The sequence below is a fragment of the Terrimonas alba genome, from assembly GCF_042434975.1.
GTDB classification, from domain to species: domain Bacteria; phylum Bacteroidota; class Bacteroidia; order Chitinophagales; family Chitinophagaceae; genus Terrimonas_B; species Terrimonas_B alba.
Genome location: NZ_JBHMQM010000010.1, coordinates 1 through 227453 on the forward strand (window position 1 = coordinate 1; position 227453 = coordinate 227453).

A 227453-nucleotide genomic window follows, 5' to 3' on the forward strand; every position below is an offset into this window, starting at 1 on the left:
CTAACACTTAAATCAACAGAACCGGTGGTATTGCCAAAGCAAAGCACATCCACTTTTGAAGAGGTGAGAGCCAGGGCCGCAGCAGGCTGCCCAATGGTAACAGAAGTAGTCGCTGTACAATTATTGTTATCAGTAACGGTAACGGAATAAGTTCCTGCAGCAAGGGCGGTGATGTCCTGTGTAGCAGCGCCATTGCTCCACACATAAGAGTAAGGAGTCGTACCACCACTAACAGTTAAGTCAATGGACCCGGTGGCATTGCCAAAGCAAAGCACATCCACTTTTGAAGAGGTGAGAGCCAGCGCTGCAGCAGGCTGCCCAATGGTGACCGAAGCGGTAGCTGTACAATTATTGTTATCAGTAACGGTAACGGAATAAATTCCAGCGGAATTGACAGTGATTGAGCTTGTCGTAGCTCCGGTGCTCCAGGAAAAAGTGCCACTTGTTGCACTTGCAGTTAATGTTGTGGTTTCATTACAATTATTTGTTGCCGTTATAACCGGATCAGGCGGCCCTGTTTTGGGATTTGCGGTTCCGGAACCGGCTGCGCTTGTACATCCATCTATCGTTTGAGTTACTGTATAGACCCCGGCTGTATTAACCGAGATGGAGTTTGTTGTGGCGCCGGTACTCCACAAAAGAGATCCGGATGCATTATTAGCCGTTAATGTCGAAGTCCCATCACAGTTGTCGGACACTATTACGTCCGGTATAGGTGGAGTTGCCTTTACTGTTATAGTTACAGCTCCCACTTGAGGGATTGGCAGACCTGTGCCATTTGCGTCTCTAACTGCGAGCAAGGCTACTATAAAGGTTCCGGCATTAGTTGTCGGGAATAATAATTGAACCGTATTGCCTGAACTAACTAGTGAAGTTTGCGTTAGGCCGCCATTTATCGAGTAGTCAAAACTATATTCGGGAGTGCCGTTAGCACCCGTAAAAGTAATGGACGGCTCAGACCCATTCTGACAAACAGAAGAATTATTTACAGAGATTGTTGCCGTCGCCTGACCGTTTATTGCCGAGTTGCAAAAGAATAAGACGATAAGCAAAAGCAAAAAATGCCTTGCAGCCATTAGAAAAGCAGACGCACTAAGCCTCGGTTTAGCGGTAGGTGGATATGTATTCAGGTCAGAACACATGTAATTCTCAGTAAGCGGATGGTGGTTGTATTTAAATAGGATTTGGCTTCAATCAATGATAAACCTGCAGTTTTGCCGGGTAGGCTGCTTCATTGTTGTAAGCAAGCGTCCGATAAAACTCTGCGAAGTAATCACCCGGAGAATTTTCCAAGTGGTACTAAGCTGCTACCTTTTGATGTTTGGGTAAAACAGGATGCTGATAGTGGCGAAATGCCAAAAGTTTGATGAAGAGGACCAACACAATTCCCTGGTGTAGAATTTTTCATGATTTGGATTTTATGGTTAACTACTTAACTACGTGGTACTACTTAGTATAACGTAGCATATGCGAATAATAATATACACATGGTGATTTAAAAATTATTGTTCGTAAAGTCACTATTGGCAACTGTGTAATTTTACTTTGTACATTTTCTGTATAGTTATAAAAACGGATTAATAAAAAGTGGAAAACAGCCGCGACAGGGTAAGCCGGAAACTTTTACATTAATAGGAAAGGTTCCTGTAACTGGCTGGCACTGAGTTTTCGGGTGGAGGGCTGATCATCTTTTTCCGGGCAAAAATCCAACAGGATAATATTACCCTTTCGCATATCCAGGCTAAAACGGCTAGTTTTTCGGTTGACGGTCACTTTTATATTAAGAAGGTATTCAAACGGGACAGGTTTGCGGGTAATCTCCTTTCCGTTGTAGTTGATTCGTACGCCCTGTACATCTTGCGACAGGTTGAGGTTTCCCTTAGCCAGAGAGTCCTTATTATCAATAATGTAATTGGTAAAAATTGGGCGGTTGTTGATCGAGAGGCTGACCTTGTCTTTATTAAAACATCCTCCCAAAATAATATTATACTCAGATCTTTTCAGAGGTTGTGCAGAAAGGATCAGGGTGAAGGTGATCATCAGGATGGTCAACGCGGTCTTCATAGATATCGCTGCCAAAATAAAAAACATTCTCCGTTCATGCAAGTAGCCGACAGCATTGTTTTTTAGAACCGGCAAACTAAATGGTTCGTAAAACGTAATTCATTTAGTTGAATGTCATACTTAAGTTAAATAGCGGTCCATATTTTTTCGGCCTACCTGATTACTGTTAATATTGTGGCCCGTAAGAAAATTCACAGCTGATTCTTTTTGACCAAATACTATTACAATGCGCAATAAATTTTTGCTTATCCTTCTTTTCTTTTTCACCGGGCTGACAGTTAAGGCACAACAGAAATTTACAATCAGCGGTACCGTCTCTTCAAAAACTAAAGGTGAGACCGTTATCGCCGCCACGATAAAAGTTGGGAACGCCAGTACCATCAGCAATGATTATGGCTTTTATTCCATTACCCTTTCTAAAGGAGAATATATCCTGGAGGCAACAGCAGTCGGTCTGCAACCATTTTCGGAAAAAATAAATGTTGACCGGGATATTGTGCTGAACATTTCATTGGAAGACGTAGTGCGGGATCTCGATGAAGTAGTAGTGTCATCCAATTCCCGTACCCGCAGTTTAACTAACCCGCAAATGGGAATGGAGAAACTTTCGACAAAAGATATCCGGTATGTTCCTGTTTTATTGGGCGAGAGAGATATTTTGAAAGTGGTACAGCTGCTGCCAGGCGTGAAATCGGCCGGAGACGGAAATAGCGGTTTTTATGTCAGAGGTGGTGCTGCTGATCAAAACCTGATATTACTGGATGAGGCTCCGGTTTACAACGCCTCACATTTGCTGGGATTCTTTTCTACATTCAATTCAGATGCCATCAAGGATATGACGATGTACAAAGCAGGTATGCCGGCCCAATATGGTGGCCGGTTATCATCGGTGTTGGACATTAAAATGAACGAAGGAAATAACCAGGCTTATAATGTTAGTGGCGGCATTGGTCTTATTTCTGCCAAATTAAACATAGAGGGACCCATACAAAAAAATCGGTCTTCCTTTTTGGTAACAGGAAGGAGGACTTACGTAGATGCTTTCTTAAAACTGTCCAAAGATTCAACGGTAAATAGTAATAATCTCTCATTTTATGATTTTAATGCAAAGGCCAACTATATATTGGGCAGGAAAGACCGGCTATACCTGTCCGGTTACTTCGGTCGTGATCAGTTGGGTGTCGGCAGCACTTTTGGATTAGCCTGGGGCAATGGTACCGGTACGGTTAGATGGAACCATATTTTTGGGCCTAAACTTTTTTCCAACACTTCACTTATTTACAGCAACTATAATTACAAGATATCTATTCGGAGTGGTGCAACCGATTTTGACATTTTCTCACAGATACGTGATTGGAATTTGAAAAAGGAACTGCAATGGTATATCGATAACCGGAATAGTATGCGATTTGGTGTAAATGCAATTTTTCACACCATCAGGCCCGGTGAAGTAACCGCTACGGCCGCTTCCAGTATCAACAGCAGTAACCTGCAAAGAAGATACTCATTGGAGAATGCAGCCTATGTAACAAACACCTGGAAAGCCTCCGATAAAATCAATCTTACCTATGGAGTAAGGTTAACGGCTTTCAGTATTTTAGGAAAGGGAGATTACTACGCATTAGATAATGATGGTGTTGTGACGGATACATTCAGTTATAAAAAAGGTGAGATCGTCAAAACTTACTTCAATACGGAACCAAGAGTGGCTTTGAGCTATCAACTGAATCCCGTGTCTTCCGTCAAAACATCGTATGTCAGAAATATTCAAAACCTGCATTTAATTTCTAATTCTACTACGGCAAGTCCAACAGATAAGTGGGTGGCCAGTACCAATATTATCAAGCCCGAAATTTCAGACCAGGTTTCGCTGGGTTATTATAGAAATTTTGGTGAAAATCTATATGAGTTGAATGTGGAGGCTTATTACAAAACCATGCAAAACCAGGTGGATTATAAGGATGGAGCTGATATCTATATCAATTCTGATGCAATAGAAACGCAGTTGCTTTTTGGAAAAGGAAGGGCTTATGGAATTGAATGGTTATTTAAAAAAAAGCTGGGAAAATTTAGCGGGTGGTTGAGTTATACCTTATCAAAAACGGAAAGAAAGATTAATGGTATCAATAACAACAACTGGTACAACGCCAGGCAGGATAGAACGCATGACATAGCGGTAGTAGGAATTTATCAATTGACTAAGAAATGGACGCTTTCGGCTAACTGGATCTATTATACGGGTAGTGCGGTCACATTCCCTGCTGGTAAATATCGCATCGATGATCAAACTGTTTATTATTACACAGAACGAAATGGCTATCGAATGCCGGCTTATCATCGCCTTGATATTGGTGCTACATGGATATTAAAACAAAAAAGAAAATTTTCTTCCGAGCTGACCATTAGTTTGTACAATGCATATGGTCGTGAAAACGCTTATACAATAGAGTTTCGTGACAATAAAGATGATCCGGATAAGACCGAAGCAGTGCAAACAGCCTTATTCAAATATATTCCGTCGGTTTCTTACAATTTTAAATTTTAGAGCATGTCTTTTAATAAATCGATCAATTTAAAAAGAATTTTCACATGGTGTTTTGCAGGAGCAACAGTTTCAGGTTTGCTGAGTTCCTGCCAAAAAGTAATTGAAATAGATACTAGAAATGCCGAAGAAAAATATGTAGTGGAAGGTGTGGTTACTGACGAAGCGGACAAAAGTTTTGTCAAGCTATCCACAACGAAAAACATTACTGAAAACAATGACTTTCCACCAGTAACAGGAGCCACAGTACTGATTAACGATAATAGTGGAAACAATATAATTCTTAGCGAGACATCCCCGGGAACCTATACAGCGCCGGCACTTGTCGGTTCACCAGGCAAAACGTATTCACTGGACGTCACAGTGAATGGAGAAAAGTTTACGGCGACTTCAACTATGCCGCAAAAAATCAATCTGGACACTCTTTTTATATCAGATGAAATACTATTTGGTGAAACCAGGAAGCTTGCCAATATCGCTTACCAGGATCCGGCTGGCAAAGGACAATGTTACCGGTATGTGCAGTATGTGAACGGTAAAAAGAACAAACCAATTTTTGTCAACAATGACGACTATTCCGATGGGAAATATGTTCAGTCGAAATTGTGGTATTTGGTAGACGAAGACGAAAATCCTGAAGAAGAAATAAAGTCGGGTGATACGCTTACCATCGATATGCTTTGTATAGATCCCGCAGTGTATAAATATTGGTACAGTGTTTTTCAAAGCGCAACAGGCAGTAGCCAGTCTGCTTCACCAGCTAACCCTGTGACAAATATTAAAGGAGGCGCCCTAGGCTATTTTAGTGCACATACTTTGCAAACAAGAACCGTGGTCGTTCCGTAAGAGAGCGATGAGCTAACAATCGGCCGTTGATTGACAAGCCAGAATCAGAAGATACCAAAATATACTGAACAAGCTCCCTGAAATTCCCATTAATCTTATTGATCCAAAAAATCCCGGTTCAGACAGACAAAAAAATGGGGCCAGGATAAAAATCCAGCCCCGTTTTAAAATCCAATATCCTATGAAAAACCAAGACAATATTAGTTCGAATGTTTCATAAACACAATACCCTAAAACGGGTATTTTTCCACTTTCTTAAAAAATGGTAGCCAAATAAAATTTTGCCATATCAAAAAGCTCTCTATTTTTGCACCGCGAAACACAAAATGATTTTAAACCTGCATATACATCATCATCATCATTTTACCCACCGGGTAAGCTGTGATGTTTTTATGTAGTATGTCAACATAATTAACTTTCAAGGGCTTACCATGGCGGTAGGCCTTTTTTATTTTCTCACCCTTAAAGGGGAAAACAACATGAAACGCCCACATAAAATAGTTGATATACAGAACGATATTTGATTGGGCGTTCCATCTGACCAAATTAAAACAATAAAAAATAAACAGATGAAACTGAAAATAGCGATCCAGAAATCAGGCAGACTTCACGAGGATTCTTTACGATTATTGAAAGAGTGTGGTATCGACATCTCCAATGGGGGTAACAAATTAAAATCATCAGCCGCCAATTTTCCGCTGGAGGTTTATTTTTTACGGGACGATGATATCCCGCAATACGTGGAAGATTCAGTGGCAGACATCGGCATCGTGGGCGAGAATGTGGTATATGAAAAGAAAAAAGAAGTGGACGTGATGGAAAAATTAGGCTTTGGTAAATGTCGCTTGTCAATAGCTATTGAAAAAGGCGATACCTATAACCGGGAAAATTTGAATGGGAAAAAGATCGCTACCAGTTATCCAGTCATTTTGCAGGAATTTTTAAGGACAAACAATATCGATGCGGAGATCCACGAGATCAGCGGCAGCGTGGAAATAGCACCGGGAATAGGGCTGGCAGATGCGATCTGCGATTTGGTCAGCAGCGGTTCAACTTTGTTGACCAACGGCTTGAAGGAAGCAGAAACTATCCTGGAGTCGCAATCGGTTTTGATCCGGAATAAAAAGCTCGATCCCGAAAAACAACGCCTGCTGAATAAATTGTTATTTCGACTGCGATCAGTAAAAAAAGCAAAGAATAATAAATACATCTTGCTGAATGCTCCCAATGAAAAATTAAAAGACATTATCTCCCTGTTGCCAGGCATGAAAAGTCCGACCGTATTACCATTGGCAGAATCCGGATGGAGTAGTGTACACAGTGTTATCGATGAAAATGATTTTTGGGACATCATTGAACAACTAAGAGAAGAAGGCGCACAGGGAATATTAGTGGTGCCTATTGAGAAGATGATAGTTTGAGGAGGTGAGAAGTCAGAGGTCAGAGGTCAGAGGTCAGAAGTCAGAAGTCAGAAGTCAGAAGTCAGAAGTCAGAAGTGAAATAGGGCAATAAAATTAAATTAATTCGTGACCGAAATGATTCATCGGAAAAATAATTGATTGTAAATGCAAATAGTAGAATATCCAACAAGAAATGAATGGCCGGAATTGCTGCAGCGGCCAGTGATGGAACAGCTTTCTTTAGAAAAGAAGGTGAAAAAACTTTTGTCAAAAGTGAAGAAAGGAGGTGATAAGGCTGTTCGAAAAATGACAAAGGACTTTGACGGAGTAAAGATCAAAAGATTGTTGGTGAGTGAAAAGGAAATTCAACAGGCGGTTACAAATGTGCCGGATGAATTAAAGGAGGCTATTACAATTGCCGCCAATAATATCACCACCTTTCACCAATCTCAATTGTTGTCTGAATCCCTGGTTGAAACAATGCCGGGTGTTAAATGCTGGCGGCGTTCAGTGGCTATCGGTAAGGTGGGCTTGTACATACCGGGTGGCACAGCTCCTCTCTTTTCCACCGTATTAATGTTGGGCATTCCCGCTAAACTCGCTGGTTGTAAGGAAATCGTTCTTTGTACCCCGCCGCAGAAAGATGGGACCATTAACCCCGCAGTGTTATTTACTGCGCGGTTAGCGGGCATTACTAAAATATTTAAAGCTGGTGGAACTCAGGCAATCGCTGCGATGGCGTACGGAACAGAATCTGTTCCAAAAGTGGATAAAATATTTGGACCCGGCAATCAATATGTCACCTGTGCCAAGCAAATGATCCAGTCGGAAGGTATTGCGATTGACATGCCCGCAGGACCCAGTGAGGTTTGCGTGCTAGCCGATGAAACTGGTAATCCATCTTTTATCGCAGCAGACCTTCTATCCCAGGCTGAACATGGTCCAGATAGCCAGACATTGCTGGTTACTACATCACCAGTCCTTGCTAAACAAGTGAAAGCTGAAATTGAAAAACAGGTGAAAGAATTGCCCCGTGAGAAGTTTGCTTCGGCATCTTTGACAAATAGCAAGGCAATTGTTCTTGGGTCATTAGAAGATTCAATTGACCTCGTAAATGAATATGCGGCAGAACATCTTATTATTTCCTGCGCTGGAGATGAAGCAATTGCTCAACAAATCATTAATGCCGGGTCTGTTTTCCTGGGAAATTATTCGCCGGAGAGTGCCGGGGATTACGCCAGCGGCACCAATCACACACTTCCAACCAATGGTTTTGCCCGGTCATACAGCGGCGTCAGTGTCGATAGTTTTGTAAAAAAAATTACCTATCAAAAGCTCAGTAAAGAAGGATTGGCTAATATCGGCAAAACAGTTGAGCTGATGGCAAAGGCTGAGGGCTTGGATGCGCATGCGAATGCGGTTAGTATTAGATTAAGAAACTAAAAAATAAAGCGTTCCCGGTTTCCTGTTACCAGTAACAGGAAACCGGGAACCGGGAACTGGTAACTATATAAAATATGAACTTCGATTTAAATAAACTGGTCAGGGAAAATATAAAAAAGGTAAAAGCCTATTCATCGGCAAGAGATGAGTTTAGCGGCGAAGCAAAAGTATTTTTGGACGCCAATGAAAATAGTTTGGGTTCCCCATTGACGAAATGGTACAATCGCTATCCTGATCCGCACCAACAAAAATTAAAAGCCTCCATTAGCCGGGTAAAAAATGTTGATCCAAAAAATATTTTTTTGGGAAATGGCAGCGACGAGTGTATCGATCTTTTATACCGTTGTTTTTGTGAACCGGGAAAGGATAATGTGATCATTTGTCCCCCCACCTATGGAATGTACGAAGTGAGTGCTGCGATTAATGATGTTGAATTGAGAAGAGCAGAATTACTTCCCAATTTTCAACTGAACCTGGCGCTGATTGAAAACTTGATTGATGACAATACCAAAATTATCTGGATATGCTCTCCCAATAATCCAACTGGCAATAGCATTAATTACCCGGATATCGAGATGTTGCTGAATAATTTCAATGGTTTAGTTGTTGTTGATGAAGCCTACATTAATTTTTCCCGGCAGCATTCTTTGCTAAAAGAATTAAATGAGTATCCGAACCTGGTGGTCATGCAAACATTTAGCAAAGCATGGGGTTTGGCGGCATTGCGGTTAGGAATGGCCTTTGCATCAAAAGAAATTATTGAATTGCTCGACCGGATCAAGCCGCCGTATAATATCAACCAGGCTACCCAGGATCTTGCTTTGGAAGCCCTGGAAGAAGTAGGACAGGTAAACGATATGATCAGGGAGATTGTAGCGATGAGGGAAGAGTTGATCAATGTCTTTCAGCGGATGCCGTTGGTAGAGAAAGTCTATCCGTCAGACGCTAACTTTTTGCTCGTAAAAGTAAAAGATGCCGTTGATGTATATGACTATTTGTTAACCGAAGGTATTGTGGTTAGAGACAGGAGTAAGGTGCAACTGTGTGACGATTGTTTGCGTATCACGATTGGAACAGAAAATGAAAACACATTGCTGGTCGATGCATTAATCGATTATATGAAATCAAAAAGATAAATTATGTCGAAACGGGTTTTATTTATTGACAGGGACGGAACACTTATCAATGAGGCGCCGCCTACGTACCAACTGGATTCGTTTGATAAGCTAACGTTTTATCCGGCTATGTTTGAATACATGGGAAGAATTGCCAGGGAATTGGACTATGAATTAGTTATGGTGACCAACCAGGATGGTTTAGGAACCGAAAGTTTCCCCGAAGAAACATTCTGGCCGCTTCAAAATCTTGTGATGAAAAGCCTGGAAGGAGAGGGAATCTTTTTTTCAAAAGTATTTATCGACAAATCATTTCCTGCGGATAATGCTCCAACCCGTAAGCCTGGCATCGGAATGTTGACTGAATATCTTAATAATGATAATTATGATATACCTAACTCATTTGTGATCGGCGATCGTATCACCGACATTCAGCTGGCAAAGAATATGGGTTGTAAAGGGATCTGGCTGAATAATGATCCAACCTTGGGCGGTGGCGAAGTAAAAGATAAGGCAGAGGAATTGCGCCAATCGACAGTTGCGCTGGAAACAACCAATTGGAATGATATTTATGCTTTTTTAAAGAATGGTTTACGAAAAGTATCCCATGAGCGGAATACTAATGAAACGAAAATCAGTGTTCAGTTGAATATGGATGGAAACGGTAAAGCGTCCATACATACTGGTCTTGGATTTTTTGATCATATGCTCGAGCAAATTGCCAGGCACGGGAAACTGGATCTTTCTATCCGCTGCGATGGCGACCTGCATATCGACGAACATCATACTATTGAAGATACCGGAATCGCATTAGGAGAAGCCTTTGCAAAAGCACTGGCTGATAAAACCGGTTTGGAACGTTACGGTTTTGCTTTGCCAATGGACGAGGCGGAGGCAAAAGTTTTAATCGATTTTGGCGGCAGGAACTGGCTGGTTTGGAACGCAGAGTTTAAAAGAGAAAAAATCGGCGAGATGCCAACAGAGATGTTTTTTCATTTCTTCAAATCATTTAGCGATGCGGCCCGCTGCAACCTGAATATCGAATGTAAAGGAGAAAACGAACATCATAAAATTGAAGCGATCTTCAAAGCGTTTGCGAAAGCGATCAGGATGGCAGTGAAGAAAGATCCGTTTAGCAATTACCTGCCCAGTACAAAGGGGGTATTGTAGCCGGAAGTGAAAAGTGAAAAATCAAAAGTGAAAATAACAGATTATAAGTTTTGAATAATTCGTGAGCATTAGTGTAATTCGTAACAAAAAATGAGTATTGTAATTATAAAATATAACGCAGGAAATATCCAATCTGTCTTATATGCATTAGAACGGATAGGAGTTGAAGCTGTTGTTACTGATGACCCGGATAAAATAAAAGCCGCAGATAAGGTTATTTTTCCGGGCGTTGGGGAAGCAAGTACGGCTATGCAATACCTGCGTCAAAGGAAGTTGGATATGCTGATTAAAGAGTTGAAGCAACCCGTACTGGGCATTTGTCTGGGAATGCAGTTGATGTGCAGGTATAGTGAAGAAAATGATACGGACTGCCTGGATATTTTTGATGTATCGATAAAGAGGTTTAAGACAAATGATCCTGCAATAAAGGTTCCCCAGATTGGATGGAATAGTATTTACAATCTTAAAACTTCATTGTTTGAGTCAGTGCCGGAAAACTCTTTCATCTACTCGGTGCATAGTTATTATGCCGAACTATGTGATGAAACAATAGCGACCTGCCATTATATTCAGCCCTACAGTGCCGGGTTGAAAAAAAATAATTTCTGGGGAGTGCAGTTTCACCCGGAGAAATCAGCAAATATCGGCGAACAAATTTTGAAAAACTTTTTATTAGCCTGAGATGTTGATCAAGGAAGTTCCGATCGAAAAAATATTGCAGATCCGACAACAGGTAATGTATCCAAAAGAAACATTGGAGTTTGTAAAGCTGGACGATGATGCTCTCGGAACGCATTTAGGATTATACCAGGATGATCGTTTATTATCGGTGATTAGTTTGTTTGAAGGAGATGGGACGATACAATTCAGAAAATTTGCGACGATTACGAATGAGCAGGGTAAGGGCTATGGAACAAGATTGCTTCAATATGTGATGGATTGGGCAGTAAAAAATGAAAAGAAAATTATTTGGTGTAATGCCAGGCTATCTGCAACCAGTTTGTATGAAAAATTTGGAATGCAGCAAACAGGAGACAGCTGGGAAAAATATGGTATCGAATTTATAAAAATGCAAAAACAGTTGACTTAATATGCAGCTAATACCGGCGATAGATATAATTGATGGAAAATGCGTGAGGCTAACCCAGGGAGACTATGAGCAGAAAAAAATTTACAATGAGCACCCGCTTGAAGTCGCTAAGCAGTTTGAGGGTGCTGGTTTGCAGCGATTGCACCTGGTAGATTTGGATGGAGCTAAACAAAAGGCAGTAAAAAACTGGAAGGTGCTTGAGATGATTGCATCTAAAACAGGCCTGGTCATTGATTTTGGTGGAGGCATTGCTACGGAGAAGGATGTGAAGGTTGTGTTTGAATCAGGAGCTGCGTTTGCGACGGTGGGCAGTATGGCTGTGAAAAACGAAGCTGAGTTTGTAAAGTGGCTGATGATTTTCGGTGGGGAAAAATTTCTGCTGGGTGCCGACGTAAAAGACAAAATGATCGCCATTCATGGATGGCTCGAAACAACCGATAAAAGCATTTTTAATTTTATTGAAAATTATAGTAAGAAAGGAGTGAGCCAGGTTTTTTGTACCGATGTCAGCAAAGATGGAAAACTGGAAGGACCTTCTGTTGAATTATATACTGAGATCATAAAAAAATTCCCTGGGTTGTTTTTTATTGCCAGCGGTGGTGTGGCCAATGTAAACGATCTGCATACATTAAAGGAGATAGGATGTAGCGGAGCCATTATTGGGAAAGCGATCTATGAAAACCGTATCAGTCTTACTGACCTTAAAAATTTTGCCTGAGAATGCTTACAAAAAGAATTATACCCTGCCTGGATATCAAAGATGGCAGAACAGTAAAAGGAACCAACTTTGTAGACCTTCGTGATGCGGGTGACCCGGTTGAGTTGGGAGCCTTATATGCGAAACAGGGAGCTGATGAATTAGTTTTTCTGGATATAACAGCCACTGTTGAAAAAAGAAAAACATTGATTGACCTGGTGAATCGTGTTGCGCACAACGTTAACATTCCCTTTACGGTTGGTGGTGGCATTAGTTCTGTTGAAGACGTTAATAGCTTATTACAAAACGGGGCGGATAAAATTTCGGTGAATACAGCCGCTTTTAAAAGACCTTCGCTGATCAATGAACTATCAAAAGAGTTCGGGAGTCAATGCGTGGTGCTGGCAATCGATACAAAAAAAGAAGAAGATGGAGAATGGTATGTGTACCTAAATGGCGGAAGGCTGAAAACAGATACAAAATGTTTTGACTGGGCCCGGCAGGGCGTAGAAGCAGGAGCAGGTGAGATACTGCTAACGTCTATGAATCATGATGGAACAAAAGCTGGATTTGCATTGGATATTACGAGGCAACTGGCAACTTCTTTACCCGTGCCGGTTATCGCAAGCGGTGGCGGAGGTAGTATGAATCACTTTGTAGATGTATTCAAAGAAGCAAAAGCTGATGCAGCATTGGCGGCAAGCATTTTTCATTTTAAAGAAATTGGTATTCCCGAACTCAAGGATTATCTCGCAAACAGTAATATTTCAGTAAGAAGATAAATAGTCAATAATGAAATAAACCATAAAAATTATCGGGCAATTTATAACCAACGGCGATGATAATTTTTACAGCGAACCTGTCTGCCGACAGGCAAGATTCCATCTGGCCAAAAAACAATAAAAAATAAACAGATGAAAATAGATTTTGCAAAATATGATGATGGATTGGTTCCGGCCATTGTACAGGATGACATCACAGGCAAAGTGTTAATGCTAGGATTTATGAATGAGGAAGCATTTAATAAAACAAAAGAGATTGGTAAGGTCACATTTTTTAGCAGGAGTAAAAAACGTTTGTGGACAAAAGGCGAAGAGAGTGGTAATTTTTTGTTGTTGAAAGAAATTATGATTGATTGCGATAGCGATACATTGCTTGTTAAAGTTAATCCCGTAGGCCCTGTATGCCATACAGGTGCGGACACTTGTTTTAATGAAACGAACAGTGGTGATTTTTTACAAACACTCACTGATATTATCAGGAAAAGATTCGATGATCGTTCAGCCAAATCGTACACATCGGGTTTATTTGATAAAGGAATAAATAAGGTAGCTCAAAAAGTGGGCGAGGAGGCCATCGAGCTGGTAATTGAGGCTAAAGATGATAACAAAGAGCTATTTCTGAATGAGGCGGCTGATCTATTGTTTCACTACATGATACTATTGCAGGCCAAAGGGTTTTCATTGGACGATGTTAAAAAGGTTTTGGCGGAGCGCCATAAATAGCTTCTGCAATTCAGTAAAAATCGGGCTCACCGCCTGTCAACTCTTATGGGGAAGTGATAACTTGACAACCTTAGTAGAAAAATGAACATTGTATTGCTAACCGTATTACATTATTTTAACCAATCGCTAAGAATGTTCAAACTGTTATGTTTATTTGTCCAATAAGGTAATAAGGTTCTGCAGGAAGAATGTGATTTTTTTTTATTAAGGTTGCCTGAATTGAATGAAACCTGTTTGTAATTATGCCCAATAGCGGACAGAACGTTGAAGAGTGCGACGCAACCGGGGTTCAAAGTAGCAATACAGCCGGCTTCATAAATAGAAAATGCCTACTCAATAATGTTTCAATTATTGATAACACATCTTGCTCAGACATTTTTATTTCGACAAATACAAGTAGTTTTGGCCCTTCAAATTAAGATATGATTCGTAACAACTGGACTAAGGAAGAAATCTCGGAAATTTATCACCGTCCGCTGCTTGATTTGATCTATGAAGCAGCAACTATTCACAGGAGTAATAATGACTATAGTGAAGTGCAGATCAGTAGCCTGATTTCTATTAAGACAGGAGGCTGTTCAGAAGACTGTGCTTATTGCCCACAGGCGGCACGATATCATACGGGTGTAGATGTTCATGCCCTGATGAAAGTGGAAGAAGTAGTGGAGACTGCACAGAAAGCCAAACAGGGCGGAGCTTCCCGTTTGTGCATGGGGGCCGCGTGGCGGGAAGTAAGAAACAACCGCGACTTTGACCGTGTATTAGAAATGGTGAAGGCCGTGAATGCAATGGATATGGAAGTGTGCTGTACACTGGGCATGCTAACATATGAACAGGCCGAAAAATTAAAAGAAGCGGGGTTGTATGCTTATAATCATAATGTAGATACTTCCGAAGAGAATTATAAAAACATCATAACCACCCGAACCTATGATGATCGTTTGCAAACACTGCATAATGTTCGCAAAGCGAAACTAACGGTTTGTTCCGGCGGTATCATCGGATTAGGCGAAACGGTTGAAGATAGAGTGGGCATGTTGCATACACTTTCCAATTTGCCTCAACATCCTGAATCGGTTCCTATCAATGCATTGGTAGCGGTAAAAGGAACGCCGTTGGAAAACCAGGAAAGAGTTTCAGTATGGGATATGGTAAGAATGATCGCTACTACAAGGATCATTATGCCAAAAACGGTTGTCCGTTTATCTGCAGGAAGACTCGAAATGAGTTTGCCTGAACAGGCTTTATGTTTTATGGCAGGGGCCAATTCCATTTTTGCAGGAGATAAATTATTAACGACACCCAATCCATCTTTCAATGATGATATGCAGATGTTTGAGCTACTGGGTTTGAAACCCCGGGAAGCTTTTAAGAATGAAAAGAAGGTAGTTGAAGTTGAAAGCTGATTGCTTAAATAAGTTTGTTACCGGTTGCACTGAGCGATAGTCGATGTGTTACAGGTAACCAGTAACCGGTAACTGGAAACATTTTTTCTTCGTGGAAACATCATCCAAAACAATTAATGATTCATTGCAGGAAATTCTTGATAAAAGAAAAGAAGCTTCCATGTATCGCTTTCTGCAGTCGAATGAGGGGCTGATTGATTTTTGCTCGAATGATTATCTGGGCTTTGCACGTTCTGAAAAAATAAAACAACGTGTAAGACAATTGGATGTTGGAATAAAGCATCTATCAGGGGCAACCGGTTCCCGTTCCATATCGGGCAATACGCTTTATGCCGAAGAACTGGAACGATTTTTAGCCCACTTTCACAACGCCGAAGCAGGCCTGCTTTTTAACTCGGGCTATGATGCCAATGTGGGTTTATTTTCCAGCATTGCCAAAAAGGATGACACGCTGGTTTGTGATGAGCTGATCCACGCCAGCATGATTGACGGTTGCAGGTTGAGTTATGCGAACCGTCTGAGGTTTGCTCATAATGATACTGCAGATCTGGAAAAAAAATTGCAGAAAGCAAAAGGAAACATGCCTGCCGGCAAGGCAGGTATTTTTGTTGCCATCGAATCAGTGTATTCAATGGATGGCGATATGGCGCCGCTTCCGGAAATCGTTTCATTGTGCAAACAATACAATGCCCATTTAATTGTTGATGAAGCTCATGCTACCGGTGTATTCGGAAAACAGGGAAGGGGACTGGTGAATCATTTCGGGTTGGAGCAGGATGTATTTGCAAGGGTGCATACATTTGGCAAAGCTATGGGTTGCCATGGCGCTGTGATCATAGGCAGCAATGTACTGAGAAATTATCTTATCAATTTTGCCCGATCATTTATTTTTACCACGGCGCTGCCACTTCATTCCCTCTTTACCGTCAGAGCCGCTTACGAGCAGTTGCTGTCAGCTGATTTTGACAATGCCTACCTGCATCAGTTAACTGATTATTTTAAAAAAGGATTAAACATTCCAGGAGATACATGGCTTATCAATAGCATCAGCCCTATTCAAAGCCTGGTAATACCCGGAAGCAAAAGGGCCAGATATGTTGCCGGACAATTACAGGCTAAAGGTTTTGATGTGCGGGCCATTGTCAGCCCTTCTGTTGCTATTGGGAAAGAGCGGTTACGGATAAGCCTTCACCTGCACAACACCACGGAAGAGGTGGATGAATTGAAGCGTACATTGAATCAAATTCTTTTTTCATGACGGGAATTGTAGTAGCAGGCATCGGCACGGATATCGGAAAAACTTTTATTGCAGCCATTCTTACTGAAGCGCTGGAAGCTGATTACTGGAAGCCTGTACAGTCGGGCAACCTTGACTTCACCGATACGGATTTTGTCAAGCAACATATCAGTAATACCAAATCCTTTTTTCATCCCGAAGCATACCGGTTGGCAACACCCATGTCGCCACATGCGGCAGCAAAAATTGATGGGACGATAATAGAATTTGATAAACTTGCTCTTCCTGCATCTCGTAATACAATTGTTATAGAACCAGCAGGGGGATTAATGGTTCCGCTGAATGATAAGCAACTGAATATTAATCTGCTTAAAAATTGGGGACTTCCGGTTGTATTGGTGTCCCGGAATTATCTCGGGAGTATTAATCATACCTTACTATCCATTGAAGTGTTGAGGCAGTATGGTATCGGGCTGGCAGGAATTATTTTTAACGGCGAAAGAAATGCATCAACCGAAGATTTTATCCTGCAGTACACCGGAGTAAATTGTATAGCGAGGATCGATCACGAAAAAATCATCAGCAAAGAAACCGTAAAGCGGTATGCGGATAAGCTCCGGGAAAAATTGAATGAACTTTTATGAGAAATCTTTCAGCGAGAGACCAGCAGGTCATCTGGCATCCCTACACGCAGATGAAATTAAGCAATCCACCGATTGGCATTACAAAGGGAGAGGGAGTGTATTTAATTGATGAAGCCAATAACAAATATATTGATGCTGTTTCCTCCTGGTGGGTCAATATTCACGGGCATGCGCATCCCTATATAGCGCAAAAAGTGGCTGACCAGCTACTGAGACTGGAACATACGATTTTTGCCGGCTTTACACATGAGCCGGCTGTATTGCTTGCTGAACGGTTGCTCGGCATTCTGCCCAACAACCAGGCAAGGATATTTTATTCCGATAATGGTTCTACAGCAGTGGAAGTAGCCGTTAAAATGGCCTTGCAATACTGGAATAACAAAGAGCAGTCCAAAAATAAGATCATCGCTTTGGAACATGCTTACCATGGCGATACGTTTGGGGCCATGTCGGTAAGTGCCAGGAGCTCTTTTACTGATCCGTTTTCATCCCTGCTGTTTGATGTTATTCATATTCCTTTTCCGGCAAAAGGAATGGAACATTTTGCGCTTGATGAATTAAAAGAACAAATTAATACCAACAAAGATCAGATCGCGGCATTTATCGTTGAGCCATTGGTATTGGGCGCAGGGGGCATGCTAATGTATGATGCTGATACCTTGGATCAAATGATCTATACATGTAAGCAAAATGGTATCATCACCATTGCGGATGAAGTAATGACCGGTTTTGGAAGAACGGGAAAATTATTTGCATGTGACTATATTGAGACAAAGCCGGATATAATTTGCTTGTCAAAAGCAATAACAGGTGGTACAATGCCATTGGGCGTTACCTCCTGTACACTGGAAATTTTCAATTCCTTTTTATCGGATGATCGCTCTAAGACTTTTTTTCACGGTCATTCCTATACTGCCAATCCTGTTGCCTGTGCAGCAGCGCTGGCGAGTCTTGACCTTTTATTAGAAGAGGAATGTATCCAAAACATTCAGCGAATAACAGCGCAACACCTGCATTTTATCAAACGAAATAATAATACAACTGCATTTAAAAATCTTCGTTGCACCGGTACTATCCTTGCCATTGATTTTGAATCACCCGAAGAAACATCCTATTTTAATTCACTTCGTGACAGATTGTATAATTATTTTATGGACAAGGGCATTCTTTTGCGTCCGTTAGGGAATACCATTTATATAATGCCTCCTTATTGCATTACAGAGGATGAACTGATACAGGTTTATAAGGCGATTGAAAGATTTGAGCTGGTCAACAGGTAAATTTTTCGGAAAGTAGATTTAGTAATACTGGTGTTTTTACAATTGTATGACTAAAGCGAACCAAAGCATATTTCAAGTGATCTCTAATAATTTGCTTTTTATTGTCAGAATTATTGACTTTTTTTGCATGATTGTTCTGGTGGTTTGATTCACATCAATTTAAAGTTAGTAGCCGTATATCTAAATGGAAAAAATTACAATTCTTCTTGTCGATGATCACAAGCTGATTCGGGACTCCTGGGCATTTATTCTCAACAGCGATTCAAGATTTACTGTTATTGGCGAGACAAGTTCGGGAGAAGAGGCGATAGAAATAGCCAGAGAAAAAAGGCCGCAGATTGTTCTTATGGACGTCAATATGACCCCAATAAATGGGTTTGATGCGACCAGGCAGATTCACAAGATTTCGCCTGAGTCCAGAATTATTGCCGTATCCATGCATACTATGCCTGCTTATGCAAAGCGTATGTTGCAATTGGGAGCCATGGGCTATGTAACTAAAAATTCCTCAAAGGAAGAAATGGTGACGGCAATCATTGAAGTGAATAATGGCAAAAAGTATATCTGTGAAGAAGTAAAAGCTATTTTAGCTGAGCAGGAAATGGATGAAAACTCTGATGAGTTAAATAATCTATCCCGCAGAGAGATTGATATTATCAAGCTGATAAAAGAAGGACTCTCGTCAAAAGAAATAGCATTACAACTGGATATTTCTCTGAAAACAGTAGAAGTGCACCGTTATAATATTCTCAAGAAATTAAAACTGAAAAACACGGCTGCATTAGTGAATTACATTAATACCAAAGGCCTTTAAAGAATTCATTCAATCAACCTTATCCCCTGAAACGGTAGTTTGCCTGCGGGTTACCCGGGCAACCATTTTTTCTGGAAGAGTAACAGGAGGTAGCTAAAATTGCCGTAAGAGCTATCATTACAAGTGCGATAAGAGAACGAGTTTTCATTTTGATGACTGTATTATTGTGTTTTAAAACGTGACTAAGCTTTATTTATTTTGCAAATTTAAAAAATGTTTCTCCTATTTTACTGTTTTTGATTGACTTAGACCTTGTTAAATATAAATAAATGATTGAATTTAGGGCTTGTTAAAGAATACTAAACAATTAACTTTACCGCTCATACATCATATTATTATATACATTATAAGAGAAATTGCTTAGCTCATGTTGAAATTGATAAAACCACTTGCATCGATCGACCTCGAAACCACCGGTGTTAACCTTGGAACAGACAGAATTGTTGAGATCGCCATCGTAAAAATCCTAACAGATGGTAGCCGGATAGTGAAGCGAAAGCTGATTAATCCAGAAATGCCAATCCCCAAAACATCCAGTGATATTCACGGTATTACTAATGAGATGGTAAAAGATGCACCGACTTTTAAGCAGGTAGCACATGAATTGAAACAGATTTTGGATGGTTGTGATATTGCGGGTTATAACAGCAACCGGTTTGATATTCCGCTTCTTATGGAAGAGTTCCTGCGGGTACAGGTAGAATTTGATATGAAGGGCAGAAGATTGATAGATGTGCAAAAGATATTTCATCAGATGGAGCAAAGAACACTGGGAGCCGCTTATAAATTCTATTGCAATAAAACGCTGGAAGGGGCACATAGCGCTGAGGCAGACGCTTCAGCGACTTATGAAATTTTGGAGGCACAGACCCAGCGATACCCCGCTCTTGGGAATACTGTTGAATCAATTATCAAAGCCATTGGCGAAGATGTGATTGTGGATTTTGCCCGCAGATTCGTTATGGAAAACGGGGTTGAAGTCTTTAATTTTGGTAAATTTAAGGGGCGGGCTGTGTCTGATGTTTTAAAAACAGAGCCCCAGTATTACGACTGGATGATGAAGGGAGATTTTCCACAACATACCAAGCAAAAATTGACCGAGATTTATACCCGTACTATGTTGAAAAAGGCCTGATTAAACAGGACGCCGTGTGAACAATTTAACATAGCAATTTTTTTTGATTATCGTATATTCGTTACTTCCGTTTTTTTAATGGAAAAATTAGTAATCATACCAACATATAATGAAAGGGAGAATATTACTAATATTCTTCATGCCATCTTCAACCTTGGAGAGGGATTTCATGTGTTGGTTATAGACGATGGTTCGCCTGACGGAACTGCTCAAATAGTAAGAGAGCTGCAATCAAAATTTTCCCATCAATTATTTATTGAAGAGAGAAGAGGTAAACAAGGATTAGGTACTGCCTATATTTATGGATTCAAATGGGCGATGGCCAATAACTATCGTTTCATTTTTGAAATGGATGCGGACTTCTCACATAATCCTTCGGACCTGGTTCGTTTGTATGATGCCTGCAAATACGAAGGAGCTGATGTAGCAATTGGTTCCCGTTATGTAAAAGGTGGTGGTGTTGTTAACTGGCCTTCTAATCGCATTGCCTTATCCAAAGGTGGTTCACTTTATACAAGGCTTATCACCTGGATGCCGATTAAAGATCCAACGGCCGGTTTTATGTGTTATCGTAAAGAAGTACTGGAAACAATTAATCTTGATGAGATCCGCTTCACCGGTTATGCATTCCAGATAGAGATGAAATTTGCTGCGTGGAAACTTCATTTCAGGTTGAAAGAAGTTCCGATCATTTTCCAGGACAGAACATACGGTGTTTCTAAAATGAACAAGGGAATTGTAAAAGAAGGAATACTGGGTGTATTAAAACTTCGCTGGCATAGCTGGTTTACCAATTATCGTAAAAGAGTCAAAAACACTGATCCCATTTCCATATCTGCTTCCTCCCCGCTGCACAAGAATGAGATGGTACCTCAAAGCAAATAAGGCATTGCTATTTTTCAAAGTTCAATTTACTCTTACTGATATTGCCCGCATTTCTTAGTTTCGGTGAAATGAAGAAAGCTTTTCTCCAATTACATATAGCTGTTTTTTTAGCCGGGTTTACGGGTATTTTGGGGCGTCTTATATCATTAAATGAAGGAATGATTGTATGGTACAGGCTATTATTTACAGCGGTGACAATGTGGATACTGTTTGGTATGAGTAAAAAGATAACCAGGCTATCAGTTGTAGAAGTTCTGAAGATCAGTGTGGTTGGGTTTATTGCTGCAATGCATTGGGTTACTTTTTATGGGTCTATTAAATACGCCAACGTTTCAGTAGCCTTGGTTTGCTTTTCAGCTATCGGTTTTTTTACGGCCATTTTTGAGCCACTGATTTTGAAAAAGCGGATTAATTGGACAGAGATGTTATTAGGCATCATGACGATTGCCGGTATCTACATTATTTTTCACTTCGATGCAAAGTATAAAACCGGTATTATAATCGGCGTTATCTCGGCGGTGTTAGCTTCTTTGTTCCCTATTTATAACAAACAGTTTCTGCAGCGAATGAATGTGGAGACGATGCTTGCCTGGCAGCAAACGGGTGGCCTGGTTACTTTGTCAATACTTCTTCCTTTTTACCTGGAGCAGTTTCCGGTTGAAAATTTTTTTCCGGGTATGGAAGATTTTTTGTGGTTGCTGGTTCTATCATGGCTTTGCTCGGTGATCGCTTTTCAGTTTTCATCCAATGCCCTGAAACGCTTGTCAGCATTCACTGTCAATCTCTCCTTTAACCTGGAACCTGTGTATGGAATATTACTGGCTTTTATTGTCTATAAGGAAAATCAGCTATTGAGTAAATGGTTCTATGCCGGGTTTGCCATTATTGCTGTTGCACTGATTGTTCATGTCATCATCCTGGTAAGGCATGAGAGAAAATTGGTGGCAGGTGTTGCTGTTTAAAATAGCAGGTATTAATGATTCATTTCATCCGATGCCCGCATCAATAGCGATTGTAGTAACCGCCTTTAAAAATTTTTATACTGTGGAATCTTTTTTAAAGTCCCAAAAATCGTGGTTCTCGGTTATCTTTAAAGCTTTAATTTTTTCCTGCATCATGAGATATATTTTATTTCTTGTTTTGTTTTTCACAACACAACCTGTGATGGCCCAAAAAAAGCCGCTGGATCACTCAGTTTATGATAGTTGGCAGAGTATCGTGCAAAAACTGATCAGCAATGATGGTAAGTGGGTAGTGTATACGATCGATCCCCAGGAAGGCGACAATGAACTGGTGATACAATCCGCCGCGGCTGATGCAGTGTATAAAAAATCAGTGGCAAGGGGTTATAATGCGGTGATAACGGAAGATAGCCGTTATGTTATTTTCCGGATCAAGCCTTTTTTCAAAGAAACAAGGGAAGCGAAAATAAAAAACCTGGCCGTTGGCAGGCAGGGAAAGATGACGGAGGAAATGCCCAAAGATTCACTGGGGATAGTAGAATTGGGAAAAGATAGTGTTTGGAGAAAAGCCGCAATCAAGGGCTTCAAGACGCCGGAAAAAAGTTTTGGTTGGCTCGCCTATCACCTGGAAAAACCTGCCGATGCGAAACCAAAAGCCGACAATAAAAAAGTAACAGATAGTCTCAATAAGATAATCGACTCTTTGAAAGCAGTGATAACTTCTATGCCGAAGGGAAAAGCGAAAGGAAAAGATGATTCTATTGTGTTGATTGATGAACTGGATGGTTATGATGCAGAGGGAGATGAAGCCACAGCTTCTCCCGAAGCCGGTACTGAACTCCGGCTGAGAAACTTAAAAACAGGTAACGAAAAGTCATTTAAAAATGTAGTGGAATACTTATTCAGCAAAAACGGTCAAAAACTTTTGCTGGAACAATCCCGTGATCCTAAAGATTCGCTCAGCAAGATCATGGTTTTATTGTATGATCTGAACATTGGTATTATCGACACATTGAGCCGCGGTGGTAACGATTTTAAAAATTTCGTTTTTTCTGACGATGGATCACAGGTCGCTTACCTCGCAGAAAGAGATGCCGGGCCAAAGGACCTGGAGAAATATTACAAAGTTTGGTACTTCAAAGAGGGGATGGACAGCGCCTCAGTACTCGTAGACAAAAATTCCGTGGGAATGGTATTGGGCATGACCATCAGCGAAAATGCGACACCCGGGTTCAGTAAATCGGGTAAGCGTATATTTTTTGGCGTAGCACCAATACAAGCGCCAAAAGACACCTCATTGATTGAAATGGATTTGGTAAAGCTGGACGTTTGGCACTACAATGATGACTATTTACAAACCGTTCAACTGAGCCGCCTGCAACGGGATTTGCAAAAGAGCTTCCTGTCGGTTTGTGACTTCGAAAAAAATACTATTCTGCAACTGGCCTCCGAAGAAATTCCAACTGTTTTTCAAACTAACGAGGGTGACGGCGAAACTTTTGTAGGTGTAACTGATGTTGGAAAAAGATTGGAAAGCCAATGGACAGGTAATACCAAAAAAGATATTTATGCTATTGATGTAAAAACGGGTAATAAAACACTGATTAAAAAAGATATGCTGGGGGTTATATCACCCAACTATGTTTCACCAACCGGCAAGTATATCATGTGGTATGACAACAAAGCCAAAAATTATTTTGCATGGGATGGAGACCGGACCAGGAATATCACTGCCAAAATAAAAGTACCATTGTATGACGAAGAAAACGATTCGCCGGTAGAACCATCACCCTACGGAATAATGGGTTGGCAAGAAGGCGACTCAGTGGTATATGTTTATGACAAGTATGACATTTGGAGAATTGGATTAGGGGAAACTACTACAACAGCAACAATGTTTACTGCTGAGCGGAAAAATAAAATTGCCAGTCGGTTTATTCAGACAGACCCGGATGCTAAATCAATAACGGCCGGTCAAAAGTTGTTGTTCAGGAAGTTTAATGAAACAACAAAGAATTCGTCACTTGTAGCCCTCGATCTTAATAATACCCGGAGAAGTTTCCCCTATGTGTTCGACGCTAAGTTTAATATTGGAGGTATTGTAAAATCAAAAAATACAGACGTACTGATTTATACGAAGGAAAATTATAAAAGGTCACCAGATATTTATGTTGGACGGGGAGTTGAACAGCGGGAGGCCGGTGAACTTGCGTCCAATCAATTCACGTTTTTGGAAAAGCAACTTTCTTCTATCAATCCTCAACAAAAAGACTACAACTGGGGATCTGCCGAACTCTATAAATGGAAAACATTTAAAGGCAAATCATCCGAAGGCATTTTATATAAACCTGAAGATTTTGATCCTTCCAAAAAATATCCTTTGATTCTTTATTTCTATGAAAAACTATCTGATGGATTGAACAATTATATTCCGCCTGCACCCACACCAAGTCGCTTGAATATTTCATTTTTTGTGAGTCGTGGTTACCTGGTTTTTGCCCCCGATATCAGGTATACAATAGGTCATCCGGCTCAAAGCGCCTATGATTATATTGTCAGTGCGGCAAAGGATTTGGCAAAGCATAAATGGGTAGATGCAAAAAATATTGGCATACAGGGACAAAGCTGGGGCGGCCTACAAGTGGCGCAACTCATCACCATGACTGATATGTTTAAAGCAGCATGGGCCGGTGCACCAGTTGCCAACATGACGAGTGCCTATGGAGGTATTCGTTGGGAGAGCGGCGCTAGCCGGCAGTTTCAGTACGAGAAAACACAGAGCCGAATTGGCGCCACCTTATGGGAAAAGCCACAACTCTATATTGAAAGCTCTCCTTTATTTCATTTGCCCAAAGTAAAAACTCCGCTGGTCATTATGGCAAACGACGCCGATGGTGCAGTGCCATGGTACCAGGGAATCGAACTCTTCACGGGTATGCGACGTCTTTGGAAAAAAGTATGGATGTTGAATTATAACGGTGAAGCTCATAATCTCATTCAGCGAAAGAATCGAAAGGATATCCAGATAAGGCAACAACAATTCTTCGATTGGTTATTGAAAGGAGACAAGCCAGCCAAATGGATCACCGAAGGTGTTCCTGCTGTTAAAAAAGGAAAAGACTGGGGATTGGAGATAATTCCATAAGTTCAAAAAGTTTCATAGGTTTAAAGTGCCTGAGTCACCAACTATCAAACCTTTTAAACTTTTTACGCGGCCTGCTCAGTAATAAACTTCACCAGGCTTCTTTTTGCAATAGGCAATAAAGTTTCATCAACAGGAAAACTCAATTCAGTGTCGATGGAGTAAACGGCCGGATTGGGCAACTGGTTAAAATGTCGTATTAGCTCTGCTTTTGTTTGCTCGTAAGTGCTGCTGATGCTGCGCTGCCATTTATTGACCAACACCGTTTTGATACTCCGGTATTTTTCATCATGTTTTTCAAAAATAGAAAGACGATAGTGATAGGTCCGTGCAATTTTGGTGTTGCCACTTGTTAAAAAGAAATATCCTTCTTTCAGGTCAAGCGGAATAATGCCAACAGGGTTGATATTGATCTTTTCTTCGACGAATTCATAAATACCGGCGCCGGTTTGCAAGGTCATCTTTAACGTATCGGCGGCATAATGGATGATCTCCTCCAGTTCCTGCATCAGTTCGTCATCTTCAATCATTTGCTGATACAAAAGCTGCAGTTTTTCCATTTGAATGCCGGTCATCTTTTTGGGAAAATGTTCCTGCAAAAATTTTTTGTTCTCCCGAAAGGCGACCAGGTTGTGATAGTGAAAAACAACGTCAGCCAGCTGGGGATACAGTTTATTCTGGTCAAAGTATTTGTTTACTTCCTGCAGATAGGCGAGCAGGGTGTATTTTTTCAACTCAAAGTCGATATAGCCTTCGGCAAACCAGGTTTCAGATAATTGTTTCATAGTGGCTGGTGGTTTAGTTATTCCAATTTACAAAAAAGAAGGAATATTTAATAACAATGCTGCATGGTATAATCATGCAGCATTGTTAAAACTCTTTTGCCACGATCTTAGAGTTGCCAACTATATTTCTCTATCAGGATTGAAATTTTCCAACTCTTTAGCCACAGCGGTCAGGAATGTAGCTCCGAGACTACCATCGACAATACGATGGTCATAACTCATCGACAAATACATCATGTGCCGGATTGCTATGCTGTCGCCCTGGGATGTTTCTACAACAACGGGCCGTTTTTTAATTGCCCCTACCGCCAATATTGCCACCTGGGGTTGATTAATAATAGGCGTTCCCATCAGGCTACCAAATGTTCCCACGTTGGTTAAGGTAAATGTTCCTCCTTGTGTGTCATCTGCCTTTAACCTTCCGTTGCGGGCATTATCGGCAAGGCCGTTTACTTGTTTGGATAAACCAACCAGGTTTAACTGATCGGCATTTTTTATTACAGGCACAATTAAATTGCCACTAGGCAAGGCAGTTGCCATTCCTATATTAATATCTTTTTTCAGAATTATTTTATCTCCATCCAGTGAGCTGTTGATAAGCGGAAACCTTTTAATACATTTTACAATGGCTTCAATAAACAGCGGTGTGAAAGTGATCTTCGTGCCCTCTCTTTTTTCAAATTCCTTTTTTACCCGATCACGCCACAGCACAAGATTGGTTACATCGGCTTCTGTAAAACTGGTTACATGCGGACTCGTATGTTTGCTGCGGACCATGTGATCAGCAATCAGTTTCCGCATCCTGTCCATTTCAATAATCTCCACATTGCCGGCATAAGTAGTGATTTCTGAATCCTGGCTCCTGAGTTGAGGAATAGCTTCTTTAACTATTGCAACCTGTTGTTGAGTTTCAAGTTGAGCCGCGGGCCTCACTACTTTCCCTTGCTTTTTATCATTGACATATTGTAAGATATCTTTCTTGGTTACACGGCCTTCATTACCCGTCCCACTTATTTGTTCAAGCTCGGCCATGCTCACCCCTTCGCTGGTGGCAATATTTAATACCAGGGGTGAATAAAAACGATTGGAGAGGCCATTTGCTGTTGGTGATTTTAAGGGTGTTGCTGTTATTGGAGCAGGTGATGCTGTTTCAGCTTGTTTTATTTCCTGGATGGGTTGAATTGCCGGTTGAGGTGCTACTGGAATGTCTGTAGTAGCAGTTGATTCCGTGGTATTGCTTTTAATTTTGGCGATTACTGCACCAATCGGTACCACATCATTTACATTAAACAACAGGCTTTCGATCACACCTTCAGCAGTACTTGGTACTTCGCTGTCGACTTTATCGGTAGCAATATCCAATACCGTTTCGTCCATTTTAACAGGATCGCCTGGTTGTTTGTGCCATTTTAAAATGGTCGCTTCTGTAATACTTTCGCCAAGTTTTGGCATTATTAAGTCAACTATCGCCATAATTATTTTTTATTAGGTAATCAGCGACAAAACAAAACTCATCGTCCCTTGCACAGTTTATCCCGGACTTGCTTCGGGACACACTTCATCTTCAAATTAATGGGCAAGTAAGACAAGCAATTTTTTGACCGGGCAAAGGTAATGATTTGGGCATAATGATGCGATCAACCGTTAGTCAAAATGAATTTTCTGAGAAAATTGAGGGCATTGACAGCCGTCATTTCTATATTGCGTTTCCTGTCGAAGCGCAAATTGAGTTTTATCGTTTGGATTTTTTCCTTGTTGCCGGCAGCTATCCAAACAGTTCCTACCGGTTTCTCATCAGTGCCGCCATCAGGTCCCATAATGCCGGAAGTGGCCAATGCATAATCAACATTCAGTTTTGTTAGCGCACCCTTCACCATTTCCTGTACAGTTTCTTCAGTTACGGCGCCATACATTTTTAAAGTATCGCTCTTTACGCCCAACATATTTTCTTTTACGTCGTTGGCATAGCTAACAATGGTGCCTTTATAATAGGCCGAAGATCCGGCGATACTTGTAATAAGATGGGCTATATATCCACCGGTACAACTTTCAGCCGTACCCAGGGTTTTATTTTGAGCTTTCAAGATTTTGCCGATCACAATTTCGAGGCCTTCATCTTCATTGGTTACTAAATAATCTTTTACCAGCAGCTGGATTTTTTCAAAATAAGGTGTCAGCTCTTTTTCAACGGCCTCTTTGTTGTCGCCGGTAGACGTGAGCCTTAGCCTGACCATACCATAGCTGGGCAGGTAGGCGAGTTTAATATGCAAAGGAAGTGAGCTTTCGAAATCAAGCAACAGTTCAGCGATCATTGATTCCCCCAATCCGGCTGTAAAAGCGGTGCGATGTACTACCGCTGGCATGGTGTACTCTTTTAATAAACGGGGAATGACCTCGCTTGTAACTAAGCCTTTCATTTCATGCGGCACACCGGGCAATGAAATAAAAATTTTTTTATCGGAGTTTTTTAATTCCCCGCCTTTAGCGGGCTGGGGGGCAAACCACATGCCCGGAGCTGATCCTCTTGCGTTATGTAATACGGTACATACATCAGGAACTTCCGCCTGCTTCAGGTTTCTTTCCAATATTGGACCAGGGCGGCGGTAGACTTTTTCAAACAGATACTTTACGTGGTTCAATACATTTTCGTCCACAATCATTTTTCCGCCAAAGTATTTACACAGCAACGGCTTGGTAATATCATCGGCAGTAGGCCCAAGGCCGCCTGTGATAATAATGATCTGCGATTGTTTACCTTCTTCGTCCAATGCCTGCCAGATATCATCCCACACATCACCCACTGCCACTCTGCGGCGTACCCATATGCCGATCTTATTTAATTCCTGGGCTATAAATGCACTGTTAGTATCGATGGTTTGGCCAATTAATAGTTCATCACCGATTGTGATAATAGAAGCGTTGATAGTTGAGGGCATAATAAATATTAAAGGCCGGTATCGTAATAAATTTCAGAAAGGGGAAATTGAAAATTGATAGTTTGTATATGAAGTGACGTATGAGTTTCATCTATGTTTTCAAACTTCCAGGATTCATCAGATTGTCTTCGTGCTACCTGAACATATCTTTTCAATGAGTCAATCATTATATATTCTTTCAGTGAAGGAATTTGCTGGTAAAAGAAAAATTTTCTTCCCTTATCAATACTTCGGGTTGAAGGTGATAGAATTTCGAAAATAACAGATGGGTTTAGCAATGTATCAAACTGGTCATCCTCCAGTTGTGGTTCGCCACAGACAATGCTTGCACCAGGATACATATAGGAATCATAGGAAGGAGTACTGATACGCATATTGGAAGGTAATACACGACAGTTTTTGCCTTTAAGAAAATTTCCAATATTAGCGATCAGGTTGCCATCAATCCTGTTATGATTCAAACTCGCACCGGACATAGCCAATATTTGGCCATGATAGTACTCGTTTTTATATTCAGCAGCCCTTTCTATCGTAAGATATTCCTGTGGCGAAATAAAATTATACTTAGGCGCCGGTTCTTTAACTTCATTTTCCATATTTCAAATTTAAATCTTTTTAGTTTTAGCATAAATAGAAGTTACTAATGATGAGATTGTTTTTTGTTGCCGGTTGCCTGTTACTGGTTATCAGTTCGTTTGCACAGACGATAAATCAAAAATTGAAAAAAGCTTTCCAGCAATTTGAAAATGATGATCAGTTAAAGCATGCGATTAGTTCCCTGTATGTGATCGATGCTAAAACTGGTAGGGTGGTTTTTGATAAAAACTCACAAGTTGGTTTGGCGCCAGCATCTACACAAAAAATTATTACAAGTGTGACGGCATTTGAGTTGTTGGGGAAAGATTATAGATATAAAACAGAATTTGGTGTTGTGGAAAATAACAGCGGCAAAAACCTTTATATAAAAGCATCCGGAGATCCAACATTTGGAAGTTGGAGGTGGGAGTCAAAAAAAGAAGAGAATGTTTTGAGGAGGCTCAGCAAAGCCACTGATGCTATTAAATTCGATAGCCCTACAGTACTGGTGGATGCGAATGGGTGGAGTAAGGCGCAGGTTCCAGATGGCTGGATATGGCAGGATATTGGGAATTATTATGGCGCTGGAGCTTCGTATTTAAACTGGCGGGAAAATCAATATGATATTATCTTAAAATCGGGAAAAAAAATTGGGGATACCGTAGACGTGGTAACAACTAAGCCGGTTTTGTTTTCTCAATCTATAAAATCGGAGCTAAGTTCAGCAGCAAAAGGAACAGGTGACAACGCTTACATTTACCTGCCAGTGACGGAGTCTAAAATAATTGTCAGAGGTACAATACCCGTAGAAGAAAATAATTTTCAAATATCTGGCGCAATGCCCGATCCTGGACATCAATTTATAGAATCATTAAGAGTTGCGTTAAAGGATAAACTTTCTTTGAATTCGAATTTGCCATCAGTTGATCTTTATGACCCTACAAAAAGTAATCCAAGAATATTTCATACAGAATATTCTCCATCCCTCGATTCCATCATCTATTGGTTAAACAAGAAAAGTATCAATCTCTATGGCGAAGCATTGATAAAAACTTTTGCCTATGAAAAAAAAGGATTTGGCTCAACTGATTCTGGTGTTGCAATTGTAAAAGATTTTTGGAAACAAAAAGGTTTAGATGAAGAAGAGCTGAATATTTATGACGGCTCAGGCCTTTCACCGCTTAACCGGGTTACTACTCATGCACAGGTCGAGATTTTAAAATATGCAAAAACCAAAGACTGGTTTCCGCATTTTTATAATTCACTGCCGGAATACAACGGTATGAAAATAAAAAGCGGTACTATCAATGATGTAAAGGCGTTTTGCGGCTATCATACAGCTAAGGATGGATCAGAGTATATTTTTTCATTTTTGGTCAATAATTATAATGGGAAAGCTTCGGCGTTGGTGGGCAAGATGTATAAAGTACTCGATATATTAAAGTAAGGGGTAGAAATGGAAGAGCGGCAATCTAATATTTGACAATTAGCCTATTTTGTTCCCTTAATGCAAGGATATGAAACCAGTTATTATCGGCATCATCGTACTATTTATGCTAGGTTGTAATAATCAAACAAAAGAAGCTTCGCCAACGACCCATCAGGAACTCGCTGACTTTTTTGAAAAGTATTATGAGGAACGCCTGCAATGGTATCCCCTCGAGGCTACAGCAATTGGTGATCCCCGTTATAATGATAAGTTGGCAATTGAATTTTCAGATGACTATCGTGCTAAGCTTCGTGATTTTTATTCACGATATCTCACTGAAGCAAAAAAATATAACCGGGATGAGCTGAACGAAACTGACAAGATCAATTATGATGTATTTGTGTATGAGACAAAGATGAACCTGGATGCATTGGCATTTAAAGACAATTATATTCCTTTTCAGCAGTTTTATGGCCTCACCTTAACCATGGGCCAATTAGGTAGCGGCGGCGGTATCCAACCCTTCAAAACGGTAAAGGACTATGATGACTGGATTAAAAGAGCTTCAGTTTTTCCTGCCTGGGCTGACAGTGCCATCGGTTATTTTAAAAAAGGTACAGGGGCTGGTGTCGTATTGCCCAGGTCGATCGTGGTGAAAATGATTCCCCAAATGAAAGCCATACCCGCGGCAAACATTAGGGAAAGTATTTTCTATGGACCTATTGCCAAACTTCCGGCAGCATTTAGTGACGCTGATAAATCAAGACTCACAACAGAGTTTGAAAAACTGATCCGGGCGCAACTGGAACCTGCCTACAAAAAACTCGGTGACTTTTTACAAAATGAATACCTGTCTAAAGCGAGACAGAGTTCTGGCATAGATGGTATACCCGGCGGTAAGGAGTATTATAGTTTTTTAGTAAAGCAACAAACGACTACGGATAAAACACCGGAAGAGATACATGCGACTGGTCTAAAAGAAGTAGAGAGAATAAGTGCGTTGATGGATAGCGTGAAAAACTCAACGGGCTTCAGGGGATCACTGAATGAGTTTTTTGAATACATGAGAACGGACAAGAAGTTCATGCCGTATAAAACTCCAAAGGAGGTGCTGGATGCATTTGAAAAAATTCACCGGACCATGATACCGTACCTGGCAAAAATGTTTAATCATACACCAAAAGCTGGTTTCGAGATCAGGCAAACAGAGGCCTTCAGGGCAGCCAGTGCCAGCGCAGAATATTTACAGGGTTCGCCGGATGGAACCAGGCCTGGTATTTTTTATATTCCTATCATCGATGCAACCACTTTTAACACCACGAGCGGCATGGAATCATTATTTCTTCATGAAGCAATTCCGGGACACCATTACCAACTTTCACTGCAGCAGGAAGATAGTTTGTTGCCAAAATTTCGTCGATTTGGCGGTAATAATGCTTACGTCGAGGGTTGGGCACTCTATTGCGAATCGCTTGGAAAGGAGTTAGGATTGTATACTGATCCATATCAGTATATGGGTGCGCTGGGTGATGAGATGCACAGGGCCATCAGATTAGTGGTTGACGTTGCAATTCATTCAAAAGGAATGACGAGAGAAGAGGCGATCAAATACATGATGGATCATGAAGCGATTAGTGAACAAGGCGCCATTGCGGAAATAGAACGCTATATGGTTATTCCCGGCCAGGCATTGGGCTATAAAATTGGTGCTTTGAAAATAAGCGAACTTCGCCATAAATATGAAAAGCAACTGGGAGCTAATTTCAACCTTGCGGCATTTCATGATGAAGTGTTGAAAGATGGAGCTTTGCCCCTGAGCCTTTTGGAAGGGAAGATGGACAAATGGGCCAATAACTACAAACCATAAATACCATTTTATGAGTGAACAAAATTTTAAAAATCATAGTCGTTATATACCGCTTTGGCACCTTGTAATTCCAACGGTACTATTGGCCTTATTGATTGGTAGTATTATCAACCTCGTTCGTTCGGATGCTCATACACACTACTCAGCCGCACTTATTGTAGTGGTCGTCATTGTGTTGATAGGCTTTTACTGGTATATCCGCTGGTTTGCATTGCGTGCACAGGACAGGGCTATTCGTGCAGAGGAGAATTTCAGACATTTTATTTTAACGGGCCAGCCATTGGACCGGCATCTTCGGATGGGGCAGATCATCGCACTTCGGTTTGCCAGCGATGAGGAGTTGCCTGCTTTGGCAAAAAGAGCAGTAGACGAAAAACTTTCTTCAAAAGATATTAAGCAGGCGATAAAAAACTGGAAACCTGATTACAATCGTGTCTGATTAAAAACCAAATCGACGGAAAAAGGAAAGATCCATATCGATCAGCCAGGGTGACGCGATGGCGGCCAGCCAAATTAAAAGGATAAAAATTTTTCCAACTATCGATACATCCTGGATCAAATGCCGGTGAAGAAGGCTTTGAATAGTTGACATTATTTTTTCTTCTTTCGCACTATACTCAAACGGAGGGGCAGGAGCTATATCTTTAAAGGCAGAATGTTCCTGTATTAAAATATTCCTGATCTTCCAGTAATCTTCATCCGGCAGCTCGTCATAGTTCAGATCGAGGTCAAAACCCTCTGTTTCAATTTTTTTCTCGACAGCAGTTAATTTATTGTCCCCGATCATTCGAAATAGCATCATAGCGGGGAAAATCAGTAATGGATAAAACGGCCGGCTCATGCCATACAAGGCAAACCAGGTCAGCACGCCGATAGATAGAAAAACAAAAACTTTACTTAACCAGCTTTCTTCATCTAAAAACACACGGTTCAGTAATTGACCGCCATCCAATGGATATACCGGGAAAAGATTGATCAGGTTTAAAAAGATCGTTAACAGAGAAACCGTGTAAAAGGAAAGACTGCCAATATATAAAGAAGGATTGTATTTATACAGAAAGTACATGATAATTCCTGCGATAATTCCCGGAAGTGGTCCGGCTAATAGAATCACGGCAGATTCTTTTTGTGATACTTCCCTTTTGCTTCCGGATACATATGCACCCAGCAGGGGAATAAAGAATATGCCCAGGTCCTTGTAGCGGTAAAACTTCATGGCAAAGAAATGCCCCAGTTCATGAAAAACCACTATTGCCGTAATCAGCAACAACATTTCAAAGCTGTGAAAAATATAATATCCCAATATCAGGTAAAGCGCCAGGCTGGCGATCGAGCGGAGCCAGATATTACCCGGCTGCTCTTCAGGTTTTTGAAATTTGGGCGGATAGGTAAACGATGTTTCCGGAAAAGCAGTTTGCTCTTCATTGCCATCAAACCGGGACGGTTCTGCTAAATTTTCCATCCTTTAAAATTAATTAAAATAAGGCTGAAGTTTTAGTAATAGTTGCTCCGGCATGGTGGTTCGTTTCATTGTTTTTGACTCCATAAAATACAAAATCACTTTTCCGTTAACGAGCAGGTCTCCTTTTTCATTATATACCTCCTGGTGAAATTCTATTTTATGATGAACCGGCAGTTCTTTTAGGATTACTTTGACAGTTAACAGGTCATCATATAAGGCAGGCCGGAGATAACGGCATTGTACTTCGATCACGGGCATAATCACGCCCATTTTTTCCATGTCTGCGTAGGTAAAACCCAGTGAACGGATGGACTCTGCACGGGCCACTTCAAAATACTGAAAGTAATTACTGTGATAGACAACGCCCATCTGGTCAGTTTCCGCATAGCGAACTCTTACCTGTGTTTGGGTGGTAAACATTTTTAAACTTGAAATTGAGCATTAAAAATTCTTTTTTAGCAAATCATTGACAAGAATCAATTTTCAGTGCCCAACATTTATTTCCATTATTTTGCAATGAAACGGTCCAGGCTGATTTTACCGGGGCCTGTAAATAATAAAGCCAGGTAACCCATCAGGTATAAGGTAGCCGTTTCTCCCTGGCCAAAGAAATCACCTTTATGTGCGTAAAACAGGGCTACCGCCATGGTAACAATGAGTGGGATACACGCCAAGCGGGTAAACAATCCCAGTAAAATAAAAACACCACAAAAGAACTCTGCAAAAATGACCAGTGCCATGGAGGTGCTATGACCAATATGAAAGGGATCTGCAAAACTGGATGACTTAGATGCAAATGTTATCAATTTGCTATAGCCGTGTGGTATGATCAGGCCGCCAAGTGCCAGGCGCAACAAAAAAGTAGCGAATGCTATTCCATTATCAGTGTACTTAATACTGAAAAGTCTTTTCATGGTTGGGAATTTTGGCTGCAATAATACATAAGAATTTTTAATTGACTTAAAGGATGTGGAAATGAGTATTTTGTTAAACAACCTATAATATAAGACTTATCCACACCTGTTTGGAATGATCTTTGGCCACACTTGAAATAATTCGAATATTCGCAACGTTATCCCCCAACGGATTAAAGGACATACGGAATGAAGCAATCATTTTTTCTTGCAATTACTATTGCACTATCTCTGCCTGCACTTAGCCAGCAAACCATTTATTATTCCGACCCGGCTGAAAAATTTAAAGAAGCAAAAGAGTATTTTCAAAAAGAACAATACAGCCTGGCTTATCCATTGTTAAAGGAATTAAAACAGGATGTCAGGGAAACAAATATTGCGAATAATTCGGTCACCGTGCAGGAGGTCAATTACTACGCTACCGCATGTGCCCTGAAGCAGGGAGAGAGTCGGGCCGAGCAACAAGCGATTGACTATATTGATCTCGAAAAAAATACGGCAAGGGTTCAAATGATGAACTACCAGCTTGGGGAATTTTATTTCCGCGGGCAAGACTTTAAAAAAGCAGTTAATCATTACGAACAAGCCAATATTGCGAACCTGAGTAACAAGGATATAGCTCAAATGAAATTTCACCAGGGCTATTCATATTTTACATTACAGGATTTTGCAAAAGCCAAGCCGTTATTTAATACCATCCGCTCCATGAAGGACGATCCGAACTATTTGGATGCAAACTATTATTATGGATTCCTGGCTTTTCGTGACAAGCAATACAATGAAGCGCTGCAAAGTTTTAAAATTGTTGAAAATGAAAAAGACTATGCAACGGTAGTTCCCTATTACATCGCACAGATCTATTATATCCAGGGAAAAAAGGAAGAAGCATTGAAATATGCGGAAGCTAAGATCAAGACCGGGAAGTCGCAGTATTATGATCTCGAATTAAAGCAAATGATCGGCCATGCTTATTTCGAAAGAAAGGAATTTGATAAAGGGTTGCCTTACCTGGAAGATTATGTGAAGCGTTCACCCAAAGTTCGTCGTGAAGACTTATATGAGTTGTCCTACGCTTATTACATGAACAATGATCTGCCTAAGGCTATCGAAGGATTCAAACAGCTGAGTGGTAAGGAAGACACGCTCAGCCAGAGTGCAATGTACCTGCTGGGTGATGCTTATTTGAAAACGGGGCAAAAGAGTAATGCCAGAAATGCTTTTCTTTTTTGTGCTTCTAACAGCAGCGACCGCAAGCAGCAGGAAGTGTCGAAATTCCAGTACGCAAAACTATCTTACGAACTAGGTTACCAGGATGAAGCGCTGAATGGTCTTCGAAATTTTTTAAATGATTATCCCAACTCCACCTACACTACAGAAGCAAAAGATTTATTGGTGGCAGTATTGACCAATACCAACAACTACCGGGAGGCAGTTGCTTTGTTGGACGGCATGAGTAACCCGACACCCAATGCAAAAAGATTATATCCAAGAATCCTGTATGGGAGAGCGACTGAATTTATTAATGATGGCCGGTTGGCTGAGGCAGAAGAATTACTGGACAAAGCATTAAAAGATCCCAATAACGCTTCTGTATTACCGCTGGTTAGTTTCTGGAAAGGAGAAATCGCTTTCAGGAATAACAGAATTGATGATGCTATTAAATATTATAATGCATATGTGAGTGGTGGTTCGCCAGCAAGCGGAGAAGCTAATGCTAATACAGCCCGTTATAATCTCGGCTATTGCTATCTCCGAAAAGAAAATTACCCGGTAGCCCTGACATTTTTTGAGCCGCTGGCAAAAAGTCCGGCATTAAATTCAGACGAATTGACACAGGATGCTTACCTGCGGGCTGCCGATTGTTATTACATGGGAAAAAACTACGGCAAAGCCAAATCTATGTATGAGAATGTTATCAAATTTTCATGGCCCGACGAGGATTATGCAACTTATCAAAATGCAATGATTGCTGGTATCAGGAGTTCGAAGGATAAAATTAGCTTGCTGAGCACAATGACCAGGAAGTTTCCAACTTCCGCTTTAGTTACCGATGCTAATATGGAAATCGCCAACACGTATATGGCCGATGAGAAATTCAGCGAAGCGATTCCTTATTTGAACAATGTGATAAAAAATGGCGATAATGCCAGTCTTAAACCAAGAGCTTATTTGAAACTGGGCACTGCTTATTACAATTTAAATAATAGTGCGGAAGCATTAAGGCAATACCAGGCTTTGGTGACACAGTATCCCAATTCGCAGGATGCGGCAGATGCATTGGATAATGTAAAAACGATATATATAGAAATGGGTAAGGCGGATGAGTACGCAGCGTTTATGCGTAATGCAGGAAGGCCTATTAGTGTCAGCACGGAAGACTCCCTTACTTATGCCGCAGCAGAAAGCCAGTTTGCCAATGGAAACACTTCGGCAGCTTTGAACGCCTTCAATAATTACTTGCAAAAATTTCCTGATGGGGCCTATTCCATGGATGCTAATTTTTATCGGGGCGAGATATACAGTGGTAAAAAAGATTGGAGCAATGCTTTATCAGGATACGAAGATGTGGCTTCAGATGCACCTAACAAATATGCAGAACGGGCAATTTTGGCTGCGGCCCGTATTAATTTCTTTGAGTTAAAAAATTATGGGAAAGCTGAAACATATTATACCCAATTGGGACGTGAAGCATCTACCCAGGAACATAAATTGGAGGCCATGCGTGGTTTATTGCGTAGCCAATACCAGTTGCAGAAATGGACAGAAGCAGCCGCAAACGCAAAAGATCTTTTAACTATTAAAGGCAGCAATACCGACGACAAGGCTCTTGCAAATATGGCTATTGCAAAATCTTTTGCCGTAAACCGTCAGTATGACCAGGCCATTGCCAATTTTAAAACGGTAGTGCAGTTAAATAAAGCAGCGCTGGCCGCAGAAGCCAGGTATGAAATAGCGGAAAGCTGGTTTGCATTAAACAAATTGGGCGATGCCGAAAAAGCCGCGTTTGAAGTAATTAATAAATCGGGGTCCTACGATTATTGGATTACGAAAGCTTACATCTTATTGGGTGATGTCTATTTCAAACAGAAGGATTATTTCAATGCCAAAGCTACCTTTCAAAGCGTAGTTGATAACACAATTGAGCCGACACTGAAAAGTGAAGCTCAAAGCAAACTGTCGCAGGTAATCGAAGAAGAAAGCAGGAGCAGCAAAGTCGGAAATTGATGAATGTGGAAATTTGAAAAAGTACTAATGAGCTGATGAAATAAATGATGAAATAAAATAAGAACGCTGATAACAAACAAATTGAAAAATGGATATTCAAAATAACAGGGAGTCTTTGATTGTCCGGGTCTGTGTGATGGTGGCTTCCCCTTTTGGGGGAGGTCGGGAGGGGGCCAGTCTAAGGTTGATGAAAGAACAAACCGTCAAAATAGTCTTCTTATTCGCAGGTGTGTTTTCGATAGGCACTTCCTGGTCGCAAAAAGATACTACAAAGCCTAAATCTGTCGATATCACCTCTACTTTCAAACCTGAGTTGAAAGAAACCGGTAAATTTATTTTTAATGCGACACCGCCGACAGCAGATACCACCAAACCCCGCTTGCAATACGATATTCCTAATCCCAATCTTTTATTTGGATACCAACCCGGGTCGTTGAAACCCCTGGCTATGCAAATTGATTCAGCGGGTAAGTTTGGTAATGCGAATTATATCAAGGCCGGTTTTGGAAGCTTGAGAACACCGTATATACAAGCCGGGTTTTCGTTTGGTGATGGCAACACAGCCGGCGCCAATATTTATGCAAAACATGTTTCTTCACAGGGGAAAAGAGAATACCAGGATTTTACGAATACGCAGGTGAGATTGAGTGCTTTTTATAAGACAGCAAAAAACCTGGAATGGACCGGAAGTCTTGGGATGAAGCAGGAAAGAACTTATAAATATGGTTACCAGCCTGAGTCGCTGTCGTTCGTGAACGATTCTATTCGCCAGCGGTTTCAAACGATTTCTGCAAGGGTTGGCTTGCGTAATATCAACAGCACCGAGTTTGGTTTAAACTACTCACCGGAAATAAAAATTGACATCTTTGGCGATCATTTAAAGAATAATGAAAGCAATACAGTAGTTAATCTTCCGCTGGAGAAAAACATCGGAAAAGACTTTACGGTTAATCTCGGTTTAACATTCGATCTTACCCGTCTTTCACCAAAAGACAAATCAGCAGTGAATAATACAACATGGTATATTTCTCCGGCTGTTTTGTATAAAAGCCCTTCCTTAAGATTGCAGGCAGGTATACGTCCCTCATGGGATAATTCAACTTTCAAAATGTTTCCCAACATCCTGGCCGAAATCGGAACCTATGATCAGCGCTTTACGTTCCAGGCCGGATGGACAGGTTATATCCGGAAGACAACGTTTCAATACCTCGCCTCACAGAATCCCTGGCTTTGGGCGCCCACTTCATTGTTGAACACATGGATCGAAGAACGCTATGCAGGATTTAAAGGTGCAGTAGGCGATCATTTCACTTATAGTGCCAAGGTAGCTTTCAATAAATTAAATAATCAGCCTTTATTCGTCAACGATACATCAGCAGCAGGCGATGGTAAGTCATTCCAGGTTGTGAATGCAAAACGGGTAAATGTGTTGAACCTGGGCGGCGAGTTGGGCTATACGGTGGAGGAAAAATTTTCAGTCATCACCAGTCTTAGTTTCAACCAATATACCGGTTTGCAGGAGCAGCGAAAGGCATGGGGTTTACTACCTCTCGAATTAAATACTGCACTTCGCCTGCAGGTGATAAAAGATCTGTGGTTAAAAGGTGATCTGTTTGCCTGGAATGGTCCCCGTTACCTTCGTAGGGATGGCTCAGACGGTAAATTAAAAGGAGCGGTGGATTTAAACGCAGGACTTGAATTCAAGATTCAAAAAAATATTAGCCTTTGGACACAGTTTAATAATATATTTAATAAGGAATACCAACGATGGAACCAATACCCGGTCTACGGATTTAATTTCGTTGGTGGCATCATCTTTTCGTTCGATCAAAAGAATTAGTAATGGGCGGAGAATTGTATCAATATCTTGTTTTACACAAAAAGCTGAATATTCCCGGTGTGGGTACTTTCTTATTGGAAAGAAAACCGGCTGATATTGATTTTGTCAACAAGATGGTGAATCCCCCGGCCTATACTGTTGCTTTGCATCACGGCAATACTGCTCCATCAGGGAATGTTTTCAGCTGGCTGGCCGCTGTACTTAATGTCTCTGAAACAGATGCAATACGCCGGTTTAATGATTTTGCCTTCGATGTTAAGAATAGGGTGATGAGTGATGGGAAATTTCACTGGGAAGGCGTGGGTACGCTTAGTAAAGGAATGGCCGGTGAAATCCGCTTTGACCCATCGTTAAAAGATATGAAAACGGGAACGCCTGTTCCCGCTGTAAAAGTGATCAGGGATAACGTTGAGCATACAATGCTGGTAGGGGAGCAGGAAAAAACTTCTTCCGAAATGATAGAGCTACTGGCTCCGTCAACAGCCAGAAAAACCTACTGGTGGGGAATAGCATTGATTGTTGGCTTACTGGCTTTCATTTTTATCGCTTTGTATCTTTCTTCCAATGGGGTAGATACTTCTTCAACCGGTAATCAAAAAAAGGTTACTCCCAACGAGGAGTCGGCAACGTATAAAACAGCTCCTTAATTTTTGACTGGTTTGTTTTTCCCCATAGTTTATTGTCTAAGATTGTGTCTAAAAATGTAAAAGTAGAACGCTGATTATTATGATTTATTAAGATGAAATCAGCGAAAACCATCATTATCTTACCATATCTGCGCCTGCCTGCCGACAGGCAAGTTCTAATCGGAAAAATTTAAACAACTTCTAACTCGGGTTGAATCTTCCCTATCGACAGGCAGGTCTTCACCGGAAAAATATTCACTATCAGCCGGTATAAAAATGAATATTTTTTATGACGCATTTCAATTTACTTTGCTGCCTGTTTTAACAGTTATTTTCAATGACCGGAAGAATACATTATCAATTTTGTCCTGTTTGTAATTCTGCAGCTATCCATCCTGTATTGCAGGTAAAAGACCATACTGTAACGGGTGAGATGTTTGCTATTTATGAATGTGCTGATTGTTCGCTTCGTTTTACACAGGATGCGCCGGACAGTAATCACATAGCGCCTTATTACAAAGCAGAAAGCTATATTTCCCATACGAATACTACGAAGGGATTCATCAATAGGATTTATCATTTTGTAAGAAGAAAAACAATTGTTCAGAAAAGAAAATTGATAGAGAGAACTACGGGCTTGAACAGGGACAACCTACTTGATGTGGGTAGTGGCGTTGGCTCCTTCATTCATGAAATGAAGCAACACGGCTGGATGGCTACGGGCATCGAACCGGATGCAGATGCACGGAAAGTGGCTCATGATACCTATTCTCTTGAGCTTGCAGAAGCAAATCAATTTTATCAGCTTCCCGCTGATCATTTTGATGCGATCACTCTTTGGCATGTATTGGAACATGTACACGAACTTTCAAAATATGTTCAGCAATTGAAGGCCGTATTGAAAGACACTGGAAGAATTTTTATTGCTGTACCAAACTACACGTCCGGCGATGCAACATTTTACCAGCAATATTGGGCTGCTTATGACGTGCCGAGGCATTTGTATCATTTTTCTCCCCGTTCGATAGAGAAACTCATGGAACGACATGGGCTGGGTATCCTGGCCTATAAGCCTATGTGGTATGACAGCTTCTACATTTCCCTGTTGAGCAGCCGTTACAAGAATGCCCGCCTGCCGGACAGGCAGGGAAAAACAAATTGGATCGCCGCTTTTTTCAATGGCCTGCAATCCAATTTTTCGGCGTTATTGGATAAGAAAAAATGCAGTTCCGTAATATATGTGATTGGAAAAAAATAAAAAACCGGAAGAAGCATAAGATTGTAATACGCAAATTTATTTTCACTTTTCACATTTGCCTTCTCACTTCTATTAGCTACTTACTTAACTCTATCTCGTATAGCTCCGGCCATTTTTTACCAGTGATATAGATTTTTTTGGTAGCGCTGTCATAGGCTATACCGTTGGGCACATCAGCCACCGGGTCTTTTGCCTTCACCCGGGTCCATACATCGGTCAGATCAATTTTACCAACGATGGCGCCGCTGCCCGGATCTATTTTTAAGATATAAGGCGCCTGCCATTGGTTAGCATAAATATAACCGTCAATATACTCCAGTTCATTCAGGTTGTAGGAAAGACTGCCACCTTCGGTGACAGATTGTGTTCTCAACAATTGAAAAGTAGACGGATTATAATAATAAAGATTGCTGCTGCCGTCACTCACAATCAGCTCTTCTCCGTTTGTGGTAATGCCCCAACCTTCTGTATCCAGCGGAAACTCTTTTATCTTCTTAAAATCCTTCAACATGTAAACAAACACCACTTTTTCCTGCCAGGTAAGTTGATAGATCGTGTCACGCAGGATAGTGATGCCTTCGCCAAAATATTTACTATCCAAAGAAATTTGCTGTTGAATTTTGCCGGTGTTGAGATCTACCTTCATTAAATGAGAATGTCCTTTTTCGCCGGTTCCTTCATACAAATTCCCTGCATACAATTGCAAACCCTGGGTAAAGGAAGATGTATCATGGGGGTATGTTTTTACGATAGCGTAGCCAATTGCTTTTGGTGGAGCTGCTGCAGGAGTATTTACAGTAGAGTCGTTATTGGCGTCAGTATTGCCGCAGGCCGCAAGTAAAAGAATCGTAAGGGCAAAAAGAATAGATTTCATTTATTATTTCATTGAGTTTGATGGCAGCAGGCAAAAATAAGGGATGACTGCTTTTGGATTTGTTAAACGTTGGCGGACTATTTTTCAAGACTCGTAAAATTACTATCTAAAAAATTGATTGCTAATTCATAAAATGTTTTATATTTGATTTCAACAAGCGAATACTTCGTGACCCTCTGAATTCATTATCCCCCGAACACCGCATAATTCTGAATCCTTAGCTTTTATTTTTCCAATGCCACGTGAAGGCTCATGGTCAATTGTTATTGCCATGTATTACCGATTACCCGACTTATTGAGCTATGCGGATCTACCTACTGGCATTTTTGCTACTAATCAGTACCGGCCAATTAATGGCACAAAGGGAATGTTCGTCTTTTGACTATCTCGAAAGCGAAGCCAAAGCAAATCCTTCCGTTAAATATACTGTAGAACGAATCGAAAGTTTTATTCAGCGCCAATTAAATAAAGCATCCGGGTTAGCGGGGAGGCCTCATGTTGGCAGCGTCATTAAAATTCCCGTAGTAGTACATGTTCTCTACAATAAAGCTTCAGAAAATGTTACCGATGAACTAGTGCTGGAGCAAATAAAAATCTTAAACGACAATTTTCGCCGCCGGGCCGCCGATACAACTAATACTCCTGAATGGTTTAAAACAATTGCCGCGGATTGTGGTATAGAATTTCAACTGGCCACTTCTGATCCCCAACGGAGGGTTACTACCGGCATCGTAAGAAAATATACCGCGGTAACAAAGTGGAGTGCCGATGATCAAATGAAGCAATCCGCAAAAGGTGGCGCCGATGCATGGGACACCAAAAGCTACCTGAATATCTGGGTTTGCAACCTGGCCAGTATTGCCGGGTATTCCAGCTTTCCCGGCGGACCAGCAGATAAAGATGGTGTAGTGATTGCAAGAAATGTTTTTGGAAGAAGCTCGAGAGCCGGTTATGAACAGGGCAAAACAGCCGTGCATGAAATTGGTCACTGGCTGGGCTTAAGACATATTTGGGGTGACAGCTATTGTGGTGATGACTGGGTAAACGATACGCCGAAGCAAGGCAATTTTACACCAGGTTGTCCTTCGGGCATACGACCTTCCTGCAGCAGTGGCCCGCACGGTGATATGTATATGAACTTTATGGACCTGACCCAGGATGGATGCATCAATCTATTTACCGAAGGGCAGAAGGAAAGAATGAGAACTTTATTTGAAACCGATGGTGCAAGAAATGGCATTCTTTCATCAATTGGTTTATTACCTGCCCTATACGCCGCACCGGAACCATTTGAAGAAGTGCCAACCACCTTGCAGGCGAAAATATATCCCAATCCTGCTACCAGTGAAATTATTCTTGACCTTTCCTACGACATTAGATGGATGGGGCAGGTTGTAAGAGTAATTAATTTACAGGGCCAACCGGTGACCCAGGCAACTGCTAATACTAAATTAGTTAAGATTGATATTGCTAAACTTACTCCCGGTATTTATTTCCTTTTGGCCAAAAAAGAAGACGGGGAGACGATCAAACAAAAGTTCATAAAATTGTAGAACAACCATCAACTTCATGTTGATCCGGGGTCGTTGCAAAACGACCCTTTTTATTTATACAAACTGTTCCAGCAAAGCAATTCTTTTTTCAATCGGTGGATGGGTGGCGAATAAATTATCCCAGGATGCTGATTTATGAACCGATGGTGTGGGGTTATCAATAAATAACTGCGCTACATCGCGACTTTCTACCGCCTCAATCATGGGATCGGCAGAGATTTTTCGTAAGGCCGATGCCAACGCGTAAGGTTTTTTGGTGATTTCCGCGGCGCCGGCATCTGCCAGGTACTCCCGCTTGCGGCTTATGCCAAAGCGGAGCAAAACAGAGATCAAATAAGCAACAGCAGTAATGGCGATGACAATAAGAATGATAGCCCCGCTTCCTTTTCCATTTTTGTCACTTTTGCGACCAGCAAACCGGAGACTTCTGAAAGCCATTTCGGCCACAAATGAAAAAATGCCGACAAAGATGATGGAAATGATCAGCAGCCTGACATCACGATTGCGGATATGCGATAGCTCGTGTGCCAAAACACCTTCCAGTTCTTCATCCGACAATTTATTAATGATACCTGTTGATAAAGAAATAGCATAAGAGTTACTATTAATGCCGCTGGCAAATGCATTTAACGAATCGTCTGCAATGATATTAAGCTTGGGCATTTTCATGCCCTGCGAGATACAGATATTCTCGAGCAGGTTGTAAACACGTTTATTTTCTTTCCGCTCCAGCGATTTCGATCCCGTCGCCATCCTGATAAAAGCGCTATGCCCGGCCCACGCAATCAGGAACCATATTCCCACTCCAATCAAAACAAAGGGAATAATCCGTATAAAATATTGATTGGCCTGATCCGTGTCATGCTCATTGGTAAAAAATAAGATCGCATAACACATTGCCAGTAGTAAAACCGGGAATGCGATAAGCAGTAAAACAGAGTTGAGGTTGTTTTTTCTGATCTGGCTAAATAATCCAATGTATTGCATTTATATTCTCCGCCAACTGGCGGACCAGGGGCTTTTAGAATTGAATTGTTGGTGGTTCTTCCATTTGTTTGCGGGTATCTGTACCAAGATCAAAGAAAATTTCACGAAGGAAACCAAAATTCCTGGCGATCATGTTGCTGGGAAAAGATTCCACGGCGTTATTGTATTCAGTAGTGGCGCCATTGAAGAAACGCCGCGAGGCGGCCAGTTTGTTTTCAATATCGCTTAGCTCTCCCTGTAGTTGAAGAAAATTTTGATTGGCCTTCAGATCAGGATAGGCTTCTACCTGGACTCTTAATCCCTGCAAAGCCGCACCCAGTTGCTGTTCCGCTTTGATCTTATCATCAATTGTATGAGCGGCCATCGCAGCCGACCGGGCTTCCGTAATCCGCATCAACAATTCTTTTTCGTGGGTCGCATAGCCTTTAACGGTTTCCACCAGTTGTGGTACAAGGTCGTGGCGTTGACGCAGCTGAACATCAATGTCAGCAAACGCATTTTGTCGCCGGTTGCGAAGTTTCACCAATCCATTGTAAAGACTGGTCAACCAAATAGAGATCAATACAAGGATGGCGATGATAATAATTACTGCCATTGGTAGGGAGGTTTAGTGGATCATGAAATTAAATAAAAAACCGGGAACTGTTTGAAGTTCCCGGCGGCAAGCCTAAGCTTCCATTTCGCTAAAATATTCGGATAAAAAACGCTTTCATGTCATTCCATGATGCAGAGTCGGCAGCAGCATCATACTTAATAGGTATTTTAAATTTTTCACCCATGGCGGTAGCATTGGGGTTGGTGAAAGCATGTACTGCACCTTCATATGCTTTAAAGGTGTATTTGGCCCCGACAGAGTCCATTTGTTTTTTAAACATATCCACTTCCTTTTGCGGTACAAAAGGATCAGCGGCGCCATGGCAAACCAATACCTCTGCTTTTAATTTTGATTTATCCAATGGTACACCCAGGAGGTTGCCATGAAAACTTACCACGCCTTTCAGGTCTTCGCCCATCCTGGCCAGGTTCAGTACCTGCGCACCTCCGAAGCAGTAACCAATAGCCGCAATTTTGGTAACATCGGTTTGAGGATAGGTTTTTAGTTTTTCCAATGCTGCGTCAAACCTTGCTTTGGTCATTTGCGGGTCTTTATAAAATGGTGTTGCATATTTTCCTGCAGAATCCGGGTTGTCCGCCGTTTTACCATTGCCATACATATCTACCGCCATAGCAATATAGCCCAATTCGGCCAATTGTTTGGCGCGGCTCTTAGCATAATCATTTAGCCCCCACCATTCATGAATAACAAGAACGGCTGGTCTTGCTCCTTCCTTGTTTTCATCATACACCACGTAGCCATTCATGGTTGTGTTATCGCCTGTATAAGTAACATTATCCTCTTTGAGGCTTGGTGTTTTTGTAGTAACTGAGTCTTTCATTTCTTTTTCTTTTGGTGAACTTTCGTTGTTACAGGATGAAAAAGAGATTGCAAGAATAAGTATCGCCAGGTTGAAAAGATGTTTTGTTCGCATGGTTACAAATTTGGTTGACAATAAACTTGAGATCATTAAAGTTCCGAAAAAACTTGTTGACCACGATAATTTGTGCTTTGATTATTTCATCCAGCCAAGATGGGTATGTTTAAAATCATCTTTATACTTAAGACCATATCCCAATAAACGGTCGAAAGAGGAGTGGGCAAATAAAAGTGCACCGGCAAGCAACATAATATCTTGTTTCAATAAAAATCCGGCAATAGCGATTGTTAAGGCTATTCCTTTGTGGTGAAAAATATTATAGGCAAAAGCTCCCACCCGTGTATTGACGAAGTAAGCTGCAAATGAAATATCGGGTGAAAGAAAAAGTAATAGCCATGCCCACCAGCTAAACTCAACGGGTAATAAATCAAGGACAATGATGCCAAGTGCCATTTGGGCCAGCTCCTCCAGTTGCAATATTTTTTTCACGATTTGTGTTTTACAGCACAAAGATGTTGCAGGTGAAGGGCCCATCGCATTAACAAAAGATAATAAAATTGAAGGGGCTATTTTTTCTGTATCCTGTTTCGGATACGACTAAGGCTAACAGGAGTGATGCCCAGGTAATTGGCGATATAATGTTGAGGAATGCGTTCCAGGATTTTTTGTTTATTACTTTCTATCAGCTGCTGGTACCTTTCTTCCGGGCCGAGCATCAGCAAGCCGACCATTCTTTCTTCCAGTCCGATAGCCAAATACTCCGCCAACAGCCTGCCAAAACGTTCCCATTGCCGGCTTTGTTTGTAAAGCGATAAAAGTGTTTCATAACTAAAAACCAACAGGTCACAATCAATCAGTGCTTCAATCGTCAACTTGGAAGGCTGTCCGGTAAGACAACTCATATAGGAACTCATCAAATGATTTTCAAAATAGAAATAGGTCGTTTTCTCTTCACCATTCCGGGTGTAATACTGTCTTAAGTTTCCCCGGATCACAAAGGCAATATTTTTTTCACGTTTACCTTCTGCAATAAATGCCTGGCCTTTTTTGAGTTTTTTTTCCTGCAAATGAGGTGTAAGCAGATTCCATTCATCATCACTTAACAGGACAAATCGTTGAATGTAACTTCGCAGCATCGACGCTTTTTCCAATGAGATCATATACTGAAGTTAAGACCCAAGTTAGTGATAGAAGATAAAACGCCTGGTGTTTTATTCATGAATGATTTTCCAGTTGTCACTGCGGTTTATGAGCCGTTGCTGTTTTGGGGATGGGCAATAAAGTAAAAATTGTATAACCGGCAAACAGTTTTTTCCTCATTTCATTATCTTGTATGCTTATTAAGAAAATAGAATGATAAAAAAATATTTCTTCTTTATTGGCGCCGCCTTTTTATTTATTCACTCCCGTGCGCAGATGAGTGGCAAAATGGATTTTGAAAAATACAATCCGCCGTCTACGTTGGTAGTGCCTGAGCATAAAGTGACTAAAGCAAAATATCCTTTTATTGATGTACATAATCATCAATTCAGCATGCCTGATATGGATTTAAGCAGCCTGATTACAGAAATGAATAAATTGAATATGAAGATAATGGTGAACCTGAGCGGTCAAAGTGGAGATCAGATCAAAAAATCAATAGCCAATATAAAAGATCACTATCCCAAACGATTTATTGTTTTTGCAAACGTTGATTTTAAAAATGTAGGTGAACAGGGGTGGGGCGAAAAGGCTGCCAGGCAATTGGAGACAGATGTGAAGAACGGTGCTAATGGCCTGAAGATCTACAAGAATCTTGGATTTTCTGTCACGGATATTAGTGGCAAACGGGTAGCAGTAGATGATCAAAGACTTGATCCTGTTTGGGAAAAGGCCGGAGAATTAAAGATTCCCGTATTGATCCACACGGCTGATCCAAAATCATTCTGGGAGCCCATGGATGAGAATAATGAACGCTGGCTGGAATTGGCCACTCATCCAAATCGTAAAAAAGACGATGCACATCCGGCTCCATGGGACACATTGATTGCGGAGCAACACCGTTTATTTAAAAGTCATCCAAAGACCACATTTATCGCCGCCCATTTTGGCTGGTACCCCAATGATTTAAAAAAGTTGGGACAGTTACTGGATGAAATGCCCAACGTGGTAGTGGAGTTTGGTGCCGTAATTGCTGAATTAGGCCGACAGCCAAAAACTGCCAGCCAATTCTTCACTAAATACCAGGACAGGATATTATTCGGTAAAGACAGTTGGGTGCCCGACGAGTATGCTACTTATTTCCGTGTGCTGGAAACGGAAGATGAATACTTCCCTTATCATAAAAAATACCATGCATTCTGGGCCATGTACGGGATGGGCTTGCCGGATACGATTTTGAAAAAAATTTATTATAAAAATGCCTTGCGCATCATTCCGAATATTGACAAAACGTTGTTCCCGGACTAACGGGTTTTAATAAACTAAATGAAAAATAATAATTCAGGGTTATTCTCAAGGGAATAAGGAATAGGATAAAATGACAATATGTACCTTGCGCCCTGAATTTTTGAAGTGATGTATTACATTGTTTTCGGCTTGTTGTATGCTCTCTCTTTGTTTCCGATGAGGGTGTTGTATTTGTTTTCCGATCTTACCGCTTTCATTTTCTATTATGTTGTTGGTTACCGAAAAGAAGTGGTAATGGATAATTTGTCGCAGGCATTCCCGGACAAAACTGAAGCGGAACGAAAAGTAATCGCCAAAAAATTTTATCGCAGTTTTGTTGACCACTGGGCAGAAACGGTAAAACTGCTTTCAATCAGCAGGAGATCGTTAAATAAAAGGATAACCGGCAATTTTGAAATATTTTACCAATTACATCAATCAGGCAGATCAGTACAGGCAAACCTGGGACATTTTTTTAATTGGGAATTAATGACCCTGCATGCAGGCATCAACCAGCCTTATACTTTTCTTACCGTATACCTGCCGCAGAGTAATAAAGTGATGAACAGGCTTATTCTTTACATCAGGGGTCGGTGGGGTAATCCTTTGTTAGCAAGTTCTGACATGGCCCGTGCTATTATCCCATGGCGAAAAAAACAATACCTGATTGCTCTTGGTGCTGACCAGCGTCCCGCATTCCCGGATAATGCGTATTGGCTAAATTTTTTAAACCGGCCAGCGGCTTTTGTAAAAGGGCCTGAAAAATTTGCCCGCGGGCAAAATATACCGGTCGTGATGATGACCACTACCCGGAAAAAAAGAGGGCATTATCATTTTGACTATTTTTTGTTAGCTGATGAGTTAAAGCTATTGCCCGATGGAGAATTGATCAGGCGGTATGTGCGGCACCTGGAAGAAAATATTCGTCTTCAGCCTGAACTTTATCTATGGAGTCACAAACGCTGGAAACATCAGTGGAAACCCGATTATGAGAATATGTGGGTAGATGATGTTCCGCCTATGGCGTCCGGTGCAGATTGATAAATATGGGTTTTCGGGTGGGTTTAGTTAAAGATTCCAGCCGAATAACTGTCCATATATTGGCGATAGTAATTCTTTATTGTTTGACTATAGGTCCTGCTATAATCGAGCAGCTTCGTATGCCAATCGGCGGTATACCCAAATGCGATAAGATCATCAGGGATAGCTGCGCCTTTTCGACCGGCACTTCTCAGTTGCGCAGAAGCAGTAAGAATGGCCATATCATTAATGACCCGGCCCAGGTCTTTTGAGTTATCTCTTATCAACTTAAAATCTATTTTATCAGAACTGGGTTGTAATTCTCTTATAACATAATCCCTATCTCTAAAACGGGCAGAACCTAGCAGTGCCGGCGAATTATTCTGCATATATTCTTCTATCGTGCATATGCGTTCCGATTCACTTGACCATTTGGGTTGAGGTATGGCTATATAGGGTAAGAGGCTTGATGCGCTTACTTCTTTCATATCAAGCAGGAGAAAGTTGTTTGATTTTTCTGAATGCTGCAATAAAAAGCAATAACGATTAATACCTATACTTCCCGTTCCTGCAATACGGAAAGCAATATCAATGCAGTGATATTGCTTTAATTTTTTATTGTTGGCACTCCATTCCCCGATATGGGTGTACAACTCTTGTTTCAACTTTTCATCTAAAGCATAGTGGCGATCGTTATCGATTAAAAGTCTTGGTTTGTATTTTCCACCCGTTATTCTGTCACGTAGCAGTTCTTTTGTTTTTCTTTCGGCAACATGGGTTAGAAATTCCCGGACTACACCTTTCGCTACCTGGGGTTCTATATACAAGGCTTTCCCTTTCCTCAGGGTATGTGAGTAGGTATCCAAAAATAAAGTGGCCAGTTTTTCTGCTTCAGTTGTAGTAATGTGCAACGAATCGAACGCAACAAAAATGCTGGTGATCAAGCGGGCAATTTCCCATAATGCAGGAGCCAGTATTGCTTCGCCAAAATCATTGAGGTCAAAATACACCAACCGGTTATTGCCTTTAAAACTGCCAAAATTTTCCAGGTGCAGATCACCGCAGATCCAGGTTGCAGGCGAAGCGGGAAAATTATTGCTATTGTTAAAAAGATCTTCATAGAACAAATGGCAGGTGCCGCGAAAGAATCTGAATTCATTTTCTGCAAGCCTTGCATATTTAACCTGCACGGATTCTTTCAGCAGTGATTGATTGAATTCTTTTATTCGTTCGGTTACGGTTGCCATAAGAACAAAAATGTTTGCTTCAATAACAAACAGGGTTACAAAAGTAATGATGAAAACCTCAGTGAAAGAGCGGGACTAAACTTCCTTTCTTTCTCTTACCTTTGCGCACTATGACACAAGAAAAATTACAGGATATGCGGTCCCGCATTGCCGGGATAAGGAGGTTTCTTTGACGTCGAGAACCGACGATATAAAATTGAAGAAGACAAGCAGCTTTCGCTAAGCCCCGGGTTTTGGGATGATAATAAGCGGGCAACAGAAATCTTAAAAAATACCAAGGTCAACGAATACTGGGTAAAACTGTATGAGACAACGGAAACGGCTGTCGAGGACTTTGCTGTGCTTTTTGAGTTTTGGAAAGCGGGTGATGCTACGGAAGAGGAGACGAAAGAAGCCTATCAAAAAGCATTGGATATGCTGGATGATGCAGAATTCAAGGCCACATTGAATGAACCCGAGGATGAATTACCGGCGGTTTTACAAATCAACTCTGGTGCCGGCGGTACCGAAAGCCAGGACTGGGCCGAAATGCTGGCCCGCATGTACCGCATGTATGGTGAAAAACAAGGTTGGAAAGTAACGGAATTGGATTGGGTTTGGGGCGACGGCGCTGGTATCAAAACAGCCACCTTACAGTTTGATGGTGAATTCGCCTATGGCTTCTTAAAAGCGGAAAGTGGCGTTCACCGGTTGGTACGCATTTCGCCTTTTGATAGCAATGCAAGAAGGCATACCTCTTTTTGTTCAGTGTTTGTATATCCTCTTGTCGATGATACCATCAATATCGAAATCAAAGATGCCGACGTGAAAATGGAAACGGCACGCAGTGGCGGCGCAGGTGGTCAGAACGTAAACAAGGTGGAAACAAAAGTGATGCTAACGCATATTCCAACGGGTATCGTGGTTGTATGTCAAACGGAGCGGTCCCAGCTAGGCAACCGTGAAAAGGCGATGACGATGTTGAAAAGCCGTTTGTATGAAGAGGAGTTGAGAAAGAGAAATGAATTGAGGGATGCTACGAATGCGAATAAGAAAAAAATAGAGTGGGGCAGCCAGATACGCAGTTATGTTTTTCATCCTTATAAAATGATCAAGGATCATCGCACGGAGTATGAAGTAGGAAATGTACAACCGGTAATGGATGGTGAACTGGATGGTTTTATCAAAGCATATTTGATGAGTGAGAAGGAAAATACAACCCCCTAAATCCCCCTACGAAGACTCTGAATGTTTGAATATTAAAAACAATGAAATTTTCACTGAGCCTGAAACTTATTACTAAAAATACAATCACATTTAATCACGCAATAAGTCCCGACGTGCCGGGATTTGGAGGGTTTTAAACATGAGTATAGGAACATTTTCATATCCAATGCCGGCAAACGAACCGGTACTCACATATGCACCGGGATCTCCGGAACGAAAAAGATTGAAAGAAGTATTGAAGGAGTTGAAGAATGAAGAGACTGATGTGCCCATGTATATTGGAAGCAAAGAAGTAAGAACAAATAAAAAAATAGCTCTTCATCCGCCGCATGAACTAAGACATACCCTCGGTTATTTTCATACCGGTGAAGAAAAACATATCGAACAGGCGATTGAAGCTGCCCTTGCAGCAAAAGAAAATTGGGCAGGCATGAGTTGGGAAAACCGGGCTGGTATTTTTTTAAAAGCAGCCGATCTTATGGCTACCAAATACCGGCCATATATGAACGGTACGACGATGCTTGGTCAAAGTAAAAACGCATTCCAGGCCGAGATTGATTCGGCTTGTGAGCTGATTGACTTTTTGCGCTTCAATGTTCATTTCTTGAGTGAAATATATAAACAGCAACCGATCAGCAGCCCGGGCATGCACAACCGGATGGAGTATCGTCCGTTGGAAGGATTTGTATTGGCTGTAACGCCATTCAACTTTACAGCAATTGGTGGCAACCTTCCTACATCAGCAGCCATGTGTGGAAACGTGGTTATATGGAAACCGGCTAACACACAAGTATACTCGGCGCAAATGACGATGCGGATTCTGAAAGAAGCCGGTTTGCCCGACGGTGTTATTAATTTAATTTATGTCGATGGTCCCACCTTAGGCAAAGTATGTTTTAATCATAAGGATTTTGCCGGTGTGCATTTCACTGGTTCAACCGGTGTGTTCAATAATATGTGGGAAACCATTGGAAAGAATATGGCTATGTACAGATCTTATCCCCGTATTGTTGGCGAAACAGGCGGTAAAGATTTTGTAGTAGCACATAAAAGCGCCGATCCTGATGTAGTAGCTACAGCTTTGTTGCGTGGTGCATTCGAGTTCCAGGGACAAAAATGTTCTGCTGCATCAAGAGCTTATATTCCAAGTAATATTGCTGAAGAAGTAAAAAAGAAACTCATTGCAGGCGTAAAGAGTTTTAAAATGGGATCGGTGGAAAATTTTTCCAATTTTATCAATGCCGTGATTGATGAAAAAAGCTTTGACAAGATCAAAACTTATATCGATAATGCTAAGAAGGATAAAAAAGCGGAAATATGGGTAGGTGGTAAATGTGATAAAAAGGAAGGCTATTTTGTGCAGCCCACTGTTATAGAAGCAAAGGATCCGAAATATGTAACCATGTGTGAAGAGATCTTTGGTCCCGTGTTGACGGTTTATATTTATCCTGCCAATAGTTTTGACAAGACATTAGAGTTGGTAGATACAACGTCTCCCTATGCATTAACAGGGTCCATTATTGCCCGGGACAGGGCGGCTGTAGAGTTGGCAACTGTAAAACTTCGCAATGCTGCTGGTAATTTTTATATCAACGATAAGCCTACCGGCGCTGTAGTAGGGCAACAACCATTTGGGGGAGCCAGGGCCAGCGGCACCAATGATAAGGCTGGAAGCATTTTAAATTTATACCGTTGGTTAAGTGCCAGAACAATAAAGGAAACATTTAATCCTCCTGTCGATTATCATTACCCGTTTATGGGAGAAGAATAGAATCAGCATAATATTCATAAAGAAGCTTGCAAGATTTTGCAGGCTTTTTTTATATAAGCTACATCACTTCATTCTTCACTATTATCACGCGTTAACTTGTGAGATCATTAATGTAAGAAATTGATCATACATTCAGTAAGCTGTACTTCAACGATAATAAAATGAGTGGTTTTACGCAATTTGGATGCTTTTCATGTAAAGTCATTATTAATTTAAGTCAGTTGATTTATGTTTGCGCCCGATTTTATTAACCATTAAATCAATTTTAAAAAAACAAATTATGAAAAAGATTTTCTTAGCGATTTGCATTATGGCTTCATCGGCGGTTTTTGCTCAACAAGGAAATAACCAAATTGGTGTAGGTGCAGATGTTGGTATACCTACAGGCGATTTAGGTGATGGAATTAAAACTGGATTTGGGGGTTATGCCAAAGGTCTTTTTGGTATTGGTGAAGCGGGCCAGATAACTTTTACAACCGGGTACACTACTTACAAATTTAAAGGGGGATTTGATGGTAACTATCATATTGTTCCCTTATTAGCAGGTTACCGTCATAATTTCAGTGGCTTTTATGCCGAGCCTCAAATTGGTTATGGTATTTACGGAAGCAAAATCACCGGCCTGGGAAGCAGTTCTGAAGGCGCTTTTACCTGGGCGGTTGGATTTGGCTATGTTGTAAGCAATGTTGACTTCGGAGCCCGTTATCAGAGCGGTCACAAAGATGGATCGTCAACTGCTCTCGTTGGTATTCATGTTGGATATAACTTCTCGCTTGGTAGCAAATAAGCTAAAATTGATATGATTTTTTTAAAAAGACCGGAACTCCGGTCTTTTTTGTTTTTGCACGAGTAACCGGAAAATTTTCGGTGACCAGATAACTGTAAAACACAATGCTGTATTTTATAGCTATTTGGCATGATTTTTAAAAACTTATAAGGTGGGTACCTTATGTAGAAATTTTTATTTAAATCATGCATTTATGAAACGACTATTTTTTGTTTTCGCAACTTTATTTTTTTCGACGCTATTTGTGTCAGCACAGGAAACACATTTTGGCTTGAAAGCCGGTTTAAATGTTTCCAGTGTTAATAATTCGCCCGGCACTGACTATGAAAGTAAAGCGGGTTTGCATGTAGGCGGTTTGGCGCATATTCATATAAGCCGTCATTTTGCGTTGCAACCGGAAGTAGTATATTCCATGCAAGGAGGAAAATTTGACGATGTTAAATTGAAGCTGAACTACATCAACATTCCTTTACTGGCCCAATACATGGTAGATAATGGTTTTCGGTTGCAGACAGGCCCGCAGTTGGGGCTTTTGGTATCATCGAAACGGGAAGAAGGGGATGTGGAAGTGAATTTAGAGGACAATTTTTCCACAGTAGACTTCTCCTGGGCCTTTGGAATGGGTTATCTTTTCCCCTCAGGGTTTGGTTTGGATGCCCGGTACAATTTGGGGATTAACGACATCTATGAGCCAGGTGCAGCCAAACTAAAAAACAGTGTTTTCCAGGTTGGCCTTTTCTACCAGTTTATGCACAACAATGCAACGAAAAGAAAATAAAAAGCGAAACGATTTTTTAATAAAGCCTCTTAACGGAGGCTTTATTATTTTTACAAAAATTATTTACTTGAAATCGATTCTTTCCGAACAGCAACTGGCGATAACTATTAAACGGCTGGCCCACCAAATCCTGGAAAATAATAGCGAACTCACAAATACGGTGTTAATTGGCCTGCAGCCAAGAGGGATTTTTCTTTCCGACAGGGTAGTGGCGGAAATAAAAAAGGAATTTCCAACGGTGCCTGTTGCTTACGGAAAGCTCGACATCACCTTTTATCGTGATGATGTGCGAAAGGAACTTCATATTGCCAATCAAACAGACATTCCATTTTCAATAGAAGGGAAAAAAGTGGTTCTTATCGACGATGTGTTATATACCGGCAGAACGATAAGAGCTGCATTAGACGCATTACTCGATTTTGGCCGACCCGAAAAAGTTGAGCTATGTATATTGATCGATCGTCGCTTTAGCCGGCAGCTTCCCATACAGCCGGACTATGTTGGTAAGGCAATCGATTCCATTATTTCACAAAAAGTAAGAGTGCTTTGGAAAGAACGGGACGGAAAGGAAGAGGTAATTATATTAGATTAACGTCCAGGGGGCAGAAGACTGAAGTACAATGTCAGGCGTCTGACCTCTGACCTCCGATTTCGGGCTTCCGATTAAATGTTTTTCCCTTAATTTCGCTTTTTAATGCAACTATCTACTCGACATTTACTAGGCATTAAAGACCTGACGGCTACAGACATCTCCCTTATTTTACAAACAGCAGAACAATTCAAAGAAGTTTTACAACGTCCTGTAAAAAAAGTGCCTTCCCTGCGTGACGTTGTGGTGGTAAACCTGTTTTTCGAGAATTCTACCCGCACCCGCATATCTTTTGAGCTGGCTGAAAAGCGTCTCTCCGCGGACACGATTAGTTTTACTGCTTCGTCATCCTCCGTGGCAAAAGGTGAAACACTACTGGATACGGTGAATAATATTTTATCGATGAAAGTGGATATGGTAGTAATGCGCCACAGTGCCAGCGGGGCGCCGCATTTTTTGGCAAAACATATTCCGGCCGCCATTATCAATGCCGGAGATGGTATCAATGAACACCCGACGCAAGGATTGCTTGACGCCTTATCCATCAAAGAAAAACTCGGCAAACTCGAAGGGATAAAAGTGGCTATCATCGGCGATATTATGCACAGCCGGGTAGCACAAAGTAATATTTACCTGCTGAAAAAAATGGGCGCAGAAGTTACAGTTTGCGGGCCGCCCACATTAATACCAAAATATATTGCAGAAGCACTGAATGTAAACGTTAGTTATAATTTGAAAGAAACATTGGAGTGGTGTGATGTGGCCAATGTGTTACGGATTCAGTTGGAAAGACAAAACCAGGTTTTGTTTTCTTCGTTGCGTGAATATAACCTTGCTTATGGGATCAGCCGGAAAATGCTGGATAGCCTGCATAAAGAAATTGTGATTATGCACCCGGGCCCCATCAATCGTGGTGTAGAACTGGACAGCGATGTAGCGGATAGCAAACAATCCATTATTTTGCAGCAGGTAGAAAACGGCGTGGCGGTTAGGATGGCGGCTTTGTATTTATTAAGTCCCCAAACCGCCTGATCCTTCGGCGTGCTCAGGAGGGCTTAGTGAAGTATATTTATAAATTTATTACAATAAACCGATTCTCATTTTGTGGAGGTCTTAAAGTCCTCCCTTTAGGGAGGATTTAGGAGGGTTTCTTTTATGTCCCGTATTTGCTTGTTTCCCGGCACCTTTGATCCGCTTACCCTTGGCCATGTTGATATCATTAACCGGGCTTTGCCCTTATTCGACAAAATAATTGTTGGCATAGGAACCAATGTTGCCAAAGCACCCATGTTTTCGGCGGAGCAAAGAGTAGCCTGGATCAAAGAAATCTACAAGAATGAATCAAGAGTAGAAGGAGCTTTTTATGAAGGATTGACAGTAAATTTTTGTAAAAAAATCGGGGCTAAATTTATCCTGCGGGGCATTCGTTATGTCAGCGATTTTGAATACGAAAAAACGATTGCTGATGCTAACAGAACGCTTGATAGCAGCATCGAAACGATTTTTTTAACTGGCGAACCGAAGTATACGTCCGTAGCGTCTACCATTGTTCGGGATATTATCCGCAATGGCGGAGACGCCAGCCATTTTTTGCCCGACGTAGTGTCGAAGTCAATAACAAAGTAAAGTCATGAATATTTGGTACAACAAAGAATTGGTGATTGATGATCTGCATTCTTTTTTTAAAGGTAATATGGCAGAACATCTTGGCATCGAGTGGCTGGAACTGGGCGGTGATTTCTTAAAAGCAAAAATGCCGGTTGATCATCGGACGAATCAGCCTTACGGATTGCTGCATGGCGGCGCCTCCTGCGTGCTTGCTGAATCTATTGGCAGTATAGCTTCGGCTATGGTCGTTGATCATTCACAATTTGTTTGTGTCGGACTTGAAATAAATGCAAATCACGTTCGCAGTGCAAGGCAAGGATATGTAACCGGTGTTGCCCAACCTCTTCACTTAGGTTCTAATACACATGTGTGGGATATTAAAATTTACGATGAGATAGGAAAACTGGTTTGTATAAGCCGGCTTACTGTCGCTATCATTCCACGTAAAGAATCATTTAGACCTACCAGCCTCTAATACGTCAACCACTGATGGAAAAGCTTCTTTCATGTATTTTAAAAGATCCTTGTCGCTAACCCAAATCACTTGTTGAATATCTTCTTCGGTTTGTGGTACCAGGCCCTGGTTGCTTTGGGTTTTCATCTTGTACCAATGCGACTCTTTTAAAATAAATTTTGTTCCTTCATGATAGGTGTGGTAAGTGACCAGTAGCGGTCCCAGCAGTTTTATATTTTGTAAACCGGTTTCTTCTTCCACTTCCCGTACGGCACATTCTTCAAGGCTTTCGCCTTTATCCAGCTTACCTTTCGGAAGATCCCACTTGCCACGGCGAAATATGAGGAGATTTTCAGCCTGCCCATTTTTTACCAGTCCGCCGGCAGCCTGCACCAGGGTAAATTTTTTAAAGAAAGCTTTTTTCAACTCTTCCAGGTTGGGATGAAAAAAAACACCGGCATGAATTTTTTCCAATTGCATTTCATAGATCATCGACTTGACCGTGTGGGTATCTAATTCATCGATGAATACAGCATCGTCATGATGTACAAAAGGCTCCACCACTTCATCGATATTGTCGCAGAGAAACAAGGGTTTGTCGTTAAAGTAAATTTTTATATACATATTTATAAAGATACAGGGAACAAGAAAGAAATCAAGGTACAAGGTACAGGGAGAAAGAATACTACTGCCTGAACTTGTTTCCTGAATCTTGTCCCTTGTTCCTTTATCTTTTTATCTTCGCCGCATGACAGATACGAAAACAGTTGCCGAAAAACTATTACAGGCTAATGCGGTAAAATTAAATGTAAAAGAACCTTATACCTGGGCCAGCGGATGGAAAAGCCCCATCTACTGCGATAACCGAAGGGTTTTATCGTTTCCCTTTACAAGAGATTTTATAAAATCAGAATTGTGTAACGTGGTTTTTTCAAAATTCCCGGAAGCTGAGTTGCTGGCGGGCGTTGCAACAGCCGGGATTGCATGGGGAGCTATGACAGCTGACCAATTGAAATTACCCTATATATACGTAAGACCAAAACCCAAAGAACATGGGCTGGGAAACCAGATCGAAGGATTTTATGAAAAAGGACAGAAAACAGTGGTGATTGAAGACCTGGTGTCAACCGGGAAAAGCAGCCTGCAGGTGGTAGATGTGCTAAAGGAACAGGGACTGGAGGTGATTGGCATGGTGTCAATTTTTACCTATGGTTTCCCGGTTGCAGATGAAGCCTTTGCCAAAAGTGGTATCCAGTATTATTCCCTTACAAACTATCCGTCGCTTATCGAGCTGGCGGTAGAGAATGGAACGGTGTCTGCGAGTGAGCAGGATGTTTTGTTAAAATGGCGGGACGATCCTGCTAATTGGAAAGGAGTTTTGTAATTTGGTTTTTCAAAATGTACAGAATGAAAATTTTCATAGCACTGGTGATGACCTGTTTTTCAATGGCAGCTTTTTCGCAGCAAAAAGTTGTTGAAACGGCAAAGATCAAAACCCCCAATGCTCTTTGCGAAGCTTGCAAGCCGAGAATTGAAACATATGTAAAGAGAATTGATGGTGTCCTCTCCATTAATGTTAACTATCGCAAAGGTGAAACAACGGTAAAGTACCTAACTGATCGTACAAACATTGAAGAGATTAAAACAGCTATAGCCAATATGGGCTACGATGCAGATGATATTCCGGCCAATGAGGAGTCGTATAAAAGATTACCAAAAACCTGTAAGAAGTTTGAAGATGGTGGCGGTCATCCAAAACCAAAGGTGCCAGCCGCTGAACCTGCTCAATAAATGAATTATCCCGGCGCCTGGCCGGGATTTTTATTGGTAGTTTAATTTTCAGAAGATATTCTGTAATACCACAAATCCGTCTATCAAATTCAAGAAAAAACAAAATGACCTTATAAGAGCAGCCTGTTATTTATTTGAATAGCTCACGCAGATTTTGCTTTCCCTGGTAGTTTAAATTAAAATTTCTAAAAATACCGCCTTTGCCTGCTTTGGCCCTGCCATTGATCCTGATATTTACTTCTTCATTTAGCAGAGCAGTTAAAGAATGCCTGAGTACCTGCTTCATATCTATCACCAGCTTTACCGGTACCAGGAAATCACTATTAGCCGGAATGTTTACCAGGGAGTCAACCATGAAATGACCGAGATAGGTGCTATCCATCCAGGCGTCACCTTCTGCTTGTTTTAATTGCCCTTTAAAATTATTGGGATTAAAATAGCGCATGTCCAGGGTGACGGATGAATTAGAGAAATTTAGCCTGTCGCCTTTTACATTCTCTATATTCTTAAATACGGGGTCTTTCATATCCCGGCAGGACACAAGACCGCTTACTACAAGTAGTGCCAGCAATAAATTTTTCATGATAGTTGCAAAATAGGTAATGTGTTTTTCATTTGAAAATCAGGCCTGTTAAAAAACCGGGAATGATTCAAATAAGCTACTGGAACATAAAACCCGGTTTTTCACGTTCTTTGTATAGAAAATACGTTGATTATGCGGCTTGTTTTTTTGTTTTTGCTTACCATTTCTTTCCAGTCATTTGGACAATGGAAGGATTTTATCATCAGTGTGAGGGGCGATACATTAAACCGGGTGGATATGAAGGGTAAAAAACAGGGCCCCTGGGTGATTCATGTAGATGAATTGAGAGGCGAGGAGGGCTATGATGAACAGGGCTATTTTATTGATGACAGGAAAGATGGTAAATGGGTGAAATTTTCACTTATGGGTGATAAACTATCGGAAGAAAATTATCGTTGGGGCAGTCTTGATGGGAAATCAAGATACTATTCACGCCGCGGCGGTTTGATTCGTGAAGAAAGCTGGAGGGCCATTGAACCCGGCAGAACTTTCGATACCGTGGATATATTGGACGTGATTGATCCAACCAAAGTAGTGGATAGGGTAGTAGTGAAAGTTGAAGGTTCTACGATGAAACACGGCACCTGGAAATATTTCGATCCGGAATGGGGCACCATTTTAAAGACAGAGGAATATTGGGCTGATAAAATCAAGACCGGCGATGCCTTGCCGATAGCCGGTTCTGATGATGACGAAGAACTTAAGCCCATTGGTTTTAGCGATCCGAAAGCAAAAACTGAGGCTGCAGGTAAAAAGACGGTTCCCAAACCCCAGGCTATTTTAGATTATGAAAAAAAGAATAAAAAGAAAAAGATAAAAGTGAGGGATGGAAGTACGGGGTATTAAAAAATTGCTCCTTAGTTAATAATAAAGTCAATGTAAAAATCCATCGATAATTTTTTTCGATGGCGTGCTGAATTGGTGAAATAGACGTATCATTTTATTTTTTTCTTCAACCATGCATCGGTTTTTCTTATAAACGGGGCCGACTTGTCCGAAAGAATTTCCTTGTCGATTGTTATTAGATAATGGCAACCGTTTTGAATACACAGATCATAAAGATAATTGTCTTTTGCGTCCTTTGACAGCCGGTATATATTGTGGGGTGCATATAGAATGATAAAGGGAGAAATTAACTGTATGATCTTATCTGCCTCGCTGGGGGTAAAATTGAACCCTGATATCAACGCTTCATGTATTTCACCGAGCAGGTAGTTGTCCCGCATATACAATCAAATTATTATTGGAAATATAACGCAGCAGGGTAGAAGTTTTAAAATGTCCTGCATACTTTACCCATACGCAACTCTATCAATGCAACATTTTTTTATTGTTGGCATATCTGTTATTGCGTATAAAAGTGGTGAGTTTTACAATTTCGTCATCAGTCTTTTTTAGTGGAGCTTTTTTTTTCTTCAACCGGGCTTCAAAAGCTCTCATTTCTGCAAGGGCATCCGCAGAGAATAGTTCCATACGCAGCAATTGTTTTTCTTCTGCTGATAGTTTTTTTATCGCTGATAATAGCGTTTTAAATGGAGATGATTGTACTTTTTCTTTTACGACACGCATATATTCTTGTTACACTATAAATATAACATTTTTTAGCGCCTTTTTTACATCGTATTCATTTTGTCAAAATGACTTCTGAAAAATAGTAACTGGTATTTAATTGCATTACCCCAGTAATTCCAATCATGCTTACCGGGGCGTTCAATATAGTCATGCGGGATTTTTAATGCAACCATTTTCTTATGCAGGTCGTGGTTGATAGTATAGAAAAAATCTTCGGTGCCACAATCTATGATTATCGCCAGGGAGTCTTTTGGATAATTTTCAACAATATTGATGACGGAGTATTGTTTCCAGTTATCCGCATGAGAAACGGTATCGCCTATGCGTTTGATGATATCGAATTTGTTTCTGGATGCATTTAAGTCAACACCCCCGCTCATACTGCCACAGGCGCCGAATATATCGGCATGGCGAAATCCTAAAAAAAGTCCGCCATGACCGCCCATGCTCAACCCGGTGATAGCTCTTCCTTTTCTTCCTTTGATGGTTGGATAATGTGCATCAATATACTCAGGTACTTCTTTAGCGATATATGTTTCGTATTTCATGGATGAATCAACAGGGCTGTCAAAATACCAGCTGCTATAATCTCCATCCGGACAAACGATCATCAATTTATATTCATCTGCATATTGCTTTAGTGCCGGTACTTTTAAAATCCAATCGCTATACTTACCACTGTAGCCGTGTAATAAGTATACAACTGGAAAGACTGTTGTTTTGTCTTTTTTCTTTCCTGGTTTTATCACTATGCATTTGATATTTTTCGACATAGCCTTACTGTAAATAACCACGGTATCCACAATAGCAGCCGAGGAGTTTATGGCAAATGCGATCAACAGTATAATGATGAAATGCTTTCTCATGCATTAAAGATAAAAAAAGGAGGCATTCGTTTGTGAATGCCTCCGCTATTAATGATTCAATTATTGCTGAACAGGAAACTTAAAATCCTTTCTTTTCTTTTGCTTTCTGCATCGGGTTAATGCCCTGACTTTGTCCACGGGCTGCACCGGCTTTTTGTTTGAAGATCGTGAATTTAGAAGGCTGTGGTATCTCGTTCCAGCTGTTATTATCCGTGTTGATATCAGCTGTTTCCCTGAATGGGTCCAATTTGATGGAAGCCACTTCTTTATTTTTCACAAATGTCTTCACCACTTTATTTTCATTGTGGCGCCAAACCTGTGCGGGAATGCGATCTACTTCTGTAGTGCCATCCTTATAGGTCCACTCAACGATGATTGGCATTACAAGGCCGCCTTTGTTACTGAAAGTAAGTTCATACATATTGGCATTGCCATACTTTTCTTTTTCTTCTGCATTCAAAGCCTCTGCTTCTCTTGCAGGAAGTTTTACCTCATAGGAGGTGCTGTCGTAAGGCTCCAGGCCACGGGCATATCTCCAGTAAAAGTCACGCAGCGTGGTATCAGCATCGGTTTCAAAGCGAAGACCGGCGCCACGGTTACGAATTTTTGAAAGATCATCGTAGGCAGATGTTTGTGGTTTGTCAAGCTTACGGGTAATAGTTCTTTCTTTTGAATCAGGCGGAGCCGCTGCCAGGTCAGCTTTTGCAAACTTTACGGTATCCAATGAAATATCGCAGGCATCCGTTCCATAGAACCAACCTCTCCAGAACCAGTCAAGATCTTCACCACTGGCATCTTCCATCGTACGAAAAAAGTCAGCTGGTTCAGGATGTTTAAAAGCCCATCTTCTTGCATATTCCTTAAATGCATAGTCAAATAACTCACGACCCATGATGGTCTCACGTAACATATTCAAACCAGTTGCAGGTTTTGTATACGCATTGGGCCCGAAGCCGATAATGTTCTCAGAGTTGCTCATGATTGGTTCCAACTGATCTTTGGGCAGTTTCATATAGTCAACAATTGTATAAGCGGGGCCTTTGCCTCTAACGGGAAATTTGTTATCCCACGATTCTTCCGTCAGGTATTCAACAAACGAGTTCAATCCTTCGTCCATCCAGCTCCATTGACGTTCGTCACTGTTGATGATCATCGGGAAGAAGTTGTGTCCTACTTCGTGGATGATCACACCAAGCATTCCATATTTTGTTCCTTCACTGTAGCTACCATCTTTTTCAGTACGACCATAGTTAAAGCAAATCATAGGGTATTCCATACCGTTTGCCGCTTCTATACTTTGCGCTACCGGGTAAGGATAAGGAATAGTGAATTTGGAATAGCTTTTAATGGTATGAGCAACAGCTTTGGTAGAAAAAGGACGATACAAACCATAAGCTTCTTTTCCATAAAAACTCATAGCCATGATTTTTTTGCCTTCAACTGTTACCGGCATTGCATCCCAAACAAATTTGCGGCTACTGGTCCAGGCGAAATCCCTGACGTTATCAGCTTTATAGATCCATGTCTTTGTTTTGGTGCCTGCCTGCCCGGTAGGCAGGCTTTTATTTTTTTCCGCAGCTTTTGCTTCGGCTAGTGTAACTATTTCAACCGGTTCTTTGCTGGTTTGCGCTTTTTTCCAGCGAGCCAATTGCTCAGGAGTAAGGTTAGCAGCATAGTTCAAACATTCCCCTGTCGAGCCTACTACGTGGTCTGCAGGCACGGTCATTTGCACCTTAAAGTTGCCAAAGGTCAACGCAAATTCACCACGGCCTGTGAACTGGTGATTTTGCCAGCCCTGGAAATCGCTGTACACACACAGTCGGGGATACCATTGAGCCATCGTAAACAGGTGGTTGCCATCTTCCGGAAAATATTCATAACCACCGCGTCCGCCATCAGACATACGATCAGAAATTTTATAATTCCAATCGAGTTTGAAAACGAAGCGTTGGCCGGCTTTTAGTTCTGCAGGTAATTCAACACGCATCATCGTTTTATTGATAGTGTACTTCAATGCCTTACCTGTAGCATCTGTTAATTTAAGAATGTTGAAACCAAAGCCATTATCAGAAGTAGTGGACGTAGCTCTATCCAACTGTTTTGGATTCACCTGGCTGATCATCCGGTTGCTGGTCTGATAATTCGCATTTTTCAAATTGTTGTGCTCGTTTTCATCCAACTGCAACCAGAGATAGGTGAGTGTGTTAGGCGAGTTGTTAAAATAAGTCACCGTTTCACTACCGTTTAGTTTCAAATTCCTTTCATCCAGTTCGCATTTGATATCATAATCGGCACGTTGTTGCCAATACTTTGGGCCAGGAGCGCCACTGGCAGTGCGGTATTCGTTTGGCGTTGGCATGATGCTACCCAACTGTTCAAACTTGTTACCATGATTGCTGCCCGGATTGTTTTGAATGTTCTGTGCGACTGTTGCAGAACCTAATCCGGTCAGCATCATTAAAAGAGGACCAACCTTTTTCATGTGTTTGTTTTTATTGTTCATTTTAGAAAATGCAATGGTTTTTTAGGCAGGGATTCTTTCCAGCGCAATTTTTAATGCCAGGCTGAATACCGATGCCGATAAAAATATTACCCAATCTTTCCTGTTTACTCTCGAGAGATTAACAATCAGGTAGGCTGCTATTAATAAGATGAATACGACAACAATTTGTCCCACTTCGAGCCCTACATTAAAGCCAAATAATCCCCAGCCAATATTCTGATCCTTTGCCAGCATAAAACGAATAGAGTTGGCAAACCCCATTCCATGTATCAAACCGAAAAAGAGGGCCAAAAAATAATTGACGCGTATGGACCGCTCCGTAAATTTTTTTTGAAACAAATTAGATATGGCAGTTATCACGATGGTTACAGGGATCAGGAACTCCACCCAGTTTGAAGGAAATCGGATAATGTCGAATACACTGAGCGCAAGTGTTAGCGAATGACCAATGGTAAAAGCTGTTACGAGGATCAATACCTGTTTCCAGTCTCTTAGCAAATAGATAGCAGCAAGTGCCGCTATGAAGAGCTGGTGGTCCAATGCATCAAAGCTGATAATATGCTCCCAACCCAGTCCAAAATAAAACCCGAAATCTCCCATGATTGTTTTTAGAGGGTCGGCCTGTAAACCGTTCCTGTAATTTTAACGTCGTGTATTTGCAAGACTTCAAAATAAGCCAGACTTTTGTAACCAAAAAAAAATTTCTTTTAATGGCAACATTGTTCAATAAATGGCTTTTTGCCTTACTTATTCCGGCCGGTATATATCCAATGGGAAATGAATATGAGTGGAAACTCTTATCGCCGGAAGGAAGCGTGAATGCCATTCACCCTTTGCATGTAAGTGTGACCGAGATCAATCACAATGCCGGTGAAAAAACACTGGAAATAAGCTGCAAGTTGTTTACAGATGATTTTGAAAAAGTGCTGGGAATGAATTATAAAACCAGGGTTGACCTCATCAATCCGCCAGACAGACCGGCCATGGAAAAACTAGTGAATCAGTTTGTACAGGGGCATCTCAAAATAGAAGTGGATGGAAAGCCGGTTCAATTCCACTATCTCGGCTACGAAAAAGATAATGACGCTATTTACAGTTATTTCCAGGCTAATGATATACCTGTCGCAAAGAAAATAGAAATTACCAATAGCCTGATGCACGAGCTTTATTCAGACCAGATCAATCTAATGCATGTGATAGTGGGTGGAAAAAGAAAAAGTACGAAGTTGGATTATCCTGAAAAAGAAGCGGAGATTATTTATTAGGTTCAAAAGGTTTAAAGGGTTTAATACGTTTAAAACGGGCATTCAACTTCTGGAACTTTTTGAACTTCTTAAACCTATTCAACTAACTTACTCTTCCATTTCTTCTCTCAGCGCTTTACTGATCTTTACCATTACCTTGTCGATGCGGTGACCATCCATGTCGATAATTTCTATAGCAAATCCTTTCCATTCCAACGTATCGCCCGTGTGGGGAATACGTTCCAACCGGTGAAGGATAAAGCCAGCCAGCGTATCAAATTCCTGTTCGCCTTCATTCATCCATTCAGCCTTTTCGAAACGGGTAAGAAAATCATAAAAAGGTATCTGCGCATCTACAAGGAATGAGCCGTCTTCCCGTTCAGTAATTTCATAGTCCTCCATATCGGGTTGGGGCATTTCTCCGATGATAGCTTCCAAAATATCATTAAGAGTGATCATACCCAATATGCTTCCGTATTCATCCACGATAAAGCAGGAATGCAGTTTTGATTCCTTGAACTTTTCCATCACCTGGAAGGCCGTATTGTTTTCCGGTACAAACAAGGCAGGACGCATCAGATCCTTAAATAAGATATTATCATCACTTACATACATGTCCTTAATGGCCACAACACCTTTGATATTGTCGATCGAATTATCACAGATTGGGTAAATGGAATGTGGCTCGCCAGTTATTTTTTCTTTGATCGTTTCTTCCGTGTCATCCAAATTAAACCAAATGATATCGCTGCGATGTGTCATGAGTGAAGTAATATTTCTATCGCTTAGATGAAATACCCGCTCTATGATTTCCTGTTCGGTTTCTTCAATGGTTCCCTGTTCGGTTCCTTCACTGATGATGGCCTTGATCTCTTCTTCAGTTACCTGGGTGTCGTTGGGTTTCAGACCGAAGATCTTTACAATAATATTGCTTGATTTACTCAGCAGCCAGATAAAAGGATGCGTGGTGACGCTGATAACTCTCATTGGCTTAGCTACCGCTTTGGCTATCAATTCAGGACGGGAAAGCCCCAATCTTTTCGGCACCAGTTCACCAAATACGATTGAAAAATAAGTAACAATAATTACGACAATGGCAGTAGCTATTCCCTGACTATAAGGAATCAGCGCCGGCCATTGATTGAGAAATTCAGAAAAATTATCGGTGATTTTTTCGCCTGAGTAAATACCAGTCAGGATACCAATAACGGTTATACCCATCTGTACTGTGGAAAGAAAAGTTTCTGGTTTGTTGGCGAGCTTAAGTGCTTCTTCAGCTTTTTTGTCTCCCTTGTTTGCCTGTACTTCCAACCTGGATTTTCGTGCAGAAACCAACGCAATTTCGGCCATCGAGAAAAGGCCATTTAGCAGGATAAGGCCTGCCAGAATAAATATTTCCATTTAAGAAGAAACAGTTGATTGTACATCGAAGATAGCGATTCCGTAGCGCTTATTGAAAAGAGTGCCGGTCAGGAATCCACAAATCATTCCCAGCAATGCGCCGCCAAGAATATCGAACGGATAGTGTATGCCAATGTATATCTGTGCATAAGCAACCAATCCTGCCCAAACAAACGCAACAGCCGCCCAATTTTTTAACAAAGGTCTCGCTGTTAAAAAAAAGAATGTTGCCAAACCAAAATGGTTAGCAGCATGATTGGAAACAAAACTGTAGCCCGTAGAACAATGATCAGTTAACAGCCGTACATGTATATAAAAATCCGGATCACCGCAGGGGCGTATGCGTTGAAAAACATGTTTGAAAAGGTTATTACCGATAATATCTGTCATTGCGATTGTAGTAATAAAGAATAGAATCCACCAGGCACCTTTACCTTTGTAATTCAATAGCGCAAAAACACCAAGGAACAAATAAAGGGGCGCCCAGTTAAGTGCATAACGCATAAACGGCATCAGGCTGTCAAAAACAGGATTGGCTAGTGTGGTGTTGATTTGAATAAACAACCATTGATCCCATTTTTCAAGATTTTCTAGAAGAGAAAGCAAAAACATGGTGCCAAAAATACCGATTACCGTTTTAATGGGACAAAACATGACAAAGATTAACGAACTGACTATTGCCCGAACCGGGGAAATTATCTTCTTTTGCAATCTTCAATTTGCATAAAAAATCATAACAGATCTTCATGTTAAAAAGGTATAAAATACCGAAAACAATACTCTGGGTTATTAATCTCTTTTTAATATTCCTGTTGATCTTTACATTATTCCGGTTAGCTACTTATTTTGCTTTTAAGCCCGACAATCTTTCATTCCGGGATCTTATTCCTTCTTTTTTGATGGGAATACAATATGATCTTCGCTGGATTGCTATCATATTATTGCCGATTGTAATAGTTAGCATGTTTCAGCAGTTTTCACCTTTTTATTCGGCCCGTAATAAAAAATGGTGGACCTGGTACCTGGCTGCGGTCACCTTTGTTGTGTTTTTCTTTTTTGCCGCTGATTTTGGCAGCTTTTCTTACAATCATACCCGGCTGGATGCCGGAGCGATGAATTTTGTAGAAGACCCCGGTATCTCATTAACAATGATGTGGCAAACCTATCCATTGTTTTGGATGGTAGTTGGATTATTGATTACCGTTCTTCTTTTTCGCTGGATGTATCGTAAGAGTCACTGGCGGGTCATCACCAGTACGGATGGTCTTAAAATTCCGTACAAGAGGAAATTTTTTATCATCACTGCAATAATACTTTGTGTTTTTATTTATGGAAGAATTGCATTGACACCGCTTACCTGGAAACAATGTTTTGTATTCGAAGACAGTTTTAAGTCGTATCTCGCATTAAACCCGTTGCAAAATTTTTTCGCTACGCTTAAATTACGCAAGCCGGAGTTCAACGAGCAAAAAGCAAGAGAGGCATTTCCCGTCATGGCAGAGTGGATGCAACTACCCGATGCAACTAATTTTTCTTACCGCAGAATTATTTCCCCCGGCAGTAAAGCATTGGAGAGCCGGCCGAATATAGTGTTGGTGATGTGCGAGTCGTTCAGCATGTATAAAAGCACGATGAGCGGCAACCCGCTAAACACTACTCCATATTTTGATTCACTTTGTAAAAACGGGATATTTTTCGAACGTTGCTTTTCACCTCACTTTTCTACAGCAAGAGGATTGTTTGCGATAATTACGGGTATTCCGGATGCACAACTGTTCAAATTTTCAACCCGCAATCCGCTGGCAATAAAGCAGCATACCATCATTAATAATTTTGAGGGTTATAACAAACATTATTTTTTAGGTGGCAGCCCGGAGTTCAACAATTTTGGCGGCCTGCTTAAAAACATTGATGATTTGCAGATGCACACGGAGGGAAATTTTAAATCACCAAAGGTCAATGTTTGGGGTATCAGCGATAAAGACCTTTTCCTGGAGGCGAATAGCGTTTTCAGGCGACAGCAGAAACCTTTCTTCGCCATTATTCAAACCTCGGATAATCACAGGCCGTATATGATACCGGCCAACGACACGGATTTTGTAAGATCAATTGTATCGGAAGAAGAACTGGTCAAATATGGATTTGAGTCGCTGGATGAGTATAATACTTTTCGTTATTCCGATTACTGCTTTAAAAAATTTATGGAAGCTGCCGAAAAAGAGGTTTATTTCCATAATACCATTTTTGTTTTTATTGGTGATCACGGTGTGGCAGGTAATGCTGATGCAGTGTATCCTGCAGCATGGACAAATCAACGGTTAACAGACGAACATGTACCGTTGTTGTTTTATGCACCTTACTTATTAAAACCACAGAAAAGGAGTGAAGTAGTTTCCCAGATTGATGTGCTACCCACGATAGCCGGCATGGTTCAACAACCTTATGTCAACACTACATTGGGCCGCGATTTGTTGGATCCGGCTAAGAAAAATAATTATGCTTTTATCACCAATACGGCAGGAAGAATAGGCATGGTAACAGATGATTACTATTTCATCAAAAACCTGAACTTCCCTGATACCAGGATGGTCCCCATCCATTTTAATGATTCTGTGTATACCAGGGAAAAGAGAGATTCTGTCCGCCAGAGTTTAACAACTTTTACATCCGCATTTTTTGAAACGGCCAAATACCTGATCATGAATAATAAAAAGGAATAGGCTGAAGCTCTTAGAAAATGAACGGATAACCAATTCCCAACTGGAATTGTGCGCCTTTAAAAAAGGGATAGCTAAACCATTTGTTTTGATATTGTGCATCTGAAAGCGCAGGGCTTGGATCTTTTATTCGGTATGAATAATCAAAGCGGATGACAAAAAAATCAAAGTCAACACGGAGACCGCCACCGGCGCCAATGGCGATATCTTTACCCAGGCGACTTAGTTTAAATATTTCTTCTTCCGGCCGGTCGGGTGCTTTTTTCATAAACCAAACATTGCCCACATCGGTGAACAATGCACCGTTCACTTTTATCCCTAAGGGTTTTCCGATGGGAAACCTGTATTCAGCATTTGCTTCCAATTGAATATCGCCGTAGCGGTCGGGTGTGCCGAACTGACCCTTGAACTCTTTCATTGTTGAGCCGGGACCGAGACGCCGTAATGCCCATGCCCGCATACTGTTGGGGCCGCCACTAAAGTATTGTTTGAAAAACGGAAGATTATTTCTTTTATCGGGGCTGCGTGTAGAATTAAATTCATAACCCGCTCCTGCAAAGGCCCGGAAGGCCATCGAAGCTTTAGGAAACCGAATCAGCCTTGCAAATTCGGCGTCAAGCTTGATAAAGCGATAAAGATGACGATCCAAAAATGAATTGCGGATTAGTCCGGTGATAAGGCCCGACTGTTCAAGGTTTGCCCGAAAAACATTTAGTTTATTTGTTTGCCCACCACTTAATGTTAGGTTGACAATAACAGAAGAAATAAAGCCATCTGTAAATATATTGCGAAGCGATGGGTTGTACTTAATCAGCGTATCAAGACTATCCCGGCGTACCAGGTAGGAATATTCGATATTCGGGATCTTCACATTCACTAATAATTTTCGTCGTTGATATTCGTATCCCCAGGATCCATTGATAGTAGTAAGATTATACAATAATCGCCTCTCTGTATTGGCAGCTGTGAATGAAAAGATAGTTCGGAAATTATCCCGAAAATTTTCGGGGATAAGGTTTGTTCCCGGAACAAAACGTGGAAAATAAATATTATGGTTGAAGCTGACCTGTTGTGTCTGGATGAATTGACCGGCTCCTTTTATATTGCCCAATTCAATGCCATAACGAAGGTTCGAATTCGTCATGTTAGCCGCTTTTGCAAAGTTTCTGTTTTGCAGGCTAACATTTACGCCTACGCCAAAAAGATTGCCTGCAAAAGCACTTTGGTTGATGCTGCCTTCAACATTGGTATCAAATGAATATTTTTTTTTCGGTATAAGGCGAATAACAAAATCAACCGTATCTCTCCGCGGAACCTGGTCAATACTAACTGTTCGCCAGGCGCCAACTAAATCTAAACGATTGATTGTGCGAATATATCTGCGCTGGCGATAGAGACTATCTTTTGGTAAATAAATATTCGGCGGAAATATTTTTGCTTTAAACCTGTTGCGGTGTTGGATAACGGTAAGTCCTTCTACTACTTTGACTTTGCGAAGGAGGCCAACCGTGTCCGTGATGTAATCGGGGTACACCGTTACATTACCCATATAAAACTTAGTGAGTTTTACACTATCGATAGTTCTCAGTCTGAGTTCCAGGTTAGCGGTTGGATTTTCGCGGCGCTCCTTCAGTTTTTGCAATATTTCTAATTGCTCAAAAGGATCCAGACCGGGTTGCAATAATGAGACGTCCAGGGTATCCCAAAGACCAACCAATTCGTCACGGGTAAACCGGAGATAACCGGTATTTCTATATACGTCGGTTAGCCGGTCAAGCTCGTTTGAAATAAGATTTTTTGCGAAGGGGTCCCCTTTTTTAATTAATGCCTGTGATTTTGTTGAATCAGTTATATGCTGAAGATCGGGATGGCGAAGATTATAGTTGATAGAATCAAGATGCACTTGTTTGCCCGGTCGCACGTTAAAATTAACCGTTGTGCGAAGTTCATCTTTCCCTTCCGGTTTAATTGTGTGATCATAGTAAATTGAATCACTAAAATAGCCATGTGACCTCAACAACGCCTGCATAAACATGATAGATTTATCCGCATTGGCGCTATCGTAAACGGGAGGATTTTTCATCACACTCCAGAGAAGTTTATCCAATTTTCTTACCTGCATGCTATCATCCAGCTGGTCTTCGAGGCCAGCCAGCAGTGATTCCTTTTCTTCTTTTGAAAAATTACCTATTAGGTTGATATTTGTTTTGTAGACAAAAGGTTTTCCGGGCTGGTATCTTTTTACAATGGTGCAGGAGGCAAACACTCCAATGGCGAATACGACTAAATATGCGTTGAAGAGTTTTCTATAAAACAAAGGCTTGCCCGATAACATAAATAAATTAAAACAACAATGCTTGGTAAATCGCAGGTCAAATATATCCAAAGTTTGGGCCAGAAAAAAGTAAGGGATGAAGAAGGAATGTTTATTGCGGAAGGACCAAAGATTGTTGCTGAATTACTCGAATCCGACGCTTTGGAAATTTCCGAACTGTTTGCATTGCCGGACTGGATTGCCGCCAACGGAACATCCGTCAAGGCAATAAAAACTACCGAGATCAATGAAAATGATTTGGGAAAAATTTCACAGTTGTCCACGCCTAATAAAGTAGTAGCGGTAATTAAAAAGCCCGCCAATAACAAAACTATACGTACCAAAGCAGCTTTGTCTTTGGTATTGGATACAATACAGGACCCGGGAAATTTAGGCACTATTATACGTATTGCTGACTGGTTTGGAATAAAGCAGATCATTTGCAGTAAAACTTGTGCGGATATTTATAATCCTAAAACCGTGCAGTCAACCATGGGTAGTATAGCAAGGGTAGGAATAGTATATACCGATTTAGTGGAGTGGTTAAAGCAACACAAAGACGTTCCCGTTTATGCCGCAGCGTTGGAGGGAAAGGACGTGACGGCGATGAAAAAAATAACGGAAGGGCTGATCATTATCGGCAACGAGTCAAAAGGAATTTCAAACGAGATATTTGAATTGATAGATGTAAAAGTTACTATTCCCCGGATTGGCAAGGCCGAATCGTTAAATGCAGCTGTTGCCACGGGAATTATTTTATCGCATCTTGTATGATCTGAACCTTGATTTGGAGGGATTTTTAAGATTGAAAGGAATTTCTCTTTCAAGCCTTGTATACCGGAATACAGTTCACTATCCTCTTAATCCATTTAATCTCCCAAAATCCTGGTTCAGACTTTAACTAAACCTGATCGCTTTCACGGGTTGAATCTTTCTTACCAGTACTGACGGTATCATCAATATCAGGAAGCAAACGATCAATGTCCCGATACAAATAGCGGCAATCTGCCACCAAACGATTTTGACAGCAGCCTCACTCAGGTAGTAAGCGTCTTCCTGCAATTTGATAAAGCCGGTTGTTTGCTGCAGATACAAAACGCCCAATGCCACCACCAGTCCCACGACGATGCCGGTAAGCGTAATGATAAGAGAGTGACGAAGAAAGATTTTTTGTACGGTCCAGTCGGTAGCACCTAATGCCTTCAACACCCCGATCATCCGCACTCTTTCGAGTACAAGGATAATAAGACAGGTAATCAGGTTGATAACAGCGACAATGATCATAAATGCAATCAGCACATTGCGGGTCACATCCTGCATATTCAGCCAGTCGAAGATATTCGGCGAAACGGTTCTTACACTTTGTGCATCCCAGGTGGGAGGGAAGTCATCCATGTAATAAATTTCATCGGCTACTTCATCTATCTTTTTGTAATCTTTTAAAAATATTTCATAGCCGCCGGCTTCGGTGCGTTGCCAATCGTTTAATCGTTGAATTAGTTTAATGTCGCCGATGGCAAATGTTTTGTCGTATTCTTCAATTCCTGTTTTATATATACCGGTGATCGTAAGCCGGTCAGGACGCAGACTGCCGTCAGGACGAATGAAATAAATAAAGACACGGTCGTTTACTTTTAGTTTCAGCTGGTTGGCCGTGTACAGGGAAATCATAATCTCACGGCTGTAAGTGCTGTCATTAAACTGTATTGGCCTCCCTGCCTGGATAAATCGTTTCAGATGGGCAAAATCGTAAGTGCTGTCAAACCCCTTCAGCAATACCCCTTCGATCTCATCTTTTGTTTTTAGAATGGTGTATTTGGTAGCAAACGGGTAGATGCTTTGAATAGCTGGATTTTTCCTGATTTCATCAACGAGAGTATCATTTTTAATAAGCGGTGTTTCTTCCGCAATCAAAGCTTTAAAAGGCTGCTTTTCCTGCATGCGGATATGCCCCCAGAAACTAAATACTTTTTGGCTGACCTGCTCCTGAAACCCGTTGGCAAATGCCAGGGTTATAATCATTACTGCAACACTGATAACAGTGGCGACAATCGATAAGCGGATGATAAAGCGGGAAAAGGATTTCTGCTGATTAAATGCGATGCGGTTTGCTATAAAGCCTGCAACCTTCAAAATGAAATGTTTGTCTTAAATTGTTTAATAGTGTATTCAAAAATAAGCCGAAACGTATATTTATCTGCTTTTTTACCCTTTTTTCACAATATTGTGAAGGTTATAATCGGGGCATCCAGCCCGGTGCCACAACACTTAACTGCTGCCATTGTATTAATTATTTTTAGAATGAAAACGATAATTGCTGTTCTTTCCATCTTTGCTTTTTACATAGCCGGGGCTCAAATACCCGATCATATTTATCAACCCAATATTCATACCGCCAAACTACACAAGTATGGAGATATCTTTAGTTATCCTATTATTAGCCTGAATAGCGGCGAACAACTGGAATTACATTTTGATGACTTTGATGCCGATGTTAAAAGCTATTATTACACCTTTCAACTTTGCAATGCGGACTGGAGGCCGGCTAACTTGCCTGCCTTTGATTATATCCGCGGTTTTCAAACAACCCGGATCACCAATTATCGCTATTCATCTATTTCTTTTACCAAATACACCCATTACCAGGCGATTTTACCGGATCGAAGCTCGACTCCCATACGCTCCGGCAATTACCTGTTGAAAGTATTTTTGAACAGCGATACCTCTAAACTTTATTTTACCAAACGGTTTTTGGTGGTGGATAATAAGGTTGCTATTGCAGCACAGTTAAAACAGCCATTCAATTCTCAACTATACCTGACCGATCAGCGGGTGCAGGTAGTGGTGAACACTGCGAATGCAAGAATCAATGCTATGTCACCACAGGATCTCAAAGTAACGGTGCTGCAAAATAATATTTGGCCCACGGCGGCTATGTTTGACCGGCCTACCATTTATCGGGGTAACTATTATGAATATAACAACGATGTCAGCAGTTTCCAGGCGGGTCGGGAATGGCGGTGGATTGATCTGCGGAGCCTTCGGTTGATGAGTGATCGTATGCTAAAACTGGTGGATACGAATGATGCAAGAACAGAAGTATATGTAAAGCCCGATGCCGAACGGAAACAACAAGTGTATGTTTATTATCGTGACCTGAATGGCATTTATACCATCGAAAATATGGATGGCAATAATCCTTACTGGCAAAGTGACTATGCCTATGTTCATTTTACCTATATGCCACCCGGGGGCAGGCAGTATCCAGGCAAAGACATTTATATTTTTGGGGAGCTTACAAATTATTTACCCAATGAAGCTTCCCGTATGGTATTTAACGCCGACAAGGGAGTTTATGAAAAGACACTTTACTTAAAGCAAGGGTATTATAACTATTCCTATATCACATTGGAAGGAGGAAAGGAACCGGGGAATCGCTTTTCTTTTGATAATACCGAGGGCAATTTTACTAATACCGAAAATAGTTATACGGTGCTGGTTTATTACCGTCCATTCGGCGCCCGGGCTGATGAACTAATAGGTATGGCACAATTAAATACATTAGTTGGAAGATAGAAAAGCAGTTCATTTTTCAAATATTCAATTAACAATCATCCCTGCTTCCCTATCTTTGCGCCGGCAGGTCTTACACGACCAGCTCCTGCTGAACCCTCCCAGGGCCGGAAGGCAGCAAGAGTAGGTGGTTGAGCGGTGCGATGTGAGGAGCCTGCCTTTTTTTACCCCCTAACCCCCTGAAGGGGGGATATAAATCTTCAGGTATCTTCAAACGTTCAAACAATAATTTCCCTTTGGGGAATAGGGGTTTATGAAGTTTTTTATTGATACAGCCAATCTTGCACAGATCAAAGAAGCCCATGATCTTGGAATTTTAGACGGTGTTACCACCAATCCTTCCCTGATGGCAAAGGAAGGTATCAAAGGACAGGAAGCCATCATTAATCATTACAAGACTATCTGTGAAATGGTAGATGGCGGCGATATCAGCGCTGAGGTAATTTCAACTGATTTTGACGGGATAGTTGAGGAAGGAAAGAAACTGGCGGCTATTCACCCAAACATTGTCGTTAAGGTTCCAATGATCAAAGATGGGGTAAAAGCGATAAAATGGTTTACAGATAACGGCATACGGACCAATTGTACCCTTGTATTTTCAGCGGGCCAGGCCATATTGGCTGCAAAAGCCGGAGCGGCATATGTATCACCCTTTATTGGTCGTATCGATGACAGTAATTGGGATGGTGTAGACCTGATAGCGCAGATAGCACAGATTTATTCCATACAAGGTTATAAGACGGAGATTTTAGCTGCATCAATCCGTAGCGCTTTGCATATCGTTAAATGTGCTGAAGCCGGGGCTGATGTGTGCACCTGTCCGCTCGATTCTATTTTAGGTCTTTTAAAACACCCACTGACAGATATCGGGCTGGCGAAATTCCTGGAAGATGCAAAGAAAACATTGTAAGAAGAACTAATATTAAAAGCAAAGCCGGTTTCTGACGAGACCGGCTTTTTTTATGTTTATTGAGCTCAGACTTTAGGTAAGAAATTTTATTTATTAACTAACCTCTCCTTCTTGATCTTTTGATTTCCCGCATTACTTCCTCTTTTGTGGGCAACTCCGGATCGGGTTTCTTTTTTACCCAAATCGTCTTTTCGATCCAAAGTGAGGGGTTACTTTTCAATACAGCTTTTACGGTAATCTTATCCAGGGTACAGTTGGCCGGTACGATCAACTCATTACCTGAAAATTTGTAATCAGATGAGCTGAATTGAATCTCTTTGTCCGTCAACGGCAGCCACTGCCCGTTCGACATTTTACCATCTACATTAATGTAATTATGTGTGCCTTTTTTCAGACTATCGGTATATAAGTGGAAATAAATGCTTTCTACTTTTTGCGCCCTCAACTGATAACCTGCCAAACCAAGGATAGCAAGGAATAAAATTCTAATCACTGCCGGGAGATTTAATGTTCATATGACGACGTTCCCTGGCTAAAGGTACGGCTCCCAAAAGGGTTAACATTTTTTTACGGGCCGGTTCATCAGACAAAATCCCTGCCTTGTGAATTTCAGCAAGCGAAATAGGCCATTGGAATTGGCTACCCGAAAGCTGCCAGTGTGTCTTGTGCAGCATGCTTTGGTTTTACGCAAGAGGGGCCGGTCTTTCGGTGTGACAGAGCAGGCATCTCTATACCACCCCGATGATCAAAGTGACCAGGCTTGAGTTTTCGACCGGCTAGTCTTTTCCTTGGGTTTAAGTCCGGCGAACTTGAGGAAAAGAGTAGGAGACGGAAATTTGTATTCATAGTAAACTTATTTTTTATCAAAAAGTATTAGCAATTGGAGCTGTAACTGAACAGCAAATGTATACTAAATAAAGTAGTTCATTTTTTTATAACAATTAGCTAATATTCAAAATAAAATGTTTGTTAATTAAAATTTAATAATCTAATAAATGGCCAAAAATTGGATCTTAAAGGGAGGATTAATGTCTAAGTGATAATATTCTAATTTTTTAATTTTAATTTGTTGAAATATAGTATGTAACGGTTGTTTATTGAAAAACATAACTAATTTAGAGTGGTATTCATCAATAATTGCATTTGTTTTTAGAATGAAATAAGGTTGACCGGTCGTTTCGGGATGCAGTTATGTACGAACCGGGTTGGGATGTGATTTCAAAGAGAAAGTTGCTGATTGAATATTGCTTCAAAAGCCAAAGCCAGCTTGAGTAGTTTTGAATGCTGATTGAAGAAGTACGTTCTACCCGGGCAGGAAGCCGGGCAGACGACCGTCGGAAAAAATGGCAGGAATATTCCTCTAAAAGAAAAAGCTTCAACGGAGTCGTTGAAGCTTTTCGGTCTGAAAAAAATATTTTATAAAGCTAGTTTGCTTCCCAAACCAGGGCGCTAGCTCCGAGAATGGCGGCGTCAGATTCCTTTAAATGACTGATCAGGATCTTGACTTTGTTCTGGAAAACCTGGATCAGGTTTGCCTCCATATGCTCCTTGGTTGGTTTTAAAAGAAGGTCGCCGGCCTTGGTCAGTCCGCCAAAAAGTATGATGGCTTCGGGGCTGGAAAACATCACGGCATTGGCCAAAGCGAGTCCTAAAATCCTGCCGGTAAAGTCGTAAATATACCGGGCCAATTCATCGCCCTTGATGGCCGCTTCGTACACTTTTTTGGAGTCAATTTCTTTTTTGGGAATGTTTCGGAGTATGCTGGGCGTGTCTGTTTTTTCCATTAGGTCAAGGGCGGTATTACTAACTCCTGTAGCCGATGCATAGCTTTCCAGTGACCCTTTTTTTCCTGTTCCCGGGTGCACCCTGCCGTCCGGAATGATGATGGTATGACCGAGTTCGCCGGCAAAACCATCATGACCATAGATCAGGTGGCCGTTGGCGACAATACCGCTTCCGACGCCTGTACCTAAAGTGATCATGATAAAATCCTTCATTCCCTTAGCTGCACCATACATCATTTCACCAATAGCCGCAGCATTCGCATCGTTGGTCAGGGTTACCGGCAACTTGAATTTTGCTTCAATCAATTTGGCCAGGGGAATAATTCCTTTCCATGGGAGGTTAGGAGCATACTCGATCGTTCCGGTATAATAATTACCGTTTGGAGCGCCGACGCCGATTCCTTTCATCCGGCCAATGCCACCGGCTTTTTCTATTAATACGGATAAGGACGAATACAGTTCATCAATAAAACTATCTACGTCTGCATGTTTCTTTGTGGAAATCTCACTTGAAAAAAGCACATTTCCGTCCCTGTCTACTATTCCAAATTTAGTTCCTGTGCCTCCAATATCAATTCCTATTGCCAGTGCCTGCAAGCCGGATTTATCAGCCATCGTGTTTTATTTTTATAAATAAGCCCCGTTACTTTTTGTCGTAACGGGGCGATAAATGTACGAAGTAAATGAATTGATTTGTTTATTTAGTGACCTGCAGTTGCGATCTCTGCATCATAATCTATTCCTTGTTTTTTCAGAATTCCTTTCACAGCAAACGCAAAGAATGCCAAATAAGCAAAGCAGATAACTGCAATAATATAGGATTGATGAATGCCTATTATATCGGCTATTTTTCCTTGAATAGGAGGGATAATTCCGCCTCCTAAAATCATCATAATTAAAAAAGCAGAACCTTGGGAGGTATATTTTCCCAGCCCGGCAATAGAAAGGCTAAAGATGGACGGCCACATAATGGAACAGACCAATCCTCCACTTAAGAAGGCGTAGATTGCAACCGTGCCCGTCGTCAATAATCCGATAACCATTGCTATCACACCCAATAGCCCAAAAGTGAGCATAGTTCTGGCAGGTTTATTTTTACTAATAAAAAATGCTGCTATTTGGACAAACACGCAAATAATATAATAATATAACGGAGTCATATCATATTTAGCCAATGTATTAATGCCAATCAATATTCCAAAAGCTAATAGGGGTACAAAAAACTGTAAAACAGTTTTTGTCTTTGTTGATAAATTGAAAGCATTGATTGCCCCCGTCCACCTGCCGATCATAAGGCTGCCCCAGTACATTCCAATGAAAGGAGTAGCTTCCGAAGCGGAAAGAGAACCAAATTTTTCCTGTTTTAATAATTCGCCCAAATTGCTGCCAATAGCTACTTCAACTCCAACATAAACAAATATGGCAAGCATTCCCAGTATTAGTTGTGGATATTGCATAGCTCCCCAGCCCTCCGATTTTTTCTTTGCACTTGCGAGAGCTAATAACAGTCCTATCACGACTACTGCTAAAGCTCCAATCAGCCATTTTAAACGATATGCTTCCATGGCATGTCTTTCTTCAATCGTTGCATTGGTAAGGTCAGTTTTATAGCTGTCAAATACAGGGATAAATAAAGCAATCAATAAGACAGTCATTACTATTAACGTATAAAGAGCTTTATTGGCCTTCTCCGTTTTTTCTAACAGGATGCCAGAGGGAACCTTTTTTGAAAAATAAAATAAAGCAGCAGCTCCGATAAATAATACACCAACAAATGAATAAAGTATGATAACTTTTGATAAACTTAGAGAAGCTATTTTTTCATCCGTGATGGCAGCTGTAGTTCCAAATAAAGCAAGAGCTACAACCAGAGGACCAATAGAAGTTCCAAATGAATTTACTCCACCTCCCAGGTTGACCCTGCTGGTACCAGTGGCAGGGTCTCCTAATAAAATAGCAAAAGGCTGGGCCGCAGTTTGCTGTAATGAAAACCCTAAAGCAACGATAAAAAGTCCGATAAGCATTCCGGCGAAGCTGTTCCCATTAACTGCCATGATCATTGCAGCAGCACCGAATGCAGAAAAAAGTAAACCATACACTATACTTTTTTTATATCCCCATTTCCCCACCAGGTCCTTACCCCCAAAAGCACCGTAAGCAAACAACAAAAGGGCTCCAATATAATATGCGGTATAAAAAGCGAAATCAATTAACTGGCTTTGAAACTGATCCAGGTGAAAATAATGTTTGCAAAAGGGGATAAATACGCTGTTTCCTGCAGCGATAAAACCCCAAAAGAAAAAGACTGTGACTAGTGTTCCAAGAGCTCCGTAGTTGGTTGGTGTTTTTGCAGTCATAGTATCAGTTGATTTTAAATTTATTTAAGCACTGAAAATAGAAATAAATCAGTTAGTGAAAAATTTTAAATTATCGCAGTTGGCAAATGAGAAAAAGACCTTAATTTGAAAATAATTACTTCAAACAATTTTTTTTTGAATGGAAATTGTACATGTTTCAGCAGAATGTTATCCCGTGGCAAAAGCCGGCGGTCTTGGAGATGTAGTAGGTGCGTTGCCGAAATACCAGGCCGAATTAGGTCACGTTACAAAAGTGGTAATGCCGATGTATCGTACAAAGTTTCTTTATCAGAACAATTGGGAGCTGGTGCATGAGGGGGGGCAGAATCTCGGATCATATTGGTTTCATTACAGCGTCATTCGTGAAAAGACAAACAAGCTCGGCTTCGATCTTTATTTAATAGATATAAATGGACTGCTGGATAGAGAAAAAATTTATGGTTATGATGACGACACAGAACGGTTCACAGCTTTTCAAATCGCCGTTTGCGACTGGCTGAGCAAATGGGAGCATGCTCCGGATATCATACATTGCCATGATCATCATACCGGGCTTATACCTTTTATGGTTAAGCATAGTTATCAGTTTCGCCTGAGGCTGGCTGACGTTCCAACGGTATTTACGGTACACAACGGTCAATACCAGGGGTGGATCAGTTGGGATAAATATTATCTTATTCCTGCCTATGACAGTTGGAAATGGGGTTTGCTGGATTGGAACAATACCATCAACCCAATGGCCTCCGCTGTCAAATGTGCCTGGAAAGTGACAACCGTTAGTTATAGTTACCTTGATGAACTTAAACATTCGGCAAATGGCCTGGAAAATCTTTTTGAATATGAAAAAGGAAAAAGTTTTGGCGTACTCAATGGTATAGATACAGAGGTGTGGGATCCGGAAAAAGATAATTTCCTTATAAAAAACTATGACAAGGAACTGGTAGAAAAAGGAAAGAAGAAAAATAAGAAAGAGATCTGTGACCAGTTTGGTCTTGACCCCGAAAAGCCACTGATCGCTTTTATCGGCAGATTGGTGGGAGAGAAAGCTGCCGACCTGTTGCCTGAAGCTATTTCCCAGTCAATTTATCACCATCATGGTAAGGCCAATTTTTTGGTGCTGGGTTCAGGTGAGGGTTATTTGGAGGAACAACTGGATCACATGAAGCACCACTTCAATGGATATTATAACTCCTATATTGGATACAGCGAGCCACTGAGTCACCAGATATATGCTGGTGCTGATTTTCTTTTAATGCCAAGCCGGGTTGAGCCTTGCGGCCTAAACCAGATGTATGCCTTACGCTACGGAACGGTGCCAATGGTCAGAAGCGTTGGCGGATTAAAAGATACCATTAAGGACTTTGGTGACTGGCAGGGCTATGGTATTCGCTTCGACCAGGCTAGTGTTGGTGATATTACGTACTCTGTAGGAAGAGCAATCGATTTATATACGAATAAGCCCGACCTGTATCAATGGATGCGTAGCTATATGATGACCATCGATCATTCATGGGATTCTTCGGCACAACAGTATATTGATCTTTATAAAACTTTGAAATAACATTTAAAAAATATTCATCAAATAATTTTTTGTTGGAATTTTTATACAAATTGTTACTTAACTTTTCTGCATAATTATCAAAAACAAGTTTGCCTATGTCAATTTCTAAAGAAATACTCACAGTAATATTAGGTGGAGGTGCCGGATCAAGATTATATCCATTGACAGCAAGCCGTTCCAAACCGGCTGTTCCGATTGCAGGAAAGTATCGGCTTGTGGATATTCCCATTTCTAATTGCATGAACTCGGGTATTAACCGCATGTTTGTATTGACGCAATTCAATTCGGCATCGCTAAACAGGCACATAAAAAATACTTACCATTTTAGCGCCTTTAGTTCAGCCTTTGTAGATATCCTGGCAGCAGAGCAAACTCCGGACAATCCTACCTGGTACCAGGGTACGGCGGATGCTGTCCGGCAAAGCCTTCGTCATATCACTCCGTTTGAAAGTGAGTATGTATTGATCTTGTCAGGCGATCAATTGTATCAAATGGATTTCCAGGAAATGCTGGACAATCATAAAAAAACAGGAGCGGACATTTCCATAGCAACCATTCCGGTTGGGGACAGGGAAGCTCCGGAATTTGGTATCTTAAAAAAAGATGAAAATGGATTGATCACGTCTTTCATTGAAAAACCAAAGAAAGACGTGTTACCTGAATGGGTAAGCGATACCGGTGAAGAGATGCAGAGAGCCGGCAGAAAATATCTCGCATCCATGGGTATTTATATATTCAATCGCAAATTGTTGTTCGATTATCTACAGAATAATTACCTGGATGCAACTGATTTTGGGAAAGAGATCATCCCGCACTCTATTGACAAGTGCAAAGTAGCAAGCTTCCAGTATGATGGTTATTGGACTGACATTGGTAATATTTATTCCTTCTTTGAAGCCAACCTGGGATTGACAGCCGATCTGCCCGACTTTAATTTATTTGATAACAACAGGGCCATTTATACACGTGCCCGGATGTTACCTCCCGCAAAAGTCAGCGGGACAACGTTGGAGAAATCGGTTATTGCTGAAGGCTCCATCATTAATGCATCACGTATGGACACCTGTGTTGTCGGTATACGTTCCCGGATAGGGCATGGATCTACAGTGAGGAATACCTATATCATGGGTAGTGACTATTACGAAACGCTTACTGATATTGCAAAAGATAAAGCACAGGGTGTTCCCTTATTAGGTATTGGCAACCGTTGTTATATTAATAATGCCATTGTAGATAAAAACTGCCGCATCGGCGATGATGTTCGGATCAATGGTGGTTCTCATTTGGAGAATACGGATCAACCACTCTATACTATTAAAGATGGAATAGTAGTGGTTAAAAAAGGGGCAATCATTCCAAACGGGTTTGTTATTTAGCCACTCATTTTGACGGAATGGTAATGGTTTTAACTGGTAGAATTTCCGGAACGGGGGAATTTTTTTCTCAATCCGAAATGTGTACTTGTTACATAATATTATTATCTTCCCGGCCTAAAGCTAAAAATTAACGACTGCTATGGCCTCCTCCTCTTATATTCTGGACAAAGATGATCTTGTTCCCAAGCCTCATTTAAGTTTTTGGCAAATATTCAATATGAGTTTTGGGTTTCTTGGAATTCAGTTTGGATTTGCGTTACAAAATTCTAACGCCAGCGGTATTCTAAGAAATTATGGTGCGGATGTGGAGCATTTATCCTGGTTTTGGTTAGCTGCCCCGTTAGTAGGATTAATTGTTCAACCAATTGTAGGGTATTACAGTGATAAAACATGGAACCGCTTGGGTAGAAGAAGGCCATATTTTTTAGCAGGGGCCATTCTTTCATCAAGTGCTCTTACATTAATGCCTAATGCAGGGATACTCGGAAGCATAGCTCCATTAGTAATCATAGGTGCCGGGTTTTTGATGATCATGGATGCCTGTTTTAACCTGGCGATGGAACCGTTTCGTGCATTGGTGGCAGACAACTTACCCGACTCTCAACGAACACTTGGCTTTTCTGTTCAAACTTTCCTCATCGGAGTAGGAGCCGTGGTCGGTTCTTTTTTACCTTATATATTAAATAACTGGGTAGGTATCTCAAATGAGGCACCTGCGGGAGTAGTAGCGGCCAATGTAAAGACTGCTTTTTATATTGGCGCCGCTGTTTTTATTGGGAGTATTATCTGGACCGTTATAAAAACAAAAGAATATCCACCTGCGGAATATGAAAAATACCATGGGAAAAGTGAAGAAAGCCATGCAGGCATCATGAGCATTTTTGCCGATCTGAAAAAAATGCCAAAGACCATGAAGCAGTTAGGATTGGTTCAGTTTTTCAGTTGGTTCGCTTTGTTTGGTATGTGGGTTTTTACCACTGATTCGATAGCAACACATATTTTTCATTTACCTATAGAAGATAAAAGTTCAAAAGCATACCGTGAAGCGCAGGATTGGACGGGTGTTATTTTCGCGGTGTATAATGCAGTGTCCGCTATTTACGCTTTGAGTCTTCCCGCGTTGGCTTCCCGCATTGGTAGAAAGAAGACGCATGCACTTTCGTTAATCATTGGCGGTGTTGGACTGATCTCATTTTTCTTTGCTCCCAATAAAGAGTTCCTGATCTTTTCGATGGCTTGTGTGGGAATAGCCTGGGCAAGCATCCTGGCAATGCCTTACGTAATTCTGTCGGGTTCGATACCTCCGGGAAAGATGGGAATATACATGGGTATCTTTAATTTCTTTATCACCATGCCTCAAATATTAAATGGAATCGTCGGCGGTCCGATGGTTAAAAATGTGTACAACAACCAACCCGTATATGCCATAGTATTGGCGGGCATTTTTATGCTATGTGCCGCTATAAGCGTTATCTATGTTTATGATCCCGGTGCTATGCGCATTAAAGAGGAAAAAGCCCTGGCTTAAAAATTTTGAGCGAGGAAGTCAAGTGTAACACAAACTTTTCTCCGGCAAATTTCAATTTGCCAGATCCCTTAAAACTTCAAATATGAAACCAGGCATGATAATTTTTTCTCATCAGGGGAATGATTATTTGCGAGGTTCCATCCCGAAGCAGGTTCGCGACGTCATGACCAAAAACCTGTCTGCCGACAGCAGGCAATAAAAAATAAACAGATGAAAAAAAGGCATTTAGCTATTTGTGCTCTTCTTATTATAAGTGCTCCTCTTTGTAGCCAGGATTTATATCCCACACATTGGTGGGTAGGAATGAAGAATCCAAAACTTCAATTGATCATTCACCAGGAAGGAATAGCGGAAAAAATTCCTATGTATAAACTATCTCCTGCGGGGATGAAATTGGCGGAAGGAGTAACCTTAAAGGCAATTCAGCGGGTTGAAAATCCCAATTATGTTTTTCTTGACCTGGTCATTGATAAAAACGCAAAGCCCGGCGAGCGAACTTTTAGTTTTGGTCCAGCATCTAAAGCGGTCAAAATAAAATATGAATTAAAAGCCCGCAATAAAGAAAATGGCAGAACAAGGATACAGGGAGTAACACAAGCCGATTTTATTTACCTGCTCATGCCGGACAGATTTGCCAACGGCGATCCTTCCAATGATTATTTTGCTGATATGCGTGACACAGTTCACGCCAGGGCGAATCCTTTCGATCGTCATGGTGGTGATTTAAAAGGAATAGAAGATCACCTGGATTATTTCAAAGAGTTGGGAGTAACGGCTATCTGGCCAACACCCGTGGTTGAAAATGATATGACAAGGACACAGGAGGGTGGTGTATCACGAAGCACTTACCATGGTTACGCCTTTACCAATCAATATGCAGTTGACAGGAGATTGGGTGGTAATGAAGCGTATAAAAAATTGGTGAACGCAGCACATAGTAAAGGAATTAAATTTATCCAGGATGCGGTGTACAATCATATTGGTGATGATCATTGGTCGATAAAAGATATGCCAATGAAAGACTGGGTGAATCAATGGCCTTCGTATACCAATTCTTCATATAAAGATCAACCGATCGTTGATCCCTATGCATCGGACATTGATAGAAAACTTTCAGTTAATGGGTGGTTTACTCCTTTTATGGCTGATCTTAACCAGCGAAATCCATTGGTGGCTAATTTTTTGATTCAATACGCTATCTGGGCTACCGAAGAATTTGGAATTGATGGCTGGCGGATCGATACTTACTTTTATAGCGATGGTGAGTTCTTAAATAAAATCAATGATGCATTGGCGAAAGAGTTTCCGTCACTAACCGTATTCGGTGAAACCTTGGTACCTTCTGTTGTAAATGCCGCATGGTTTTCAGAAAACAATCTGAATGTTCCCTTTAAGCATAATTGCCCGGGCATTACTGATTTTCCGCTTACAAATGCAATGATCGATGCATTGCGGCAACCTTTTAGTTGGACTGATGGTGTTAACAGGTTGTATTCTACTTTAGCACAGGATATCCTTTATAAAGATCCAACACGGAATTGCATTTTTTTGGATAATCATGATTTGGACAGGATCTACTCTGTCGTTGGTGAAGATTATAATAAATATAAAATGGCCGTCAACTGGCTGCTTACACTAAGAGGTATTCCCCAAATGTATTACGGCACTGAAATCCTGATGAAAAATTTCAGAAACCCCACTGATGCTGAAGTGCGTAAAGATTTTCCGGGCGGGTGGAAAGAAGATACAGTCAATAAATTTACAAAAGAGGGCAGAACAGAGCAGGAGCAGCAGGCATTTACCTATGTGTCTTCCCTGGCTAACTTTCGCAAGACTTCTTCAGCTATTGCAAAAGGAAATCTGATGCAGTATGTGCCGCAAAATGGATTGTATGTTTATTTCCGGTATGATGCAAAGCAAACAGTGATGGTGATTTCCAATACCGGCGATAAATCAATGAAACCTGATTGGAATTATTATGCAGAGAGGATAACAGGGTTTAAAAAACTAAAAGATGTTGTTTCCGGAAATAGTATATCGTTGGACGGTTTTGAAATAAAGCCGAAGGAAAGTTATGTTTTTGAATTGTTGAAATAAAAATCACTGGATCAAGAATCATCATTTGCCGATAAACTAGATGACAAAAGCGAGGATCAGCTTCTGACCATAGCTTTCCCAGCGGGTCAAAGCAGCATTGAGTGCAGTTACCATCGAAGCCCTGGTTTGCTTTTTACCTTTAGTAGCAGGAGCGATGGATTTTGCATTTACCTCCTGGCTAACTCTCGTCGCAAACCAGGTAGTATGCAAACGGGGGATACCCATTCCCAATATCATACCAGGCAGTCCGTGAATGCCTTCCGGGCCACCGCTAATCATGATCTCATTGGTATAAAAAGCAAAAACAGCAACCGTGTCAAATAAAATACCGATGGCTTTCCGGCACTCAAAACCCGCGATATTTCTTGTATCGGCAGTTATCTTCCATTTGATCTTCAGGAGGCTGTCCTGCACCAGGTAAGTTTCTTCATAGATGGGTTTTTGCGTAATCGTAGAGCCGTTACTATAATCATTAAATACGGTATTTTCATCTGCAAAAGGTTTGAACCACATATTACGGGGAATATCCGCTTCTTTGGTTCGCTTATAAACGGATTTATTTCCTTCGCTGCTGAAATTGAAATAACTGATTGTCTCCTTTGGGATATATTTTTTGCTCTGTTCAAACCACTCAGGTTCTAATTCCTTCATCAGCGGCCATACAGCCACCGTTTTTGCATAATCAATGCTTACCTTATCTAAAAAGACCTGTTGCGCTTTTATTACAAAACAGGAAAGCAAAAAGATAAAACACAGTGCGAATTGCTTTTTCATTTGTTTAATCTATTGTTTTTACCAAAAATCAAATTGCCATCGATGGTCATTGCTGATGCGTTAAAGAAATAATTTATTAATTTCTTTTATTGTTTTTCCTGCCCCGGCATTTTATTGAAATTCCAGGAAACTGTCAGCAGGAAATAACGGCTAAGCCTATCATAGCGTTGCTCGCTGATAAAGTTGCTGTTGATGGTACGATTAAAGCCAATGTTCTGGTTCAGGATATCATGAGCGACAAGACCCATCTTCAGCGATTTATCTTTCATGAATTTCCGGCTCAGCTCGGCATTCCAGACCGTAGTATTTACATTATTCGCAAATGCAGCGGTTTTTTGCCGCAGCTCCATTTCTACATTCGATTGCAGTTCAACGTTCCAGGGAAGCTTTACATATCCTTCGGCCCGGCCACCATAGGTCCAGTAATTATTATCCGCTAAAGGGCGAAGAGATGATTTCGAAATAGTCCGTGTAACCCTGGGACCTATATTGAAATTATATTTTTCCTTAACGGAATACCGCATAAAATAACGCAAGGAAAGATTTGCATAAGTATTGATGTTTTCTTTTCCGTTAATATAATTCTTTGATTGTCCGCCATTGGCCTCAGGCGATAAACTATGATTAAGTTTTTTATCGCCTTCTCCCGAACTCCAGTAGCCATAAGAGTACCAGTTATTATTTCCATTTACGTTGACCGGAACATAAGTAGTTTTTCCAAAAGAATCCGTTTGACTAAAGTTAGTAATCGAATTTTCAGAAAAGTTAATACCGAAGCTCATGTAAGCGTACCGTCCGCTGAGCACTTTATAATCATTAAAATGAGCATTCAAGCTATGATTAAAACCCACTTTAAGCTCGGGATTACCAATATAAATACTTAAGGGGTCGTCGTTATTTCGGAGTGGTTGCAGTTGGGTTATCGTAGGCTGCACAGTATTGCCCCGGTAAGAAAGCGATAGATTAGTCTGCGACCTTAACTTATAGCGGATTTGCACCTGTGGCGTAAAGCCAGTAAAATTATAAGTGGTTTTTTTCCCAAGATCAAGATCTTTAAGATTTAACCGGATGGCGGAAAGACCTGTTCCGAACCCGAACGCCAGCTTTTTTGCCATATACCTTGCGGTAATTGTTCCGCTATTGGACAAGGCATCAAGATTAAAATTATTGCTGAATACAGGATTCAGTTCGGTATACTTGCCATTGCCATCCTTGTCGAAACTATTCCGGTGAGAAGCAGACTGGTTACTGTTCAAACTATATTCCGAAACGATATTCCATTTATCGTTCAGCGGTTCGTTATAAGTAATCTTGGTACCGATGGTGTTTGAATTGCCGCTATTGATCTTTTGCTGATCTATAACCTCAACCGAGTCGGGATTGCCCGCACTATAAAAATGACTTGTTGATGATAGTATGCCATCCTGGTCGTCCTCGACAATGCCTAACCGTAGGGTAGCTATTAACTGGCGGTTCTTCTTTTTAAATAGTTGTTTGTAAGTAAGAGCGTTGTCCAATTGTCTTTTTTCACTGTTGAGCTCATTAGTTCGTGTGTTTGTATTGACAAACTCCGATGCTTCATTTAACGCCTCGCTGTAACTATCGGTAAAAGAATTTTTCTTTTTATAAATACCTGCAACGGTATACTTAATCGAAGCCAAAGAATCTATCTGCCATTCGTATTTTCCCCGCACGGCATGTTGTTGTGAAAGGCCTTTGCTTCTTGAAATGGAATTATTGAAAAAAGTGGTATCCTCTAATAAAGTCTGTGAAAGATTTGTTGTTGTATTGGTTGTTTCAAGCCGGTTATACAGGTAGGAGAGATTTAATTTATTTTTATCCTCTTGCCATTTATTGCCAAACAAAGCACCGACTGTATACGCATTGGGTAAACCCCGGAGGCTCCAATCCCTGAAATCGTTATCATTATCTCCATAACTATAGTAATAACCACTGATCTCATCGTATTCGTAATCATCTTCAATACCCAGTTTATTCCTTTCTTCCCAGCCAAGGCTGCCTGTATTAATATTGCTTTTTGTAGCGTAGACTGATATCTTTTTGTTCCCCTGGAATTTATTAAACATCAACTTGCCATTGTACAGCTTATTGAAATTACTGCTGCCTTCTACTTTTCCGAAATAACCTTTCCTGGCATTTTCTTTTAATTTGATGTTGATCGTTTTATTACCGCTACCTGATGCTCCAATACCTTTTAACTGGTCCTGTTCCGATTTCGTATCATATACCTGCACTTTGTCCACTGCTTTAGCTCCAATATTCTGCGTGGCAATGGTTGGGTCATCGCCAAAAAACTCTTCTCCATCCACCAGCACCTTATCTACTCTTTTACCCTGTGCAGTTATTTCACCCTTACTGTTTACCTGCATGCCGGGTATTTGTTTCAGCAATTCTTCTACTGTCGCTCCTTCCTTTACATGAAAGCTATCCGCGGTAAATTCAGTAGTATCCCCTTTGATGCGCATAGCAGCATTGGTTCGAATCACTACTTCTTTTAACAGGAGACTGGCAGGTGTAAGTGGAATAACGCCAAGGTTCAATAGTTGTTTATCCGGTACAGTGATCTTATCTGAATAATCCGCAAACTTTGGAAAGCTGACCAGCATTACATATTCACCCGGCTCCAGATCACTCATACTGAAACCGCCGTTGGCATCGGTACGGGTGAATTTTACCAGTACAGAATCCCTATTGCTCAAAAGAGCAATGACGGCGTGGGGGAGATTTTTCTTATCCAAAGTATCCCGGATAGAACCTTCAATGGATGAAGTCTGGCTGAATGCTTCCTGCAAGATAAAGCATAGCAGGAGAACAAAAAGAAGTTTTCTCATTACTATTTGTCTGTTGGTGTAAATAATGTGCTAAATCAAAACCTGCCTATATCATTTTCAATAACCTAACAAAATGCTGCTTCTTGTTCACCAGCGTAGTTTTTGTGCTGTCAAATACTCATTAAAGAGAGTAATGAAGAAAATAAGACGTAATAAAAACCCTGTAAAGAAATTCGCTGTTATTTTTCTTCAATACCCGGTGATCCTTGCGTGAAATATTATAACGACATATTCCACAAAGCCTGTTGTCCCCACTTACCCCAGTCCTTTGTTACTTTTTCAACATCTTTACGAATGGCAACAAATTCTTTTTTCTTTCCTTTTTGTGGTGCCATAATCTCTCTTACGTCCACACCGGCCACCTGTAATTTCGTTGCAATATAGCTGGTAAACATGCGGGGAATGGTAATGCCCAATATCATTCCCGGCAATCCGCTTATTCCCATGGGACCACCACTTATCGTTATTTCATCCGTATAAAAAGCAAAAACATAAACACTGTCGAAGATGATACCTGTTGCCTTGCGACAGTTAAAGCCAGCAATCTCCCTGGTTTCATTGGGTGTAAGTTTCCAATCAATTTTCATTAACTCACCGGCGAGTAAATAATTGTCACCGAGAATGTATCTATAATTGGCAAAAGATCCTGTTTGATAGTCATTGTACCATATGTCATCTTCCGGGTTGCTTACGCCAAACCCACGGGGAAGTTTGGTCTTTTCATCATACCGGTCGAACTTATAAACGGATTTATTATCATTGAAAATGTACTTGAAATAAGTAGTAGAAAACTGCGGGATTTTGTCCTTCCACATTTGCACCCACATGCCTTCATCTCCCAAAGCGCGGTGATTATTGGTACGTACTTCAAACTCGATGGCGCCTGATTCAATAAACTGTTGGGCATTTACTATACCTGCCAGGCCAATCAATATTGCTAAAAATATTTTTTTCATATTCCTCAGTTAAAGATTAAAATCAAAATCCTTGTGGTTTGCCATTTTTTGAAATATTCCAGGTCACAGTCAGCAGCCAAAACCGTTTCAATGTATTGTAATAAGTTTCAGTAAAACTGTAACTGTTAAAGCTACGGTTGTAACCCCTGTTTTGATTCAGGATATCATACACGCCAAATTTGAATTCCAGCTCATTTTTTAAAATGCGTTTGATCACATTTGCATTCCAGGTTGTAAAGCTGTTATTGTCCGGGAAACGAGGGTCCTTTTGTCTCATCTGGAAGTTTACATCTGAACCAATCTCCACTTTACCGGGCAAGGTTACACGTCCTTCAGCCCAGCCATTGAGTTGCCAGTATTCAGCATTAGCGGATGAGTTAACTGATGCCTTGCTTTTATTATAGGTGAAATTGGGGCCAATATGGAAGTTGTATTTGTCAGCCACATATTGGCTGATATTTATGCGCACACCATAGCTGGTTACATCTGTTTTGTTCTTCACCGTGCTGTTGGTTTTTGCATCTCTTACAAAGTCGATGTTGTGGTTGATGTTTGCATTAGGACCAAAACCAATTCTCCATTTTGTCTCGGGTATTTTGAATCCATAATCGCTATACAAATTCAAATTGTAGATGCCGTCTACGTTTACTGTCTGATAAGTTCTTCGGCCGGCGTCGTCAATAGTGCTGAACTGCGTAAACGCATTTTGCGTCATATTGAAAGACAATCCGCCCCAGAGATTTTTTTCTTTTAACGCATTCCATGAGCTATAGTTCACATTGAATGAATGGCGAAATGATTGGTCAAGGGCCGGGTTACCCAAATAGACATTTAATGGGTCAGTATTTACAGTTATTGGCTGCAATTGTTCGAGTGTTGGAGCCTGCGTAGAGCCATTATAGTTAAACCGAAGGTTTTGACTTGGTTTTATCTTATAGGTTAAGGAAGCACGGGGAAAGAAGTTGGTGTAATTATAATTCCTGGTGATATCGTCCGTAATATTTTTCTGAACGAAATGACTGAAACCAACTGCGCTACCGAAAGAATAAGTGTATTTCTTTTTATTCACCCTAAAGTTTAAGCCCGGCGTATTAACAAGGCGGTTAAACTCAAATGAGTTACTTAAAGAATCTATCTGGTTATTGTATTTACCTGAACCGTCATCTTCGTTGGTGATCCGTTCGTTGCTATTAGCGTTATAGCTAAAGGAGTAGCTTACTTCCAGGTACATGTCTTTGAGAAGCGGTTCCGTATAGGCAATCTTTGTGCTGACGCTTTTTCCTTCATTATTACGAATATTCTGTTGGTCCAACGTATCCCGGCGATCAATTATTCCATCTTTATAAAAATTGTTTAATGAATATAGGTATCCATCATTTTTTGACCGGTTCCAATTTAGATCCGTATTAATTGACAGCGTACGGGAAAGTTTTTTGAATTTATGTTTCCACAGGAGGGAAGTAGTTACAGCATCATTGACCGCATCGTTATTTGTTTTGCGGTTGCTGTTATTAATCGAATCTTCTTTATCGGTAAAAGCTTCAGTATAATAATTATTTCTTGTCAACGATTTTCTTTCATTGGCTCTCGTCGTCCATTTCAGTGTATTGTTGGAGTCGATTGTAGTCTCCATCGTAAAATTCAGTGCATGCTTATTTGTGGACGAATAATTATTGCTTATACTGTTTGTGGACCAGCTGGTGTCAGGCAGGAAGGTTTTGGAAAACGTTCTGGTTACACCCGGCGAATTTACTTTAGAGAATTTGTAGCCCCCATTTAAGCTTTGCTTGTTGTTATTGAATTTATCGCTATAATGCAGGCCTCCATTCCAGTTCCTGGGTATGCCATTTCGCCCACCCCAATAGTTGTCTTCATTGTCCCCGTTCCAACTCATGTACATACCACCATCATCGCTTATGCCGGTTTCAACTCCTTCCATTCCGCCGCCATAATTATTCGCATCTTGCCAATCGAGGTTAGTTTGTCCTGTATTGCTAAGGATGCCGTATCCTGCTATTTTTCGCTTGCCCTTAAAGGCGTTTAGCATAATAGCGTTGTCGTATTTGTCTTTTAACCCACCGCCCGCTTCGACTTTTCCAAAGTAACCTTTCTTTTTGTCTTCCTTGAGTTTTAGATTGATCGTTTTGTCTTTTACCCCATCATCTATTCCGGTGAATTCTGCCTGCTCACTTTTTTTATCAAACACTTCCACTTCTTTTACCACATCTGCCCGCAGGTTTTTAGTAGCAATGCCGGGGTCAGTGCCGAAGAATTCTTCGCCATCCACCAATACCTTAGTCACCTTCTCACCCATGGCGGTTATTTTGCCATCTTTATCTACCTGTATGCCCGGAAGTCTTCGGAGCAACTCTTCTACGTTAGCACCTTCCCGCACTTTAAAACTATCGGCCGTATAGACCGTGGTGTCTCCTTTAATCCGGATGGGCGAACCGCTCTTAATAATTACTTCTGCCAATAATTTGCTCTTGGGAATCATCTTGATTTTACCAAGATCAGTAACCCCGGTGTCCTTAACCTGGATTTTGTCAAAATAATCGCCGAGATAAGGGTGGGTGATCATAACGATATATTCTCCAGCCTGCAGGTTGGGCAGGCTAAAATTTCCAGCCTTGTCGACACGGGCAAATTTTACAAGGACCGAATCTTTGGTCCTCATCAGGGAAATTACTGTGTTTTGAAGATTCTTATGATCTACTTCGTCGGCTACAGAGCCTTTTAGGCCACTTGATTGGGCAATTGCAAATTGAATAAAGCCGGTTAGAGCAAGAGCTAAAATCAGGAATTTTCGCATGATGGTTTTGGTATAAGATGCAAAATATAGTTTATCACAAAGTCACAAGCTACATTTACATAAACAGCACAAAAATGCTGATTTACGGTTGATAATTATTAATGACATCTTTATTGACCTGTTAATATTTCAATAAAAATGTGTAAGTTGTATGGGACTCACAACCTTTAAAATTCCATACATATGAACGGGAAAGAACAAGATATTGGCGAAGACAGACAATTCAATAACGGCGGTGCTGACCAAAAATTATCTTCATCCTTCGGGAATGTTTTTAGTGAGCAGTATAGTTCCGATAAGAAATACGAAGACATGCATTTTATTGATACGTCAAAACCCGTGTGGAATTACTCACTGCTCAGCGATGACGATGTCAGGAATTTTCAGCAGGGTACGCATTATCGTTTATATGAAAAGTTTGGTTCGCATTCCATGCAGCTAAACAATGTGTGGGGAATGTATTTCTGCGTATGGGCGCCAAATGCAACAACGGTCTCTGTCGTTGGCAACTTTAATCACTGGAAGGACCATGAATATGAGCTGCAACCACGCTGGGACAATAGTGGTATCTGGGAGGGTTTTATACCAGGCTTCAAGCTGGGTGAGGTTTATAAATATAACATAATAGGATTCGAAGGAAGAAAAACGGTGAAAGGCGATCCCTTTGCTAACTTCTGGGAAAAAAGGCCCAATACTGCTTCCATCACCTGGGATATGTATTACGAGTGGAAGGATAGTGAATGGATGAAAAAGAGAAAAGAGCATAATGCATTGGATGCTCCCTGGAGTGTTTACGAGGTTCACCTCGCAAGTTGGCAGCGGCCAGATAGAAATGATGAGGAAAGTTATAATACTTATGAGCAGATAAAAGAAAATCTTGTTCCCTATGTAAAAGAAATGGGCTTTACCCATGTGGAGTTAATGCCTGTGATGGAACATCCTTTTGATGGAAGTTGGGGATACCAGATTACAGGATATTATGCGGCAACATCACGGTTCGGCAACCCCCAGGGGTTGATGGCTTTAATTGATGCATTTCATGCCGAAGGAATTGGTGTGATCCTGGATTGGGTGCCTTCGCATTTCCCCTATGACTCGCATGGCCTGTTTATGTTTGACGGCACACATACGTATGAGTATGCAGATATGCGCAAAGGGTTTCATCCTGATTGGAACAGTTATATATTCAATTATAAGAGAGGGGAAGTAAAGTCGTTTCTAATCAGTAACGCCATATTCTGGTTTGACAAATTTCATATTGATGGCGTTCGGGTGGATGCGGTAAGTTCTATTTTAAAATTGGATTATTCCAGAGAAGAAGGAGAATGGGAGCCTAATGAATTTGGTGGTAATGGAAACCTGGAAGCTATTGCGTTTATCAAGGACCTGAACGAAACTATCTACCGTGATTTTCCTGATGTGCAGACCATAGCAGAGGAAGCGACGGACTGGCCCGGTATTTCAAGACCAACCTGGCGGGATGGGCTGGGTTTTGGAATGAAATGGATGATGGGCTGGATGCATGATACACTGGATTATTTTAAAATAGATCCGCTGGGAAGGCAACACAACCAGGACAAGTTCTCATTCAGCATGGCTTATTACTATGATGAAAATTTTATGCTTCCCTTCAGTCATGACGAAGTGGTGCATGGGAAAAGCCCAATGCTGTATAAAATGCCGGGTGATGAATGGCAAAAGTTTGCGAACCTCCGCCTGATGTATACTTATATGTGGACCCATCCGGGAGGTAAGTTGTTGTTTATGGGTGATGAATTTGGACAAACAAGCGAATGGAATTATAAGTCGGAGCTCGATTGGTTTTTATTTCAATATGATTCACACCGGCTTTTAAAAGACTGTGTTGCTGATCTTAATAAATTACTGAAGAAGGAACCAGCTCTATACCAGAACCAATTTAATCAGTATGGATTTGAATGGGTGGACCTTAACCACCGGCAGGAGTCGGTCGTCTCTTATAAGCGAGTAAGTAAAACACCGGGAGAAGATGTATTGATTGTTTTAAATATGACTCCGGTTGTGCGAAACGATTGGGAAGTAATTGTAAGAGGAAAACCTTATAGTGAAGAAATATTTAACAGCGATCACAAAATATATTGGGGTACCGGCAACGTTTATAATCCTGATATTCGCTGTGAGCTGATCAATAAGGATCAAAAAACTTATAAGATTAGAATAAATTTACCTCCACTGGCTGGCGTAATTCTGAAATAGATGACGGATTTTTGCCGGCAGGCAACAAGAAGATAGGACAGGGGTCTTGTGATTATTGATACTTAAATCTATCTTGCATGCGATACCCTTTTAAAATAAGGCTAAAGCCCAATCCAATGATCCGTAACACCCTCACATCCCTCGTATGTATGTGCAGCTCTGCGCTGGCATTTTGTCAAAATTCCAACCCGGATAGTGCCAATTATTTTTTGCAAAAAGGATTGCAGGAAAAACAGGTTGGTCGCAGAATGGAATCGCTGAAGAATTTTGAAAAGGCGTACAAATATGATAGCACTAACAAGAGCATAGTAAACGAACTGGCGATTGCATATCACGATCTTCGCAAGTTTACACATGCAAAAAATACTTATAAAAAACTGGAGACACTGGGGGATGCATCACCGGCTATTTACAAGCAGTTGATGGATCTTTCATTTAGTCTCAAACAGAGCGATGATGTAATCGTGTATGCTAACAAATTAAAGCAGGCCGACCCCAGTCAAAAAATAAGTTTTTATGTTGGGAAAGTGCAATACGATCAGGAAAACTATGGCGAAGCTATCAAGTACCTTACTGCAGCCATGAAGGAAGATGAATTAAATGCTGAAGCGCCTTATATGATTGCCCGTAGCTATGCCGATATGCAAAACTACAAAAACAGTATTCCCTATTTTCAAAAAGCCATTGCCCTTGACACTACAAAAAGCAATTGGATCTATGAGCTGGCACTTATTTACTATGCTATCCATGAAGATAAAAATGCCCTACAGCACATGCTGCTGGCAGGTGAGAAAGGATACCGGAGAGATAATGATTACCTGGAAAACCTTGGCGTAGCTTACCTGAATGCAGGTGAATTGGACAAGGGAGTTGAAATACTGGGAGAAATATTGAACAAACGTCCCAGCGATATGAATATTCTCAACATGATTGCTGAAGCTTATTACTATAAAGGGAAATTTCAACTCGCCATGGATTACTGGGATAAAATTCTCGGTTACGATAAGCAGAATGCATCTGCGCTTTACATGATTGGCATGTGCTATCAAAAGAAAGGTGAGAAGGAAAAAGGGCAACATTTGTGCGACAAAGCCATCGAGATGGATCCAAGCCTGGCGGCGTTGAAGCAAAAGAAACAAATGCCTGGTGGGTTGTAGAAAGATAATCTAATCTAAGACATTTAAGAGAAGAGAGAAATGACAGCGACGGCTGTCATTTTTTTTGCAATAGAACCTGGTTTGGAAAACGAAGTTTTATTGATTTCTGTTATCGGATGGTAGAACAACGGCGCTAAATATTCAAAAAAAATGAAGGCTCCGGAAAGGGCCTTCATTCGATGATAATTTCAAAAAGTTTTAATAATTGCTGTTGTAACCCAATGGAATTTTAATTCCGAGATTCACAGTAAAATGAGCAGGTATTACGTTTTCAACATAAGAGTTGCCTACTCTATTGGCAGGTAAAGCTAATCCGGCTTCTCCAAAAATGGCGGGTGTGCCAATTTTATATTCGCCTCCCAGTCCCAGGTTAATGGTAAAACCATTTTCTTTGGTTTTTTCAACCTGGTCAAGAGGGTATTTATAAACATTTTTATCGTAGCTCCCTGTGATATCTTCTTTATAATTAGCCATCACATAGCCTGCTCCAAACTGGCCATAAAAACTTCCGGCGGTTTCCTCATCTCCAATAAAACGATAGTTTGCCAGCAATAAAATCGTTTTAAAATTGTACTTGATTTTTGAATCGACCATAATGGTGTTATCATCGTCATCGGCGACTGTTACCATGCTATTTTGTTTAATAGGCAATCCATAAGTAAATCCAAGATGGACAGTGGCTTTTTCGTTAAGCTCATAACCGAGCCTGATTTGCGCACCGGGTGTTGACTTTCCGAAATCGCCTTTGTAAGCGGTATAATTAGCAGCCGCACCAACTGAAAATTGTGAGAAAGCGTTTGCACTGATAAATGCAAGGACGAGGAATACGTAAAATTTCTTCATAAAATGGTTTGTTAATTTTGCTGCAAATAAATAATCCAATTTCCAGAATGTTAAGCACGAGCCTATTTTTTGATATAGATCAATATTTGGCAATGGCTATTTGAAAATTGGGAATTTATTTATTCTTATATATGTATGGACGGATAATCTATCTATTGTACGGTAACTTTATAATAAAAATGAAACGCAGGCATTTTTTATTTTTAACTACCGGCCTGACGGCTGTAACAAATAGTATGGCTGAAAAATTAAGATCTCCGGAGACTTTTTATTTCGAAGATGACGGAGAGATACCTAATAGCCGGTATCCAATGTTGTTGTACCGGGATGTGTTTAATCAGCGAGGCGATGATGGTGCAACCTGGCTGGAACAAAAATTCCTGACCAATAACTGGAGTAATTCCTGGAGAAACGGCATTTTTTCTTTTCATCATTATCATAGTATCACCCATGAAGTGTTGGGCATTTACAGCGGGTCGGCGATAGTCCATATGGGTGGAGAAAAAGGAAGAAAGTTGGCAATAAAAGCAGGTGATATAATAGTAATTCCCGCCGGCGTAGGGCATAAAAATCTTGAGTCAGATGATTTAGGTGTTGTAGGCGCCTATCCCAATGGTATGATGTGGGACATGAATTATGGCAAACCGGCGGAAAGGCCGAAGGCTGATGAAAACATAGCAGCTGTTCCTATACCCAAGCAGGATCCTTTACTCGGAAGCAGAGATGGGCTTATAAAAATATGGAGTTAAAAAACCTACATTCTCTCCGGTACCTTTATTCCAAGCAGGCTCATGGTAGATGCGATGATATTTGCAGTGAGCTCACACAACTGTAAACGGAGTTGCTTCTTTTCTTCAGATTCAGCACTTAAAACAGAATGATCGGTATAAAAGGAGCTGAAGGTTTTGGCAACTTCATAAATATAAACAGCTAACGAAGAAGGATTATGTTCCAGAAGAGCTTGTTCAATAATTGAAGGGTACTGTTCCAGCAAGACAATCAATTCTTTTTCTTTGGGCAACAAGCCCCCAATCGCCAACTGCAGACTGCCAACTGCTCTTTCTCTTCTTAAAATTGATTTTATTCTCGCATGTATAAATTGTATAAACGGCCCGGTGAATCCATGAAAGTCGATACTCTCTTCAGGATTAAATACCATTCTTTTTTTAGGATCCACTCTCAATAAAAAGAATTTCAGGGCGCCTAATGCAATGGTGTCATATAACTCATTTAGTTCACCGGGATTAAAGTCTTTTACTTTACCAAGTTCTTCTGTTTTTTCCCTGGCCACTTTTTTCAATTCTTCAATAATATCATCCGCATCTACAACAGTCCCTTCCCGGGTTTTCATTCGCCCCGTAGGTAGTTCCACCATGCCATAGCTGAGGTGATAAATGCCATCTGCGTAGGGTTTGTGTAGTTTTTGCAGGATCAGCTTCAGCACCTTCATATGATAGTTTTGCTCGTCAGCTATCACATAAAAACTCTCGTCATAATGGAATTCTTCAAACTTTTGATCGGCAAGACCGAGATCCTGGGTGATATAAACGGAAGTGCCGTCTTTCCGCTGTACAATCTTTTCATCCAGTCCATCTGCTGTAAGGTCTATCCAAACACTACCATCTTCTTTTTTATAAAACACTCCTTTTTGTAATCCGTCTTCTACGAATTCTTTCCCCAACAAATAGGTATCACTTTCAAAATAATTTTTATCAAAGTCGCTACCTATTTTTTTATAGGTTTCATTAAAGCCTTCGTACACCCAGCCATTCATCTTTTGCCAAAGGTTTCTCACTTCCGGATCGCCTTTTTCCCAATCAATCAACATTTGCTGGGCAGCTTGCATAATGGGAGCATTTTTCTCAGCATCATCTTTTGACATTCCATCCGCCATCAATTTTTCAACTTCTTTTTTATATTCCTGCCCAAACAAAACATAATAGTCTCCCACAAAATGATCGCCTTTCATGCCTTCTGATTCAGGTGTTTTGCCTTCACCGAATTGCAGCCATGCCACCATTGATTTACAAATATGAATGCCTCTGTCATTCAAAATAGCGGTTTTAAAAACAGTATGCCCCGTCACTTTTAGAATTTCTGCGACGCTCCAGCCGAGAAAATTATTTCTTAAATGCCCGAGGTGTAAAGGCTTATTGGTATTAGGAGAGGAGTACTCAACAATCACCCTTTTACCATTCGCAGGTTGATGACCTATGGTTTGATCTGCATACGATGCCTGAAGAAACCCTGTCCAATAATTATCAGCAACCAACAGGTTTAAAAAGCCTTTGATCACATTGTAAGATGTAAAAAGTTCCTTATTGTTTTTTACAAGATATTCGCCAATTTCATTTCCCAGTTGTTCGGGCGATTTTTTAAGTTGTTTAACAAATGAAAAAAGCACTAAGGTATAGTCACCCTCAAATTCGGGTTTGGTCTGGTTGATAGTAAGGTCTTTTTCAGCAAAATCGTGGCCATACAGGTCTTTCAGGGCTGTTATCACCAATGGCTTCATCTTATTTACAATGCTCATCCTGGCTGTAATTTTTGCTGCGAATGTACGAAACCCTGCATGAGATTATCGCCAGTGTTACTACAAACAGAAAACTTGCAATATTTTTACCGGGTTAATGAGACGTCATATTCATAGCGCCAGGGATTTTATACTGCCGGTTATTGATTTTTTCTATCCCCCTTTCCGCAGGGTCATGAACCTGCAGACCTTCCGCTATGCCGCATCGGGTGGTGGTAATACATTGCTTGGATTTTTAATTTACTTTATAAGCTACCGCTATATATTGGAGGAAAAGCAATTTCACTTTGGCTTTTATGCATTTAAATCACATACGGCCGCCTTATTCATTTCCTTCCTTATTACTTTCCCGATTGGTTTTTTTATGTCGAAATATGTTGTCTTCAACGATTCACAGATGAAGGGGCGAATACAACTGTTCCGGTATTTCATGATTTGCCTTTTCAACCTGGCGTTAAATTATATTTTGCTGAAAATATTGGTGGAACGTGCACAGGTATACCCCGTATTCGCACAGGTGTTAACGACTTCTATTGTCATCTTGTTCAGCTATCTGGCACAACGGCATTTTTCTTTTAGGGCAAACGCTATTGAAGAAGAAGCCGGAGGATGATAATTTGTTGCACAGGCGATTGGCTGGCCAGACGTAATTATAAGCTAAAATCAATTGACTCAACTTTGACAGAAAGGTCCCCGCTGCAATTGCTCCGGATAACAAGTGATTGATTCAACGGATAAATACCGATCAGTTGAATATCGTCGATCTGTCCATAGCTGCGAATACCTTTTATCCATTCTTTGTTCAATTGTTCATTAATTTGAAGTTTGGCGCTGTCGATATAGGTGTTGAGATCGAATCGTGTATTCTTACTTATTTCATTGATGATTCTGCGGCTAAATAACCACTCGGATGTTTTGAGCAAGGCGTCTTTTGATTTGATGTCAAAGTCAATATTTTTTATTTCCAGGATATGCGTCTCCTTCGTGTAGACAGGTTTGCCGGTGAGATAAAAAGTACCATTGTCGGTACCGGTGAAATTCACCTTGATGATTATTTTTTCATTCCCCGTGCCATATAGTTTACAGTCCAAGATGATAAATTTCTTTTTCACCGGGCCTTTATTAAAATCAAATTCTTTATTGGCAATATGCCGGTTGAGAATGGTACTAAGCGAATCATAGTTCAACATGGCATCTAAAAAAATAGAGAAGCCTTGCTGGCGGCGAATCGAACCAATAGCAGGAATGGTGGATGGATAATCGACCGGTTTTTCAAAACTTATCGCGGGTCTTGCTGATAATCCCAAATACACATACAGGGAGTCATCTTTGGCGTAAAGATTATTGATCTTTATTTGCCGGGGATTTACCTGCAACCAGCCCATATCATAAATATTGTAAGCCTTTGCCAACTGGTTCCAGACTTGTTGAAACTGCGGCTTCAGATCAATTGTTCCATAATTTCTTTCAAGAACAGCTTTGGCCGTATCCAACTCTTCTTTTAGCCCTGATAAAACCTGTTTGGTGATATCCTGTCCCCAAAAGCAAACTTCGCATTTATCCATTGCCTGCGGCTCATTTCGGTTGATGGCCAGTTTCACTTTGTAATCAGGTAGCAAGGTTAATGAGTTGGTAAATGAAACATTTACTCTTCTTTCGGCTTCGTCAAAACCACACCTGCACGGAGATGTCCACGGAGAAATGGCGGCACCTGCTACACATACCCTTGTTGATCCAATGATCTGGTAATAGCCGGTGAATCCCAGGTTTAGCGACGTGCCAGATGCTTTCATTTGCAAAGGGCTCCTGCGAAAACGGTATTTATAACGGGTATCGCAGCCTTGCTGCACCCAATCAGCTGGATAATTAGGAGACGTAAATAAAGTGTCTACCTGGCTTTCGGCCATTGCATACAAAGGGTTCAAATTGATCTGTATAGGAATATTGATCTCTGAATCAGGCAGCGAATCCAGTTTGAAATTGGTGATGGCCAGTGACGGTCTTTCAGGATTTATCTTATGCGAACAGGAAATACAAAATATAATCGATGTTAAAAAAATGAATGCTTTTCCTTTCATACAATACAACATTAGTTCGATAAAAATAAGTAAAGAAAGGAAAAGGGCTTATAGACGAATTGTTAAGTTAGGTTGATCGTTGTGCCGGCTGAAAAGTCAACAGGCGTCGTTTAATGCTTTTTGAAATTACTTTTTTAGTTCGCAGCTCACCATCCAGTTCACACCAAGTTTGTCGGTGAGCATACTGAACCTTGATCCCCAAAACGCATCATTAGGTGGCATGGTAGCCTGTCCACCGGCTGAAAGTTTTTCAAAAAGGCTGTCCACTTTTGCCGGTTCATCCACTTCCAGCGATAGTGCGACATTATTACCTTTATTGATCTTGAATTCATCAAACGTATCGGATAGATAGATTAGCGTATCGCCGATCTGCATTCGGGCATGCATGATCTTGTTTTTTAAATGTTCCGGGGTGTCCATTGGGCCTTCGCCCATCCGGCTAAGCATGATTACTTCACCACCGATCACTTCTTTATAAAAATTCAATGCTTCTTCGGCCTGGCCGGGAAAATGCAGGTAGGTAATAATTTTCATGTGTTAGTTTTTATTTTTTTGCCACATGGAATCTTGCCTGTCGGCAGACAGGTTCGCCATAAAATTTTCACCTGCCGGCAGGCAGGTCAGGGGTTGGTATAATTTGCCTCGAAAATTTTATGGCTCATCTCATATTGAGTTTTTTAAAAGTGAAATTATTTTAAATGTTCGATCTACATATTCCGTGGATTCTTCCATCCTTTACCCAATCTTTCAATCACTCCTTTTATCCGTTCATTTCTTGTTTCATCTCTTTTGGCAGTAACAATCCATTCGATGTATTCTTTCTTATTGGTAAAAGAAAGGTTGTCAAATGTAGCTGCTTGTTTTTTATTTTTTTTGAAGGCTGTTGCCAAATCATCGGGTAAACGGACTTCCTTTGTTTTAGGATCAACCCAATTAAATATTTCCCGGACTTTTGGTTTGGCTTCCTTCTTTTTATCAGCGGCTGTTTTTGCACGGAATCCAAATATCGACCATGTATCATTAAATGAAATAAGACTTATCCAGGTAAGTTTATCGCCTTCGCTAAGCAGGCAATCCCATCCTTTGTCGCGGGTAAGATCGGTTTGCACACCTGATGTGCCTTTGGGATAATATACCCAAACTATTACATCATCCTTAACCAGCTTCATCACCTTACTCATTTCCTTTTCCAACCGGGCTTTTGTTGTCACAAACCAATGCACCTGGTCATAATCTTTTCCTGAAGAGACAATTTTTACGCCAGCTGGTAAATTGGTCAATTCTTTTTTGAAATCAGTGGGTGCATTTAGGGTAAGAAGCGTGAAATTTTCTTTGATGCGTAGTTTTTGTGAAATGGTATTTGCCATGGCAAAATTTATATCTCCAAATTAAGTTTATCCTCCCAAATTTGATTTATCGAAACCTGCTTAAATGGTTTTGATGACGTGGTACAGCATCATAAAACAAATAACCAATTTTAAAAAAGAGCCCATAATAAAACCAACGAAAGAGCCCAGTGCTGCCCTAAATGATTTTTTTGAATCCTGGCCGGCGATCATTTCTCCCACAAAGGCGCCAATAAATGGACCTATAATCACTCCCCATGGCCCCATCCAGAAAGCCAGCAGGAAACCAATGGTGCAACCCCAAATGCCGTATTTGGTGCCGCCAAATTTTTTGGTTCCCCAAACCGGGATCAGGTAATCAAGTATAAGAGAGATGACAACGACGCCTGCCCATATCCAAAGAAACCGGCTTGTAAAAGGATCAGGCTCCCGGAAGATTTGTATAAATAATCCTATGTAGGCAATTGGCGGTCCCGGAAGTAAGGGGAGGAGACTCCCCGCTATCCCCGCCAAAATCAAAATTATTCCCAGTGTTATCCAGAGCCATTCCATGTTTTTATCCCAGGTTTGAAGTTTGTAGTCGGATGTTGAAGTTAGCGAATCAATGTTGAAGAATATTTCGGCAGAAACCGGCAAAAGCACACCGGCAGGATTGTCAAACTTAAAACCTACTTAGGCATGAGGTAAAAAACAACCTGCCAATTTTGCACATTTACGCCTGACGGCACAATGATTGTCATTTGATTGTCGTCCCGGAAAATGGGATAATAAAAAAGTGAAATTTTAACTATGGCAAAGATAATTGGAATCGACTTAGGAACTACTAATAGCTGTGTTGCCGTTATGGAAGGTAATGAGCCAGTAGTAATTGCCAACGATGAGGGACGTCGCACCACCCCTTCGGTAGTGGCTTTTTTGAAAAATGGTGAGCGTAAAGTGGGTGATCCGGCTAAACGCCAGGCTATCACAAATCCTCATAACACGATTATGAGTGTAAAACGCTTTATGGGACGTCGTTTTGATGAGGTAAATGAAGAAATGACTCACTGGAGCTACAAAGTGGCGAAAGGTGACAATAATACCGTGCGAATTGACATAGACGGGCGCCTTTATACTCCACAGGAGATTTCTGCTATGGTGCTTCAGAAAATGAAGAAAACGGCAGAAGATTATCTCGGCCAGGAAGTGACAGAAGCTGTTATTACCGTTCCTGCCTACTTTAATGATGCGCAGCGCCAGGCTACAAAAGAGGCTGGGGAAATTGCCGGTTTGACAGTACGTCGTATTGTCAATGAGCCTACCGCTGCAGCTTTAGCATACGGTTTGGATAAGGGTGGTAAAGATCATAAAATAGCCGTTTTTGACTTGGGCGGTGGTACATTTGATATTTCCATCCTGGAATTAGGTGACGGAGTATTTGAAGTAAAAAGCACCAATGGTGACACTCACCTCGGTGGTGATGACTTCGATAAGGTGATCATGGACTGGTTGGCCGACGAATTCAAAAAAGATGAGGCCATTGATTTGCGTAAAGACCCAATGGCCTTACAACGCTTGAAAGAGTCTGCTGAAAAAGCCAAAGTGGAGTTATCATCTTCTTCAGAAACAGAAATCAACCTGCCGTATATCACTGCTGTCGATGGAGTGCCTAAACACTTAGTGAAGAAGTTGAGCCGGGCAAAATTTGAGCAATTGGCGGATAACCTTTTCTCCCGTTGTTTGCGCCCCTGTGAATCTGCTTTAAAAGATGCAGGCATGAACACCTCTGAGATTGATGAAGTGATTCTTGTAGGTGGTAGCACACGTATTCCCAAAGTGCAGGAGATTGTTGAAAAATTCTTTGGTAAAAAGCCGAATAAAGGCGTTAACCCTGATGAAGTAGTTGCCGTAGGCGCTGCTATACAAGGTGCGGTATTAACTGGTGAAGTAAAAGATGTGTTGTTGCTGGACGTTACCCCGCTTTCATTGGGTATTGAAACCATGGGAAGTGTGATGACAACCCTGATACCTTCGAACACAACTATTCCGACAAAGAAATCTGAAGTATTCTCTACAGCCAGCGATAATCAGCCGGGTGTGCAGATCCATGTGCTGCAGGGTGAACGTTCAATGGCAAAAGATAATAAGAGCTTGGGTATTTTCAACCTCGATGGTATCCCACCGGCACCAAGAGGTGTACCGCAGATTGAAGTAATATTTGATATCGACGCCAATGGTATCTTACATGTAACGGCAAAAGACAAAGGAACCGGTAAAGAACAAAAGATACACATTGAAGCGGGTAGCGGATTGAGCAAAGAAGAAGTGGAAAAAATGAAAGCTGAAGCAAAAGCCAATGAAGCAACAGATAAAGCCGAACGAGAGAAAGTAGATAAACTCAACCAGGCAGATAGCTTAGTGTTCCAAACTGAAAAGCAGTTGAAGGAATACGGCGACAAAATTCCGGCAGAAAAAAAATCAGCTATTGAAGCAGGAGCTGAAAAGCTGAAGGCTGCTCATAAAGCCCAGGATCTGGCAGCAATCGATTCAGCAATGACCGAACTGAATGCGGCGTGGACTGCAGCTAGCCAGGATATGTATAATGCTACTCAACAAGGACCAGGTCAGCCCGGTGCTGAGCAACCACACGATGGTGCTGGTGCAGGTGCAAAAGCTGATGACAATGTAACGGATGTTCCTTACGAGGAAGTGAAGTAATTGTCTGAACCGGGATTTTAGGATCTATTAGATTTTAATAATAGGAAATAAGAAAGCCCTTGCAGCAACTTGCAGGGGCTTTTTCATGTCATAATCTTAAATGCTGGGTAGCGTTGCGGTGAAATGTTTACGTGTACAACTAACCGGAAAGAATTACCATTCGCTAATCAAAATATACATTTCATTCATTATAGCTATTGATAGGGCTAGGGGCAGATGTAGCTTTGCATCGTCAATTCGAAAGAATGACTGATTTTTCAAAAACCTGATTAATCATTAAACCTTAAATAAACTTTATTATGAAATGTGATGTAATGCCCCGCCTGGTGCAGATTGAGAAACGTGAATTGCAAAAATTATGTACTGAGGTAAAAGAAACATTGGCGAAAGAAGTAGTGGTGAATGAGAAGAAAAAAGTTTCTTTCGGCGCAGCAGATCTATGGAATGCAAGAAGAAGTATGAACACAGCTAACCGTCTTTGGAAAAACAAAACAAGAATTTATCCATTGGTATAGCGTTATTATTCATGCTATTGTTTCTAAATGATTTTGTTAAAGCAATCGTAAACATAAGGGAGATACCAACATTCCCTTGCTAATTGCATTAAATGCATTAGCTTTGCGCCATCAATTTGAGCAGAGTATAGTACTTACTTACAACCGGGTGATTTAGCTTGCAGCTTGCCTCTTCTAACGATTCTTAATTGTTTTTTACCTCAGTTGCTCAGAAATATTTAGTAATTAATAAAAGGAGATATAATCATGAAGAGTGATGTTATGCCATCTCTTATACAGATGGAGTATGGAGTATTGAAGGAACTGCTAACGGAAGTAAAAGAAACTGTAGCGACCGATGTTAAACTGCCCGAACCAAAGAAAAAAACTTTTGGAATAGTTGATCTTTGGAGCATTCGCAGAAATAATAAAACGGCAAGTAGACTGTATAAATAAATAAGAAGTTTATTGAGTTCCTTTTCCCTGATTTGGGATACAAAAAGCAAAGCCATCCGCTGCGGCGGATGGCTTTTTATGACTTAGGCTTTTATGATTATTGATCGCCCAGGATAACAATCAACGCATAGATAACACCGGGTAGCCAAAACAATAAGGTCAGTAAAAGACTGATCCAGAATTTGGTGTTGATCTCTCCCTGGTGAAGGTACACAGCCAGTGGCGGAAGTAAAATGGCAAGTATTACCAATAACAATGTATTAGTGCTGGGCTCGGAGCCTGCTTTTTTCGCTGCTTTATAAGCTTTAATTTCTTTTTTCGCATCCTTTATACGGCTCTTTCTTTCTTTTTTTGAGAGGCTTTTAAATTCGCCCAATGCTGCTTTGACATTAGCAGGATCAGGTTCTGAAGAAGTGCTGGTAGTAGAAGAGGGAACTACCATGGCGGCATTAGAAAAGCCGGTGGCTGAGGTTATGATTATTGCTACTGCAATAAAAAAAAATAAAGTTTTTCTCATCTTCATTTGATTTAGGGTTTTGAATGAATTGCGGTATAAAATTATTGTATTTGAAAAGCAACAAAAAAATAACCCACAAAAAGGGGGCTATTTTTTTATCACAATACTGTATAACTAGCTTTAGATAATGTCCATTGCTTTTACAAACGCTGTAGTTTGAAACGGAAGTATAAGGGTCAGCCATTCCCAGTGACTGTATATAGCAAAGGCTAGAGCGGCGGTACTTGCGAAGAATAAGAGCCAGTAAATTCCTTTATACTTCTTTTGTTGTTCCATAAGTTTATTTTTTGTGGTTAGGATCAGCTAAATCGCTGCAAAAATAGGCAGCGACAGCTAAATCAAAAATTGTTTTTCATCTGTTTATTTTTTATTGCCGGCCTGCCGACAGCCGGTTTTTGGCCATGACTTGTCCCGAACCTACGTCGGGATGGAACCTCGCAGACGATCATTCCTCGGGTGAGAATTTAGCATGCCCGGTTTCAAGTGCTTTTTGAACCAATTTTTCTAAACAGAAAAATAACGGCGCAGCAGAAAACACCGCCAATCGCTATGAGCCAATTCAGGATAACGGCAAAATGATAAAAAGCAAAAGTACTTTCATCAATCACAGGGTGCCTGAGCCATTGTAAGAGGTAAAAGTTTTCAATGATGTCGCCTGCCCAGGCCAGCATTTGCAGAAATGCTACAATCAATAATAGTTTAGAAAGAGGGGGTGAGGTTGTTTTTACTCTCGTTATCATGCAAAGACTGCTTATACCGGGATAAGCCCCTGCCATAAATGCAAAGTCAAAGTATAGGTGATAACCTAAAATTGTTCTCACCCTGTTATCAAGGGAATTGAAGAGGTTAATTATTCTTTCCCTCGGGTAAAATATCTCCAGCCCGATTATCGTGAATTTGTCTTCACCAGCCCAAAAATCCGCCTCTATCCACTTCATACAAAAGGCGGTTCCTAAAAACATTCCAAGGCTAAAAAGAAATAGCTTGTTCCAGTAATTAGTCCTCAAATTCATGTAATTAGGAAGATTTTTTGGAGTTTCTTGAAATAAAAATACGAACCTTGCATGTTTTATTATACTTTCGTTTTACAACGTGTCCCCTGGACACAGTTTAAAGAAATAATGAACCAACGCTGCTATGTATCTTCAGTTTTATTTGCGCTTTCACACGGAATTTGGACAGAGCTTATGGATTGGTGGTAATACTGAAGAGCTGGGGATGGAGGTCCCTGCAAATGCAATTCCCATGCTATACCTGGATGATGAGTTTTGGCAGGCTACCGTCTCAATTCCTCAAAAAAAATGGCCGAAGAAAGGTATCGTTTACAAGTATTACCTGAAAACAAAGGACGGTGAACTGATAGGTGAGTTGGGACATGACCGGGTGCTTACTAATTTTCCCAAAACTGTCGAATCAATCAAGATAATTGATACCTGGAATCACGCAGGAGAATATGAAAACGCTTTTTTCACTGCTCCATTCAAAAACGTTTTATTAAAGCATCAGCAAAAATCAAAGTCGAGATCGGAAAAGCAGCATACTCACATTTTCAAAATAAAAGCTCCTTTACTAAATAAACACGAAGCAATATGTTTGTCAGGTAGTACAGAAGCTTTGGGTAACTGGTCAGCGGAGAATCCAATTCTCCTTTTGCAGGAAGACGATTGGTGGTCCCTCAGTATTGATCTGACCGGTTGCAACTTTCCCATTGCTTATAAGTATGGAGTATATAATTCGAAAGAAGAAACATTTATTAATTATGAAGCTGGTGCTAACCGTCTTCTGCATGCCGATTCGTTGCCGCATTCGATAACAGTATTGCACGACGGTTTTATACGGTTGCCAAATGATACGTGGAAAGGGGCTGGCGTTGCGATTCCCGTTTTTAGTTTGCGAAGTAAAAATGGTTTTGGAGTAGGTGAGTTTGCCGATATCAAATTGCTCGTTGACTGGGCAAAAGAGGCGGGACTAAAACTAATCCAGATTTTACCAGTAAATGATACAATCGCTACCAATACATGGATGGATTCTTATCCTTATGCGGCAATTTCAGCCTTTGCTCTGCATCCACTTTATATTAACCTGGAAAAAGTGGCCGGAAAAAAATATAACGAGTTGGTCAATTCATTAAAAAAGAAACAAAAGCAACTCAACGAGCTACCAGAGGTTAATTATGAGGAGGTGATCAGGTTCAAATTAGCTGTTTTAAAAGAATTGTATCATGCTATTGGTTCGCCCTCATCGGAGGATCATGAATACAAGCATTTTTTTGAAGATAACAAGCATTGGCTCGTTCCTTATGCAGCTTTCTGCTATTTACGGGATAAATATGGTTCCTCTCATTATAATGAATGGAACACTCATTCCGTATATGATAAAGACGCGATCGATAAATTGTTTCATAGCTCATCCAGTAAAAAAGACATTGGCTTTTACTGTTTTGTCCAATATCAATTGCATCTTCAGTTAAAAGAAGCGGCTGACTATGCCCATAAAAAAGGTATTGTTTTAAAAGGTGATATTCCTATTGGTATTTACCGTTATGGATGTGATGCGTGGGTAGCTCCGGAACTATACAACATGGATGCACAGGCAGGAGCGCCACCCGATGATTTTACGCCGATAGGTCAAAATTGGGAGTTTCCAACTTACAACTGGAAACGAATGCAGAAAGATGATTTTGCCTGGTGGAAGCAACGGTTTGAGCAAATGAGCAACTACTTTGATACGTTTCGTATCGATCATATTTTAGGGTTCTTCCGTATCTGGAGTATTCCTGCCGACGCTGTGCAGGGTATCATGGGTCGGTTTGTTCCCTGTATTCCTGTTCACTATGTTGAGTTCGGGGAAAATGGAATTTGGTTTGATGAAGCCCGGTATTGTGAGCCATTTATCAATGAGGAAGTGTTGAATGAGGTATTTAATGGTTTAAAAGAAAAAATAAAACAGTGCTTCATTGTTCCGAATGACCGGGGCGGGTATGATCTTAAACCAGAATTTGCTACCCAACGAAAGGTGGATGCATGGTTTGAAAAACAGGAAGAAACAGAAGAAAACAATCGGCTTAAATTGGGTCTTTACGATCTTATTTCCAATGTGATTTTTTTCAGACAGGAGGGATCAAGAGGACAGGAATTCCATTTCCGCATATCGATGGAAAAAACGTTGTCTTTTAAATACCTGATTCCCCATGTGCAGGAGAGATTGAAGAATATGTATATTAATTATTTCTTCCGGCGCCAGGATGAATTTTGGAGAAAGGAGGCAATGCATAAATTGCCAAGATTGAAAGAAGCTACGAATATGCTTATTTGTGGAGAGGATCTAGGAATGGTACCACATTGTGTTCCTGAAGTGATGAAGCAATTGGGGATACTTAGTCTTGAAATACAAAGAATGCCAAAGGATGCTGCAAAGGAATTTTTCAATCCGACTGAAGCTCCTTATTTGTCGGTTATCACTCCCTCTACGCATGACATGAGTACTGTTCGGGGTTGGTGGGAAGAAAACCGGGAAAGAACGCAGCATTTTTATAATCATGTACTGGGACAATGGGGCGATGCACCTTATTTCTGCGAGTCATGGGTTAGCCGGGCAATAATATTACAGCACTTATATTCACCGGCTATGTGGAGCATATTTCAATTGCAGGATATTTTGGGAATGAGTGAAACACTCCGTCGCGAAAACCCTCATGATGAGCGAATAAATAATCCTGCCGTGCCTAAACATTATTGGCGATATCGCATGCATATTTCACTGGAAGATCTTATTAAGGAAAAAGACTTTAACGAAGAGTTGAAAGGATATGTCATCCATAGTGGACGATAAACTCAGGCTCTTTTATTCCAACGATTTCTTATACACTTCCAACGCTCGTTTCCTGGCAAACTCATGTTTCACTATCGGAGTCAGGTAATCGGGGCTGAAGTTTTTGATCCATTGGTTTATATATTTTAGTTCGGGATCAAACTTTCTTATTTGTTCAGCAGGATTGAAGATCCTGAAATACGGTGCTGCGTCGCATCCGCTTCCTGCTGCCCATTGCCAGTTGCCATTATTGGATGAAAGCTCATAGTCCAATAATTTTTCAGCAAAATAAGCTTCTCCCCAGCGCCAGTCTATCAATAAATGTTTTATCAGAAAGCTGGCTACAATCATTCTTACCCGGTTATGCATCCAGCCGGTTTTATTCAATTGACGCATTCCGGCATCGACGATAGGATAGCCTGTTTCACCTTTGCACCATGCTTCAAATTCCTTTTCGTTGTTTCGCCATTTGATATGGTCATATTTTGGCTTGAAACTGTGCGTAACAACATGGGGATAATGAAAAAGTATCATCATGAAAAATTCTCTCCATATTAACTCATTTAGCCATTGTTCATTCAGGTTACTCGCCAGTTTTACCAGTTGCCTGACACTAACAGTTCCAAACCGGAGATGAACGCTTAGCCGGGTGGTGCCTTCCATACCCGGTATATTGCGTGTCTGTTGATAATGTTGGATAATTTTTTCGTCGATGACCGGTATAGGATTTACCGTTTCTGTTTTTTCAAACCCCAGTTCTGTTAGGGTGGGAAAATGATGTGGCCCTGTTGGGAGCAGGCGATCCAAATGTTTTTCAGACGGAAATTGACTTATTCCCTGTTTTTCAAAATGCAGTTTCCATTTTTTTGAATAAGGAGTATAAACATTGTATGGTTTACCATCATCCTTTAGTATGTCTGATTTTTCAAAAATAACCTGGTCCTTGAAACGGTGAAAAAGGATGTTTTTTCCCTTGAGGAATTTTTCAATCCTGGTGTCCCGTTCCATTGCATAAGGCTCATAATCATGATTGGTAAAAACTTCTTTTACATCAAACTCATTGACTATTTTTTGAAAAGCGTTTAAAGGAGTGTTATTGACAATATAAAGTGCTGTCCCTTCTTTTTCCAGGAGTGCATTTATGTTTTCAAGCGCTGCGTGTATAAAGGCAACTCTTTTATCTTTCTTTGATGGAAGTTTGCCAAGAATATCAGTGTCGAAAATAAAAATGATTAAAACCGGGAGTTTTGCTTTCAACGCGTGGTAAAGCGCAACATTGTCATCCAGGCGCAGGTCTCTTCTCAGCCAACAGATATTAATTTCTCTCATGTAGTTTTTTCTGATTGCCCGGGAATAAGATAGTTGCAGAATATCTGCATTTTTCAAAGTCAATGTTGATCGACGAAGTGTTGCATTACTTTGGGTAAACAAATTTTCAGCCATTCAGTATAGTTATCCGGGTTTTCCAGGATATCCTCATGAAGGTCTTGCAAGGTAATATATTTCCAATCCTTTACTTCCCTGGGGTTTGGTATAGGTGTAGCATCACATTTTCCAAAATATACATGATCGTATTCATGTTCTGTCAGGCCATTGGTGAATTGTGTTTTATAGATAAAGCTAAACACAAACGAGGAATGACACTCTATGTTTAGTTCCTCTTTTAAACGACGGGAAACCGCATCGTCAGTCTGCTCACCGTTTGTGGGATGACTGCAACAGGTGTTGCTCCATAAGCCAGGTGAATGATACTTGTCGTCTGCTCTTTGTTGCAGCAGTAATTCGTTTTTTGAATTGAACAGGAAAACAGAAAAAGCACGATGCAGCCTTCCTGTCTGATGTACTGTTAGTTTATCCAGTGTTCCAATTTGATTGTCTTTTTCATCAACAAGTATTAATAATTCTTTATCCATTTAATTTGGTCTTTAAACAGGTATGATGCCTTTTGCCAAATATAAGCAGGATAGTTCTTTACTAATTTAAATAACTTCGTCGCCATTATGAAATTGGCTTATTATCCATATAATTTAAAATTTCGCCACCCATTTACTATTTCGAAGGGTACTAAAACACATCAACCTACATTGATTGTAGAACTTGAGCATTTTGGAGTTAAAGGTTATGGCGAAGCCCCGGCTATTACCTATTATAATATTACAGTGGAGAAGATGATAGAAGACCTGGAAAAGAAAAGGCCGGCCATTGAAAAATTTGCCTTTACCGAACCTGACCGCTATTGGCATTACCTGCATCACCTGTTGCCACAAAATCCTTTTTTGGTTTGTGCCCTGGATATAGCTGCATGGGACATGTTTGGAAAACTGCAAAACAAAAGATTATATGAAATATGGAAAGGTGATATTTCAAAAAACGTATTGACAGACTACACTATTGGTATCGATAGCATAGAAAAGATGGTTTATAAATTAAAGGAAAAGCCATGGCCGATTTATAAAGTAAAAGTCGGGACCGCGGATGACATCGGTATCGTCAAGGCTTTGCGGGAAAACACGGACGCTATTCTGCGGGTAGATGCCAATGCAGGGTGGGATCTCGAAACTGCTTTAAAACTAATTCCAGCATTAAAAGAGTTAGGAGTTGAATTTGTAGAACAGCCACTAGCCAAAGATGATTGGGACGAAATGAAGATATTGTATAAAGAATCCCCGCTTCCGCTTTTTGCTGATGAGGCCTGTGTTTTTGAACAGGATGTCGAAAAATGCAAAGATCATTTTCATGGCATCAATATCAAACTAACAAAATGCAGCGGCATTACACCTGCTTTGCGAATGATCAAAAAAGCAAGACAGCTTGAATTGAAAGTGATGATTGGTTGTATGAATGAATCAACTGTTGGCTCGGCGGCTATTGCCCATTTACTGCCTTTTATTGATTATGTCGATATGGATGGGCCGCTACTATTAGAAGAAGATGTGGCTACGGGAATTGATTATGACATGGGTAAAATAATTTATTCAGTCCAGCCAGGACTAGGTATAAATTATTGTGGACTTTTTAAAAAATAACAGTTTTTTTTATCCACCTGTGGGTCTAATAATTCGTTTACATATACAGTAACTTATAGCCTCCGGCCTTAAATTTGCACTGTTAAAGTTCTAAACGTTTATTATGAAGAAAGCCTGGATATTGATCCTTTTATTAGCCTTTTCCCATTTTCTTTTCGCACAACGCTTTCATATCGGCGTTTTTGGCGGTCTTGCCGCTTACAACGGGGATCTTACCAGTAAAATATTTCCGAAAAAAGTTACTAACGGTGCTATAGGAATAACTGCCAATTATGAACTAACTAATAATATCATGCTTCGCGGTGGTTTTACTTATACCGTAGTCGGCGGAGCGGATCGCTTCAATAGCGATTCAAGTCTTCGGGCTCGCAATCTTAGTTTCGAAACTGCAGTTTCCGAATTTAGTTTATTAGGGGAATATTATCTGCTGAGTTTAAATGATCATCGCTTTTCGCCATACGTTTTTGCCGGTCTTGCTGTTTATCGCTTTAATCCGTATGCGTATAATGGCACCACGCAAAAAATTTACCTGAAGCCGTTAAGCACTGAAGGGCAGGGATTGCCCGGCTATGCCGAAAACAGTCCATACAGTCTCACCCAGTTTGCCATCCCTTATGGCGGCGGTGTTAAGTTTGCAGTTACAGATAATCTTCATCTTGGTCTTGAATTAGGATTGAGAAAACTTTTCACTGATTATTTTGATGACGTAAGCACAGTATATGCCGATCCTAATGATCTGTTAGCCGGCAGAGGGCAATTATCTGTCGATATGTCCTACCGTGGAGATGATGTAGGTATTGCAGGTTACCCGGCAAAAGGGGCACAACGGGGAAGTCCAAAACGTAAAGACACTTATTATTTCACCGGACTTCATCTTACATACCGCTTGGGTGGTGGCAATTCATCTAGCGGTGGAATTTTTGGTGGCGGCGGTGGCCGAAAAGCGCCGAGGAATAGCACCAGTTGCCCCGTAAATGTGTACTAAAATTTTTTTCTTCTTAACTATTCCAACATTCTCACACAGGCTGTGTTGTACCTTTGCGTAATTTATTGAAGACATGGCCTATAAAAATCAGCAGCAATTTATTGAAGCACTGGAAAAAGCAGGGGAGCTTGTTCGCATCAAAACTTACGTTAATCCAAAGCTAGAGATAGCGGAGATCACCGACAGGATGAGTAAAGAGCCGGGCGGTGGAAAAGCAATACTTTTTGAAAATACCGGCTATGATTTCCCGGTGCTGATGAACGCCTATGGCAGTGAAAAAAGAATGTGCATGGCGTTAGGTGTGGCGCATTTGGATGATACTGCCCGGGAAATTGAAGAATTATTTAAGCTGCTTGCGTCGCCGAAAGAAAGTATCCTGGATAAATTAAAGTTGTTGCCAAAACTTGGCCAGTTTGCTTCGTGGATGCCAAAAGTAAAAAAGGGGCGGGGCGAGTGCCAGGAGGTTGAAATGAGCCAGCCGGATATCACTAAACTTCCGGTTATTACCTGTTGGCCTAAAGATGGTGGTCCGTTTGTTACGTTGCCCATCATTCATACAAAGGATCCGAACACCCAATCAAGAAATGTCGGCATGTACCGGATGCAGGTTTTTGGTCCCACTTTGACCGGTATGCACTGGCATAAGCATAAAGTATCTGCAAAACACTTTAATGAATATAAAAAATTGAACAAACGCATGCCGGTGGCAGTGGCGTTAGGTGGTGATCCTGTTTATGCTTATTCGGCGACAGCGCCTTTGCCGGAGAATGTAGATGAATACATGCTGGCAGGTTTTCTTCGCAAGAAAAAAGTGGAGCTGGTCAAATGCATCTCCCAACCTGATGTGGAAGTGCCTGCTGATGCAGATTTTATTATTGAAGGATATGTTGATCCTGATGATGAGATGATATGGGAAGGGCCCTTTGGTGATCATACAGGCTATTATTCCTTGCCGGATTGGTATCCCCGTTTTCACATCACAGCGATTACGCATAAAAAAAATGCAGTCTATCCCGCAACTATCGTTGGTATACCACCGCAGGAGGATGCATGGTTGGGAAAAGCTACCGAACGGATATTCCTTGCTCCCATCAAAATGACCATGGTGCCGGAAATCATCGACATGGAAATGCCGGTAGAAGGAGTATTTCACAACCTTGTTATTACCAAAATAAAAAAAGACTATGCCGGCCAGGGACAAAAAGTAATGAATGCCATGTGGGGGGCCGGGCAAATGATGTTCAACAAGATATTGGTGATCGCAGATGAAAAGACTTCCATTACAAACTATCCTGAACTGGCCAAAAGTGTTTTTAAAAATTTAAATCCCGCTACAGATATTTATTTTTCACAAGGCCCGATGGATGTATTGGATCACAGCTGCAGCAAACTGGGTTTTGGCGGCAAGATGTGCATTGACGGAACAGCAAAGTTTGATGAGGAGATAGATGACAGTGTGCAGTTGACAGTTGACACTAAGCTGATCGAAGTGGCGCAGTTGGCAGGCGGGATGCTTACTTCAAAATTTCATGAAATAAAAGGGGTGAATGTTTCATTGCTAAGAAAAGAAATTTCCTGTCTTATTATTTCTGTTGAAAAAAACAGAAAGAACCATATAAAAGAATTGCATGAACAGATTTGCGAATTGGCGGAAATAGAAGGGGTAAAAATTATCTTATATGTCGAGCATACGGTTGATGCTAATGACTTGCCAACTGCTTTGTGGCGTTTTTGCAACAACCTAGATCCTAAACGGGACAGTTATTTGTACCGTCGGCCAATCAGCATCCGGCAACCGGCAACCGGAAACCAATACTTCGCCTGTATGGGCTTGGATGGCACAAGGAAAACGAAAGAACTGGATGGTTTTTACCGTGATTGGCCTAACATAATTGTGGCAGATGACGATACCATAAAAGCTGTTGATGAAAAATGGGAAGACCTGGCGATAGGCCCTTTTATTTCTTCCCCTTCATTAAAGTTTAAAGACCAGATGTATGGTGAGGAAGCCATTGTACAATAAAATGCAAGGTTAGTCCTTCAATCTTTTCAGCTGTCAACTTTACGCTGTAAATTGCTGTAAAAATAATTTATCGATGAAACGCCCATATAAAGCTTTTGAAACAAACGGGGATGTTGACAGGGCATTCCATTCGACCAAAATAAAATAAAAAATAAACGGATGAAACGAGTTTGTGCGGTGTTGTTCGGTAGCCTCATATCAATATTTTGTGTTGCTCAAAAAAGCAATACAGATAATACGCTTCTCTGGAAAATAAGCGGTAATGGCCTCGTTAAACCATCTTATATTTTTGGCACTATTCACATGCTGTGTAAAGATGATGCTATTCTTAGCGATAGCCTGAAGCGGGTGATCAGGAATGTAAAAGAGGTTTATTTTGAAGTAGACCTGGACAATATGTTTGAAATGCTCGGCATGTTGTCTAAAATGAAGATGCGGGGTGATACTACTTTACAGGATCTGTTGAGTGAAGCCGACTATGAAAAAGTAAAAAATTATTTTGAAGAGAAGGGTTCCATGCTTCCTTTCAATATGCTGGAAACTTATAAGCCGATGTTGGCTGCTTCTACGTTGCAACAAGGCGGTCTCGCCTGTGAAGCTACAGCCATGATGGAACAGGTGATCATGGAAGAAGCAAAGGAATATGGCAAATCCATTAGGGGATTGGAGAGCATGGGCTACCAGGCGAGTGTGCTCGACAGCATTCCTTATAAGTTACAAGCTGAACAATTGGTAAGCTATATTGATAATGCAAAAAAAGGTCATGGTGAGGATAAAGAGCTATCCGACATGATGAATGCCTACAAGCAACAGGACCTTCAAAAGCTGGAAGAAATGTTGATGAAAAGTGATCCCAGCATTTCAAACTACACAGATATCCTGCTTTACAACCGCAATCAAAACTGGGTAAATAAATTAAAAGATATTTTACCTGGTAAGTCGGTGCTTATTGCAGTAGGAGCAGGCCATCTCCCCGGAAAACAAGGCTGCATTAATCTTCTTCGGAAAGAAGGCTACAAAGTAACCCCTGTGAAGAATACCATTAACAGAATGCGGGAAATTTAATCTTATCGGGCAGTAGAAGCCGCCTTGAAAAGGGAGGCTAACCAAGCGTCTTTGTTGCCTGGCCGATCAGGATTCCGTTATGCCAGAGCTGAAAAGTGTGAGTACCCTTCTGGCATTTTTCGGTGTCTATAGAAAACAGTAAGTGCTTTGCTTCTCCTTTGGTATAGTCAAACCGTATTTTGCGGGTGTATTTTTTTTTGCCTTCATTTTTCGTATCAAAACTCCCGCTATCCCATACGGTACTTTGCAGTACCTGCCCATCCGGTTGAACTAACACCGTAGTTAATTCGGCGTTGGTAAATTGAGTAATGCGGTTTTGAACCACGAATGACGCAACAAACTTATCTGTCTTTTTTGCCCGGGACGTGGATTCTTCACTGGAGCCTTTTAGTTCAATAGCATCAATTTTAATATCGGAAGCAATAAAAATAGAAGCAAGATTTACTTTTTCTATCAACGACTGGTTTTCGTCGCTGAGGCGACGGATGTTTCGCTGTAGCGTGTCTACATTCAACGTTAATTGTTCCAACACCGCGCTGATGTGTTTTTTTTCATCTTCCATACTCAGGTTTTCGCCATTTAGCTCGTCCACCCGTTGTTGCAGTTCATTAATTTTTTGCTTTGCCAGGCTAAGGTCCGACTTTGAAAAACCTTGTTTATTTAAAATTCCGGCGATTTCCATTTTCAACTGATCGATTTCGTTTAGCTTATCATCCAGCCTTATTTTAAGAGAATCGACATTTACCCGTGATGAATTCAACTGGTAATCCAGGTCGCTGATTGCGGTTGAATATATTTTAGTCAGCGAGTCTTTTATTGCATCGGCTACCGCAGCGGAATCCTTTACATAAACTTCGGTGCGGCGCTGGCTGTATATGGTCTTATCGTAAATATGATAGATCCAGGTGCTCACCAACCCGATCGAAAGCAGTACCAGCAAGAGAGATTTTATATCTTTTATTTCCCCGGGCATCTTTCGAAAGATAAGCATATTGCCTTTGTTTACAAGCAGCGGAATACCGGGCATAAAAAAACCGTCCCGATAGATCGGGACGGTCGTGTTGCGTAAGAGTGCAACTTCGCTTTTAACCGAATAAACCACCTTTTTTCAGGGTTCTTACACCTTCACCGATTTTGAACCCGTTATGATAAACTTCAATTTTGTAATCACCTCTTTGGAAATCTTCCTGGCGAATAGGGAATGATACAGCTTTACGTGTACCTTGTTCGTACTCAACTGGTACTTTAGTAGTGAACTCCCTTTCACCATCAGTACGTGTAGTCAAAGTAGAAGAACCCAATTCAGTACTAGTTACTACTTTACCATCAGGAGCTGTAACCATGATATACATGTCAGCAGGACCTGATCTTGCAATACGGTTTTCGATATCAAAAGAAACAACCAGTTTGTCAACTTTTTTTGCTGTAGAAGTAGTTTTTTCTTTACCGCTTTTCTTTTCGTTCACCGGAGTGATCTGAATATTTGAAGCGCTGAAAGTTGAACCTACATCCACAACTTGAGTTAATGCTTCTTTTTCAGCACTTGAAGTTTGAAGATTTTGCTCCAACACTTGCTTTTCACTAGTAAGCTGAGTGTTGTTAGCTGTCAATTCCTGGTTTTCACCAGTCAATCTTGATACTTCTGCTTCAAGACTTGCGATCTGGTTGTTAAGGTCAGCGATCATTGCTTTCGCTCTTTTCAGATCAGCTGCAGTAGCATTTTTATCATTTAAGATACGTCTGATCTCCGCTTTATTTGCATCGATCTGTTTTTGCAATGTGCTTTTTTCACCTTGCAGGTTGTTGTTGGCTCCTGTGATAGAGTCCAAACGCATTTCAGCGTCATCATATAACAACTTCAGTGAGTCACGTTGTGTCATATAATTTTCAGACTGGGTCTGAGCAACCTGTATTGTTTCACCTGTTTTGTTTTTGTCGTATAACAGGTAACCCCAAGTACCCAAAAGACCGGCAGCAAGAATACCAATCAAAAGATTCTTATTGCCTCTATTCGGAGTACGAGGTTCATTTGGAGTCGCCGATGGATAATTTGTGTTTGTCATACAAGTGGGTTTTTAAAATGATTTTAGGTTTACTATTATTTTATTAGATATTATTTGGTTTTCAAGGTAGTTTACGGTTCCGTAGATTCTTTCGTTGTCCTCAATTCCGAAAACCGTGCCAGAAAAAATCGTAATGCAGAAAAAGTTTATTTTCAACTTAAACCACGTTCGGAAACCCTGTAACTTAGCGTTTTATGGCAATTGACAAGATAATAACAGAATGGAAGAAAAGCGTCTTTAAGCCGGTTTATTGGCTGGAAGGCGATGAAGAATATTTTATTGACAAAATAGTTGACTACGCTGAACATCATATTTTAAAAGAAAGCGAGGCATCGTTTAATCTAACCGTTTTTTACGGCCGTGATACTTCCTGGGCCGATGTGGTAAATGCCTGTCGCCGCTATCCCATGTTTGCAGAAAAGCAGGTAGTGCTTTTGAAAGAAGCACAGCATATGCGTGACATTGAAAAACTGGAGCCTTATATAGAGAACCCGCTTTTATCAACTGTATTTGTTGTTTCCTATAAAGACAAAAAAGTTGACGGACGTTCTAAATTGGCAAAGCTGCTCAAGCAAAAAGCGGTATTGGTTACTACCAGGAAAATTTACGATAGTCAACTGCCTGAATGGACGCAGGAGTTACTACAATCAAAACAATTATCGATTTCACCAAAAGGACTGGCGCTGCTGGTGGATCATATCGGTAACGATCTCTCCAGGATAGAAAATGAAATAGAAAAAATTTCGATCAATCTTGGAAAAAGAAAGACCATTACCGAAGAGGACATCGAGGAATTTGTCGGTGTAAGTAAAGACTTTAATGTCTTTGAACTGCAATCGGCATTGGCCCGGAAGGATCTGGCAAAAAGTATCCGCATCATCCAATATTTTGAATCAAACCCCAAAGCAGCGCCCATACAATTAGTTCTTCCATCTTTGTATAGTTTTTTCAGTAAAGTATTTATGGTATTTGGTGCTGGCGGTGGTGATGAAAAAGCCATTGCAGCAGCTATCGGTGTCAATCCATTTTTTGCCAAAGACTATATACAGGCTTCCAGGGTTTACGATTACCAGGGTGTGGAAAGGATCTTATTATTGTTGCATCAGTACAACCTCAAAAGTATCGGTATTAATAATGCCGGCGCTGAAGACGGTTCCCTGATGAAGGAAATGGTTTGTAAAATGATCGCCTGAGCAACGATCGGTTTATCGTTTACAGCCTAAGCCGGCCGTTCATGTATTTAAATGACAGTTTACTCCTTAGTCCCCGGGGTTTGCTATGAAAAGCTTTTCTTTGCACAATTATTTTCGGCAGAAAACCATCTAAGAAACAAATAAAAGAAAAATGAAAAAATTATTGGGCTTTTTGTTGGCAGCTGGAACGGTGGCATTGACCAGTTGCGAAACCACCCGTGAAATTTCCTTTAACAAAGACGGTAGCGGTACCCTGGTCACTACTACAGATATGAGCAGCCTGATCGGCATTGCAAAAATGTCTGGCCAGGGAAAGGGAATGGATAGTGTTGACAAAGCTATCGACACCACTATTTCTCTTGATAAAATGGCAGATAGTATTCCTGATCTCTCGCCTGAAGAAAAAGACCTGGTTAGAAAAGGCGTATTAGGGCTTAATGTTAATATGACTGACGAAAAACTCATCACCAAACTCCAGTTCCCCTTTACCTCCGGGGCACAGATCAATAAATTGGATGTTATTTCTTCAAAAGTGATGCAACAGGCAATGAAAAAACAAGCCTCTGCCGGAGAAAATGCGCCACCCATCCCGGATGATGAAATGCCTAAAAACTCAATGGATGATTATTTCACGACTACTTACGGAAAAAACCTGATCGTAAAAAAACATATCCCGGAAAAATATGCAAAAGTGGACGATGATAAAGGCATGCAGGCTTTGAAGGAAATGGCAGGCCAGGGAATGCCGATGAGCAATACCCTGATCTTTAATTTGCCCAGTCCCGCAAAAAAAGTAGAAGGTAAAAATGTAAAACTATCTGAAGACAAAAAGAAAGTGACGATCGTAAGTTCTGTAGATGATTTCTTTGATGATATAACCAAGCTTGAATTCCGGATAGAATACTAAGCAATATGTAATAGGCAAAAGGGCAACACTAAAAAAGTTTGCCCTTTTGCTTTATAAAAAAATCAGGCTGAAGATTGCCAATTGTTTATTGCTAATTGCCTGTTATTTCACAATACTTTCTGGCTGTCTACTTTATCCTGGTCAATTTGCCTGACCAGTTCATCCAGTGAATCAAATTTTATTTCTTGCCGTAAATATTTCTTTACGTATACCCGCAGTGACCGGTCATAAATTTCACTATTGAAATCGAAAAGGTTTACTTCTATCACCCGTTTTTTCCCATCTACCGTGGGGCGAAAGCCAATACTCATCATTCCTTTGATACGCTGCGAACTCCCGGTAGACGGCTGGTTTTTTCCGGTAAGCGTTTGAACATTTTCCACCAACTCGGCATATACGGCGTAAATACCGTTGCCTGGGGTTATTTTTTCTTCATCCTGTATTTTAAGGTTAGCGGTAGGGTAGCCCAACTTACGTCCCAGTTTATCACCATGAATCACTTTACCGGTAAAGAAAAATTCATAGCCCAGTAGTTTATCTGCTATTTCTATTTGGCCATTCAGCAATGCCTCACGGATGCGGGTGGAACTAATAGAAATTTCATCCAGCACATGTTTGGGAATTTCTTTTAGCTGGTATTTGAAAACCGGGGCCAGGTTTTCCAGCAAGACATAATCACCCTTTCTTTCTTTACCGAACCGGTGATCATAACCGATAATAATAGTATGCGGGTGGAATTTATTGACCAAAAAATGTTCAACATAATCTTCGGCCCGCTGGTTGGCAAAGGCATCGGTAAAAGGCACGATAACGAGATGATCTATTCCGAGTTGCTCCAATAAACCGATTTTTTCTTCCAGTGTGTTAATCAACCGGATGCCCAGTATCGTGGAGGAAACGATCTTCCGGGGATGGGGATGAAAAGTGATAATAACCGTTTCTCCATTAATAGCCTTTGCTTCCTGCTTTAGCTTCTCAATGATCTGCCGGTGCCCCATATGCACCCCATCAAATGTGCCTATCGTGATAACGGAGTTATGAAACAAGGGCAGATTTTCTATATCATAGTGGACCTTCATAAAAGTGAAGCAAAACTAATTGAAAAAGCTAAATCAAGATGTGATGTTTAATAGTCAGTATTCGTTACCAGTTTCCTGTTACCAGTAACAGGAAACTGGTAACTGGTAACATATCCCGTTTGGTTGCATAAAATCAATTAGGAATCTTTCAATCCGTGTTCTGTTTCTTTTTAGCTTTGCCGCACAAATTTGGATATGAGTTTATACGAGAAAAGAGGTGTATCAGCCCAGAAAGAAGAAGTACATGAAGCAACAAAGCATCTTGACCAGGGACTTTTTCCCAAAGCGTTTTGTAAAGTATACCCGGATGTACTCTGTGGCGATAATAACTGGGTAAATGTAATGCATGCAGATGGTGCAGGTACCAAAAGTATCCTGGCTTATCTATATTGGAAAGAAACGGGAGATGTATCGGTTTGGAAAGGAATAGCCCAGGATGCGATCGTGATGAATTTGGACGATTTGCTTTGTGTCGGTATCTATGACAACTTTCTTTTTTCTTCCACCATTGATCGTAATAAAAAAAATATCCCGGCCGAAGTGCTGGAAGCGGTTATCAATGGTACGCAGGAGTTTTTTGATAACATGAAAGGTTTTGGCGTCAACATCAACTTCATGGGTGGTGAAACGGCGGACGTTGGCGATGTGGTTCGTACTATTGCCGTCAATGGTACGATGACTGCCCGCTGGCCGAAGGATAAAATCGTTACGAATGAAAAGATAAAACCAGGAAATGTGATTGTTGGTTTAGCGGGTTTTGGCCAGGCAAATTATGAATCAGCTTACAACAGCGGTTTAGCCAGTAACGGGCTTACAAGCGCCAGGCATGATGTGCTGAATAAGGCTTATGGAAAACAATATCCCGAGACGTTTGACAATTCGCTTTCGGCTGATGTGGTTTACATCGGACCTCATAAAATGACGGAGGAAGTGGAAGTCGGAAATCAGTCGTTGGAGATCGGAAAACTTTTGCTCTCACCAACCCGAACCTTTGCTCCTGTGATGAAGGAACTGTTGGAAAATCATTTTGACAGCATCAACGGATTGATCCATTGCAGCGGTGGCGGGCAAACCAAATGTTTGAAATATGTTCCGGAAAATGTTCGCATCGTAAAAGACAACTTATTTGAACCGCCGGTTATCTTCCAGTTAATACAAAAAGCCAGTGGCGCCGATAACCGTGAAATGTACCAGGTATTTAATATGGGAACACGGCTTGAAATATACACCAATGAAAAAGACGCTGACAAGATGATCAGCGTCGCTAAAAGTTTTGGTGTGGAGGCGCAGGTTATTGGCAGGGTAGAGGAGAACAAGAAAAAGGAATTGGTAATCGACGTAAAAAACAACAAGCTGGTTTATTGATCAGGTTTGTTGTTGCTGCATGCAGAAGATCTTATTATTGTTTTACTTTTTGAACTGCTTCCCTGGTTGGATAGCCGATGACGGTCACTTCTTTTACCTTGTTGGGTTTAGGAATGCCATAGCCAGCCACTTTTACTTCTTCGATTCGTTTTGATGAATCTTTAGGATAACCTGCTACCGTAATTGGTGCATGGTTTGCGTATCCTATAGCAACTACCTCACCTTTTTCAGTGGGTTTTGGAATGCCTGACACTATCACTTTTTTTGTTTGAGCTGGTTTTGGAAAGCCAACAACTACTACTTCATTAGTTGTTTTTACACCCTCTTTAACTACCCCGGTGACGTCACTTTTTTTGCCGGGAATAACGAAAGTAAATGGCTGCTTCCTGTAAGCATTTACTTTAAATCCATTTTGTATACCTGGGATCCAGCGAGGTCCTTTCTTTATCGCTTCCACCACCTGTTCCTCCATGCCATAACCATGTTTTGTCAAGGGCTTCACATCTATAATTTCTCCTTCTTTATTGACCACAAACCGGACAAACACGGTATAATTTCCGGATGGGGCACCGTTTTGTATTGGCAGCTTGGTATCAATATGTTTTGTGATATGGTTTATCCATGCTGTTTGGCCGCCCGGAAATGAAGGCTCGATTTCCAGTTTTTCAAAAATTATATTATCGTCCTTTGATTTTGGTACAGTGTCGGTCATTAATTGTGATTGATCCGGGTTTACGGAAGTTTTAGCATTTTTATATTTTACTATTCCTTCCAAAATGCTCCTGGCAATTTTTTCCTGGTTTGTTTTGTCAGTCACAAATTTTATGTCTTCCGGGTTATTAATAAATCCACATTCTAATAAAATAGCCGGACAAGAACTCTGATCCAGAACATATATTCCTGTTTGGTTTCGGATTCTTGCTTCGGTCCTGGTTTTATAGAGTGATGATAAATTTTGCAAAATGGCCGAAGCCAGTATTTTATCTTCGGTTGCTTCCCGGTTTTTTGAAATATAGGCTTCAAAGCCTGAATATTTGTTTTGGTTTTTTTCTGGTGTTGCACTGAGATGCAGGGAAATAAATGCATCAGCCTTCATCTCCGTTGTCAGGGCGACTCTTTTTCTGAGTGCTTCATTTTTATCGTGTACAGCACCTGGAAATTTATCGTCTTCCCTGGTTAACACTACTGTAATATTATATTCACTGGCTACTGCTTTTACTGCTTTAGCCAGTTCGAGTGACAATTGTGCTTCTTTATATTTTTCATCAGGCGACTTAGCTCCCGGATCATTACCCCCATGACCTGCATCAACAACAACAGTGATTGGTTTTTCAGACCATATAGTCTTATTATTTATCTTGTTTTTGTAGGTAAATGCAAATAGGGTGACAGTGATGGCTGCCAACGGTAATACCATTATTTTTCTCAGGTATTGATAACCTGTTTTTTTAGATGAGGTGAGCATAGTAATACGCCTTTTGATTTGGTTATGGAAAAATGGATTGGTTAACCTTGTGTTGGGAGAGCCTAATACCTGCATGAGCAAAAGTTCAGCATAGTCCCATTCCTTATTTTCTTCAACGGCAAACTTGTCAGCCAGGAATTCATGAATAGTTTTTATTTCTTTTTTTAAAAGATGGAAGAAAGGATTTATCCAAAATAATATCGTGATCGCCTCAAGGAAAATAGTATCCCAGCTATGTTTTTGCCGGATATGAAATAGTTCATGCCGGAATATTTGCTGGCCATTATCCGAATTGATCTCGATTTTATTGTTCCAAAAAAGCCAGCGGAAAAAAGAGAAAGGAGTAGCAGGATCAGTTGTAGCAATAAATTGGATATTGTCCAGTTTTTCTTTTGGATAGATGTTTATCATGCGAACGATTCTACATAATGCCAGAAGAAACCTGACAAATAAAATCACTCCCACGATGATGTAAAGAAGTGAAAGAATATTTTTGAAAGAAAACCATGATTCTTTCGCCGTTATGGTTGTGATCACATCATCTTCTTCAAAACCACTGGACGAAATAGTGGTTAGCGTTTTTAGGAAGATTGGTTTTGTTGTAGTATCATCAAAATACACGGGAATTTGCAAAAACGGAACAATGATGCTGAGGACTACAATAGATAACAGATAGTATCTGTTGTATTGATGAAATTTTTTATTTCGCAGAAAAAAATGATAATATCCATACAGTATGCCTGAGCTGATAATTACCTGGAGCAGGTAAAGCAATATCGTTTTCATTTCTTAGGGTTTTGCTGTTTTTTAATTTGCTGTAAAAGCGTCTCGAGTTCTTCAATGGAAATGTTGTTTTCCTTCACCATAAAAGACACCACATTACTGAACGACCCTTCGAAATAGCCTTTTACCATTTGCTTCATGGTGCGTTTTGAATATTCTTCCTTGCTCATCAGCGGATAATATTCATGTTGACGTCCCAATACATGAATGCCAACAAATTCTTTTTCCACTAAAATCTTTAAAAGTGTGGCAACAGTATTTTGGTGAGGTTTTGGTACAGGCATTGCTTCTACAAGATCCCTGAGAAATGCTTTATTTAATTTCCATAAAGCCTGCATTACCTGTTCTTCTGCTTTGGTCAATGTTTTCATACATGAAAAAATTACAATTCAAACGTATAACTAATTTTTTAGTTTAACAACTAAATTTTTAGTTTAATAAAAAATTGAACTCCTCTTAGGATAGAATCCTTTATTTTGCAACAAAAGTTGGAAATAATGTCAGAGCCGATTATTGAAATAAGTCATGCCAATATATACCAGGGTAATAATCTTGTGTTGCAGGATGTAAATCTTACGGTCAATAAAGGAGAGTTTGTGTATTTGGTTGGTAAAACAGGAACCGGCAAATCCAGTCTTTTAAAAACACTATATGGTGAGTTGGCATTGACTGAAGGAGAAGCTACAGTGGCTGGTTTTAGCATTCGCAACCTGGATTGGAGAAAGGTACCTTACCTGCGCCGGACATTGGGAGTTGTATTCCAGGATTTCCAATTACTGACTGATCGCAATGTAAACAACAACCTGAAGTTTGTTTTAAAAGCAACAGGATGGACCGATGAAAAACTGATGGATGAAAAAGTGTTGGATGTGTTAGACAAAGTGGGCTTGAAGGCGAAAGGTTTTAAAATGCCTTTTGAATTGAGTGGCGGTGAACAGCAAAGAGTAGATATAGCCCGTGCCTTATTGAATTCTCCCAAACTGATCCTTGCAGATGAGCCTACGGGCAATCTTGATCCTGAAACCTCTGATGAGATCATGAATTTGCTGTTTCATATCAGCCGTGACTTTAATACATCCATTGTAATGGCAACGCATGATTACATTGTGGTGCAAAAATTTCCAGCCAGGACGATAAAGACAGAAAGAGGAAGGGTGATTGACAATGCTACCATAACCATTGAATAAGCTGGCGGGCATTTTTTTCATTGTCATAGGTGGATCCCAGCAATTGCTTTCGCAGAATGATTTCCTCTCTTGTAAAAGGTTGGTGATACAATTGCGTAATGATAGAAGCAAAAGCATTTGCCGTGCTGCCTATATGGCAAGCATCTTCTAATCCTGTACCTTCTACCATTTGCTGGTTCACCACACAATGTCTTCCCTCAAACAATGCATGTAATAATTTAAGCCTGATGCCGGTTACTTTTTTATTGAAGCACGGCAGCACATGTATTTGCGCTTTATGAACAAGATCATTCATCTCCGATTCAGCAGGGTCTGCCACCAGGCAGGTATGCTGGCAAAGCCCGGCTAATTTCTGCAATCTTTTCGATGGTTTTTTTCCTGCAATGACAAAAGGAACCCTCGCTTTTGTAAAAACCTCGCATAGCAGCCATAATGCTGCTTTCTCATTTTCAATTACAGAAAGATTGCCATGATACAGGCAAATGCATCCCTGACCCTCTTGTCCATTTACTTTTTGCCAGCTGGGGAATGCAGGTAGAAACTTTACTTTGTCTAACTTATAGTCGTGCTGTAGCAGTTGAATATCATTTTCCGAAATACAGGCATAAACACAATCCTGTGGCAAATGATGCGTGTATTTCTTTAGAAGCCTGCTTTCATTGTAAAAAAATATTTTTTTGACAAGGCTATGTTCGGCCATTGCCAGTTCTTTGTAATAAATGCTTTCTTCATTGTGCATCCGCACAATAATTTTCCGGGCTTTCAAATCCAGCTTTGGTAATATACCCGTGCAATGAATGCCTTCCAATAATATCGGGTGATTATCCTGTTGCAGCCTTTCAATCAATTGCTCATTGATGCGGGAGGAAACAATGAATGGTGTCTTTAGCGAAAATCCTGATGGATTGTTCTCTCTTTTGTAAACACTGATTGTTTCACAAAACTGGTTTAACTCATTGGGATTACCCCTTTCATTATAGCTGAAATAATGCAGGTGAATCCGGATACCAAGCTTGTGAAACATTTTGATACGATTCATCATATCAATAGCGCCGCCATAATCAGCAGGCCAGGGCACATCGAGGCATACGATATGTAAATAACGATTCACCTATTTAAAAATGGATTGATAAAAACTGAGCAATTTTTGTTCTTCATGTTGCCAATTGATTAATTCTCTCTTTTGCAGGCAATTTTGCTGCAGTTCATGATACAAAACATCATTTTCGAGCAATAGGTTCAGTTGAGCCGCAATATTGCTGCTGCTCAAATCTTCAATTAGAACAGCAACAGGAGAGTTTTTGTTTATTTCCCGGTACACAGGATAGTCTACGCCCAACTGGGGGACGCCAGCATGGATATAGTCAAAAAAGCGGTTGGCCAGTGAAAAATAATTGCTAAGACCTTTGTTTTCAAACAAGGTGAGCCCAATCCAGGCTTTATACAAATATTGCGGAAGTTGATTTGGCTCTATTTTGCCGAGAAAGATTATTTTTTTTTCAAGCCCGTATTTTTTTACCAGTGCTCTTGCCTGCTCCATGAAATTTCCATCCCCGGCAATCAGCAAGCGGGCATTTACCTCTTGCATGGCCGGGATGACGGTTTCAAAGCTCCGGCCTTCATTGACTGCACCCTGGTAGTAAATATATTTCTCTTGTTTTTCCGGTATTACAAATGGCTTGAGAACCGGCGCATTTTTGATAACGATATATTCACAGCCATACATTCGTTTAAACTCTTGTGCAATTGGCTCATTTACCGTGTAGCCAAGTTTAAATTGAGGAACAGTTTTTCGTTCAATGCCTTTCCAGATTTTGTAAACACCCGGCCGTTGTACAATTTCCTTCATCTCGCAAAAAAGTTCATGTGCGTCGTACACTCTTTTCTTGCCTTTAATTTTTGATACCCAAAGACAGGGTAAAATAGTATCCAGGTCTATCGCACAGATAAGATCCATTTTTCGGAAGAGTAAATAGAAGAAAAGCCGGATGTTGTATTCGGCATAAAACATTTTTCCTTTGGAAAAAAAGCAAAACAATCTTTTCTGCGAAAAGGGCATTGCCCGGAGCTGCACAGAGTCTTTCATTTTTCGGCCAACCAATGTCACTGCAAAGCCATCATTAGCTAACGAGGAGCAAATGCGTATCATTCGCTGGTCGTAGGTGAGGTCGTTAGTTACTGTAAATACAAGTTGGCGCATAAAGCGCCAAATATACATTCCTGCCGCCCAATAAAAAACCTTCCGCTTGTACACGGAAGGTTTTGTTTCTACATGTGATTATTAGACCTCTTCTGTATGTTATCTCTTTATTGTTACCGGTTTATTGCCCCATATTCATTCCTTCTGTTGCACCTCCCTGGTCGGCTCTTGTATTTTTGCGTTTGAATAAATTAGGGTCAATTTTTCCAAAACGCCAGTTGAAGTTGACACGAAGAATTTGCGGGTCACGACGACGGAACGCATCCTGGATAATGAAAGAGGATTCCGAATGGATGTCTGAGCGGCGTGTTCTGAAAATATCGTTCATATTTACTGAAACAGAAGCAGCCCTGTTTTTTAAAAATTCATAGCGAACAGCGACATCTACGCCATAGTTAGGACGAACATATCCTTGTGAAGCAGAAGCCGGACCTCCAAACATTGGTCCCATTCCCCGGCCACCACCGCCGCCACTGCCGCCGGGAGGCAATACTGTTTTAGACTGGTAATCACCGGATAGCTGAATGGAAACATTCTTCGGCAATTTGAATGTATTATTCACTTTTACGAAATAGCTTGTCAATCTCGGCTGGTCCGTTTCGCCGGCTAAATTGATCTTTACATCCGATGTATAAAGATTGAAATTGGGTGTAAACTCCCACCATTTAGTAAAACTATTTCTTGATGTTAATTCAATACCGGTGACATAGCTCGAATTGGCATTAATGAACGTAGTCAATGCAATGGTTTCGCCGCCTGAACCCGTGCCCCGTTCCTGGAAGCTGGTGATCAGATCGTCGGTATGCTTATAGTAAATGGATGCGAGGAAATTGCCTTTATTCTTAAATGTTTTTTCATACGAAAGCTCCAGTGAATTGGTGAATTCCGGTTTTAGTCCCGGATTACCTTTTCTTGGATTCAGCCTGTCTGATGAATCGGTGATCGGTGTCAGTTGCCAAAAGTTGGGTCTGTTGATCCGACGGCTGTAGTTCAATTGCAAACTTTGGTCATCACCCAATTTTTGAGAAACAAAAATGCTGGGAAAGAGGCTTACCGGAAATTTAATATCGAAGGTTTCGCCGGTTTTCAACAACTTGCCTTCATAGTTTGAGCTTTCGGCACGTAACCCCAATTGATAACCAAATGCTCCAACCTGGTTGGAGTAAGCTGCATAGGCGGCATATACCTGGTCATTGCTTTCATAATTTGTTTGCGAAGTTGGTTGCAGCACCCACAGCCCATTATCATCAACATAAAAAGCACTGGCGCTATTCGTTTTTCTCAACTGTGCCCGCAAGCCCATTTCTATTTTCGACTTATCGTTAATGGGATTAACAAAATCGGTTTGTATCACCAAATTTTCATTGTTGCCTCTTACCTGTTGCAGTTGCTTGTAAGTTCCGACAAGATCATGCGCTGGTACGCTAAATGTGTCGGTAACAATATTGCTGTTATTGGAGTTTTTACTTTTATTATAGGTCGCATCCGCGGTCCACTCACGGCCGGCCCTCGGGAAGTTATGCTTAAAGCTAATGGTAGCGCCAAGATTGCGGAAATTCCCTTTCATATCGGAGCTGCGATTGTAAAAAGAGCTTTTAGCCGGAGAATATAATGTATCAACGAGGATATCGCTTTCCGTATGCGGTTTAAAACTGCCCCTGGCGAAATTGGTACTCAACGATAAGGTGTTCCGGTTACTGATAAAATAATCCAATCCGGCACGGCCAAAACCAAATTGCCCCATTTGAACTGAGCGATCATTTTGCAGAATATAAGTATCCGGGTCGTCAAATAAATTAGTACGGGTTGTTTCGCCGGTGCTTATCGATTTTCGTTGATTGAACATACCGCTGGCAAACAAGTTTACCTTTTGCTGGCGAAGATTAATATCGCCTCCAAAGCCCACACGGCCGCGGGAATCCACATTGGTTCTTACATTTCCATTGTAGCCAACCTTTTTTTCTTTTTTGAGCACTACATTAAGAATTCCAGACGTACCGCCAGACGCATCAAATTTTGCTGAAGGATTAGTGATCAATTCAACAGTTTGAATAGCATCAGCCGGAATCTGCTCTAGTGTGAGAGTAGTAGGGCGTCCATCCACAAACAGTTGGGGTGTATTATTCCGCATAGTGACATTGCCGTCAATATCTACATTCAATGATGGAATATTACGCATAATGTCTACTGCTGTCCCCCCGGCCGATACCAAATTTTTGTCTACATTAAATATTTTGCGGTCGATTCCTAACTGTAATCCCGGTCTTTCAGAAGTAACTGTCACGTTTCCCAATACTTTTTCTTCGATTTCAATTTTGATGTTGCCAAGGTCTTTATCTAGGGCATTCATCATAGCACTCGGGTCACCACCTCTCTTTAGTTCAAAGGAGACATTTTGGGTGAATTCTTTATAACCGATGCCGGTTACTTTCAACTTCAAGGGACCGAATACAGGCACATTTTCAACGGTAAAGTCTCCATTGGCCCGGGTCAGCATACCACCTATTACTGTTTCTTTTCGTTGTTTGGTAACAGTGTCAAGTTTATTTTGTATAAGCTGAACAGATGCATATTCGACTGGTTTACCTGAAGTAGACTCGACGATTTTGCCGTACAAACGTCCGGTTATCGATTGTCCTTGTCCACGATTTCCTCCTCCAAACCGGGGCTGAGCAAATGAAATTGCTGTAAAAAATAAAAAAGAAGCAGTAAAAAAATATCTCATAATATGTTGTGTGAAGGTTTGAATATAGGTTGTGTGAAGATTTGACGCCCAAAATTGCCAGAACTTGCTGACAGCGTCATGACTATTACACGAATGGCATGAAATGCTATCCGAATTGACCTTCGGGAGTATTTAACCAGTTCAGGAGGACAGTAAAATGATGGCTAGTTGTATAAGACCAATTAGCAATCCAATACCAGCACCAAGCATAGATGCTGATCTTATTGGCCTATTAAGCTGTGTGTAAACAAGATTAGTAAGCTGTTCCGGCGAAATGGCTTTGATCTTTTCTCTTACGAGGTTTTCAATATTAAACTGCTGTTTTAATGTGCCACTAAACTGCAGCATTACCCGGGGGAAAAGGTCCTCTATTTCCCGGATAAAAATTTCTTTTAATGAACTGATGGTTTTGTCGCCAATGAACATGCTGATCATGGGCATTTGTTCTTTGAGCCTGTTGCGAAGAAAATCATCCATATGATTTTCAATAAGCGGTTTTACATTTTCAAAATTTTTAGGATCGCTGATTTTTTGTTCCAACCCCTTAAGGTCTGCAAACTGTGTAGCTGCATAGTTTGAAGCAGCCCTGGCTATCTCTTCTTTTCGGGCAGGAAATACCCCGTGGATTTTAAGGCCAAAAAAAGAAATTGGCAGATAGGGTTTAAAAAACAACTTAACTGCCAGGTTGATAGTGAGCCAGCCGACAAAAGCAGAAAGAAGGGGAATGGAAAGAAGCCAATAATTCATTCTTGGGACTTAATAAATTAAAAACCCCGTTCGCTTCTGACGAAATCGGGGTTTGGTAGGGTGGCTAACCGGGCTCGAACCGGCGACCCTCAGAACCACAATCTGATGCTCTAACCAACTGAGCTACAACCACCATTTTAGAGCTGCAAAAATAGGTAAAAAAGGGAAGTAAAAAAATTACAAATAATAAAAATGAAGATGCTTGAAGTAAGAGAAGGGATATGAAAATCGGATCTTCGGCCCGATAGTGGTACGGCAAAAGAAAGTATGATCAGCGGTGTGGGTATAACAAAAATGGTCTCTCTGATTTCCGACTTCAGGCTTCTGACGTCCTACTTTCCGCTTATCAAAAACCATTGTTAAAAGGACGTAAAAGCACTAAAACCGTTGATTTTGCGTTATTTTTGGATATGCATAATGCACTAAAATATTTATTGAATATGAAGCGACTTCCGATTGTGATCATGATGATTGTGGCAGGATCATTCCTGGCATTTCAAACTATGGGAACTGGAACAAAGAATCCGCCAAACAAATATGAAGAAATATTGAAGCTGGTTGGAAGTATGTTGACCCAGGCGCATTTTAGTCCGCAGGACATAAATGATAATTTTTCCAGGAAGATTTTTTCCAAATACCTGGTTGATCTCGATCCTGAGAAAAATATGTTTTTGCAAAGCGATATAACAACACTGCAAAAAAAATATGAAACGAAAATTGATGATGAAATAAAAGGAGCACCAGTAGAATTTTTCCAGGCTGCTGGCAAGGTGTTTAATACAAGAATGGAGGAAGCGGCAATTATCTGCAATGAAGTATTGGCTAAACCGTTTGACTTTACCATCGATGAGCAGGTAACGCTTGATGGCGATAAATTGGAGTATGCCGGGTCTGCAAATGAAATAAAAGAACGCTGGAGAAAAAAGCTGAAATACCTGACTTTGGAGCGCTACTCCGATTTACTTGACACGAGAGAAAAGAATAAAGGTAAGGAAGGATTTGTTGCCAAAACAGATGCCGAGCTTGAAAAAGATGCTCGTGAAAAAGTGAAAAAAATCATCGACCGGTTGTTTGAACGTTTCCGTTTCAAATTCAATGATGATGACAAGTTCAATGTGTTTGTCAATGCGATTACCAATACAATGGATCCTCATACAGAATTTTTCCCACCGGTAGATAAAAGATATTTTGATGAAGAAATGAGCGGTCGTTTTTTTGGTATTGGTGCACAATTGCAATATGACGAAGGCAATATTAAAGTAAGCAGTATTGTTGCCGGAACACCAGCCTGGAAATCAGGTGAGTTGAAACCTGGTGATATCATTCAGAAAGTGGCTCAGGGCAAGGAAGAGCCTGTCGATCTTACCGGTTATTTGGTAACAGATGCAGTTAAATTGATCCGCGGCAAGAAGGGAACTGAAGTTAAGCTGACGGTTAAAAAAGCCGATGGTTCGCTTAAAGTTGTTTCTCTTATTCGTGATGAAATTGTGCAGGATGAAACATTTGCCCGTAGTGCTATTGTAAAAAACGGCAATTCCAAAATTGGTTATATTTTCTTGCCTGAGTTTTATGCAGATTTTGAAAATGTAAATGGCAATCGCAGTTATATCGATGTACAAAAAGAAGTTGTAAAATTAAAAGAGCAGAATGTTGATGGGATCGTGATAGATCTTCGTAACAATGGCGGAGGATCTTTATATGATGTAGTACAAATGGCAGGTTTGTTTATCGAAGACGGGCCAATAGTACAGGTAAAAGACAGGGAGAACAGGCCGCAGGTTTTAAAGGACAAAGACAAATCTGTTTTATATACGGGTCCGCTGGCAGTGATGGTAAACGAGTTTAGCGCATCTGCTTCCGAAATATTCGCGGCTGCTATCCAGGATTATGGACGGGGAGTGGTTATTGGAAGTACTTCCACTTATGGTAAAGGAACTGTGCAACGCAACATAGGCCTCGATCCTGAAACAGGTTTCTCCATGTCTAATTCGGAATTGGGAACTGTTAAATTGACCTTGCAAAAGTTCTATCGGATCAACGGTGGTTCTACTCAATTGAGAGGTGTTACCTCTGACATAGTTTTGCCAGATCAACTCGAACACCTGAAGGTGAGAGAAAAGGATAATCCTGATGCATTGCCATGGGATGAGATCAACAAATCCCCTTATTCAGCCTGGAATGCCGGTTATGATTTGAAGGTAATTCAGCAGTTGAGCAACCAACGTATTGAAAACGATCCCGCATTTAAGCTAATAAAAGAAAATACCGAGTGGCTGGCCAGCCAGAATGATAAGCAATATTCATTGCAACTGGATAAATACAAAAAAGAACAAAAACTAATCAGGGCCACCTTTGCGCAAAATGAATCCCTGATGAAGCTGAAAAACGATATCAATGTCTCAGCTCTTCCGGGTGAAACGGATCGATGGGCAAATGACAAATCAAAACAGGAACGATTTAACCAGTGGTTGAAAAATTTGAGAAAAGATATTTATCTCGACCAGGCAGTTAAAGTTGTGAATGATGTGATCAACCAGCAAAACCTGGTAAAAGCAAAAAAAGGAGAGGAGCTGCCTAAGAAGGCTTTTTAATTGATTTAATTCTTGTAGTACACCTGGTGATATTTAATCCTGGTAAAGGATAAATATCACCATTTTTTTGCCCCCGATTAGGCTTCATTTCATATAGTGTCATAAAAATTCCTGTTTTTCCAGGCTAATAAATAAATTTATGATTTATTCCTGCTGAAACTTAAGGTCGCTTTTTACTAAGTTGACTTCTATAGATAACCCGTTTGATATTGGTCAGGTGAAGGAAGAAGATAATTTGTAAATATTAAAAAGGGGATAGCCAATGGGACGGCGGTTGCAAACTCTCAATAAAAAAATTATTCAAACATTTCATACTTCGTCTTAGGTCTTCGTTCGTCCAGCCAGCGAAAACCCTGCAATTGCATTTCCTGCGGGCTTTTTTGTTTGATGGGCCAAATGGTACCGGTGACGGCACTGCGAAATACTACTTTATCCAGTTCTTTATTTTCAAAATAAATATCGATGATATCACACTGCGACTGGTTAATGCCCGTATAGGCGCTGTCATCATCTTGTATATAATAGATGCATTCCGCAAAGGCCTGTGCCCTCACCGAATCAATATTACCATCAATAAACCAGCCGTCCATCCGGCTTGATTTTATTTGGTTGTAAACATCATCTTCAAGCCGGTTAATTAAAAAACTGTTTTCAAAAGCTTCCACCTTATCCGCTTTCTTATTTTTTGTATACAGATGAATAGTATCACCGGTGATCTGGCTTTTTTGTGCCCATACTACCGGGTCCTTATATAACCGGAATACGGAATCCTTAAAGGAGTAGAAAAGACTATCGCAGACGGATTGTAATGAATCGGAAAAGATGCGGACATTACTATAAGCCTCAAAATAACGATTGGTGCTGTCTTTTTCATTGACAACAAGTTGCCTTCCCTTCGCAGTATCCGCCTCCGGCAATTTGTTCTCCACCGAAATATCCATTGGCTTTTGAAAGAAGGAGCTATCGGACCTGCTGTTTTTGATACTGTCATTCCTGTCGATCACTGCCAACTTTTTTTCCACCGCCATATTTTTCATTACTGAATCCATTCTTATCAGCGTATCAGTAATTGCCACAGTCAAATTGGTGTCAACTGTGGTAATACCGATACTGTCTTTTTCATTGATGGCTACTACGTTCGTTCCTTTGATGGTATCTATTTCCAGCGAAGTTTTGCCAAACCTGTCGGTGAGGCGAGCTGAAAAAAGCGTATCAGCCGTAATATAAATGGAGTCTTCCTGCTGCTTGATGATCATAAGTGGTTTACGGGTGGCCAGCACCGCTTCCGTTTTTCGGTTTTGATAGATCAGCCCACCAATGATGGTAGTTCCCTGTGCCGTATCCCTTACAACGGCATTCCCCTCAGCCTGGTACATGCCGGTGCTATCGTCAAAAGCAATGCGATTACCAGTGATGAACCGGTTACCATCAATGATCTCAGGCCGCTGTCCAAATTCTGCTTTGCCCGTTTGTTGATTATAATAACCTTCTCTTGTTTTAATGATACGGCCACTGCTATCCTTAATGGTAGTTCTGGAAATGAACCGGGTGCTTTGGGTTGTCGTGTTATAAAGTAAGGAGTCGGTGTCGATAGTATAAGCCGGATCTTTCAGCAGCACATTTTTCTTAAAATACACATCTTTCAGATCGGCATAATAATAACCTTCCTGGCTGGTAAGCACCGATTTTTTATTGACCACCTTACCGCCATTTTTGTAGGTGCCAAGGTTGGTTTCCATATCATACTCCAGGTCGGGAGTGGTAAGAGTCGCCTTACCATCAGTTAATTTCACGTTGCCGTCCAGGTAGGCCAGCCTCGACTTACTGAGATAGCGAAGATGGTTAGCATAAATATGCGCCGTGTCTGAATCATTGATGTGTACCTTTCCCCATGCTTCGAATATATTGGTGCGGGAGTTGATTACACAACTATCACAATAAAACAAGGCAGTTCCCTGTCTTAGTTTTACGTCGCCAGTTACGATGGTGAGCCTTGTACTGTCATCCAGCGTTTGAAACACCAGGTTGCGGGTATTGCTAAGTATATGAACCTTTTTGGTGGTGTCTTCGGCAACAGTGCCGGGACTGTTTTGCGCAAACACCCAATGGCCGTTTAACAGCAATAAAAAAATAAGTAAGCGGGAAAATTTATTGTAATTCATTATCGACTCACCGGGGAACCGTATCTTTTTTCAGGGGCGAAGTTAAAGCCCCACCTTTATCTTTTTTGCCAAAGACGGATAAATTAACGTAGCGTTTGGGATGTGCACGAAGATCATCAATCAGTATTTCTGCGCTCAGGATGGCATCATTGAGTTTATCATACAATTGCCTGTCATTAATTAAAGCTCCGAGTGAACCATCTTTACTGGATATCTTGGTAATAGTTGCTTTCAACTGCGTCATTGCTGCTTGCAATGTATCCATTGTTTGCTGCAGGTCAAGCTTTGATAATTTATCAGTGAATTGTTTTGTATTGGCGACAATGGCTGTAATACTATCATTGTTATTTTTCAGGTTGCCTGTGATAGCATTTACATTATTAAGAGTGGAAGCCAGGGCACTGTTCTGTGGGTCAAGGATTCTGTTTAGCGAACTGGTGGCCATATCAAGATTCGCAATGGTATGCTGCAGGTTTCGTTTCGCACCTGCATCAAATAATGTATTGATATTTCCAAATACACGGTTTAGCGAATCCAACGAATTCCTGATTTTTGAAAGTGTGGGAGAAACTTCTGCGGACAACCCACCAAAAAGGCCTTCATCTATTCTTGTCTGCAACACATCACCATCTTTTAAGTAGGTGGTAGCATCACCTTTTTCGATAATTATGGAGGAGGAACCCAAACCACCTAAAGGCGCGGTGATATACGCCACGGAATTGCTGGGAATATTGACATCACGGGTGAGGCTGATGGTGACCTTGATGCCGCTGACATTTTTATCCGTTTCTTCCATGTCATACACTGTTCCCACAGTGAGGCCATTGATCTTAACCTCGTTTGCCTTGGCAAGTGACCCGAGTTTCGAAAAAACTGCGTAGATCTTGGTGGTATTGTTGAAAATGTCTTTACCCTTTAAAAAATTGAAGCCGATGATGAGCAGGGCGAGGGCCACAACGGTGAGTACGCCTACTTTGGTTTCGTTTTTAATCTTCATAATGCCGGTTTCGTTTCCCGGCCGGCAAATTAACTAATTATTTTTAAACGCTTTAGTTACATTTTCTAACATAAAAAAATGGGTGAAGACCGTTCACCCATTTTCAATCAATTTCTTATTACTCATTTGAGGTGCTGATGCTTCTTGATTCTATCTTTTGTTTATAGGCTTTAAAAGCATTCACCAGGTCCTCCACCATCTCTTCCTGTCCCTTTTCACTATTGATATATCGTTCATCTTCGGGGTGAGAAATAAAGCCCAACTCTACCAAGATACTTGGCATGCCGGTCGCCTGCAATACCCAGATACCAGCATGATTTCTTTGTTTCACTCCGCGGCTAAATCTGCCTGAGGCGATAAATTCTTTTTCTACGAGGTCTGCCAGGTTCAGACTTTTTCTAAAATAATTTTGAGCATAAATAAGCATTCTTGCTTTTTCTGCAGGATCAGAAGGATCAGGCAATGCTATTGTTAAGGTAGAATCCTGCTCACCATATTCTTCGCCAATCTTATTGACGGCACTTACTTTCGCATCATTTTTATTTACCGCCCAGATATAAGTTTCGGTACCATGGGCGGGATTCGGAGATGTCCAATACCGATATTGGGGAACCTTCTTCGTTACCCTTCTTCTCTTTTTTCCCCTACCCACATAAGAAGTTACCGATTTATAACCGGCAAATTCCCTGTGACGGATATGAGGTGCCGAATTGCAATGAATAGCAATAAAAAGATCTCCGCCGGATTCGTTGGCCAGGTTAGCACGATATCTTAAACCTTCGTCCTTGGTTCTTTTATTGCCTGCCATTACATCCGTAGTGCGGGTATAAACGATTTTCAGATCAGGAAACTCTTCCTGCAATGCTTTTCCAAATTTCAGCGAGACCGCAAGACTTACATCAGCCTCGTTAGAAAAACTGCCTCTCGCCCCGGGATCAATTCCTCCATGGCCGGGATCAATGATGAGAGTTTTTATTAGAGCAGCCTTTGGTGATGGCTGTTGGTTTTTGCCGGAAAATGAAAAAAGTAAGATAGAAAGCCCGATTGGAAATAAAAATAAGACACCTCTTTTTACCATTCTTTTCATGTTTATTAATGAGTTATTTCTAATCTTCACAAATTGTTTAGCATTGAAAGATTTACTTTTGTCACTACACTATGAACAGACTGCGCAAATTTAGTTTAAATATTTTTTCTAAAACAGTGTTAATAGCTGTAATTCTGTTCGTAGTAACGCCGCAATCACAGGCCCAACGTATTCCTCCCAAAGACTTTGACAGTCTTTTAACAAAAAAAGCTGACACCATAAAACCCCGCATTGTTCCACCTAAAGATTCTGTCACCATCATCGCTTCCGACACCATCCCAATCAACGATACAATTCCGGGTGACGATTCGCTACAAGTACAAAAGATAGACACGTTTTCCTTAAAGTTATCCAAAGACACATTGAGTGCACCGTTACAGTATTATGCGGAGGATTCAGTAGTAGTCATGATAAAATCAAAAAAAATCTACCTGTACGGAAAGACCAAAACAGAGTACCAGGATATCACATTGACAGCACCAAGAGTGGCGCTTGACCAGGAGACTCAATTACTGACAGCCTATAACAGCAAAGACAGTACAGGTGCCGTGTTGGAAGATGCCGTTTTTAAACAGTCGGAAAATGAGTTTACCAGCGATACCATTGTGTACAATTTTAAAACTCAAAAAGGCCTCACGAAAAACACCATCACCCAATCCGGTGAAATGTTTGTGCATGGTGAGCTGGTAAAAAAAGTGGACGATAATGTCACCTTTGTAAAAAATGGCCTGTTTACGACCTGTAATCTTGATGAGCCCCATTTTGCTTTCAGGGCCAACAAACTAAAAGTGATCAATAAAAAAGTGGCTGTATCCGGTCCTGCTCATCCTGAGTTTGAAGAAGTGCCTATCCCGGTTTATATTCCATTCGGCTTTTATCCCTTAAGCCAGGGACGTAAATCTGGTTTATTGCCGCCACAGTTTGCTACCAACGAACAATTTGGTCTGGGATTGGAAGGGCTGGGTTATTACCAGGTATTTAATCAATATTGGGATACAAAATTCTATGGCAACATTTATTCATACGGTGGTTGGTCGGCAAATGTCAATCCTACTTATCGAAAGCGCTACCGGTACCAGGGGTCGTTGAATTTTGGTTTGCAAAAAACAAAGCGAAATTTCAAAGGAGATCCGGACTTCTATTCCAACAATAGTTACACATTGACCTGGAGTCATGCTGCAGATTCCCGTGCCAGGCCGGGAACGACATTTTCTGCGAATGTGAATGCCAGTTCAACCACCTATAATGAAAATGTTCCGAATGATCCAAACCTGAACATTCAAAATCAGCTGGGTTCGTCTATCAGCTATTCAAAAACATGGGCCGATAAACCCTATAATCTTACCGTAACTGCTAATCATAATCAAAATAATCAAACCCGCCTGGTAAATGTAAGTTTACCGGATGTAGGTTTCACTGTGAGCACACTTTATCCTTTCCAAAGCAAAGAATTTTCAGGATCAAAAAAATGGTATGAACAATTAGGGATTGCTTACAATGGCAATTTCAGGAACCAGGTTTCCTTCTATGACACTGCTTTTAAAGTAAGCGACCTGATCGATACATTGCAATGGGGCGCACAACATAATATTCCCATCACCTTATCATTGCCGCCGATATTAGGCGGAGCGATTGTGGTATCACCGGGTGTAAGTTATTCGCAGGTGTGGGTACAACAAAGATTGCAACGGGAATGGGATACCGCAGCAAAAAAAGTAGACAGCACTGTTGAAAAAGGTTTTTTTGTAGATCAGCAAGCAGCCTTTAGTTTGAGTTTCAATACTGCGCTTTTTGGAACCTACCAATTTAAGAAATCTGCTCTCCGGCACGTTATCCGGCCTACTTTAAGTGCCAACTATAAACCCGACTTGTCAAGAAAATATTATAAAACACGTTCAGGCCTTGATAGCTTGCAGATCAATGAAGCCGGTTATAAAATTCTTGCACCACAGTTGCAGGGCGGTATGTATAGTGGCTATGGCAATGGAAGAAACGGCGGCTTGTCCTTTCAACTGGATAATAACCTGGAGATGAAGGTGCGGAATAAAAAGGATACAACGGGTGAAGAACCTACTAAGAAAATAAGGCTGATAGATGGGCTTGGTTTTTCAACGGCCTATAATTTCCTGGCGCCAAAGTTTAAGCTATCTCCTTTCAATTTATATTTCAGAACGAATCTTTTTGACAAAATTAATATTAATGCCAGCGGCCTCTTGAACCCTTATGAATCAGATTCCCTTGGTCAGAATATTGATGAATATGTATGGGAAGATGGCGGCTTTAGTCTCGGCCGTCTTTCATCCGGAAGCATCTCTATGTCAACCACCTTTCAAAGCAAGCCAAGAGATGAACAAAAGGACCAGGCCAAAAAAGAACAGATGGAGCAGGATCTAAATGATCCTGTGCTTGCTGGTGACAGGCAAAGATTGTTGGAATATATGCAGCAAAATCCTGCGGAGTTTGTTGATTTCAATATTCCCTGGCAGGTGAGCCTTTCTTACTCTTTATATTTCACGCAGACAATCAAACCGGACTACAGTGGTTTTACAAGCCAGGTAAGATCGAGTGCCAACTTTAATGGAAGCTTTAGCCTCACACCCAAATGGAATTTTAGTGTCAACGGGTATTATGATTTTGATACGAAAAAATTGCAGCAATTCAGTATGTCCATCAATAGAGAAATGCATTGCTGGCAGATGTCAATAAACGTTACACCTATTGGCAGCTATCGCTTTTTCAATTTCACCATCAGTCCCAAATCGGGAATTTTGCAGGACCTCAGGATCAATCGTACCCGTTCTTTCTTTGCGGGCTATTAGTGACTGTGTTTAACAAAATAATCCTTCATAATTTCAAAAACCTTTTCTTTCAATTGCTCTGCGGAAATGTTATTAGACTCTATCGGTTCAAGAAAATGCATTTCTAATTTTTGCGGAAGAAAAAAAAAGGATTTGTTGATAGGCAAAGCTTTTTTGGTATTAAAAATTATCGTGGGAATAACAGGGGCCTTTGTTTCTACTGCCAGTTTAAACGCTCCATCGTAAAATTTTTTCAATGGCTCTGCGGTCCTGTTGCGGGTGCCTTCCGGGTAGATGCACATGTGCATCCCCTTTTTCAAAACTTTTTTCATCTCTTCAAAACTCTGACGACGACTCGTTTCACTTTTTCTGTCAACCAGGACCGATCCTTTTCGGTAGTACCAGCCAAAGAGCGGTATTTTGGTGAATGATTTTTTAGCGATTGTTTTATTAGCTCCCGGTACAAAAGGACAGGATAGCGGCACATCCAGTAGCGAGTTGTGATTAAATGTAACAATATAAGTCTTGCCCTTTGCAAAGTTCTTTTTACCTCTGATTGTAACAGGGCAGCCGACTAATGTCAGCCATACCCGCATCCATATTCTCGATATCCGGATAAAAATGTCTGTGCTTTTAGGTTCGGGCAACAGGTACATGATCATCGATGGAATAAACACGATGAGAAATGTGCCAATAAAACTAATGATGCCCCAGACAGCCCAGATGCGCCCAAATATGTTTTTAAATATCTTCATTTAGTTAGTTTAAAGATGGTTTACAAGTTCAAGTGTTCACAAGTTGATTTCCTGTCAACTGCCGGAAGCATCAAACTTGTAAACCTGTAAACCCGTGAACCTGGAAGTGCTATTCTATTTCTTTGAAAATAGTTTGTTTTAAACCAGGCCATTCGTCTTTAAGCACACTATAGTAAATCGATGTGCGGCGGCGATTGTTCCACATGGTCATATGGCTGCGCAGTATACCCTCTTCGATGCCCCCAACATTTCTCAGGCCTTGCCTGGCCCTGTCGTTGAGTACATCAGTTTTAAATTCTACTCTTTCAAAATGCAATGTTTCAAATGCATGCCGCATCATGGAAAACTTCGCATGTTTATTGATGCCGGTGCTGCGAAAATCTTTGCCCAACCAGCTCCAGCCGATCTCCAGCCGAAGGTCATGATACGAGATATTGCCCATGCTGCTGCTGCCGGCAATTTGGTTAGTAGCTTTGTTAATAATAGTGAAGGGGCGCCTGGTTTCGGCTTTTTTATCTGCAAAAGCCATTTCCATCCATTTGGTCAACTGATTTTCATCACCCAGGTTTAATGAAAAATATTGCCACATATCCGGGTCCTGTTTGGCCAATGCGAGAAAACTTTCATAATCTTCAGGGGCAATGGGCCGCAGAATGACCTTATTTGTTTCTAATACGAGGTCCGGTGGTATCATGTTGAATTTTTAGTGCGCAAAATAAACCAATTATAAACTCCAATCGACAGGATCGATGCCTTTACTCATTAAGTATTCGTTGGCTTTTGAAAAATGTTTGCACCCAAAAAAGCCATTGAATGCCGAGAGTGGCGAAGGATGAGCGGCACGTAAAATCAAATGTTTGGTTTCATCAATTAGTATCCGTTTATCCTGTGCAAATTTTCCCCAAAGAAAAAAAACAACATGCTCCTTTCGGTCGGAGATTATTTTAATAACGGCATCGGTAAATTGGGCCCAGCCGATTTTGGAATGGCTCATCGGTTCAGCAGCCCTGACCGTTAGAGAGGCATTTAATAGAAAAACACCATGTTCGGCCCATTTGGTAAGATTACCGTGATTGGGGATCTTCATGCCGATGTCATCATGTAATTCTTTAAATATATTAATCAATGATGGAGGTGGAGGCACTCCATTTTGAACAGAAAAGCAAAGTCCGTGGGCTTGTCCCGGTCCATGGTAGGGATCTTGTCCAATAATTACCACTTTTACTTTATCAAAAGGAGTAGTGTTGAAGGCACTAAATATCTGGCTGCCGGGCGGATAGATGGCTTTGCCCTGTAATTTTTCTGTTTTTAAGTGTAACGGAATCTGTTGAAAATAAGGCTTGTCAAATTCTTCATGTAATATTTCTTTCCAGGAAGGCTCGATCTTAACATCCATCTTTAAGATTGGTTTGGCTGCAAGCTAAAAAAAATATGTAGTGTACCCGAAGCAATGTTTAGATAAGTAAATAAAAAGTCATCGTTCTTTTTTCTGATAAGCGGCGAAGTGGTATATTTGCGCCCTGCTTTAAAAAAATGGTCCGGTAGCTCAGTTGAATAGAGCATCCCGCTTTCAATCGGGAAGGTCATAAGCTGAATGTTATTTTAAAGTTCTTAATTATTTTGGTCCGGTAGCTCAGCTGAATAGAACATCCCGCTTTCAATCGGGAAGGTCATAAGCTGAATGTTATTTTGAAGTTCTTAATTATTTTGGTCCGGTAGCTCAGCTGAATAGAGCAACTGCCTTCTAAGCAGTAGGTCATTGGTTTGAATCCAATCCGGATCACATTTTAGCGAACCCGTTAAAGGTTCGCTTTTTTTATGCTGTACATTTCCCATTCACTATATGCCATATTTTTCCAGGAATAGAAGCATCTCTTCGAGTGCGCCACTGCCAAGCATAATATTGAGAATTTTGTAGATAGCCCTGTACGGCATCGAATAGGGTCTTACGAATTGCCGGATCACTTTTTTTTCCAGCCGGACAGGAACATCAAAATTGATAGTCGTGCAATCGGTTTTGTCAAGCTTTGTTTCAAACCGGTTAAACTTTTCTTTTGTATGCGTAGAATCGGCTGAATCATAGCCAATGTTTTTTATTTTAGAAACCACAGGATGTACAGAGTACAGGTCGTATTTGAATTGATGATAACACCAGCGGATGGCCCAGGAATTGATTTTGCCTTTTACCTGTTTGGTAAGTAGCCCTGTCATATCGGAGCCCATCCTGTTAAATGCCCTACGGGTAGAACGGCTTCGCATTAGCGCCGAATAATCTTTCACTTCCCAATCAATTTCTTTCCACCGGTCAATCCAGGTACCCCAACCGCAGGAATTGGCCCTTTGCGTAAAGTACACGCTGTTTTCATCCAGTCCCTTTATCGGGATACTAAAGCCGGTAATGGAAAATATCTTTGGATTATTTTGGTAATAGTCAAGCCCCTCATTCATGTACACCAGGAAATTGTGGCTGGTAACCAGGTCATCTTCCAGCACAATCACTTTTTCATATTTATTGATCACCGCCGTCACTCCATTGATAATGGAATTTGCCAGTCCTTTATTGCCGGGAGCTTCAAATATGAATACGTTTTTAAAACCAGTGACGGTTTTTAGGTAATCTCTTATGGCAAGGATAGCCGCCTCGTCTTCCTGTTTTTTAGCTCCATCAGAAAAAATATAAAGCTCACTTTCGGAAGCAAGGTAATTTTGTTGCAATGATTCCACGGTTTGCTTAAGGGTATCAAGTCTTTTATAGCAGAAAAGAACGATGGGAGCAAGCGTTTTCATAAAACTGTTTGCAAAAGATTTAAAGATGGATACCAACAAAGGTTGTTTAAATTTAATGATTAAAGCCTTACTATGCAAATTCTTATCGCCAGAACGAATTAGTTGCAGATTTATATTTAGTAATGCTTTCCTATAAAAGATCGATTTCTCAAAGTGAATAAACCTTATTGCGTTTGCAGGCTTGTACCTAATTTAGCCAATGGCATCCCGTTTGTATTTTATATGGAAACAGCTACTATGCGCCACAACAAGTATTTGCGAAGATTATCGTGGGTAGTTGTTGTATTATTCATTTCTATTCCTTCATTTGGTCAATCAGATTCAACCAAACCGCCTTCTCTCGATAGCCTTATCCGCCGGCAAAAAGGGATCATAGGCCAACTGGCAAAAAACCTGCTCACAGATACTTTCGAAATTGATCCCGGATTATTAAGAAACGATATACCCTTTCAACGATATAAGGACCGGGTAATTCGGCATATAAGAATTCAGGTGCTTCGTTTCGGTGTACCCATTGCCGATACTACCAAAAGAACTGACAAAGACCTGGGGGGGATTAAAAAGTTGGCGAACAAACTTCACCACCAGTCAAGGGATTATGTCATCCGCAATAACCTGTTCTTTTCAGAAAATGAAAAATTATCACCTTATGTAATGGGTGACAATGAAAAGCACCTGCGTGACCTGCCGTTCCTGCAGGATGCAAAAATCAGGGTGGTGCCGGTAAGGGGTAGCCGTGATTCTGTTGATATCATTGTTCTTTCAAAAGATGTCTTGTCCGTCGGCGGAAGCTTCCGGCTACACAACACAGAAAGTCTTTCTCTCCGGGCAAAAGAAGATAATTTCATTGGCTGGGGCGATCGCTTTCAAATGGAAGGCTTGTTTGATATGAAGCGAAAAGAAAAATTTGGACAGGGTTTCGAGTATATCAAACGAAATATCTATGGAACCTTTGTCGATGGTTCTGTAGGCTTTCTCAACTTTAATAAGTCATTTAGCAATGGGGAACGGGAAGAAGAAATTGCCTACGTTCGTTTTGCCCGCCCATTGGTCAATCGTTATATGAAGTGGACCTATGGCTCAGAAATGGAAATGCATAAAACAAAAAACTATTATAACACAGATTCACTGTATGATTCGGATTTCAAATACAAGTATCGCCTCATGGACGCCTGGGTAGGGTATAACCTGGATGCAGGTTACCGAAAAGACAATGACCGGTGGCGCCGTTTAATTGGCCTGAGGGTAGTAAACAAAGATTTCCCGGTCAAACCCCTGAAGTATGCCAATGAGTATTACTATAGTTACGCAGACCTGCAGGCGGTACTGGGAAGTTTCTCCTTTTTCAATCAAAACTTTTATAAGACCCGGTATATTTATGGCTTTGGAAGAAACGAAGATGTGCCGGAAGGTATAGAAGCTTCTTTTACGGGCGGGTACACTAAGAAAAATGGCCGTGAAAGGCCTTTTGCCGGTGTTAGTTTTCAGCGATATTATTTCAATCCCAGCCTGCATTATTTCAATTATAACCTTCGTGCAGGAACTTTTTTTTATAAAGATCAATTCGAAGATATTGACCTGCTGGCCGGACTGGATTATATCAGCCGCCTGCATTATATGAGAGGAAAATGGAGACAACGCTTTTTTTTCAGCATCAGTGCTACACGGCAAATCAACAGTCTGCTGAGTGAACCGCTTCGGCTGGAAAGTGAATTTGGCTTGCCCGATTTTAAAAACAATAACGAGTCAGGCAATACCCGTTTATCATTCAAAGGTGAATCTGTTTTTTATAGTCCCTGGTCCTTATTGCTTTTCCGTTTTGCACCCTTTGCTTTTGGCAATGTTTCCTATTTGAACATTAAAACAGAAAATGTTTCGGATCCGAAATTATATTCGTCCATTGGGGGCGGCGTTCGAATCCGGAATGAGAGTTTGATCTTCGGCACCACCGAATTTAGAGGTATGTACTTTCCGCGGAAAAATTTTCGCAATGAAAGCTGGCGCATCGAAGTCAACACCAGTATCCGGTTTAAGTACAACCAGGAGTTTATCAAACGGCCGGAATTTGTCAGTGTGAACTAGTGAGTAGCGAATGCTGAGTTTAATATAAAAGCCGGTTACACCAGATCAGTAATTAGTCGTTGAAGGCGGGTAGTGAATTCATTTTATTTGAATCATTTACTTTTGATCATTCTAGAAATTATGAGTAATGATTTTAACTACGGCGTAGATCAATTAACGATTGCCACAGTAATAGATATAGCCTCAGAAAAAACAAAGGCTGTTCTCAATGAAACAGCCATCCGCAACATAGAGGCAAGCCATCAATCGGTAAAAGAAATTGTAGAAAGCAACAGAACGGTGTATGGGGTCAATACAGGTTTTGGCATTCTCGCCAATACTTCGATTTCGGATGAAGACACAGCAACCTTACAGTATAAAATATTACAAAGCCACAGTGTGGGTGTCGGGGAAGCTATTCCTGTAGAGATTGCGAAGATCATGCTCATCACTAAAGTGCATGCACTGGCACAAGGCTATAGCGGTGTTCAACTCCAAACGTTGCAACGAATTCTCTGGCATATTGAAAATAACATTATCCCGGTAGTGCCGGAGAAAGGCAGTGTGGGCGCCAGTGGTGACCTGGCGCCCTTATCACATTTATTTCTTCCGCTGATCGGGTTGGGGAAAGTTTTTTATAAAGAAGAAGTGAAGGATACCGCGGCAGTATTGCAGGAAATGAATTTGTCACCGATCCAACTCGGGCCAAAGGAAGGCCTGGCATTGATCAATGGCACACAATTCATTTTGGCCTTTGCCGTCAAAGCAGTGCAGCGCATGCACAATTGCCTGGAAGCGGCGGACATCATTGGTGCTATGAGCCTTGAAGCGTTAACAGGAACCAAAGCTCCCTTTGATGAACGATTGCATCAGCTACGTCCATTTGCCGGCAATCAATTAGTAGCGCAACGGCTGCGATTGTTATTGCATAACTCCGCCATCATGCAAAGTCATATTGATTGTGGCCGGGTGCAGGATCCCTATTCGCTGCGTTGTATGCCACAGGTGCATGGCGCATCAAGGAACGCCTGGCTGCATTTAAAGGAATTGACAGAAACGGAGCTGAATGCGGTGACGGATAATCCCATCATATTCTCTGCCCATGACACTATCAGCGGCGGCAACTTTCACGGCCAGCCTTTAGCCTTGCCATTGGATTATGCTTGTTTTGCAGCGGCTGAAATTGGAAATATTTCTGACCGCCGCTGTTATTTATTGCTCGAGGGAAAATGGGGACTTCCCATGCTGCTGATGAAGAATGTGGGGTTAAACAGCGGCTTCATGATTCCGCAGTATACCACCGCAGCATTGGTCACAGAAAATAAAACCCTGTGTTTCCCTGCCAGTGCGGATAGTATTCCTACCTCGCTGGGACAGGAGGATCATGTGAGCATGGGCAGCATCAGCGGCAGAAAATTGAATAAAGTATTAGACAATCTCGAGTTTATATTAGCCATTGAATTATTAAGCGCATCACAGGCCATTGAGTTTCGGCGGCCGCATAAAAGCAGCGAGATACTGGAGTTTGCACATGACTATGTACGCAGGCATGTCGGCTTTGCAGAAGAAGACAGAATTTTTGCGGAAGACATTAATAAAATCAAAAATATCATCAGCGATTTCAGCTTTGTGAATAAAGTAAATGATTTCGCTACGGGGAAAAATATAGAACTGAACAAAGGATTTGAATCATTTGTCTGAACGTCTGAACTGGGATAGGGTGGGATGTGTGTGATTTCTGAGATAGTGGATTAATTCATTAGACACAGTATAAATGCTTCCAATTCGCAGTCCCAATTCTCTGGGGTGCGATCCGGTTCCCACTAATCCCAAAAATCCTATCAATCCCGGTTCAGACAATTTGTTAAATTCTTTCTTATCCGGCGTTGTTTAAGAATCTTTTTAAACTAGCTTTTCTACATTTAGTCTGTAATTAAAACCGAATTATATGCGATCACTAATTCTACGTTCTTTCTCCATAACAGCTATCGCTTTATTATTTATCCAGGATGCCGGTGCACAGCGTGGCCGTGGATATTATCGTCATTATGGTTATGGTCCTTACCGGGGGCAGCGGGTTGTTCATATTGGCGGACCAAGAGTTGTTATTCCTTATGGCGGTATCAGCTTTCATTACTCCAATGGTTATTATTACCGTCCCTACGGCAGTTATTTCAGGGTAGTAGCTCCACCTATTGGTATACACATCAATATTTTGCCCCGTGGTTACCGCAGAGTCTATGTCAGGGATGTTCCTTACTATTATTATGGCGGCACATACTATCGCCCCGGCACCAGGCCCGATGAATATGAAGTGGTAGATGCTCCATTAGGTGCTTCCGTACCTGATCTGCCCAATGGCGCAAAAGTGGTTGTCATCAACGATCAGAAATATTATGAACTCGACGGCACTTATTACAAAGAAGAAATCAGGGATAATGATGAGATCTGGTACACCGTTGTTGGCAAGAATGGCAAGTTGAATACGGATGAAGAGTACGAAGATGATGCGCCCTATATTGGCGATACAGTCAATGAATTACCACCTAATTGCAAAACAGTGGTGGTAAATGGCAACCGGTATTATGTTTCTCCCGATGATGTATATTACGAAGAAATTGGTTCGGGTGATAACATCCGCTACAAGGTAGTAGGCAAGTAAGTTTCTGCTTTATTATGGAATATTTCAATGGCTCTCCACCCCGGTGGAGGGCTTTTTTGTTGTAATGTTTCCCCACATTGAGTAACAACCGGCGTTGATTACGCTATAAATTTAATGGCACTATTGTAGCGGTTTAAATACCTGGTGCAATGCACTTATAAATCGCAGAACCCATGATCAAAGACGGACCGATCGTAGTTATTGATGATGACGAAGACGATCATGAAATAATGCAACTCGCCGTAAAGGATCTCGGAATCGTGAACAAGCTGATTTTCTTTACCAGGGCTGCTGATGCATTTGAATACCTGCAAACAACCCGGGACAAACCCTTAGTGATCTTCAGCGACGTCAACCTTCCGCAGCAAAGTGGTGTCGAATTCAAACGACAGATCGATGATGAACCATACTTACGGGAGAAAAGTATTCCCTTTATTTTCTTCTCCACCTTCATTGATCGCAGAACCGTTGATATTGCATATAAGGAATTAACTATCCAGGGCTATTTTCGAAAAAGCAGCAGCTTCCAGGAATATAAAGAGACCATTAAGCTGGTCATTGATTACTGGTGTATCTGCCAGCATCCTAACTCATTTACCTAATCAATCATCGCTAAATCCGCATTACCCTTCAGCAATTTTGTCTTTTGCCAAAAAGATATTTCTTTGCCTCTTTGTAATTATCAAAGCAGTCTTTAGTTACGACCAAACATATTCGTTGAAAATGAAAATCTCACGTTGCATCTTTGCTCCTTTTTAACTTTGCGTGAAACTCTTATCCCCCTAATCCAAAAAATCCCATAAATCATGGTTCAGACAACATACGACGCCATCAAATACAAAACACCCACCGGCAACACTCTTACCTGTAAGGGCTGGATACAGGAAGCGGCCTTAAGAATGCTGCTTAACAATCTCAATCCTGAAGTGGCCGAACGCCCCGATGAGTTGATCGTCTACGGTGGCCGTGGCAAAGCGGCCCGCAACTTTGAAGCCCTCGATAATGTTATTGCTGCACTAAAAATTTTGGAGAATGATGAAACGCTGCTGATACAAAGCGGGAAACCGGTGGGCATTATGAAAACACACAAGGATGCTCCGCGGGTACTTATCAGTAATAGTCAACTTGTACCCAACTGGGCCAACTGGGATCATTTTGACGAACTGGAAAAGAAAGGCCTGATGATGTATGGCCAGATGACCGCCGGTTCCTGGATCTATATTGGCAGCCAGGGTATCGTGCAGGGTACTTATGAAACTTATGCAGCTATTGCTGAAAAATATTTTAACGGTACACTCAGGGGCACACTTAACGTTACCGCCGGGCTCGGTGGTATGGGAGGCGCACAACCACTGGCCATCACCATGAATGAAGGTGTGGCATTGATTGCAGAGGTGGAAGCGTGGCGCATTGATAAACGTATCGCTTCAAGATACCTCGATGTAAAGATCACCGATATTGACGAAGCCATCAACCAGGCACTCGAAGCAAAGGCGGCAGGCAAGGCCATCAGCATCGGTGTAGAATGCAATGCCGTTCATTTGCTCAAGCGGATGGTGGAGCGCAACATTGTTCCCGATACACTCACCGACCAAACGTCGGCGCATGACCCGCTTACATACTGGCCGCATGAAATGACTTATGAATACGCCAAAGTATTACGGGCCGAAAATCCCAAACAGTATATCGACTATGCTTACAATTCGATGCTGCTGCATGTGCAACTAATGTTGCAATTGCAAGACAAAGGCGCTATCACCTTTGATTATGGCAATAATATCCGGGCGAGGGCGCAGGAGCGGGGTTTACAAAATGCTTTTGACTTTCCCGGATTTGTACCGGCCTATATAAGACCTCTCTTCTGCGAAGGCAAAGGTCCTTTTCGTTGGGCTGCGCTTAGCGGAGACCCCAATGATATTGCCGTTACCGACGAGGTGATCATGAAGATGTTTCCCGATAATAAGGGGCTGATCCGGTGGATGAATATGGCCAAAGAAAAGATCGCTTTCCAGGGATTGCCGGCACGTATTTGCTGGCTCGGCCAGGGTGAAAGAGAAAAAGCTGGTCTTGCTTTTAATGAATTGGTGAGAAGCGGAAAAGTAAAAGCGCCGATTGTGATTGGCCGTGATCATTTGGATACCGGTTCGGTTGCTTCGCCGAACAGGGAGACCGAAGCCATGCTGGATGGTAGTGATGCCGTCGCTGACTGGCCCATCTTAAATGCATTGGTGAATACAGCCGGCGGTGCCAGTTGGGTTTCTTTGCACCATGGCGGTGGAGTAGGGATGGGCTATAGCATCCATGCGGGGATGGTCATTGTGGCCGATGGTACAGATGATGCTGAAGCACGTCTTCGCCGGGTATTAAGAAATGATCCGGGTATGGGAGTTATTCGCCATGCTGATGCGGGCTATGAGGTAGCTAAAAAGACAGCGAAAGACTATGACTTAGACATAGCCGATAAATTGGCGAGAGACTAAAGCGGTGGAAGTTCCGATCATTGTGTCGGGAATATGAGATAGCTTAATTTACCTTCGATTATCTTTCATAATGAGGTTTCTACAATAAGTTTGACTACATATGCAAAACAAACGTTCCCGGCTTGTGTGGAATTACTTAATAATTCTTGTTATAATAGGATGTTCGGAAAGCAACAAACTTGATTCATGGCTGGGAGATTACAACTATAGCGAACCGCCAATTAAATCTTTGGCTGGTTACAATATGGTCATGTCATGGGATCTATCGGTTAACAAGATTGATAAATTTTATAAGGCCATCTTAAATGTGAATGGCCAGCAAACGACTTTTTCTTTGTTAAATGACCTGAAAGGCAACGATTCGACACTCTACGTAATATATGACCAATCCTTGTCCGGAAGAGACCCAAACTTACAAAAGGGAGATACACTATTTGTGCTATCGAAAGCGGCAATTGGAATTAAGACAAAATGGAGTGAACTCTCGCCAATACTTTCAGAGCAACCGCCAAAAGAGTGTAATTGTTTTGTTTTTGCCGGCGTTAATGAAAATAATAATACACTGCGGGTATCCCGATAAGATCAATTCGCTTGATTTCTGAAGTCTGTCTTGCCAAAACTTCTGCTATGTACAAGTAGATACTTTCCAGTAGAAACCATAAAATGCATAATGTTTTCAACGTTCCAACGGAACGTTTGGTGCTTCGTAATTTCCAATGCAAGCACAATGCGTTCCTCCGGAACGCTACGACCCTTCATTATTTTGTCTACCCATGATGTGTTCCTCCGGAACACAAAGCCAATTGCTATAGGTTTCTTACCATCATTCAATTGATCCGGATCTGTCGTTCTCATTTGTTCCGGAGGAACATTTTATTGGTAGAACTGTGAATGAAAATGTTTCAACGTCCAGCGGAACGTTTGGTGCCTTTCCATATTCCCAATGCTAGCACCATGCGTTCCTCTGGAACGCTGTAACTCTGCATTATTTTATCTACCCACCGTGTGTTCCTCTGGAACACAAAGCTGGCTATTACAATATTTCCGATCAGGTCTGTTGGTGGAAGAAACCACCAATCTTGTTCCTTGAGTTAGAATGTCTCATTTTGTTCCGTAGAGCTTGTCCTGCAGAAGGCGGGAGACATTTTATTGGTAGATCCCGTGAATAAAAAATGTTTCAACGTTCCAGCGGAACGTTTTGTGCTTTTTCAAATTCCAACGTAAGCACCATGCGTTCCTTCGGAGCGCTATAATCCACCCAACGTCTTTTCTATCTCTAACATGTTCCGACGAACATAACGTTTTGTATATTTATTTTCCTTATCCGCTTTAAATGGCTAACACCTATACACAACTCCACATCCAATTTGTATTTGCGGTTAAATATCGTGCGGCTTTAATTCAAAAAGCATGGAAAGATGAATTGCACAAATATATTACCGGCATATTCCAGCAAAATGATCACAAGATGTTACAAATAAACAGCATGCCGGATCATATTCACATTTTCATTGGCATGCGGCCTGCACAATCCATTTCATCATTGGTGCAAAATGTAAAAACGGAAAGCAGCAAATGGATTAAGGAAAAGGGATATTGTTCGAGGCCTTTTGCATGGCAGGAGGGATACGGCGCATTCTCTTATTCAAAAAGCCATGTGCCGGATGTTATCAGGTATATCCAGAACCAGGAGGCTCATCATCAAAAAGAAACTTTCCTGGATGAGTACAGGCATTTTCTAAACGCTTTTGAGATAGAATATGATGAGCAATATTTTTAAAGAGCCGGTATAAGGGAAGCTTATAAAATTCTTCGAGCGGATGATATGTCACTTAGAGAAGTTTTATTTTTCTTAATCCATCCACAACGCCAGCACACAAAACACATCGATCACCAGCAGCGTCCACGAAACATCTTTGCGTTTACCCGCCGCCAGTTTCACAATGGTCCAGCTTAAGAAACCCCAGATAATGCCCTGGGTGATGGAATACCTGTTTCATACACCATCTATACATGTTGAACACTTTTACTACGCCATAGGGTGGAATGCGTGATACGAGGGAAGGTGTATCGTTCAAAAAAATGACGACGGCTGCCGTCAGCGGTAGTTTGACTTTCAGCGGGTACTACAACTGAAGAAAAAATTACATGCGGAAAAAATGGGCTATCCACCAATGCGATTACCATTCTCCCGGCGGTGGAGGTAAGATCATCGCTGCTTACCCTGGGTGTAATGATGCGGCCAGTGCTACTGATATGTATCCCCGACGAGTGAAAGTAGCCTCCGAACGACTTATCCATTAATTAACTCCTGTTTTTGTTTCCTTCTTTTCAATCTTTACGACAAACAAGTCCTAAGGCGTCGTACCCGGGCATTTACTGATTAACAGGATTCTCATCTATTACCTACACATAAAACCCGGAACAAGCCGAAAATCCGATCAAAGAGTAGGCGCTTTAAATTTTACTATTATGATACCGTTAGTAATTGCTCTTTGGGAGCATGCCAATTTTCAAGGTCGTAAACGCTTATTTGTTACTGATGCTTCCGACCTGGGCCGTAATGCATTTAATGATAAGACATCCGCCATCGGTGTACACCCCGGCCCTGATTATGCTGCATGGAAAGCAGCTAATGGCGGAACCGAGCCAGTTGTAAGTTTATACGAACATGTTAATTACGGAGGCGCTGCTTTGACACTCAAAGCGGGAGGCTATGCAAATATTCATACCCTTTACAATTTTGGTGATAAGATATCGTCATTACGATTTAATCCACCAGTACGATTGCCCGGAACCATTGCTCCCATTCCGATCTACCTTGAATTATACCAACATACCAACTTCCAGGGAAACCGGCTGGTAGTTGTTGAAAATTCTGTCAACATTCCACAGGATTTTGGTTCTGAATTTAATGATGTGGCCAGTTCAATAAGAGTATTCAGGGGACCTAATTATGCGCAGGGAAATAAGGCGGAACTTTTCAGGGATTATAATTTTTTAGGTGGTAAAATAGAATTAGATCCCGGAGATTATCCAAATATTGCTGGCGCACCTTATGGTTTTAATGATGTGGTGAGTTCGATACGAATCAGGTAATTGATTATTGACGTAATGATAAGCTCACCCCGCCAACCACAAGTTTTAATTTTTTACCAGCCCTGCAGGTGTATTCACCTGCAGGGTTTATTTGTTCATTAGCCTGAATGATTTTAGACGGTTACAGGACAATTGATTGAATAATTCATTCCATCCACAACGCCAGCACACAAAACACATCGATCACCAGCAGCGTCCACGAAACATCTTTGCGTTTACCCGCCGCCAGTTTCACAATGGTCCAGCTTAGAAAACCCCAGATGATGCCCTGGGTGATGGAATAAGTAAAGGGTATCACTACCATGGCAATAAAAGCCGGGACGGCTTCATCTGTTGTCAGCCAGTTGATCCTGGTGATGGGGCGGAGCATAAATGCACCGACCAATACCAATGCAGGAGCTGTAGCAATGGCCGGAACCATGCTCAGCAAGGGAGCCAGGAAAAGAAAAGGAAGAAAGAGCAGTGCTGCAACAATAGCTGTTAAACCGGTACGGCCACCTTCTTCGATACCTACGGCTGACTCGATGTAAGCGGTGCCGGGACTGCTGCCAACAACACCGGCAATGGTGGTGGACATCGCATCGGTGATCAATGCTTTTTTTATATTTCGCGGATCACCATTTTCATCCAGCAGGTTGGCTGCTTCTGTTAACCCGACTAATGTTGATAAGCTGTCAAACAGATCGGTGAATACAAAGGCAAAGATGACGGGCAGTACGCTCCATTGCAGTGAACCCAGCAAATCCAATTTACCAATGAGGCTAAAGTCCGGCGCTGCCACCACACCTTTGAAGTTGACTAATGTTTCGCCGCTCCACCAGCGGCCAATGCCAGCCGCCAGCAGTGTTGTTACAATGATGCCGATGAGAATGGCGCCTTTTATTTTTTTCACCAGCAGGATAGCGGTGAGCAACACACCGGCAACAAAGATGATGAGCGTTGTATTCAGTGGCGCATGACCAATCAGCGTAGCCTCATTCCTGGTCACAAAACCACCGTTTACCAAACCAATGAGGGTGATGAATAAACCAATGCCCGCCGCTATGGCATAGCGCAAGGGTTTGGGTATGGCTTTGACGATATAAGTGCGGATATTAAAAACCGACAACAACAAAAAGAAAATACCCGACCAGAACACGGCGCCCAATGCCGTTTGCCAGGGCACGCCCATACCGATCACCGCTGTATAAGTAAAAAAGGCATTCAGGCCCATACCCGGCGCCACTACAATGGGGTTCTTTGCATATAACCCCATCAACAGCGAACTAAAAAAACAAACCAGCACCGTAGCCGTCAATACCCCACTAAAGGGCATACCAGTTTGACTGAGGATGGTGGGATTTACTACGATGATATAAGCTGTGGCAAGGAAGGTGGAGATACCGGCAAGGATCTCGGTTTGGAGGGTGGTTTTATGGTGGTGGAAATTAAAATCGAGGCGCATGGTTAAAGATAGTCACAAACATAATTCGCTGCATCGAGTCCGTGAAGTTGCAAAGTAAAGCGCTATTTATTTAATCGGGGTGTAGTACTTTCATTTTACTCGTTCGTACAAAGACCAAAACGCGTCGTTGTGTTCCTAGAATATTTCTGACACCCTAATTAGGCAGAGAATTCTTTACTCCTTTTAGTAGAAGTCTTCTAGCTGTAATAAAGCTCTCAATACGTGCCTATAGGCAAAAAGTCATATTTTAACTTTAAATCAAGTTGCAATTAAATCACTGTGGTTTTTGAGACAGTCAATAATCCTTATTGAAAGCTTCTATCGTTTGTTTTTATCGAACCACAATATTATTTTTAAATTTCTAAGTTAATTTATTATGACTAAAATATCGATACCGAAGGGATTGCCTAAATCAAAAATTATTCAAGAATTATCTATTAAAGTCGAAAGCCGAACAGATTTGCAAATAAATTCATTGGGGATACTTGAAGACTTTAGAAAAAGGGTAATTGAAGAGGTAAGACATATTAATGAATTATTTCCCGAGTATACTCCACACGATGACACATACCATTTATCAAGGTTGTTTAGTATTGCTGATCTTGTTTTAGGGGAAGTACTGATTGAAAGTTTAAATTCAACTGAGCTTTTGATTTTATCATTATCACTATATGGACACGATTGGGGGATGGCTGTTTCGGAAGTGGAAAAGGATTTAATTGTTGAAGATAAAATAAGAGAGGGCTTTGAAAAAAACGATTTTGCATTATTAACCGAAGAACATTCGAAATTTCAAAATTTCCTAAAAGAAAACAATTATTCTGACCGCGACTCATTTCCATTGTCAATTTGGCAAGAGTATGTCAGAAACTCGCATGCAATGCGAAGTGGGGAAAGAATAAAGAAATACTTTGAAAAAATTAATCCAGGCCTCGGCGAAGCGGCTGCTCGAGTTTGCGAAGCTCATTGGCTTGACTTTAAATATTTAGAAGATAATATTATATATCCTACAAATTTTGCGGTCTTAAGTGAAAGTGTAAACTTAAAGGCTATAAGTGTATATTTAAGACTAATAGATCTGTTGGACATTTCAGAAGATAGAACTCCTTATATCATTTGGAAGTTTGTTGCCCCCAAAAATTTGCGCTCAAAGATGGAGTGGGAAAAGCACAGATCAATACATTCTATATCCAGCTCTTCTTACCAGGGCGGAAGAGTTATTCAAATAGAGGGAAGTACCAAGAGTAATGATGTTTATGCTTCTCTAATGGATTTGAAAGCTTTTTGTGAAGACCAGTTGAAAGGTTGTAATGACCTGCTAAGTCAGATCAATATTAATCGCTATAACCTTGATTTATTTAATATAAATTGGAGAATTAGAGCTATTGGATTTAAGCCAATTACAATTCAATTTGAGTTTGACAGACAAAGAATGTTTGAAATTCTAAGTGATGAAATTTATCAGGGAGATAAATATGTTTTTTTAAGAGAACTTCTGCAGAATAGCATCGACGCTATCAAATTTAGGAAAGAAGTTTTAGAAAGAAAGGGAGGAATGAAAACAAGTATGAGTGAATTCGGATTGATTGAAATTAATGTTACCCAATTGGGAAACGGGGATGCCGAGATCATAGTTTGCGATAATGGTATTGGGATGAATGAGTACATCTTGAAAAATTATTTAAGCGTAGCTGGGAAAAGTTATTACACGAGCGATGATTTTAAGAACCTAGGCCTGCGTATGGATCCAATTTCTAAATTCGGCGTTGGAGTGTTGAGCTGTTTCATGGTGGCAGACAGAATCGACATTGAAACTTATAGAGAGCCATATTTATCTTCAGTTTCTGAAAAATTAAAAATTCAAATCCCCTCTGCCACACACCAATTTAGAGTTCAAGCATGTAATGACGTAGACAATATTCCAGGAACTAAATTCAAAGTTTATGTATCTCGAGAGAAATTAGCGGATAACAGTCATGGTACAGGCATTGAAAAGTTAGAGGTAACTAAATACATTTCAAAAATTGCTGGATTTGTTGAAATACCCATAAAAATTTCGGAAAATGCCATCAATACTTTGTTAATTGGTCCTTTCGAAGATGAGAGCAAATTTTCCAAAAAGTTTAGTGGCTATTCAATAAAAAGAAATGAACTTTCTTTTCCGTGGGCGAAAGTCTTTCAACCTCAAAGTTTGGAAGCTGCGAAAAGGCTTTTTAAAGAAAAAAGTATAGATATTCAGAATGACTTAAAATTTGATGGCGCTTCAGGGAAGATAATAGTGCTTGAGCCTGTGGATGACAAAGCGATAATCACGAGTGACAGTCATGTTTGGCCTAATGCAGAATTTATCATAAATAATGAAAAAATAAAGGTGAATGATGAATGGATTGAATATGGTCGCAGAATCGTAGAGGACGGGAATGATGCAAGATTTGGGAAAAGCGCTACTACTCAGCCGCAGTACCAAGTTTATTTAGATGGTATTCTAGTAGCTAACATGTCTTCTCCGGATACTTTTGAGAATTTTGACGAAGATATCAATGATGATAAAAGCTATCGAAGCAATTTATTTGAAGGATTTTTTCTAAACTATAGGCATGACAATTTGTTTTGCTTGCCATATATAATTGTAAACTTTTCTAAAAAGGCATTCAATCAGATTGATATATCAAGAACTGAATCAGTCGGAAAAAATAATAAGTGGGAATTGAAATTATGGAAAATGTATCGTTCCTATTTAAAAAAAATATATGAACCGAGGCTTTTAGCTTCAAAGCCAAAGGAAAGGGCATTTCTTCTAGCTCATCTCATAATTTTTAAAAGGATTAGTTTATTAAATGTTCAGGATTTACTGCCTGTCGAAGACTTTGTAGTACCAGTAATAGGGAATAACGGAAGTTTTAAATTCAAGGAGTGGCGTTCCTTTTCAAACAAAAGTATTTATCTGCAACCCGAAAATTTTCACCATTTTGATAATAGGATAAAGCAAGTTATAGAAAATAAAAAAAGGATAAAAGGAAAACTGGACAATTGGAAGGGTGGGGATTTTATCTGTGCCGGTGTATCGCAAAGAAGCGAACTAGAGGATTCTTCGCAAACTAGACTAATATCTAAAATGGTTCAGGAAGTCATCCATAAAACCCATAGCTTAAAGTCGATAAGGTTTTTAAATTCTCCATGGAAAAATTCGCCACCACTAATTCAGAAGGTTTGTGTGCCGAACGTTTTGAGTTCCGTCAATTCTGATAATGAAATAGCAGTGTTAAATAAAGGAGTGTCGGACGTGGATAATATTTCAATGCTTGAACTTACAGTTTTTAATCATATATTTTGGCAAAAGAGGATCAAAAATTTTAGATTGAGAATCCCTACATTCTGCCTTTTTGAGAAACCTTTTGAAAATCAATTTTCTTTTGCTTTTGACTACTTAAATTTTAAGCATCATAACACTAAGTTTTTGATTCAGGTTTTTTGCAATCTTGAATTGCACATTAGGGATAAAGAAACCAATAAGGTAATCTCAGGGCAAATACTTGACGTACTGCAAGAGTTACCTTTATTCAATTACGGTTTGAGGAGATGTACCTTATCTTCACTTAATGCGTCATTTCAGAGAATTTACGAATTTTCACAGATTCTAAATTGGAATATAAGGTATGTCCCATATGTCATTGACAAGAGTTCGTTTGTAGATAAATCAATAATTCAAAACGGAGGACAAGTGTCTCAAAATTCTCCTTTTCATTGGAATAAACTCATTCCAAATCTTTCAAACTACTCGAGGATATTGAAGTAAGTATTGCGCCGCATGTTGTTTTCCTCAATTTAAAAAAGCGTAACAAGGAAGTATGCCGTACCAGAAAATAACAACCTGCTGCCTTAGGTTTCTATTATACACAGTGTCCGTAAAAACTAGAAAGCCCCGGTGCGTGTTACGCAACGGAATATTTGTTTAAAGCATCGCAAAAAGCGGTAATATGTCGATTAACAAATTGACTTATGAACAAATTAAAAAGTGACGCACAAAAAAGCATCACCCTTCGCCTTGGTTTCTGCCCGCAGAAAATAAAAATATACCGGAAGCATTGCTAAACGTTATAGAACCAAATAACTAATGACGGCCTTTCTTATAATGTTCCAATAACTCATCGCCGCCAAAATCATTTTGCAGATCCCTGATCACCGTGTGAATATGGTTAGCGTTGTTTTGAGTATTGTCATACTCAATAATAATAGTGGGGCCATGTATGCGGTAGTAATGGGGATTACCAATGCCCTGCTGCGGTGCACCTGCCCAGGCAAACCGCAGGTTATTCAATCCCGCAGTCTCTATTTCTTTCATCATATTCATAGCAAATAAGCGGGTATAACGATGAATATAAACACTCAGTAATTGTATAAATATTTTTTGTTGGGTACTACTTAGTTCGCTATATAAAATCCCTTCCGGCTGTTCAATCATTGCTTTCCGGCTCGCTCCTGTAATAATTTCGGACGGAGCTTCCTTATCAATGATTGCTTTTTTTTGTTGGCCCGCATCAAGGGAATGTAATAAAGTAAAGCTAAGCTCCGTTTCATTTTTCAGAATATGTTTTCCTTTTTCCGGGCCAGATAATACAATGGCAGGATTGGTTCCCAGGAATCCGGGTGTGCCGGAAACAAGCGAATTGTTTTTTACAGAAAAATTAAATGAAACATGATGGCCTTCCAGTCTCCATCCCCAGATGGAATCGTTTGCCGGGTTACCAAAAATGGAAAAATAATATTTGCCGGGATGACGATAATCATCATCTGGCGGACGGCCTTCTGCTTCTCTTAGAATGCCTTCTAATTGTATGACGGCAGTTGTTTTTGCAAAACCTGTGTCACTGAGTGCAGTGCGCAATAAGTCCATTGCCGCCTTTCGTTGTACTTCGGCCAGGTCTTTTAACGGAACACCTTTCCTGCTCTTCGGAACATAATGCCAGTTGTATCGTTCCTTTTCATCAAAGTCAAACTGTATTTCATTTTTCTGCTTTGCTGAAAGTGTTTTTAAAAATTCATTAGCGGCCGCAGCCATGCCACCCAGGTTTTTTCCGGCCGGTTGTGTATCGGTGTTATTATTATTTGATTGCGACTGACAGGAGAAAAAACTTCCTGTTATAAAAAGAAGGATGATTATGACAGGTTTCATAAATAAGATTGACACACAATCATAAAATTATTTTATAAAAGTAGTTAAAAATAAGAAGTACCCGTTCTGCTGCGATGGTCAGGGTCCGTAAAAATTAAAATGCCCCGATTGGGGTCTTCACCATAATCGTTAACTTAAGACCCCTGCGTCCTTGCACTTAAGGAATACTTCCAGCGCCTCTTTTTCGCTTCCTGACAAGCTCGTAATACTATAAACACTATCAGCGAAAAAGCAGCGCCTCCCGTTGCTCCCGCATATTACGTAGCGGAGTCTTCGTCCTTCCACTCCGGATAAAAAAACGACGTATAAATTATTAGCGTCTTCCGGTGCGTCGGCCCGGCAAAACCCGCGGAGCGTTGGTGTTTGCCTTGAACTTTTGGTTCTTTTGGTTCAAACCAAAAGAACATAAAAGAAAAAAACATCTGCGGTGATCAGTAAAGGTGCCAACCCGTGTCTGCGAGCCAGGACCTTTTTATAATATTATGGAAAGAAAATAAGCCACTCAGGAACGCTCCGCTGGGAGCATTTTGTATCCCTTAAACTCAATCTAATATTTCTTAAGTTAACGGCTATGGTGACTTCACGCAACGGAATATTTGTTAGTTAAAGCATCGCAAAAAGCGGTAATAGTTCTTTATTTAAACCAATGTATTGACCTAACTGTGTTTCCTGAACCTGATCAGCGAAGCTAATCCCGCTATTCCAACCAGTGCAAACAGCAGTCCATTATTTTCAAACGGTTTGTTTTTTATACCATGAGACACTGTTGCATAAGTTGCCTCTGAAGGAATGAACTTTTCTTCCTCATCATTCAGCACAACGTCCCAGTCATTATAAGTTTTGCCAGTTAAATAAGTAAGCATTTGCATCTCGTCGGAACGACGTTGTTTTAATTCTTTCAAATACTTTTTTCCGGCATCACAGGAGAAGTCGCCTGTGGCAGGATGTGTAATGATATACCTTGCCTGGAAGTTTTCCGTATTAGGCGTTACCTGGAACATAAGGTCTTGCGGAAACTTATTGCGGTTATACCTGACATGTAAACGGGTAAAATAAACATTGTCTGAATAATCATCATCTTCTTCCTCTATATCGTTATAATCATTCCAGTCGCGGTTGATCCACCAGACTCCTGCCTGTGCCAGGTCCTGTGCCGATGGCGCTGTGGCTACGCAGGGATCGCATTTCACATAATTCTTCGGACTTACATCCCATGCATATTCAAGCATGGTAACTGCTTTACCTTCCTTGTCCCATTGGTGCTGGAACAGGTTAGCATAAAAATTTCCAAAATTGTTTTGAACAAACAAAGGAATGTTTTTCCCGGTAGGCAATGAAACAGTTCTGTAGTTGGTGGATTCAACTCTCCCTTTTTTGGTAAAGGCATAAACAATCATATCCTGGTCGCCATCTGCATTGGCCATTCCCAATCTTATCGGCAGCATAAATTTTGGTGAAGAAAACCTGATCTGGATAGGCCGCAGAAAATTGCCGGGCAGTTTTTTCTTCTCTTCTTCATTTACCTTAACGACAAAAAATTTCAGATTGCTTTTGATATAAGGCTCCAGCACTTCATCAGCACCCGCCGGTATTTTATAACCATTTTCATCCAGCCATGTTCTCAATCCTGAACTTTCTTTAGCGCTAAGGATCAGTATATCGTATTCGCCAACAAGATATTTGGCTTCTATTTTTACTCCCAGGTCTTTTCTTTTCGCAGTACCATAACCCGTAACCACCACCTCATTCAGTGCTACACCCGGGGCCCTGCCTTCCAGTTTATAGTTATACTGCAGACATGGATTCTGATCATAATACTCCACTAATCTCGGTTTGCTGTAATCATTCAACGTATTAAATATTTGCTGATCCACTACTTTGATATCATTCCTTTTCAATACAACGGGTACAGGCACTACCATTGCAAAATCTTTCAAATTGCCTTTGAAATCATTATACATAGTGATGACATTCCGGTTGCCATCCCTCACCAAAATGACTTGTGATGTTTTATTCTTCAGTGTACCATCGGCCTTACTAACATAAAAGCCGCAGAAAGCCGCTGCTTCATGGCTGATCATACCGGCAAGGATGGCCAGTGCAGCTAATTTTTTTGCAGAAGGGTTCATGATTATTTTTTTTAGTTGATTAATAAAGTTGAAATGAATAGTAGATGTTGCCCAGGCAAAAGTTTTGGATTTAAAAATATGATCGAGCAAAGGCACCAGTGGTGCAGCCGCTACCAATACCCAAATGATCGTATTGTATTTCCACTTAAATGCGGAAAGATAAAAGGCCACACCCGCAATCAAAACGGCCCATAATATCCTGGCAACAGAATGATTGGGCGATGTTCTTGGATCGCTGATCATAAAAAAAGTAAAGAGCAATAAGCTTCCGGTGCTGACAGAATGAATAAAATGATCCATCGGCCATCCCAATATATAAACCTGTCGCCAGTACAGGAGGCCCACATAAGTAACCAGGAAGGCCAATGAAACATCTAATTTCTGAACCCTTGTGACCACAATGGTTCCCAGTGTGATCGCCCCAAAAAATATGACTGCATTACTTCCCCACTGACCCGGAGTAAGCCAGGCGTCATTGGTTAAGAAAATAGTAGCTACAATACCGAAGGCTGAGGGATTGAAAATATGTTTATGGTTCCATTTGAAAATATACTTTGAGGCTACGGTGAGAAAGGCGGCCAGCAGGCTGATCCACCAATCGTTTGTCTTTAAAAGAAGACAAAGACTCATAGCGCTGATGAGTGAACTGAATCCCCAGCGATTAAATTCACCGGGCTGCAAAAAGCGTTTTGATTTAAAAGAATCGACGGTATACTGGAAGAACAAACATCCTCCAATGCTGATGAAATAATGCAGCCAGTCAGCATGCCAATGCAGCATAAGGATACCATAACTGAGAAAAATTGCCTGGAAAACCACCTGGAAATACCGGGGGTCTAAATGCAGTTCTTTTCGTTGCATAAGCTTTGTTTAAATTCCAGATGAAGCAATGCGGAGAATTACACAAGGATTTTTGAAAAATTTTTCCGGCATCCCGGGTTATCAAAAAATCGTTCCTGTTGATATGGATTTTCAGTTATCTCAGTATCACCCCAGGTTGCCCGATAAAACAAACTATCTTTATTTTAAAACCGACCATGAGAAAATTATTCTTCTTCTTTTACTTGTTTGGTTGCTGCGCACCGTTTATGGGCTGTAATAGTGTAACGCCTGAAAAATATTTTGACATTGCTGTGCTCAACTGTAACAGGCTGCACGGCTTTGCAGGTACGGGTATACAACGGGAATTAGAAAGCCCATCAGTAAAAATGATCGATGGTGATAAAGACAAAATCGCTCCAATGAAACGAACAGAAGTGATCGACGAGAAAATACAGTTTATCGAAGAGAACAGGGGACAGCTTAAAAAATTAAACGAAACAGACGATACCCGTAATATGCTGCAGGCATCTATTGCCTTGTATGATTATGTATTGCCGGTATACAAAAATGAATACCGCCAGCTTGCCGCGTTATACGATGAGAATGCTCCGAGGGAAAAAATTGATTTGCTTGTAAAATCTATTTCCGACAAACATTATCCAAAATTTGTAAAGTTGTTCGGCAAACTGACAGATGCAGGAAAATCATTCGCTGCAAAACACCATATTAATGTACAATGGGATGTACAGACTTCGCCCCGGTAGTTGGTTAAATGTGATGAAGTTTGCAGTCGGTAAAAAATCGTTTGTACCATTCTCTTGTTGATTTGAAAAAAGCATAATAAGGGCAACATGCCGTACCAGGAAGCAACACCCTGATGCGGAGGTCAATTGTCAAAGCAGGTAGTCGTCACTAAATGCCTGCCTTACCAGCCAGGAAATGAAAATGCCGGTTTACCCTTTTGTGTGCTTCATTGGCATGGAAGGTTGAATAATACTTACGCTGTTGGCCCTGGTATCATAGAATGAAGCATAGGTTCCATTGAACGCAATAACCTTCAATAAGTTTCGGTAAATTCAATAAGCCAAACCATTTTCTTTTACCCAAAACAACCAACTGCCATGAAAGTCTTGCCTGCAGTTGTATCATAAAGCAGGTTGCAACTGATCTTTTTCTTATTCCGGAGAAAAGAAAAAATTATTTTAAGCAGTAAATTAATTATACCTTGGATATATCAGTGATCCTACTCCTGCACTAACTATTAGTCCTGCTCTGTTTTATCATTCACTAAAAAAGCATTTATGAAAAAGATAGACAAAAGCCGGCTTGTAATAACGGTAGCCATCTTATTGATCCTTGTTGCCTGCAAGGGACCTGACAAAAAAGAAGCGCCAACTGAAACAACCGACACCACCAAAACGGCAACTTCAGAACCGGCTGCACAAGACGCTGTAATGGATGCGGTAAAAGCGGCCCCTGACCTTTACAAAATATTAAATGATACAATGGGCATACGCGTTGTCGAAGTCACGTACAAACCCGGCGATTCGTCTGTGCTGCATTCTCATTCTGACCTGGCCGCTTATACGGCAGCAGGCGGTACCATAACGTTTTATGGAAAAGACGGGACTAAAATGGAGAATGAAATGAAGACGGGAACGAGTTTAATAAGAGCCGCTGAAATACACAGTGTGAAAAATACAGGCAAGACACCCGTTAAAGTGATATTGGTAGAAGTGAACCGCCCGGCACAAACCACGTCGCGGGATGCCACCATGGATGCAACAAAAGTGGCTCCGACATTGTACAAATTAAAAAACGATACATTGGGTATAAGAGTGCTGGAAATTAGTTATAAACCAGGGCAGTCATCTGCTATGCATTCCCATCCTGACAATGCGCTTTATGTGATTGAAGGAGGAAAAGGCGAGTTTACAGGAAAAGACGGGACAAAAAATGTGATGGAATTTAAAAAAGGGATGACAGCGGTGGGAGCTGCGGAGACACACAGTGTGAAGAATGTTGGCACTACAACGCTGAAAGCGATACTGGTGGAAGTGAATCGTGCTAAGTAAATATTCTTTTGTCATGGTTCTATAGCCGGAACCCTATCCTTGCAAGCGCAGGACGGGTTTCTTTCTCCCCATCGTGATTAACCCACCAATCAGTAGCGGGAGGAAAATGGCAGCTGCCGGGTGCAACTATCATTTTTTTTTACTGGTAAAATTGAATTGGTAACCAACCAGCATAATATATTGGTAAGACCACCAGTGCTGACGGGCACGTCCACTTCCATACAGCAATATGTCGGTATAATTTGCATAAGCACCTTTAAAAGTAAATTCGGCAACCAGGCTTTTGACGAGTACAGCACGCAGGCCGCTTTCCACACCAGCCACATAGCCAGAAACATGATATTTGTCATTACGTGGTTTGCCAAACAACCATATATCTGAATGCGGAATAACCAAACCGATTCCGGGTTTTACTAAAATATCAAGCTGGTATTTTTGATTGTCGCTTTGCCATAGACTTTTTCGTTTCACGACATTAATCATCCAGTAATTGGCGCCATGGGTATGTTCGTATTCAATAAACCCCGGATGCACCAGGGTGTCTTTATCCAAAGATATTCCGTCAATACTTCCTTCGATATGCACCCGCTGTCCCTGTTTCAAAATATATTTTGCATGATCAAAATTGATTTCAATGCCCGTGTTTGGTTTGTTTTTAAAAAACAAACCCAGGCGTACTGAATACTGCGGCGCATCAATGCCGCGGCCAATATGCAGGTCATTATCATCAATGGCTTCTGCTTTTACCAGTTTGAAATCGTAATTGGCGGTTTTGAAATCTTTGAAATGGATGGTGCTGTTAGTATAATAAGCACGATGCCAGCCGAAGGTAAAATACCATGTATTTTTTGGAGAAGAGTTTTGCGGTTGTGTAGTTGAGGTTTGAGGAAAGGATGCGGTGATGGTGACCACTAGAAATATTGAAATAAGTATTTCAATTTTCATGGCTTACTGTTTTCCTATGTCAAAAGTACTATTTCTCTGTTGGGTGTTATTAGACTTAGCCATATCGAAACTTTGCTCTCTTTGCATATTTTCTTGACGCTCTCTGCGGTAAAAAAATATCTAACCCCAAAGAGAATACAAAGCCTGCCTGTCGGCAAACAGGTTTTTCGCAAAGATCCCTTGGGTGTTATAGATGTTTACAACTCCTTTAACTCCTTTCTTCAGTTCGGTTACATAAAATATTTATACAGGCTTTTGTCTTCACCTTTCCATTGCGCAATTTTAGCCAGCGCATTGATCAGTGGCTCCTGGAACCAGTGCGGCATGCCAGGGAGGTATGATTGGCTGTAAGCGAGCAACAGGCACATATGCCAGGGATTCTCGGTCATGTCATTTTTCAACAAGCCATCATTCATGAGCCCGTATGCGACCCTTAGTGTTTTTTCCAGCCCCCCGGCAGGCATCACTTTTACCAATAGCACTGATTTGTGATCAAGGGCATTTTTAAAATAGTGCAGGTCTTCTTTATTCGCCATCGTGGTTTGCCCTTTATCCAATACAATTTCTTCACCATTCCTGCCAATTTTTACGCTGCCTTCCACAACAGTAAACTGCTCCACAAAGCCGGTATGATAATGCCAGTCGTTGCCGCCGTGAGGTTCCAGCTCTACCTGCACCAGTTCATAGGCATTGTTGGTTTCAGTTCCTGTTTGCACAAAAGTAGCCGAGTAATTGCCTTCATGGTTGTAAATGGTTTTATCGGCCCGTTTCCCTACAGTGTGGTCAAGCTTGGGCAGAAAGGCGGCAAACAAAATAATGCCGACCCAGGCGGCTGTGAGTAAAAAGACCGGCAGTACAAGTATACTGTAGACCAGTTTCATCCACAACCTGGCATTTCCACGCCAGATGCGTACTACACCTACGGGATAAAACAGGAGTGAGAGCCTATATTTCCATTTGCTTTTTTGTGCAGTTAATCCAGCTTTTTCCCCAGTACGTACCGCATCGGTGGCGATGTTTTTCATGTTGCTTTTAGTTTTAAGCAAAGTTGAGCAACGACAGCACCCTGCCTGTTTAGATCAACGGATTAAGATTTAGGAAAAATGGATAAAATCAATCTGACTCAATGGGACCAGTACTTCGGTACTACGGAACAACAATTAGTTCATAGCAGTGAACGCTATACGCATTTCACCGTAGAGTTTCAACAGCCCGGCCTTGCCACAGGCAAGCTGAATGCCATCAATACACCTGGTATGCTGTTTACTGAATTGTTTATGGAAGCGGAGCAACCTTTCAGTTTATATGATGCTGTGCCTAAGGAAACGGCCGAGTCGGTATTTGTGTTGAAAGGAGATGTGGAATCCCGGTTCGGCAACCTGCAGGAACCTTTGTATTTTGGCAGGCAGCAGCACAACATACAGTATAGTACCAATTTTTCCGGCACACATATTATTCATTCGCCACAGTTCCATGCATGCACCATCACCTACCATCCTGGTTATTTAAACAGCCTGGCGGAAGATGAATCAAGCGGCGCCCTTGGTTTGTTTTGTAAACACCTGCAAAAGAAGACGCATTTTCTTGGCGCTGCAGGAGGCCTCTGCTGGCAGCAGCGCATGGTGGAATTAATAACGGCTATACGGCAATGCTCTTTCCAGGGCATTACCCGTTATATTTTTATTGAAAGCAAATTGCTTGAGCTGTTTGTGCTGCAAATGGACCAGGTGCATGCGCTACAATCCAATCCCGCGGAAGTAAGTTGGTCAGCAGCCGACAAAGAAAAACTATATGCAGTAAAAGAATATATAGCAACATCCTACCTGGAGCCATTGAGCTTAAAAGGGATTGCCTGTCGGTTCGGGCTTAATGAGTATAAGCTAAAGAAGGGGTATAAACATTTTTTCCGGACCACGGTGTTTGGCGAGATACACCAGTTGCGTATGCAACAGGCGAAGCAACTGCTGGCAGAGCGGGTCATGAATGTTACAGAAATTGCATATCATATCGGTTACAACAACCTCAGCAGTTTTTCCTATGCGTTTAAGAAGATGTTTGGATACAGTCCGGGCAACGTGTAAAAACGTTGGTATGTATATTACAACGCCATACTTTGCTCATTGGTTACCGGTGGCAGGTTTCCCAACGGGGTGTTCAGCAGAAGGGCTGTTATTAAAAAAGAAACAGAACCCAAATTTGTACTGCCATAAAATAAATAGTTTTACTCTACTAAATAACTATTTATGAAAACACAAAAGGACAAAACGATCGTTCTGCATACCTACACGGATACGCTGGAAGCTAAAATGATCCAGGATAAACTGAAGGTAAATGGGATAGAATCTTTTCTGAACGATGAAAATGTATTGGGTCTGGATCCGGTGGGTGGGGTAGAGCTTAGAATATTTGAAAAGGACAAAGACGCAGCTGAAAAAATCATTGCCGGATAATGGGTTTGCCAGTAAAACTCAGCAATCCATAGTGTTTAATAAATAAAAAAAGCAACTGCAAACTTGCTGACGGCCAGATCTTTTCTGATGGCATTTGCAAATGATAAAAGAGCCGGCAACTATTGTATTGATAACCGGGATTAATATAAAATTTATCTGTTACTTTTTAGAATAAATTCCTGTCAGCACCGGCAACACCGCTGCGATTTTTTATCAATCTACAACGTAAAAAGTAAAAAGCTACAAACCAGCCGGTGAGCAGCTTTTAATCATGTTAATAGTTCTGTAAAATCATTTTGCGAATCATTCTTTGATTGTTGATGGTTACTTCGCAATAATAGATACCATTGGCCCAGTTACCTCCATCGATATTCACTTGTTGTAAGCCCTGGCTCATGGTACCATTCTGAACTTTCTTTACCAGGCTGCCCTTGGCGTCATACATATTTATGCTAACCACAGATGGCTGAACCAAATTGAATCTTACTTTAAATTGACTGTTGAAAGGATTGGGAAGGGTTTGCAATTGCGCTTGCATTTCAAATGCCGGTTCCGCATTCTTAACTTCATTGTTCCGTCTTTCAGAAAGATTCATTTCTCCTACATAATAGGACCGCATCATTTCATGATCCTCGTGTGAAAGAATGTGACAGTGCCATGCATATAGTCCTTCGATATCAAATTTGGTAATTACCCTTGTCACTTCACCCGGAAACGTCACCCAGGTATCTTTCCACCCTTGTTCATCAAGACCGGGAGAATTGGGTTGACCAATCAAGCGGATATCGGTTGGTTTACCATTTTCCTCATCCACGCTGGCTGAGAATTTCTGACGATTTATTAATTGCATAGTTACCCCATGCAGGTGAATGGGATGTGCATCCTCGGTTTCATTATAGATCTCCCATATTTCCGTACTGTTCAGCATCGGGTTTTCAGTTATCGGATCATGCCATTCCAACACGCCATCTTCCACTGTTCCCAGCATGGGTTTTAACCGGTCGTATTCATCTTCTGCTTCAAAAAGAATGAGTTTGCGTGCCGGTAAAGTGGTTTCAAGAGGAACAATCGGCGGACGTAATGTGGCAGGTACACTGGTCAACGGGTAATCAGGATTAAGCGGTTTGGTTACACTAAAAGCCATGATACGTCCCGTTGTTTGCGGATTTACAGCCGATCCTTTTGGGAAGGGCGTTTTGGCATTGTTGCGTACAATGATGGTTTGTCCCCATAAAGATGGATGCGAAAAATCCAGGATGATATCCTTACGTTCGCCGGGGGCGATAAGCATTTGCGTTAACGGAACCGGTGATGGCAGCAAGCCATTATCCGTAGCAATCTGTTGAATGACTAGTCCGCTTGAAAGAAACAAATTATAAAACCTCGAATCAGAACCGTTGAGGACACGGAAACGGTATTGCCTTGGCTCTACTTCCAGTATGGGCCATGTTTTCCCGTTTACCAGAATAAAATCACCAAAAAATTCAGGCAATATGCTGGGGTTTGGCTGCTCTGCTTCTTCGGGCATAGAGGGATAGTATAATTGCCCGTTTGTGGTAAACATCCTGTCCTGGATGACTAACCCTAAGTCAAAAGGGGACGCAGGAAGTTTGGCTGTGTTTTGCAAATTCATTTCATTATTGTCGGTCAATAAATAGTACCCGGCAAGACCTGCATAAACATTCAAACGGGTAATTCCCAACGCATGATCATGATACCAGAGGGTTGCAGCCTCCTGTGTATTGCCGTAATAATAAGGTGTTAAATCACCTTTGATAAAACCAGGGCCTTTCAAAGCAAAATTAGGAGTAAACCATGCATCGGGTAAGCCATCACTTGCTGACTCCGTTTGTCCACCATGCAGATGCGTTACTACCGGGATTCCAGACTGCTGCCAGTTGGTGATACCGCTTAATGCCCAATGAAGGGTAGGGTCAAGCGGCAGCAAATGTGGTAATGGTTGATTACTGCCATTAACAAGGTTGTTTCGCCAGAATATTTCAATGGGTGTATTTTTTTTTGCAAGGATAGTAGGACCGGGATAAGAACCATTATATCCCCAAACTTTTGTTTGCATAGGTTGTTGGGTAGCGGGGTCTACCAGGCCCAGCCATTGATCGAACTGTGAAATACCAATGGTAAATAAACCGCCATTGCGTCCATCAATAACCGATGGAACAGGTAGCGGGTTTACAAACTGGGATTGTGTTTTTGGATCCAGCGTCGTTTGTGCCGATGCCGGCAAAGTCAACGATGATAAAAAAATCATCGGGCCCAGCCATCGTTTAGAATGAATGGTAAAGAACTTTTCCATAATGCCCGTTTTGGTTGATTAAATAAATTATAATTTATTGATGATAAGTTAGAAAATGAACCTGGTTTGAAAAGTGACAAGGGTCACCGAAACTGATGAGTCTTATCACTTGAATAAAAAATGATGATGAAAATGTACAGACAAGGATCAGTTGGAGTATTGCCCGGCATCGGTTAGCTCGTGGGTAGATATGTGGGAACCTATTGGATCGACGTGCTACAGGGATGGTAAGTGAATAACGGGTCCACCCAACACACCTACCCAATGCAATGAGACGTCTGCGAAACAAAAAATCCTTCCTAATTTTATTGCTAAACCAGTGGCAAATGAAAACACGTTCTCTGTCGCTAAAAGTTTCACCAGTGATTGGTGTTGTTTCAGCTGAATGTATTATCCCGGAAAATAGCCATTGCATTATAACTCTCGCACACGGTGCAGGTGCTGGTATGAATCATTCTTTCATGGTTACGTTAGCACAATTACTTTCAGAACAAGGCATCGCGACGTTGCGTTTCAATTTTCCATTTGCTGAAAATAAAAAAGGAAGACCCGATATTCCTGCGGTGGCTCATGCAACTATTGCATCAGCGATTGCTAACGCACAGAAATTATTTCCGGAGCTCCCGCTTTTTGCAGCAGGAAAATCATTTGGCGGACGAATGACTTCTCAATATTTGTCGGCACATCCCGATGCTGCCGTAAAGGGAATTATCTTTTATGGTTTTCCCTTACATCCCCCGGGCAAGCCATCAACTGAAAGAGCGGAACATTTAAAAGAAATAAAGACACCGATGCTGTTTTTACAAGGAACCAAAGATGAATTGGCCGCATGGGATTTGATAGAGCCAGTATGTAAATCGCTAAAGTTTGCTGAGCTGGTAAAAATAGAAGGAGCGAATCATGCGTTTAAAGCCGGGAAGCAAAATATTCTGCAACTACTTGCCGACAAAACAAAGGAATGGATTGCGAAAATGATAAAGAAATAGCGGTTCAACAACAGACTAACTAAAGAGAAAGAACTCCTGCAGCGCCTCTTTACTTCTCATGTCGAAGGATGGTTCAAGCCAAAAGAGCATAGAAAGAATTTATTTTCACATTCTTGCCAAACAAAAAATATTTGTGAACGACGCCGGTTGATGCAACATATTTTCAACAAACACTACATTAAATAAGTAGAAAGGATTGTTTATTTCCCTGTAACATTTCTCTGTTTCAAAACGTTAAATCCAATTAGCAATTCGTCCAAAGTAATCTCCATACTTTAAAAAAACATCAACAGCCATGTCAACAAGATCCTTCAAAGCCATATGGCTTCTTTCAGTCAGCTTTCTTTTTGGCCAATCTTTGTTCGCCCACAATGGCAGTGTAGCCTATGCTTATCCGCTGGGTAAGATCAGGATTGACGGTGATTTCTCCGACTGGCCGCAGAATGCCATGAAATATAGGATCAGGAAAAATTTATCAGATGCGAAACCGAAAGATGACACTGATTTTTCCGGTTTTTTCCAGCTTGGTTATCGCCTTGACAACCGGTCCCTGTATATTGCTTTTACAGTAACAGATGATGATTTTATAGAAGATACCAGTCAAAATGTGCGATGGAATTCTCAGGATGGTCTGGAACTAAGCATTGATGCCAGGCACCTGCTCTCAGGTTCAGGCGTGGCTTCTTTTATGTACAGTAAAAAACTGCGCAATACCAACAATGCCTTTTATGATCCCTTTGCAAAAAGCGCAAGCTGGGATATCATGGAGGTTGCTATTGTTACCACGGGTAATAAACGTTTCTATGAGTGGCGGATCATGTTGGGTGATCAGTTTTCTGTTGGTAAATCTATTGGCTTCGATTTCCATGTTTTTGATAAGGATGGCGATGGAAGTTTCTCCTATTCGGCCTGGGGTAAAGGTGGTTCGAAATACATGAATCCAAACAGCCTGGGCGATGTGATCCTCTTGCCTGCTCATGTAAAACTGGCAACGCTTTCGGGAAATGTGGGCTGGGACAAACCAATAAAAGTGCCATTGCCTGGTGAAGTTTGTATCAGAGCTGTACAAAACCCGGGACTTTGGCTGGAAACCGAATTGGATAGTACAGGAAATTATTCGGTAAACATTCCGGCAGGCAAATACGAAATCATGTTGCCGGATGCTTATTTTTTAAGCGGGGATAAGGTATATGTTGCGGAGCAGAAAAAGCCGATTGTTGTTTTAGCCAAAGCAGGACAAAAAACAACTGCCGCCAGGGTCACCATTCCGGGTTCACCCGCACCCGATTTAATTCCCGCTAAAGCTATACTTCCTGATTTCAGCGCTGCGAACGCAGAAGAAGTGGATCGGTTTATAACAACCTATCAAAAGTATTACGGCATTCCCGGTGTTTCGCTGGCTTTGATTAAAGATGGGAAAATGGTTTATCATAAAACGTATGGTGTCCGCAATACAATGACTGGTGATAAAGTGGATGAAACGACGCTTTTTGAAGCAGCTTCTATCACCAAGCCGGTGTTTGCTTTTGCGGTGCAACGACTCGCAGAACGCGGCGTTATTGATCTTGACAAGCCCCTTTATCTTTATTTGCCCTATGCAGATATCGCATCCGATGAACGTTATAAGCTAATGACCGCAAGACATGTATTGACACATCGGACTGGTTTCCCCAACTGGCGATGGATGAATGAAGATGGAAAACTGAATCTTAAGTTCACACCCGGCACTGGTTATGGTTATTCAGGCGAAGGATTTGAATACCTGAAAATGGTGATAGAAAAAATTACCGGCAAGAAAGTGGAACAGGTATTACGGGAAGAAGTGATCGAACCAATAGGTCTTTATCATACCTTCTTTTCCAAAAATGATTCGTTGCAACAAATGGTGGCATTTGGTCACTATAATGGGTTGCCGAGTAATAATGATTTGCCCGATTCTCCGGGCATGGCTTATTCGATGCATACGGAAGCCAGCATATTTACCAGGTTCATGCTGTATTTATTGGAACAAAAAGGACTGAAGGCAGCAACCTATGACACCATGTTCCAAAAGCAATCCGACTTCAACTATGATCCCGGCGATGAAAAGCCAAAAATACCGGCATATATGGGCATGAGCCTGGAGATCCGTGAAACGCCTTTTGGAAAATCTTTCGGACATGGTGGTAACAATGGCGATTTCAAATGCAAGTTTGAAGTGTACAAAGATTTAAAAATGGGCTATGCCATTTTTACTAATTCCAATACATCCGATGTGTTACTGGAGTCGATGCGAAAGTTTTTGGTGGAAGGGAAAGATGAGCCTTAAATGGTTAGGACAACAGCGATCAACTCTTTCAAAATAAAAATTTTATCACTCCGGCAAAGCGTTGTCAAGAAAATAGTTTTCTGAATCGGCAATATAATCCACCGGGTTGGGCTGCAGGGTTATTCTTGCCTGCGATGCATAATAGGCGCTATCTTTTGCTTCAAAGCCTTCGGGGCCATCATAGCTGAGGATCCAGATAAATTTATTTTTCTCCCGGACCACCCACGCTTTTTCGATTGTAAAACCATATTTGATTCGCAATGGATAAACACCTTTTTGCCAGGCACTGACGAATTCATTCATCTTTCCCCGATTAATCGTGAATATCCGTACTTGGGTTGTTTTTACTTTTTTTTCTTTTTTGGCTGGAATAAAATTTACAAAGAGAAAAAAGGCAGCCGGGCAAAAGAAAGCCGGAAGAATCAACTTTTTCATGGTTTAGTTTTTGATTGTTTTTTTTCTAAGTTACCATTCAAAAACCGATTTGTTTCAAAACAGGAAAGTATTCCTGCATTCTTCTGAAAAGTTTGCCTCCAGGTATTATTTTTACCGGAACTATGAACAACGGGGAAAATATGGAATTTGAGATGCTGGCTCTTTTTGAGATGACGCCGGATCTTGTATGCATCGCCGGAGAAGATGGTTATTTCAGAAAAATAAATCCTGCTGTAATCAATAAATTGGGTTACACGAAAGAGGAATTGTTTTCCTGCCCGATTTCCACTTTTATTCACCCGGATGACCGGGACTATACAGCGAGGGAAAGAAGTCAATTATTAAAGGGCAAAACCCTGCTGAATTTTCAAAATCGCTATGTTGCAAAGAACGGAACCGTGATCTGGCTGGAATGGACATCGGTCTTTTTGCCAGATAAAAAAATCGTGTTTGCCATCGCAAAAGACATTACGGCAACCAAGCATCGCGAAAAGGAAACAGAGGAAAAGTATCACACTTATAAAAGCATGGCCACTCACTTTAAAAGCCGTGCGGAAGAAGACAGAAAATACCTGGCGCATGAATTACACGAGGAGGTGGCACAACTGGCAGCGACAATAAAAATCCATATTGCGGGTATCGGTCATCAGCAAGCCGGCTTACCGGAAACGGTAAAGGAAAAAATAGAAGAGACCTTGTCGCTATCCGACCGGCTGGTGAGAACGATCCGAAGAATTTCCTTTTCCGTCAGGCCGAATATGCTGGACGATTTGGGTTTTAATGCCACTCTCGAATGGGAATGCAAGGAGTTTCAGGTATTAGCCGGGATACCCTGCAAGTTTATCAGCCATTGTACCGAAGATGATCTGCCTGCTGGCATTAAAATCGATTTCTATCGTATATGCCAGGAAGCGCTGAGTAATATCATGGAACATGCAGCAGCTAAAACAGCCACTGTGATGCTGCATTGCAACACCGATACCATCATGCTTAGCATTGCCGATGACGGTATCGGTTTTGATGTTAAAAGACATTCATCATCTCCGGGGTTATTGAATATGCAGCAACTGGCCGTTTCGATCAATGGCCGGCTGAGTATAGAAAGCGAGACAGGAAAAGGAACGAGGATTTCAGTGGTTATAAAAAAGAGCGGTTAAATTTTGCCCGATTTTTTTACGGTCGGGCTAGGGTAGTAGGTTCAATTTTTTTTATACATGAGAATTCATCAAGTCATAAAAGAAAAAAATGGCCGGTATGGTCTTTCGGCTCCTATATAAGAAGACACTAAAAACTATAACTTCATGCCATGAAAAATTTGGTTGCAATTTTTATCGTTTCTTTTTCTTTTGCCGCATCAGCACAGGAACATACACCTCAACTATTAAAAGGACCCGCTGGCTGGGAATTTGAAAGATTTGCGTTACCTCCTGCATTTGCGCCTGGGATTACATATAAAGGTGCAGAGGAGCTTCGCTTTGCGCCGGGAATGTTCAACAAAGATTCAGCAGCTTATTTTACTTATGCGTTCGTGGTTCAACTTGACGATGTTACGGCTATTTCACAAACCGATATCCGGAATTATCTATTGAACTATTACAAAGGCTTGTGCAGTGTTACAGCAAAGGATCGTAACCTTGTGATTGATACATCCCAAATAACTGCTGCTGTAGAAAAGAAAAAAAACACAGGTGCGAGTGAAACCGTTTACAATGCTTCGATGAATATATTTGGAGTTTTTGTTGATGGCGCCCCGGTAAAATTAAATTTGGAAGTGAAAGTTTTACTGGATACCGCAGCCCACAAAACTTATCTCGTTTTTACTGCATCTCCTCTCGAAAAATCAGCTGTTATATGGAAAACGCTTTACCGGATTCAAAAGGAATTTAAAAAGCCGGGGTAGGAGTTGTACCGGTGTGACAGAATGCATATCGGTCTTGTTTTTTTAATAAACTAATCTTAACCACAAAGACACGATGGCAGCTGAAATATATTATGCGTTTTACCGGTAGATCCACAAAAGGATTGGTTTTTCTGAACGTTGGATGATACGGGAAAGCCGGTCAAAAAAATTATACGACACCATCGGGCATCCTAAACTATTACAGAGAACCCGTGGAAAAATTTCTTCATCAGGTACACAATCGTATCCATGAATAACAACTCCTCTCGAAAAAGCATTGGAGTTACTGTTGTCAAGGCCATGAAGCTTGAATGATTCACCGTATTTGCCATTGTAGAAGACGCCGACTTTATAGCGACCCATAGAACTACAACCACTATTGGCAACGTTGGAGAACCTTGCCCGTGAAAGAAAGCGTTCTTCGCAACTTCCGTGAGCTACCAAACCTGAATAGGCAACCCCGCCTTTATCAAGATCGTAAACAAAAAATCGATTTTTGCCACTAGGAATACTCATATCAATCAGAAAACAATAATCGGTGGAGTAACCCTTCTTTTCTGCGTATTCAGCCATCTCGTTGGCCCGGTTGCTTAAGCTCAACAAAGACTTTTTTACCTTTTTTTCAGATTTTTTATTTTTTTTCGCAGTAACCTTTGTCGATTTCTGCGTTATTTTAATTCCGGCATCGGCCGTTTCAGTGGAGGTATTTTTATTGTCAGCGGTGCATGATACCAGAAGAAAAAAAGATGCCATCAACAACAGTAACGAACCTGTTTTTTTCATAGGAATGAATTTTGATCAAGATAAAAAAATCGCCGGGGAGCCGGTGAATAAATACCACATTATCAAATGTGCATCGAGAAATCAGGCGACCATTGTCGGGATACTACGAGAAATAATACGAGGTGGTAGATTGCAGAAGCATATCATGATTAGCATGCGGATGAAATCGGCTGATAAATTCACTATCGAATAATGCGATGGCTCATTGATCATAAAACTGGCAGATGGTTTGTAGGACTACTTAACAAATTAATGAGTGCAACCTATGAGATGGATGATTCTACTGATGACGTCGCTTTTATCCCTTACGGGTTATGCGCAGGCAGAAGCTGATATAATTATCGGGAAATGGTTAAAGACTTCCAAGGAAGACTTAATTATCGAAGTATCCAAATCAGGTGATGAATACCTGGGGAAGATAACCTGGACAAGAGACAATGATTCTGCCAGGCTTAAAGGGTTTCAAATCTTGGAAGGGCTGAGATATGCTACTGAAGAAAAGGTGTGGGAAGGCGGAAAAATTCATCATCCAAAATCATCAGGTACTTATCAGGCTACTGCCAAAATCCGGTCAAATGGGACGCTTGAAGTCCTCGCCTACAAGGGGTTTAAATTTATTGGTAGAAAAAAATATTTCCGGCGGGTTAAATGAAAGTGTAATCATTTCAATCAGGTGTCAATCATCTCCGCTTTTACTTCTGGAAACATGGAAATTTAGAATGAAATATTTCCAATCATCTGAACCTTTTGTTCCCGTTAATTGTTTTTTCGTTTTAAAACCCTGATTATTTAAAATAAAAAATATGGAAGCTACAGAACAACTGGACTTAATGGTAAAAATGACACTCAATGCATGGGACACACAAAACAACCAGCTTAATAAATTAATCGGCTCTTTATCAGATGAACAATTTGCCAAAGAAATTGCACCGGGTAAAAATACGGGTGTTTATTTGCTGGGTCACCTGGTAGCAGTCAGTGACGGACTATTGCCGTTATTGGGTTTTGGAGAACGATTGTTCCCTGAATTGGAGGAGCCTTTTATTAAAACGCCCGATAAATCGGGCCAGTCAATGCCGCCTGTTTCAGCGTTGAAGGAAAAGCTACAAAAAGTGACTGCGGAGTTAGCGGCACATTTCCAGGCTTGTACGGCTGATGAATGGCTTAGCCGGCACATGGCCATTTCTCCTGAAGATTTTGTCAACGAACCGCATCGCAATAAATTAAATGTAGTTATCAGCCGCACCAACCATCTGGCCAATCATTTGGGACAAATGCTTTTGCTGAAATAATTTGTTGAATAATTATTCGGGAATATTCTAATGAATTGAACGGGAAAAATCAACTTAATCTCAGTTATGCTTACATCAACAGCACCAATAACATCCTGGCGAAAGAAAGAAATTGTGCAGCAATACCTGGCTGAATTATCAAAATATATTCAGGATCTCAAAGAGGGCAAAACGGATGAAGTGCTGGAGATAAGAGATTTTGCCGGTATGTTACATATTCACCCGGTTCACCTTAGTCATACAATAAAAGAAGTAACTGGCCGGTCCACCTGCGAACTGTTTGAAGAACGGCTCGTGAATGTGTCAAAGGAGCTGTTGCTGGACAAAAAATTATCCATTGCCGAAATAGCAATCCGCCTTACTTATGACCCTTCTAATTTTACCAAGTTTTTCAAAAAATTTACCGGTATGACGCCGAAAAAATTCAGGTTAGAAAATCTTTCTACTGTATAAAATCTTAAATGCTCACCATTTTTTCTTAAGCAGTCACCATTTTCTTCAGTCCGCCCCGAGGAATTTTGTGTTCTAAATAATTAATATGTCAGTACAACCGAAAATTGCTGTAGTAACAGGCGGCAGTCGTGGCCTCGGAAAAGATATGGCGTTGGCCCTTGCCAAAAAAGGGATAGATGTTATTCTTACCTATCGATCCAAAGAATCAGAAGCGATGGAAACAGTAGCGGTTATTGAGGCAATCGGCCAGAAAGCGACAGCCATTCAACTCGACATGAGTGAATTTTCGTCGTTAGATAATTTTGCCAAACAGCTAATGAAAACTTTACAACAAAAGTGGCAAGTCAATTCATTTGATTTTTTGATCAACAACGCCGGCATGGGAGCCACCGTTCCTTTTGAACAAGTAACGGAGGAGTTGTTCAATGATTTTTTAAATGTTCATTTCAAAGGCATTTATTTCTTAACCCAAAAATTGGTACCGAATATCAATAGCGGTGGACGAATCATCAATATTTCAACTGGCACTACCAGATTTACCAATCCTGGTTATTCGGTGTATGCATCAATGAAAGGCGCCATCGAGGTGTTTACAAAATACCTGGCGAGAGAGTTAGGAGCAAAAAACATTGCTGCTAACGTAGTAGCTCCGGGACCAATTGAAACGGATTTTAACAGTGCAGCGATTCGCAGCAATCCCCAGATGAAAGAGAGACTCAGTTCTTTGTCACCACTGGGCAGGGTTGGTCATGCCAGCGATATCGGAGGCGTGGTTGCTTTTCTATGCACAGAAGAAGCAGGCTGGATCAACGGGCAGCGGATTGAAGTAAGTGGTGGTATAAATGGATAGATTGACGTTTTTAACAGCAAAGCCGCCCTTCGAAGTTTTATTTAGTGAAGCGAAAATCAAAAGCCCCGGCATCACCGGGGCCTTCTTATTTGCTTCTCTTTTCTTATATCCAATAATTACCGTTCAATCACCTAATGATCATTCCCTAAAAAGATCTTAGTTTTCTTTCCTGCTCTTATTTAAAATGCGGAGAGCCTGATGATATTCCTGCAAAGTAATCCTGCCGCTAAAAAGAAGATTATACAACCTGTGCTTATTGACAGATTTTTCTGAACTATTTTCTTGTATTGATTCGTTTGTATTAAAACGCATAATTGATAATTTTTTAGTCACCTGGATGAACGATTATATTCATCCAAATGCGATTAATTAATAAATCTGGATAAAGGCCAATGATGCTTATGGCATCGGGTAAGCCATATTTTCAAAAGCTCTTCTGAGAATAACCAGGAACCGTTTCATAGTTTTCGTTTTTTTGTTCATAAAATAATTTTACTGGCAATTGGTTGAGCAACCATCAGGAGCGGCCCGTTATTGGCCGGCTTTCGAAGTTGGAGACTAGTACGATCAACTCTGGCACAAAACTAAAACAAGATGCAGGTCTGTTGAAATCAAACTATGCCCGGTTTATAGATGTTCACAGAACCAGCAATTTGCTAGAATGCTTGTGGGTAAAGGGTTTTAGTCTGAATATCTCACGACGTCCAACCGTGTTTATTGTTCAACATATGCCGGGTTCTTTCCTTTGTTTTAACATCAGTAGCACAAACATTTAGATTTTTCATCCTTGGGCTGGTGTCGTGTATCCTGACAAAGATTTATATTTAATAGATATTTTTATTAAACCAGCCCTGCAATGAACCAACGACTACGTTTTATTCCATTCTTACTATTACTGGTCCTATGGACCGTTCAACTCAGTGCCCAAACATCCGTATTACCCCGGAGCATTCCCGAAGACCAGGGTGTTTCTTCCAAAGGCATTATCGATTTTCTCGATGCGATGGATAAAAGTAAACATGAGATGCATAGCCTGATGATTTTGCGTCATGGTAACATGATTGCAGAAGGGTGGTGGAGTCCTTATCGTCCTGAACTGAAACACACTTTGTATTCGTTGAGTAAAAGTTTTACGTCGACGGCTGTTGGATTTGCCGTGCAGGAAAAACTACTGACGGTAAACGATAAGGTGATTTCTTTTTTTCCTGATAAACTACCGGGAAAGGTTAATGATTACTTAGCTGCATTGAGCGTGAAGGATCTGTTATCCATGTCAGCAGGTCAGGCCCCTGATCCAACAGGTCCGATCATTACAAAGGAAACTGACTGGATAAAAGGCTTTTTTGCAACACCCATAGTTTATCAGCCCGGTTCAGTTTTTTTGTATAACTCAGCGGCCACTTATATGCTTTCAGCTATCGTACAAAAATTAACGGGGCAAAAAATAGTGGATTACCTGCAGCCGCGGTTGTTTGGCCCATTAGGTATTCAAGGGGTGGATTGGGAAACTGATCCAATGGGCATCAACACCGGTGGCTGGGGATTAAGAGTAAAGACAGAGGATATTGCCCGCTTTGGTCAATTGTACCTGCAAAAAGGGAAATGGAACGATAAACAAATTTTACCTGCGGCATGGATAGAAGAAGCTACCAGCTTTAAGGTCGATAATGCACCGGATGCCAGTCAGGGAAGAAGGGATTCCAGTGACTGGGCCCAGGGTTACTGTTATCAATTTTGGCGTAGCCGGAACAATTCGTATCGGGGGGATGGCGCATTTGGTCAATACATGTTGGTATTGCCCGAAGAAGACGCTGTCATTGCCATTACCTCTGAAACGAATGATATGCAGGGGCAGCTCGATCTTGTTTGGAAATACCTGTTACCTGCTATGCGGGTTGATAAATCTACCCTTGATAAAAAAAATGCGGCCATTCTTAAAAAGCGACTATCCATATTAAAACTACCGCTACCTCTAGCTGCCGATAGTGCTTTTGTTACACCGGTTATTTCCGGGAAACAATTCAAAATCGAACCGAATCCTAAACAGGTTGCTCAAATCGGCTTTACTGAAAAAGATCATGTCATCACTCTTGGTTTGACCACAGAAAAGGATTCTTATCTGCTGAAGTTTGGAAAAGGGAAATGGATAGAAGGTATTACTGATTTATTAGGGCCATCATTGGTTGCAGGTGCTAAAGGACATTTTGCGGGCCTGCCACCCTCGCAGATAGCCGGAAGCTACAGCTGGAAAAGTGCTTCCCTGCTGGAAATGCAGTTGCGGTATATCGATAGCCCGCATACGTTGATAATGATCTTTCATTTTGAAGGAGATAAAGTTTTGGTAGACATGAAAGATAGTTTTGCTGCTCCTGATAAAAAAGTAACGTTGGTAGGGAAGCAGGGCCAATAAGCAGCCGTTGCAGGAATGTTCATTGAAAAACTCATTTTGACTGCAGCAGAAACGTCCGGTAGCGCATAAAAAAATATTAACTTCATAGAGTTAAAAAAAATTATGCCTATCTACATGGATGTACACATTGTTCCCGGGGTAAAAGCCAGGAACGTTGCGGAGGCCCATCGGATGGACCTTCTGCACCAGGAAGAATATGGTTGCAATTGCATGACCTATTGGATAGACGAAGGAAGAGAAAGCATATTTTGTTTAATCGAAGCTCCCACTAAAGAAGCGGTTGAAGAGATGCATAGCCGTTCTCATGGATTAATACCTAGTAAAATAATTGAAGTAAGTCCATCGCTGGTAGAGTCATTTCTGGGAAGAATATATGATCCTGTAGAAGCAGAAATTTCAGAAAATGGGTTAAAGGTTTTTAGCGATCCGTCTTTCCGTATTCTTTTGGTGACAACCAGCAACGACCCGGTTTTATTGGGCTATAAGCTGGGCGCTGAAAAGGCCGATGAATTGCTGAACAGGCATAATAGTATCATCAGGAAATATCTTGCGACACATGGTGGCAGTGAAGTCGAACATGGCGGAAATGGTTTTATTATTTCCTTTACCTCAGCTACCAAAGCTGTACACTGTGCCCTGGCTATTCAAAAAGATATAGACAAGGCGGATGCAGATAAGATTGATTTTAAAATGAGTCTCAATGCCGGTGAGCCCATTGAGAAGAGTAATAAGTTGTTTGGTGACACCATACAAATGGCCCAACATCTTTGTACCGTTGCCAAATATTTCCAGGTAGCTATGACATCTTCGGTGAAGGACCTGATATCAAAAGATTATTTCCAACGTTCCAACAATCAATTTTTTATCCTGCCGCCGCAGGATGAAGCGTTGCTGGAGCAATTGTTTACCAGGCTTGATGAAAACTGGCAGAATGCTGATTTTGATGTAGACGACTTTTGCCAGGCTATGGCCATGAGCAAGTCGCAGCTATACCGTAAGACAATTGCCCTGACGGGACTTTCCCCCAACATACTACTGAAAGAGTACCGGCTTGAAAAGGCAAAGGAACTGATGAAAAGGCAGCATCACAATATTGCCCAGGTCACTTTCGACTCAGGCTTTACCAGCCCGTCTTATTTTACCAAGTGCTTCAAAAAGAAGTATGGCCTTCTTCCCAATAGCTATATCGACCTATTACATTAGTGCCTGTTGCGACTGACTTAATTTTATCATTTTTTGAATGATTTGTAGCAGACCGCTTACCATTTGTTGAACGATTTGTTATAGCCTTCCGGCAGAACTGGTTTTTAACTTTAGGTATCATTTAATTATTAAACCAAGAGTTATGAAACAGATTACCAACCACTGCCTGATGCTTGTTGTTATTCTCCTGTTTACAGGGTCAGCCGCCCTGGCTCAGACATCAGCAAGCAATCCCAAAACAAAAAACACAACAGCAATGAAAACTTATCTTATTGAAAGAGAAATTCCCGATGCCGGTAAATTAACAGCCGAAGAACTGAAGGGGATATCCCAAAAGTCCTGTTCTGTTTTAAAAGAGATGGGACCTCGAATTCAGTGGATACAGAGTTATGTAACGGGCAATAAAATAACCTGTGTTTACAAGGCAGAAAATGAAGAACTGATCAGGGAACATGCAAAAAAAGGCGGCTTCCCGGCTAATTCTATTACCGAAGTGGCTTCAGTGATCAGCCCGGCCACAGCCAACTAACTTTTAATCCAACCAAAGGGTTGGTGCACCTCCATTAACAGCCCATGAGGCGACAGATTTGTAATAGGTGATTATGAAAAATTGCCCGCTTTTCGCGGGCAATTTTTTTCTCAGCGCATGCGTGGAATGAAAAATTGTATCAACAATCTTCAATCAATATGGATCAGGTATTTAACAGAACTACTCAACCTTCTTCTCTGCCTTCTCACCATTTTCCACAATATCACCTTCTTTGAAAAGAATATTTTTCATGATCGTTCTCCATTTTTCTTTTTTTCGCAACAGGAATTCCAGGTTCATAGCAAAGTGGATGAATTCTTCCTGTTGGGCTTGCATCATGATCTTTTTGGCTTCCCTGTCTTTTTCTACCGCTAAGCGTTGCTCATACCAATCAATGGCTTCCGCTTCTTCTATCAATGATTGTATCATACGGGCAAAGGTCCTTACCCGCTGTGGCAACTCCTGTGGCGGCTCGTGGTATTGATCAAATCCCATATTGTTTGTTTGAATATTTAATTAGGAATAAGGGTTACAAATTCCATGCTGTTTTTTTCATTGATTCATTTCCTAAACATTTCATCCGTCCGGTTTGTCAATTCATCACTGAGGTTATTTGTTTCAGCTTTGTGTATTCGTTTCTTTATGGGACTAAAATAAGTAACCATGAAATATGTAATCAAAGGAGCTGTGCTGGCGGTTATTCTTTTCCTCTTAATCGTTGCAATAGCTTAATCAACACATCGACCCGGAAAGAACGAACGGTTACCTGGTTTGACCGGTAACGTCAAAATGTATCACCATTCCCGACTTTTGTATAACAACCGGTTATCTTACTCAATTGAACTTTGTGCTATAAAAACAAAAGATAAATGGCACAAACAATTTTAATTACCGGAGCTTCCCGCGGATTTGGAAGAATATGGGCGGAAGCATTTTTACAAAGGGGCGACAATGTCATCGCCACGGCAAGAAATACAAAAGCTTTAGAAGGCTTAGTTAAAAAATACGGTGACGCCGTGCTGGCGCTGCAACTAGATGTTACCAACCGTGCACAATCCGTTGCCGTAGTAAAACAGGCGCATGAACATTTTGGCAGGTTGGATGTTGTTATAAACAATGCCGGCTATGGCTTATTCGGTACGATTGAAGAAACGACGGAGCAGGAGGCAAGAAGCCAGGTTGAAGCCAATGTATTTGGTTTGCTGTGGGTGACACAGGCAGTACTACCCATTATGCGGCAACAAGGACATGGCCATATCATACAGGTATCGAGTGTGCTGGGGATTGCTACATTGCCAACATTGGGTATTTACAATGCATCCAAGTTTGCCGTGGAAGGATTAAGTGAAACACTAGCCGCTGAGGTAAAAGATTTTGGTATCAATATTACATTGGTTGAGCCCAATGGTTTTGCAACAGACTGGGGCGGAACATCAGCTGTACATGCACAACCGATCGAAGCTTACAGCAGGGTGAAGGAGGCCTTCCAGCAAGGTTTGACTGAAGATATTTTTGGAAAGCCCGAAGCGACAACGGAAGCTATTCTTAAACTGGTTGACTCACCCAATCCGCCATTGCGTTTGTTTCTTGGAAAGGTAGCTTTGCCGTGGGTAAAACAGGTTTATACCGAAAGACTGGCAGAATGGGAAAGCTGGAATGATGTAGCTGTGAAAGCACACGGTTAAAATGATTTATCACAAGCAAAATATATAGGGTGGCGCTCTGTATATTTTGCTTTCAATTGTCACCAATGAAACATGTAAAGAGCTTAAATGACCTGCACAATGAACATGGATTTCCGCCGCCGGAACATCCGTTGTTTAGTTTAATAAAATGCGATGGAACCTGTGCCAACCCCGGCATCGAACATACGAGTGATTTTTATATGATCGGGTTTAAAAAATTTAAGTCCGGAACCATGCTCTATGGCAAAACAAAATACGATCATGACCGTGGCACCATGTCGTTTATCAAGCCTGGCCAGTTTGTTGGCATGCGTAATCTTGAATTAGAAGAAAATGGATTCATCATTTACGTTCACGAAGATTTTTTGATGGGTCATTCTTTGTATAATGAAGTAAAAAAATATGGCTACTTCGATTATGAAGTAAACGAGGCATTGCACCTGACGCCGCGGGAAGAGCAGATCATCTGGGAACTATTTCATAAAATGGAGACCGAGTATTATAATAACCCGGATGAATACAGTAAAGGAATTATTCTTGGCCATCTGGATTCCATTTTGAAATATGCCCAACGTTTTTATAAAAGGCAATTCATTAACCGCACCGAGATGTCGGGAACCCTGGTAACAAAATTCAATACTGTTCTCCGAAACTATGCGGAAAAAGGCTTGTTGAATGAAAGTGGATTGCCAACGGTAAAGGACATGGCTTTGCAATTGAATATTTCGTCCCGCTACCTGAGCGACCTGTTAAAACAGGAAACGGGCAAAACTGCTCTTGAACATATTCATATTTTTCTTGTTAATGAAGCCAAAAATTTATTAGTTGGTTCGGATAACACTATCGCCGAAACAGCTTACCGGCTGGGCTTTGAAAATCCGCCTTATTTTTCCCGGTTGTTTAAAAAAGAAGTAGGATTAAGTCCGAATGAGTACCGGGAAAAGTTTCTGAATTAATACAGTAGCCTTGTCAACTGCATAGTTCCCGTCATTCCGGGAAACCTCAGCTTTTTTAAAAGTGAAAACTTAATAAAGCAAGTTGATTTCCTAAAACCCCATGTTTATTTTTTAGCGGCCTTTTCATAGATATCCAATATGCCCTGCCTGATAGCAGGCCATTCGTATTGCGCCAGCAAATGTTTCCTGCCATTCAAAAATTTTATCTCCAGCGAAGGAGCATTGATTAATTGCTGTTTTGCAAAACTGGCATTCGACGTGTCGACGATATCATCCCTGGCGCCTTGCAGGTAATAAACCGGCACCCGGATATTTTTCCACAGCGGCAACATTTTTTCCAACTCTTGTTTGTGGTACAATTTTTCTGTATTGGCAGAGCGGAAAATGCGGGGAACGAACCAGCGCATTGACCAGTGCTCAATGTAGGGCGAGATACCAAAATAAGTTTCACGGCCGGGTCCAATAGCGGGGCCTGTCAATATCAAACCATCTACCAGTCCCGGATGGTCCATAGCCAATCGGCTGGCTATCGATGCCCCATACGAACTACCCACTACTATTATTGGATGGCGGGCACGATTAAGACTATCCAATATGGGACGAATCATCTCCACCTGTTTTTCAATACACGGTTCAGGATCACCCAGGCCGGAATAACCATAGCCGGGCCGATCTACCGCATACATCCTGAATCGTCCGTGCAAGGCACTGTCTTTATATCGCCGGCTGTAGTAACTGATGGACCCCGGCGAACCATGGAGAAACAATAAGGTGGGAAGGCTATCATTACCCGCCGCCACATAACGCAGCCTGCGACCATGCGAAGTATAATAATGTATGGTGGCATCAATGCTTTGGTCGGTAAATATTTTATTCAGTTCTTCATCAGACCGGCGAAACTGTACATAATGATCAAAAATGAGGCAGGCAATAACGATCATCCCGATCAATATTACCAGGACACGCAATGTGCGTCTCAACCATCGTCCTTTTCGTACCTGTTTTTGCATGGAATATAAATTTAGGAAGAGGTTTTATTTTTTTATAATAACAAAGAATTAAAAAATAACGAATGGGGTCCCACCGGATCAAAGTGGTATAACAGTTCTGCAGGTAAAAAAATCGGCCCGGAACAGTTAATTTTTATAGCAATGATTACTGGCATAATTTTATTGATCGCTAACGCACTGTTCTTTAATTCTAAAGCTCAAGTATGAAATATTTACTACTCCTGATTGCCGCCGTCATCACTTTTAATTGTAGCCCCAAACTTGCCCCGGATTCGGGCTGGGATCGTGGACGGTGGGTGCTGGTTGAAATGAAAACCGTGCCGGTGCAGCAAAGTGGCGGACGAAGGGACGCCACTGTTATTTTTGATGTAGCCCAAAAAACTTTTCGTGGAAATGGCGGCTGTAATCAAATAAATGGAAATTATCATGTGGAGAAAAATAATATCAGCTTTACCGATGTCAGCAGCACTAAAGTGATATGTGAAGATATTGAGTTTGAAAAAACCTTTTTGTCATTGCTTGGAAGTATTGACCGGTATGAATTAAAAGGCAATGACCTCCTGTTAAAAAGGAAAAAAGAAACAGTTTTGATATTAAGAGCCCGGTAGTTTATTGCTGGTCGTATTGGCTGAGTTCTTATTTTTGAAAAATTGATTTGTAACCAACAATAGCATGCGCTAAGCAGGTAATATACACTTATTCTGAAGCCCTGGGATGTAATAAAAATTCAACTATGGAATACAGGAAAGTCGGTAAATCGGATCTTGAATTATCAGTTGTCACTTTTGGCGCATGGGCTGCCGGAGGCTGGATGTGGGGTGGCACGGAAAAAAAAGAGGCCATTGATGCTATACGGGCTTCTTATGATTTCGGGATTACTTCCATTGATACGGCGCCAATTTATGGACAAGGAGCCAGTGAAGAGATAGTGGGTGAAGCAATAAAAAATATTCCAAGAGATAAAGTGCAGCTATTGACGAAATACGGGCTGCGATGGGACTTGAACAAAGGTGAATTTTATTTCAAAAGTAAAAACAACGAGGGCGGCGATATTGATATCTACAGGTATGCCGGCAGAGAAAGTATCATACTGGAATGTGAAAACAGTTTACGAAGGTTAGGTACTGACTATATCGACCTTTATCAAATACACTGGCCCGATAGCACTACACCAATTTCCGAAACAATGGAAGCCGTGGCCAAATTGCAACAGCAGGGAAAGATTCGCCATGCGGCCGTGTGCAATTATAGTATTGACTTACTCAAAGAAGCACAACAATATATTTCCATCGTTTCTAACCAGGTGCCTTATAGTATGGTGAAGAGAGATATCGAGCAAACCGTTGTTCCCTGGTGTATCGACAATAATATTTCTATCCTTGCTTACAGCCCGCTGCAAAGAGGATTGCTGACAGGAAAACTAAAACCCGGTCACCAGTTTTCGCAGGGTGATCATCGTGCGGACTTATATTTTTTCAAGCCTGAAAACATCGGGCGAACCAATGCATTTCTTCAGGCGATTAAGCCGTTAGCTGATAAGCAGAATGCTCCTCTTTCGCAATTAGTGATCCGCTGGACGGTAGAACAGCCGGGCATTACCATTGCACTGGTCGGTGCAAGAAACGCTGAACAGGCCATTCAAAACGCCAAAGCCCTACAGGTGAAATTGTCAACGGACGAAATTGATTTTATAACGCGGGAGTTAAACAAACTTGTTTTGATAAAGCAATAAAGTTGTTAGTCTTTCTTTGGTCCGAACGAATTGCCAGTTACCTGAATTTTTTAAGAAATGGCGCTACGGATTTGTAGAGTTCTGCATTATGTTCCAGGTACAAAGCATGGCCTCCTTCAACGAGTTTGACATGACTGGCGGGAAATCGCATCAGTTTATAATGATTAACGCCAATCGTATAGTCTCTGGTGCCACTAATGATCAGAACAGGAACAGAAATTTTCGCAGTTTTTGCCGCGAAATCGGAAAAATATTCCGGGTAGCTCCATAGCTTTTGCGCATACACATATTTTAGAAAAGGGAGGGCCATCAGGCTATCATCGTATTCCTTGCTTGTCTTCCTGTCAAACATCAATTGATAAACAATCCCTTTTTGCTGAAGCCGGCTGAATATTTCACCCCAGCGTTGAAAAAGCGGAATGGAATCATTGAAAAAATGTTTTTTATCCTGTGGATTATTTCCCAGCAATTCAACTCCTTTCCTGATTCCGTCTTTGGCAGTGGCCGTTAAGTTGATCGTACAGTTCAGGTAAATCATGGCTTTGATTGCAGGCTGATACTGATAGCAATATTCGGTAGCTAGTATGCCGCCAAAAGAATGCGCCATAACTATCCATTGTTTATAATCCAATTTTTGTCTTACCTCGTCAAAGTCTTTGACAACTCTCTCCAGTGAGTAGTTATTGTCTTTGGCTGTATCCGATCTGCCGCAACCCCGCTGGTCGAGATACACCAGCTGAACATCTTTTGAAAAAATATCGCCGCCTTCTTTTTCGAAATAAAATGAATTGGAGCCCGGACCGCCGTGTATAAACAAAACTGGAAAGCCCCTGCCCGAACGCTTCACAAATAGTTTAACGGAATCGGAAGTGGTTACATATAACGAATCAACAAAATGAGTTTGGCAAAAAGCAGTTGCAGAAAAGAAAATAAATATGGCTAAACAGGCGGTACGCATAAAAATGGATTGCGGACAAAACTATCATTATTTTCTGCACCCCCATCCACTTTAAGATAATCCTGTTTTATAGTTGAATGGCTATTGGCCGGCAGGGACATATTTGTTTACAACAATCCCGTTTTTATAAGCGGTTGAAGCTGCCAGTTGCAAGGGGTAGCTTTTGTTGAAAATGCGCATCCCGTCGCCGATGGCAATAGGGTTGGTATATAAATACAATTCGTCAATCAGGTTATGGTCAATTAATGACGAAACAAAGCCGGCCCCGCCGTATACTATAATATCTTTACCAGGTTTAGCCTTCAATGCATTGACCGCCGTAACAAGGTCCCCATTTTCGACAGTTACATTTTTTCCGCCAATTGTTTTTTGTGTTTTGCTGAATACAATTTTTGGCAGGATAACCATTTTTTTTGCAAATTCGAACTCGGGACTCTCCGGTTGATTGTTGACCACATTTTCCCAATAGTTAACAAATCCATCAGTCATCTTGCGACCCATCAAAATAGTATCACCGTTGTCTGTAAACTCATTGACGAAAGCTACCAGGTCGTCATTCCAGTCAAAAGACATCCAGTCTAATTGACCCTGCGGACCGGCAACAAATCCGTCAATCGTCATTTGCATTTGTAATTTCAGTATTCGCATTTTTTTATTTTTTAGAAGTTGTGATTGATTGATGATACAAAGTTGTCAATAATTTCAAATGGGCGAGGGTGGGTCAAACGACTTTTGAAGGGCATTTTGCGACAACTATTTTTTCCCGCAATCTCAAATCCTTATCCCAGTGATCTGAAAGTGTAAATCCATCTCTGATTTAAAAGCAGTAAATTTCTCCAACAAAAAAAGTTGTTATGAAGCTGGAAAAGTCAATTACGATTCTTTATTCAACCGATATAAAGAGAAGCCTTACTTATTATATGGATAAATTGGGTTTCGATGACAAATGGGAGTGGGACAGCCCACCGACATTTGGCGGAGTGGTGAAAGATGAGGTAGAAATTTTTTTCTGTGAAAAAGACCAGGGGCATCCCGGCACCTGGCTTTGTATTGTGTTGGACAACGTAGATGAATATTATGAAAGTATAAAGGACAAAGGCGCCAACATCATAGCACTACCGGAAAGCAAAGAATGGAATATGCGGGAAATGCTGATCAAAGATCCGGATGGCCATATCATCCGGTTTGGCCACCGGATAGAATGTGATTGATATATAAATTTGAAACCATGATCATCAGCCGCAGAAAATTTATTGCTCAAACAACGGGTCTTGCTGCCGGCTCTTTATTTTTTGCGAACGATTTGTTGCAGGACAAGAAACGATTAATGACGGTAAATGGCTGGATTACGAGGGAGCAGCCGGGGTTTTCACTGACACATGAACATGTTTTAGTTGATTTTATCGGCGCCGATTTAATTGATCCTTCCCGTTATAATGCAGAAGAGGTTTTCCAGGCGGCCTTGCCAAAACTTTTGGAATTAAAACAAAGGGGTTTCCAAATGATCATGGAATGCACGCCGGCTTATATCGGGCGTGATGTGAAATTATTAAAACGATTGGCGGACGCAAGCGGCTTATATATTCTTACCAATACCGGCTACTACGGTGCGGCAGGCGAAAAATATCTGCCTTCCCATGCATGGAAAGAGACGGCGGAGCAAATAGCGGCAAGATGGATCAGTGAATGGAAAAATGGCGTTGAAGAAGGCATCAAACCCGGATTTATAAAATGCGGAGTAGATAAATATCCTTTGTCTGACGTGCAGGCAAAAATGATCGATGCCGCGGCTATCACTCATTTGGCGACAGGGTTAACAATCGGTGTACATAGCGGCAACGGCGAGGCTGCCATGGAAGAATTGCGAATTATCAAGTCAAAAGGCATTAGGCCCGACGCATGGATTTGGATACATGCACAAAATGAAAGTGACCGGAAAGTACATATTCGTGCAGCCAAAGCGGGAGGTTGGGTTTCTTTTGATGGAGTAAATCGGGAATCTATTTCACAGTGCATAGATTTCTTAAAAGATATGAAAGAGCAACACCTGCTTCAACATGTTCTTTTATCCCATGACTCAGGTTGGTATCATGTAGGCGAACCTGGTGGGGGAACTTATAATGATTACAATACTATTGCCGACAAACTTATTCCTCAATTATTTCAAAATGGATTTACACAGCCCGAGCTACAACTTCTGTTTGGGGTCAACCCGGTAAGGGCATTTACTGTGAAAGTAAGAAGGATATAGTGTCGGCGTAGGAAAATATTCTGTCCCGGATTATACATTATCGGGATATGGATGCACCCATGGGCTTCTATAAGCTCGCTGCAAAAGTTTGGTTGCTTCTGTATCGCCGGTCACTTCTTTTTTTACCGGATCATATCTCAATACCCTGCCTCCTAACTGCATTGAGATATTTGCGAGAATACAGCTAGCTGTTGAAATATGTCCCTGTTCGATATCCGCTACCGGGTCTATTTTTTTATCAATGGCTTCCAAAAAGTTCAACATGTGTAACCGTGTGGCTGGTGCGGCATGCAATTCTATTTTCGGCTCCTGCAGGTCTGCCGGATATTTTTCCTTTTCATACACCACATCGCCATGTATTTTTTGTCCATCACCTGCGGGAACAAAATCGTATTTCATAGTGCTGCCCATCAGTGTGCCCTTTTCGCCATATATCTTAAATGCCCAGGGATATTCAGGGTCCGCTGCTGTGCCCCAACTGCGGTGTTGCCAAACACAGTTCAGGTCATCAAATGCAAAGATGGCTGTTTGCGTATCAGCAATATTGCTCTTGCCGGTTTTATCGACATATATTCCTCCTGTTGAACTGATACGGTTGGGCCAGCCCAGGTCAAGCATCCAGCGTACCGCATCAAGCATGTGGACACACATATCACCCATGATGCCATTTCCATATTCCATAAATGTTCGCCACCACCGGGTATGTGGCAGCCCGTCAAAAGGTCGAAGCGGTGCGGGGCCGGTCCACATTTCATAATCAAAAAAATCGGGTACTGACTGCACAGGCGGGTTACCGTTGCTGCGCATATGATAATAACAGAATATTTCGGCGTGGGAAATTTTTCCAAGTAAACCGGCGTCAACAATTTTCTTTTTGGCTTCGAGCAGGTGAGGGGTGCTTCTTCGTTGCATACCCACTTGTACAACGCGGTTGTATTTGCGGGCTGCTGCCAGCATAGCTTCGCCTTCCATGACGTCTACGCTGATGGGTTTTTGTACATATACATGGGCACCGGACTTTAGTGCGTCGATGGTTTGCAGTGCATGCCAGTGATCGGGTGTGCCGATCAATACAATCCCGGGCCTTTGTTCTGATAACAGCTTGCGGTAGTCGCCGTATAAAGCTGGTTTTTTCTTCGTTGCCTGTCGGTCACTCACCATTTGTGCAGCTTCTGCAAGCAGGCTCTTATCAGGATCGCAAAGAGCGGCTACTTCTATCGGTGCCACCTGCATCAGCCGAAAAAGATCGCTTTTACCATACCAGCCAGTACCTATCAATGCTACACGACGAGGCGGAGCTTCGTTCAATGCATCCAGGCCATAGCGGCTTATTGCAGCAAGGGCTAATGTTGCCGAAGTGTCGCGGATAAATTGTCGGCGGTTCAGGGGCATCATACATCTTTTATTTAAGGTGTAAACAATCGCTGTTTTAAAGTTAACCCCTCCTGCATTTTTAAAGAAATTTCTTCACTGAACCACCTGCTTCTATCTTTTTACACAAACAAAAAAAGGTGATACAAATCATCTGTATCACCTTTTTTTAAAATAGTTCTTATCAAGGTTTCTCAGGGCTCATTATTTTGCCTGGCTTTGATATCTCTTGTATTTTTTTGCACCGCAATGGCAGCAAAGAGACTAAGCACAAAGGCCATCGCATAAAATCCTTTTTCACTTTTTTCTATATCAGCGTTCCAAAGTCCAATAGTAAGTAATACGATTGAAAGGAGCGTAGTAAACCAGGCAATACCGTAATACAGGTTGGTAACCGGGATTCCTTCCATCTGGTCTCTTACGGCTTTCTGAACGGAAATAGCTGAAAAAAGGCCAAACATCAATACGGTGAAATAATAACCTTTTTCATTTAACTCCATTTCGGCATTCCAGAGGCCGATCAAAAAAGCAATAACGCCAATAAATAATGCTAACCAGGAAGCTGCGACAAAAGCCGCTGATGGTTGTTGGTTTTGTTTTTGTTCCATGATGGTTGTTTAAGGCAACGAATCTATTGTCCTGGTTGGGAATTTCTTTTGACCAAAATCAAAAACCGGTTCAGTGAATGTTAAATCCGGCTGCGTATCCTGCTCAATGTTTCCTGGCTGATGCCGAGATAAGAGGCGATATATCCCAATGGCACTCTTTCTAAAATATGCGGGGTTTGCTGCAGCAGGTTTTCGTATCGTTCGGTAGCGCTTTTGAAATGCGCATTCACAAATCTTTCTTCTAACCGGATATAATATTTTTCGTAAGCAATTCTTACCAGCCGCTCAATTTCATGATAGCGGTTAAAAAGATTTGTCAGGGTGTCTTTGGAAATGCTCCATAAAATACTGCCCTCCAGCAATTGAATATTTTCGACCGCGGGTTCCTGGGTAATGAAACTGTGAAAAGAGGTGACAAAATCCTTTTCAAAACCAAACCAATGCGTTATTTCTTTTCCATCCAGTGTATAATAACCTCTTAAAGCACCTTGCTGCACAAAATATAAATGACGACAGACCTTTCCCTCCGTTACTAAAAATGCATTTTTACCTGACACTACTTCTTCAAAACAATCGTACAATGCATTTTGTGCTTCAGCACTCAATTCGTAATAATTTTTGATATGTGTTAAAAGCTTTTCCATGTTATTGCTGCTGTTATTAACTAAAATTAAACTACAAAAAAATAGCTGATTAGTATTCTTAAAGCGTAAGTTTTTGAAACTATGGATGTCACCTGATGCTGCGACATACCAGCTAAAAATAGTATTAAGAATGCTAAGCCCGAATGATATCATTCATTGTTAAAAAAATTAACAATGAAATGGTATGGCACAGTCATTGTTTGACACCTTGCTCTTTTTGATGCATATGCTTAACCGGCAAATGATCTTTTCCAAAAACGTTTATTCATTAACCTATTTAATAACACTGTAAAAAAGGACATGTATGAAAAAACTAAAATTAGCAGTAGTTGCGTTGACAGTTTCATCAGGAGCACTTTTTTCTTTTGATGTATTGCAAAGCAATTCCATTAAAGGAACGGTGACACCCGCCGATAAAGCGATCCGGGCATGGGCCATGTCGCCAACGGATACACTAAATGCGGAAGTAAAGAATGGTGCATTTGAAATTCAAGGTGTAAAACCCGGTACTTATTCAGTTATCATCCAGGCCCAGGAGCCATATGCGAGTACCAGGAAAAAAGATGTAGTTGTAATAGCAGACAGCCTGGTGACAGATGTGGGTGAAATTGCACTACAGCCTAAATAATAAGTTGCGATCAATAACACCAAACACAAAAGCGGGTCACTAATTTAGTGGCCCGCTTTATGTTTAACTGTTTATTACAAGAGTATTTTCGCTTATATCATTTGTGTAAAAAGTATAAAGGAGAACGTTGATCGTTGAAGCAATTTTCGTTTAACCAGGATGCCACTTACTTAATTATCACCGTACCTAATTTCTTTGTGAGATCGATCTCCATTCCCTTTAAATGAATATGGGTTTGATGAAGCATTTCATACTCTTCTGTGGTGTGAGGTTTTTCGAGGTCAAGCTGGTTTTCGAGCAACATCCGTTTTACTTTTCTGAGCTTTAGATAATTGACCACGGACTCTACCTCTTCATTGGTTTTGTCCTCGTCTATTTTTAGAAATCCCATTAGCTGCTTGTCATTGCCTTTAGCGATGGTGCGCATAAAGTCTTCATAACTCTGTTGAAACAATTGTTTTTGAAAGCCGCTGTCCTGGCTGAATTCGGACCGCCAGCGTTCACTTTCTTCGTAGGGAAAGTTGAGCAACGAAACAGCGAAAGTACTTAGGTTGGTATCAGGGTGATAAATAAAATAGCTTTTGTTTGGTTCTGTTACTCCTTTTTGCAGCAGCTCCTTAAAGGTCGCCAGCAGTATCAACACATCTTTGTTATCAATCAGGCTTTCATCCATCATTTCATCAAAAATGTATTCGGCCACAAGCGTTGTGTCGTTCCATTTTTTGATGCCGTATTCTAATAGGATCCTGGCGAGTTCTCTTTCCTGTAATTCATCTTTGAACAGCAAATTGAAAGTTGCGTCGTCGTAATTGGTTTGTTCAGCTTGCCTGGCATTTTCTTCGTGTTTTTTTGCTTCTTCAAAGGGTAATTTCCTTTCCTGGGTGGCGATACGGTCGCGGATGAATTTATTGACGAGTGAATGCAAACCTGCCTCATCAATTTTTAAGATTTCGGCGCACTGCTTGATATAGTCCTGTTGCTTGGTAAAATCTTCGGCTTTATTGATGCGGGCTATGGTCTCTGCCATTTTCGTGACCACTTCCGCTTTTTTTACCGAATCGCTACCGGCATCCTTCAACGCAACTTCCAGTTGGAAGAGGATAAAATCTTTTTTGTTGCGCTGTACAAATTGTGCAAAGGCGGAAGCTCCCACTTTATTTACATAACTGTCAGGGTCTTCTTTATCGGGGATTAATACCAGTTTTACATTTAGTCCTTCTTCCAACGCCAGGTCCAGTCCACGCAACGCCGCTTTTATACCGGCCGCATCGCCGTCATAAACAATAGTAAGATTGTTGGTGTATTTTTTTACTAATCGAAGCTGGTCAGGTGTTAAAGCTGTGCCACCGGAGGCGACGACATTTTCAATACCTGCCTGGTGCAATGATATAACATCCGTGTATCCTTCCACCAACAAACATTCATCGGCTTTGTCGATAGCTTGCCTGGCCTGGTAAGAGCCATATAAAATTTTACTTTTTACATAGATCTCATTTTCCGGTGTGTTAATGTATTTGGGCGCCTTATCATTACTTTTTAATATCCTGGCACCAAATCCCAAAACCTTACCGCTGTGATTATGGATCGGGAAAATAACCCGGCCGCGATAATTGTCAATCAATTGTTCATTCCGTAAAACAACCAGGCCGGTTTTTAATAATAAGTCTGTATTGAATTGTTTGGAAATCGCTTCTCTCGCAAAAGCGTCACGTTGTTCAGGCGAATAGCCCAATTGAAATTTGCTAATGATCTCCTCCCTGAAACCTCTTTCTTTCAAATAGCTTAGCCCAATATCCTGCCCTTCGTCCGTTTCAAACAGCGTTTTGGAAAAAAACTGCCGGGCAAAATTGTTGATAATAAAAAGGCTTTCGGCAGACTGCTGTTGTTGACGCTGCTCATCTGTTGCAAAAGTCTCTTCAATTTCGATATCATATTTTTTGGCCAGCCATTTCAGGGCCTCTACATAACTATACTTCTCATGCTCCATAATGAAGCTGATCGAATTGCCGCTTTTGCCACAACCAAAGCATTTATAAATTTCTTTGCTGGGCGATACGGTAAACGAAGGAGTTTTTTCATTGTGAAACGGGCAAAGGCCCAGGTAGCTGGCTCCCCGTTTTTTCAATTTTACAAATTCGCCTACTACATCCAGGATGTCAATTCGGCCGAGTATCTGCTGTATGGTGTTTTGGGAAATCAAGATATTTTACTGGCTGCAATTTATCCAATAGCGGCTAAGAACCGAAATCATAATAACGGGTGATGAGTTTTAAATAGGTATATATTAAAAAAATAATGCAATACCGGCTAAACCTTTTCGTTTGATGCTTGTCTCACCTAAAATTTTTTTATGAAATTAATCTTCATCCTTTTGGCCGTCTACCTTGGGTCAACAGCACTTGCATCAGCACAAAACCAGGCTGGCGAGGACTCTACCGGGCTCCCCGGTGATAATTTTAGCCTGCAGGGGAGCCTGCAAATGTTTCAAAAAGCAGGTTCACCGGAGGAGTTCGAGAAATTGATCAATTCCGAAAATAACAGTGTGAACAATCTCGATCTGAATGGTGATGGAGAAATTGATTATGTACGTGTCATTGATAAATCAGAAAAAGATATCCATGCTTTTGTATTACAGGTGCCCGTTTCGGCAACGGAAAACCAGGATATTGCTGTGATAGAGTTGGAAAAAACCGGCGATACCACTGCGGTGGTGCAGATCGTGGGTGATGAAGATATTTTTGGCGAAGAAGTGATTATTGAACCAGACGGTGGAGGGGATGAGCAGGCTTTTCTTGACAATTATAACTATGGTTTAGCGCATGGACCCAACGCAAGTTATAGCGCTGCTGGAGCCAGGGTTGTTGTAAACGTATGGTTTTGGCCATCGGTTCGGGTTGTCTATGCACCAGCTTATCGTCCCTGGATTTCACCCTGGAGATGGCAGCATTACCCAGGTTGGTGGAGGCCCTGGAGACCGTTGGGATGGCATGTTTGGCGTCCAGGAGTTGTACACTATCACCGGCCATTTGTAGTGGTGCACACACATAGAGTAGCAAGAGCCCATGCATTTTATCGGCCCTACCGGGTAAGTTCGGTAACTGTCAGAACACGGCATGCAGCAGCCGTGGGAAATTATAAAGTGAGCCGGTCAAAGACAACGGTAACGGGTCCAAGGGGTAATGGCGTTACCAGGAAAACAACTACCGTAAGAGGACCGAAAGGAAAAGTAAGAGCCTCAAAAACAACGATCAGGAGAAGAAGATAATAGAGTATTGTCGAAACATGCTACGAGAGCCATCCATGGATTGGGTGGCTCTCCTTTTTATCTACACTCACTACTATTGCCATGTGCCAAAAAATTGCTCGCTCATACCAAAAAAGAGTTTTAATTTACATATACCATCCAGCACCCCGGGGAAAAATTGAGTAACGCCATATTTATTCACTTTTAAATTTAAAATCCCATGGTTCAGGTAGAAACTTCACAGCTCACAGGAGAGTGTAATGCCTGGAGAGAAAAACTTCGTCAATACCGCGACGAATTTTCAAAAAACAAAACAAAACTCCAGGACGCCGCCAGCCGAACACTCTCCAAAGATCAACTCCAGGACGTCGAACATCTCCACAATCAATTTCACATTCAGCTCATCAACATTCACGATCTTAAACATGCCATAAAAACACATGAGCAGAAGATGAATTATGAGATGAATGTCAACAATGGAAAATTGAACGGAGAAACAATGGCGGAGCATGAAAATTTATTAGACCAATATCAAAGCCTCGAGCTCACTTTGCAGGATCTTCGTGATGAGTTCGATGATTTTCTTACCCGAACGTCGTAGGAAAAGTTTTAAAGTTTGCAAGTTCAATAGTTCACAAGTTTGCTTATGCTTGTGACGAGACTCATGCACGGAAAAGATCTGTTGACGATACTGTTTTAGCATACCGATTCGAAATGGAACTTGTGAACACGTATAGACAAGTATAACAATTGAACAGGTAAACTTTCGTATTCATCTTTAAAACATTTTGCCATGCCAGAGTTTGATACCTCACATGTAAAAAATATTGTCTTGCTGGGCCATGCCGGCTCCGGCAAGACGAGCTTAGCGGAGTGCATGTTGTACGAAGCCGGGCTCATTACCCGCCGGGGAAATATAAACGATAAAAACACAACAGGAGATTACCACGAACTTGAACAGGAACGTGGTAATTCTATTTTTAGCAAGCTCCTTCATACCAAATGGAGGGGTTATAAGATCAATATTCTCGATACCCCCGGCTATGATGATTTTGTAGGAGAAGTTATTTCTGCGCTACGCGTTGCTGATACCGGCGTGATGCTTTTAAATGCCGTGATGGGAGTTGAAGTCGGTACCGATATCATCTGGGAGTACACCGAGAAGTTTAAGACCCCGATGATCTTCGCTATAAACAAGCTGGATGATGACGATGCTGATTTTGACAAAACCGTCAGGGAGGCAAAAGCACATTTTGGTAGCAAAGTGGTAGTGGTGCAATACCCCCGGCAAACAGGATCCGGCTTTCACGAGATCATCGATGTGTTGCGGATGACGATGTATAAATTTAAAGATGCCGGAGGTAAACCTGAAAAATTGCCGATACCCGATGAAGAAAAAACAAGAGCCGATGAATTGCATAAAGAACTGATTGAAGCCATAGCCAGCAATGATGAATCGTTGATGGAAAAATATTTTGATAAAGGCGAATTGGATGAAGATGAAATGAAAATGGGGTTGAAGAAAGCCATGATCAGTCATGATATCTTTCCTTTGTTTTGCTTGTCCGCAGAAAGAAATATGGGAAGCGGTCGCCTGATGGGTTTTATTGACAATGTTTGTCCCAGCGCCAATGAAATGCCACCGCAAACAACAAAGAAAGGAGAGAAGCTAAATTGTGACGCCAGCGGACCTCCCTGCATGTTTATTTACAAAACTGTTTCTGAGCCGCATGTGGGTGAGTTAAGTTTCTTTAAAGTTTATTCGGGTACAATAAAAACAGGAATGGAACTGGAAAATGAATCAACCGGAGTTACAGAAAAAATAACCCAGTTGTTTTTAGTTGAAGGGAATAAGCGGACCAATGTAAATGAACTGGTGGCTGGCGATATTGGTGCTACATTAAAATTAAAAAATACACATGTCAACAATACCCTGCATTCGAGAAGCAGAAATTACGAATTGCCTCCTATTGAATTTCCTCCGCCAAATATGACGGTGGCTATTGAGACACTGAAGAAAGGTGAAGAGGAAAAGTTATCACAGGCCATGCACCAGTTGCGGGAAGAGGATCCTACTTTGATGGTAGAGGTTTCACCTGAATTAAAACAAACGCTGATCCATTGCCAGGGAGATATGCACCTGGCGGTTGCGAAGTGGAAGATCGAACATAATCATAAGCTGGAAGTGAAGTTTGTAAAACCAAAGATCGCTTACAGGGAAACGATTCGTAAAATGGCCGATGCCAGCTATCGCCATAAGAAGCAAAGTGGCGGGGCCGGCCAGTTTGGCGAAGTATTTTTGCGGATTGAGCCCTGGCATGAGGGTATGCCCGAGCCAAAAGACCTGACTGTAAGAGGCCGGGATACTTATGATCTTGATTGGGGCGGCAAATTAGTTTTCTACAATTGTATTGTGGGTGGAGCTATCGATGCAAGGTTTCTCCCATCTATTCTGAAAGGAGTGATGGAGAAGATGCAGAATGGCCCATTGACGGGTTCCTATGCCCGTGACATCCGCGTAAGCGTATATGATGGCAAAATGCACCCTGTTGACAGCAATGATATCTCTTTTAAAATTGCGGGCTTGCAGGCATTCCGTCATGCATTTCAACAGGCCGATCCCCAAGTGCTGGAGCCCATCTACCGGGTGGAGGTATTATGTCCCGACGATCTTACCGGTGCTGTAATGGGAGATTTGCAAAGCCGCCGTGCTATTGTGGAAGGCATCGATAGCGATGGACATTTTCAAAAGGTAATAGCAAGAGTGCCGCTGGCGGAAATGGAAGGTTATTCTTCCTCATTACGTTCCATTACGCAGGGAAGAGCCAAATTCAAAATGCGCTTTGATGCATATGAACCGGTGCCATTTGATATTCAACGCCGGTTAATTGATGAATATAGTAAGACGGCGAAAGAAGAATTGGTTTGATTTTTTCTTGATACTGAAACCGGTCATTGAAAAGGTGGCCGGTTTTTTTGTTAAACTGTAAACACCATCATCTCACTCTCCGCCGTGGCTTTTGGTATCCTGATATTTTCTTCCTTTAAGCCTTCAAGATGAAATTGAATGGCATCAAAAATATTCTTTTCAACAAGAGCTTTTGTTTTGCCAGTAGCAATAACGCCAGGGAGATCCGGAACATACGCGGAATATCCAGTCTTTGTTTTTTCGTAAACTACAAGGTACTTTCTCATTGCTTATCAATTTGAGCTTGTTTAAAAATGCTATTCAATGTGCCGGGAGCGATATCATCCGTAAGTTTATGTGCAGCAATAGTAACAAGACCTTTTTTTACAGGATGTTTATATTGCTAGTGGCTCCCTTTTTGCCTGGCCAGAAACCATCCGTCTTTTCGATCAGTTTAATCACTTCCCGGGCTTTCATGGTCGAATTTACTAATATAATTAAGCGATAATAAATGCGCAAGTATTGTAATATGCCAAGCAGGCGCAACACGATTGAAGAAGTCATTTAGGGCATTTCTAAAATCCAGGCTTCGCAAATGCCCCCTTAATTTGTCGCATTTTCAGTCTTACAGTTATAAAAATTCATAGGAACTTTGTTTAAAACAGAAATTTATTATAAGCCGGTGGTGTTGTATTTTTAAACTACCAGCAACCGCAATTTTGTTGTGATGCCAACTGTCAAATTCACTTATGCGCTTAATCGTTTTTTTTCGGGATTGAAAGATACCCCGGCAACAGGTGTTACGTTGAAGGAAGTGTTGAAAGAAATGGACGGCAACTATCCGGGCATCCGCAATTATATTTTGGATGAACAGGGAAGCCTGCGCAGACATGTCAACATTTTTATTGATGGCAGGTTGATCAACGACCGGGTTGGCCTAAGCGATCATTTTACGGAGAAAAGTGAAATTTATATTATACAGGCTTTGTCGGGCGGGTAATTTCAACAATCAACAACTATTTTTTATGCAATCAACAATGCTGCTTGGCACCCGCAAGGGTCTTATCGCTTACCAGTTTAAAAATAATCACTGGTCGATGGAGAATCTTTCTTTTGAAGGAGCCCCCGTATCTATTGCCTATGCCGATCCCAGGACAGGCACCTGGTGGGCCAGTCTCGATTACGGGCATTGGGGTGTAAAACTTCATCGCTCAGGTGACAGGGGCAAAACATGGGAAGAAATTACGGCACCTGCTTATCCTGAAGGCGAAGAAGTCAAAGACGGGGTTCCGGCTGCTACCCGTTATATCTGGGCGATGTCGCACGGGGGTAAAAGTTTTCCATCGAGGTTATGGATCGGGACAGACCCAGGTGGTTTGTTTGTAAGCGAAGACAGGGGCAACAGTTTTCAACTCGTTGAATCATTATGGAAACACCCGACACGTAAAGAAGGATGGTTTGGTGGTGGTCGTGATCAGCCGGGCATTCATTCGATTGTAGTTGATCCGAGGGATGAAAATCGTATTCATGTCGGTATTAGCTGCGCCGGTGTTTTTGAAACAACTGATGCAGGAAAAACATGGGAAATACGCAATAAAGGCATGCGGGCTGATTTTCTTCCCGACCCCAATGCCGAAACAGGTTATGATCCGCATATATTGGTCGCAGCTCCAACCAATCCTGATATATTATGGCAGCAAAACCATTGCGGTATATTTCGCTCTGTTGATGGGGCAAAGAACTGGGTGGATATTGGCCAGCCTGAGGGGCCGGCGAGGTTTGGATTTGCGATGGCTGTTGCGGATGATAACGCCGATCAGGCCTGGGTAGCTCCGGCTAAAGCCGACGAAACAAGAACTGCTATTAAAGGTGCTTTATGCATTTGCCGCACAGATGATGGTGGTAAAAGCTGGAAGCAATTAAGAAATGGTTTGCCACAGGAAAATTGTTTTGATATTGTGTATCGTCATGCATTGGCAACTTCCGGTGATGCTGTTGCATTCGGCACTACTACAGGTAATTTATTTTTCTCACCTGACCGCGGAGAGAGCTGGCAGACGATCAATAATTATTTGCCGATGGTGCATTCGGTGCAGTTTGTGGAGTGAGATTGAATGTTTTTAGATGATAAGACTTTCGTATACTTAATGTTCCTGACTGTTACTTATGAAAACATCGAAGCGCATCAAAAATTTTTCGCCCGCTCATTTTGGAGACTTAAGAAATAATGCAGCACTTCCGATATTATCGTTGTCATGGTGCTATGAGAAAATTTTCAATATTTCTATTGCCAGGTATTTTATTGTTATCATCCTGTTGGGATTTTACGAACAATAGAATACCTGAACCTCCAATAATTCCACCTAAAAAAGTATGGGGTTATAAACCGGTATTTTCTGTCGATTCATCTATTTTGAAAATTGCGACTGTTGCCCCACAACCGGTAAGATTTCCCGGAAAAATATATATAAAGGGAAACCTGATCTTTCAAAATGATCTTGGCAGCGGTGTACATGTTATAGATAATTCAAATCCTTCCGCTCCGGCTCCGACAGGTTTTATTAAGATCTTGGGAAATTCTGAAATATCCATCAAAGGAAATGTGTTGTATGCTAACTCATTTACTGATCTGGTTGTAGTGGATGTAAGTGACTGGCAAGCTGTGAGGGAAGTAAAAAGAATAAAAGACGCTTTTTACCAGGGTGCACAGTCAGGGGGGTATCCTGCGCATAACTTTATACCCCTGCCTGAGCATGGAGTATATTATGATTGTCCCTGGCAATATGCAAATGGGCTTGCACATGTCCTGACCGGGTGGACCCGTGACTCAGTGTATGACAATACTTGTTATTATCCCTAAAAAAATTATATGCGCTTAGTGATAAAGATAATTAGTTCAGGACTGTTCTTATGGTTGATTACCATTAGCTGTACTAAGGACGGAAGTAAATCTGCTGATGCGCCTGGTACGGGAACAGGGGGATCATTGGCAAGGTTTACTATTGCGGCCAATCATCTTTACCTCGCCGATTATAACAGCATCGAAGTATATGATCTTGCAGATGCGGCTAACCCGGTTAAAAAAACGTCCGTGAATGTTGGTGGCTGGGGTATAGAGACTATTTATCCCTATATGGATAAATTATTTATCGGTTCCCGTGATGGAATGTTCATATATTCTATTGCCGATCCATCTCATCCTGTAAAATTGGGTGAAGCCCGTCATGTACGCAGTTGCGATCCTGTAGTAGCGAATGATTCTATTGCTTATGTTACGCTTCAGGGGGGCTCCCCCTGCGGGCCTGCACAAGACGGTTTGTATATTTATGACATAAAAAATGTTACCGCTCCTGTTCAAAAAAGTTTGTTTCCAATTTCTACTCCATTTGGCCTGGGGCTAAAGGATTCCGTAGTCTTTGTCTGTCGTGGGGGCTCAGGGCTTTCGTTGGTGAACGTTGAAAAGCCTTCTTCGCCTGAATTAATGTACACTGTTGCCGACGGAAATTTCAAAGACGTGATTCCTTACGATAATTTACTGATTTGTTATGTAAGTACAGGACTATTGATATATGATATCAGTGACTTGAAGCAGATAAAAAAAATAGGGACTGTTGATTATTAAGGTCACGGTTGTTCAGAGATTCTATTTTTTTAGAAACAGGTGTTGTCAACGAACATAGGAATGTTTTTACTTATTTCGGCACCACAGCCCCTTTATCAATCCATTCTTTCACTTTTGAAACAAACTCTTCGTGGCTAAGTGGTGGCGGCGTGCCGTAAGTCCAGCTATTTAATACCAGTGGCTCATGCTCTACATGATGAAGAAGATCTTTTTTAAAATCTTTGAAGCCGGTAAAGTTATTGTCTTTGAAATGAGCGGCTAATTGTGCAGGTGTTTTTCCTTCGAAGACCATTTTCCTGTTGGCGGGAGGCAAATGCCAGAGTGCATGACCGGGCGGCATGTGTTGACCTGGTACATGTTCTGATTGATGGCAATTCGAACATTTCATTGCATACACTCCTTTACCGTCAGGGCCTCTTGTTACATTTTGAGTATGAATATGACTATCGTCACCCTGCAAGGGTGCATCGCCTTTCGGGTGGCAATTCATACAACGCGGATGCATAAGAACTTTATAAGCTTCTTTAAACGCTTCTGCTGATTCCTGTTCTCTTTTTATTTCAGCATCAGTCTTATCAACGGAGTTAGTTGATTTTGCTTTTGTATCATTAGCAGGTGAAATCTTAATAGAAGCAGTCGTTTTTGTTTTATTCTTTAATGGCTGTGCAATGGCCACTGTAAAGCCTGATAACAACACAATGTATAGTACGTGTCTGAATCCGAAACGAAAATTCTTTTGCATAAAATCTCTTTTGGAGTTGAGAATTCTTACTTCATAGCGGCTGCCCTGTGAATGGCTTTTCTCACCCGCTGATAAGTGCCGCAGCGGCAAATATTGCCCGACATGCCCAAATCAATATCATTATCAGTTGGATTGGGTTTTGCTTTTAGCAATACCGCAGCTGCCATCAGTTGCCCGCTTTGGCAATAGCCACACTGCGGCACGTCTTCTTCTGTCCAGGCCTTTTGCAGCCGTTTGCCAATGGGATCATTAGCTAACGCTTCAATAGTTTTTATTTCCTGGCCTTCAGCTCTTTTAACCGGTGTGATGCATGAACGGATTGCGTCACCATTTAAATGAACGGTGCAGGCGCCACATTGCGCAGCGCCGCAGCCAAACTTTGTTCCGGTAAGTTCTAATGTATCTCTTAACACCCATAAGATGGGTGTTGAGGGTTCTACATCTACGTTGTATTCTTTACCGTTTACTTTTAAGCTTATCATGAGTAGTTTCTTTAAGTTTTTAGTTATTTAACCATACAAGGCATAGAAGAAATACAAGCATAAATCCTAAAATGCCTTGTATGTCTTGTATGGTTCAGTCATTGTCAAATAAAAAATAAAAAAGATGAAAGGAGCGTCGCAACAAAAGCTGACCCTTCGACTCCGCTCAGGACTGCAATGTCGCCGGCATCATAAAAAATCAAACTTTCTTTTTTAAATCAGAATCCTTGAAAGGAAGCTTATGAATCCGTTTTCCGGTTAATACAAAAAGTGCATTGGCAACTGCCGGAGCGATCGGTGGCACCCCGGGTTCACCGACGCCACCCATCTTTTCTTTACTGTCAACAATATGCACTTCAACGACCGGCATTTCATTCATCCTAAGCATACGATAGTCATGAAAGTTGCTTTGTTTTACTCTTCCTTTTTCAAAAGTTATTTCGCCGTACAATGCCGCTGTTATCCCGAAAACGACCCCACCTTCTATCTGGGCTTTAACAGTGTCCGGATTTACAACGGGGCCACAATCAACAGCGCCGACAACTTTATGCACTTTTACTACTCCTGCTTTTGGTATTGACACTTCAGCCACATAAGCAATAAAACTTCCAAAAGATTCGTGTACTGCAATTCCTCTTGCACGTCCCGCCGGTAATGGTTTACCCCAGCCTGATTTTTCTGCTGCCATTTCAAGCACTCTTTTATGGCGTGGATGTTTTTCAAGTAAAGAACGGCGATACTGGTACGGGTCTTTACCGGCGAGTTTCGCTAATTCATCAATAAATGTTTCCGTCACAAATGCATTATGAGAATGACCTACAGATCGCCACCACAAAGTAGGTACACCAGCAGGCGCCATGTTCCAGTTTACCTGCATATTGGGAACATGGTAAGCTAAATCTGCAGACCCTTCGACGGCAACAAGGTCAACTCCGTCTTTAATTAATGCGCCTTCAAATGGAGTGCCCGTAGCGAACGATTGACATACGATCTGTTGTTGCCAGAACAAGGGTTTACCTGAAGAATCAATACCAGCGCTGATCACATGATGTGCTGCCGGACGGTAATAGCCCCCGCGAATATCATCTTCTCTTGTCCATACGACTTTTACAGGATTCTTAATTGCTTTTGAAACCTGCACTGCTTCAGCTACAAAATGTGCATCAGGCACCGCACGACGACCAAAGCCACCACCCAATAAAGTAGTATGCAGCTTTACCTGGTTTGGTTTCAACCCGGTAATAGCTGCAGCAGTCATGGCATCTACTGTTTGAAATTGTGTGCCTACCCATATTTCACAACTATCCGCTTTTACATCAGCCACGCAATTGAGAGGTTCCATTGGTGCATGAGCTAAATAAGGCAGTTCATAAACTGCTTCTATTTTCTTTGTTGCCTTTTCTTTTGCCGCCGAAACATCTCCTTCCTTTTTTGCAGATGCTCCCGTTTGCCTGGCAAGCTCATCATATTCCTTTCGTTGCGTAATGCTGTCAAGCGATGCTAATGGGCCTTCATCCCATTCTACTTCCAATGCTTCACGGCCAAGCTTTGCTGGCCAGAACCCATTTGCAACAACAGCAATACCACGATCAATCTGCACAACATCTTTTACACCGGCAATTGCTTTTGCTTTATCGGCATTAAAACTTTTTACTTTACCACCAAATACCGGCGGTCTCGCAATCACGGCTGTTAATAGACCTGGAATTTTTACATCCAATCCAAAAATGGCGGAGCCATCAATTTTTTCAGGAGTGTCAAGACGTTTGGTAGGTTTACCAATGAGTTTGAAATCTTTTGCTTCTTTTAGTTTTACTTCTTTTGGCGCAGTGATCGTTGCTGCTTTATCTACTAACTCGCCATAAGATAGTTTGCGGCCTGTTACATCATGAATAACAAATCCTTTTTCTGTACGGCATGTTGACGGATCAACATTCCATGTTTGCGCAGCGGCTGCAACTAATAAATATCTTCCCGTTGCACCGGCATTGCGGAAACGATCCCATTCCACCCATGTACTGGTGCTGCCACCTGTGCCCTGCATGCCAAAGCCCGGATGATTATAAACAGGATCAACAGGAGCTGCTTCAATTCTCACTTTGCCCCAGTCGGCGTCCAGTTCATCGGCAATGATCATGGGCAAAGAAGTGTAACATCCTTGTCCCATTTCGGAATGATTCACAATAACGGTGACGATATTATCCGTACCGATTCGCAAAAAAGCATTGGGGGCAAAATCAGCCGGAGGCGCTATTGCACTTTTTAATCCCCTGCCAAAGGCAGGCAGGTAAAAACTCAGCAATAACCCGCCACTAACCGTAGCAGAGGTTTGGATGAATTTCCGACGACTGAGGGTGTTGATATCGTTCATAGATTCCTCCTTTATTTTTTGAGGATTAGGATAAATAAGGCAGCAATGTCAGGGTAGGAGGTGGATGCTTGTAGCGCAGGTCTGATTCACTGATTGAAGTTAGAACTATTTCGAATTAAAAAAAATAGATCATTTTATACGGACGCATCTCAAATTTTCGCTTATCTAAACCCATCCCCTTTTGAATTTTTGTTATGCGCAATCAGGTCCGCCTCTCCGCCGGAGGAGATAAAGATTTCATTAATTGCAAAAGCTAAGAATTCAACACCGCGAAAACCTGGGATGCACCCCTTACAACAACAATTTGCTTCGATAAAAAAAATAGTGACAAAACATTTGCCCCTATTCGGCTTACCAAATGACTGTAACTTTATACAGATTTGTTGGAACACAATTCACCATTTAAAAGAGCACAAATGGAACAACCTTTTATAACGAAAACAAGAATAGTCAAGATCAATCTTGGCCAGGGAACGGTTGTGGACGACCAACTGGCTGTGGAAGAGCCCTTGCAGATTGAATTGATCTATGGACCGGCAGCAATGCGCCAACGAAAAAATATAACTGTAACCATGCGGACACCGGGCCACGACCTTGAATTAGCGATCGGTTTTTTATTCACAGAGGGTATAATCACCAACAAGGAAGAAGTATTGCGTGTACAGCAGGACAACGCCGATGGTAATACGATAGCCGTGACGTTAAAAGAAGATATTGATCCGGGGCTTAAAAAGTTGGAACGGAATTTTTTTACCAACTCCAGTTGCGGTGTTTGCGGTAAATCAGGAATTGACAATATCAGGACGGTGTCTGCTTATAGTAAAAGAACTGGCGACATCTCTTTAAGAGCTGATCTTTTTTACACCATTTACGACAAGTTAAGATTAGAGCAAACGATGTTTGATTGTACAGGCGGGCTGCATGCTTCTGCTTTGTTTGATCAGCAGGGAAATTTTCTTTTGGTTCGTGAAGATGTCGGCCGCCATAATGCACTGGATAAGGCAATCGGCGCCTGCTTGCTGAATGACCAGCTGCCGCTTGATAACAATATTTTACTGTTAAGCGGGAGAGCAAGTTTTGAATTGATACAAAAAGCAAATATGGCCGGTATCAGGATCGTAACAGCGGTGGGAGCGCCGTCAAGCCTGGCGGTGGATTTGGCCCGGGAATGCGGTATTACATTGATTGGTTTTTTACGGGATGAACGATTTAATATTTATGCCGGTAAAGACCGCATCATTTTTAATAAGTAATGTTTCATGCAGGCAGACGATAAATTACATACATCAGCACCCGAAGAAAATCCCAGCGGGTTGACCGGGTTAAAATTAGGGCCGGTAAAAAAATCAGCAGCCGGTATACCAGCCGTGTTGTCGACCTTTAAACACATAGCAGCGGAACCGGGTATTATTCGTGGATGGAAGGCCCTGGCTAAAATGAATCAGAAAGATGGGTTTGATTGCCCGAGTTGTGCCTGGCCCGATCCTGATGATGAGCGAAGAGGTCAGACAGAGTATTGTGAGAATGGAGCAAAGGCAATTGCGGAGGAAGCAACATTAAAAAAACTGGATGCCGATTTTTTCGCTTTTCATTCTGTAAATGAGCTGGCTGCTTTGTCTGATCATGCTATCGGAAGGAAAGGACGTATTGCCCAACCCATGTTTTTACCCAAAGGCGCCACACATTATCAGCCGGTCAGTTGGGAAGATGCATTTAATAAAATTGCTGTTCGCTTACATGAACTCACTTCACCCAATGAAGCCATTTTTTACACGTCGGGCAGAACAAGTAACGAAGCGGCTTTTTTGTACCAATTATTTGTCCGCGAATTTGGAACCAACAACCTGCCGGACTGCAGTAATATGTGCCATGAAAGCAGTGGTGTGGCACTGACTGAAGCATTGGGCATCGGCAAAGGATCCGTAAAGCTGGAAGATTTTTATCATGCCGAAGTCATCATTATATTAGGACAGAATCCCGGCACCAATCACCCGCGGATGCTGACTGCGCTGCAAAAGGCAAAGGCGAATGGTGCTATTATTATTTCAATTAACCCATTGCCGGAAACAGGGTTGATGGGTTTCAACGATCCGCAACAACTGAAGGGATGGCTAGGCCATGGAATGGCACTCACCGACCTCTTTCTGCAGGTAAAGATCAATGGCGATATGGCATTGTTGCAGGCTATCAATTTGTTTCTCCTAGAGGAAGAGCAACAGTCGCCGGGAACGGTAGTTGATAAAGCGTTTATAGAAAATAAGACTGAAGGATACAGTGAATACTTTGCGCATTTACAAAAACAGGAAATAAACAGGTTGAGTAATATATGTGGAATCGATCCGGTTCAAATAAAAGAAGCGGCTTCAATACTGAAAGATAAAAGCAGGATCATTGCCTGCTGGGCCATGGGTCTAACACAGCATAAAAATGCAGTTGACACTATTAAAGAGATCGTGAATCTTTTATTACTGAAAGGAAGCATCGGTAAACCGGGAGCAGGTACCTGCCCGGTCAGGGGCCATAGTAATGTGCAGGGTGATCGTACTATGGGCATCTATGAAAATCCTTCCGCTGCATTTTTACAATCGTTAGAAAAGAATTTTGGATTCAGTCCACCCACTAGTCCCGGTTACGATACAGTGGAGTCAATCAAAGCCATGCAGGAAGGAAAAGCAACCATTTTTTTTGCGATGGGTGGTAATTTTCTTTCGGCAACACCTGATACAAAGTTTACAGCTGAGGCATTGCGAAAATGTAAACTGACCGTGCATGTTTCCACAAAACTGAACCGTAGCCACCTGGTGCATGGTGAAGAAGCATTGATATTGCCTTGTCTGGGAAGAAGCGATAAAGACATCCAGCAGAGTGAAGAACAATTTATATCCTGCGAGAATTCAATGGGTATCATCCAATCATCCAAAGGCGTTTTGAAACCTGTTTCGGATGAATTGTTGAGCGAACCTGCCATAGTTTGCAGGCTGGCAAAAGCTGTTTTGAAAAACAGCAGGATTGACTGGGATAAATATCTTCATCATTACGATCATATCCGTGACGATATAGAGAAGACGATTCCAGGTTTTGAAAACTACAATGAACGGATCAGGATCGCCGGAGGGTTTTATTTACCCAATTGTAACCGGGATGGCAATTTCAACACGCATTCACAAAAAGCGCATTTTAGTATTTCAAATGCCACCGCTATTGATCTTGCAGATGATGAGCTTATGATGATGACTATTCGCAGTCATGACCAGTTTAATACAACTATTTATGGGTTGGATGATCGCTACCGCGGCATTTACAATGAGCGGCGGGTGATACTGATGAACCAGCTTGATATGAGCAAAAGAGGTTTAAAGAAAGAAGATGTAGTTGATCTGTACAATTATTATGATGGTGTTGAAAGAGTAGCCAGGAAATTTGTGGTCGTACCATATGCTATCCCACAGAATTGCACAGCCACTTATTTTCCGGAAGCAAATGTATTAGTTCCGATTAGCAGTGTAGCTGAAAAAAGTAATACGCCGACGTCGAAATTGGTGATTATAAAAATAAGGAAGGTAAATAACAAGTGAGTTCCTGGTCATTGTGATCGGGAAATGTTCAATCACAATTTTTATTGCTCGTAAATATCTTTTCTATGCCCGATGGCAATGACCTCAACGGTAAGAATTTTATCAAATATGCTATAGATAATTCTGTAATCGCCCGAGCGAATGCGGTAAGCATCCCTGCCTTTTAGTTTTTTGTATCCATGTGGCCGGGGGTTATCAGCTAAACTATAAATCGCGGCTTTAATAGTTGAGTAATCTGGCTCATTGATCTTTTCAAGGACTTGATAGCTTTTGGCTTAATAGTAAGCTGATAAGGCATTTACTTTTTTTTGCGCTTTGCCTCAATGTGTTCAAAAGCCTTGTCAATGGGCAATGAAGGCTCTTTGGCTGTCATGGCTTCATCGTAGAGACGGATATCTTCCAATTCTTCAAGATCTTCCATGATCTTTTTGTACTCCTTCATAGGCAGTACCACCGAAAGTTTTTTGCCTTTGCTGTCTGTAATGAATTGCGGAGCATTCATAGTAAAAAATTTAAAGCTATTAAACAACGATTTGTTCAGCTAAATAATATTTGAAAATAATATTGGCAAAAATAATAAACTATGTGAGTAAAAAGAATCGGGGAAGCCTGGCTTAACTTATTAACTATGCCGCATTCCTTCCGCCACCCGGAATACATGCAGCAAATAAGGAAACAATGCATCCATTGTTTCTTCCACACCTTTGGTAGAACCGGGTAAGGTGATCACCAGTGTGCTTTTTATAAATCCTGCAATCCCTCTTGACAACATAGCATAAGGCGTTCGTTGCTGACCGTAGCTTCGTGCTGCTTCCATGATGCCCGGAATTTCCCTGTCGAGCAATGGCTGGATAGCTTCCGGTGTTACATCTCTCGGGGAAAGGCCAGTACCTCCAGTCAACAAAATAAGGTTATATGCTTCTTCACTCAACTGTTTCACTTTTGTTTGAATCAGGTCGAACTCATCGGGAATGATTTCATACGAAGCTGCAGTCATATTGAGACGCTCCAGTTTCTCGATGATTTTTTGCCCGCTCGTATCCTGTTTCTTGCCATGAAAAACACCATCGGAGCAAACAATGACAGCCGTTTTCAAATTAGTTGTGGCCTGGTCCCGAAAATCTGTCTTGCCGCCTTTTTTATTTTCCAATTTTATCCTGGAAATTTCAACTCCTTTATCAATGGGCTTTAGCATGTCGTAGATGGTGAGTGCAGTAACGGCTGCACCGTGCATAGCTTCCACCTCTACACCAGTTTTATAAATAGTATGTACTTCAACTGTAATAATGATCTTCAATTCATCCAGTTCGTGTTTGATAGCTGCATATTCAACCGGCAGCGGATGACAGTCGGGAATTACATCACTTGTTTTTTTGATAGCTAACAATCCTGCAGCTCTTGAAAATTCGAAGATGTCACCTTTGGGAACTTTTTTATTTTTGATGGCGTCGATGGTTTCCTGCTTTGAAACTGTTACAATTGCCGATGCAATTGCTTGCCTGAGTGTATTTGATTTGCGTGTTATATCGACCATGTTATATTTATAATTTCCGTTGCCAGGAATTAATCTGTGAATACTGATTTTAATTACGTAATGCTTTGACCTGTGCGGGTTTTACAATGCCCGCAACTTTATTTCCCCAGGAATTACGTACATAATTGAGTACATCGGCTACCTGTTCATCACTTAAATAAGAAAATGGGAGCATGGGGGTGTTGTACTTTTTTTTGTTCACCATGATTTCACCCGTCTGGCCTTCCAGGATGATTCTGATTAAATTTTTTGCAGGAGCTTTTATATAATCAGCTTTGGCAAGCGGGGGATTAATGTCCGGCGTGCCTTTCCCATCTTCCATATGACAGCTCATACAATAGCTTGCATACACTTCTTTACCACGTTCAATACTTTTAGCCAATTCATCGTTTTGGAAAAAAGAGCTACCGACAATAAAAATGCAGGGAAGGATTAAAATAATGCATACTAGTTTTATCATACTTGGTTATTCTTTTAGTGCGACGACATTTTAATTTAAAACCTCAAACTGTTTTGCAGGATCAATTTGATTGTCAGGTTCCAAAGCCCCTTTAGGGGTTATTTCCTGAACTTGCCGAAGGATCAGGGGTTCTCTTTCCATTGGTATGTTTCATCCTCAAATAATTCTTTTCCCCAAACAGGTAGTTCTGCTTTCAATCGTTCGACCGTTTCTTCACAAGCTTCAATAGCTGCCTTGCGATGTGCAGAAGAGGTGAAAACAAACAGGGAGATTTCCCCGGCAGCTACTTTACCAAGGCTATGATACACATGCATACAGGTTAGCTGGTATTTTGAAAAAATATCTTCTCTTATGTCATGCATTTTTTCCAGGGCCATTTCTTCATAGGCCGTGTAATCTATTGCCATCACTTTTTTATCAGCAATCACATCGGCCCTTACCTGGCCCAAAAAAATACTATGCCCGCCAATCGCTGTTTGTGAACTGTGTTTTTGAATACTTTCTGCTACAAAGGCAGCCGTAACCGGCCCTTGTATAAATATGTTCTTTGGTTTTCGATCTTTCATCCGGTTATTTTATATCGTTCATTTGTTGCGAATGCTGCTGATTTTTCCAATTTACAATGCCTCCTCTCAAACTATATATTTTTTTAGTGTCACCAAAAATACCTGATAAGAGGGTCGCAGCTTTTTTGCTCCGAATGCCCGATTGGCAAAACACCACTACCGTTTCCGCTTCAATCGCCGGCGTTGATTCTGCAATTTGTTTCAATGGAATTCTGAGATGATAAAACTCGTTTACTTCCGGCAATTCATCCAACTCCCGAACATCGATGATGTCAACAACCTTGTTTTCCCGAAGCTCATCGAATTCATTGCTATCAATTTCCGGTACTTCGGTGGTAGAGCCACAGAGCCATACATAATCCATTTTCTTAAAAGCCTCCTTGTTAGCGGGAATCAGCGAAGCTGTCTCTGTTCCTGGCGTTAACGTCCACTGGTACACCTGGTTGGTCAATGCATTATAGGTGAAAAGCTGGTTGGCCAATACATTCCCTATACCCGTTATCAGTTTAATCGTCTCATTGGCCATCATCGTGCCAATGATTCCCGGTAATACGCCTAAGACACCTGCCTGTGCGCAATTCAACACCTCATCTTCCTTTGGTGGAACGGGAAACAGATCACGGTAATTAACGCCCTGCATGGTGCTATCGGGGCGAACATTAAAAACTGCCACCTGCCCCTCAAACTGAGAAATGGCTCCATATACCAACGGTTTATCAAGCAATACACAGGCATCATTGATCATATAACGGGTCGAAAAATTATCGGTACCATCAACGATGATGTCAAATGATTCAAGGATATCCAGTGCGTTTTCAACAATTAGCCGCTGATTATACGTGATGATATTGATGTCGGGGTTTAACTGGCGCAAACCCGATGCCGCCAGTTCCGCCTTAGACAAACCAATATCCTTTACTGTGTACAACGGTTGCCGGTGAAGATTGGTCAGCGATACTGTATCATCATCAACAATGCCGATAGTCCCAACACCCGCTGCCACCAGGTATTGCAATACCGGGCAACCGAGGCCGCCTGCACCAATCACCACTACTTTAGCCCCCAGCAGTTTTTGCTGCCCCGCTTCGCCAAATTCTTTTAACAGCACCTGGCGCTGGTATCTTTCCAATGATTTAGTTTCTTTCATTTTTATCCGCCTGAGAAGGGTGGGAGAAGGGCTATTGTGCTTTCTCCGTTTAAAATGGTATTGGTAGTAATCGTTTGTTTGTCGACCGCCATGATGTATTTACAATCTGCAAGAGCCGGGTACCTTTTATTCAACTCATTCACAAGGCTATTGGTATCGGCAATATCCGTGAGTGTAAGCGTACTGGTCTTAATTATATCGGCCAGCTTGCCAAATATCAAAATTCGCATCTGCATAATTTACACGAATTTACTCCAGATAAGTGTTATAAAGAGATGCACTCAAAATTTTTACATAGCGGTGTTGTAACTGATGACCAGCTGTGTTTTTGTTTTACAACAAGTTCCAATAATTGCCATTTAAATAATTCTGTTTCCAGGACTATCCGTTTTGCCTAACTTCAAAGACCAAAATTTATCAAGATGCCAATTTTCGAACTACAAATAAACGGAAAGAAATACCAGGCAGACGTAACAGCCGATACACCGCTCTTATGGGTACTCAGGGATCACCTCGGGTTGGTAGGAACCAAATACGGGTGCGGAGTGGCCCAATGCGGAGCATGCACAGTACTTCTTGATGGAAATGCAGTGAGAGCTTGTATGCTTCCTGTTTCAGGAATCAGAACATCAAAAGTCACAACGATTGAAGGCTTGTCGGAAAACGGTGACCATCCTGTGCAGCAGGCGTGGGATGAAGTAGATGTTCCGCAATGTGGTTATTGCCAGGCCGGGCAGATCATGACGGCCGCAGCTTTATTAAAACGAAAGCCAAAACCGACTGCGCAGGAAATAGACGATGCTATGCAGGGCAATATATGCCGCTGTTGCGCCTATCATCGCATTCGTGAAGCGGTACAATTGGCCAGCACCAAAGTATAACGATCAATAAAATATGAGTTGTCAGTGGTGAATAGTAAGTATGTACTTCCAATAGAACGTTCTCACAACTGGCTACTCAGCACTCATACGAGATACAACTGTCACATTTAAATAACACCAGACCATGACAACCTTACATAAAACCAACCGAAGAGATTTTCTGAAAATAACTTCAATGACCGGTGGCGGTCTGCTGCTTGGATTTAGCTGGTTCAGTGCGGAGGCGGGAACTCCTATGATCATGAATGCCGCCAATGTTGCCGGCGAACTGGAGTTTAATAGTTATCTGTCCATTGCAACAGATGGTACTATCACTATATTTTCTCCCAATCCCGAGTTGGGTCAAAACATCATGACTTCTTTTCCTATGATTGTGGCGGAAGAACTGGATGCAGACTGGACAAAAGTGAAAGTAGTGCAGGCTCCGCTCGATACGAAAAAATTTGACCGGCAGCTCACGGGCGGTAGCGGCGCTATTCCCCATTCATGGAAAAGATTACGCACTGCCGGTGCTACAGCCAGGCACTTATTAATTGCTGCTGCGGCCAAACGCTGGAATGTTGATGTAGCGGAGTGCACTGCCAGCAATGGTTTTGTGATACATGCAAAAACGGGAAATAAATTCGGTTATGGTGAGTTGGCAGAAGAAGCTTCTAAGATGGTCGTGCCTGCTGATGTTCCTCTCAAGGACCGGAAAGATTTTAAACTGATCGGTAAAGCGATCAGGAATGTTGAAAATAAAAACATCATTACCGGCAAAGGAGTTTTTGGCCTGGATTTTCATCGCGAAGGAATGGTATTAGCCATGATACAACGTCCACCTGCTTTTGGCACAAAGATAAAATCCGTTGATGCGGCTGCGGCCAAAGCGATGCCGGGAATCATCGATGTGGTTACATTCAAAAACAACATAGCCGTCATTGGTAAATCCACCTGGGAAATCATGAAGGCAAGAAAGATATTAAAAATTGAATACGTAAAAGATGGCAATACAGAAAGCTCTGCCGATCACGATCAGTTATTCGCTTCACTACTGAACAGTGACAAAGCAACCGTCCGCAGAAAAGACGGAGATGTGGAAGCGGCGTTTAAGAACGCTGCTAAAATTATAAAAAGCGAATACCAGTGCCCCTTCATTCCGCACAACCCGATGGAACCCATGAATTTTTTCGCTGATGTGAGTTCTGATGGTGTAGAATTAGTAGGGCCAACACAAACTCCGGCCAGTGCCCGTACTGCCGTATCAAAATTGCTGAATATACCGGAAGATAAAATTACTGTAACGATCACCCGGCTGGGCGGCGGTTTTGGAAGACGGTTAAAGTTCGATTATGTATTGGAAGCTGCAGAATTATCAAGTATCATCAAAAAGCCAGTTAAGGTGATTTGGTCGCGGGAAGATGATATGATGGGTGGCAGTTATCGCCCCGCTGTTCGTTATCGTTTTGAAGCGGCATTGGATGATAAAGGAAATATGGTTGGCTATAAACTAAGAGGCGTAGGTATCAACCAAAATAACTCAACAAGAGAAAATAATTTTCCTTCGGGTGCAGTTGATAATTTGCTCATCGATACAGTCGAACATATTTCTCCCATCACGACAGGTGCATGGCGTGCACCTGTTACTAATTTTTTAGCCTTTGCGGAACAAAGCTTTTTAGATGAAGTGGCCTGGACGGCGGGAAAAGATCCCGTACAATTCAGGTTGGATCTTTTGCAAAAAGCAAAAACGAATCCTGTTGGCCAGACCTCGTATAATGTCAACAGGATGGAAACAGTGATCAAACAGGCGGCTGAAAAAGCAGGATGGGGAAAACAAAAAGGAGTTTCACAGGGCTTCAGTGTTTACTTCTCTCATTCATCTTATGTGGCACAGGTTTGTGACGTAATAATGAAAGAGGGGAAGCCGGTTGTTAAAAAGATTGTCGCTGTGTGTGATTGCGGTGAGGTCATTAATAAAAGCGGGGCATTGCAGCAGGTGATGGGCGGCATTGTTGACGGGTACGGACATGCGATGTATGGCAAACTAACTTTTAAAGATGGAGCGCCGGCACAAAATAATTTTGGCGCCTATCGCCTTATCCGCATGAAAGAAGTTCCGGAGATAGAAGCGCATTTTATTGATAATGGAATAGATCCCACCGGCCTGGGCGAGCCGGCCCTGCCGCCAACCGGCGGAGCCGTTGGCAATGCAATTTTTAAAGCAACAGGCAAGCGTTTAAAGAATCAGCCATTTATTGATGAGCCGGTATTTAAACCGGCGAAGGGGTTTTGAGGAGTTAGGGTTGAATGATTGCAGTAAAGTACAGCATTTGAGTTTTCAAGGGCCCTTTTTGAGGCAACGTTGAGGACTTGGCGTCAGACCGGACGTCCGGGTTCCAACAGGAGCAGTTTTGCCCCCAAAGCCCTTATGCTATATAGAAAGGCGTTTAGAGCAGGACAGTAGACCAAAATAACTTTGACTACAAAAACAAAAA

Annotated in this window: 201 protein-coding genes, 2 tRNA genes and 1 other RNA gene; 112 read left to right on the plus strand and 92 right to left on the minus strand. The window is 41.3% G+C overall.

The genetic code is table 11. The features are described from left to right. Both ACFEL9_RS24300 and ACFEL9_RS24305 read right to left on the minus strand, forming a co-directional pair. On the minus strand, window positions 1–1142 hold a 1142-nt coding region (locus tag ACFEL9_RS24300; RefSeq protein WP_385895489.1), incomplete at its 3' end, for a SprB repeat-containing protein. A 481-nt stretch (window positions 1143–1623) separates the two neighbouring features. Further along, entirely contained in the window at window positions 1624–2064 is a 441-nt protein-coding gene (locus tag ACFEL9_RS24305) for a hypothetical protein (protein WP_385895491.1), read from the minus strand. A 226-nt stretch (window positions 2065–2290) separates the two neighbouring features. On the opposite strand from ACFEL9_RS24305, the gene ACFEL9_RS24310 reads away from it, so the two are divergent. From ACFEL9_RS24310 to ACFEL9_RS24405, 20 genes are all read left to right on the plus strand, one after another. Continuing rightward, window positions 2291–4609 (plus strand): TonB-dependent receptor, encoded by a 2319-nt coding sequence (locus ACFEL9_RS24310; protein ID WP_385895492.1) that lies wholly within the window; start codon window positions 2291–2293, stop codon window positions 4607–4609. Between the two features lie 3 nt (window positions 4610–4612). Then, complete coding sequence (locus ACFEL9_RS24315; protein ID WP_385895494.1) at window positions 4613–5452, plus strand: DUF4249 domain-containing protein; 840 nt, start codon at window positions 4613–4615, stop codon at window positions 5450–5452. 569 nt (window positions 5453–6021) lie between these two features. Continuing rightward, complete coding sequence (hisG, locus tag ACFEL9_RS24320; RefSeq protein ID WP_385895496.1) at window positions 6022–6873, plus strand: ATP phosphoribosyltransferase; 852 nt, start codon at window positions 6022–6024, stop codon at window positions 6871–6873. Window positions 6874–7017: 144 nt separating this feature from the next. Then, window positions 7018–8295 (plus strand): histidinol dehydrogenase, encoded by a 1278-nt coding sequence (gene hisD / locus ACFEL9_RS24325; protein WP_385895498.1) that lies wholly within the window; start codon window positions 7018–7020, stop codon window positions 8293–8295. A 74-nt stretch (window positions 8296–8369) separates the two neighbouring features. Then, window positions 8370–9431, plus strand: coding sequence for a histidinol-phosphate transaminase (gene hisC / locus ACFEL9_RS24330; RefSeq protein ID WP_385895500.1), 1062 nt, complete (start codon window positions 8370–8372; stop codon window positions 9429–9431). Between the two features lie 3 nt (window positions 9432–9434). Continuing rightward, window positions 9435–10580, plus strand: a complete 1146-nt coding sequence (gene hisB / locus ACFEL9_RS24335; protein WP_385895502.1) for a bifunctional histidinol-phosphatase/imidazoleglycerol-phosphate dehydratase HisB — start codon at window positions 9435–9437, stop codon at window positions 10578–10580. 90 nt (window positions 10581–10670) lie between these two features. Continuing rightward, complete coding sequence (gene hisH, locus ACFEL9_RS24340) at window positions 10671–11261, plus strand: imidazole glycerol phosphate synthase subunit HisH (RefSeq protein ID WP_385895504.1); 591 nt, start codon at window positions 10671–10673, stop codon at window positions 11259–11261. 1 nt (window position 11262) lies between these two features. Next, complete coding sequence (locus tag ACFEL9_RS24345) at window positions 11263–11670, plus strand: GNAT family N-acetyltransferase (protein ID WP_385895506.1); 408 nt, start codon at window positions 11263–11265, stop codon at window positions 11668–11670. 1 nt (window position 11671) lies between these two features. Then, window positions 11672–12388: a 1-(5-phosphoribosyl)-5-[(5-phosphoribosylamino)methylideneamino]imidazole-4-carboxamide isomerase gene (gene hisA / locus ACFEL9_RS24350; protein ID WP_385895509.1), complete on the plus strand. Its 717-nt coding sequence runs from the start codon at window positions 11672–11674 to the stop codon at window positions 12386–12388. A 2-nt stretch (window positions 12389–12390) separates the two neighbouring features. After that, window positions 12391–13149 carry an imidazole glycerol phosphate synthase subunit HisF gene (gene hisF / locus ACFEL9_RS24355; protein WP_385895512.1) on the plus strand — a complete coding sequence of 253 codons (759 nt, stop codon included), beginning with the start codon at window positions 12391–12393 and terminating at the stop codon, window positions 13147–13149. Window positions 13150–13281: 132 nt separating this feature from the next. Next, on the plus strand, window positions 13282–13872 hold the full coding sequence (gene hisIE / locus ACFEL9_RS24360) for a bifunctional phosphoribosyl-AMP cyclohydrolase/phosphoribosyl-ATP diphosphatase HisIE (RefSeq protein ID WP_385895515.1): 591 nt from the start codon (window positions 13282–13284) through the stop codon (window positions 13870–13872). 422 nt (window positions 13873–14294) lie between these two features. Further along, window positions 14295–15278 carry a biotin synthase BioB gene (bioB, locus tag ACFEL9_RS24365; RefSeq protein WP_385895518.1) on the plus strand — a complete coding sequence of 328 codons (984 nt, stop codon included), beginning with the start codon at window positions 14295–14297 and terminating at the stop codon, window positions 15276–15278. Window positions 15279–15369: 91 nt separating this feature from the next. After that, a complete protein-coding gene (locus ACFEL9_RS24370) occupies window positions 15370–16536 on the plus strand; it encodes an aminotransferase class I/II-fold pyridoxal phosphate-dependent enzyme (protein WP_385895521.1) in 1167 nt (388 codons plus the stop codon). Beyond that, entirely contained in the window at window positions 16533–17159 is a 627-nt protein-coding gene (bioD, locus tag ACFEL9_RS24375; RefSeq protein WP_385895523.1) for a dethiobiotin synthase, read from the plus strand. Before ACFEL9_RS24370 ends, bioD begins: the two co-directional genes overlap by 4 nt. Then, entirely contained in the window at window positions 17156–18439 is a 1284-nt protein-coding gene (bioA, locus tag ACFEL9_RS24380; RefSeq protein WP_385895526.1) for an adenosylmethionine--8-amino-7-oxononanoate transaminase, read from the plus strand. The genes bioD and bioA overlap by 4 nt, the downstream gene beginning before the upstream one ends. 184 nt (window positions 18440–18623) lie before the next feature. Beyond that, complete coding sequence (locus ACFEL9_RS24385) at window positions 18624–19253, plus strand: response regulator (protein WP_385895529.1); 630 nt, start codon at window positions 18624–18626, stop codon at window positions 19251–19253. Between the two features lie 367 nt (window positions 19254–19620). Then, the gene (locus ACFEL9_RS24390) at window positions 19621–20388 is read left to right on the plus strand and encodes an exonuclease domain-containing protein (RefSeq protein WP_385895531.1); all 768 of its coding nucleotides are present in this window, start codon (window positions 19621–19623) and stop codon (window positions 20386–20388) included. A gap of 78 nt (window positions 20389–20466) precedes the next feature. Next, window positions 20467–21273, plus strand: coding sequence for a polyprenol monophosphomannose synthase (locus ACFEL9_RS24395; protein WP_385895533.1), 807 nt, complete (start codon window positions 20467–20469; stop codon window positions 21271–21273). Window positions 21274–21341: 68 nt separating this feature from the next. Next, window positions 21342–22235, plus strand: a complete 894-nt coding sequence (locus tag ACFEL9_RS24400) for a DMT family transporter (RefSeq protein ID WP_385895536.1) — start codon at window positions 21342–21344, stop codon at window positions 22233–22235. 154 nt (window positions 22236–22389) lie between these two features. Continuing rightward, window positions 22390–25380 (plus strand): alpha/beta hydrolase family protein, encoded by a 2991-nt coding sequence (locus ACFEL9_RS24405; RefSeq protein WP_385895537.1) that lies wholly within the window; start codon window positions 22390–22392, stop codon window positions 25378–25380. A 62-nt stretch (window positions 25381–25442) separates the two neighbouring features. Here ACFEL9_RS24405 and ACFEL9_RS24410 read toward each other — a convergent pair whose 3' ends face one another. The 4 genes from ACFEL9_RS24410 to ACFEL9_RS24425 all read right to left on the minus strand — a co-directional run bounded on the left by ACFEL9_RS24410 (window position 25443) and on the right by ACFEL9_RS24425 (window position 29694). Continuing rightward, a complete protein-coding gene (locus ACFEL9_RS24410; protein ID WP_385895540.1) occupies window positions 25443–26162 on the minus strand; it encodes a hypothetical protein in 720 nt (239 codons plus the stop codon). A gap of 120 nt (window positions 26163–26282) precedes the next feature. Beyond that, window positions 26283–27635 carry a dihydrolipoamide acetyltransferase family protein gene (locus ACFEL9_RS24415; protein ID WP_385895543.1) on the minus strand — a complete coding sequence of 451 codons (1353 nt, stop codon included), beginning with the start codon at window positions 27633–27635 and terminating at the stop codon, window positions 26283–26285. A gap of 164 nt (window positions 27636–27799) precedes the next feature. Further along, a complete protein-coding gene (locus ACFEL9_RS24420; protein WP_385895545.1) occupies window positions 27800–29098 on the minus strand; it encodes a CinA family nicotinamide mononucleotide deamidase-related protein in 1299 nt (432 codons plus the stop codon). A gap of 8 nt (window positions 29099–29106) precedes the next feature. Then, window positions 29107–29694, minus strand: a complete 588-nt coding sequence (locus ACFEL9_RS24425) for a Uma2 family endonuclease (protein ID WP_385895547.1) — start codon at window positions 29692–29694, stop codon at window positions 29107–29109. Window positions 29695–29741: 47 nt separating this feature from the next. On the opposite strand from ACFEL9_RS24425, the gene dacB reads away from it, so the two are divergent. The 3 genes from dacB to ACFEL9_RS24440 all read left to right on the plus strand — a co-directional run bounded on the left by dacB (window position 29742) and on the right by ACFEL9_RS24440 (window position 33409). Next, the gene (dacB, locus tag ACFEL9_RS24430) at window positions 29742–31121 is read left to right on the plus strand and encodes a D-alanyl-D-alanine carboxypeptidase/D-alanyl-D-alanine endopeptidase (protein WP_385895549.1); all 1380 of its coding nucleotides are present in this window, start codon (window positions 29742–29744) and stop codon (window positions 31119–31121) included. A gap of 70 nt (window positions 31122–31191) precedes the next feature. Further along, on the plus strand, window positions 31192–32970 hold the full coding sequence (locus tag ACFEL9_RS24435) for a DUF885 domain-containing protein (protein WP_385895552.1): 1779 nt from the start codon (window positions 31192–31194) through the stop codon (window positions 32968–32970). Between the two features lie 10 nt (window positions 32971–32980). After that, window positions 32981–33409, plus strand: coding sequence for a DUF6526 family protein (locus ACFEL9_RS24440; protein ID WP_385895555.1), 429 nt, complete (start codon window positions 32981–32983; stop codon window positions 33407–33409). Here ACFEL9_RS24440 and ACFEL9_RS24445 read toward each other — a convergent pair whose 3' ends face one another. From ACFEL9_RS24445 to ACFEL9_RS24455, 3 genes are all read right to left on the minus strand, one after another. Then, window positions 33410–34432 (minus strand): site-2 protease family protein, encoded by a 1023-nt coding sequence (locus tag ACFEL9_RS24445; RefSeq protein WP_385895557.1) that lies wholly within the window; start codon window positions 34430–34432, stop codon window positions 33410–33412. Window positions 34433–34441: 9 nt separating this feature from the next. After that, on the minus strand, window positions 34442–34852 hold the full coding sequence (locus ACFEL9_RS24450) for an acyl-CoA thioesterase (protein ID WP_385895559.1): 411 nt from the start codon (window positions 34850–34852) through the stop codon (window positions 34442–34444). Window positions 34853–34938: 86 nt separating this feature from the next. Continuing rightward, window positions 34939–35346 carry a DoxX family protein gene (locus tag ACFEL9_RS24455; protein ID WP_385895562.1) on the minus strand — a complete coding sequence of 136 codons (408 nt, stop codon included), beginning with the start codon at window positions 35344–35346 and terminating at the stop codon, window positions 34939–34941. A gap of 189 nt (window positions 35347–35535) precedes the next feature. Between ACFEL9_RS24455 and ACFEL9_RS24460 the strand changes: the two genes are divergently transcribed. The 4 genes from ACFEL9_RS24460 to ACFEL9_RS24475 all read left to right on the plus strand — a co-directional run bounded on the left by ACFEL9_RS24460 (window position 35536) and on the right by ACFEL9_RS24475 (window position 42295). Continuing rightward, the gene (locus ACFEL9_RS24460; RefSeq protein WP_385895564.1) at window positions 35536–38571 is read left to right on the plus strand and encodes a tetratricopeptide repeat protein; all 3036 of its coding nucleotides are present in this window, start codon (window positions 35536–35538) and stop codon (window positions 38569–38571) included. A gap of 88 nt (window positions 38572–38659) precedes the next feature. Then, entirely contained in the window at window positions 38660–40411 is a 1752-nt protein-coding gene (locus ACFEL9_RS24465) for a TonB-dependent receptor (RefSeq protein ID WP_385895566.1), read from the plus strand. A gap of 2 nt (window positions 40412–40413) precedes the next feature. Continuing rightward, window positions 40414–41058, plus strand: a complete 645-nt coding sequence (locus ACFEL9_RS24470; protein WP_385895568.1) for a hypothetical protein — start codon at window positions 40414–40416, stop codon at window positions 41056–41058. A gap of 316 nt (window positions 41059–41374) precedes the next feature. Continuing rightward, the gene (locus ACFEL9_RS24475) at window positions 41375–42295 is read left to right on the plus strand and encodes a class I SAM-dependent methyltransferase (protein ID WP_385895571.1); all 921 of its coding nucleotides are present in this window, start codon (window positions 41375–41377) and stop codon (window positions 42293–42295) included. 76 nt (window positions 42296–42371) lie between these two features. On the opposite strand, the gene ACFEL9_RS24480 is transcribed toward ACFEL9_RS24475, so the two are convergent. Next, complete coding sequence (locus tag ACFEL9_RS24480; RefSeq protein WP_385895572.1) at window positions 42372–43169, minus strand: glutaminyl-peptide cyclotransferase; 798 nt, start codon at window positions 43167–43169, stop codon at window positions 42372–42374. A gap of 353 nt (window positions 43170–43522) precedes the next feature. On the opposite strand from ACFEL9_RS24480, the gene ACFEL9_RS24485 reads away from it, so the two are divergent. Continuing rightward, the gene (locus ACFEL9_RS24485) at window positions 43523–44722 is read left to right on the plus strand and encodes a T9SS type A sorting domain-containing protein (RefSeq protein ID WP_385895573.1); all 1200 of its coding nucleotides are present in this window, start codon (window positions 43523–43525) and stop codon (window positions 44720–44722) included. Window positions 44723–44776: 54 nt separating this feature from the next. Here ACFEL9_RS24485 and ACFEL9_RS24490 read toward each other — a convergent pair whose 3' ends face one another. From ACFEL9_RS24490 to ACFEL9_RS24510, 5 genes are all read right to left on the minus strand, one after another. Then, window positions 44777–45709, minus strand: coding sequence for a M48 family metallopeptidase (locus tag ACFEL9_RS24490; RefSeq protein ID WP_385895576.1), 933 nt, complete (start codon window positions 45707–45709; stop codon window positions 44777–44779). A 34-nt stretch (window positions 45710–45743) separates the two neighbouring features. Further along, window positions 45744–46304, minus strand: a complete 561-nt coding sequence (locus ACFEL9_RS24495) for a LemA family protein (RefSeq protein ID WP_385895578.1) — start codon at window positions 46302–46304, stop codon at window positions 45744–45746. Between the two features lie 88 nt (window positions 46305–46392). Next, a complete protein-coding gene (locus tag ACFEL9_RS24500) occupies window positions 46393–47238 on the minus strand; it encodes a dienelactone hydrolase family protein (protein WP_385895580.1) in 846 nt (281 codons plus the stop codon). 81 nt (window positions 47239–47319) lie between these two features. After that, on the minus strand, window positions 47320–47673 hold the full coding sequence (locus ACFEL9_RS24505; protein WP_385895582.1) for a DUF4260 domain-containing protein: 354 nt from the start codon (window positions 47671–47673) through the stop codon (window positions 47320–47322). Between the two features lie 77 nt (window positions 47674–47750). Then, on the minus strand, window positions 47751–48344 hold the full coding sequence (locus ACFEL9_RS24510; protein WP_385895584.1) for a Crp/Fnr family transcriptional regulator: 594 nt from the start codon (window positions 48342–48344) through the stop codon (window positions 47751–47753). A gap of 193 nt (window positions 48345–48537) precedes the next feature. Here ACFEL9_RS24510 and ACFEL9_RS24515 point away from each other — a divergent pair, with 193 nt between their 5' ends. Then, window positions 48538–49632, plus strand: a complete 1095-nt coding sequence (locus tag ACFEL9_RS24515) for an amidohydrolase family protein (protein ID WP_385895587.1) — start codon at window positions 48538–48540, stop codon at window positions 49630–49632. A 108-nt stretch (window positions 49633–49740) separates the two neighbouring features. Beyond that, window positions 49741–50652 (plus strand): lysophospholipid acyltransferase family protein, encoded by a 912-nt coding sequence (locus ACFEL9_RS24520; RefSeq protein WP_385895589.1) that lies wholly within the window; start codon window positions 49741–49743, stop codon window positions 50650–50652. A gap of 23 nt (window positions 50653–50675) precedes the next feature. Here ACFEL9_RS24520 and ACFEL9_RS24525 read toward each other — a convergent pair whose 3' ends face one another. Continuing rightward, window positions 50676–51878: a DUF2252 domain-containing protein gene (locus ACFEL9_RS24525; protein WP_385895592.1), complete on the minus strand. Its 1203-nt coding sequence runs from the start codon at window positions 51876–51878 to the stop codon at window positions 50676–50678. 110 nt (window positions 51879–51988) lie between these two features. Here ACFEL9_RS24525 and prfB point away from each other — a divergent pair. The 8 genes from prfB to ACFEL9_RS24565 all read left to right on the plus strand — a co-directional run bounded on the left by prfB (window position 51989) and on the right by ACFEL9_RS24565 (window position 59092). Then, window positions 51989–53084, plus strand: a protein-coding gene (prfB, locus tag ACFEL9_RS24530; protein WP_385895594.1) for a peptide chain release factor 2 whose coding sequence is annotated in 2 segments (ribosomal slippage) — window positions 51989–52048 and window positions 52050–53084 — 1095 coding nt in all. Because the reading frame shifts where the segments join, the coding sequence is not laid out codon by codon here. 139 nt (window positions 53085–53223) lie between these two features. After that, on the plus strand, window positions 53224–54855 hold the full coding sequence (gene pruA, locus ACFEL9_RS24535) for an L-glutamate gamma-semialdehyde dehydrogenase (protein ID WP_385895597.1): 1632 nt from the start codon (window positions 53224–53226) through the stop codon (window positions 54853–54855). A 280-nt stretch (window positions 54856–55135) separates the two neighbouring features. Further along, window positions 55136–55642: a hypothetical protein gene (locus tag ACFEL9_RS24540; protein WP_385895599.1), complete on the plus strand. Its 507-nt coding sequence runs from the start codon at window positions 55136–55138 to the stop codon at window positions 55640–55642. A gap of 193 nt (window positions 55643–55835) precedes the next feature. Beyond that, window positions 55836–56420, plus strand: coding sequence for a porin family protein (locus ACFEL9_RS24545; RefSeq protein WP_385895601.1), 585 nt, complete (start codon window positions 55836–55838; stop codon window positions 56418–56420). 67 nt (window positions 56421–56487) lie between these two features. After that, the gene (pyrR, locus tag ACFEL9_RS24550; protein ID WP_385895603.1) at window positions 56488–57012 is read left to right on the plus strand and encodes a bifunctional pyr operon transcriptional regulator/uracil phosphoribosyltransferase PyrR; all 525 of its coding nucleotides are present in this window, start codon (window positions 56488–56490) and stop codon (window positions 57010–57012) included. Window positions 57013–57114: 102 nt separating this feature from the next. Next, window positions 57115–58041, plus strand: coding sequence for an aspartate carbamoyltransferase catalytic subunit (locus ACFEL9_RS24555; RefSeq protein WP_385895606.1), 927 nt, complete (start codon window positions 57115–57117; stop codon window positions 58039–58041). Between the two features lie 123 nt (window positions 58042–58164). Next, window positions 58165–58635, plus strand: coding sequence for a pantetheine-phosphate adenylyltransferase (gene coaD / locus ACFEL9_RS24560; protein WP_385895608.1), 471 nt, complete (start codon window positions 58165–58167; stop codon window positions 58633–58635). A 4-nt stretch (window positions 58636–58639) separates the two neighbouring features. Further along, entirely contained in the window at window positions 58640–59092 is a 453-nt protein-coding gene (locus ACFEL9_RS24565; protein ID WP_385895610.1) for a hotdog fold thioesterase, read from the plus strand. Here the strand turns inward: ACFEL9_RS24565 and ACFEL9_RS24570 are convergent. Beyond that, window positions 59069–59695, minus strand: a complete 627-nt coding sequence (locus ACFEL9_RS24570) for an NUDIX hydrolase (protein ID WP_385895612.1) — start codon at window positions 59693–59695, stop codon at window positions 59069–59071. The two genes, ACFEL9_RS24565 and ACFEL9_RS24570, sit on opposite strands and share 24 nt — an antisense overlap. A 124-nt stretch (window positions 59696–59819) precedes the next feature. On the opposite strand from ACFEL9_RS24570, the gene pyrE reads away from it, so the two are divergent. Both pyrE and ACFEL9_RS24580 read left to right on the plus strand, forming a co-directional pair. Continuing rightward, window positions 59820–60455 (plus strand): orotate phosphoribosyltransferase, encoded by a 636-nt coding sequence (gene pyrE / locus ACFEL9_RS24575; RefSeq protein ID WP_385895614.1) that lies wholly within the window; start codon window positions 59820–59822, stop codon window positions 60453–60455. A gap of 23 nt (window positions 60456–60478) precedes the next feature. After that, complete coding sequence (locus ACFEL9_RS24580; protein ID WP_385895615.1) at window positions 60479–60862, plus strand: heavy-metal-associated domain-containing protein; 384 nt, start codon at window positions 60479–60481, stop codon at window positions 60860–60862. Window positions 60863–60992: 130 nt separating this feature from the next. Here the strand turns inward: ACFEL9_RS24580 and ACFEL9_RS24585 are convergent, their stop codons facing one another. Beyond that, window positions 60993–61445, minus strand: coding sequence for a hypothetical protein (locus ACFEL9_RS24585; protein WP_385895618.1), 453 nt, complete (start codon window positions 61443–61445; stop codon window positions 60993–60995). A gap of 132 nt (window positions 61446–61577) precedes the next feature. Here ACFEL9_RS24585 and ACFEL9_RS24590 point away from each other — a divergent pair, with 132 nt between their 5' ends. Further along, the gene (locus ACFEL9_RS24590) at window positions 61578–62291 is read left to right on the plus strand and encodes a toxin-antitoxin system YwqK family antitoxin (RefSeq protein WP_385895621.1); all 714 of its coding nucleotides are present in this window, start codon (window positions 61578–61580) and stop codon (window positions 62289–62291) included. Window positions 62292–62380: 89 nt separating this feature from the next. On the opposite strand, the gene ACFEL9_RS24595 is transcribed toward ACFEL9_RS24590, so the two are convergent. From ACFEL9_RS24595 to ACFEL9_RS24615, 5 genes are all read right to left on the minus strand, one after another. Next, window positions 62381–62671 (minus strand): hypothetical protein, encoded by a 291-nt coding sequence (locus ACFEL9_RS24595; protein WP_385895623.1) that lies wholly within the window; start codon window positions 62669–62671, stop codon window positions 62381–62383. A gap of 85 nt (window positions 62672–62756) precedes the next feature. Continuing rightward, window positions 62757–63014 (minus strand): hypothetical protein, encoded by a 258-nt coding sequence (locus ACFEL9_RS24600; RefSeq protein WP_385895625.1) that lies wholly within the window; start codon window positions 63012–63014, stop codon window positions 62757–62759. 44 nt (window positions 63015–63058) lie between these two features. Then, window positions 63059–63883: an alpha/beta hydrolase gene (locus ACFEL9_RS24605; RefSeq protein ID WP_385895628.1), complete on the minus strand. Its 825-nt coding sequence runs from the start codon at window positions 63881–63883 to the stop codon at window positions 63059–63061. Window positions 63884–63962: 79 nt separating this feature from the next. After that, entirely contained in the window at window positions 63963–66365 is a 2403-nt protein-coding gene (locus ACFEL9_RS24610) for a M1 family metallopeptidase (RefSeq protein ID WP_385895630.1), read from the minus strand. Window positions 66366–66407: 42 nt separating this feature from the next. Further along, window positions 66408–66986, minus strand: coding sequence for a HupE/UreJ family protein (locus tag ACFEL9_RS24615; protein WP_385895633.1), 579 nt, complete (start codon window positions 66984–66986; stop codon window positions 66408–66410). Between the two features lie 110 nt (window positions 66987–67096). Between ACFEL9_RS24615 and ACFEL9_RS24620 the strand changes: the two genes are divergently transcribed. Further along, window positions 67097–67651: a DUF6702 family protein gene (locus ACFEL9_RS24620; protein ID WP_385895635.1), complete on the plus strand. Its 555-nt coding sequence runs from the start codon at window positions 67097–67099 to the stop codon at window positions 67649–67651. A gap of 87 nt (window positions 67652–67738) precedes the next feature. On the opposite strand, the gene ACFEL9_RS24625 is transcribed toward ACFEL9_RS24620, so the two are convergent. After that, window positions 67739–69031: a hemolysin family protein gene (locus tag ACFEL9_RS24625; protein ID WP_385895637.1), complete on the minus strand. Its 1293-nt coding sequence runs from the start codon at window positions 69029–69031 to the stop codon at window positions 67739–67741. Continuing rightward, window positions 69032–69685 carry a phosphatase PAP2 family protein gene (locus ACFEL9_RS24630; RefSeq protein ID WP_385895639.1) on the minus strand — a complete coding sequence of 218 codons (654 nt, stop codon included), beginning with the start codon at window positions 69683–69685 and terminating at the stop codon, window positions 69032–69034. A 92-nt stretch (window positions 69686–69777) separates the two neighbouring features. On the opposite strand from ACFEL9_RS24630, the gene ACFEL9_RS24635 reads away from it, so the two are divergent. Further along, window positions 69778–71751 (plus strand): LTA synthase family protein, encoded by a 1974-nt coding sequence (locus ACFEL9_RS24635; RefSeq protein WP_385895642.1) that lies wholly within the window; start codon window positions 69778–69780, stop codon window positions 71749–71751. 10 nt (window positions 71752–71761) lie between these two features. Here ACFEL9_RS24635 and ACFEL9_RS24640 read toward each other — a convergent pair whose 3' ends face one another. Then, the gene (locus tag ACFEL9_RS24640) at window positions 71762–74083 is read right to left on the minus strand and encodes a BamA/TamA family outer membrane protein (RefSeq protein ID WP_385895643.1); all 2322 of its coding nucleotides are present in this window, start codon (window positions 74081–74083) and stop codon (window positions 71762–71764) included. A gap of 18 nt (window positions 74084–74101) precedes the next feature. Here ACFEL9_RS24640 and ACFEL9_RS24645 point away from each other — a divergent pair, with 18 nt between their 5' ends. After that, window positions 74102–74836, plus strand: coding sequence for a TrmH family RNA methyltransferase (locus ACFEL9_RS24645; RefSeq protein ID WP_385895646.1), 735 nt, complete (start codon window positions 74102–74104; stop codon window positions 74834–74836). 123 nt (window positions 74837–74959) lie between these two features. Here the strand turns inward: ACFEL9_RS24645 and ACFEL9_RS24650 are convergent, their stop codons facing one another. Next, window positions 74960–76195 carry an ABC transporter permease gene (locus ACFEL9_RS24650; RefSeq protein WP_385895648.1) on the minus strand — a complete coding sequence of 412 codons (1236 nt, stop codon included), beginning with the start codon at window positions 76193–76195 and terminating at the stop codon, window positions 74960–74962. 168 nt (window positions 76196–76363) lie between these two features. Here ACFEL9_RS24650 and ACFEL9_RS24655 point away from each other — a divergent pair, with 168 nt between their 5' ends. From ACFEL9_RS24655 to fsa, 3 genes are all read left to right on the plus strand, one after another. Beyond that, window positions 76364–77638 carry a type IX secretion system plug protein gene (locus ACFEL9_RS24655; RefSeq protein ID WP_385895651.1) on the plus strand — a complete coding sequence of 425 codons (1275 nt, stop codon included), beginning with the start codon at window positions 76364–76366 and terminating at the stop codon, window positions 77636–77638. Window positions 77639–77699: 61 nt separating this feature from the next. Then, an RNA gene (gene ffs, locus ACFEL9_RS24660) (signal recognition particle sRNA small type) lies at window positions 77700–77798 on the plus strand. A 90-nt stretch (window positions 77799–77888) separates the two neighbouring features. Beyond that, entirely contained in the window at window positions 77889–78545 is a 657-nt protein-coding gene (gene fsa / locus ACFEL9_RS24665; protein ID WP_385895653.1) for a fructose-6-phosphate aldolase, read from the plus strand. Window positions 78546–78642: 97 nt separating this feature from the next. Here fsa and ACFEL9_RS24670 read toward each other — a convergent pair whose 3' ends face one another. From ACFEL9_RS24670 to ACFEL9_RS24680, 3 genes are all read right to left on the minus strand, one after another. Further along, on the minus strand, window positions 78643–79038 hold the full coding sequence (locus tag ACFEL9_RS24670) for a hypothetical protein (RefSeq protein WP_385895656.1): 396 nt from the start codon (window positions 79036–79038) through the stop codon (window positions 78643–78645). A gap of 931 nt (window positions 79039–79969) precedes the next feature. Next, complete coding sequence (locus ACFEL9_RS24675) at window positions 79970–80944, minus strand: ROK family protein (protein ID WP_385895659.1); 975 nt, start codon at window positions 80942–80944, stop codon at window positions 79970–79972. A gap of 86 nt (window positions 80945–81030) precedes the next feature. After that, on the minus strand, window positions 81031–82686 hold the full coding sequence (locus tag ACFEL9_RS24680; RefSeq protein ID WP_385895662.1) for an MFS transporter: 1656 nt from the start codon (window positions 82684–82686) through the stop codon (window positions 81031–81033). 139 nt (window positions 82687–82825) lie between these two features. Between ACFEL9_RS24680 and ACFEL9_RS24685 the strand changes: the two genes are divergently transcribed. The 4 genes from ACFEL9_RS24685 (at window position 82826) to ACFEL9_RS24700 (ending at window position 89248) form a co-directional block, all read left to right on the plus strand. Then, on the plus strand, window positions 82826–84247 hold the full coding sequence (locus tag ACFEL9_RS24685) for a glycogen synthase (RefSeq protein ID WP_385895664.1): 1422 nt from the start codon (window positions 82826–82828) through the stop codon (window positions 84245–84247). Window positions 84248–84342: 95 nt separating this feature from the next. Continuing rightward, entirely contained in the window at window positions 84343–85623 is a 1281-nt protein-coding gene (locus ACFEL9_RS24690; protein ID WP_385895666.1) for a glucose-1-phosphate adenylyltransferase, read from the plus strand. A 139-nt stretch (window positions 85624–85762) separates the two neighbouring features. Beyond that, entirely contained in the window at window positions 85763–87151 is a 1389-nt protein-coding gene (locus ACFEL9_RS24695; protein WP_385895669.1) for an MFS transporter, read from the plus strand. 210 nt (window positions 87152–87361) lie between these two features. Next, complete coding sequence (locus ACFEL9_RS24700) at window positions 87362–89248, plus strand: glycoside hydrolase family 13 protein (RefSeq protein ID WP_385895672.1); 1887 nt, start codon at window positions 87362–87364, stop codon at window positions 89246–89248. Window positions 89249–89284: 36 nt separating this feature from the next. Here the strand turns inward: ACFEL9_RS24700 and ACFEL9_RS24705 are convergent, their stop codons facing one another. From ACFEL9_RS24705 to ACFEL9_RS24720, 4 genes are all read right to left on the minus strand, one after another. Beyond that, window positions 89285–90022, minus strand: a complete 738-nt coding sequence (locus tag ACFEL9_RS24705) for a GLPGLI family protein (RefSeq protein WP_385895673.1) — start codon at window positions 90020–90022, stop codon at window positions 89285–89287. 86 nt (window positions 90023–90108) lie between these two features. Continuing rightward, a complete protein-coding gene (locus ACFEL9_RS24710; protein WP_385895676.1) occupies window positions 90109–92874 on the minus strand; it encodes an outer membrane beta-barrel protein in 2766 nt (921 codons plus the stop codon). Window positions 92875–93092: 218 nt separating this feature from the next. Then, window positions 93093–93830 (minus strand): GLPGLI family protein, encoded by a 738-nt coding sequence (locus ACFEL9_RS24715; protein WP_385895678.1) that lies wholly within the window; start codon window positions 93828–93830, stop codon window positions 93093–93095. 22 nt (window positions 93831–93852) lie between these two features. Further along, entirely contained in the window at window positions 93853–96642 is a 2790-nt protein-coding gene (locus ACFEL9_RS24720; RefSeq protein ID WP_385895681.1) for an outer membrane beta-barrel protein, read from the minus strand. A 183-nt stretch (window positions 96643–96825) separates the two neighbouring features. Between ACFEL9_RS24720 and glgB the strand changes: the two genes are divergently transcribed. Both glgB and ACFEL9_RS24730 read left to right on the plus strand, forming a co-directional pair. Further along, window positions 96826–98877 carry a 1,4-alpha-glucan branching protein GlgB gene (gene glgB, locus ACFEL9_RS24725; RefSeq protein WP_385895683.1) on the plus strand — a complete coding sequence of 684 codons (2052 nt, stop codon included), beginning with the start codon at window positions 96826–96828 and terminating at the stop codon, window positions 98875–98877. Window positions 98878–98954: 77 nt separating this feature from the next. Next, a complete protein-coding gene (locus ACFEL9_RS24730; protein ID WP_385895686.1) occupies window positions 98955–100034 on the plus strand; it encodes a tetratricopeptide repeat protein in 1080 nt (359 codons plus the stop codon). 198 nt (window positions 100035–100232) lie between these two features. Here the strand turns inward: ACFEL9_RS24730 and ACFEL9_RS24735 are convergent, their stop codons facing one another. Beyond that, window positions 100233–100877, minus strand: coding sequence for an outer membrane beta-barrel protein (locus ACFEL9_RS24735; protein WP_385895687.1), 645 nt, complete (start codon window positions 100875–100877; stop codon window positions 100233–100235). A 179-nt stretch (window positions 100878–101056) separates the two neighbouring features. Between ACFEL9_RS24735 and ACFEL9_RS24740 the strand changes: the two genes are divergently transcribed. After that, window positions 101057–101626 carry a cupin gene (locus ACFEL9_RS24740; RefSeq protein WP_385895689.1) on the plus strand — a complete coding sequence of 190 codons (570 nt, stop codon included), beginning with the start codon at window positions 101057–101059 and terminating at the stop codon, window positions 101624–101626. Window positions 101627–101631: 5 nt separating this feature from the next. Here the strand turns inward: ACFEL9_RS24740 and argS are convergent, their stop codons facing one another. After that, window positions 101632–103410 (minus strand): arginine--tRNA ligase, encoded by a 1779-nt coding sequence (gene argS / locus ACFEL9_RS24745; protein ID WP_385895692.1) that lies wholly within the window; start codon window positions 103408–103410, stop codon window positions 101632–101634. A 97-nt stretch (window positions 103411–103507) separates the two neighbouring features. Between argS and ACFEL9_RS24750 the strand changes: the two genes are divergently transcribed. Further along, window positions 103508–104023 (plus strand): GtrA family protein, encoded by a 516-nt coding sequence (locus ACFEL9_RS24750; protein WP_385895693.1) that lies wholly within the window; start codon window positions 103508–103510, stop codon window positions 104021–104023. A gap of 37 nt (window positions 104024–104060) precedes the next feature. Here the strand turns inward: ACFEL9_RS24750 and ACFEL9_RS24755 are convergent, their stop codons facing one another. From ACFEL9_RS24755 to ACFEL9_RS24770, 4 genes are all read right to left on the minus strand, one after another. Then, window positions 104061–105488, minus strand: a complete 1428-nt coding sequence (locus ACFEL9_RS24755) for a DUF4403 family protein (protein ID WP_385895695.1) — start codon at window positions 105486–105488, stop codon at window positions 104061–104063. A 126-nt stretch (window positions 105489–105614) separates the two neighbouring features. Then, window positions 105615–106022: a VOC family protein gene (locus ACFEL9_RS24760; protein ID WP_385895698.1), complete on the minus strand. Its 408-nt coding sequence runs from the start codon at window positions 106020–106022 to the stop codon at window positions 105615–105617. A gap of 173 nt (window positions 106023–106195) precedes the next feature. Continuing rightward, window positions 106196–106855 (minus strand): YdeI/OmpD-associated family protein, encoded by a 660-nt coding sequence (locus tag ACFEL9_RS24765; RefSeq protein WP_385895700.1) that lies wholly within the window; start codon window positions 106853–106855, stop codon window positions 106196–106198. Window positions 106856–106915: 60 nt separating this feature from the next. Further along, window positions 106916–107386: a DUF456 domain-containing protein gene (locus ACFEL9_RS24770; protein ID WP_385895703.1), complete on the minus strand. Its 471-nt coding sequence runs from the start codon at window positions 107384–107386 to the stop codon at window positions 106916–106918. Window positions 107387–107623: 237 nt separating this feature from the next. Between ACFEL9_RS24770 and dnaK the strand changes: the two genes are divergently transcribed. From dnaK to ACFEL9_RS24785, 3 genes are all read left to right on the plus strand, one after another. Continuing rightward, window positions 107624–109531, plus strand: coding sequence for a molecular chaperone DnaK (gene dnaK, locus ACFEL9_RS24775; protein WP_385895705.1), 1908 nt, complete (start codon window positions 107624–107626; stop codon window positions 109529–109531). 299 nt (window positions 109532–109830) lie between these two features. Then, window positions 109831–110046, plus strand: coding sequence for a hypothetical protein (locus ACFEL9_RS24780; RefSeq protein ID WP_385895708.1), 216 nt, complete (start codon window positions 109831–109833; stop codon window positions 110044–110046). 246 nt (window positions 110047–110292) lie between these two features. After that, window positions 110293–110481: a hypothetical protein gene (locus tag ACFEL9_RS24785; RefSeq protein WP_385895710.1), complete on the plus strand. Its 189-nt coding sequence runs from the start codon at window positions 110293–110295 to the stop codon at window positions 110479–110481. A gap of 97 nt (window positions 110482–110578) precedes the next feature. Here the strand turns inward: ACFEL9_RS24785 and ACFEL9_RS24790 are convergent, their stop codons facing one another. The 3 genes from ACFEL9_RS24790 to ACFEL9_RS24800 all read right to left on the minus strand — a co-directional run bounded on the left by ACFEL9_RS24790 (window position 110579) and on the right by ACFEL9_RS24800 (window position 112011). Continuing rightward, window positions 110579–110998 (minus strand): YqaE/Pmp3 family membrane protein, encoded by a 420-nt coding sequence (locus ACFEL9_RS24790; protein ID WP_385895712.1) that lies wholly within the window; start codon window positions 110996–110998, stop codon window positions 110579–110581. A 120-nt stretch (window positions 110999–111118) separates the two neighbouring features. After that, entirely contained in the window at window positions 111119–111274 is a 156-nt protein-coding gene (locus tag ACFEL9_RS24795; RefSeq protein WP_276503318.1) for a hypothetical protein, read from the minus strand. Window positions 111275–111477: 203 nt separating this feature from the next. After that, the gene (locus ACFEL9_RS24800) at window positions 111478–112011 is read right to left on the minus strand and encodes a hypothetical protein (RefSeq protein WP_385895715.1); all 534 of its coding nucleotides are present in this window, start codon (window positions 112009–112011) and stop codon (window positions 111478–111480) included. A gap of 124 nt (window positions 112012–112135) precedes the next feature. Here ACFEL9_RS24800 and ACFEL9_RS24805 point away from each other — a divergent pair, with 124 nt between their 5' ends. After that, the gene (locus tag ACFEL9_RS24805) at window positions 112136–114829 is read left to right on the plus strand and encodes a 4-alpha-glucanotransferase (protein WP_385895718.1); all 2694 of its coding nucleotides are present in this window, start codon (window positions 112136–112138) and stop codon (window positions 114827–114829) included. Window positions 114830–114841: 12 nt separating this feature from the next. Here ACFEL9_RS24805 and ACFEL9_RS24810 read toward each other — a convergent pair whose 3' ends face one another. Together ACFEL9_RS24810 and idi are read right to left on the minus strand one after the other, a co-directional pair. Beyond that, the gene (locus ACFEL9_RS24810; RefSeq protein ID WP_385895721.1) at window positions 114842–116251 is read right to left on the minus strand and encodes a cryptochrome/photolyase family protein; all 1410 of its coding nucleotides are present in this window, start codon (window positions 116249–116251) and stop codon (window positions 114842–114844) included. Continuing rightward, on the minus strand, window positions 116197–116721 hold the full coding sequence (idi, locus tag ACFEL9_RS24815) for an isopentenyl-diphosphate Delta-isomerase (protein WP_385895724.1): 525 nt from the start codon (window positions 116719–116721) through the stop codon (window positions 116197–116199). Before idi ends, ACFEL9_RS24810 begins: the two co-directional genes overlap by 55 nt. Window positions 116722–116808: 87 nt before the next feature. On the opposite strand from idi, the gene ACFEL9_RS24820 reads away from it, so the two are divergent. The 4 genes from ACFEL9_RS24820 (at window position 116809) to ACFEL9_RS24835 (ending at window position 121907) form a co-directional block, all read left to right on the plus strand. Next, window positions 116809–117834: a dipeptide epimerase gene (locus tag ACFEL9_RS24820; protein WP_385895727.1), complete on the plus strand. Its 1026-nt coding sequence runs from the start codon at window positions 116809–116811 to the stop codon at window positions 117832–117834. Window positions 117835–117937: 103 nt separating this feature from the next. Continuing rightward, a complete protein-coding gene (locus ACFEL9_RS24825; RefSeq protein ID WP_385895730.1) occupies window positions 117938–118819 on the plus strand; it encodes a DUF6089 family protein in 882 nt (293 codons plus the stop codon). A gap of 73 nt (window positions 118820–118892) precedes the next feature. Next, entirely contained in the window at window positions 118893–120842 is a 1950-nt protein-coding gene (locus tag ACFEL9_RS24830; protein WP_385895732.1) for a menaquinone biosynthesis decarboxylase, read from the plus strand. A gap of 159 nt (window positions 120843–121001) precedes the next feature. Next, entirely contained in the window at window positions 121002–121907 is a 906-nt protein-coding gene (locus ACFEL9_RS24835; protein WP_385895735.1) for a TraB/GumN family protein, read from the plus strand. Between the two features lie 37 nt (window positions 121908–121944). Here the strand turns inward: ACFEL9_RS24835 and ACFEL9_RS24840 are convergent, their stop codons facing one another. Continuing rightward, window positions 121945–122898: a DUF8428 domain-containing protein gene (locus tag ACFEL9_RS24840; RefSeq protein WP_385895738.1), complete on the minus strand. Its 954-nt coding sequence runs from the start codon at window positions 122896–122898 to the stop codon at window positions 121945–121947. Window positions 122899–122992: 94 nt separating this feature from the next. Then, entirely contained in the window at window positions 122993–123970 is a 978-nt protein-coding gene (locus ACFEL9_RS24845; protein ID WP_385895741.1) for a DUF8428 domain-containing protein, read from the minus strand. 194 nt (window positions 123971–124164) lie between these two features. Between ACFEL9_RS24845 and holA the strand changes: the two genes are divergently transcribed. Beyond that, entirely contained in the window at window positions 124165–125163 is a 999-nt protein-coding gene (holA, locus tag ACFEL9_RS24850; RefSeq protein WP_385895744.1) for a DNA polymerase III subunit delta, read from the plus strand. A gap of 151 nt (window positions 125164–125314) precedes the next feature. Beyond that, window positions 125315–126070 carry a hypothetical protein gene (locus tag ACFEL9_RS24855; protein ID WP_385895747.1) on the plus strand — a complete coding sequence of 252 codons (756 nt, stop codon included), beginning with the start codon at window positions 125315–125317 and terminating at the stop codon, window positions 126068–126070. Between the two features lie 107 nt (window positions 126071–126177). Here ACFEL9_RS24855 and ACFEL9_RS24860 read toward each other — a convergent pair whose 3' ends face one another. After that, window positions 126178–127149 carry a bifunctional riboflavin kinase/FAD synthetase gene (locus ACFEL9_RS24860; RefSeq protein ID WP_385895750.1) on the minus strand — a complete coding sequence of 324 codons (972 nt, stop codon included), beginning with the start codon at window positions 127147–127149 and terminating at the stop codon, window positions 126178–126180. Between the two features lie 195 nt (window positions 127150–127344). On the opposite strand from ACFEL9_RS24860, the gene ACFEL9_RS24865 reads away from it, so the two are divergent. Then, window positions 127345–128514, plus strand: coding sequence for an AIR synthase related protein (locus ACFEL9_RS24865; protein WP_385895753.1), 1170 nt, complete (start codon window positions 127345–127347; stop codon window positions 128512–128514). 34 nt (window positions 128515–128548) lie between these two features. Here the strand turns inward: ACFEL9_RS24865 and ACFEL9_RS24870 are convergent, their stop codons facing one another. Together ACFEL9_RS24870 and ACFEL9_RS24875 are read right to left on the minus strand one after the other, a co-directional pair. Then, window positions 128549–130765, minus strand: coding sequence for an N-acetylmuramoyl-L-alanine amidase (locus ACFEL9_RS24870; protein ID WP_385895756.1), 2217 nt, complete (start codon window positions 130763–130765; stop codon window positions 128549–128551). Then, complete coding sequence (locus ACFEL9_RS24875; protein ID WP_276503302.1) at window positions 130762–131133, minus strand: BlaI/MecI/CopY family transcriptional regulator; 372 nt, start codon at window positions 131131–131133, stop codon at window positions 130762–130764. Before ACFEL9_RS24875 ends, ACFEL9_RS24870 begins: the two co-directional genes overlap by 4 nt. Before the next feature lie 126 nt (window positions 131134–131259). On the opposite strand from ACFEL9_RS24875, the gene ACFEL9_RS24880 reads away from it, so the two are divergent. After that, entirely contained in the window at window positions 131260–131949 is a 690-nt protein-coding gene (locus ACFEL9_RS24880; protein ID WP_385895760.1) for a cell division ATP-binding protein FtsE, read from the plus strand. On the opposite strand, the gene ACFEL9_RS24885 is transcribed toward ACFEL9_RS24880, so the two are convergent. The 5 genes from ACFEL9_RS24885 to ACFEL9_RS24905 all read right to left on the minus strand — a co-directional run bounded on the left by ACFEL9_RS24885 (window position 131930) and on the right by ACFEL9_RS24905 (window position 137755). Next, window positions 131930–133060, minus strand: coding sequence for a glycosyltransferase family 4 protein (locus ACFEL9_RS24885; RefSeq protein WP_385895763.1), 1131 nt, complete (start codon window positions 133058–133060; stop codon window positions 131930–131932). The genes ACFEL9_RS24880 and ACFEL9_RS24885 overlap by 20 nt on opposite strands. After that, the gene (locus ACFEL9_RS24890) at window positions 133061–134149 is read right to left on the minus strand and encodes a glycosyltransferase (RefSeq protein WP_385895766.1); all 1089 of its coding nucleotides are present in this window, start codon (window positions 134147–134149) and stop codon (window positions 133061–133063) included. 121 nt (window positions 134150–134270) lie between these two features. Beyond that, window positions 134271–136874, minus strand: coding sequence for a TonB-dependent receptor domain-containing protein (locus ACFEL9_RS24895; protein WP_385895769.1), 2604 nt, complete (start codon window positions 136872–136874; stop codon window positions 134271–134273). Between the two features lie 141 nt (window positions 136875–137015). Beyond that, window positions 137016–137621, minus strand: coding sequence for a DUF445 domain-containing protein (locus tag ACFEL9_RS24900; RefSeq protein ID WP_385895772.1), 606 nt, complete (start codon window positions 137619–137621; stop codon window positions 137016–137018). 58 nt (window positions 137622–137679) lie between these two features. Continuing rightward, window positions 137680–137755, minus strand: a tRNA-His gene (locus ACFEL9_RS24905). Window positions 137756–138061: 306 nt separating this feature from the next. On the opposite strand from ACFEL9_RS24905, the gene ACFEL9_RS24910 reads away from it, so the two are divergent. Then, on the plus strand, window positions 138062–140212 hold the full coding sequence (locus ACFEL9_RS24910; protein WP_385895775.1) for a carboxy terminal-processing peptidase: 2151 nt from the start codon (window positions 138062–138064) through the stop codon (window positions 140210–140212). Window positions 140213–140508: 296 nt separating this feature from the next. On the opposite strand, the gene ACFEL9_RS24915 is transcribed toward ACFEL9_RS24910, so the two are convergent. From ACFEL9_RS24915 to ACFEL9_RS24925, 3 genes are all read right to left on the minus strand, one after another. Further along, window positions 140509–142374 (minus strand): OstA-like protein, encoded by a 1866-nt coding sequence (locus ACFEL9_RS24915; protein ID WP_385895778.1) that lies wholly within the window; start codon window positions 142372–142374, stop codon window positions 140509–140511. A 7-nt stretch (window positions 142375–142381) separates the two neighbouring features. After that, the gene (locus ACFEL9_RS24920; protein WP_385895781.1) at window positions 142382–143371 is read right to left on the minus strand and encodes an MlaD family protein; all 990 of its coding nucleotides are present in this window, start codon (window positions 143369–143371) and stop codon (window positions 142382–142384) included. A 118-nt stretch (window positions 143372–143489) separates the two neighbouring features. Further along, window positions 143490–144458, minus strand: a complete 969-nt coding sequence (locus ACFEL9_RS24925) for an N-acetylmuramoyl-L-alanine amidase family protein (RefSeq protein ID WP_385895783.1) — start codon at window positions 144456–144458, stop codon at window positions 143490–143492. 116 nt (window positions 144459–144574) lie between these two features. On the opposite strand from ACFEL9_RS24925, the gene ACFEL9_RS24930 reads away from it, so the two are divergent. Further along, window positions 144575–147277, plus strand: a complete 2703-nt coding sequence (locus tag ACFEL9_RS24930) for a putative LPS assembly protein LptD (RefSeq protein ID WP_385895786.1) — start codon at window positions 144575–144577, stop codon at window positions 147275–147277. Here the strand turns inward: ACFEL9_RS24930 and ACFEL9_RS24935 are convergent. The 3 genes from ACFEL9_RS24935 to ung all read right to left on the minus strand — a co-directional run bounded on the left by ACFEL9_RS24935 (window position 147274) and on the right by ung (window position 149407). Beyond that, a complete protein-coding gene (locus tag ACFEL9_RS24935; RefSeq protein WP_385895789.1) occupies window positions 147274–148011 on the minus strand; it encodes a lysophospholipid acyltransferase family protein in 738 nt (245 codons plus the stop codon). The two genes, ACFEL9_RS24930 and ACFEL9_RS24935, sit on opposite strands and share 4 nt — an antisense overlap. A 109-nt stretch (window positions 148012–148120) precedes the next feature. Further along, complete coding sequence (locus tag ACFEL9_RS24940; RefSeq protein WP_385895791.1) at window positions 148121–148705, minus strand: GNAT family N-acetyltransferase; 585 nt, start codon at window positions 148703–148705, stop codon at window positions 148121–148123. Between the two features lie 30 nt (window positions 148706–148735). Then, entirely contained in the window at window positions 148736–149407 is a 672-nt protein-coding gene (gene ung / locus ACFEL9_RS24945; RefSeq protein ID WP_385895794.1) for a uracil-DNA glycosylase, read from the minus strand. Window positions 149408–149720: 313 nt separating this feature from the next. On the opposite strand from ung, the gene ACFEL9_RS24950 reads away from it, so the two are divergent. After that, window positions 149721–149794, plus strand: a tRNA-Arg gene (locus ACFEL9_RS24950). 56 nt (window positions 149795–149850) lie between these two features. On the opposite strand, the gene ACFEL9_RS24955 is transcribed toward ACFEL9_RS24950, so the two are convergent. Further along, window positions 149851–150798 (minus strand): glycosyltransferase, encoded by a 948-nt coding sequence (locus ACFEL9_RS24955; RefSeq protein WP_385895796.1) that lies wholly within the window; start codon window positions 150796–150798, stop codon window positions 149851–149853. A 237-nt stretch (window positions 150799–151035) separates the two neighbouring features. Between ACFEL9_RS24955 and ACFEL9_RS24960 the strand changes: the two genes are divergently transcribed. The 7 genes from ACFEL9_RS24960 (at window position 151036) to tnpA (ending at window position 159781) form a co-directional block, all read left to right on the plus strand. Continuing rightward, entirely contained in the window at window positions 151036–152880 is a 1845-nt protein-coding gene (locus ACFEL9_RS24960) for a BamA/TamA family outer membrane protein (RefSeq protein WP_385895799.1), read from the plus strand. A gap of 120 nt (window positions 152881–153000) precedes the next feature. After that, window positions 153001–154560 carry a histidine ammonia-lyase gene (hutH, locus tag ACFEL9_RS24965; RefSeq protein WP_385895801.1) on the plus strand — a complete coding sequence of 520 codons (1560 nt, stop codon included), beginning with the start codon at window positions 153001–153003 and terminating at the stop codon, window positions 154558–154560. A 247-nt stretch (window positions 154561–154807) separates the two neighbouring features. Continuing rightward, window positions 154808–155521, plus strand: coding sequence for a DUF6515 family protein (locus tag ACFEL9_RS24970; protein ID WP_385895804.1), 714 nt, complete (start codon window positions 154808–154810; stop codon window positions 155519–155521). A gap of 173 nt (window positions 155522–155694) precedes the next feature. Then, window positions 155695–156123, plus strand: a complete 429-nt coding sequence (locus ACFEL9_RS24975) for a response regulator (RefSeq protein WP_385895806.1) — start codon at window positions 155695–155697, stop codon at window positions 156121–156123. Between the two features lie 204 nt (window positions 156124–156327). Next, window positions 156328–158001: a urocanate hydratase gene (gene hutU / locus ACFEL9_RS24980; RefSeq protein ID WP_385895809.1), complete on the plus strand. Its 1674-nt coding sequence runs from the start codon at window positions 156328–156330 to the stop codon at window positions 157999–158001. Window positions 158002–158101: 100 nt separating this feature from the next. Then, window positions 158102–158581, plus strand: coding sequence for a DUF5991 domain-containing protein (locus ACFEL9_RS24985; RefSeq protein WP_385895811.1), 480 nt, complete (start codon window positions 158102–158104; stop codon window positions 158579–158581). A gap of 753 nt (window positions 158582–159334) precedes the next feature. Further along, window positions 159335–159781 carry an IS200/IS605 family transposase gene (gene tnpA, locus ACFEL9_RS24990; RefSeq protein WP_385895814.1) on the plus strand — a complete coding sequence of 149 codons (447 nt, stop codon included), beginning with the start codon at window positions 159335–159337 and terminating at the stop codon, window positions 159779–159781. Window positions 159782–160008: 227 nt separating this feature from the next. Here the strand turns inward: tnpA and ACFEL9_RS24995 are convergent, their stop codons facing one another. Continuing rightward, window positions 160009–160302, minus strand: a complete 294-nt coding sequence (locus ACFEL9_RS24995; protein WP_385895817.1) for a hypothetical protein — start codon at window positions 160300–160302, stop codon at window positions 160009–160011. A gap of 171 nt (window positions 160303–160473) precedes the next feature. On the opposite strand from ACFEL9_RS24995, the gene ACFEL9_RS25000 reads away from it, so the two are divergent. Next, window positions 160474–161100: a beta/gamma crystallin family protein gene (locus tag ACFEL9_RS25000; RefSeq protein ID WP_385895820.1), complete on the plus strand. Its 627-nt coding sequence runs from the start codon at window positions 160474–160476 to the stop codon at window positions 161098–161100. A gap of 145 nt (window positions 161101–161245) precedes the next feature. Here the strand turns inward: ACFEL9_RS25000 and ACFEL9_RS25005 are convergent, their stop codons facing one another. Further along, window positions 161246–162544 (minus strand): NCS2 family permease, encoded by a 1299-nt coding sequence (locus tag ACFEL9_RS25005; protein WP_385895823.1) that lies wholly within the window; start codon window positions 162542–162544, stop codon window positions 161246–161248. A 376-nt stretch (window positions 162545–162920) separates the two neighbouring features. Between ACFEL9_RS25005 and ACFEL9_RS25010 the strand changes: the two genes are divergently transcribed. Beyond that, window positions 162921–166340: an HD domain-containing protein gene (locus ACFEL9_RS25010; RefSeq protein WP_385895825.1), complete on the plus strand. Its 3420-nt coding sequence runs from the start codon at window positions 162921–162923 to the stop codon at window positions 166338–166340. Window positions 166341–166655: 315 nt separating this feature from the next. Here ACFEL9_RS25010 and ACFEL9_RS25015 read toward each other — a convergent pair whose 3' ends face one another. After that, window positions 166656–167717: a DUF3500 domain-containing protein gene (locus ACFEL9_RS25015; protein WP_385895828.1), complete on the minus strand. Its 1062-nt coding sequence runs from the start codon at window positions 167715–167717 to the stop codon at window positions 166656–166658. A 656-nt stretch (window positions 167718–168373) separates the two neighbouring features. After that, entirely contained in the window at window positions 168374–170707 is a 2334-nt protein-coding gene (locus ACFEL9_RS25020; protein ID WP_385895831.1) for a DUF2330 domain-containing protein, read from the minus strand. Window positions 170708–170883: 176 nt separating this feature from the next. Here ACFEL9_RS25020 and ACFEL9_RS25025 point away from each other — a divergent pair, with 176 nt between their 5' ends. Further along, entirely contained in the window at window positions 170884–171432 is a 549-nt protein-coding gene (locus tag ACFEL9_RS25025) for a hypothetical protein (RefSeq protein ID WP_385895834.1), read from the plus strand. Between the two features lie 537 nt (window positions 171433–171969). Beyond that, complete coding sequence (locus tag ACFEL9_RS25030; protein WP_385895837.1) at window positions 171970–172743, plus strand: cupin domain-containing protein; 774 nt, start codon at window positions 171970–171972, stop codon at window positions 172741–172743. 129 nt (window positions 172744–172872) lie between these two features. Here the strand turns inward: ACFEL9_RS25030 and ACFEL9_RS25035 are convergent, their stop codons facing one another. Then, complete coding sequence (locus tag ACFEL9_RS25035; RefSeq protein WP_385895839.1) at window positions 172873–173688, minus strand: hypothetical protein; 816 nt, start codon at window positions 173686–173688, stop codon at window positions 172873–172875. 230 nt (window positions 173689–173918) lie between these two features. Next, window positions 173919–174713 (minus strand): cupin domain-containing protein, encoded by a 795-nt coding sequence (locus ACFEL9_RS25040; RefSeq protein WP_385895842.1) that lies wholly within the window; start codon window positions 174711–174713, stop codon window positions 173919–173921. A 78-nt stretch (window positions 174714–174791) separates the two neighbouring features. Between ACFEL9_RS25040 and ACFEL9_RS25045 the strand changes: the two genes are divergently transcribed. Together ACFEL9_RS25045 and ACFEL9_RS25050 are read left to right on the plus strand one after the other, a co-directional pair. Further along, complete coding sequence (locus ACFEL9_RS25045; protein WP_385895845.1) at window positions 174792–175769, plus strand: helix-turn-helix transcriptional regulator; 978 nt, start codon at window positions 174792–174794, stop codon at window positions 175767–175769. Between the two features lie 162 nt (window positions 175770–175931). Next, window positions 175932–176138 (plus strand): putative signal transducing protein, encoded by a 207-nt coding sequence (locus tag ACFEL9_RS25050; RefSeq protein ID WP_385895847.1) that lies wholly within the window; start codon window positions 175932–175934, stop codon window positions 176136–176138. A gap of 274 nt (window positions 176139–176412) precedes the next feature. Here ACFEL9_RS25050 and ACFEL9_RS25055 read toward each other — a convergent pair whose 3' ends face one another. Next, on the minus strand, window positions 176413–178452 hold the full coding sequence (locus ACFEL9_RS25055; protein WP_385895850.1) for a multicopper oxidase domain-containing protein: 2040 nt from the start codon (window positions 178450–178452) through the stop codon (window positions 176413–176415). 326 nt (window positions 178453–178778) lie between these two features. Here ACFEL9_RS25055 and ACFEL9_RS25060 point away from each other — a divergent pair, with 326 nt between their 5' ends. Beyond that, entirely contained in the window at window positions 178779–179438 is a 660-nt protein-coding gene (locus ACFEL9_RS25060) for an alpha/beta hydrolase family protein (protein WP_385895853.1), read from the plus strand. A 295-nt stretch (window positions 179439–179733) separates the two neighbouring features. Beyond that, on the plus strand, window positions 179734–181746 hold the full coding sequence (locus ACFEL9_RS25065) for a serine hydrolase (protein WP_385895856.1): 2013 nt from the start codon (window positions 179734–179736) through the stop codon (window positions 181744–181746). Window positions 181747–181791: 45 nt separating this feature from the next. Here ACFEL9_RS25065 and ACFEL9_RS25070 read toward each other — a convergent pair whose 3' ends face one another. Then, window positions 181792–182181, minus strand: coding sequence for a hypothetical protein (locus ACFEL9_RS25070; protein ID WP_385895859.1), 390 nt, complete (start codon window positions 182179–182181; stop codon window positions 181792–181794). 140 nt (window positions 182182–182321) lie between these two features. Here ACFEL9_RS25070 and ACFEL9_RS25075 point away from each other — a divergent pair, with 140 nt between their 5' ends. Then, a complete protein-coding gene (locus ACFEL9_RS25075; protein WP_385895861.1) occupies window positions 182322–183338 on the plus strand; it encodes a PAS domain-containing sensor histidine kinase in 1017 nt (338 codons plus the stop codon). 149 nt (window positions 183339–183487) lie between these two features. Continuing rightward, a complete protein-coding gene (locus tag ACFEL9_RS25080; protein ID WP_385895864.1) occupies window positions 183488–184081 on the plus strand; it encodes a hypothetical protein in 594 nt (197 codons plus the stop codon). 99 nt (window positions 184082–184180) lie between these two features. Here the strand turns inward: ACFEL9_RS25080 and ACFEL9_RS25085 are convergent, their stop codons facing one another. Continuing rightward, window positions 184181–184864: a murein L,D-transpeptidase catalytic domain-containing protein gene (locus tag ACFEL9_RS25085; RefSeq protein WP_385895867.1), complete on the minus strand. Its 684-nt coding sequence runs from the start codon at window positions 184862–184864 to the stop codon at window positions 184181–184183. Window positions 184865–185129: 265 nt separating this feature from the next. Here ACFEL9_RS25085 and ACFEL9_RS25090 point away from each other — a divergent pair, with 265 nt between their 5' ends. The 7 genes from ACFEL9_RS25090 to ACFEL9_RS25120 all read left to right on the plus strand — a co-directional run bounded on the left by ACFEL9_RS25090 (window position 185130) and on the right by ACFEL9_RS25120 (window position 191601). Continuing rightward, window positions 185130–185516, plus strand: coding sequence for a DUF2147 domain-containing protein (locus ACFEL9_RS25090; RefSeq protein ID WP_385895869.1), 387 nt, complete (start codon window positions 185130–185132; stop codon window positions 185514–185516). A gap of 151 nt (window positions 185517–185667) precedes the next feature. Beyond that, a complete protein-coding gene (locus ACFEL9_RS25095; RefSeq protein ID WP_385895871.1) occupies window positions 185668–186156 on the plus strand; it encodes a DinB family protein in 489 nt (162 codons plus the stop codon). A gap of 66 nt (window positions 186157–186222) precedes the next feature. Further along, on the plus strand, window positions 186223–186609 hold the full coding sequence (locus tag ACFEL9_RS25100; RefSeq protein ID WP_385895874.1) for a helix-turn-helix domain-containing protein: 387 nt from the start codon (window positions 186223–186225) through the stop codon (window positions 186607–186609). Between the two features lie 85 nt (window positions 186610–186694). Beyond that, complete coding sequence (locus tag ACFEL9_RS25105) at window positions 186695–187459, plus strand: SDR family NAD(P)-dependent oxidoreductase (protein ID WP_385895877.1); 765 nt, start codon at window positions 186695–186697, stop codon at window positions 187457–187459. An 856-nt stretch (window positions 187460–188315) separates the two neighbouring features. Beyond that, window positions 188316–189869, plus strand: coding sequence for a serine hydrolase domain-containing protein (locus ACFEL9_RS25110; RefSeq protein WP_385895879.1), 1554 nt, complete (start codon window positions 188316–188318; stop codon window positions 189867–189869). Window positions 189870–189983: 114 nt separating this feature from the next. Further along, window positions 189984–191072, plus strand: a complete 1089-nt coding sequence (locus ACFEL9_RS25115) for a nickel-binding protein (protein ID WP_385895882.1) — start codon at window positions 189984–189986, stop codon at window positions 191070–191072. A gap of 142 nt (window positions 191073–191214) precedes the next feature. Beyond that, entirely contained in the window at window positions 191215–191601 is a 387-nt protein-coding gene (locus tag ACFEL9_RS25120; RefSeq protein WP_385895885.1) for a DUF4242 domain-containing protein, read from the plus strand. A 180-nt stretch (window positions 191602–191781) separates the two neighbouring features. Here ACFEL9_RS25120 and ACFEL9_RS25125 read toward each other — a convergent pair whose 3' ends face one another. After that, on the minus strand, window positions 191782–192096 hold the full coding sequence (locus tag ACFEL9_RS25125) for a ferritin family protein (protein ID WP_385895887.1): 315 nt from the start codon (window positions 192094–192096) through the stop codon (window positions 191782–191784). A 374-nt stretch (window positions 192097–192470) separates the two neighbouring features. Here ACFEL9_RS25125 and ACFEL9_RS25130 point away from each other — a divergent pair, with 374 nt between their 5' ends. Continuing rightward, window positions 192471–193286, plus strand: a complete 816-nt coding sequence (locus ACFEL9_RS25130) for an SDR family NAD(P)-dependent oxidoreductase (protein WP_385895889.1) — start codon at window positions 192471–192473, stop codon at window positions 193284–193286. A gap of 65 nt (window positions 193287–193351) precedes the next feature. Next, the gene (locus tag ACFEL9_RS25135) at window positions 193352–194242 is read left to right on the plus strand and encodes a helix-turn-helix domain-containing protein (protein ID WP_385895892.1); all 891 of its coding nucleotides are present in this window, start codon (window positions 193352–193354) and stop codon (window positions 194240–194242) included. A 104-nt stretch (window positions 194243–194346) separates the two neighbouring features. On the opposite strand, the gene ACFEL9_RS25140 is transcribed toward ACFEL9_RS25135, so the two are convergent. Beyond that, window positions 194347–195252 carry an alpha/beta fold hydrolase gene (locus tag ACFEL9_RS25140; RefSeq protein WP_385895894.1) on the minus strand — a complete coding sequence of 302 codons (906 nt, stop codon included), beginning with the start codon at window positions 195250–195252 and terminating at the stop codon, window positions 194347–194349. A 203-nt stretch (window positions 195253–195455) separates the two neighbouring features. On the opposite strand from ACFEL9_RS25140, the gene ACFEL9_RS25145 reads away from it, so the two are divergent. Together ACFEL9_RS25145 and ACFEL9_RS25150 are read left to right on the plus strand one after the other, a co-directional pair. Continuing rightward, a complete protein-coding gene (locus ACFEL9_RS25145) occupies window positions 195456–195860 on the plus strand; it encodes an META domain-containing protein (protein ID WP_385895896.1) in 405 nt (134 codons plus the stop codon). A gap of 125 nt (window positions 195861–195985) precedes the next feature. Then, window positions 195986–196984, plus strand: a complete 999-nt coding sequence (locus ACFEL9_RS25150) for an aldo/keto reductase (protein ID WP_385895898.1) — start codon at window positions 195986–195988, stop codon at window positions 196982–196984. 37 nt (window positions 196985–197021) lie between these two features. Here the strand turns inward: ACFEL9_RS25150 and ACFEL9_RS25155 are convergent, their stop codons facing one another. Both ACFEL9_RS25155 and ACFEL9_RS25160 read right to left on the minus strand, forming a co-directional pair. Further along, entirely contained in the window at window positions 197022–197942 is a 921-nt protein-coding gene (locus ACFEL9_RS25155) for an alpha/beta fold hydrolase (protein ID WP_385895901.1), read from the minus strand. 81 nt (window positions 197943–198023) lie between these two features. Continuing rightward, complete coding sequence (locus ACFEL9_RS25160; RefSeq protein WP_385895903.1) at window positions 198024–198590, minus strand: dihydrofolate reductase family protein; 567 nt, start codon at window positions 198588–198590, stop codon at window positions 198024–198026. Between the two features lie 206 nt (window positions 198591–198796). Here ACFEL9_RS25160 and ACFEL9_RS25165 point away from each other — a divergent pair, with 206 nt between their 5' ends. Both ACFEL9_RS25165 and ACFEL9_RS25170 read left to right on the plus strand, forming a co-directional pair. Next, a complete protein-coding gene (locus ACFEL9_RS25165; protein ID WP_385895906.1) occupies window positions 198797–199153 on the plus strand; it encodes a glyoxalase superfamily protein in 357 nt (118 codons plus the stop codon). 17 nt (window positions 199154–199170) lie between these two features. After that, window positions 199171–200193 carry a phosphotriesterase family protein gene (locus tag ACFEL9_RS25170; protein WP_385895909.1) on the plus strand — a complete coding sequence of 341 codons (1023 nt, stop codon included), beginning with the start codon at window positions 199171–199173 and terminating at the stop codon, window positions 200191–200193. Window positions 200194–200223: 30 nt separating this feature from the next. Here the strand turns inward: ACFEL9_RS25170 and ACFEL9_RS25175 are convergent, their stop codons facing one another. The 3 genes from ACFEL9_RS25175 to ACFEL9_RS25185 all read right to left on the minus strand — a co-directional run bounded on the left by ACFEL9_RS25175 (window position 200224) and on the right by ACFEL9_RS25185 (window position 202816). Continuing rightward, window positions 200224–201588: a Gfo/Idh/MocA family protein gene (locus tag ACFEL9_RS25175; RefSeq protein ID WP_385895912.1), complete on the minus strand. Its 1365-nt coding sequence runs from the start codon at window positions 201586–201588 to the stop codon at window positions 200224–200226. A 170-nt stretch (window positions 201589–201758) separates the two neighbouring features. After that, window positions 201759–202172 carry an inner membrane protein YiaA gene (gene yiaA, locus ACFEL9_RS25180; protein WP_385895915.1) on the minus strand — a complete coding sequence of 138 codons (414 nt, stop codon included), beginning with the start codon at window positions 202170–202172 and terminating at the stop codon, window positions 201759–201761. Between the two features lie 80 nt (window positions 202173–202252). Next, complete coding sequence (locus tag ACFEL9_RS25185) at window positions 202253–202816, minus strand: Crp/Fnr family transcriptional regulator (RefSeq protein ID WP_385895917.1); 564 nt, start codon at window positions 202814–202816, stop codon at window positions 202253–202255. A 304-nt stretch (window positions 202817–203120) separates the two neighbouring features. On the opposite strand from ACFEL9_RS25185, the gene ACFEL9_RS25190 reads away from it, so the two are divergent. Further along, entirely contained in the window at window positions 203121–203444 is a 324-nt protein-coding gene (locus tag ACFEL9_RS25190) for a carboxypeptidase regulatory-like domain-containing protein (protein ID WP_385895918.1), read from the plus strand. 166 nt (window positions 203445–203610) lie between these two features. Here ACFEL9_RS25190 and dnaG read toward each other — a convergent pair whose 3' ends face one another. Continuing rightward, complete coding sequence (gene dnaG, locus ACFEL9_RS25195; protein ID WP_385895920.1) at window positions 203611–205644, minus strand: DNA primase; 2034 nt, start codon at window positions 205642–205644, stop codon at window positions 203611–203613. Window positions 205645–205794: 150 nt separating this feature from the next. Between dnaG and ACFEL9_RS25200 the strand changes: the two genes are divergently transcribed. The 3 genes from ACFEL9_RS25200 (at window position 205795) to fusA2 (ending at window position 209617) form a co-directional block, all read left to right on the plus strand. Beyond that, window positions 205795–206709: a hypothetical protein gene (locus ACFEL9_RS25200; protein WP_385895922.1), complete on the plus strand. Its 915-nt coding sequence runs from the start codon at window positions 205795–205797 to the stop codon at window positions 206707–206709. Window positions 206710–206908: 199 nt separating this feature from the next. After that, entirely contained in the window at window positions 206909–207289 is a 381-nt protein-coding gene (locus ACFEL9_RS25205) for a hypothetical protein (RefSeq protein ID WP_385895923.1), read from the plus strand. A 192-nt stretch (window positions 207290–207481) separates the two neighbouring features. Beyond that, entirely contained in the window at window positions 207482–209617 is a 2136-nt protein-coding gene (fusA2, locus tag ACFEL9_RS25210; protein ID WP_385895926.1) for an elongation factor G2, read from the plus strand. A gap of 50 nt (window positions 209618–209667) precedes the next feature. On the opposite strand, the gene ACFEL9_RS25215 is transcribed toward fusA2, so the two are convergent. Genes ACFEL9_RS25215 through ACFEL9_RS25225 form a run of 3 tightly spaced genes read right to left on the minus strand, consistent with a single transcriptional unit; the run spans window position 209668 to window position 210160 of the window. Further along, window positions 209668–209883: a type II toxin-antitoxin system HicB family antitoxin gene (locus ACFEL9_RS25215; RefSeq protein WP_276503229.1), complete on the minus strand. Its 216-nt coding sequence runs from the start codon at window positions 209881–209883 to the stop codon at window positions 209668–209670. Further along, entirely contained in the window at window positions 209880–209963 is an 84-nt protein-coding gene (locus ACFEL9_RS25220; RefSeq protein ID WP_385895971.1) for a type II toxin-antitoxin system HicA family toxin, read from the minus strand. The genes ACFEL9_RS25215 and ACFEL9_RS25220 overlap by 4 nt, the downstream gene beginning before the upstream one ends. A 17-nt stretch (window positions 209964–209980) precedes the next feature. Then, entirely contained in the window at window positions 209981–210160 is a 180-nt protein-coding gene (locus ACFEL9_RS25225) for a hypothetical protein (protein ID WP_385895929.1), read from the minus strand. 163 nt (window positions 210161–210323) lie between these two features. Between ACFEL9_RS25225 and ACFEL9_RS25230 the strand changes: the two genes are divergently transcribed. From ACFEL9_RS25230 to ACFEL9_RS25245, 4 genes are all read left to right on the plus strand, one after another. Further along, window positions 210324–210596, plus strand: coding sequence for a MoaD/ThiS family protein (locus ACFEL9_RS25230; RefSeq protein ID WP_385895931.1), 273 nt, complete (start codon window positions 210324–210326; stop codon window positions 210594–210596). Between the two features lie 25 nt (window positions 210597–210621). After that, a complete protein-coding gene (locus ACFEL9_RS25235; RefSeq protein WP_385895934.1) occupies window positions 210622–211704 on the plus strand; it encodes a WD40/YVTN/BNR-like repeat-containing protein in 1083 nt (360 codons plus the stop codon). A 155-nt stretch (window positions 211705–211859) separates the two neighbouring features. Continuing rightward, on the plus strand, window positions 211860–212456 hold the full coding sequence (locus ACFEL9_RS25240; protein WP_385895937.1) for an LVIVD repeat-containing protein: 597 nt from the start codon (window positions 211860–211862) through the stop codon (window positions 212454–212456). 9 nt (window positions 212457–212465) lie between these two features. Continuing rightward, window positions 212466–213218, plus strand: a complete 753-nt coding sequence (locus ACFEL9_RS25245; RefSeq protein ID WP_385895939.1) for an LVIVD repeat-containing protein — start codon at window positions 212466–212468, stop codon at window positions 213216–213218. Window positions 213219–213288: 70 nt separating this feature from the next. Here ACFEL9_RS25245 and ACFEL9_RS25250 read toward each other — a convergent pair whose 3' ends face one another. From ACFEL9_RS25250 to ACFEL9_RS25260, 3 genes are all read right to left on the minus strand, one after another. Next, window positions 213289–213960, minus strand: a complete 672-nt coding sequence (locus tag ACFEL9_RS25250; protein WP_385895940.1) for a hypothetical protein — start codon at window positions 213958–213960, stop codon at window positions 213289–213291. 26 nt (window positions 213961–213986) lie between these two features. Beyond that, window positions 213987–214442, minus strand: a complete 456-nt coding sequence (locus ACFEL9_RS25255; RefSeq protein WP_385895943.1) for a (2Fe-2S)-binding protein — start codon at window positions 214440–214442, stop codon at window positions 213987–213989. Window positions 214443–214641: 199 nt separating this feature from the next. Continuing rightward, window positions 214642–216813 (minus strand): xanthine dehydrogenase family protein molybdopterin-binding subunit, encoded by a 2172-nt coding sequence (locus ACFEL9_RS25260; protein WP_385895945.1) that lies wholly within the window; start codon window positions 216811–216813, stop codon window positions 214642–214644. 416 nt (window positions 216814–217229) lie between these two features. Between ACFEL9_RS25260 and fdhD the strand changes: the two genes are divergently transcribed. Both fdhD and ACFEL9_RS25270 read left to right on the plus strand, forming a co-directional pair. Beyond that, window positions 217230–218066: a formate dehydrogenase accessory sulfurtransferase FdhD gene (fdhD, locus tag ACFEL9_RS25265; RefSeq protein WP_385895948.1), complete on the plus strand. Its 837-nt coding sequence runs from the start codon at window positions 217230–217232 to the stop codon at window positions 218064–218066. A gap of 6 nt (window positions 218067–218072) precedes the next feature. After that, entirely contained in the window at window positions 218073–220388 is a 2316-nt protein-coding gene (locus tag ACFEL9_RS25270) for an FdhF/YdeP family oxidoreductase (protein WP_385895951.1), read from the plus strand. Between the two features lie 41 nt (window positions 220389–220429). Here the strand turns inward: ACFEL9_RS25270 and ACFEL9_RS25275 are convergent, their stop codons facing one another. The 7 genes from ACFEL9_RS25275 to ACFEL9_RS25305 form a co-directional block, all read right to left on the minus strand. Next, the gene (locus tag ACFEL9_RS25275; RefSeq protein ID WP_385895974.1) at window positions 220430–220636 is read right to left on the minus strand and encodes a type II toxin-antitoxin system RelE family toxin; all 207 of its coding nucleotides are present in this window, start codon (window positions 220634–220636) and stop codon (window positions 220430–220432) included. Between the two features lie 50 nt (window positions 220637–220686). Beyond that, window positions 220687–220890 (minus strand): RelB antitoxin-like protein, encoded by a 204-nt coding sequence (locus ACFEL9_RS25280; RefSeq protein ID WP_385895953.1) that lies wholly within the window; start codon window positions 220888–220890, stop codon window positions 220687–220689. A 120-nt stretch (window positions 220891–221010) separates the two neighbouring features. Then, complete coding sequence (gene moaCB / locus ACFEL9_RS25285) at window positions 221011–221922, minus strand: bifunctional molybdenum cofactor biosynthesis protein MoaC/MoaB (protein WP_385895956.1); 912 nt, start codon at window positions 221920–221922, stop codon at window positions 221011–221013. Window positions 221923–221971: 49 nt separating this feature from the next. Then, window positions 221972–222382 (minus strand): c-type cytochrome, encoded by a 411-nt coding sequence (locus ACFEL9_RS25290; RefSeq protein WP_385895958.1) that lies wholly within the window; start codon window positions 222380–222382, stop codon window positions 221972–221974. A gap of 122 nt (window positions 222383–222504) precedes the next feature. Then, window positions 222505–222948 carry a molybdenum cofactor biosynthesis protein MoaE gene (locus ACFEL9_RS25295; RefSeq protein ID WP_385895961.1) on the minus strand — a complete coding sequence of 148 codons (444 nt, stop codon included), beginning with the start codon at window positions 222946–222948 and terminating at the stop codon, window positions 222505–222507. Window positions 222949–222952: 4 nt separating this feature from the next. Beyond that, window positions 222953–224095 carry a ThiF family adenylyltransferase gene (locus ACFEL9_RS25300; protein WP_385895963.1) on the minus strand — a complete coding sequence of 381 codons (1143 nt, stop codon included), beginning with the start codon at window positions 224093–224095 and terminating at the stop codon, window positions 222953–222955. Window positions 224096–224097: 2 nt separating this feature from the next. Continuing rightward, window positions 224098–224325 (minus strand): MoaD/ThiS family protein, encoded by a 228-nt coding sequence (locus tag ACFEL9_RS25305; protein WP_385895966.1) that lies wholly within the window; start codon window positions 224323–224325, stop codon window positions 224098–224100. 192 nt (window positions 224326–224517) lie between these two features. Between ACFEL9_RS25305 and ACFEL9_RS25310 the strand changes: the two genes are divergently transcribed. Both ACFEL9_RS25310 and ACFEL9_RS25315 read left to right on the plus strand, forming a co-directional pair. Further along, entirely contained in the window at window positions 224518–224976 is a 459-nt protein-coding gene (locus tag ACFEL9_RS25310) for a (2Fe-2S)-binding protein (protein WP_446753370.1), read from the plus strand. Window positions 224977–225100: 124 nt separating this feature from the next. After that, window positions 225101–227251, plus strand: coding sequence for a xanthine dehydrogenase family protein molybdopterin-binding subunit (locus ACFEL9_RS25315; RefSeq protein WP_385895968.1), 2151 nt, complete (start codon window positions 225101–225103; stop codon window positions 227249–227251). Window positions 227252–227453: the final 202 nt, after the last annotated feature.

Coding starts and splice junctions, on each gene's coding strand:
- ACFEL9_RS24305 (WP_385895491.1), bottom strand. CDS start 2,064: ATGAAGACCGCGTTGACCATCCTGATGATCACCTTCACCCTGATCCTT.
- ACFEL9_RS24310 (WP_385895492.1), top strand. CDS start 2,291: ATGCGCAATAAATTTTTGCTTATCCTTCTTTTCTTTTTCACCGGGCTG.
- ACFEL9_RS24315 (WP_385895494.1), top strand. CDS start 4,613: ATGTCTTTTAATAAATCGATCAATTTAAAAAGAATTTTCACATGGTGT.
- hisG (WP_385895496.1), top strand. CDS start 6,022: ATGAAACTGAAAATAGCGATCCAGAAATCAGGCAGACTTCACGAGGAT.
- hisD (WP_385895498.1), top strand. CDS start 7,018: ATGCAAATAGTAGAATATCCAACAAGAAATGAATGGCCGGAATTGCTG.
- hisC (WP_385895500.1), top strand. CDS start 8,370: ATGAACTTCGATTTAAATAAACTGGTCAGGGAAAATATAAAAAAGGTA.
- hisB (WP_385895502.1), top strand. CDS start 9,435: ATGTCGAAACGGGTTTTATTTATTGACAGGGACGGAACACTTATCAAT.
- hisH (WP_385895504.1), top strand. CDS start 10,671: ATGAGTATTGTAATTATAAAATATAACGCAGGAAATATCCAATCTGTC.
- ACFEL9_RS24345 (WP_385895506.1), top strand. CDS start 11,263: ATGTTGATCAAGGAAGTTCCGATCGAAAAAATATTGCAGATCCGACAA.
- hisA (WP_385895509.1), top strand. CDS start 11,672: ATGCAGCTAATACCGGCGATAGATATAATTGATGGAAAATGCGTGAGG.
- hisF (WP_385895512.1), top strand. CDS start 12,391: ATGCTTACAAAAAGAATTATACCCTGCCTGGATATCAAAGATGGCAGA.
- hisIE (WP_385895515.1), top strand. CDS start 13,282: ATGAAAATAGATTTTGCAAAATATGATGATGGATTGGTTCCGGCCATT.
- bioB (WP_385895518.1), top strand. CDS start 14,295: ATGATTCGTAACAACTGGACTAAGGAAGAAATCTCGGAAATTTATCAC.
- bioD (WP_385895523.1), top strand. CDS start 16,533: ATGACGGGAATTGTAGTAGCAGGCATCGGCACGGATATCGGAAAAACT.
- bioA (WP_385895526.1), top strand. CDS start 17,156: ATGAGAAATCTTTCAGCGAGAGACCAGCAGGTCATCTGGCATCCCTAC.
- ACFEL9_RS24385 (WP_385895529.1), top strand. CDS start 18,624: ATGGAAAAAATTACAATTCTTCTTGTCGATGATCACAAGCTGATTCGG.
- ACFEL9_RS24390 (WP_385895531.1), top strand. CDS start 19,621: ATGTTGAAATTGATAAAACCACTTGCATCGATCGACCTCGAAACCACC.
- ACFEL9_RS24395 (WP_385895533.1), top strand. CDS start 20,467: ATGGAAAAATTAGTAATCATACCAACATATAATGAAAGGGAGAATATT.
- ACFEL9_RS24400 (WP_385895536.1), top strand. CDS start 21,342: ATGAAGAAAGCTTTTCTCCAATTACATATAGCTGTTTTTTTAGCCGGG.
- ACFEL9_RS24405 (WP_385895537.1), top strand. CDS start 22,390: ATGAGATATATTTTATTTCTTGTTTTGTTTTTCACAACACAACCTGTG.
- ACFEL9_RS24410 (WP_385895540.1), bottom strand. CDS start 26,162: ATGAAACAATTATCTGAAACCTGGTTTGCCGAAGGCTATATCGACTTT.
- ACFEL9_RS24415 (WP_385895543.1), bottom strand. CDS start 27,635: ATGGCGATAGTTGACTTAATAATGCCAAAACTTGGCGAAAGTATTACA.
- ACFEL9_RS24420 (WP_385895545.1), bottom strand. CDS start 29,098: ATGCCCTCAACTATCAACGCTTCTATTATCACAATCGGTGATGAACTA.
- ACFEL9_RS24425 (WP_385895547.1), bottom strand. CDS start 29,694: ATGGAAAATGAAGTTAAAGAACCGGCGCCTAAGTATAATTTTATTTCG.
- dacB (WP_385895549.1), top strand. CDS start 29,742: ATGATGAGATTGTTTTTTGTTGCCGGTTGCCTGTTACTGGTTATCAGT.
- ACFEL9_RS24435 (WP_385895552.1), top strand. CDS start 31,192: ATGAAACCAGTTATTATCGGCATCATCGTACTATTTATGCTAGGTTGT.
- ACFEL9_RS24440 (WP_385895555.1), top strand. CDS start 32,981: ATGAGTGAACAAAATTTTAAAAATCATAGTCGTTATATACCGCTTTGG.
- ACFEL9_RS24445 (WP_385895557.1), bottom strand. CDS start 34,432: ATGGAAAATTTAGCAGAACCGTCCCGGTTTGATGGCAATGAAGAGCAA.
- ACFEL9_RS24450 (WP_385895559.1), bottom strand. CDS start 34,852: ATGTTTACCACCCAAACACAGGTAAGAGTTCGCTATGCGGAAACTGAC.
- ACFEL9_RS24455 (WP_385895562.1), bottom strand. CDS start 35,346: ATGAAAAGACTTTTCAGTATTAAGTACACTGATAATGGAATAGCATTC.
- ACFEL9_RS24460 (WP_385895564.1), top strand. CDS start 35,536: ATGAAGCAATCATTTTTTCTTGCAATTACTATTGCACTATCTCTGCCT.
- ACFEL9_RS24465 (WP_385895566.1), top strand. CDS start 38,660: ATGGATATTCAAAATAACAGGGAGTCTTTGATTGTCCGGGTCTGTGTG.
- ACFEL9_RS24470 (WP_385895568.1), top strand. CDS start 40,414: ATGGGCGGAGAATTGTATCAATATCTTGTTTTACACAAAAAGCTGAAT.
- ACFEL9_RS24475 (WP_385895571.1), top strand. CDS start 41,375: ATGACCGGAAGAATACATTATCAATTTTGTCCTGTTTGTAATTCTGCA.
- ACFEL9_RS24480 (WP_385895572.1), bottom strand. CDS start 43,169: ATGAAATCTATTCTTTTTGCCCTTACGATTCTTTTACTTGCGGCCTGC.
- ACFEL9_RS24485 (WP_385895573.1), top strand. CDS start 43,523: ATGGCACAAAGGGAATGTTCGTCTTTTGACTATCTCGAAAGCGAAGCC.
- ACFEL9_RS24490 (WP_385895576.1), bottom strand. CDS start 45,709: ATGCAATACATTGGATTATTTAGCCAGATCAGAAAAAACAACCTCAAC.
- ACFEL9_RS24495 (WP_385895578.1), bottom strand. CDS start 46,304: ATGGCAGTAATTATTATCATCGCCATCCTTGTATTGATCTCTATTTGG.
- ACFEL9_RS24500 (WP_385895580.1), bottom strand. CDS start 47,238: ATGCGAACAAAACATCTTTTCAACCTGGCGATACTTATTCTTGCAATC.
- ACFEL9_RS24510 (WP_385895584.1), bottom strand. CDS start 48,344: ATGATCTCATTGGAAAAAGCGTCGATGCTGCGAAGTTACATTCAACGA.
- ACFEL9_RS24515 (WP_385895587.1), top strand. CDS start 48,538: ATGATAAAAAAATATTTCTTCTTTATTGGCGCCGCCTTTTTATTTATT.
- ACFEL9_RS24520 (WP_385895589.1), top strand. CDS start 49,741: ATGTATTACATTGTTTTCGGCTTGTTGTATGCTCTCTCTTTGTTTCCG.
- ACFEL9_RS24525 (WP_385895592.1), bottom strand. CDS start 51,878: ATGGCAACCGTAACCGAACGAATAAAAGAATTCAATCAATCACTGCTG.
- pruA (WP_385895597.1), top strand. CDS start 53,224: ATGAGTATAGGAACATTTTCATATCCAATGCCGGCAAACGAACCGGTA.
- ACFEL9_RS24540 (WP_385895599.1), top strand. CDS start 55,136: ATGAAAAAGATTTTCTTAGCGATTTGCATTATGGCTTCATCGGCGGTT.
- ACFEL9_RS24545 (WP_385895601.1), top strand. CDS start 55,836: ATGAAACGACTATTTTTTGTTTTCGCAACTTTATTTTTTTCGACGCTA.
- ACFEL9_RS24555 (WP_385895606.1), top strand. CDS start 57,115: ATGCAACTATCTACTCGACATTTACTAGGCATTAAAGACCTGACGGCT.
- coaD (WP_385895608.1), top strand. CDS start 58,165: ATGTCCCGTATTTGCTTGTTTCCCGGCACCTTTGATCCGCTTACCCTT.
- ACFEL9_RS24565 (WP_385895610.1), top strand. CDS start 58,640: ATGAATATTTGGTACAACAAAGAATTGGTGATTGATGATCTGCATTCT.
- ACFEL9_RS24570 (WP_385895612.1), bottom strand. CDS start 59,695: ATGTATATAAAAATTTACTTTAACGACAAACCCTTGTTTCTCTGCGAC.
- pyrE (WP_385895614.1), top strand. CDS start 59,820: ATGACAGATACGAAAACAGTTGCCGAAAAACTATTACAGGCTAATGCG.
- ACFEL9_RS24580 (WP_385895615.1), top strand. CDS start 60,479: ATGAAAATTTTCATAGCACTGGTGATGACCTGTTTTTCAATGGCAGCT.
- ACFEL9_RS24585 (WP_385895618.1), bottom strand. CDS start 61,445: ATGAAAAATTTATTGCTGGCACTACTTGTAGTAAGCGGTCTTGTGTCC.
- ACFEL9_RS24590 (WP_385895621.1), top strand. CDS start 61,578: ATGCGGCTTGTTTTTTTGTTTTTGCTTACCATTTCTTTCCAGTCATTT.
- ACFEL9_RS24595 (WP_385895623.1), bottom strand. CDS start 62,671: ATGCGGGACAACTACCTGCTCGGTGAAATACATGAAGCGTTGATATCA.
- ACFEL9_RS24600 (WP_385895625.1), bottom strand. CDS start 63,014: ATGCGTGTCGTAAAAGAAAAAGTACAATCATCTCCATTTAAAACGCTA.
- ACFEL9_RS24605 (WP_385895628.1), bottom strand. CDS start 63,883: ATGAGAAAGCATTTCATCATTATACTGTTGATCGCATTTGCCATAAAC.
- ACFEL9_RS24610 (WP_385895630.1), bottom strand. CDS start 66,365: ATGAAAAAGGTTGGTCCTCTTTTAATGATGCTGACCGGATTAGGTTCT.
- ACFEL9_RS24615 (WP_385895633.1), bottom strand. CDS start 66,986: ATGGGAGATTTCGGGTTTTATTTTGGACTGGGTTGGGAGCATATTATC.
- ACFEL9_RS24620 (WP_385895635.1), top strand. CDS start 67,097: ATGGCAACATTGTTCAATAAATGGCTTTTTGCCTTACTTATTCCGGCC.
- ACFEL9_RS24625 (WP_385895637.1), bottom strand. CDS start 69,031: ATGGAAATATTTATTCTGGCAGGCCTTATCCTGCTAAATGGCCTTTTC.
- ACFEL9_RS24630 (WP_385895639.1), bottom strand. CDS start 69,685: ATGTTTTGTCCCATTAAAACGGTAATCGGTATTTTTGGCACCATGTTT.
- ACFEL9_RS24635 (WP_385895642.1), top strand. CDS start 69,778: ATGTTAAAAAGGTATAAAATACCGAAAACAATACTCTGGGTTATTAAT.
- ACFEL9_RS24640 (WP_385895643.1), bottom strand. CDS start 74,083: ATGTTATCGGGCAAGCCTTTGTTTTATAGAAAACTCTTCAACGCATAT.
- ACFEL9_RS24645 (WP_385895646.1), top strand. CDS start 74,102: ATGCTTGGTAAATCGCAGGTCAAATATATCCAAAGTTTGGGCCAGAAA.
- ACFEL9_RS24655 (WP_385895651.1), top strand. CDS start 76,364: ATGAAAACGATAATTGCTGTTCTTTCCATCTTTGCTTTTTACATAGCC.
- fsa (WP_385895653.1), top strand. CDS start 77,889: ATGAAGTTTTTTATTGATACAGCCAATCTTGCACAGATCAAAGAAGCC.
- ACFEL9_RS24675 (WP_385895659.1), bottom strand. CDS start 80,944: ATGGCTGATAAATCCGGCTTGCAGGCACTGGCAATAGGAATTGATATT.
- ACFEL9_RS24680 (WP_385895662.1), bottom strand. CDS start 82,686: ATGACTGCAAAAACACCAACCAACTACGGAGCTCTTGGAACACTAGTC.
- ACFEL9_RS24685 (WP_385895664.1), top strand. CDS start 82,826: ATGGAAATTGTACATGTTTCAGCAGAATGTTATCCCGTGGCAAAAGCC.
- ACFEL9_RS24690 (WP_385895666.1), top strand. CDS start 84,343: ATGTCAATTTCTAAAGAAATACTCACAGTAATATTAGGTGGAGGTGCC.
- ACFEL9_RS24695 (WP_385895669.1), top strand. CDS start 85,763: ATGGCCTCCTCCTCTTATATTCTGGACAAAGATGATCTTGTTCCCAAG.
- ACFEL9_RS24700 (WP_385895672.1), top strand. CDS start 87,362: ATGAAAAAAAGGCATTTAGCTATTTGTGCTCTTCTTATTATAAGTGCT.
- ACFEL9_RS24705 (WP_385895673.1), bottom strand. CDS start 90,022: ATGAAAAAGCAATTCGCACTGTGTTTTATCTTTTTGCTTTCCTGTTTT.
- ACFEL9_RS24710 (WP_385895676.1), bottom strand. CDS start 92,874: ATGAGAAAACTTCTTTTTGTTCTCCTGCTATGCTTTATCTTGCAGGAA.
- ACFEL9_RS24715 (WP_385895678.1), bottom strand. CDS start 93,830: ATGAAAAAAATATTTTTAGCAATATTGATTGGCCTGGCAGGTATAGTA.
- ACFEL9_RS24720 (WP_385895681.1), bottom strand. CDS start 96,642: ATGCGAAAATTCCTGATTTTAGCTCTTGCTCTAACCGGCTTTATTCAA.
- glgB (WP_385895683.1), top strand. CDS start 96,826: ATGAACGGGAAAGAACAAGATATTGGCGAAGACAGACAATTCAATAAC.
- ACFEL9_RS24730 (WP_385895686.1), top strand. CDS start 98,955: ATGCGATACCCTTTTAAAATAAGGCTAAAGCCCAATCCAATGATCCGT.
- ACFEL9_RS24735 (WP_385895687.1), bottom strand. CDS start 100,877: ATGAAGAAATTTTACGTATTCCTCGTCCTTGCATTTATCAGTGCAAAC.
- ACFEL9_RS24740 (WP_385895689.1), top strand. CDS start 101,057: ATGAAACGCAGGCATTTTTTATTTTTAACTACCGGCCTGACGGCTGTA.
- argS (WP_385895692.1), bottom strand. CDS start 103,410: ATGAGCATTGTAAATAAGATGAAGCCATTGGTGATAACAGCCCTGAAA.
- ACFEL9_RS24750 (WP_385895693.1), top strand. CDS start 103,508: ATGAGACGTCATATTCATAGCGCCAGGGATTTTATACTGCCGGTTATT.
- ACFEL9_RS24755 (WP_385895695.1), bottom strand. CDS start 105,488: ATGAAAGGAAAAGCATTCATTTTTTTAACATCGATTATATTTTGTATT.
- ACFEL9_RS24760 (WP_385895698.1), bottom strand. CDS start 106,022: ATGAAAATTATTACCTACCTGCATTTTCCCGGCCAGGCCGAAGAAGCA.
- ACFEL9_RS24765 (WP_385895700.1), bottom strand. CDS start 106,855: ATGGCAAATACCATTTCACAAAAACTACGCATCAAAGAAAATTTCACG.
- ACFEL9_RS24770 (WP_385895703.1), bottom strand. CDS start 107,386: ATGGAATGGCTCTGGATAACACTGGGAATAATTTTGATTTTGGCGGGG.
- dnaK (WP_385895705.1), top strand. CDS start 107,624: ATGGCAAAGATAATTGGAATCGACTTAGGAACTACTAATAGCTGTGTT.
- ACFEL9_RS24780 (WP_385895708.1), top strand. CDS start 109,831: ATGAAATGTGATGTAATGCCCCGCCTGGTGCAGATTGAGAAACGTGAA.
- ACFEL9_RS24785 (WP_385895710.1), top strand. CDS start 110,293: ATGAAGAGTGATGTTATGCCATCTCTTATACAGATGGAGTATGGAGTA.
- ACFEL9_RS24790 (WP_385895712.1), bottom strand. CDS start 110,998: ATGAGAAAAACTTTATTTTTTTTTATTGCAGTAGCAATAATCATAACC.
- ACFEL9_RS24795 (WP_276503318.1), bottom strand. CDS start 111,274: ATGGAACAACAAAAGAAGTATAAAGGAATTTACTGGCTCTTATTCTTC.
- ACFEL9_RS24800 (WP_385895715.1), bottom strand. CDS start 112,011: ATGAATTTGAGGACTAATTACTGGAACAAGCTATTTCTTTTTAGCCTT.
- ACFEL9_RS24805 (WP_385895718.1), top strand. CDS start 112,136: ATGTATCTTCAGTTTTATTTGCGCTTTCACACGGAATTTGGACAGAGC.
- ACFEL9_RS24810 (WP_385895721.1), bottom strand. CDS start 116,251: ATGGCTGAAAATTTGTTTACCCAAAGTAATGCAACACTTCGTCGATCA.
- idi (WP_385895724.1), bottom strand. CDS start 116,721: ATGGATAAAGAATTATTAATACTTGTTGATGAAAAAGACAATCAAATT.
- ACFEL9_RS24820 (WP_385895727.1), top strand. CDS start 116,809: ATGAAATTGGCTTATTATCCATATAATTTAAAATTTCGCCACCCATTT.
- ACFEL9_RS24825 (WP_385895730.1), top strand. CDS start 117,938: ATGAAGAAAGCCTGGATATTGATCCTTTTATTAGCCTTTTCCCATTTT.
- ACFEL9_RS24830 (WP_385895732.1), top strand. CDS start 118,893: ATGGCCTATAAAAATCAGCAGCAATTTATTGAAGCACTGGAAAAAGCA.
- ACFEL9_RS24835 (WP_385895735.1), top strand. CDS start 121,002: ATGAAACGAGTTTGTGCGGTGTTGTTCGGTAGCCTCATATCAATATTT.
- ACFEL9_RS24840 (WP_385895738.1), bottom strand. CDS start 122,898: ATGCTTATCTTTCGAAAGATGCCCGGGGAAATAAAAGATATAAAATCT.
- ACFEL9_RS24845 (WP_385895741.1), bottom strand. CDS start 123,970: ATGACAAACACAAATTATCCATCGGCGACTCCAAATGAACCTCGTACT.
- holA (WP_385895744.1), top strand. CDS start 124,165: ATGGCAATTGACAAGATAATAACAGAATGGAAGAAAAGCGTCTTTAAG.
- ACFEL9_RS24855 (WP_385895747.1), top strand. CDS start 125,315: ATGAAAAAATTATTGGGCTTTTTGTTGGCAGCTGGAACGGTGGCATTG.
- ACFEL9_RS24860 (WP_385895750.1), bottom strand. CDS start 127,149: ATGAAGGTCCACTATGATATAGAAAATCTGCCCTTGTTTCATAACTCC.
- ACFEL9_RS24865 (WP_385895753.1), top strand. CDS start 127,345: ATGAGTTTATACGAGAAAAGAGGTGTATCAGCCCAGAAAGAAGAAGTA.
- ACFEL9_RS24870 (WP_385895756.1), bottom strand. CDS start 130,765: ATGAAAACGATATTGCTTTACCTGCTCCAGGTAATTATCAGCTCAGGC.
- ACFEL9_RS24875 (WP_276503302.1), bottom strand. CDS start 131,133: ATGAAAACATTGACCAAAGCAGAAGAACAGGTAATGCAGGCTTTATGG.
- ACFEL9_RS24880 (WP_385895760.1), top strand. CDS start 131,260: ATGTCAGAGCCGATTATTGAAATAAGTCATGCCAATATATACCAGGGT.
- ACFEL9_RS24890 (WP_385895766.1), bottom strand. CDS start 134,149: ATGCGCCAACTTGTATTTACAGTAACTAACGACCTCACCTACGACCAG.
- ACFEL9_RS24895 (WP_385895769.1), bottom strand. CDS start 136,874: ATGAGATATTTTTTTACTGCTTCTTTTTTATTTTTTACAGCAATTTCA.
- ACFEL9_RS24900 (WP_385895772.1), bottom strand. CDS start 137,621: ATGAATTATTGGCTTCTTTCCATTCCCCTTCTTTCTGCTTTTGTCGGC.
- ACFEL9_RS24910 (WP_385895775.1), top strand. CDS start 138,062: ATGAAGCGACTTCCGATTGTGATCATGATGATTGTGGCAGGATCATTC.
- ACFEL9_RS24915 (WP_385895778.1), bottom strand. CDS start 142,374: ATGAATTACAATAAATTTTCCCGCTTACTTATTTTTTTATTGCTGTTA.
- ACFEL9_RS24920 (WP_385895781.1), bottom strand. CDS start 143,371: ATGAAGATTAAAAACGAAACCAAAGTAGGCGTACTCACCGTTGTGGCC.
- ACFEL9_RS24925 (WP_385895783.1), bottom strand. CDS start 144,458: ATGAAAAGAATGGTAAAAAGAGGTGTCTTATTTTTATTTCCAATCGGG.
- ACFEL9_RS24935 (WP_385895789.1), bottom strand. CDS start 148,011: ATGAAGATATTTAAAAACATATTTGGGCGCATCTGGGCTGTCTGGGGC.
- ACFEL9_RS24940 (WP_385895791.1), bottom strand. CDS start 148,705: ATGATACCACCGGACCTCGTATTAGAAACAAATAAGGTCATTCTGCGG.
- ung (WP_385895794.1), bottom strand. CDS start 149,407: ATGGATGTTAAGATCGAGCCTTCCTGGAAAGAAATATTACATGAAGAA.
- ACFEL9_RS24955 (WP_385895796.1), bottom strand. CDS start 150,798: ATGAAAACGCTTGCTCCCATCGTTCTTTTCTGCTATAAAAGACTTGAT.
- ACFEL9_RS24960 (WP_385895799.1), top strand. CDS start 151,036: ATGCGCCACAACAAGTATTTGCGAAGATTATCGTGGGTAGTTGTTGTA.
- hutH (WP_385895801.1), top strand. CDS start 153,001: ATGAGTAATGATTTTAACTACGGCGTAGATCAATTAACGATTGCCACA.
- ACFEL9_RS24970 (WP_385895804.1), top strand. CDS start 154,808: ATGCGATCACTAATTCTACGTTCTTTCTCCATAACAGCTATCGCTTTA.
- ACFEL9_RS24975 (WP_385895806.1), top strand. CDS start 155,695: ATGATCAAAGACGGACCGATCGTAGTTATTGATGATGACGAAGACGAT.
- hutU (WP_385895809.1), top strand. CDS start 156,328: ATGGTTCAGACAACATACGACGCCATCAAATACAAAACACCCACCGGC.
- ACFEL9_RS24985 (WP_385895811.1), top strand. CDS start 158,102: ATGCAAAACAAACGTTCCCGGCTTGTGTGGAATTACTTAATAATTCTT.
- tnpA (WP_385895814.1), top strand. CDS start 159,335: ATGGCTAACACCTATACACAACTCCACATCCAATTTGTATTTGCGGTT.
- ACFEL9_RS24995 (WP_385895817.1), bottom strand. CDS start 160,302: ATGGATAAGTCGTTCGGAGGCTACTTTCACTCGTCGGGGATACATATC.
- ACFEL9_RS25000 (WP_385895820.1), top strand. CDS start 160,474: ATGATACCGTTAGTAATTGCTCTTTGGGAGCATGCCAATTTTCAAGGT.
- ACFEL9_RS25005 (WP_385895823.1), bottom strand. CDS start 162,544: ATGCGCCTCGATTTTAATTTCCACCACCATAAAACCACCCTCCAAACC.
- ACFEL9_RS25010 (WP_385895825.1), top strand. CDS start 162,921: ATGACTAAAATATCGATACCGAAGGGATTGCCTAAATCAAAAATTATT.
- ACFEL9_RS25015 (WP_385895828.1), bottom strand. CDS start 167,717: ATGAAACCTGTCATAATCATCCTTCTTTTTATAACAGGAAGTTTTTTC.
- ACFEL9_RS25020 (WP_385895831.1), bottom strand. CDS start 170,707: ATGCAACGAAAAGAACTGCATTTAGACCCCCGGTATTTCCAGGTGGTT.
- ACFEL9_RS25025 (WP_385895834.1), top strand. CDS start 170,884: ATGAGAAAATTATTCTTCTTCTTTTACTTGTTTGGTTGCTGCGCACCG.
- ACFEL9_RS25030 (WP_385895837.1), top strand. CDS start 171,970: ATGAAAAAGATAGACAAAAGCCGGCTTGTAATAACGGTAGCCATCTTA.
- ACFEL9_RS25035 (WP_385895839.1), bottom strand. CDS start 173,688: ATGAAAATTGAAATACTTATTTCAATATTTCTAGTGGTCACCATCACC.
- ACFEL9_RS25040 (WP_385895842.1), bottom strand. CDS start 174,713: ATGAAAAACATCGCCACCGATGCGGTACGTACTGGGGAAAAAGCTGGA.
- ACFEL9_RS25045 (WP_385895845.1), top strand. CDS start 174,792: ATGGATAAAATCAATCTGACTCAATGGGACCAGTACTTCGGTACTACG.
- ACFEL9_RS25050 (WP_385895847.1), top strand. CDS start 175,932: ATGAAAACACAAAAGGACAAAACGATCGTTCTGCATACCTACACGGAT.
- ACFEL9_RS25055 (WP_385895850.1), bottom strand. CDS start 178,452: ATGGAAAAGTTCTTTACCATTCATTCTAAACGATGGCTGGGCCCGATG.
- ACFEL9_RS25060 (WP_385895853.1), top strand. CDS start 178,779: ATGAAAACACGTTCTCTGTCGCTAAAAGTTTCACCAGTGATTGGTGTT.
- ACFEL9_RS25065 (WP_385895856.1), top strand. CDS start 179,734: ATGTCAACAAGATCCTTCAAAGCCATATGGCTTCTTTCAGTCAGCTTT.
- ACFEL9_RS25070 (WP_385895859.1), bottom strand. CDS start 182,181: ATGAAAAAGTTGATTCTTCCGGCTTTCTTTTGCCCGGCTGCCTTTTTT.
- ACFEL9_RS25075 (WP_385895861.1), top strand. CDS start 182,322: ATGGAATTTGAGATGCTGGCTCTTTTTGAGATGACGCCGGATCTTGTA.
- ACFEL9_RS25080 (WP_385895864.1), top strand. CDS start 183,488: ATGAAAAATTTGGTTGCAATTTTTATCGTTTCTTTTTCTTTTGCCGCA.
- ACFEL9_RS25085 (WP_385895867.1), bottom strand. CDS start 184,864: ATGAAAAAAACAGGTTCGTTACTGTTGTTGATGGCATCTTTTTTTCTT.
- ACFEL9_RS25090 (WP_385895869.1), top strand. CDS start 185,130: ATGAGATGGATGATTCTACTGATGACGTCGCTTTTATCCCTTACGGGT.
- ACFEL9_RS25095 (WP_385895871.1), top strand. CDS start 185,668: ATGGAAGCTACAGAACAACTGGACTTAATGGTAAAAATGACACTCAAT.
- ACFEL9_RS25100 (WP_385895874.1), top strand. CDS start 186,223: ATGCTTACATCAACAGCACCAATAACATCCTGGCGAAAGAAAGAAATT.
- ACFEL9_RS25105 (WP_385895877.1), top strand. CDS start 186,695: ATGTCAGTACAACCGAAAATTGCTGTAGTAACAGGCGGCAGTCGTGGC.
- ACFEL9_RS25110 (WP_385895879.1), top strand. CDS start 188,316: ATGAACCAACGACTACGTTTTATTCCATTCTTACTATTACTGGTCCTA.
- ACFEL9_RS25115 (WP_385895882.1), top strand. CDS start 189,984: ATGGATGTACACATTGTTCCCGGGGTAAAAGCCAGGAACGTTGCGGAG.
- ACFEL9_RS25120 (WP_385895885.1), top strand. CDS start 191,215: ATGAAACAGATTACCAACCACTGCCTGATGCTTGTTGTTATTCTCCTG.
- ACFEL9_RS25125 (WP_385895887.1), bottom strand. CDS start 192,096: ATGGGATTTGATCAATACCACGAGCCGCCACAGGAGTTGCCACAGCGG.
- ACFEL9_RS25130 (WP_385895889.1), top strand. CDS start 192,471: ATGGCACAAACAATTTTAATTACCGGAGCTTCCCGCGGATTTGGAAGA.
- ACFEL9_RS25135 (WP_385895892.1), top strand. CDS start 193,352: ATGAAACATGTAAAGAGCTTAAATGACCTGCACAATGAACATGGATTT.
- ACFEL9_RS25140 (WP_385895894.1), bottom strand. CDS start 195,252: ATGCAAAAACAGGTACGAAAAGGACGATGGTTGAGACGCACATTGCGT.
- ACFEL9_RS25145 (WP_385895896.1), top strand. CDS start 195,456: ATGAAATATTTACTACTCCTGATTGCCGCCGTCATCACTTTTAATTGT.
- ACFEL9_RS25150 (WP_385895898.1), top strand. CDS start 195,986: ATGGAATACAGGAAAGTCGGTAAATCGGATCTTGAATTATCAGTTGTC.
- ACFEL9_RS25155 (WP_385895901.1), bottom strand. CDS start 197,942: ATGCGTACCGCCTGTTTAGCCATATTTATTTTCTTTTCTGCAACTGCT.
- ACFEL9_RS25160 (WP_385895903.1), bottom strand. CDS start 198,590: ATGCGAATACTGAAATTACAAATGCAAATGACGATTGACGGATTTGTT.
- ACFEL9_RS25165 (WP_385895906.1), top strand. CDS start 198,797: ATGAAGCTGGAAAAGTCAATTACGATTCTTTATTCAACCGATATAAAG.
- ACFEL9_RS25170 (WP_385895909.1), top strand. CDS start 199,171: ATGATCATCAGCCGCAGAAAATTTATTGCTCAAACAACGGGTCTTGCT.
- ACFEL9_RS25175 (WP_385895912.1), bottom strand. CDS start 201,588: ATGATGCCCCTGAACCGCCGACAATTTATCCGCGACACTTCGGCAACA.
- yiaA (WP_385895915.1), bottom strand. CDS start 202,172: ATGGAACAAAAACAAAACCAACAACCATCAGCGGCTTTTGTCGCAGCT.
- ACFEL9_RS25185 (WP_385895917.1), bottom strand. CDS start 202,816: ATGGAAAAGCTTTTAACACATATCAAAAATTATTACGAATTGAGTGCT.
- ACFEL9_RS25190 (WP_385895918.1), top strand. CDS start 203,121: ATGAAAAAACTAAAATTAGCAGTAGTTGCGTTGACAGTTTCATCAGGA.
- ACFEL9_RS25200 (WP_385895922.1), top strand. CDS start 205,795: ATGAAATTAATCTTCATCCTTTTGGCCGTCTACCTTGGGTCAACAGCA.
- ACFEL9_RS25205 (WP_385895923.1), top strand. CDS start 206,909: ATGGTTCAGGTAGAAACTTCACAGCTCACAGGAGAGTGTAATGCCTGG.
- fusA2 (WP_385895926.1), top strand. CDS start 207,482: ATGCCAGAGTTTGATACCTCACATGTAAAAAATATTGTCTTGCTGGGC.
- ACFEL9_RS25215 (WP_276503229.1), bottom strand. CDS start 209,883: ATGAGAAAGTACCTTGTAGTTTACGAAAAAACAAAGACTGGATATTCC.
- ACFEL9_RS25225 (WP_385895929.1), bottom strand. CDS start 210,160: ATGACTTCTTCAATCGTGTTGCGCCTGCTTGGCATATTACAATACTTG.
- ACFEL9_RS25230 (WP_385895931.1), top strand. CDS start 210,324: ATGCCAACTGTCAAATTCACTTATGCGCTTAATCGTTTTTTTTCGGGA.
- ACFEL9_RS25235 (WP_385895934.1), top strand. CDS start 210,622: ATGCAATCAACAATGCTGCTTGGCACCCGCAAGGGTCTTATCGCTTAC.
- ACFEL9_RS25240 (WP_385895937.1), top strand. CDS start 211,860: ATGAGAAAATTTTCAATATTTCTATTGCCAGGTATTTTATTGTTATCA.
- ACFEL9_RS25245 (WP_385895939.1), top strand. CDS start 212,466: ATGCGCTTAGTGATAAAGATAATTAGTTCAGGACTGTTCTTATGGTTG.
- ACFEL9_RS25250 (WP_385895940.1), bottom strand. CDS start 213,960: ATGCAAAAGAATTTTCGTTTCGGATTCAGACACGTACTATACATTGTG.
- ACFEL9_RS25255 (WP_385895943.1), bottom strand. CDS start 214,442: ATGATAAGCTTAAAAGTAAACGGTAAAGAATACAACGTAGATGTAGAA.
- ACFEL9_RS25260 (WP_385895945.1), bottom strand. CDS start 216,813: ATGAACGATATCAACACCCTCAGTCGTCGGAAATTCATCCAAACCTCT.
- fdhD (WP_385895948.1), top strand. CDS start 217,230: ATGGAACAACCTTTTATAACGAAAACAAGAATAGTCAAGATCAATCTT.
- ACFEL9_RS25270 (WP_385895951.1), top strand. CDS start 218,073: ATGCAGGCAGACGATAAATTACATACATCAGCACCCGAAGAAAATCCC.
- ACFEL9_RS25280 (WP_385895953.1), bottom strand. CDS start 220,890: ATGAATGCTCCGCAATTCATTACAGACAGCAAAGGCAAAAAACTTTCG.
- moaCB (WP_385895956.1), bottom strand. CDS start 221,922: ATGGTCGATATAACACGCAAATCAAATACACTCAGGCAAGCAATTGCA.
- ACFEL9_RS25290 (WP_385895958.1), bottom strand. CDS start 222,382: ATGATAAAACTAGTATGCATTATTTTAATCCTTCCCTGCATTTTTATT.
- ACFEL9_RS25295 (WP_385895961.1), bottom strand. CDS start 222,948: ATGAAAGATCGAAAACCAAAGAACATATTTATACAAGGGCCGGTTACG.
- ACFEL9_RS25300 (WP_385895963.1), bottom strand. CDS start 224,095: ATGAAAGAAACTAAATCATTGGAAAGATACCAGCGCCAGGTGCTGTTA.
- ACFEL9_RS25305 (WP_385895966.1), bottom strand. CDS start 224,325: ATGCGAATTTTGATATTTGGCAAGCTGGCCGATATAATTAAGACCAGT.
- ACFEL9_RS25310 (WP_446753370.1), top strand. CDS start 224,518: ATGCCAATTTTCGAACTACAAATAAACGGAAAGAAATACCAGGCAGAC.
- ACFEL9_RS25315 (WP_385895968.1), top strand. CDS start 225,101: ATGACAACCTTACATAAAACCAACCGAAGAGATTTTCTGAAAATAACT.